The following is a 212,860-nucleotide window of genomic DNA, read 5'->3' on the forward strand; positions in this document are numbered from 1 at the left end:
TTGGCTGTCCATTGCTCCGGTCAAGGCTTTTTTAACATGTTTACCTGATATATGGCTTTCGTCATATAACTGGTCGTAGAAATTTTTCGGTGGTTTGGTCAGTATTTGGTAATACAGGGGGTGTAGTACATTATCTTCTAGCCATTGCCAAGTACTATTGCTGGTTTGTTGTGACTCGTTTGAGCGCCAGACACCACTGGCCTTGGTCAAATCTCCCGCTTTTGCTAAAACCCGTTGATGTTTATCAATAACCCAAACACTTGATTGGGTGTAGCTCATGCCTTTAACAATTCGTTCAATCTCTGGTGATGGCACCAATATTGTCCCCAATTTTTCTGGTTCACTGGTATTAGCTGAGCCAATTAAGCTTGTCGCTTTAGTGTTGGCTTGATCTACATCTGCAATTGAAAAGCCAATTTGATTGCCAATATAAGCTAGCGGTATGCGTAGCTCGACATTAAACCCAACAGGGGTCTCTTGCCATACACCTTGTAAATAATTAATCGGCTCTGGTAACCCTGAATTAGGGTTAATCAAAAAGCTCTCTATCCAGCCAGGTTTTTTATTACTGACTATATACTGCTGAAATTCGCCTTGAGGACTAATGACACTTAAGGTGATATGGTCATTTAAATAGATAGAACGGGCATTCTGTCCTCGGTAAATAACCTTGTCATCAACCACATTAAAAAATAGGTATAAATATTTATCATACTTGCCGACTGCGGCATTAAAACTTTGGGAAATTTGGCAACACGAATCTTGCCAAATCACATTATTTTGATGATAAAAATGCGACTTTCTTTCAAAGTTCGGCCAATCATTATAAAGGCCATCTAACTGTATTGGTTGACGAATTTCAAAACCATATAAGTCTTTGCCTTTTTCGACACTGGGTAGAAACGAAGCTTGGTTGTTAAATAGGTTGGGGCGATCATGTAAAGCCGTAGCGAGCGCTCTGGCTGTTCCAATAATGGTCTGCTCTTGACCATACCTCAGGTATTTTTCCATTTCCCAAACATATTGGTAGCCAAACCAGGGGATGGCAAACAAAAAACACGACAAAATAACCAATTTGCCGCGTAACCCTATGCGAAATCGCGATTTATTAAATGACGTCACTGTCATGACTGAATACCGGCAAGCATGTCATTATCATTCCAGCGATAGCCCATGCCGTATACCGTTTCTATACAATTAAAGTGGCTATCTATTCGATTAAACTTTTGCCTGATCCGCTTAATATGCGAAGTGATGGTGCTATCATCAACATATATTTGAGAGTCTTGCATTAATTGTTGACGGTTCTTCACATGGCCCGGAGTTTTTGCCAATGCATATACCATCCAAAACTCGGTTACTGTTAAATCGATAACCTGATCTTGCCAATGAATACTCATACGTTGGCTGTCTATTTTCAATGGACCACGACTGACAATGTGCTCTTGCTGTTCAGGTTGCTGCTGAGCATCTTGTCGACGAAATAAAGCGGCTATTCGAGCAGTTAGGTGAGGCAGGCTAATGTCTTTCGTTAAATAATCATCGGCACCAATTCGTAACCCCGAAACTGTATCTACATCGTTATCGCGGGCTGTTAAAAAGATGATAGGTAAAGTGGCTGATTTGGCACGAAGCCACTTACATAGTTCAAACCCAGCATCATATTCATTATGTAACCCGATATCCAAAATCACCAAATTGGGTAAATTAATAGCGAAAGCTTGCTGAGCAGTTAAACGATTAGCAAAACTCTGAACCTGATAGCCTTGCATTCTAAGAACATCAGCATAATTTTCTCGAATGGCATCATCATCTTCAACTATCGCAATACGTTTGCTCATTTTTACTTCTTTTTACTTAAAGTTAATCAAGGATGAGCAAAATATATCGTACATTTGCTATAAAAATCTTCTTTTGTCGGCAATTGCCATATTGTTGCCATAATTGTTCAGCACTTTGCCATTTTCAGACCCTGATTTAGGCGTTTTTCCTGTGTTTAATTACACCTAAGTTCCCAAAGCTTAATTTAAAAAGGAAAACAACTAATGAAATGTAAAAAAAATATTGTTATCACTACTGTCCTAGCCAGCTCATTGTTAATCGTACCTATGAGCCATGCCAGAGATACATCGGCAAAAGAATCAAACCCAGGTTTAAGTAACCAACACCAAGAAGAACTAGGGTTTGGCGCAGGTGCGATAATTGGCGGTATACTGGCAGGCCCTGCAGGCGCAATGATCACTGGACTTGCTGGCAATTTAATAATGAAAAATATTAATACAAGTGAAAAGTTAGCTGCCGTAAATAACGAGAAAAGCCAGCTAAATGAATCTTATCAAACACAAATTGCTCAATTGAAGCGCCAAATGCAGCAAGCTGAATATCATTATCAACAAGAGCTAGTAGCATTGGAGCAAAACCAGCAACAGGCAAGTGCACTGCAAGCGAGTAATTTAATGATGAGTATTCAATTTAACACCGGTCAAAGTGATGTGCCAGAGTATTACCATGAACAAATACTTGCATTAGCCAATATTTTAAAAAGCAATGAACGTTTGATAATTGATTTATCTGGCTATACCGATTTGCTGGGGGATAGCCAATTAAACCAGTCCTTATCGCTCTCACGTGCACAAAGTGTAAAAACACAATTAATTAAATTAGGTATTAATGAATCGCGTATTAATGCACAAGGTTATGGCGCTCAGCATCCCATTGTGGCAAACACACAGCAACCATCAAGTTATTATGATCGCAGAGTGATGATAAAAGTTAATAATTCACAATATAACAATAACTTAAAGCGAGTGGCGAAAAACTAATCATAAATGTTAGGTTTTTGATTATTGCTAAATTTACGAAAAAGTACTTTATGGTAAAGTGTAAAAGTACTTTTTACATAACGGTTAATAAAACATGTAATAAAGAGAGTGTAGTAATTTAGTGCTTTAGATATAGGATTCGCGAATTACTACACGGTATTCTAAGCTATACATTAAACTCCTTAAGCTATTTACCTTTATTAATATGGTTAATTTCAACAAAGGATTAATTCAACGTTGCTGCTTAGGTTTCATGCTGTTTATTACCATCAGTAATCCCGCTTTTAGTAAAGCCAACTTTATAACGTTAGACACACTAAAAGAGTTTCCAGGTATTGCTCAGGTAGAATCAATTCTCGTTAAGAGTTATGCGCGACTTGGTTATAGAGTATATTTTAGCGATTTAACTCCTGGCCGAGCTGCAGTCCAAGCTGATAAGGGTGAGCTCGATGGCTTGATCATTAGGGCGGACCAAATCTTATCTAAAACAAAGAACCTTATTAAAATTCCTATTGCGTTGCTTGAAGGAAATTTAATGCTTTATTGCTTACCAGAAATTGATTGTGATTTATCTGTACTTGAAAATTCAGAAAATGTAATAGGGGCAGTGAGTGGCCTCAATATTTCTAATGAAGTACTTAGCGATAAAAGGGCTTCTAGCTATCAAGTAAAAACCCATGCCGCGTTGCAGGATATGTTGGCGAAAAAACGATTAAAATATATTTTAACTATTGAAGTAGATGGCCTTGGTCTATTGCATAATTTCCCTGACAACTTTCAAAAAATATTTGTAAAACGTTTGGCTGGGTACCATGCTGTTCATAAGAACCTATCCGATATTGTGCCAGCGCTTACTAGTAGTATTCAACTAACAATCAATGAATTACAACAAGACCAAACTCAACAGTAACTTTTGTTCATCGCTTTTTTGTTACTACAGCTTGCGGTTTTATGTGATCAGTACTCTACTTTTCTTTTAAATGGTGGTAAAGCATTAAGTAAATCACCACCGTAGCGCTTGGTAACGACACGTCTATCTAGCAATGAAATTGTGCCGCTGTCATTTTCATTTCGCAATAATCGGCCACATGCTTGAATAAGTTTACTTGAGGCTTCTGGCACAGTTATTGACATAAACGGGTTGCCACCTTTTGACGTCACATACTCAGCATGGGCTTCATCAACAGGAGAGGTCGGTACAGAAAATGGTAATTTAGTAATAATTAAGTTAGTTAAATATTTACCCGGTAAATCGAGCCCCTCTGAAAAGCTTTGGGTACCAAATATCAGGCTAGCTTTATTTTCATCACAACGCTTTTTATGATGTTCAATTATTGATTGCCTTGATTGTTCACCTTGCATTAGTAAGCTTAATTTCTTTTTGTCTCTAAGCGATTTAGCCACTTGTTCCATTTGCCAATAAGAAGAAAACAGCACTAATGTCGCTTTGCCTTGCTCAATCAGGCTTGGTAAGACTTTCGTTAACTCATTGGTAAATGACGGATGACTTGGCTCAAAACGCATATTAGGCACAACTAGCGTCGCATTATTGGCATAATCAAACGGCGAATCGGCTTTTTGATATTGGGTGCCATCATTTTGGCTTAAGCCAACTTGGCGACGAAAGTGATCAAAAGAATTAAGTGCAACTATGGTTGCCGAGCACAATACTGCGCCTTCACATTTTGACCATAATTTATCTTCTAAGGTATAACCTACTTCTATCGGCGAGGCTGCTAATAAAAAGTCGCGCTTTTTGCCATCAATTAATTCTAGCCATCTTGCCAGTGGTGCAGTTTTTTCACTATCGGTTCGGGCATACATGGTCCACAGTGCGTTAAAATTTTCTAAGCGCTGCAATAAAAAGCCACTTTCTGCTAATAACGGCTCTGCTAGGTATGATTGAACCTCGCCATCTTTAACCGCTTCAACTAATAAAAAATAAAGTTTATTACCGTGCGTTAAGCATTTACGGCTGTATTCGGCTAAATCTTCTGCGGTGGTCTTAATAACACTGGGTAAAATACCGTGTTCAAAACGGTAGCTTGGCTGGCTATTAAATTCCTGTTTTTGATTATTGCTAAAATAACTGGCTTGATTGGCTTCAATAAATTGAAGTATTTTTTGCATGTCAGCTAATAAGGCCTGGGCATCATCAGTCAGTTTTAACGCCGGAGATATTGCCGATTGTGATTTTATCAGCTTGCTCATTTTATCAGACGCTTCAATTAGCTTTTGTAGCCATTCAATAGCGCCTTTTAGGGTTACGGCAGCGCTCGAATGGTCACGCGTAACTTTAGGCAAGTGATGCGCCTCGTCAATAATGTAAAAGGTTTCATCAGGCTCAGGCAGAATTTTACCGCCGCCCATTTCAATGTCTGATAATAACAACGAATGATTAACTACGAGCACGTCAGCGCTGTCCATGGTATCTCTGGCTTTATGAAATGGGCATTGCGCATGTTCAGCAATATGGCGTAAACAGCTGTGTTTATCTGACTGAATTTGCTGCCAGATATGGCTTGGAATAGTATCTGCCCATGAGTCTCTATCACCTTGCCATTTGCCATTTTTAAGTGCGGTATTTAATTGCTTTAGTAGCTTAATTTCATAATCACTCGGTTTTTCGGCAAAGGTAAATCCTGCTTGCGGTGATTCATCGTCACTGACCGCTTGAGCGAGTTTATGGTGACATACATAGCGTTGTCGGCCCTTCGCTAAGGTGTATTTAAACGCTAATCCGGCATTATCTTTTAAAAAGGGTAAATCTTTGTTTACTAGCTGTTCTTGCAGGGCAACGGTAGCGGTGGAAATGACCACTTTTTTATTTCGAGATAAAGCCAGAGGTATTGCTCCTAAACTGTAAGCTAGCGATTTACCTGTGCCGGTTCCTGCTTCAACAACAATGATTTTTCTCGATTTTTCATATTCACCAGCAAGCGTTTTAGCAATTTCAGCAATTAAAAATGTTTGTTGTTTTCTTGGATTGAAATTTGGCAAGTTTTCACCAATGGCTTTGTAAGACGTTCTAATTGTTTGTTTTATTTTATCACTTAACATCTATTGTTGAGTTCCCATTGGCTGGCTATTCATATAAACTGCTGTATATATTAACAGTTTATGTGTTCATCTGGCGAGAACTAATGAATCAAGTTTGCGCATCCGGTTTTGTTTTAACAAGAAAAACTTTTGATACCGCCAAAGGATTGGTTATTTCGTATTGGGTGATCACGGCGCAAGGCCCGGTAAATGTAGAAATAAACGATGAATTTGCCATTTTCTTCATTGCCGAAAATACGGTCGATAAGGCGAAATTACTGTTGGCTGGTAAAGAATGCGCACCGTCAAAAATTACATTATTACCATTAAAAACCTTTGAACAGCAAAGCGTTGCTGGTGTGTATTTTCAAAAGTTGCGCGACTTTTATCAAGCCAAAGAGTTATTAAAAACCAATGGCATAAAGTGCTTTGAAGATGATATACGCCCAGAAGATCGATTTTTGATGGAGCGCTTTATAACCGATGCGCTAACATTTTCTGGTACCAACCAATACAGTCAGCACGCTTTTGCTCGTATTACTCAAGCAAAATGCAGGCAAGCTCAACAAGACGTTCAATTGCAAAATGTTAAATTGAAAATGGTGTCACTGGATATTGAATGTAGCCCAAGAGGCGAGCTGTATTCAATTGGTTTATATGCTGATAATTGCCAGTTGGTAATGATGATTGCTGACAACCCCGATCCAAAATCTGGCTATGAATATATTCAATGGTATAGCAATGAAAAATCGTTACTTAAGGCGTTTGTTGCTTGGGTTCATCAATATGATCCAGATATTTTTATAGGCTGGAATGTCATAAATTTTGATTTTAATTTGCTACATAAACGTTGTAAGTTACTTAATATTGAATTTGCTATCGGCCGTGATAATCGAGAGCCTAGATGGCGCGAGCAGCAAAGTTCAGAACAACGTTTTATAGAAATAGCTGGGCGTGTGGTGATCGACGGCATAGATATGCTTAAAACCGCAACTTATAACTTTCCAAGTTTTTCACTTGATAACGTCGCCCATGAACTATTAGGGAAACGAAAAAAAGTTGTAGATGTTGATAATCGATTGCAAGAAATTATCGATAATTTTAACTACAACAAACATGCACTAGCTGCATATAACCTTGAAGACTGTAGATTGGTATGGCAAATATTTGAACATACAAAGTTGTTAGAATTTGCAACATTAAGAACGCGCCTTACTGGCTTAACAATTGACAGAATAGGGGGCTCGGTAGCAGCGTTTACCAATTTGTATCTGCCTAAATTGCACCGTGCTGGCTATATAGCGCCAAATTTAGGTGATGGCTATTCAGATTTAGTTTCACCTGGCGGTTTTGTTATGGACTCGAGTCCTGGCCTTTACCGCAATGTTTTAGTGTTAGATTTTAAAAGCCTATATCCCAGCATTATTCGAACGTTTTTTATTGATCCAATGGGCCTAATTGAAGGGTTAAAAGCTCCCGAGCAAGCCGTTGAAGGTTTTGATGGGGCGTTATTCTCACGCCAGCAACATTTTTTACCGGCAATAATCGATGAATTATGGCTAGAACGTGATAAAGCCAAACAACAAAAAAATGCCGCGTTATCTCAGGCAATTAAAATTATTATGAATTCATTTTATGGCATTTTAGGCTCAACTGGTTGTCGATTTTTTGATCCCAGATTGTCAGGCTCAATAACTAAACGTGGACACCAGTTGCTTAAATTAACCAAAAACTGGATAGAGGCTAAAGGCTATCAGGTTATTTACGGCGATACCGACTCTATTTTTGTAGCCATTGGTGATGAGCACACTTCAGAAGCAGCGAATAACATAGGTAATACCTTAGCCGACTACATCAATCAAGCATTGAGCGAATTTTTGCAAGCACAGTATCAGGTAACCAGTAAATTGGAATTAGAGTTTGAAACACACTTTAGCCGATTTTTTATGCCAACTATTCGCGGTATGGCAGATGTAGGTACTAAAAAGCGCTATGCCGGTTTAGTCAGTGATGGTGAAAATGAGCGTATTGTTTATAAAGGCTTGGAAACGGTTCGTACCGATTGGACTCAGCTAGCAAAAGATTTTCAGCAAACCCTTTATGACAAAGTGTTTCATGATCAACCAGTTAATGAATTTATTCTTGATACTGTGCATCAAACAAGAGCAGGACAACTTGATGAAAAGCTGGTTTATCGAAAACGTATTCGACGAAAGCTCGCAGATTATCAAAAGAATATCCCGCCGCATATCAAAGCGGCACGGGCGGCCGATGAGATTAATCAACAAAATGGTAAGCCGTTAAAATATCAAAACAAAGGCTGGATTGAATATGTTATCACTACTAGTGGCCCGCAAGTGGTTGAACATCAAAGTGCGCCACTTGATTATCAACTTTATATTGAACGTCAATTAAAAGCGGTCGCGGATGCCATATTACCCTTTATTAATTTGTCATTTGATCAAATAGTGGATGATCAATTGGATTTATTTCAGTAGCTGCAACTAAGTTATTCTAATAAATACGTTTAATTACCTTGTAATTTTCACTTGCCATGGGTATAACTGTTTGGAAGTCTAGATAGCTAAATATTTTAGCTATAAATATAACCCAAACAGATACTAGTGCCTTATGAAAAAACAAACACAGATTGTCAACGCAGGTCGCAGCGATAAATGGACCAATGGCGTTGTAAACCCTAGCGTGCAACGCGCTTCTACTGTGGTATTTAACTCGGTTAAAGAGATGAAACACGCCACTGCCAATAAAACCAATCAAGTGCTGTTTTATGGTCGCCGAGGTACCTCGACATCTTTTGCTTTTAGTGATGCCATGACTGAATTAGAAGGCGGTGTTGGCTGCGCACTTTATCCTTCGGGCACTGCTGCTATTACCAACGCGATTTTGGCCTTTGTAAAAACTGGCGATAATATTTTAATGGTAGATACCGCCTATGAGCCAACGCGTGATTTTTGCGATAAAATTTTAGCAAAACTTGATATTACAACAACTTATTATGATCCGTTAATTGGCGAAGGTATTAGTGAACTTATTCAAGACAATACTAGCGTCGTGTTTTTAGAATCCCCTGGTTCATTAACTATGGAAGTGCAAGATATTCCGGCTATAGCCACGGTTGCGCATCAGCATGGTTGTGTGGTGATTCTAGATAACACTTGGGCATCACCCATTAATTTACAGCCATTTGAATTGGGGGTTGATGTTTCGGTACAAGCGGCTACAAAGTATATTGTTGGTCATTCTGATGTCATGCTAGGTACGGCAACTGCCAATGAAAAACACTGGCCACAGTTACGTGAAAGTAGTTACACCATGGGCCAATGCACATCACCTGACGATTTATATTTGGCAATGCGCGGTATTCGTACCTTAGGCGTTCGCATGAAGCAACATGAAACGAATGCCTTAACCATTGCTAACTGGTTAGGGGCGCGCGAAGAAGTGGAAACGGTATTACATCCGGCGTTACCAACTTGTCCTGGCCACGAAATTTTCAAACGCGATTTTACCGGTAGTAATGGTTTATTTTCATTTGTGCTAAAACCAGAATATGTCAAAGACTTAACGGCTTACCTTGATGGTATGGAGCATTTTAAAATGGGCTACTCATGGGGCGGTTTTGAAAGTTTAATTCTAGCAAATGAGCATATTGGTAAACTGCGCAGTGCAACAACATGGCCGTACCAAGGACCGTTGATCCGACTTCATATTGGATTAGAAGATGTTGATGATTTAATTGAGGACTTAGCACAAGGCTTTGCTAGGCTTAAAGGCTAAGGTTTAATTAGCTAATTAAAAAGCCACCTGTTAGCTTAGCTAGTTAGGTGGCTTTCATTTCTTTAAAGCACTTAGTTTATTAAGTGCTTTATTTGTTTTTCACTATTTGCTGTTATTTACCGCCGCGTGCAATAATTGCTCGCGCCATTTCATCAGCAACTTTACCTGTTGGTTGGTTTTCAGCTTTAGCTTTAGCGAAAACATCTAATAGCGTGTCGTAAATTTCTTCTACTTTTTTCGTTGATGCATCTTTATCATAATTATCTTCGAAAGAGACATTGATAATGCCACCAGCGTTAATGACATAATCTGGTGCATATAAAATGCCGCGTTCAACTAAAGCTAAGTCATGTTTTGGCTCTGCTAACTGGTTATTAGCACAACCGGCAACGATTTTGGCTTTAATGCGATCAATGGTTGCGTCATTAATAGTGGCACCTAATGCACATGGCGCATAAATGTCACAATCTACGTCATAAATTTCATTTAAACCGACAACTTCAGCATTAAACTGTGCCTGTGCTTTGGCTAACGCTTCTTCATTGATGTCTGTGACGATTAATTTAGCGCCAGCTTTATGCAAGTGTTCACATAGGTAAAAACCAACGCTACCTAGCCCTTGAACTGCAACGGTAAGATCTGTTAAATCATCGCGTTCAAATTGGTGTTTAACTGCGGCTTTTATGCCTAAAAACGTACCTAATGCGGTAAATGGTGCAGGGTTGCCACTTTTACCTTCTGTGCCTGTTACATAAGGGGTTTCAGTATTAGCAATGGCAATATCTGCAGTGGTGATATTAACGTCTTCGGCACTAATATAACGACCACCTAAACCATTTAGTGCACGACCAAACGCTTTAAACAAGGCTTCAGATTTAATCGTTTTAGCATCACCAATAATTACCGACTTACCACCACCCATAGTTAAGCCAGCCATTGCATTTTTGTAGGTCATGCCTTTTGATAAGCGTAATGCATCAACTAAAGCTTCTTCGTCACTTGCGTAATCCCACATGCGACATCCACCAACAGCAGCACCAAGCTTTGTGCTGTGCACAGCAATAATTGCTTTTAAACCCGTTTCTTTGTCACTGCAAAATACCACTTGTTCATGATCATCGAAATCAACTAAATCAAAAAAAGCCACAATTTATCTCCGTGGAAGGCTAGACATTAGACCAATTATGCTGCATTTATCGTCTTTTTTCGCGGCAAAACCGTCTTTATGCGTTGCTGTATTAAAATCGGCAGCACAGTATCATTTACGTAAACGTCAATCTATAGCCTATATAAAGATATTTTTTTTCAAACTGTTCAAATTTAAATACAAGTTGAAAACTTTCTAAAGCTAAAACATTTTTAGTGCTAAAGCACTAATACGCTTAGCTTATTAAAAAATGAATTGAAGATAGAGGATTAAAATTGGTAGGACTTTTTTATTATGAATTAATGTTAGCTAGTGGCTTAAGTAGCATTTTTTGGTAGTAATACATTCAATAGAGCAAGCCATTTGTTGTTTCGGCAAACCAGCCTCCATAAATACTGAGCCTACAGGATGAAATTGATTGTTAGCAAAGTAGTCTACTGCTTCAAGTGGGCTGTAAATAAAAACTTCATTTAGTTCTAAGTCTTTGGCAATTCGTAGTAGGCCTTTGAGTACAAGTTTATCGAGTTGCTGTTTTCGGTGCTCTTGAATGACCGCGATGCGGCCAATTTCACCGCTAGGGAGAATTCGGCCAGTTGCTACTGGCTCTTGGCTATTGTCATCACAAACTAGCATATGAATGGCTTGGTTGTCTTTACGATCAAATTCGATACGCTTAGGTATGCGGTGCTCACAAATAAACACACGTTCTCGAACTGTCTTAAGTAGGGGAGCAGCATGCTCCCATGACACTCGGCTTACACTGTAATGCATAAAAACTTAATCTATATACCAGTACCCCATATTTAAAACACTAGTTAACATTTGTACATTTATCAAACAATCTTTGAAACTTTTTAAAGCCTCTGTGGTCAAAGGCTCATTTTTTGCCAATAAGTGTGCTAAATCTTTAGTTTTTTCCGATATTGAAACTCGATCACCATTAATATACAAATCACCATTTTGCTGATTAATAATTGCCTTGATACCAAGCACGGGTCTGACAACTATTTCGGGATCGCTTAAATATTCAATAACAGTATCCTCAGTAAAAGGCTCTACTGGAATTAAAATCTCTAGCGTATGATGACTTCGGGTAAGAAATGACGCTATGGTATCGCTAAATAGTTCAAAATCACCAGTTTGCTCAAGCATAAATTGTTGTAGCTTTTCGATATCGGCATTGTGCAGCGTTTCAGGCGTTGCAGTGACTTTTCGATCGGCATCACCAAAGCGATGGCAAGCAAGGTTTTTATCAATAATGCTATCTGCTAAGGCTGAGATCATATCTTGGCCGTTAGGTGCTTGAAAGCCAACTGAATAGTTCAATGAGTTATCAATAGCTACGCCATCATGCGGATGATTCGGTGGAATATAGAGGATATCACCTGGCTCGGTAACACTATCAATTAATGGCGTAAATGGTGAAACTTGTTTTAAATCTTCATGGGGTAACAATTGTTCAAGTGAGTCGTCAGGTAATCCCACTTTCCAATGGCGCTTACCTTCACCCTGAATAATAAATACATCGTATTGATCTAAATGTGGGCCAACACCACCGCCAGGGGTAGAAAAACTCACCATGACATCATCAATGCGCCAGCTTGGTAAAAATTTAAATGGGTAAATTAACTTAGCGGTATCTTCAGACCAGTTATTTACTGCCTGCACTAATAATGTCCAGTTTTGCTCGCCAAACTCACTAAAGTCTTCAAACGGCCCATGATTAACTTGCCAGTTGTCAGGCGTTGGCTGAGCAATTATACGTGACTCTATTTCTTGTTCCATAGCAAGACCCGCGAGTTCATCTGCACTAATCGGGTCTTCAAATGCTTTAAAGCCATTTTTAATTAACAATGGTTTTTTTTGCCAGTATTCAGTTAAAAATTTTTCTGGGGTTAATTGTTGCCAATCTAAGGTATACATAATGTTTATTCTTTTATGGTGACGAAAAAAAAGAAGACCTAAGCCTTCTTTTTCTTAAAGTTTCGACTAATTATAGCTCATCAATAAAGGCAACCGCACGGCCAATATAGGTTTCTGGCGTTAATGCCGCTAATTCTTGTTTTGCAGATTCTGGCATATCTAATTTAGCAACAAATTCGCGCATAACTTCCGCATTAACTCGCTTGCCACGCGTTAACTCTTTTAGTTTTTCATATGGCTTTTCAATACCATAACGACGCATTACCGTTTGAATTGGCTCAGCTAATAGTTCCCAGTTTTGGTCAAGCTCTTCTGCTAAAGAGTCAACATTAACTTGAAGTTTGCTAATACCTTTAAGTGTTGCTGCATAAGCAATTAAAGAATGACCAAAACCAACACCTAAGTTACGAAGTACAGTAGAGTCAGTTAAGTCACGCTGCCAGCGAGATACCGGTAGTTTTTGTGCTAAGTGCGCTAAAATGGCATTAGCAATGCCTAAGTTACCTTCTGAGTTTTCAAAATCAATTGGGTTAACTTTGTGTGGCATCGTTGATGAACCAATTTCACCCGCAATTGTTTTTTGTTTAAAGTGACCAAGGGCAATATAACCCCAAACATCACGATCAAAGTCTATTAAGATAGTGTTGAAACGTGCTACTGCATCGTAAAGTTCAGCAATGTAATCGTGCGGTTCAATTTGGGTAGTAAAAGCATTCCAAGTAACACCTAATGAGGTAACAAACTCATTTGAGAAGGTGTGCCAGTCAACGTTAGGGTAAGCACTTAAGTGCGCGTTGTAGTTACCAACAGCGCCATTAATTTTACCTAGCAATTCAACGGCTGCAATTTGGTCGCGTTGACGCTTAAGGCGAACGTAAACATTCGCCATTTCTTTACCCATAGTGGTAGGTGAAGCTGGCTGACCATGAGTGCGCGCCATCATAGGAATAGTTTTATATTCAACCGCTAACGCTTTAATTGCAGTTAAAATTTCATCAAGTACTGGTAATAATACTTGTTCACGACATTCTTTTAACATTAACGCATGTGAAAGGTTATTAATGTCTTCTGATGTACAAGCAAAGTGAATAAATTCGGTGACCGCATTTAATTCTGCATTATCAGCAATTTTATCTTTTAAGAAATATTCTACTGCTTTTACATCGTGGTTAGTTGTTGCTTCAATGTTTTTAATGCTTAACGCATCTTGTTCAGAAAAGTTAGCAACAATGCCATCTAATATTGCATTTGCTTCATCAGAAAATGCTGGAACTTCAGCAATTTCCGCCGTTGCTGCAAGCTTTTGTAACCAACGTACTTCAACGGTAACGCGGTATTTAATTAAACCAAATTCACTGAAGATAGGGCGTAAGGCTTTTGTTTTGCTGCCATAACGACCATCTACTGGTGAAATTGCACTTAATGCTGAAAGTTCCATAGTATTTTCCTACAAACTAATAAATAAAAAATTAATAAATTTCGTTCAATAACTGCTGTGCACATTTCAAAATTTTTGAACGTGCAAATAAAATATTTCTACGTTTTCCGCCAACTTGACGCCAAAGTACGGCGCTGCGAATACCAGCAAGTAACAATGCACGGACTTTGTGCTGATTACTTTCAACTTTTAAAATCGCTGGATCGCCAGCCACTTGAATGCGTGCCCCTAAAGGGCTGATGATATCACTATAGATGCTAGCAAAACTGTTAAGTAATTGCGGGCTGTCGATATCATAATGATCATTTTGACGCTGAGTTTGATCGATACGTTGGCCAAGTGCGGCAAGTTGCTTTTTATTCTTGCTTAGGCGTCGTTCTAAATTCAGTAAACTAACAATATAGCGAGTTAATTCAGGATCTTTTTGTTTGGTGTTATCGCCAAGGTGACTGACGAGCACCTGTAAGCCAGGCTTTAAATTGCTGAGGTTGCCGCCATACACCGCCAAAGTATTTTCTGGCGAAGTAATCACTAAGCTTTTTAACATCAGCGCTAACTGTTGCTCATCAACTTCGCCTGTACGGGCCAACATTTGCACCATACTGGCAATTTGACAAATAGCGGCAAAAGTAAGGGTTTGATCTTTCATAATAAAACTAGCGAATTAAGGTGTTTATAATGCCACCACCAAGACAAACTTCATCTTGGTAAAATACCACTGACTGGCCTGGTGTTACTGAGCTTTGTGCTTGGTCAAATATGATTTCATAATCACCATTAGCTAATGGCGTTACGGTACAGGCGACATCATTTTGGCGATAGCGTGTTTTAACCGTACAGGTAAACGGTGCCGTAATTTCTTCGCGGGCAACCCAGTGTAACTGGTTAGCGATAAGACCTTTAGAAAATAGGCGAGGGTGGTTATGCCCTTGACCAACAATAAGCACATTGCGCTCTAGGTCTTTATCTACCACATACCAAGGTTCGTCTCCGGCATTAGCTAAGCCACCAATACGTAGGCCTTTGCGCTGACCAAGGGTGTGATACATTAAGCCATCATGTTCGCCAACAACTTCACCTTCCGCTGATTCTATTTTACCGGGCTGCGCTGGCAAATATTGCTGTAAGAAGTCTTTAAATTTACGTTCACCAATAAAACAAATGCCAGTGCTGTCTTTTTTGTTATGGGTGATTAAATCGGCTTTTTCAGCAATCGCACGAACTTCAGGCTTTTCAATATCACCAACAGGAAACAGGGTTTGGCCTACTTGCTTATGGCTTAAGGTGTATAAAAAGTAACTTTGGTCTTTATTGCTATCTAGGCCTCGGATCATATGCCATTTGCCATTTCCATTTTCGTCAGTTCTATATTCGCGTCTAACATAATGGCCAGTTGCAATGTAATCGGCGCCTAAGTCTTCACAGGCAAATTCAAGAAAAGCTTTAAATTTGATTTCTTTGTTACACATAATATCTGGGTTTGGCGTACGTCCGGCTTTATATTCAGCAAGGAAGTATTCAAAAACATTATCCCAGTATTCAGTAGCAAAGTTGATGGTATGTAATTTAATGCCAAGTTTTTCACATACTGCTTGTGCGTCTTTTAAGTCTTCGGCAGCAGCACAGTATTCATCAGTATCGTCTTCTTCCCAGTTTTTCATAAACAAGCCTTCAACTTGATAGCCTTGTTCTTGTAACAGGTAAGCAGAAACAGAAGAGTCAACACCACCAGACATACCAACAATCACACGTGTATCTTGTGGCGCTTTAGTGTTTGGCGCAGTTGCTAAAGATGAATTTTCGCTAGATGACATTCAATTAAATTAACCATAATGAAAAAAGGCGCGAAATTATAGCACAGTGAAACCTTGGCGAGTACCCTTTAGAGGTTACTTTTTATTGCCGATAACGGGATTTTTTCCCCTGATAAATAATCAGTTATGCATTGAAGCACCATAGGTGAGCGTAATTGCGCTTGGCGGGCTTCAATTTGTTCAAGTGTTAGCCAATGACAAGCAATAATTTCATCATCTTGTGGCTGAGTGTCTAAAAATTGTTCAAGTTCAATGACAAAACAAAAGCGTAGGAAATATAAGTTAAGCTCTGGGCGGTGGAAATAATAAATACCACTTAAATACTCTGGAGACTGAATTAATCCGGTTTCTTCTTCAAGCTCTCGAATAATAGCAGCTATCAAACTTTCATTAGCTTCCAAATGACCCGCAGGTTGGTTAAACACTGGTTGACCATTCTCGATTTCTTCGACAAGTAAAAATTTACCCTGACAATGAACTACTGCAGCAACGGTTGTATTAGGTTTAAACTGTTCATCACCATGATCATAACTGAGATTTGAATTATTTTTTGTAGTTGCAGTCATGCTGTTACTTTTCCTTTAACAATTGAAATTCGCCATTGTTAATATTATCAATGGTCCACTGTCCAATAGCGTAACGAATAAGGCGCAAGGTTGGAAAGCCAATATGGGCTGTCATTCTTCTGACTTGTCGATTGCGACCTTCGGTAATGATAATTTCAAGCCAAGTGGTAGGGATATTTTTACGTTCGCGAATCGGTGGCACACGTGGCCAAATATCAGGAGAGGGCATGACATTGACTTTGGCTGGCAGTGTTAAGCCATCTTTTAATACGACACCTTTTCTAAGTTCAGATAAAGCTTGTTCTGATGGCTCACCTTCCACTTGAACCCAATAGGTTTTAGGCGCTTTAAATTTAGGGCTGGCAATTTTATGCTGCAACTTGCCATCATTAGTTAATAACAATAAGCCCTCACTGTCGCGATCGAGCCGGCCAGCTGCATAAACGTCTTTAATTGGAATAAAATCTTTCAGCGTTTGGCGTTTTTGATCATCAGTAAACTGGCTTAATACATCAAACGGTTTATTGAATAACACAATTTTTCTGTTTTCTGGCGTAACTGGCGGTTTTTTATTCGCTGGTCGTACCTTACGGTGGAATGGCGCGTTATCCCTTGTCTTAACGTTATTTCTTTTAGATTTCAATGTTTGATGCCTGTGTATTTTATTACTTGGGTGGTGCCTAGCTATTTTAATGTACTTTGTTTTTCAGTAATATGCGCTGTCGAATTTTTTTGCCTTTAGTATTTCGCTGGCTAGTGGCAATTTTTCTTAAAATGAAATTAGGATATTCAATGAGTAAAGATACATCAAAAATCATTTATACGATTACCGACGAGGCGCCTGCGTTAGCGACTCAGTCACTATTACCTATTATCAAAGCCTATACAGCATCGTCTGGTATTGATGTCGAAACTCGTGACATTTCTTTAGCTGGCCGTGTTATTGCCAACTTCCCTAAATATTTAACAGAAGAACAACGCATGAGTGATGCGTTGGCTGAATTAGGTGAATTAGCAACAACACCAGAAGCTAATATTATCAAACTACCTAATATCAGTGCGTCAATTCCGCAATTACAAGCAACGATTAAAGAGTTACAAGCGAAAGGCTATAACTTACCAGATTACCCAGAAGAGCCGCAAAACGAAGCTGAACAGTCGATTAAAATGACCTATGCCAAAGTATTAGGCTCAGCAGTAAACCCAGTATTACGTGAAGGTAATTCAGATCGCCGTGCTCCTAGTTCAGTTAAGCAATATGCCAAAAACAACCCGCATTCAATGGGCGCTTGGTCAAAAGATTCAAAGTCTCATGTAGCGAATATGACCGATGGCGATTTTTATGGCAGCGAAAAGTCAGTCACTATTAATGGCGCAACCAGCGTTAAAATTGAATTTGTTGGTGATAATGGCGATGTATCGTTATTAAAAGAGCATATTGCATTAGAAGATAAAGAAGTTATCGATAGCTCGGTAATGAACAAAAATGCCTTAGTTAAATTCTTTGAGCAAGAAATTAACGATGCCAAAGAGCAAGATGTTTTATTCTCTTTGCACATGAAAGCAACCATGATGAAGGTATCTGATCCAGTTATCTTTGGTCACTGTGTAAAGGTATACTACAAAGATGTATTTGCTAAGCACGCGGCAGTATTTGAACAATTAGGTGTTGATGCGAACAATGGTATTGGCGATGTTTACGCCAAAATTGGTCGTTTACCAGCTGAGAAAAAAGCCGAAATTGAAGCGGATATTCAAGCAGTTTATGCAACTCGTCCGGCAATGGCGATGGTTGATTCAGATCGCGGCATTACCAACTTACATGTACCAAGTGATGTGATTATCGACGCCTCTATGCCAGCTGCTCTTCGTGCATCAGGTCAAATGTGGGGACCAGACGGTAAGCAAAAAGACACTAAATTTACCATTCCAGATCGCAACTATGCAGGTGTTTACGATGCAGTAGTAAACTTCTGTCGTGAGAATGGTGCTTTTGATCCAACCACAATGGGGACGGTACCTAACGTTGGTTTAATGGCGAAGAAAGCTGAAGAATATGGCTCGCATGATAAAACCTTTACCGCTGCTGGTAATGGCGTAATTCGCGTTGTTGATGCAAATGGCAATACCTTGATTGAGCAAAATGTTGAGCAAGGTGATATCTTCCGTATGTGTCAGGCTAAAGATGCACCAATTCAAGACTGGGTTAAATTAGCAGTAAACCGTTCTCGTTTATCTGGCATGCCTGCGGTATTTTGGTTAGATGAAAATCGTGGTCACGATGCTGAGCTTATTAAAAAGGTAAATACCTACTTAGCCGATCACGATACTGACGGTTTAGATATTCGTATTTTAGCGCCAATTGATGCCTGTAACTTTACCTTAACTCGTATGAAGAACGGTGAAGATACCATTTCAGTAACAGGTAACGTTTTACGCGACTATTTAACTGACTTATTCCCAATTTTAGAATTAGGTACGTCAGCTAAAATGCTATCAATTGTACCATTAATGAATGGCGGTGGTTTATTTGAAACTGGTGCGGGTGGCTCAGCGCCGAAGCATGTTCAACAGTTTGAAAAAGAAAACCATTTACGTTGGGACTCGTTAGGTGAATTTTTAGCATTAGCAGCATCGTTAGAACATTTAGCAAACTTTGCGAACAATGAAAAAGCACAAGTACTTGCTGATACGTTAGATAAAGCAACGGCAAAATTCCTAGAAGAAAATAAATCTCCTTCACGTAAAGTGAATGAAATTGATAACCGTGGTTCACACTTCTATTTAGCCATGTACTGGGCGCAAGCATTAACAGAGCAAGGTAAAGATAATGAATTGTCATTAACTTTTGGCCCGGTAGCACAAGCGCTAGCTAAGAAAGAGCAGCAAATTGTTGAAGAATTAAATGGTGCGCAAGGTGTAGCAATGAATATTGGTGGCTATTACTTCCCAGATCAAGACTTAGCGTCTAAAGCGATGCGCCCAAGTGAAACCTTTAATACGATTTTGAAAACGCTTTTATAAGTAATTTATTCTAGCGTTAACAAGTAAAAAGGTCTGCATTTGCAGACCTTTTTGTTTCCCACCTTTTTAACAATTCCCTAGCCGTTTAGCTAGTTGAATCTGCAGGCGATGCTTCAGGTTTACCTTTCATTTGCTCTCTAAGTTTTTGGAACATAATGAAAAATATCGGTACTAAAATACAACCAATTATTGTCGCCGAAAACATACCACTAAATACCGTTTGCCCCATTGAATTACGAGCTGCCGCCCCGGCACCAGTCGCTAAAACTAATGGTAATACACCTAGAATAAACGAAAATGCCGTCATTAGTACTGGGCGCATACGTAACTGAGCCGCTTTTTTGGCTGACTCTAAAATAGATAAGCCTTCGTCTTCACGCAGTACTTTGGCAAACTCAATAATTAAAATCGCATTACGGCATGCCATCGCTATCATTAATACCAAGCCTATTTGCATGTATAAATTAAGCGTGCCGCCAAAAAAGTACGAGGTCATAAATGAACCAAGTAGTGCCGTAGGAACACACAAAATGATGGCAAAAGGAGTTAACCAACTTTCATATTGAGCAACTAAAAACAAGTAGGTAAAGAGCAGGGCTAAGCCAAATAACGCTGCAGCGCCGCCAGCGGTTTTAACCTCTTGATAAGTTTGCGCGGTCCATTCAAATTGGTAGCCATCTGGCAGCTTCGCTGAAGCAACTTGGGTAACAGCTTCTATCGCTTCGCCAGTCGAAACCCCAGGCGTAGGAATGGCAATAATTTGAGCGGTACCATAAAGGTTATAACGTGGTGATGAATCAGCACCTACAATTGGATTAAACTTAGCAAAAGTCGAAAAAGCGACCATTTCGCCATTATTTGCCCGCGCGTATAAAGTTTCTAGTGACTCCTCGTCATTACGAAACTCCGGCGCAGCCATAATGTTTACTTCATAGTTTTTACCAAATTTAGTGTAATCATTAACGTATTGCTTACCGAACATAATTTGCAATGTCGTATTAATTTCATTGGCAGATACTCCCATGCTCATGGCTTTAGCATAATCTATGTCTAAATACTGCTGCGGTACATTGGTAGTAAATGTTGAGATACCAAACATAATGCGAGGATCTGCCATCAAATCTCCAATAAATTGTTGCAGCACAGGACCTAGTGATTCAGTTGTTCGTCCTAAAGTATCTTCTAGTTGCAGAGTTAAGCCACTGACACTACCAAGGCCAGGAATAGCTGGCAGGGCGAACGCCATGGCATTAATATTTTTACGTTTGGCAAGCACCGCCTCAACCTTTTTCAAGATAACCTGCTCTTCCAAATCTGGGGTTTTTCGTTTGTCCCAATGATCAAGTTTAACTAGCATCATTGCTGTGTTAGTTGCCAAAGCACCTTTAAGCAAACTGAAACCACGAGCTGAAGCCACTTCTTCTACACCCGGTATTGCCTGAATTTCTTTGGTAATAATGTCTACTTCTTTATTAGTTCGCTCTAAAGTAGAAGCCTCAGGTAAGGCGATATCGATAACCAAGCCACCACGGTCTTCTTGTGGTAAAAAGCCAGATGGGGTGTTCATAGCAAAATAAACAATACAGCCAATTAGCCCGATAAAAATCAACGTCGATAAAATTAATCGACGACCAAGATAAATAACCGTACCGCCATAACCTATCGTCATTTTTTCGATAAAGCGGTTAAATGCGCCTAAAATGCCTGTTTTTTTCAAAGGAGTAACGCGCATTAATAGCGCACATAACGCAGGAGTTAACGTGAGTGCGACTATGGTAGAAATAAAGGTTGATGCAACTATGGCTATACCAAATTGTTGATATAAAATGCCGACCATACCTGGTGCCATTGAGACCGGGACGAACACCGCCATTAATACTAATGCTGAAGCTATCAGTGGTGCAGTAACTTCTTTCATCGCTTTTTGCGTCGCCTCAGCTGGTGGAAGTTGCTGCTCAGTCATGATGCGCTCAACGTTCTCAATAACAACAATTGCGGCATCAACCACAATCCCAATTGCTAAAATTAAACCAAACATTGAAATGGTATTAATATCCATACCGAACGCTTGCATTACAACAAAGGTAGCGATTAATGAAACCGGTATTGCTACTAGCGGTATAACGGTTGCACGCCAGTTTTGCAAAAATAAGTAGGTAACAAGCGATACTAGAATAATGGCTTCGATAAAGGTTTGATAGACTTCATCCATCGATGCCAAAATAAAGTCAGACGAGTCTGAAGCAAGAATATAGTCAATATCATCTGGAAAATTTTGCTTCAATTGCTCTAACACGGCTTTAGTTTCTTCAGCCACTGTCACAGTATTAGCGCCGGGTGCCAAGTAAACTAAGGTAAGAGGGGCATCAGCTAAACCAATTTTAGCGATAGCACTGTAGTTATGTGCCCCCAGTTCAATTTGAGCAATATCTTTTAAGTAAACAAAGCTGCCATCAGGTTGCGCCCGAACAATGATATTTTCAAAATCTTCAACTTCTTGTAATCGACCACGCGTTTTTATTGAATATTGAAACACTTGGCCTTTAGGATGAGGAGCTTCGCCTAAATTACCTGCGGCAAGCGTCGTGTTTTGCGTGGCAATTGCTGCTGAAACTTCAGCTGGCCCAATATTAAGTGTTTTCATGCGCTCATTATTCAGCCAAACCCGCATTGAGTATTTTTTCTCGCCTACAACTTTAATTTCTCCTATACCATCAACCCGCAGTAAGGCATCACGCATATTGATATTAAAGTAGTTCGATAAAAATAAATCATCGTAGGTGCCATTAGGTGAAACTAAACTAAACGCCAATACTTGGTTAGTTGAGCTTTTTTGTACCGTGACACCAATTTGTTTAACGGTAGCAGGAAGTTTTGCCATGGCTTTATTAACGCGGTTTTGCACTAAATTTTGCGCGACATCGGGATCAAAGCCGATTTCAAACGTTACTTTACCGATATACATGTTATCGTTACTCGACTTTGAGTCCATGTATAACATGCCTTCAACGCCATTGATTTCCTGCTCTAATACTGAAGCAACAGTATCTCGAATGGTATTATGATCAGCACCAGGATAAATGGTGATAATTTGTACCGCAGGGGGAGCCACATTAGGGTAGAGCGCTACCGGCATATTTAAAAATGTCAGTATACCCGCCAAAGTCATTACAATAGACAGGACGATGGCAAACTTAGGACGATTGATAAAAAACTCTATCATTTGAAATCCCCTTAAATTGCCTTAGGTTGGACAGCTGAGCCGACACGAGCTTTTAATATACCTTCAACGACAATAACATCGCCTTCATTTACGCCACCTGCGATAATCCATTTGTCATCCACGCGCTGTTCAAACTCCGCATAGGCTTTTTCCACTATATTTTCATCATTCACTTTTAGTAAATAACGACCGACCTGATCTTCTTGGACTGCCGATTGTGGCACACTTAACACTTGCTCAACATTCGCCGCAGTCGTTACGATAATGACGCGTTGACCGGTTAACAGACGTTTATCTGGGTTTGGAAATAGCACACGGTAAGTAATTGTCCCAGTAGAAGCGGATACCTGATTACCAATATAATTAATACGACCTGGCTGGTCGTATAAGCTGCCATCCGCTAGCTCAACATTAATAAGCCCTGGAAGGGCTTGTTCACCTGCCAGTTCTTTTTCTTTAACGGCAAAATGAATTTTGGCATCCACTTCAACGTATACTTCGACGTTGTCATTCGAAACAACAGTGGTTAGGGGGCCATAATCAGGGTGAACTGTTTCGCCAACGCCTGGCTTGGAGATGGTAACCTGACCTGAAATAGGGGCTCTAATTGTTGCCTTTGACAATAGCACTTTAGCTGCTTCTAATGCTGCAACTGCCGTTGCTTTATTAGCAAAGGCTTTAGCATGATCCGCTTTAATTGATTCGGCATCAATAACACTTAACGCTTCTTTACCAGCAAGTGAGTTGGCCATTTTTAGTTTAACTTCAGCGATATCTAAAGCAGCATTTGCTTGCTCTAGTAACCCTTGAGCTTGCATGACATTTGCTTTTAAGGTCGAATCATCAATGGCATATAACACATCGCCTTTTTCAACCATTTGCCCCTCTTCAAAATTGATACTTTTTATAATACCGGTGACTTCAGAGACAATGTTAATGGTACTTAATGCGTTGACTACCCCAGGAAAACGCGCCTGACGTTTAAGATTATCATAGGCTAAAGTAATGACGCCAACCTCAGGAATACTAGCTTGAGGTGCGGCTATTTTTTGCTCTGAGCATGCTGTCACCGTTAATGCTAGCAATATCGATATACCAAATTTAAACATTGAGCTCTCCTTAAATTACCCAGTATTTCTGTTTTTGTTATAGTGGTTAAAACTTTACTAAATACAATATAGTAGGATATTTTCGATCTTTACATTTTAATAGTTAAAAATTTACAATTATTTAACGTTAAATGTTCGGATATTGATCTATGTTAAAGGTAGACCTAATTTTTATTTAAATTTCTGAGAGTTAACTTTGTTTGATAAGTTATTACTACAATTGTTTCCTTCATTTATTAGCGCAAAAGCACAGCCGAATTACGGCTTCTTCGAACAAGATCAGCAACAACAAATTGAAGGTATCACAAGCTCAAAAGCCCAAACATCTGTAGAACATAACCACGCAGGCGAGCGCTTTTCACAACGACTAGATAAAGAGTTTTTAGACTATTTATTCGGTAAAGATGTATATGTAGGTACTGAAAATAATGAGCTTACTCAATATGTTAATGTAAAATTAGTTCAATTATTAGCATCGCCAGAACCTTTGATTGATATGTTGCCAGTGATGCCTAAAACTGTATCTATTTTAGTAAACAAATTACAAAGCAATGATTTTCATGCCGACGAGTTAATTGAACTTATAGCTCAAGAACCTAGCTTAGCTGCGGAAGTGATCAAATTAGCCAACTCGGCAAAATATAATCATCACAATAGAACCATCAGTAATTTAAAAGATGCGTTTATGGTAATGGGAAGCATAGGTATGCTTAAAGGCGTAATTTATAACTACATACGCCCATTTAAACCTGATACTCAGCTTTATTTTCAACAGTTTGGCATAAAAATATGGCAGCATAATCAACAAACAGCAGCCTATGCTGAAACCTTATTAAAAACAAAGCAAACCATTGATTTAACTGGAGTAGGTTACCTTGTTGGCTTGTTACGAAATATTGGCCATATGGTGATATATCAATTAATGGTTGAAGCATTTTATTTTGTTGATCCTAATGCCACTCCAAGCTCCCAGTCATTTAAGCAGCTAATTTTAGATCATGGCTTAACCTTAACATTAAGAATGGTGCAGTATTGGCAATTGCCAGATGAAATAGTATCGGCCATTGCTCAGCAAGTTAACAGTCAGCATAAATTTGAAAATATTGGTATCAACAAAGTTTCAGCTGCCGTTTATGACGCTAACTTATTAAGTATCGCTACTTGTTTAGCGATTACGCCAACACTTAGTGACACAAATGACATTGAAGGAGTAATGAACCTTTTACTATCAACACAAGCAAAAAACCTGTTACAGGCGACAAATTAACAGCTAAATGTACATTTTTACGGCAACTAATTTGAAAATTTAAATTTTTATGAATTAAGGCTTTACAAGTGCGGTTTCAGTCATTAATATTCGCAGCGTTTCCACAGATGTGGTCACAATTGGTGAGATGGCTGAGTGGTCGAAAGCACCGGTCTTGAAAACCGGCATGGGTTTGTAGCCCATCTAGGGTTCAAATCCCTATCTCACCGCCATATTCAGGTAAATACCTAAAAAAAAAGAGCTTAATATATATTAAGCTCTTTTTTTTTACTTAAAATTTCTATGTATTTTTCTTCTGTGATCATTTCGTGATCATTTTTCTATTCTTCATAACAATTGTTTTTAATTAAAACTTTGCTAGCTTTAAAGCTTAAATAATACGAAGGGAGTGATTCATGAAATTTTTGTTATTGATTTTAACGTTGTTCTCAACAGTTACATTGGCGAGCAGCCGAGACGTACAAAATTTTAAATGTAAAAAAGGGTGGGTAAGGATAGGTATGTCATCTGGAGAAATACAGCAACGTTGTGGCAAGCCCGAATCGATAACTTTGTTAAGTGGTGCTAATCAGCCAAGGTTAGAAGAACATTTTTATCAACCCAAACGTTCAGGTAGCAGTGCTACATATTCATTAACGGTATCTCTAGGTAAGGTTATTAGTATTACCGAAAACAGGTAGTTTTAAATAAAATATCATTGATTCTTTTTCAAAAAATGATCACCGTGATCATTTTTCGTGATCACGGTGATCAAATGGCAAAACTTCTAATACCTCGAAATAACCGCTAAAATGCTAATATATATATTAGAGTCAATAACTTAGTTGAAAGGTATTTGGAGTTATTAGAAGTGTTAGAAAATGCCAATCAGGGGTTTGTAGCCCATCTAGGGTTCAAATCCCTATCTCACCGCCATATTCAAAAAGAAAGCCCTAGCAGTAATGTTAGGGCTTTTTTCGTTTTATGTTCATATCTTTGAGTTATAGCAATTATTCTATTGGATTTACTTGACCATACTTTTGATAAATTGGTGTTAACAAATTTAGCTGGTTCGCTTTTTTTATAATTGAATTAAGTTCTTCTACAGAAATAGCAGCATAGCTTGGAATTAAAAAGTTTCGGGTATATTCCGTGTCAAACTTATCAGACACCAGTAACTGGTTTTTGTAGTCTGCATATTGAGTTAAAAACCAAGCAATAGCCGATTCACTAGCAATGCTTATATCACAGCGTTTATGTAGCGCCATTTTAATCGATTCTTCTTCTGTACGAACTAAGGTTATTTCTAATTGCTTTAGCAAGTCTTCAATATTCGTTTGATAATTTAGAAATCTATAGTGATAGCCATTTACACCACATAATTGTTTATTATTAAAACTTTCAAAATAGTCTTGGCTTTTCTCTGGCGAGACATGCGAAATAAATACATCTTTGGAATATAGCAAGGGAATAGAAACTCCAAGCTCACTTATATCCCAGCCCCATTTGATATTGTCCCACATAACAATATCAACCCAGCCTTCTTTAATTGACTGACCCCGTCTAGAGATTGGGGTTGGTACCAATTCAAAATTAAACTTATCTTGGGCAATGTTTAGTGCGTCTAAGATTTCTGGGCCCATACCTTGCTCGGTGCTAATCAAAAATGGTGGGCGTATACCTGCGCCGACTTTAATATTAATTGCTGTTAGCGGGTCTGTTTGAGCGTTTGCAATTGCAATAGGGCAAATGCCTATGCATAAAAACATAGTCCGCAGAATTATAGGTGATAAAAATATTAAGTTAATTAAACGTTTAATCATCCGTTGTATAAAACTCATTATTAGCTTCATTATTAGTTAATGCACTGCCAATTTACATTTAAGTTAATTAAGGTTATAGCTGTTGATTTTTGCTTTATCCAGTTAATTAACAAGCCACTAGGCAGTAGGTAAAATGTAACGCTTTATTAATATTTGACAGGAAGACGTGAAATATCAGTCAAATGTCATTATGCTTAATAAATAGACAGATAATATTGAGGTAGCAATGCATCAGTTAATACATCAATTTACACGTCAATTTACATGTCGCTCAGTTCTTATTGTTAGCTGTATAATTTCACTTAGTGGCTGCATGGCAACAAGTAATCAATCGCAGTATGCAAACCAAGTAACAAACCCTACAAATTTACTTAATGATCAAAAGTTTCCGAATGCTCAAACTATAAAAATAGCAACGCCTCAGCAAATATTCGCGTTAAGTGATGAAATGAAACAAGTAGTAAATGATGTGTTTATCCCAGAGCGCTCATCACAAAACAAAGCGAAACAACTGATTAAACATCTTTTCAGTGCCAGTAACGTCGGGCTGGCATATCAAAGCAATGCAAACCTAACCGCAAGTGAGGCTTATAAAAGTAAAGTCGCCAATTGTATGTCACTCACTATTATGGCGTATGCGTTAGCCAAAGAAGCTGGATTAAATGTTGAATTTCAAGATGTAGATGTCCCTGAATATTGGGTAAGAAATGGTCAATATAATATGTTAACCGGTCATGTAAATTTATTAATCACCGGCGTTAAACAGCCAGGGGTTAGCATAGTTTGGAGTGCCAATAGTAATATTGAAGTTGATTTCGACCCTTTTGTTAAGAAAAAAAGTTTTCCAAAAACTAAAATAAATAAAAATACGGTTGTTGCAATGTTTTACAACAATAAAGGGGCAGAAGCGTTAGTCAATGAAGATTATGATGCTGCTTATCGTTATTTTACTGCCGCAATTGACGTTGCACCTAAATATGCCGCTAGTTGGGCAAATTTAGGCATACTTTATCGCTTTACTAATCAATTAAACTTAGCTGAAAAAAGTTATCAGTACTCATTGTATTTGAACCCTGAAAGTTTAAACACAATGACTAACTTATCAATTTTAATGAGTAAACAAGGGCGCTATGAAGAAGCACGCCACCTTGATGCCGCTATTTTAAGACAACGTATTAAAAACCCTTATTACCATGCATTACTAGCTGATGAAGCATTTTACGCGGGTAATTTTCAAGGAGCTGTACGCCACTATCAAAGAGCTATCGAGTTAAACAGCAACATACATGAGTTCTATTTTGGTTTGGCTAAAATATTCTCGACGATGGGCCGCACTGACTCAGCAAAATTAGCGATGAAAAAAGCGCTTAATATCAATAAAACGCCTGATATAGAACGTACATATATAGCTAAGCTTAATTTATTAAATCAAGAGTAAGTTGTGTGAAGTTTGCGATTATCTGCTTGTGTAGCCTATTAGTATTAGGCTGTGCTAAACCTACTTCAACAATTAATTCGAGTACATATGCCAACCGGCAAAATACAATCGGTCCAATTACTAAACAGCGCTTAGTAAATTATGTTGAATATCTAACTAGCAAAGAATTTTTAGGAAGAAAAACCGGTACAAAATATTCAGCTGCTGTTGCTGACTTTATATCGCAAGAGTTACACAAGAATGGCTTCACGCCAGTTTTAGGCGTTGATCAACTTCAACAACACTTTGAATATAATAAAAACTTTAGCCGTAAATATGGAACCAATATCGCGGGAATGCGAGTAGGGGTTCAATATCCAGAACAATACCTTATTTTAACGGCACATTATGATCATTTAGGCAAAAAGGGCAGAAGTATTTATTACGGTGCAGACGACAATGCTTCCGGCGTGGCGGCGTTATTAGCCTTTGCTGAACAGCTTAAAAACTTACCATTAAATTATTCGGTAATTTTATTATTTACCGATGCAGAAGAAGTTAACTTAAATGGCGCTCTCGCGTTTATTGACGCCAACCCTAATATAATTAATAACACGCTACTCAATATTAATCTCGATATGATTGCAGGTAATAAAAAAACAATTAAATTGCATTATATTGACGAAAACCTGAATAGCATTTTGCCCGATATGGCGCACGACACCTTTAGAACTATGGACAATAAAAGCCCGTTAAAGTTAAAAAAGGGCTTTAGTTTAAGAGACAAAAAAACACGATTAACTCGATTTAATTGGATAATGGCCAGTGATCACGGTGCCTTTTACCGACACGAAATTCCGTTTATTTACTATGGCGTTGGAACGCATTCAAACTATCACCAACCGACAGATAATTTGCTAAACCTTAACACTGAAAATTTATGGCTTGCCAGTAATTTAATTTACGCTCAGTTACTTTTTCTGGATAAACATCTACAAAATAATGCGTCAAAATCTTAACCGCATAGTCAAAATTTGATATTATCCCACCACTTTGATCCGACTGATCTATTTAATCACTTATTCAAAAGGTACTTCCGCAAATGGATAAAAAATTTATCTCTGCACAAGAATTATTAGAAGATTCTTTTAGAGTAGCCGCCAAGGTTTATGAAGATGGCTTTAGACCACAGTTTATTGTTGGTATTTGGCGAGGTGGAGCTCCAATTGGTATTGCGGTACAAGAATATTTTGATTTCAAGAAAGTAGAAACAGATCATATTTCCGTGCGTACATCTTCATATTACGGCATCAACCAGCAAAGCAAAGAAATTAAGGTGCATGGTCTGCATTACATCATTGAAAATGCTAACGCTGATGATGGCTTATTAATTGTCGATGATGTATTTGATTCAGGTAGAAGTATTGATGCACTTATTAAACAACTTAAAGTGCTGATGCGTAATAACATGCCAAAAGATGTGCGCGTTGCTTGTCCTTGGTACAAGCCTAAAAACTCAAAAGTTGATATTAAACCTGATTACTTCGTGCATGAGTCGGAAGAATGGTTGGTATTTCCACATGAGCTTTCAGGTTTAACAAATGAAGAAATAGCTAAAGGTAAAACTGATTTAGCGAATATAAATTCATTATTTATGTAATTTATTTGACTTAAAAAAGGAGCATAATGCTCCTTTTTTTAATGACTAAAAGAAGCGTTAGCAGGGTATCGCAGTGAGATTTGTTTTTATCGTTTTAATTTTATTGGTTAGCCAGTGGGCGAATGCCTCGAACTATCCGACAGTATTAATTTCTATCGACGGATTAGCCCAGCACCAGTTAATACAATTTAAGCCAAAGACTTTAACATCATTAGCTAACAATGGCTTAGCGGCAAACGCCTTAGTACCAGTTTTTCCTACAAAAACATTTCCTAACCATGTATCTATTATTACCGGCAAATACCCTGCAGAGCATGGCATAGTCCATAATGCATTTTATAGTCGATCTCGCAATGCACTATTTCATAAGAGCATTACGGTGAAAGATCCTTCATGGCTAAAATTTCCACCTATTTGGGTAACGGCAGAACAGCAAGGAGTAGCAACGGCTAGCTATTTCTGGCCACAATCCGATGCAGAGCTTTTTGGCAAAAGACCTCAGCACTTTTTTCCATACAGTGATAATTTTTCTAACGAGGAACGTGTTGAGCAAATGATTCAATGGCTAAGTATGCCATCTGATAAGCGACCCATGTTTATTGCTAGTTATTTTTCATTAGTTGATAGTGCCAACCATAAATATGGTACGCAATCACCTGAAGTAATTAATGCAATTAATACTATTGATAGTTTACTTGAAGAGTTAATTCATACCTTGGAGCAGAAAAAGCTAAAAATTAACTTAATAATTGTATCTGATCACGGCATGGCAGATGTAGGTAAAAAGTTAGATTTAAAAAATGTGTTGCCACTAGAAATTAGTAAAGACTTTACTGTCGTCAATGGTCAAACCCAGTTGTATCTATATCAAAAACAGCAACTATCAAATCAACAATTAATGGTACAAGCTGAAACTATAAACTCACAAAGCCAAGGTAGCTACTGTGCTTATACAAAATTAAATTGGCCTAAACACTGGCAATTTAACAATAACTACGCGATGCCAAATGATGTAATCCCTGATTTAATTGTTAATGCCCAAGCTGGCGTTATTTTCATTGAAAAAGACTACATAGCATTAGGCACTCATGGCTATGATCCAAAAGATACTAACGATATGGAAGGAGTCTTTATTGCAACAGGGCCCAATATAAAAGCAGGGCGCATAGCTAAATTTGAAAATGTGTATGTTTATGCATTTATAGCTAAATTAATTGATTTAACTACGGATGACCGTAATATTCGAGTGAATCATCAACTTCAACAGCATATTGTCCTTTGAGCTGCTCCTTGAATTGTATAAGGCAACTAACAGCCAAAGTTGTACCAGGCTATCAAATAGCATCTGGCCTATCACCAGATAATCCATTTGAAACTGGCACAATTGCTATGCAAAAGCCTTTTTTCAAGGGGCTTGGTCTAGATATTGACCATTTCTATAATGGAACAATCAATGCAATGCTGGAGCGTTGCTCGGCGGTTGAAATTTTAAAAGCGGATATAGAGTTAATTGATGTGAAATGGAGTAAACATCATCAAGCTGAAAGTTTTCAATTCATAAATTGCTCAATTTTATTTGGTGATCGGGTGTATAAATCCATGATCTATCAGCCTAAAAAATCAACTAAAATAGGGCACTTACAACCAAATAATGTTATAGAAATATTAGCACCTAAAATTGCGCAACTTCACTATGGCGACAAAATTGTGATTGATGTTAGCAGTCAAAATATCAAATTCCATGAATAGCTTAATATTTACCCGTGCATAAATACTATGGTATTAAATTTATCTTCCAAAAACTCAATATTAAACATATAGTTTACAACATATACATACTTTTATAACGTTAAAGTTTAGCAAAGCGCTCTTTGTTAAGGCCTTATGTACTACCACTCATTTACACTTTAGGTATTATGTACACAGATGTTTTGCCTGTTGAGTTAGTACATTTCAAAATAATGGGGAAATTCAATGCACCGTTTAAGCACTTTAGTACTTCTAACCATAGCGAGTTTCCCTACATTTTCAGAACAAGTCGAAAAGAACCCCGAAGATCCAACCAAAGTAGTAACGAAATTAGGGATTGGTTATTCAGACAACCAAGCAACAATGTCATTTAATTTTGGTCTAGATGAAATTAGAATGCTGACAGCAAGAATCAATGATGATGGTTCTGAATGGAGCTTAGGTGGCGGCTGGCTCTTTGACTTTGGTATTTTAAACTTCAATTTCAATAAAAATAGTTATGATGGTGGGGCGCATAACACAAGTTACAATTTAGGCACGTTTGTACCGTTAAGCGTGTTTGATTTTACCCCTGGTGGCTGGTTACCATTTGTAACTGCAGGCTATAGTTACAACGAAGGCGAAGTAGTAGATATACAATTACCCCCTGTTTTTCCAGAATTTACGGCACTAGTCCCAATATCAAGTCATGCATTTTACGTAGGTGGATTTGCTTTGAAACCTTGGACTCAACAGTGGACAACAATGGTGTTCACTGGCACCACACAAGGTTCATCTGATTTTTCATTATATTTTGGCGGTATTGGCGTTAGCTACCGTATTTCCAAAAACCATTCAGTTAATGCATTTACTATGATGTCAGATAGTTCAATTTACGGCAGCGACTCTACTTACAGCCTAAATTATCGTTATGAATGGGATTAATAGAGCTCAACATTTGATATTTAATATGGTGTATAATTTTATTTGCTTGGAATCAACCAGTGCCAAAAGCCAGTCCAAAGTTTGACCGCTATACAACATAACGCAATGAACGCCAGAGTATTCCAAGCTTCAAAAACAAATGTTACTAACATATCTAAAAATTCCATATCAGTGCTAATTACTTGGGTTAGACAAATAAACTATAGCCAATGAAATTGAGTTTACGAATTAATACATGTTACAAGGTTAAGTATTGCGCTCCTGCGTACAAAATAAGGTAATCTTACCCGCAAACCTTTAGATTTTTCACGTAGCGTCACGTTAAAAAATGAAAAATAACGCTAGAGTACTGATAAATAGTCGCTTTTCGTCTGGTTTATTCTGTTTTAAATGAATTGGTGTGAACAAAAAGTTCTGAAGAACAGATGCCCAAATTGTTGAGAAATTCCGAAAAATAACTGCGTTTAACAATAATTCAAAAAACTAACCATTTAGTTACGCATAATCTTTTAAAATAGTGATTTTAATAAGTAATAAATGTGTGTATAGTTAAAGCTATATGTAGCCTAGGCTGCCGTTTAAATACCGTGCGTATATTTAGCGTCAGTTTTATTAATTATAAGTGTTAACTGCTTTTATTGATTTTACTTGTAAGTTAATGATTTTAGTTAAAATATGGTGACGCTACGTGAAAAATAAAAAAGAATTAGACTTTACTACCCACTAGATTTTACGTAGCGCACGATAATCACAAGGTAAATTTGTCTTGTAAGCTTTATATTTAAAGGCTTTGCGCTAAATTTTAAGATAAATGAATGGTTGCTAATCTTTTAGCACGTTTTTATTTATCAATACTAAATTAGATTAATCGCCAAGAATCTATAAAGAAAAAGAAACTTAAAGATATGTTTGAAAATAAAACGGCTTCTGAAATCTACCTTTTATCGCTGCAATCACAACAAAGCCGCGTAACAATGAACTCATTATTAAATGTGATTGCTAAGCGTTTCCAAAATAAAAAAACGCATCAGCAAGTTGATTGGTCTCAGCTAAATTATCAACGTATTTTAATGTTGCTCTCTGATTTATCTAGTGAAGGAAAATCTCCTGCAACGATTAATATTTATTTAAGTGCACTTAAAGGTGTTGGTAAAGAAGCTTGGCGTTGCAAATTAATTTCAGTTGAAGACTATCAACATATTAAAGAAATAAAACGCGTTAAAGGCTCTCGAACAACTAAAGGTCGCGCCTTAGAGCTTGATGAACTTAATCAATTGATTGACTACTGCATGATGCAAGATGGAGTTATTGCCATGCGTGATGCCGCAGTAATTGCATTGGTTTACGGCGCAGGACTTCGCCGACATGAAGCAGCAGGTTTAATGTTATCTGATTTAGACTTACAAGATGCTTCCCTTAGAGTGTTAGGTAAAGGTAATAAAGAACGTGTAAACGCCCTTCACCAACGAATTTTAGAAATCTTAGATGTTTGGCTTATTGAACGTGGGCTTGAAGCTGGACCCTTATTTTTAAGGGCTCGCAAGGGAAATCGTTTAGTTAACGAACCAATTTCTGGCCAAACAATTTACGATATTATTATTCGTCGTTATAAAGAAGCCGGCTTAAAGCGTTTGACACCACATGATTTAAGACGAACTTTCGCGACAAAACTGCTAGAAAATGGTGAAGATGTGTTTCTTGTGCAAGATTTAATGGGACACTCTTCGGTGGAAACTACCAAGAATTACGATAGACGTGCAGAAAGTGCTAAGAAAAAAGCAGCTCGAGCGCTGCCTTTTTAACGATTACTTTGTATTTGTATTACTACTATTAATATTTAGTGCCAGCGCAGGATCTAAGCGAACATCAAACCAATTAATACGCCAATCTAAATGTGGGCCAGTTGAGCGCCCTGTTGAACCTACTGCAGCAATAACATCACCAACATTTACCTGATCGCCAACTTTTACATAACTATCACTTAAATGTAGAAAAGTAGAAGTTACGCCGTGGCCATGATCAATAATCAGCGTGCCGCCTGAATAAAACATATCTGGTACGTTTAGTATTACCGTGCCGCTGGCAGGTGCTTTAACAGGATCGCCTTCTTTACCCGCATAATCTAAACCATAATGAGGGGTTTTAGGTACGCCATTATAAACGCGTTGACTGCCGTAAACTCCGGTGATCGTGCCTTTAATTGGAGGAACAAAACCTTGAGCAAAAAAGGTTAAATCGCTATCCGTTTTTCTGGCTGCTTTGACTTGTTTGCTATCAAGCTGCGCGCGTTTTACTGCCTTAGGATCTGGATTCATTATGGCTTTTTTAATGCCATTAACCCGCTGAATATTATATTCGCGTGCTTGCGGAGTTAAGGTTTTTTGCTTAACTTCACCATTAGGTAGTTGAACTTTTAGTTGGTAGCTTTGCTCGTCATCTCGGCTAAAACCAAAAGCAAATTCACCTTGGCGGCTAACTTTTAACGCTTTGTCATCTAGGTATACTTTACTGCCCGGCTCTGTTTGACCAACAACTAAGCTGCCTTGTTTAATTTCACCCGAGAGTTTAATCGAGGCAAAAGTAGGAAAAGATAACGCGACTAAAGCAACTGAAGCAACTGAAGAAAAGCCAGCGAGCAGCTGTTTTTTATTCAACACTTTACTAAACATCAGCAATCGCTCCTTTACCTACACCTTCATAAGCGACTACGGTTACTTTATCATTAGGGTGCATAGTTTTTAATTGGCGACCAATATAATCAGCAAGTAATTCTACGGTTGAATCACAATCAACCACTTCTAAGACATTTTGTTTAACCGCAATATCAAAACGTCCTTGTGGTGCCATATAAGCAAAATAACGATGATCGGGTGTTAAATTGTTTTTAGCAAATTCTGATAACTCAATTTGCTCGACGTTAACTTCGTCACTGTCTGTCGCAAGATAAATATCTTGCCAACGTTGACACCAATAACTTTCAAGCTCGGTGGATTGCTGACCATTTAAATACAAATCGATTTTCGAACGATGACCATGAGCTATGCGTTGACAATTTCCATCATGCTTTTTAAGACCATGAGTGTAATGATAGTAATCAGAGGTAATATTTTCCGGGCGCAATTTAATGGTTAAACCAACAACGTTATCTGGAAGCTGCGCCTTAATCACTTCTACTAAGTGGGAAGTGACTGCTTCAATAGTAATCTCAAAGCTATCAATATGGGCAAAGGCGCATTTTGGTGATTGCAGAAAATAACTGGCTCTTTTCGAGATAAAGTCAACAAATTCATGGCCTTCTCTAGCGCCCTTGTCAGTTACGCGTAACTTATTTGAACCAGTAGGCAGCAATAATTTATGATCAACGGCATCGTCGATAATGGCTTTGATTTGCTTTTTCACCACACCAAAGTCTAATACCATACTCATTTCATTGAGATCGCCTGTTAGCAAAACATCCACTATCCAGCTTTCGCCGACAATACCACGCTGCTCACATAGATAGGAAAAATCAATTACTGTTAAATCATTTACAAACAATTGCACTGTATTACTGCCCTACTTTTTACTTCGAGTTTTTATATGTTTCGATTAATCAATCACTAACTAATCACTAACCAATAACGCGCCAGGTGATTTCTTCACCAGCTTTAATTGGTACAACTACATCACTGCCAAATGCCATGGTTTCTGGCACTGGCCACGATACTTTTTCTAAAGTGATAGTGTCGTTATTTACCGGCAAGCCATAAAAGTTTGGACCATTTAAGCTAGCGAACGCTTCTAATTGCTCTAGCGCGCCTTCTTGCTCAAATACTTCAGCATACAGTTCAATAGCTGCGTGTGCAGTATAAGAACCGGCACAACCGCAGGCGCTTTCTTTAGCATGTTTTGCATGTGGTGCTGAATCTGTACCTAAAAAGAATTTCGCACTACCACTAGTTGCCGCTTCAATTAACGCTAATTGATGGGTATTGCGTTTTAAAATTGGTAAACAGAAAAAGTGCGGGCGAATACCACCAGCTAGCATATGGTTACGGTTATATAACAAGTGATGCGCAGTAATTGTTGCTGCAACATTACTACCTGCACTTTTAACGAACTCTACGGCATTTTTTGTGGTGATGTGCTCAAGCACGATTTTTAATTCCGGGTAGTTCGCTACTAACGGTTTTAATGTGTTATCAATAAATTGCGCTTCACGATCAAAAATATCAACGTCACTACTCGTTACTTCGCCATGAATTAATAACGGCAACTCATGCGCTTGCATTGCCGCAAAAACATCAGCCATGCCATCAATATTGGTAACACCTGAAGAAGAGTTCGTTGTCGCACCAGCTGGATATAATTTCGCCGCATACACAATACCGCTGGCTTTGGCATCAGCAATATCTTGCGCTGTTGTGTTGTCTGTAAGGTATAACACCATCAGCGGTTTAAAGCCTTCACGAGGATTGCTGTCCATAATGCGATCGTAATAAGCTTTGGCATCTTTGGCATTGACCACAGGTGGCACAAGATTAGGCATTACAATAGCGCGGCCAAAGTAACGGCTGATATCAGCTACGGTATTTGCTAAAACTTCGCCATCTCTTAAATGAACATGCCAATCATCTGGACGGGTAATCGTTAAACGTGTCATTCACTTTCCTTACTTCGGTATTCTTTCGTCGGCCTTATTTATACTAACTAGGGCCAATTATTCTTCATTGTTTAATAGATCTAATAACTGCGCTTTTAAATTTGGCGGCACTTTATAAATTGTTAAACTGTCGTTCGCGGCATTATACACTACATCTTGGCCAAAGTGGCTGCGTTCAAAACTAATGCTAATACCATTGCCATAGCCCGAATATTTAGTCACTTTATTAACCACTGCTTGGTCATGAGGAAATGCTTCATCTAATTCGTAAGCCTGCTCTTGGCAAAATTGATAAAAGCTATCGCCACCATCGCTTTTCGAAACAACTTTATCAATTTCTTTGAGCTGAATATCCTGAGCTGATGCTTTTTGTTCCTTGCAGTAACTGAGCAGTTCTTTTCGAGTTTGCTGTTTTTCACCAGCATCTAACTGATTAACGCTGACATAATCTTCGACCGCTTTAACTAAAGTTTCAGTTTGTGCCTTGGCATTTAAACCTTCTTCACAACCTAAAAAGTCAAGGAAGAAGTCAGAAACCTTTCGACCAGCTCGCCCACGAATAAAGGTGACATAGCGATCGCCTGAAGCATTTTGTTGGTAGTCAAATAAATCAATGCGGGCAGCAAGTTGTAATTTATCCGTATCAAGGTGTTGATCGGCAGAAATGTTTAATTCGCTATCAACTGAATAATGTTCTGAAATTGGAATAATTGCAGCAATTAAATAGCGCCCGCCCATTTGCTCATAATGACAAAGTACTAAATAGCCAGTTTCTGCTAAATCATATTTGGTTAATTCGTTTTTAAGTAAATTAGAAGCCTGATGACTAAACGCGGAAAAGTCTTGGCTATCACTTAAATAACTTTCCATTACATCAACAAACCTTGCTTGATCACCTTCAGCTGGCATCGTTGAAAAATGGCCGTAACCTTTATTACCTTTTTTATTGTAGATATTGTGCAGTGACTCAACAAAACTTTGAATTTTGTTGCTAATGGCAAGTGGTTCTTGGCCAAATTGAATGATGACTTCACCAGTTTCTTCTTTTTTTGATAAAAAATTCAGGGCAATATTGGAAATTGTTAAGCTCATAATTAATGGTCAGTAGGATAATGATAAGGCTTTTGATAAACTTAGCGAATTATCATTAATTATTAAAAAATTATGCCTATTGTATCGAAGTATTCTAACGAACGTGTAGAAAAAATTATTGAAGATCTATTAAATGTACTAATTGAAGAAAAAGCTGGTGCTGATTTATCGTTAATGTGTTTGGGAAATGTTGTCACAGAAGTGATTAATCAACAAGTACCAGAAGCGCAACGTCAACAAGTTGTTGAAAATTTTGGTAAAGCGTTAGCACAATCAATTAAATAATAATTACAATAAGAGATCTCGTTCAACATGGTGTCGTTTGAATCTAAGACTTATAGCAAAAAGCTATTGCATTTAATTAGTTGGAGCCACTGGTTCACATTTTTCAATATTATTGCTGCAATTTTGCTATCCACTGTATATTTAATTAACGAAGCGTCACCTGAGACTCTTTCTGGCCATGTCTATTTATTTAGCACATGGCTAAGCCATATGGCATTTTTAACCTTTATCACCTTTGTGTTAATCGTTTTTCCGCTGACACTACTTGTACCCAGGACTCGGTTTATTAGAACGGCGGCATCTATTGTTTTTACTTTGGTGTTGTTGTTGTTATTGCTAGATGCCTTTGTTTATAACCGCTTAGGTTACCATATCAATGCTTCGTCACTCACGCAGATTGTTGATTTAATTGGTCAAGAAATTAGTGAAGATCGCCGTACATTCTGGTTTATCACCATAGTTTTATCTCTGGTGATTCTTACTTTTGAATTAGTCGTCAGTAATTATGCGTGGAAACACTTACAACAATTACAAAAAACGGTATTTGCGCGATTTGTTATTTTTGGTCTGGTTGTATCGTTTTTTATCAGCCATTTAATGCATATTTGGGCGGATGCTAACCTTAAATATGACGTATTAAAACAAGATACTATCTTGCCACTTTCGTATCCGACAACAGCAAAAACGTTGTTAACTAAGTATGGGCTGTTCAATAAAGACGACTACATGGTGCGAAAAACCAGTCCGTTAACCTTTAATGAACCGATACCTGCCTATCCTTCATTAACTCAATGTGCTGCAAAGGATATCGAAAACTCGACCTTTTTAATTTTGTCGAAAAATTTATTAACAGAAAAACAAATTGACCAATTTGCTCAGCGTTCAATTGCACCAACAATTGAATTAACTCATCACGTTGATAATGCAAGTAGCACTGATGCTTGGTTTAATCTTATTTACGGGCTGCCTACTATTTATCAGTCGTCACTTAAAGGCGACAATAATCAATCAGTATTATTACAAGCGTTAAATAAGCATCAATTAGACACAAGTTTTATACATATCAGTGACACAATAGAAACCACATTACCTTTGTGGTTCAAAACCCATTTTGAGCGTGTAGATAAACGAAACAACATTGCTAAACTTATCTTTCCGGAAGAATTAGCTGAATTTAAGCCAGGCTTACATATTATTTATTTTGAGCAAAACGATACTTACCAAATGGAATTATTTATCGATGCGTTATTGCTTGCTCAAAAGCAAAAATCGAATAAAGATCAAATTTTTATTAGTTCAATTGGTAATCAGTCTTTAGCTAGTACCCTGTCAGTTAAGCCTGCGTTATTAATTTGGCCAAACGCTAAGCGTATTCAGCAACAAGAAGTGTTAACTAGCCAAATGGATATTGCCGCTACCTTACTTGAAAGTTGGTTGGCTTGCGGGAAAGAAGCCTCCATGGCAACGGCAGGTACTAACTTGTTAACCTTGAACAAAGATAGGGTTATTGCTAATACCACCGACAACGGCATGGTGGTATTTAATAAAGATAAATCGGTACTGATTGATCAAAATGGTAACTTTCAAAGCTATTCAAGCCAGCTTTCATCCCCCATTACCGTTAGCTCTGATTTTCCATTAATGATTGATGGCGTGCACTTTATTAAACGTTACAGCAAAATCGATTCTTCTACTAAAACGAATAATAATTAATCGGTTAACCGATGATAATAGAATTAGCCGTTGCAAAACGGCTAATTCTGGTTAATATACAGCGAGTTGTTAAAACAGCTACTTGTCGGGATATAGCGCAGTCTGGTAGCGCGTGCGTCTGGGGGACGTGAGGTCGCAGGTTCAAGTCCTGCTATCCCGACCACTTCATTTTTTCTATCTTTTTACTTACCTTTTTATTATCACAGCAGTTCTTAACTTATTGCTGCCAAACACTGACATTTTGTCAAAATCAGCAAGTGCTATCGGCACATACTGACAATCAAACGCCAGGTGATTATCAGTCATTGGGTACGGATCATGAATATATATACAATGGTCATCCATTGCCGTAACAGTAACCCAATGCGGCGCTTTTTTTCTATCTAAACGATAGGTGCTGATCAGCAACAACACGGCATTTCCTTGCGCTAATTCATCTTTCACTTGTGTTGCACTAATATCAAGATAATGAATACCAACCTGTTGATGTTGAGCTTGCTCAAGAAATTGCTGATGAACTGCGGTGAGTATTTGTTTTTTAGCTTCGGTTCGAACACCATCAACAAACAGAACCGCATCAGTGTTGATATAAACCTCGGCATTAAAGCCGCGTTTTTTTGCCGCAAGTCCTAATCCAAGCGGATGACAGCCACCATGACCAGAAGTCATAAAAATAGTGGTAGCTTCGCGCCAAATATCTAATTCAACTGTTTGATTAACTTCAACGTTAGGCTCTATGGTTGCCATTGCCATCATTAACGCTGCTGGGCCACAAGTAAATTCAGTGGTTTGTTGGTACCACAAAGTATTGCGCTGCTTTTGCTTAGGCAATTTGGCAATAGTTTTTTGCATTCGAAGTGCATCTGTATGATCTTCGTAGTAATCGCTATATTCGCCAAATATGTTAAAGCCAAGCTTTTGGTATAGTGCAATGGCAGCGACATTACTTTTTGCCACCTCAAGTCGCATAAATAATCGACCTTTATCAGCCGCTTGCCCTTCTAATGCTTCAAGCAATAATCGTCCTATTGAATGACCACGCATACTTTTAGTAACGGCTAACGAATAAAGTCGTGATAATCGCGTACCTTTTAAATACCAAACTAAGCCGTATCCGACCAATTCTCCTTGATATTCTGCTACCAACAAACAGGCTTTATCATTGTTTATCCAGTGCTTTAAACTACGACGACTTAATCTATCGTTGTCAAACGCTTGCTGTTCAATGGCAACCAATGAAGATAAATCAGCAAGCGTTGCACTGCGAATAGCAATCGCTGTGCTAGCTGACATTACTGGCGCCCTCTTCGCTCAAGCCGACGATAAAACTCATCCATTATTTGCATATAAAGCTCATTACCAAGATAGGCGTCTTCTACTTTATAGTCGATGCTTGGGTTATCATTGACTTCAATAACATAGGCTTTGTTATTCGCTTCTTTTATGTCAACCCCATAAAGACCTTTACCGATTATGGCAGATGCTTTTAACGCTGAGTCTAACACCGCTTTGGGTACTTCAAAGGTTGGTAATGTTTCAAAACCACCAGAATTGAAGCGCCTGGCGTTATGATTATAAATTTGCCAATGGTTTCGTGCCATATGATAACGACAGGCGTAAATTGCTCGACCGTTAAGCACACCAATACGCCAATCAAAATCGGTATAGAGGTACTCTTGCACTAACACTAATGCAGATTCATCCAATAATTCCTGAATTCGCTGAGTTAACTCTGCGCGGTTAGTCACTTTAAACACGCCGCGTGAAAAAGATCCTTCCGGCATTTTTAACACCATAGGATATTCAAAGTCGATTTCCAATTTGGCAATAGCGGCGCTGTCACAACTGTTAATAACAGATGTCTTTAAACTGGCAATTTTTTGATAACTAAAAGCGTCATGCAGGAAAACCTTATTACAACAACGCAATATAGATGTTGGATCATCAATGACAACAACACCCTCGGCTTCAGCCTTACACGCTATGCGATAAGTGTAATGATCTATCGCCGTGGTTTCGCGAATAAATAACGCATCGTAGTAACCAACATTTTGCTTGGTTAACTGCTCAATGGTTACAGGCTCTGCGCAGATACCAAATTTAGCAGCCGCTTTAACAAAGCGTGAAATAGCGTCTTTATTTGATGGTGGCGAAGCTTCATCTGGATTAACTAAAATAGCCATATCCCAACGAAAACTTTTTGGCCGTGACTGCTTCTTCCATACAGATTGAGTAAAGTATGTAAGCTGTTCAATAAACTGGGCTTTTTGCTCGGTTGATAAATCACTAATCGAGCCATGTTCAACCTGTAGTTCAATATTAGTTTCCGATGTTTTAAACGTAACTTTAACTATAGGTGACGGGTATTTACCAAATATGCGATTGGCTAAAACTGGCCAGCGATCATTGCAAAATTTACCAAAAAACAAATAATGCGTGTGCTGCTCAATCGCTGTTAAATCTAGCTCGGCAATAATTTCATTGGTTAGGAAGCTACTGGCATCGAACGATTCGTCACGTAGTGCATTGATGGTTTTAACACTGGGCAATACATTATGTTTTCTGGCTTCAGCAAGCAGTGAACAGTAATAACCCTGACTTAAATAATGCTGTGTATTACATAAGTTGATAATACGAGTTTTAGACTCGTTATGCTTTGGATATTCATTTAAGTAAGTTTCAAAGCTAATGACTGACGAGAAGCAGTCTCCTAAATCGCTAGCAGTATTATCTACCACTATAAGTGTTTGATACACGAAAAACTCCGCGAAAATACGCTGTGTTTATTACCAATAACAACGTAAAAAAGTTATCAACCTGTTTATCCATAAACAGGCATTTATCACCCTTGTGATGGTGCTAAATATTTCACCAAATCTAAAATTTAGCAAGTTAATTTTTCAAAGTTTAATCACTTATAATACAGTAAGTTACAAGCATATTAAGAACACGTTATAAAAAGCAAAAGCTCAGATGAACCATTTTAGGTTTTCATCTATAAATACCGAACTAGTTAACTGGTTTTAAGCTTATTTAGCAGTTCAATAAGTTGGCTAGCTGATTGATGAATATGGGTTGCGCTTGTTTCAGATGCTTCTGATAAAATCGCCACTTCATTAGTTGCATCGCCCACTACTACCATATTTTTGTTTAACTCTTCAGATACCTGATTTTGTTGCTCTGCCGCTGCGGCAATTTGAATAATATGTTGATTTATTTCTTCAATTTGGCGAACAGTTTCACGCATTTTTTCAAAGGCGTCACTGGCAGACGTTGCTGCGCTATTGGCTTTTTCACTGCCTTTTTCAATAATATGTACTGTTGTGGAAACCTCATTTTGAAGTGCAGAAATAACTTGTGAAATTTCATCGACAGAATCTGCGGTTTTAGAAGCCAATGCTCTAACTTCATCGGCAACCACACTAAAGCCACGACCATGATCGCCGGCTCTTGCCGCTTCTATTGCAGCATTTAGTGCAAGTAAATTGGTTTGCTCGGCAATAACACTAATAACATCAAGTATTTTCTTAATGTCATCACTGCGAACTGAAACCGCTTTTACCGCTTCTGAGGCTGAACTAATTTCATCGGACAGCTCTGCTGCTTGTGTTGACGCAGTAGAGACTTCTGATTCAGTATCTCTTACCGATTGTGTTGCGGCACTGGCATTGTCTGCGGCCGAAGATGCAGTATTAGCAACCTCTTGCGCCGTAGCTGACATTTCAGTAATGGCCGTTACTATGGTATTGACTTCCGTTTGCTGAGTAGCAATATGTTGATGAGTTTTCTGGGCATTTGATTTGCTCTCTTCGCTCATCGTCATCACTTGATGACCAGATTGCTTTGCCTGCTCAAGCAAATCCCTAACTTTTTCTCTAAACTGGTTAAAGCCATGACTGAGATGGATTAATTCAGCATGAGACTCAACTGTAATTGCTTGGGTAAGATCACCGCCTTGTCCGGCCAACTCTGCCATGCGATCGGCCACCATTTGCACAGGGCTAATAATGCTGGCGGTAAACCACTTGATTAGTAATAACGCGATCCCAATCATAATAACTGCAACCACTACTGTATTCGTTAAAATGCTACTAACCTGATCAGAGATCATATCGGCAACTTGGTGTACAGGTTTCATCGCGGTATTAACATTAATGCCGACAACCAATTGCCAGTTAACCCCAGCTTTTTCAATGTTAATTGGCCTAACCACATATAAATAGTTATCGATGGTCAGCGATTTATCTTGCCCAGATAAGGCAAGTAACGCTTTACTGTCAGGAAACACCTGTTTAAATGGTTTTGCTAAACTTTTTTCATGCTCTGTTGCTGCAGCTAAAAAACCACTTTGACTTACAATATAAACGTTAGAGTTACCGTCGTATAACGATGCTTTTAACTGTGTAGCCATTTTTTGCAAAATCGGTAAATTTAAATCAGAGCCAACAACACCTCTAAAGCTACCATTAGCAATAACAGGCACTACTAAACTGGTCATTAACTCGTTATAGCCGGGTCTTATTTCATAATTGTAAGGATTAGACGCACAAGCTTTTAGTGCGTCTTTGGCACATAAATACCATTCAGCCGCTCGAAAGCCATATTCATCGAGTGTTTGATCATGTTTTTCTTTGGGATCGTCGACTATTTCTTGTGAAATATTGCCATTGTCTTCACGGACAAAATACACTTCAAAACTACCGTGACCCACTACAGAGTGGGTATAGCCTTGAGTAAAGTCCTTATCTCTCCCATCAAAGGCATTATCTTCAAATTGGGCATAAATTGACGAGGTATTACTATGACTCAAGGTATTTTTGACTATCGCTTCGACTTGGTCACGATTAAGCGAACCAGGAATAGTCCCTTCAATATTGTCGGTAATTTGTTTAGCAAGGTTAAAAGGTACCGAGAATGATTGATTAAAAAGATTGGCAATTTTTTCGGAAATTGCATCGGTTTTTGAGCGCACGGTATCTTCTATTTGTTTAGAAACTTCGGTACTTACTTGAGAAACAATCACATTTTCGGTTTTGTTCAAGGAATATAAGCTAACTGCTAAATACCCTGCCGACATTAATATAAATAATGCGCCAACAACCAATAATAACTTTAACGACAAACTTTTATCTTCAAACATCATAGGAACAATTCCTTTCAATAATCAGCGAGCGATATAACTAAAACTGCGAACAACTTATAAGTTAAAACTGTAACTAACAGTTCCTAATAATTTAACGTCGTCGTCATAGTCTAAATCGGTTTTTTCTACAGATACGGTAAATGCTAATTCACGCCAACTAAACGCAGACATGGCTTTAATGTGAATATAGCTTTCATCATTATCATCCCAGCTAAATAACGCTTTATCTAAACTTGAAGAACGATCGATTTGAAGTGTTAACGTGTGATTTTCAGATATTTCAAAATGATGGGCTAATGCCATTATATAGTGTCGAGCCTCAGTACCAGCGTAATCATCACTGTACCAAGTGGTAAACTCAGTACCATGAAATCCTAAGGTAAAACTTAGCTCGGTATAATTAATGTCACTACTGTTATCACCACCAACATAGGTATAGTAGGCAAGCCCTACGTTATACCACCAGGCATCATTGAGCTCTTGAGAGTAGCCCGTATAAAAATCGATTTCTGCATCAGTGTCGTCACCAAAATCAACATTTGACGCCCAACTACCAATATACCAACCTGACTCGCCAGCCCAGTCGATACTCCCTTGTATGGCTGGTTTATCATCTGTTTGGGAAACACCATTAAATAGATAGTCTGATGCCGCCGTTAATGTTAGCGAAACCTCGGCATAACTTTGCCAGGGAATAAAACAAATCACCAAACATGCCTTCGGTATATACTTTTTGTAAAATTCCAAATGCCTACCCCTTATCGCTATTTTTATAAAGCACCACTTTAATATAGTTAATTATTTGAAAAACGTTGATAAAACGTTAATAGAAAGCGAATTAATAACCGTGAAACAATAGGTAAATGAGTAAAAAATATTTTTAGAAAATCAAAAAAATTACGTTTCTAAGCTGATACTAAAAATATTTTCTTGTTCAAATTCATAAAAATTCTCTAATAAAGTTAATTGTCTTAACGAAGTTCATCGTCTCTTTGTTAAAGCTAAACACCTCTAATAACTCCACATTTATCAAACTTATAAATTTCATTCGAATAGTCTTAGCCTATTTAATTTAAGACTCTTTAATAAAAGTGAATATTTACTTCGTTAAATTTAAGGGTTGCTAGAGTTATTTTAATTAAAGCATCGGGGTTATTGGGGTTACAAAAGGATATCGATGTAGAGTTACCGGAGTTATTTTTATATTTACAGCCAGGGTTACAAGGGTTACTATGCATTTAAATAAAAACAAGGCGTTTTAAATTATGTTTTATCCAGTAAGGTTTTTATGTAGAAGCACTGGCGGATATCAGGTCGATGTTCCTGATTTACCCGGTTGTTCAATAACAAGTGAATCAGTAGAAATTGGCTTTGAAAAGATCAAAGAAGCGGTAGTGAGCCATTTGATGATTTTGGCGGAATATGGCGAGAGTATTCCTCATGCCACTAAAATCGATCACTTTATTGCGACATCAGAAAGCGATACTACTTGGGCAATTTTACCCATTGATATAACGCCCTACCTTGGCAAAAGTCATAAAATTAATGTGACATTGCCAGAGTTACTCATTAAGCAAATTGATGATCGGGTAAATAAATCTGAGCAATATAAATCGAGATCCGGATTTATTGCGACAGCATGTATTGCAGAATTAAAGCGATAACTTTAAGCAATAACTTTAAACATTAGTTTTATGCTATAGCGTAAATAAACGGTGCTAAATACTAGCACCGTTATTTTTTGAATAAATTTGGTGAGGAAAAATAGTTTGTGAAATGCTGAATAAGGTTAGCAACGTTTTGGACATTTAAAAATTAAGAACTTAAAAATTCATCATCTACAAATTCATTTTTCAGAGACTAGAAATATCAAGATACTCTGCTGCTTGTTGATAACAATTAACCTTTGGCACAACACCTAAACACGTTACAGGTAATAACGTTTTAAGCTGCTCAATATTTTCTTGCCGAAAAGCCATTTCTTCAAAACAATTGGCAACCCAGCCCACACAAGTTAAACCATCAGCGATTATCGCTTCATAGGTTAACAAAGCATGGTTTAAACAGCCCAGTTTCATATTTACTACTAGAATAACCTGCTGTTGCGTTTCTTTAGCAAAATCCGATAAAAACAAACCTTTGCCTAACGGCAAGCGCCAGCCTCCGGCTCCTTCAGTTAATATAACTTCAGGTAATAAAGCTAAATTTTGCTGATAACTTTCAGTTAGCTGCGCTAGGTTAATTGCTTGATGGTTAATTTCGGCAGCAATATGTGGTGCAATCGGTTGTTCAAAAGCAATTGGATTTACTTGAACTAGTGTTTGTCCAGCATTTGATACTGACAAAAGTTGAGCTGCATCTTCATTAACTAGTTCGTTGTTCACACGGTCGCAACCAGCAGAAACAGGTTTATATGCCGCCACCTTTTGATTGGCGGCAAGTTTGTAAATAATGGCTGTTGCCACTAACGTTTTGCCCGCATCGGTATCGGTTGCGGTAATAAAATAACGCTTAGTCATTAACTTTAACTGCTATTCCTGAAAAAACGCGATAAGTCGCTGGTAGAATTCCTGAAGGCTCAACAAAATCGTCATAAGCACGACACATTGATTGCCATTTAGTTTTACCACTTAAGCCACGTTGCGTTTTTAAAGGCACATGATTAGCCCCTAAACCTTTAAGCTCGCGTGCTAAATGGAGAACATTCTCATATTCTAAAACTACGTCCTGTACATTGTGTTTAAGTAATTTGGCATTTACCTGTTCAAATGTGGCCAATACTTGGTCAGCGGTTTTAAAGTCTATAACATGTTTGTCGTTATCAACCTGTGCCCACGATGACTTTAATTCAAATAATGTTTCATCCAATAAGGTAGTAAAAACAAACAAACCGCCGGGCTTTAACACGCGCATAATCTCGGTTAACGCTTGATCTAAGGGATGACACCACTGGATAACTAAGTTGGAATAAATAACATCAATACTATTGTCTGCAAATGGCAGATGATAAGCATCGCCAGCGACTAATGTGGTTACACCTGTTCGGTTAGTTTTACAAAACGACAACATCTTACTGGATATATCTACACCAATAACTTGCTGATATTGACTGGCAAGTAACTCGGTAAAAAAACCAGTACCACACCCTAAATCTATTACCGTAAGTTCAGGCGATTTTGGCAACCACAGCATTAAATGTTTGCCGGTAAAGCGTTGCAACCTTGCAGAAATGTCATAAGAATGAATTGCCGAATCAAAAGATTTCGCAATTTTAATTCGATTTTCTATTGTTGGCATCTACACCAAAACCTCATTTAAACATTTTGCTAAGTGATTAATTTCATTATCATTATGGTGTGAGCACATGGTAACGCGTAACCTTGAAGTACCTTTAGCTACCGTTGGTGGCCTTATCGCTGTTACCCATAACCCTTTCGTTTTTAATGTTTCACTTAGCGCCAACGCTTTTTGTTCATCATTAACATCAATGGCATGTATTGATGATGTCGTTGGCAATAAATTAATACTAGAATCAAGTTGACTGCTAAATAGCTCTGACAGATAACTTATCTTTTCTCGGCGCCAATTTTCTTGTTGAATCAGCGCAATACTGGCTTTGGTCGCCCAAGCTATAGCTGGTGACATGGCCGTAGAATAAATATAGTGCCGAGCAAAATTAACTAAATAATCGTAAACTTGATGATCACATGCGATAAAAGCGCCACTAGTTGCTATGGCTTTACCAAAGGTAGCCATAACCACATCAATTTCGTTGCTTGCACAGCCTTGCCCTGTTTCTCCTTTAACACCTATGCTGTGGGCTTCATCAATATAGCTTAACGCATTGAATTGCTGTGCGATTTTGGCTATTGCTGCAATATTAGCCTGATCTCCATCCATGCTAAATACTGCTTCAGTGGCAATCACTTTATCTTTATCGCTATAGCGCTGACATTGTTGTGATAGCTGCTGGTAATCGTTGTGCAAAAATCGTTTTAACGTAGCATCACAAGCAAGTGCTCCATCAATCATAGACGCATGTGACAATTTATCGAGTAAAAATATTGAGTCTTGTTGACCAATGGCCGACATAAACGCTTGGTTAGCACTAAAGCCACTGGTAAATAGTAGGGCCTTATCTCGATTGAGCCACTGGCAAATATCATCAGCAAGTGCTTGATGTGCATAGTTATAGCCCGTAACCAAACTTGAAGCACTGGCACTAACCCCATATTTTTCAGCGCCGAAAGCCAGAGCTTGTTGTATTTTAGGGTGATTATTCAGCCCTAAGTAATCATTGGAAGAAAAATTACAATAGGTCTGCCCGTTAACGACAATGCTATTACTTGTACAACCATCAATTAAGCTATGCTGGCGGTAGCGAAATGCTGATTTTTGTTGTGCAATTCGCTGCTTAATAAAGCTAAAGCTCATTTGTTAGCCGGCGTTATAGAATAGGTCTTCATTTTCTTTTTCACTGAGTGCCGTTTGTAAGTTACGCTCAGTCTGGCCATCATTTTCAGCATCAATGGTTTCAGTATTTATGCCGAGCTTTTTAAATAACTGTATATCAGCATTGGTTTCCGGGTTGGCTGTAGTTAATAGCTTACACCCGTAGAAAATTGAATTGGCACCCGCTAGAAAACACATAGCTTGCATTTGTTCATTCATTGCTTCGCGCCCTGCCGATAAACGAACATGGCTTTTCGGCATCATAATTCTGGCAACTGCAATACAACGAATAAAGTCAAATTCATCTAAATCAGCAACATCGGCTAACGGCGTACCATCAATTTTTACCAACATGTTAATAGGTACACTTTCCGGCTGCGGCTGTAAATTGGCTAATTGTGCGAGTAAAGACGCACGATCTTTTGCTTGTTCGCCTAAGCCAACAATACCGCCACTACACACTTTCATGCCGGCGGATCTGACATTATCTAATGTATCTAAACGATCTTGATAGCTACGAGTGGTAATTATTTGATTGTAGTGTTCAGGCGACGTATCTAAGTTATGGTTATAGTAATCTAAACCGGCTTCTTGTAATGACTGGGCTTGATCTTTCGATAGCATTCCTAAGGTCATACAAGTTTCTAAACCAAGTGCCTTTACCCCTTTAACCATTTCAGTGACATAAGGCATATCACGTTCTTTTGGGTTACGCCAAGCTGCGCCCATACAAAAACGAGTTGAACCTTGTGCTTTAGCTTTTTTTGCTGCTTCCAGCACTTTTTCAACTTCCATTAACCGCTCTTTTTCAATATCGGTTTTATAACGCGCACTTTGCGAACAATACTTACAATCTTCTGGGCAAGCTCCGGTTTTTATCGATAATAAGGTACTGACTTGTACTTCATTTGGGTTGAAGTGTTGACGGTGCACAGTTTGTGCTTCAAACATCAAATCATTAAACGGCATATTAAATAACGCGTTTACTTCTTCTATTGTCCAATTATGTTTGATTTGTCCTAGTGCTGTGGTCATAGCTTGCCTTTAATGCCGTAAATAAGAGAAGTCGTTGCCATTATTGCAACTGAGAAAAATTATCGGTAGTCTAGCCGCCATCATAAAGATGTCAACGCAGACCAGAACAACAAGTTAACATATGGACGATATTTATACAGTCAATATTGCAGATGATCAAAGTGATGATATTGCTTTTGATCGCAATCATATTTGGCATCCTTATACTTCGATGACCAACCCCTTAACCAGCTACCAAGTAGAATCTGCTGACGGTGTAATGCTGAATTTAGCTGGTAACAAGCAAGTAATCGATGGCATGTCATCTTGGTGGGCGGTGATCCATGGCTATAATCACCCTCGGTTAAATCAGGCAATAAAATCACAAGTCGCTCAAATGTCACATGTGATGTTTGGCGGTTTAACTCATCAGCCTGCAATTGATTTATGTAAAAAACTGGTCGCACTTACACCAAAAGGTTTAGACAAAGTGTTTCTCGCTGACAGTGGCTCAGTAGCCGTTGAAGTAGCGATAAAAATGGCTTTACAGTATTGGCATAGTAAGCAAAGACCTGAAAAAAATCGTTTGCTAACGGTAATGAATGGTTACCATGGCGATACCTTTGCTGCGATGTCAGTATGCGATCCCGTTAACGGCATGCACCAAATATTTAAGCAGTCAATTAACCAACATTTATTTGCCCCCGCGCCACAAACACGATTTGGTCAAGTTTGGAATGCTAAAGATATTGCGCCTTTACAAACCTTATTTGCCCAACATCATAATGAAATTGCCGCATTTATAATTGAACCCATTGTTCAAGGCGCTGGCGGCATGCGTATCTATCATCCTGAATATTTAAAACAGTGTCGTGAATTGTGTGATAAATACAATGTATTAATGATAGTTGATGAAATCGCTACAGGTTTTGGTCGCACCGGTAAACTATTTGCCAGCGAATGGGCGAATATTAGCCCTGATATTATTTGTTTGGGTAAAGCATTAACCGGTGGGTATTTAACCTTGGCAGCGACATTAACGACTACAGATGTTGCTGAAACAATTAGCAAGGGTGAAGCGGGTTGTTTTATGCACGGCCCTACTTTTATGGGTAATCCACTTGCCTGTGCGGTAGCGAATGAAAGCTTAGCACTGTTAATGGAAGATCATTGGCAGGCACAAGTCGCAATAATTGAGCAATCATTACAAACCTTGTTACTGCCACTTAAAACTCATCACAGGGTTAACGATATTCGAATTTTAGGCGCTATTGGTGTGGTTGAAGTCAAACACGCGGTGGAAATGAATAAGATTCAAGCACTGTTTGTTAAGATGGGGGTTTGGATCCGTCCGTTTGGCAAATTAATTTATATTATGCCGCCATTTATTATTAAGCCTGAGCAACTCGAACAATTAGTTGAGGCAATTGCCTCGGCGCTAGATAATGAGCAATGCTTTTTGAATTAGTATTTTGAATTATTATTTTGAATAAGTACTCTGAATTAGTATTCAGAGCTAGCTTTCTAAAATGGCTATATCATCAATGTATAATGCTATTACCAATAGACATTACGGCCAATATAAATCACCCAAGCCAGACAGATAACCAATAGCAATATCAAGTTGTAATATTTGTTATCTGTCGAACGCCGAGTACGATAATGGCTGACCATAATAGAGACAAAACTTAATAACGCGGTAAGCCAAAGTAACCCATATAAATAATTGGTTAGTGGTGCTATCCAATAATCTCTAACTACTACTTGATGATAACGGGTAATACCGTAAGTTTGCTCTGGCGCGGCAAAATATGAAATGAGTAATGCTGCGACAAACAATGTCCAGCCAATTAACGATAACCATTGGAAAATAGCCACCCAAATATCTGGACCTTTTCTACGCTCAAACCCCTGCCATTTAGCCATTAAGATTACCAATTATTCGCTTTACACCGAAATTATCAATTAATTGCGCTAATAAGTTAAGTTTTACTTGTTAAACACAATAGGCACGTTAACATAATACGCCTTAAAATTATGTATTATTTAAACGAAAACGAGGTCATTCAATGTCAGTTATATCGATTACTGATGTACTTGCAGGTAAATACCCTGTAAATGAAGAGATCACCGTACATGGCTGGATCAGAACCCGCCGTGATTCTAAAGCCGGTATCTCATTTTTAGCTATTCACGATGGTTCATGTTTTGATGCCATCCAAGCTGTTGTACCTAATGACCTAAATAATTATCAGGAAGAAGTTTTAAAGCTAACAACCGGTTGCTCAGTGAAAGTAACAGGTATCTTGGTAGAATCCCAAGGTCAGGGACAAACATGTGAAATTCAAGCTACCGCTGTAGAAGTATTAGGCTATGTTGAAGATCCTGATACTTACCCAATGGCAGCCAAACGTCACAGTATTGAGTTTTTACGTGAACAAGCACACCTTCGCGCACGTACTAACTTAGGTGGTGCAGTTACTCGTGTTCGAAACACACTAGCACACGCTATTCATCGCTTTTTCCATGAAAAAGGTTATTTCTGGATTGCCACACCACTAATTACTGCTAGTGACTGTGAAGGTGCTGGTGAAATGTTCCGTGTAAGTACGTTAGATTTAGAAAACTTACCACGTACCGATAAAGGCGAAGTTGACTACAGCCAAGATTTCTTTGGTAAAGAAGCTTATTTAACGGTTTCGGGTCAACTAAATGTTGAAACATACTGTAGTGCTTTATCAAAAGTTTATACCTTCGGCCCTACTTTCCGTGCAGAAAACTCAAATACTTCACGTCATTTAGCTGAATTTTGGATGGTAGAGCCAGAAATTGCATTTGCCGATTTATCTGATGCCGCTGATTTAGCCGAAGAAATGTTAAAGTACGTACTTAAAGCATTACTTGAAGAACGTGCCGATGATATGGCATTTTTCCAACAACGTGTTGATAAAACAGTTATCGATCGTTTAAACAGTGTAATCAACAGCGAATTTACCCGTATGGATTACACCGATGCTATTGAAATCTTACTAAACTGCGGTAAGCAATTTGAAAACCCAGTATCTTGGGGTATCGACTTGAACTCTGAACACGAGCGTTACTTAGCCGAAGAACATATTGGCGGGCCAGTGGTATTACAAAACTACCCTAAAGACATTAAAGCGTTTTACATGCGCTTAAATGACGACGGTAAAACAGTGGCGGCAATGGATATTCTAGCCCCTGGCATTGGTGAGATTATTGGTGGGGCTCAACGTGAAGAACGTTTAGATGTGTTAGATACCCGCTTAAAAGAAATGGACTTAGACCCTGCCGACTACAGCTGGTACCGAGACCTACGTCGTTACGGTACAGTACCTCATGCCGGCTTTGGTTTAGGTTTTGAGCGCTTAATTGCTTACGCAACCGGTATTCAAAACGTAAGGGATGTTATTCCATTCCCAAGAACGCCTAATAATGCAGCGTTCTAGCTAAATATATGCTATTAATCTAAAAAGCCCTCGTTGAGGGCTTTTTTATACCTATCAATAAGTTACATTATAACTACAGGTAACGCGTTACCTCTTTAAACGACTTTCTTTGCTTTTTCTGTAAAGTTTTTGCTTCAGAACCAATATATAAATAACCGACAATATCGTTCTCGCTTTCAATACCAAGCCCTGCTTTTACATTATCAGCATACGCCATATCACCAGTTCGCCACATGGCACTATATCCCAATGCTACTGCTGCCATTTGCATGGTATGTGCTGCACAGCCAGCTGTGACTAACTGCTCTTGTTTTGGCACTTTTGGATGAGATTGATAATTTGTAGCAACAATAACCATAAGTGGTGCCCGGCTCGGCATTCGTTCAGCTTTAGCAATAGCGGTTTCATTGGCATGTGACACTTTTGCTGCTTCAACATATAAATTCGCTAATTTAGTGCTAGCTTGCTGATCAACAACGATCATTTGCCAAGGGGTCAATCCTCCGTGATCTGGCACCGACATTGCGGCCTGCAAAATTGTCTCTAGTTCTTGTTGATTTGGTGCGGGCACCGTTAGATTAGGATTTGACTGGCGCTGCTGTAAAAACTCGATAACTGAAGATGATGCTGTGGTCATAAAACACTACTTATTTAATTTTTCACCTATTGTACTTTAAGTTTTGTGAATAAAAACCCGCAATTACTGCGGGCATTTACTTTTAGACTGCATTTAAGCTTAGCTATCCACAAATTAATTATCGACTAATTAACTATTTCTCAAAATATCGCCGATAAATTAAATAATCTAAACTTGTATAGCGACCTGCTCCCAAGAAAAACAGCGCCAATAGCATAATAAAATAGGTAGCAGCGAATTCAATGCCATTATTTAGCACAACAATATTACCGCGCTCAAAAAGCCATTCAGTATTACCATTTTCTTCTAAAATATTTTTCATTCGATTTAAACGAATACTGGTTTCTTCCGAATGTTCAAGACTTTGTTTAGCGCCATCAACGCCAAACCACGCAACAACTTTAGCTGGGCTAGTATCAGGATTAGTCGGCGTTATAGCAAACCAACCATTATTTAGATGTACGCTAGTGGCGGCGATAATCATAGTAAACATTAGCGGAATAGAAATCAGCCGAGTAAACAAACCAATGAGCAACAAGCCACCACCTAAAAACTCCGTCCAAGCCGCTAAATTAGCCAATAATTCTGGAAACGGTAAACCTAAGCCCCAATCGGGGTTACCAAACCAATTCACAATATTTTCATCTGCTAAAAAACGCGCTAAACCACTAATATCTGGATTGGCTAAATTTAATTTAGAAAAGCCCGCAATAATAAAAACTGGTGCTAAGTAAAGCCTTAAAAGCAACGTAGGTATGCCATTTAGGTAATTTAATCCATTAATAAAGCGCTGCCGTAATACAACAAGTTTAGGTAAGTTCATTAGTTACTGTGTTCTAATAAAAGGTGAAAGAAACTTATATAAAAAGAACGGGTGAAATTGGCTTTGATTTCACCACTTAGCTAATTCATAGCTAAAACTTAGCCTAATGAGATGAATTATTACAATTTTTACTACTGTATTGGTCAATATTTCAGTAGCATTAAACCTTAGCAGACTTATGTTAAGAATTAGATGTATGGAAGTAATTTATGAGTGATAACCCAGGTTTTATTAGACGTTTCTTTTCTGGTGTCTGGTCAATTATCGACACCAGCAGAAAAGTTATCCTTAATTTGATCTTTATCGCAATTATACTGGCATTTTTCGGCGTATTTAGCGCAGATGATCACCAAATTATTGTGCCTAATAAAAGTGCCTTAGTACTTGATATAGCGGGTGATATTGTTGAGCAAAAAGTTGAAGTTGATCCATTCGATGCCCTACTCAATGAAGCATTTAGCCGCAAGGAAGAACGCCCTGAAGTATTGCTGGCTAATGTGATAACGGTTATCGATGAAGCCGCTAGCGATCCGCGTATTGCCGCTATGGTGTTGAAACTAGACCAAGTGCAAAGTGCCAGTTTAAGTAAGCTACAAGATATTGGCGCAGCATTAACTAAGTTTAAAGCATCGGGTAAACCATTAATTGCAATTGGCGCAGCTTACTCTCAAGGCCAATATTATTTGGCGAGCTATGCAGACGAAATTTGGCTAGATCCAAAAGGTTTTCTATTACTTGATGGCTTTGGTCGTTATCAGCTTTATTTTAAATCAGCATTAGAAAAGCTGTCGGTATCGCAACATGTGTTTCGTGTTGGCACTTATAAGTCAGCGGTTGAACCTTATATACGTGATGATATGTCAGATGAAGCGAAAGCCGCTAATAAGCTATGGCTTAGTGATTTATGGCATCAATATAAGCAAGATGTTTCAACACAACGTGGCTTTAGTATCGACAATTTCGATGAAGATATAACGGCCTTACTGGCTAAATTTGAGTCAGCTAACGGTAGTTACGCCGAATATGCGCTACAAAATCGCTGGGTAGATCAGTTAAAAACTACTCAAGAGATGACCGATCAACTTATTAGTATGGTCGGCAAAAATGAACAAGGCGATTCATTTAAACAAATTGGTTTTAAATCTTATTTAAAAGCCAATGATTTAACTTTTACTTTGCCGTCAACTCATCGAAATCAAGTGGCGGTAATTGTTGCAAAAGGTGCTATTTTAGATGGTCATCAACCACCAGGTACTATTGGCGGTGAAAGTACGGCAAAGCTATTAAAGCAAGCGAGATACGATAATAATGTAAAAGCTGTGGTATTACGTGTTGATAGTCCTGGTGGTAGTGCTTATGCATCTGACGTCATTCGCCGTGAAGTCGACTTACTGAAAAAATCAGGCAAACCTGTAGTTGCTTCTATGGGCAGTGTTGCAGCATCAGGTGGCTATTGGATTTCCGCAGCTGCCGATAAAATTGTAGCGGCACCAACTACCATCACGGGCTCTATTGGTATTTTTGGCATGTTTATGACGCTGGAAAATACGCTAGAAAAAGTTGGCGTATTCACCGATGGCGTTGGCACCACTGATATTTCTGGTCTTAGTCTAACTCGCCCACTTTCGAGTGGTATGGCAGAGCTATTTCAAATGAGTATTAATCGTGGTTACCAAGATTTTATTAGCTTGGTTGCTCAAAACCGTTCAATGACAAACGAACAAGTTGATAAAATAGCGCAAGGTCGTGTTTGGTCAGGTATAAAAGCCCATGAAATTGGTCTGGTTGACGAACTTGGTACTTTAGAAGATGCGGTAACTATAGCTGCAGAACTGGCAGAACTAAGCGATTACGAGCAAATATTGATTGAGAAAAAGCCGAGCGCTCAAGATTTATTCTGGCAAAATTTATTAGATACCAGTGCACAATGGCTGCCGAACAATCATTCATTAAAATCAGGACAAACAACTGGCCCTGCAACTGCGCTGTTTCAACAAATTTTTAGCGAAGTGAAAAAGCTTGATCAATTTAATGATCCACAGGGAATTTACTCGTTTTGTTTGACTTGTGACGTAAATTAATACTTAATGCCCCGATTCTTCGGGGCTATTTATTTCTGGCAAGTAAAATTGATGAAAAAGAAAATATATGTCGCTTATACCGGCGGTACTATAGGTATGATGAAAAGTGAAAACGGTTATATTCCGGCGAAAGGCCATTTAACCGACGCGATTAATCGCACGCCAGATTTTCATCGCGATGAAATGCCAGAATTTGTTATTAATGAATATGATCCGCTGATTGACTCTTCCGACATGACGCCAGATGACTGGCAGCGTATAGCGGAAGATATTTTCAAGCACTATGATGAATTTGATGGTTTTGTGGTTTTACATGGTACAGATACTATGGCCTACACCGCATCAGCGCTGTCATTTATGTTTGAAAACTTAAACAAGCCAATTATCGTTACCGGTTCACAAATTCCTTTTAGCCAACTGCGATCTGATGGTCAGGTCAATTTATTAAATTCGCTGTTTATTGCGGCAAATTACCCAATCAATGAAGTAGGTTTATATTTTAATAATAATTTATTTCGAGGTAATCGCAGTATCAAAGCCTATGCCGACGGTTTTAATGCTTTTGACTCGCCCAATATGGAACCATTGTTGGAAGCTGGGATTAACATCAAAATTAAAGCGGGACAATTAAATCAAGCAGCTAATGGTGAAATTGCGTTAAAGCCAATTACCCCGCAACCTATTGGTGTTGTACATTTATATCCTGGTATCAGCCATGAACTGATTAATAATGTACTACAACAACCAGTTAAAGCATTGATCCTTAGAAGCTATGGTGTGGGAAATGCACCGCAAAACGAACAGCTTTTATCACTGTTAAAACATGCTACGGAAAAAGGCATTGTTGTGGTGAATTTAAGTCAATGCGTTAAAGGTAAAGTGAATATGGGTGGTTATGCAACCGGTTCAAGCTTAAGTAAATGTGGCTTAATAAGTGGTGGCGATATGACCTTAGAGGCAACGCTGACCAAATTACATTTTCTTCTCAGTCAAAATCTGTCTTATCAAGAAATCACTAAATTAATGCAACTAAACTTGCGCGGTGAGTTAACCATTTAAAAAACTAACTGGCAAAAACCTCTGCGTTATTTGCAAAGCATTTAAACTCAAGTGCATTGCCACTAAAGTCGAGCACAAACATAATTTGTTGCTCGCCAGCCTTTCCCTGATAGCGTATTGTCGGCTTTATCAAAAATTCTACCTGTTCTTGTGTATTAACTTTGGCATTTTTTGGGGCTTTTTCTTGGGTATTTTTTGAGATATTAGCTTGAAAAGTCGCTTGATTACCCCCCGCTTTGGAAAATCTAGCGGCTAATTCGTTAAACTGAACCGGTGATAAGATACAGCCGAAATGGGGTATCGGCACGGAAACGCCATCAACTTTTCCGCAGTAATCTAGCGGCTTATCACATTGACCTATATGGGCTGAAAGTTGATGGCCATAAAAATCAAAATCAACCCAGGTATCTGTAGAGCGCCCTTCGGCACAACCCATAATATCGATATAAAATTTTCTGGTGCTCTCAAGATCTTTTACTTTAAAAGCATAATGAAAAATATTGTTTGTCATTATTAATTTACCGCTCTAACAAACTATAAAAAGTGCACGCTATAAAACGTGGTGAGAAATTACTTTAGAGATTTCGACAATCGCAGTTTTACCAGAAAACTCAAAACGCACTTGCCCTAAAGCGGAAAAATAAATTTCTAATTCGGCATCAAGATCAAACGTCCCGGAAGTTTCCACTGAGTAGGCGACAATATTTTTATAAGGCAATGAAGTGAAATCTTTTTTACTACCAGTAAGTCCTTGAACATTAACAGCAATAATACGCTTGTCAGTAAAAACAACGCCGTCACGCATGGAGCTATAAGCATCTACTATTTGCTCATCTCCAAGCAGCAATTCACTTACTTTATCTGCATATTCGTGATTTTGTTTTAATTTGAAAACGCTTTTATTTTTAAAATCTATCATTGATTTACCCTAGTTCACTTATGTTTATACGCTAGTTAATTAACCCTAGGTTACAGCGGCAACGATCGTCAGTGCTAACACTAAAACAGCAATTGCCAACGGGTGTTGCCAATGTGGCGTAGTTGGTTTTAAGTAACTTTTTACTGCACCTAAATTTAAAAAGCCATGAATTACAATTAAGGTTAAAGCGACTAAACCTAAAGCTATATGAATATTTTTAACTTGGTGTTTTGAAAAACCTAAAAATGTCCAATTACTTGATCCTGGCCCATGTGGTGCCAAATACATAAACAAGCCACTGATTACAATAAATAAAAAAACACTAATCAATGTGATGACAGTATATGGGCGTATGCGATTGTAATTCATCAAACCTCCAAATAACTAGGGCGTGTTGATCTTTGCTGTTTAATTTTTGTTCGAGATAAAAGCGTTTTAATCGCGGCGTAAGGTGTGACGCCTAGTCATCTAAGCAAACCTCCTCACAACAATGAGTAAAACGCTTTTAACCGAACCTTTCAGGCAGCGTTTGTTGTCATTTCTACTGTGTTAGCTATTTATCATGGGGAATAACCACACATCAAAAGTGCTGCCGTGTATAAACTTCCAACAAACTGCTGCAAAAATAAACTTGAAAGATCAACACGCCCTAAACATTTAAATGGCAATAAATTTACCACAGCATTTAAATATAAAGATTTTATGTGTTACTGCTTATCGTCGAAATTCTATTAAAGACGATTTGGCGGCTGAATACTACTGATGGTTTGAGCTAAGGTTAAATTTTATTACTCATTGCAAAAAATCTTAATCAAAGCTCTAAATCAAAAAACTTGATCAAAAACTTAGCCGTTAGTGATCAATTTTGAATAATTTAACGACCAATTCACTTTTGGATTGCGTGAAGTTGTACGCAAGAAAGTAAATTGGCCGTTAATAGAGAACTGCCTTAATTAAAACTAGTAAAAATATTAGCTAATAAAAATAGGCTTGATACGATCGATAAAACTACGATCATTTTCCGTGATTGACCCAGCCGAAATCCATTGCCAAAGTTTGTCTTGTTTAGACATTAATTGACCTTGGTTAATTTTTGCTTGCATCATTTCCACTTGCAACGCCATACGTTGCGATTGATCTGGCGCCGGAGAATCAACACCAGCAATAATTTCTAATTCTATGGTTAATTGATGTCGCAAATTAGCATTATTTGTTGCCGGTTGATTGTTAATTGCAGCAAGCAGTTTAGCTTTCATACTCTCTTTTAATGACACGGTAGCAGGCAATTGCTCAATCTCTTCTATAGACAAAGCATTGCTGGCTAACTGTTCAATCACAGAAAATAAGTTTTGCCAACTTACCTGCTTTTCTTTGGCTTTAATGGCAACAAGCTTACCATTGGCTTCAGCAATAAATTGTTCAAACTTGGCTAATGCCGATTTATTCAAATACTTATCTTCAGACAGCGCTGTTCTTCTTTGTTTAGCGCTGTCTATCACTGCATTAATTGCTTTTTTGCTATCGCTGCCATTTAAGCTAGCGGTTAACTCAGCAATATTTTGATTGATTTGATTGATCTTTTCTTCACTTTCCTGTGCTCTAGCATTTTTTACCTCAGCACGACGAGCAAACACTTGATCGTTTATCGCTCTAAATTGACGCCAAAGGCCATTTTCTTTCTTAACACCGGCATAGCCAATGTGCTTCCATTGCTGTTGTAATGATTTGATATCATTAACCGCATCAAAAACATCATCTTTAGTTAATAACTGCTCGGCTTGCTTTATTAATGCTTGTTTCTCATTAATATTTTTTTCATGGTAGCTTTGTAGCTGATGCTTAATCGGCTTAAGTAACGCCTGAAATTCCGCGTTAACCTTTTGGTATACCGCGCGATCAACTTCCCCCGCATTACGCCACTGTTGCATAAGTTTATTAAAGCGCCCTTCTACTGATTTCAAATCAACATGGTTTTCACCAGATACAGCAGTTAGCTCTTCATTTAACGCTTTTACCTGCTCGATAATTTGTTGTCTTGCTTTAAGATGCTGCGCCCGTAATGCATCTTGTTCTTGGTAAAACAAGCGGCATGGCTCAAATGCTTGTTCGCAAGCTTGGTTAAATGCTTCATTTAATTGCTGATCAACTTCTTCGTCAGCATGACCTAATGAATTCCACGTTTTACGATACCATTTAACTTTGGCAGCCTGTTCGCTTGGATTATCCTTTGGACGTTCGGCTAACGCTTTAATTTCATCTAACAATTGCTGTTTTCTTGGCGTTGCTATGTAGTGCTCCCAGTCACTAAGTTCATCCATTTTTAATGCTAAGGCTTCATAATCACGTTGTAACCTGTGCTGATACTCAGAAGTTAATAGTTGATAATTAGCCGTTAACTTTTTAAACACACCAAAAGCCGCATTATATTTACCACTGCTGAGTAAGCGCTTGAGATCAGAGACTTTACGCTGGCTTTGATAAAATAGGTGTTGCTGCTCTTTTTCAAGTGGCGCAAGCGCTTCAAGCCAATTTGATTTAATCACTTGGAAAGCACTTTTGATCGACTCAGGTAAAATCCCTTGAGCCAAGTCATAATTTTTCTGCCAATCAGCTAGCCACTGTTTAAAGTCTGCTTGCTTTTGAATTAAATCAGCCTGAGCTTGTGGTGGCACTTGCTGTGACATTTTTGATATTAAGTGAGTCGCATTACTTACCGAGTTAGCAATATCTTCAATTTGTGCGGCTTGCTGAGCTAATGCTTTAGCATCATGCGCAAACTGTTTTTTCTGCTCAGGCGATAGTAATGATTGTTCAACATCAGCGTTAAATTTTGCAATAGACTGAGTAAATGCTGCTTCGTCAATGGTTTGGTTTTCAAAAATAGCTTCGGTAATGGCCTGATTGGTTTGCTCGATAAACTGGCTAAATTTAAGCTGTTGTTGAGCTTGTTCTTTCTTGGCTTTTTCAGCAATTAATGTCTGCTGATATTGCTCTTCTTTGGCCGCAAACACCTTATCTAGTGTCTGATTAATCGTTTGATACTTTTGGGTAAATTCGCTCGCTTTATCTTCTGCTAAGCAAGAAAATTCCGCTTCAAGTGCCAGCCATTGCTCATTTAATTCGCTACGTTTAGTGACTACTTGCTGATAGTCACTGTTGTCTTTAAGTGCTAATAATTTAGATAGTGTTAACTGTGTTTCTTTGGCAATTATTTCGGGTTTTTCTACAGCTAGTTGTAGTTGTTCTATTTGGGTTTGTAAAAACTGCGCGGCATTTTTGTTCGTAATTTTCTTGCTTAGTTTTTCCAGCGCATTTATATCACTTGTTTGCTCGATGACAAGCTGCTCTATCACATATTGCCATAATGCTTCATCTTGCTTGGCTGTTGCCGTTGCAATATTAAGATGAGGTTTATTGATTTTATTTAATAAGGCAATAATTAACGCTGTTTCACTTGATTGATTTAATACTTTTTCGGCTTGCGACTTTGTTAATGTCATGGCTTGATCAATACGTGCAGAGATCGGCGTAGCACTATTATTATCACAGATTAAATCAAGTTGTTTTTGCTCAGCAAAGCGACGAACACTTGAGCTTTTATCATTCAATCCAATAGTTCGCCAAAGATCAATATCATTTAATTTAATTAGTGCTGCCCTGCGCACCAAATCACTGCTATCAGTTTTAGCGAGCTGAACAATAATTTGTCGGTCTTGGTCTTGCGTGTAGTCCAGCTCATTCTCTATGGCATTAACACGAACACTGGCATCTTTATGCTGCCAACTCGCTTTGGCAGTAAATAACTTAGAAAGGATCATAAATCAGAAAACCTGGCTATATCTTGTGACGAAGCTTTTTCGACCGCTGTAGCTTCATTAACGTTATTTTCAGAAACATTAAACGCAGCTTTTAACTCACGCTTGGTTTTATTAACAATTTCACCATTTTCGCCAATGGTTAACATCTCTGTCGATTTTAATCGTTTTGATTGATAAGCCATAACAATTTGCATTGCTGTATCACGTTGCGCTTGATCAACGGGCGTGCCTTCAGGCCATTTGCCCGTTTCAACGGCAGATAAAAAACGTAAATACATTTCTTCAGTAAGGTTTTCAACGACTTGTAGAATATCCATGTTATTTCAATTTTCTTTTAAGTAAAATAATGCGAACGCGGGTAACTAAATACAAAATAAAGCCAATAAATGTGGCGGTCATCGCGGTAATGTATTGCCAACTGCCAGGTTGAGCATTTTGCCAAAACAAAAATAAGAAGCCACCACAAAATAACAACATCGCAATAAACGAATGATTCATTAAACTTTGTTGCTTTCTAATTTTATTTTCTTTTTCAATTGTTGCTAATTTGTCTTTGTCTAATTCATTTAATGCTAAGCCACAATAATTACAGGCAGGACTTTTATCAGATATTTTTTTGCTACATGCGGGACAGTGAATAACAGCCATAATTACTCCTAACGTTAAAACCAACGTTATTTTAACGAAAAAAACGCCCTTAAGGGCGTTTTTTAAAGCTTTATTTGAAAGAAATTTTATTTCAATTTCTTTTCCCATAATTCAGCATGTTCAATGCCTAATTTTTTGGGGTCAAAGGTATATTTTTCAACACCAGCTTTTTGCTGTGCTTCATAATCTTTAAGCGCCTTAAGTGCAGGTTTTGCCATAAAGAAAATGATCAATATACCAATAATATTTAACCAAGCCATAAGCCCTACACCGACATCACCTAAGTTCCACGCCGCACTTGGCTCTGCAACTGTACCGTAAAATACTGCACCCATAATCACAAACTTAAGTAAGTAGCGTAGCGCTGGCATTTTTACTGTGCGGTTGATGTAAGAAACATTATTTTCCGCAATAAAGTAATACGCAAGTACCGTAGTAAAAGCAAAGAAGAATAATGCTAAAGCAATAAATGGCTTGCCTACACCAGGTAGTACGCTATTTACCGCTAACTGGGTAAATGCCGGGCCGCTGATCACGGTTTCTAACGGTAAGTTTTGGACAATAGCTGCGGTACTTCCCTCGGGGATGACGTTATATTGCTGTGTGATCAAAATCATAAAGGCGGTTGCTGAACAAACAAATAACGTATCAATGTATACCGAGAATGCTTGTACTAAACCTTGCTGTGCAGGATGCTCAACTTCTGCGGCGGCGGCGGCATGAGGCCCTGTACCTTGGCCGGCTTCATTAGAGTAGACACCACGTTTTACCCCCCAACCAATTGCTGCACCAACACCCGCCATTGGCGTAAAGGCATCCGAGATAATTAAACCAAAGATACCCGGTAACATATCAATATTTAACGCAATAATTGAACAGGCAGTAATAATGTAGGCAAGTGCCATAAACGGCACTACTACTTGGGTAAAGTTAGCAATACGTTTAACACCACCAAAGATGATAAAGCCTAGTAAAATAACGATAAACACCGCGGCATAAACTTTAGTTAACGCCAATTCACCTAAGAACGAGTTTACGGTACCACCTGCGCCAAATACATTGACTAACGAGTCACCGATACCGTTAGATTGCACAACCGGTAACAATAGACCACAGGCAAGAATAGTTGATAGCGCAAAGAACCACGCGTACCATTTTTGTCCCATTGCTTTTTCAATGTAATACGCAGGGCCACCGCGATAAACGCCAAACTCTTCTTCTTTATAAATTTGCGCATTAGTTGATTCAATATAGGCAGTTGCAGCGCCAAAAAACGCTACTATCCACATCCAAAATACTGCACCTGGACCACCGAAACCAATCGCGGCAGCAACACCGGCAATATTACCCGTACCAACACGGCCTGACAGTGAAACTGCTAATGCCTGAAACGAAGAAATACCATGTTCAGAGCTTTTGCCTGAAAGCAATAAGCGATACATTTCACGGAAATGTCTTACCTGCACAAAACGTGTGACAACAGTGAAAAATAGACCTGCGCCTAAACATAAATAAATTAATGCTGGGCTCCAGATAATATCATTTAAAGTTTGAACTAATTCAGCAAACACTCAATACTCCAATTTTTATTGTTATTTTTATTTATCTTAATTCATCAACAATGTGATAAATCGCGGTTAACATATCGCGGCCGAAAATACTGCTGCGCTCTCCTGACCAACCTACGCTGTAATCTGGTAATAAGGCATTATCCTTAAACGGCATTTCTACGGTATAAGCTAGACATTTAAAGGTTTCACCCACCCAGTTACTGCCAACAGTTAAGTTAGCTTGACCAGGCTCGTCTTTATCGTAACCTTCATCATCTTGAAATTCAGGGGTAATGGCTAACAATATTTGCTTAAACTTATTCTCAAGCATTTGATGGCGATCATCGTATGATGGACAGCCTTCACAACCTGCAACAAAGTTATACGGCAAAGCTTCGTCGCCGTGAATATCTAAATGCATATCCACGCCAGTTTCTTTCATTTTTTCAGTAACTAAATAGACTTCTGGCGATCGTTCCATTGACGGTGTTTGCCATTCACGGTTTAGGTTTACGCCAATAGCATTTGTGCGTAAATGACCACGAACACTGCCGTCTGGATTCATATTTGGCACTAAATAAAAGACCGCTTTATTAAGTAACGCACGGGCAACACCGTCATCTTCATCAAGTAAGCGATCAATAAACCCTTCCATAAACCATTCAGCCATGGTTTCACCGGGGTGTTGTCTAGCTGTTAACCAGATAATTTTTTTACCTTTGCCTTCTTCCCCTACTTTAAGTAAAGACATATCGCGGCCGTCTAAGGTTTGACCTAATACTTGCAACTGACAATCAATATCTAGTTGTGCTTGATGTAATAAATCCTGATGGCGCTCGTAGCTATAAGGTTGGAAATAGGCAAAATAGACGGAGTCAAACTCTGGCATTAAGGTAATGTTGAGGTTTTGACCGTCAAATTCAGTCGGTACACGGAACCAATGCTCTCTGTCGTAAGAAGCGACCGCTTGATAATCCTGCCAACCTTCTACATAAGCCGACTGGCCAGCATTAGTGATTTGAATATTATGTTCAACACGCTCAGTATTGTGTAATTTGAAATGGAACCACTGGTAAAAATCTGAGCCATTGTCTTTGTTTATTGCCAATTTTATATTGGCTGGATCGTTTGCTTCGATAACTTGAATATTGCCGCTATCAAAGTTTGAAGATATTTGCATATGCGTTGTTCTTTTAATGATTCATCCGCGTGCTAGTTTACACAAACACTGGAGCGATAAGAAGTGCTAAAGCGATCTTAAGTAAAGTCCTAATTCCGTTGAGTAGCCTAATGACTTGCCTTGAATAGTATTTTCTTCGTCTAACACGTAATAACTAGGGTAACCAGTTATTTGAAAACGCTGCTTTACTTGCTCGGTGCCGAGTAAAACGGGGAAAGTTAATTGGTGGCGGGCGACAAAATTATCGACTTCATTTCGTTCGGCATAATCAAGGGCAATAGCAATCACATCAATATTATCCTTATTACTGTCATAAGTATTTTGTAAATTACCAATACTCATATGACAAATTTGACACCAAGGTGCAAAAAAATAAACGATTAACGGTTTGCCGTTAGCTTGCACTTTAATAATTTCGCTTGCTAGCGATGGTAAAACAGTCACTTCAGTTACCTGAGATTGATCATCAAGCATACTGCTTGCTCTGAGCCAAGACATTAATTGAAAGATGGTTAGAAATACTAATGCTTGAATGGTAAAACTTTTCAACAAGGTAACTGCCTTCAACTTTTGCTGTTATTTATCTAGACCTGATCAAGGAGTGGTTGATTACAAGTCATTTAAATTAAATAAAAAATCCGGCCCATAGCCGGATCTTTTTAGATAAACTTAACGCAACTATTATTTGCTAGCGTTTTTTATTTGCCAATGTGCGTTTGACCGTTCATATACGGCTGTAACACTTTAGGAATTTCAATGGTGCCATCAGCTTGCTGATAGTTTTCTAAAATGGCAACTAAAGTGCGCCCTACAGCTAAACCTGAACCATTTAACGTATGTAATAACTCTGGCTTATTGGTTTCACTATTACGGTAACGGGCTTGCATGCGACGCGCTTGGAAATCGCCCATGTTAGAACATGAAGAAATTTCACGGTAAGTATTTTGTGCTGGCAACCAGACTTCGATATCAAATGTTTTAGTGGCGCTAAAACCAATATCACCCGTACAAAGCACTACCGTTCTAAATGGTAGTTCAAGCTTTTTAAGAATATTTTCAGCATGACCGGTTAACTCGTCTAATGCCGCAAATGAGTCTTCTGGCTTAACAAGCTGCACCATTTCAACTTTATCAAACTGATGTTGGCGAATAAGACCACGGATGTCACGACCTGATGAACCTGCTTCACTACGAAAACATGGGGTATGCGCAGTCATTTTGATTGGTAAATCTTTTTCATCAACTATTTCATCACGCACTAAATTAGTTAGTGGTACTTCTGCGGTTGGAATCAGTGAAAAGGTTTTATTTGATAAATCAGTATGGAATAAATCTTCACCAAATTTAGGTAACTGACCGGTACCGTATAATGAATCATGATTAACTAAATAAGGAACATACATTTCCTCATAGCCATGTTCTTCACTGTGAACATCTAACATAAATTGGGCTAGTGCACGGTGCATTTTGGCAATTTGGCCACGCATCACAACAAAACGCGTACCGGCAAGTTTAGCGCCGCTTTCAAAATCCAAACCTTTATCTAAAACTGCGGCCAAATCAACATGATCTTTCACTTCAAAATCATAAGTTTTAGGCTCGCCCCATTTGCGAATTTCAACATTGTCATCTTCGCTTTCGCCTTCAGGTACCGATTCATGTACTAAATTTGGGATGGTTGACGCAATATCATCAATGGCTTTTAATACTTGTTTTTCTTGCTCTTTCGCCGCATCTAAATCATCACCTAACTGGCTGACTTCCGCAAGTAATGGTTGAATATCTTCACCGCGCGCTTTTGCCTGACCAATCGATTTTGAACGGGTATTACGTTGATTTTGCAATTCTTGAGTGGTTACTTGGATAGCTTTGCGTTGTTCTTCTAACGCTTGTAATTGCGCTACATCTAGCTTAAATCCACGTTTAGCTAATGCTGCGGCGACTTGTTCTGTTTCAGTTCTTAAAAGTTTTGCATCAAGCATGTTGGTCACTTGTTATTGATTTGTCACTATGAATATTCCAGCCGCGGCAGCGCTAATACATAGCACTACATTTAGCAAAATATTCGCGATTGCTTTTACATACTCGCCATGTTGAATTAACAACACGGTATCTAATGAAAAGGTTGAAAAGGTTGTAAATGCACCTAAAAAGCCGATTCCAAGTAGGGTTCGTGAAACCGACACTTCAATTATACCTTGTTCAATAAGTCCGTATAAATAGCCCATTATAAATGAGCCGGAAATATTAACCATCAATACGGCAAAAGGGAATCCCTTTCCCAGCCAATTTAAAATTATTTGTGAAATAAAAAAGCGTAAACTTGCGCCGAAGGCACCACCTACAGCAACTAACAAATAAGTACCAATGGTATTAATAACGTTGCTCCTTGCTTTGTAAGTTAAGATTATCTAAAAACTCTCGTTTTGCTTTTAACTGTTGTTCAAGGCCACGTTCTGAGGGGTGATACAACCTAGTTTGAGCAAGCTCCGGCGGGAAATAATTTTCACCAGCTGCAAAGGCATTTTCTTCATCATGAGCATAGCGATAAGATTGACCATGACCTAACTGTTTGGTTAATTCGCTGGTAGAATTTTTAAGGTGCAGTGGTACATCAAGTTCACTGGTTTGTTTTGCCAAGGCTTTTGCTTGATTAAAGGCTTGATAAACTGCATTACTTTTTGGCGCTAATGCTAAATAAACACACGCTTGAGCAATCGCCCTTTCACCTTCCGCTGGCCCAACCCTGACAAAAGTATCCCACGCACTAACCGCTATTGATAACGCTCTGGGGTCGGCATTACCGACATCTTCACTGGCAATGGCTAATAAGCGCCTAGCGACATATAACGGGTCGCCTCCAGCCGTAATAATTCGAGCATACCAATACAGCGCGGCGTCCGGATCTGAGCCACGAACCGATTTGTGAAAAGCGCTGATTAAATCGTAAAACGCATCGCCACCTTTGTCATAAAGTGCAATTTTACTGCCTGCTACTTCTAGAACGAGTTTTTCATCAATACTAGTACTAGCGTCTTGATTGGCAGTTTTATTGGCAAGGTGGTGCTCAACACAATGTTCGATAAGGTTTAATAACCGTCTAGCATCACCATTTGCAGTGGTAATTAAACTGCTAATCGCTTCTTGCTCAAACTGAATAACGTTTGAGTTTTGACCATCAGGTGTTTGGTCGCCATTTAATGCGGCAACGGCATTATTAAACACCTGCAATAATTCATCTTTACTAAGTTTATTAAGTACATAAACTTGGGCTCGTGACAACAAGGCACGATTAAGTTCAAATGCAGGATTTTCGGTAGTCGCACCAATAAAGATAATAGTGCCGTCTTCAATATGCGGTAAAAACGCATCTTGCTGGCTTTTATTAAAACGATGAACTTCATCGACAAATAGTACGGTACGTTTTTGCTGGTGTATAAGGCGGTCTTTTGCTTTTTCAATCGCTGCGCGAATATCTTTTATGCCATCGGTTACCGCGGAAATTCGGGCTATTTCTGCGCCTGAATGAGTGGCGATTATTTCAGCTAATGTAGTTTTACCTGTGCCGGGCGGCCCCCAAAAAATGACTGACTGACATTGCTTATTTTCTATCGCACTACGCAGCGGCATACCTGCCGTTAAAATATGACTTTGACCTATATATTCCGCTAAATTCTTAGGACGCATCCGTGCCGCCAACGGCATAAATTCTGGCGACGACTCAAAAGTTAAATCTAAATCCAATGAGCCATTATTGTTGGTCATCTAATATCGCCCCTTCAGGGATCTCAAAGTGAAATAGCTTATTATCTATGGTTTGGTTCTTTTTAACCGCTGCCAACTGAAAATGGCTTTGTTGTCCAGTCGCATCAACAATAGTAAAGCTAGATAGCATATGCTCAGCAAAAGACAGGGTTAACTGCTTAACTTGAGCATCTTGGTCTTTTGAAATTACTAAAAACTGATGTTCAGCGAGCAATTGAACATTGTAATGTTGCCACAATGAGGGATCATTGCTGGTCAGCAATAAAATCGGCGTGTTTTGGATGCTTTTGGCCAGAGAATATGCGGTAACTTGTTCAATAAATGGGTCAAAAAGCCAAAGCGTTTGACCATCTGACACTATAGTAGACTCATCTGGCTGCTCTGTTTGCCAATGGAGTTTATTAGGTTTAGCTAACGTAAAATACCCTTGCCCTTCCTGTAATAAGTCACCTTGGTCATCAAAAATGGTTTGGACAAAATTTGCCGATAAGTTTTCGATGGTCGCAAGCTGAGCTAATAACGCAGCCTTTGCCTGTTGATCATTCAATGACGTTCCTTCGACCGACGTATCTGCTGTTGCTAATGCGAATTCATTTATCATCAGCGCATTAACAACATCGGCATTGGCCATTGGCGATACAATAGTTATTGATAAAAATAGAGCGCTTGCAATTAATGTCTTAGAGAATTGCTTTTTCATAAATATACTTATACTCATTATTCTTTAACAGGAGGCGGCGCTAACACTTCGCGAGCACCATTATGACCTGGCGGTGTAACCGCTCCTTGCATTTCCATATCTTCAACAATACGAGCTGCGCGGTTATAGCCTATTCTAAACTTGCGTTGAACGCTTGAAATAGAAACCCGACGTGTTTCAGTGACAAAGGTTAACGCTTCATCGTACAGCGGATCTAATTCAGCATTTTCTGCCGCTTCTGATTGCTCTCCTGGTAATAAAATTTCTTGTTCAGTGTCACCTGATTTGATTTCATCAATGTAATTTGGTTCACCGCGCGATTTCCAGTCATTAACCACCGCATGTACTTCATCATCACTAACAAACGCGCCATGTACGCGCATAGGTACCGCTTCACCAGGCGCCAAATAAAACATATCACCCATGCCAAGCAATTGCTCGGCACCTTGTTGATCTAAAATAATACGTGAGTCAATGCGAGAACCTACGCGAAGTGCCATACGGGTTGGAATATTCGCTTTTATAAGACCGGTAATAACATCCGCTGATGGGCGCTGCGTGGCTAGAATTAAATGAATACCTGCTGCACGTGCTTTTTGTGCGATACGAGCGATTAATTCTTCAACCTTTTTACCAACAATCATCATCATATCGGCAAACTCGTCAACAACAATGACAATTGATGGCAGTTTTTCAAGCGTTGGTGGTGTTTGGCTAAAGGCGTCGGTTGGTTGCCATAACGGGTCTATTATCGGCTCACCGGCATCAATGGCTTTAAGTACTTTGTCGTTATAGCCTTTGAGGTTACGCACCCCTAGCTTAGACATTAGCTGATAGCGACGTTCCATTTCGCCAACACACCAACGCAATGCATTTGCCGCTTCTTTCATGTCGGTAACGACTTCCGATAATAAATGCGGAATGCCTTCATACACCGCCATTTCAACTTGTTTAGGGTCGATTAAAATCATGCGGACATCTTCAGGTGACGATTTATACAAGATACTAACAATCATGGTATTAACCGCAACTGACTTACCGGCACCAGTTGTACCAGCAACCAATAAATGTGGCATTTTTGCTAAATCGGCAATCACCGGCTTACCTGAAATATCACTTCCGATGGCCATTGCTAAGTTTGATTTTGAGCGCTCAAAGCCTTCACTAGAAATGACACTAGAGAAAAATACCGTTTCACGGTGCTTATTCGGTAATTCGATACCTATAACCGATTTGCCTTCAATCACTTCTACAACACGCACACTTTTCGCAGAAAGCGAGCGGGCGATATCTTTAGATAAGTTGGTTATTTTACTGACCTTAACACCAGGTGCTAAATCTAGTTCAAAACGGGTAATAACAGGACCTGGGAAGACATCAACCACATCAGCTTTAATGCCAAACTCTTCTAATTTCGCTTCTACTAAACGCGCAACTTGATTTAGTTTTTCTGGATCAATTGGGTGCTGGTTACCTTCGCGAATATCTAATAAATCAAATGATGGCATCGATGTGTAATCTGGCGCATTGGCATCAGCTTGCGCCTTTTGCTCATCAAGCTGACGATGAATTTTATCGTGTAACGTTGATGGCGCGTCGTTTTCACTGTCATCTTTAACATTTATTTTTTCAACTGGTTCAAATGCGGCAGAAATCTCTTCACTGCTGACATTTTCCTGAACATTGATGGCTAGCGGACCCGACATTAAATCATCTATTTCAATAAACGGCTCTACTCGCTCGTCTATTTCATCCGAGCTTTTAGCTGAAATAACTGGCTCTATCGGCTCTGAAACTTCATCACCCTGCTCGGTTTGCACTTGTTCAAATGCGGTTTTTACAGGCTCAGGTGCCCTATCAAACGGAATATCATCTTTATCAGTTTTATTAAGCAAAGGCGCTTTAGTTTCGTCGATATTGTCCGGCGTCACCATTAATGAAGATTCTTGCAATGGCGACTCTGCCGGTGCAGCAGTGAATTTTTCCTGAATTTTCCTTGGTAAACTTGCCAAATATAGCGCTGCCAAAATCGTATACTTACCGATGTTATCTACAATAGCCAACCAAGAAATACCGGTTAAGAACACAAACCCTGTACAGGTCAGTAATAAAAATAGCAGTGTTGAGCCAACAAACGATAAGTAAGGCAAAAATGCGCCGCTAAGCACATCGCCCAGTATTCCACCTGCTGAGAAGTAAAAGATATCGTCAAAATTCATACTGGCTAGTGACGTCACACCAATATAAAACATAAAGAAACCGATAAGCTTTAAACCTAAGGTTAGGTAATCAAGCTGCATCAATTTATGAAAACGTTGAAATAGCAACCAGCCGATAATAGCAATCACAAAAGGTAAGCTGTAAGCAACTACGCCAAAAAAGTTAAGTAGGAAATCCGAAATATAAGCACCAATAGAGCCGCCCATATTTCTTACTGGCGTTTGGTAGCCAGTTTGTGACCAACCAGGATCTGCAGGATCAAACGAAAATAATGCCAACATAAGGTACATGGCAATAACACTGCAGAGTAACAACCCTGCCTCTAACAGGCGCTGAGCGCCATTTAATTTTTCACGAGAAGAAGACAAATACGTACCATTTGGAAATTATTGTTGTAATAAAGGATAAAATATCAAAATTTACCTGAGGATAAAACGTTTAAACGTGCAAGTTTATCTAGCAATGGGCAAGACATTTTCTGATTTCACCTCTTCCATCACCACATAAGTTCTACTTTCACTTACCGCTGGCAAGGTTAACAAAGTATCGCCTAATAACTTGCGATAAGCTTTCATATCTTTTACCCGAGTTTTTAATAAGAAATCAAAATCCCCCGACACTAGATGACACTCTTGAATAACATCTAATTTTTGCACGGCTTTGGAAAAGTCATCAAATACGTCTGGACTGGTTTTGGTTAATGTTATTTCGACAATAACCAGTAACGCACAATCTAACTTAGACGGGTCTAATATCGCTTGATAACCGGTAATATAGCCATCACTTTCTAAGCGTTTAACACGCTCTAAACAAGGTGTCGGACTTAAACCTACCCTTTTTGACAATTCGACGTTTGATATTCTGCCATTTCGTTGAAGTTCAACTAAAATATTACGGTCGATTCTATCTAATTTTTTCTCTACCTGATTCGACATTTATTTTTATCTATTTATTTTACGATTTATAGTGATTTGTTTTGAAAAATATCAAACTTCGAGAGGATATTCTAGATATTTATCATTATACTAGTCGACAATTTCAAACCAGAGAGTAAACAAAGATGATCATTGGTGTACCAAAGGAAATCAAAAACCATGAATACCGTGTTGGCATGGTGCCAGCCAGTGTACGCGAACTAGTTAACCACGGCCACAACGTTGTTGTTGAAACAGACGCTGGTATTGGCATTGGTTTTACTGATCAAGATTATATAGAAGCAGGTGCTTCGATTTTACCAAGTGCTGCTGATGTATTTTCTAAAGCAGAAATGATTGTAAAAGTAAAAGAGCCGCAAGCAGTTGAGCGTGCAATGTTACGTGAAGGCCAAATTCTATTTACTTACCTACATTTAGCACCTGATTTACCTCAAACAGAAGACTTAATTAAAAGTAAGGCAATTTGTATCGCTTACGAAACAGTTACTGACAACAATGGCGGCCTACCTTTACTTGCGCCGATGTCTGAAGTCGCTGGCCGTATGTCAATTCAAGCAGGTGCACAAGCATTAGAAAAATCTAATGCTGGCCGCGGTATGCTACTTGGTGGTGTACCAGGTGTAGAACCTGCTAAAGTTGTTGTTATCGGTGGTGGTATGGTTGGTAACAACGCTGCACAAATGGCAGTTGGTATGGGCGCCAATGTTGTAGTACTTGACCGTAACATCAATGTATTACGTCGTTTAGATGCACAATTTGGCAATAAGATTAAAGCAGTTTATTCAACAGCAGATGCTCTAGAAAAGCATGTGTTAGAAGCTGACCTTGTGATTGGTGGCGTACTAATTCCAGGTGCAGCTGCGCCAAAATTAGTGACTAAAGAGCACATCAAAAACATGAAGCCAGGTTCAGCAATTGTTGACGTTGCAATTGACCAAGGTGGTTGTATTGAAACTTCAAAGCCAACCACTCACGCAGAGCCAACATTTATCGTAGATGAAGTTGTGCATTACTGTGTAGCTAATATGCCAGGTGCAGTACCACGCACATCAACGTTTGCATTAAACAATGCAACTCTGCCTTATATCATTCAATTAGCAAACAAAGGTTATCAGCAAGCATTATTAGACGATAAGCACTTATTAAACGGCTTAAACGTTATTGCTGGTCAAGTAACTTGCAAAGAAGTAGCAGAAAACTTAGGTTTCGAATATACCGATCCTGGTGTTGCGTTACTAAACGCCTAATACTGGTTGATTTTTGCTCAACAAATTTGAGCAAGTGTAAAATAAAAAGCGCACTTTCTATAAGGTGCGTTTTTTTTATTCACGAAAAGTTATTTTACCCTGTTGAATTATTTCCTTAGAATCCCAATCAATAAGCTTAATTACTAATAAATTTTTGGAGTTATCATGAGCGACGCAAGACATTGCCCTCTTCTTATCTTAGGTTCAGGCCCAGCAGGTTACACTGCAGCAGTATATGCGGCGCGCGCCAACTTAAATCCGGTAATGATCACCGGTATGCAACAAGGTGGTCAGCTAACAACAACAACCGAAGTTGAAAACTGGCCAGGCGATGCCGATGATTTAACCGGCCCAGATTTAATGGTTCGTATGCAAAAGCATGCTGAGAAATTCGATACTGAAATTATTTTCGATCATATCGAAGAAGTTGATTTAAATACTCGCCCATTCAAATTGAAAGGTAGCAGCGAATATACCTGTGACGCCTTAATTATTTGTACTGGTGCTTCTGCCCAATACCTTGGTTTACCATCAGAAGAAGCGTTTATGGGTAAAGGTGTATCAGCTTGCGCTACTTGTGACGGCTTTTTCTACCGTAACCAAAAAGTAGCGGTTGTTGGTGGTGGTAACACCGCCGTTGAAGAAGCGCTTTACCTAGCGAACATTGCCAGTGAAGTACACTTAATTCACCGTCGTGACACGTTCCGCTCTGAAAAAATACTAACCCAACGTTTAATGGATAAAGTGGAAAACGGCAATATCGTATTGCATTTAGATTGTACATTAGACGAAGTGCTTGGCGACAACATGGGCGTAACTGGTGTACGTTTAAAAGATACAAAATCGGATAGCACTGAAGAAATTGAAGTACAAGGCTGTTTTATTGCTATTGGTCACAAACCAAACACTGATATTTTCAAAGGCCAATTAGACATGAAAGATGGCTATTTAACCATTCAAAGTGGTACTAACGGTAATGCCACACAAACCAGTGTTGAAGGTGTATTTGCTGCTGGTGACGTAGCTGATCATATCTACCGTCAGGCAATTACTTCTGCTGGTGCCGGTTGTATGGCAGCATTAGATGCAGAGCGTTATTTAGACGCGAAGTAATTACCGCCTTATAGTTATTCGTTAATATGAGCCAAACTATTGCCTATTTAGAACCCGATAGTTTGGCTTTTCCCCCGTTAAGTCACGCATTGTCCGATCCTAATGGTCTACTTGCCATAGGTGGCGATTTATCCCCTGAACGTTTACTAACCGCATATGCCAATGGCATATTTCCTTGGTTTAGTGATGGCGACCCTATTATGTGGTGGTCACCTGATCCAAGAGCCATTATTCCAATAGATGCGATAAAAGTTAATCGAACATTACGAAAAGTGATTAACCGCGCGCAATTTGAAATTTCTATTAATAAGGCATTTGATCAAGTTATTTCACTTTGTGCAGATGCGCCGTTTCGGCTTGAAGAAACTTGGATATTGCCAGAAATGATCACAGCCTATCGCAATCTACATAAATTAGGCTTTGCGCACTCTATTGAAGTGTGGATGGATAAGGAGTTAGTGGGTGGCTTATATGGCATTGCCATTAATGGCTTTTTTAGTGGAGAGTCGATGTTTTATTCACAACCTAACGCCTCTAAACTAGCATTAGTCGCCTTAAGCAAACTATTAGCAACACAAAACATTCGTTTTATTGACTGTCAATTAATCAACCCTTTTTTAGCTGATATGGGTTGCATTGAAGTTAGCCGAACAGCTTTCGTCAAACATAAACAGTTAATGCAAACGATTAAATTAGCGGATAACTTTTGGCAACAAAGAGTCATTTCCATCAACGCTATTTAACTGAATATATATTTTTAAAGTAAAAGCTTTTGTCTAAGGGAACAATATTGGAGCAATTTAAACTAGGTATTAGCAAAGAATTTCCTTGCAATTATTTGCCTGATAAAAATGAGCGGCTGATAATTGTCATTGATGATCTAACCAAGCAAACTGATGATTACGATTATTTAATGCATCAAGGTTTTCGTCGTAGTGGTGACCAAGTTTATCGGCCACATTGCCGAACATGCAATCAATGTCAGTCAATTAGAGTATGCACAGATTTATTTAAGCCCACTAAAAGTCAAAAGCGCTTACTTAAGAAGAATCAACAATTTAGCACCTGCGTGACTGAGCACGCTAAACCTGAGTATTACTCACTCTTTGAGACCTATATCAATACTCTTCATAGTGATGGAGCCATGTATCCAGCCAGTGAGGAACAATACAATAACTTTATTTTTACCGATATTGCTAAACAACTTTTCCTAGAAATTTACGATGAAAACAAACTGATAAGTGTCGCGGTAACCGACGTATTACCTAATGCAATTTCAGCCATATACACTTTCTATCATCCAGCATATCGAAAGCAGGCATTAGGGATTTATTCTATTTTACAACAAATTGCATTAGCGAAGACCATGAAAAAGCCGTTTGTCTATTTGGGTTATCAAATTGATGAATGCCAAAAAATGAATTACAAAGCGAAGTTTTTCCCGCACCACAGATTAATCAACAATCAATGGCAGATAGTAAATAAATAGCTCCGGAGCTTTACTTTATCATCACAATTGGGCATGATCTGCGCAGCTTTAATTTCATGCACAATTTAGAGGTTTAACGCCCAATGGCGAAAGAAGAAAATATTGAAATGCAAGGTACGGTTTTAGATACCTTACCTAACACTATGTTCCGCGTTGAATTAGAAAATGGTCACGTGGTTACCGCACACATCTCTGGTAAAATGCGCAAAAACTATATTCGTATTTTAACCGGTGATAAAGTAACTGTAGAACTTACACCTTATGATTTATCTAAAGGTCGCATTATTTTCCGTGCAAGATAAAGCCTAAATATCTAATAAAAAAGCCCTGAGTTTTCAGGGCTTTTTTATTAATGCCGACCAATTAATCCTTCAATCAACCAGCAAACTAATTGAATTAGTGTTCAACCAACTCCTTTTTACTTTCTGTCTTGATCACTAGCGCATCTTGCTTAACGGTTACTTTAGCTACACCACCGTTAACTAGGTCACCAAATAATAGCTCATTAGCCAATGGCTTTTTCAGCTGCTCTTGGATCAATCTCGACATTGGGCGTGCGCCCATTGTTTTGTCGTAACCTTTTTCTGCAAGCCAAGCTTTAGCGCTAGAAGTTAACTCTAATGAAACCCCCTTCTCATCAAGTAATGCTTGTAACTCAACAATAAATTTATCAATGACTTGATTAATCACTTCATTGTCTAAATGGTTGAACCAAACAATATTATCTAAGCGGTTTCTAAATTCAGGTGAAAATACTCGATTTATTTCAGCCATTGCATCGAAACTATGGTCTTGTTGCTTAAAGCCGATTGATGTGCGTGTAGTTTCAGCAACGCCAGCATTGGTGGTCAGCACTAAAATTACGTTTCTAAAGTCAGCTTTCCGGCCGTTATTATCTGTTAGCGTGCCATGATCCATAACCTGCAATAAAATATTATAAACATCGGAATGTGCTTTCTCTATTTCATCAAGCAAGACAACGGCGTGCGGATGTTTAATTACGGCGTCAGTTAGCAAACCACCTTGTTCGTAACCAACATAACCAGGAGGCGCACCAATCAAGCGACTAACTGCATGCTTTTCCATGTACTCGGACATGTCATAACGAAGTAACTCTACACCCATTATTTTTGCGAGTTGCTGCGTAACTTCAGTTTTACCAACACCTGTTGGGCCTGCAAATAAAAATGAGCCAATTGGTTTAGTTTCATTACTTAAGCCTGCACGCGATAACCGAATAACGGCAGTTAATTCATCAATGGCTTTATCTTGACCAAATACCACCATTTTTAAATTACGATCGAGATTTTTGAGACTATCTTTCTCTGTACTAGAAACCGATTTTTCTGGGATCCTAGCCATTTTTGCAACAATAGATTCTATATCACTATTGTTAATCACTTTTTTACGCTTAGACGGGCTAAGTAACTGCTGTTTTGCACCTGCTTCATCAATAATATCGATGGCTTTGTCCGGCAAGAATCGTTCATTGATATATTTATCTGCCAACATTGCGGCAGCTTTTAGCGCTTTATTGGTGTAGCGAATACCGTGATGGCTTTCGTATTTATCTTTTAAGCCCTGTAGAATTTTTGTTGTATCATCAACACTAGGCTCAGCAATATCTATTTTCTGAAAACGTCTAGCTAACGCCCTATCTTTCTCGAAAATACTTTGGTATTCCTGATAGGTAGTAGAGCCTAAGCAACGTAACTTACCTGAAGACAATAGTGGTTTAATTAAGTTAGAAGCGTCCATCATACCACCAGAAGCAGCGCCAGCACCGATAATAGTATGAATTTCATCAATAAATAAGATGGCATTTTCTTCGCGTTCTAACTCTTTTAGCAAAGACTTAAAGCGTTTCTCAAAATCACCACGATATTTAGTTCCCGCAAGCAAGGCGCCCATATCCAGTGAGTAAATCACGCCATCTGCTAAAAATTCAGGCACTTTCCCTTCAACGATTAAAGCCGCAAGACCCTCTGCAATTGCGGTTTTACCAACCCCGGCTTCACCGACAAATAACGGGTTATTTTTTCGGCGACGGCTTAATACTTGTAGTGTGCGTTCTAATTCATCATCACGACCAATAAGCGGATCAATATTGCCTTTTACCGCTTCCTCATTAAGGTTAACTGCGAAGCTTTCTACAACTCTCGGCTCTTCGCTTTGTTGCTGCTCAATTTCTTCATGAGGCGCATTTTCTCCGCCCTGATCAATTTTTGAGATGCCATGAGAAATAAAGTTAACAATATCTAAACGGGTAATATCAGATTTTTTAAGAATATAAGCAGCTTGAGATTCTTGTTCACTGAAAATTGCAACAAGTACATTCGAGCCATTAACTTCATTTTTGCCTGAAGACTGGACATGAAATACTGCTCGCTGCAATACTCGTTGAAAGCCCAGCGTTGGTTGAGTTTCGCGATCTTCCTCACCTTCGGGAATAACAGGCGTTGTTTCACCAATAAAATCAATTAAACTTTTTCTAAGCTTAGGCATATCTGCACCACACGCTTTTAAGGCATCAAGCGCAGAAGGATTGTCAAGTAATGCAAGCAATAAATGCTCAACCGTCATAAATTCGTGACGAGAATCTTTGGCCTGACGGAAAGCCAAGTTTAACGAAATTTCTAAATCTTTATTAAGCATAGGTTACTCCTGCTTATTACAACCATGCATGACTACGCTTTTTCCATCGAACATTGCAGTGGGTGTTGATGTTCTGAAGCGAATCTTATTACCTGATCTACTTTTGTCTCTGCAATTTCTGCAGAATATGTGCCACAACGAGCTTTACCTTTATAATGGATCGTCAGCATTATTTCAGTGGCTTTCTCTGAGTCCATATTAAAAAACCTACGTAAAACTTCAATTACAAAATCCATCGGTGTGTAATCGTCGTTTAACAATACCACATGATATCGCGGTGGCTCATCAACTCGTTCTTCTAACAGTTCTCCTAGTTCATGTTGAGATTCTGTTAGCTCTTTCCAATTACTCATAAATTTATATTAGTCTCTACAGTTTATTTTTGCTGAATCTTTTTTCAAAATAAAAGATTAAAAAATTGTAAAAAAAATTGTAAACATCTTGACAATTATTCTACATAATCTACGATTTAGATTGTGGTCATTTTTTGGTCACAGCGTGTTTACGCACTTTTTTATAGGAAGCATACCTAAATTATACCGCATGATATAGAAGGAAGTAGATGTATGGCTCACGGTACAGTTAAATGGTTTAATAATGCAAAGGGGTTTGGCTTTATTCGCCCTGATGACGGTGGAGAAGATATATTTGCGCACTACTCTACGATTCAAATGGACGGATATCGGACATTGAAAGCTGGTCAAGACGTCAATTACGAACTAAATGAAGGCCCCAAAGGTCATCACGCAGCAAGTATTGTACCTATCGAACATGATTTAGACAATTAATGTACAGACACTGGTTTGTGACGCAATAAAAACACAGCAGTTGCTGTGTTTTTTATGGCTCAAACAAACTTGATAATTAGTTTAAGTGTTTAATAATCTCATCACCAAACTCTGAACATGACACTAACGTAGCGCCATCCATCAAGCGTTCAAAGTCATACGTAACCGTTTTAGCGGCAATGGCACCTGACATACCTTTAAGCATTAGATCTGCCGCTTCAGTCCAGCCCATATGCCTTAACATCATTTCAGCAGATAAAATTACTGAGCCAGGATTAACTTTATTTAAGCCAGCATATTTGGGCGCAGTACCATGAGTTGCTTCAAAAATAGCGATTTCATCACTAATGTTCGCACCAGGGGCAATACCAATACCGCCAACTTGAGCAGCCAGTGCATCCGACAAATAGTCACCATTTAAATTTAGTGTCGCAATAACACTGTATTCTTCTGGTCTTAACAACACTTGTTGTAACATAGCATCAGCAATAACATCTTTAATGATAATTTCTTTACCTGTTTTAGGGTTGGTTAAAGATAACCAAGGACCACCGTCCAGCAAATCTGCACCAAACTCATCATGAGCTAACTGGTAACCCCATTCTTTAAACGCTCCTTCAGTGTATTTCATAATATTGCCTTTATGCACCAAAGTGACTGAATCTCTGTCGTTGTCGATTGCATATTGAATGGCTTTACGTACTAAACGCTCTGTACCTTGTTTTGAGACCGGCTTAATACCAATACCACAATTTTCAGTGAAACGTATTGAACTTACGCCCATATCATTAGTTAAGAAATTAATTAACTTTGTTGCCTCATCAGTACCCGCTTTATATTCAATACCTGCATAGATATCTTCAGAGTTTTCTCTAAAAATCACCATATCAACGGCTTCTGGGTGTTTTACTGGGCTTGGAACACCGGTAAACCATTGCACTGGTCGCTGACATACGTACAAATCGAGTACTTGGCGTAACGCTACGTTTAATGAACGAATACCACCACCTACAGGTGTCGTTAGCGGGCCTTTAATGCCAACTTTGTATTCTTTAAACATTTCAAGTGTTTCTTCAGGCAGCCAAGTTTCTGAGTCGTATATTTCAGTCGCCTTCTCACCTGCATAGACTTCCATCCAATGAATTTTTTTACCGCCGCCATAAGCTATTTCGACCGCGGCATCGACAACTTTTTTCATAGGCGGTGTTACATCGACTCCTATACCATCACCTTCGATATAGGGAATAATTGGATTGTTTGGTACAGTTAATTGGCCATTAATTATTGTAATTTTTTGCCCGTCTTGTGGAATTTGTACTTTCGACATATGGCTTCCCCTTCTATGAATTAAGCCTAAAAACATTTTGGTATTAACCTACCCCTTAACCTAAACGAAAAGGAGCAAATACACTAACTTAATCAAGTTGATAACCAGTATAAGCTATATGAATAAAGGTTAGGCAAAATTTAAATTTAGACAAGGAAAAAGCGTGGTATTTTTCAAATAACCTGATTTCAATTCACCAATAGTTTTACATTAGTCATTAAAAAATTGACTCAAATAAATAGACTCGGCAATCGATTTATTACCCTCAAGGTTCGGATGGAAACCATCGCTTGCAAATAATTGATGATCGAGCTTCATATTTGTCGATAACAATTCAAAACTATCGGTAGTTCTTGCTAATTGCATACTTACTTTATTTAAGCGCATGCTTCGATAGCTCAGTACCCAAGAAAGTGGTGGCTTTAATAACGTAAAACCTGCAAAGTCAGGTATCGCCAATAAACAAACTTTACTTTTTGAGTAATGTGAATTTACTAGATTTATTAACTGCGTAAGCTGTTGGCGCCACTTTCTCGTAGAGATAAACCCTTTTGCATCGTTAACACCTATTGAAATAACAATGTGGCTATAGCGCTCACCTGTATTCGCTAGGAGTAGTTGATAAAGACCAGTTATGTTTAAACCGGACTTTGCAACAGTTGAAGTAGACACCCGACAGCCATATTGTTCAGTTATGCAATGATGTAACTGACCAGATAACGACGAATTTACCTCGTTAACACCAACTCCTGCGGCAACTGAATCTCCCGTAATAAGTAGCGAAATTTCTCGAGCTTTACTGTCAAGTTGTTGCGTGGCTTGGGAAGTCAAAGGTATGCCACTCATTGTTTCAGGTAGCCTTAGTGCAGACTTTCTCAGCCACCAACCTTGAGCTATCCAAGCGGGTGACGTCATTAAAATTAATAGCATTCTTAACCAATTCAATGCATTAACCTCATAAATCTAATGTATGTTACTGGTTAACACGTTAATACCAACAACAATAAATACCGCACCTAGTAGTTTGTTAATTAAATGCCCTGCTCGTTGATAGCCACTGTTTATAATAGGTCTACTGAGGAGTAACACTACGATCGCAAACCAAGCAAACTGAAGAATCATCATCCACACACCATATATCACCAACTCCCATAACGGCATGGTAGGCGATAAGATCATAGTAAATAATGCAACAAAATAAATGGGTGCTTTTGGGTTTAATGCATTACACAAGAAACCTTTAGTTATTAGCGCAACTACTGACATTTGCTTCGATTTAACACTTGAAGTGACAAGGCTATTTGTTTGAACCGATGACGATTTAACTGATTGATAACCTAAATAAATGAGATAAGCTCCACCTAAAAATTTAATTATTAACAACAAGACTTCAGAGCTGGCAATAACTGCTGCTAGCCCTAATGATGAATAGAAAATGTGTACAGACAGCCCCAAAGCAATGCCTATACTGGTTAAAATTCCAGCCTTTTTTCCACTGCTCAGGGTTTGCTGTGATACTAAAACAAAATCAGGGCCTGGAGATGCTGCGGCAAGCAAATGTACTGTTGTTATTAATAATAGCCCTTCAATTAATGTCAAAATCATTTACCTATATTTTAGTTTTATTTACGTTGCTTTTTTCAATTAGCTTTAACCGACAATTTTTAACCATTCAGTACTAGCAATAATCTTAGTGACAAATAATAATAATTATCATTTAAAAATAAGTTAGAGAATCGTATACTACCTGCACTTCCTAGATTGAGGATCAAAATATAATGACATTATGGGAACTTATCAAAGGTGAAAAAGCCCTTATTTCTCATCTATGTAACCAAATAGATAATAGCATTTCGATTAGATTAGTCGAAATGGGTTTTATCCCAGAACAAACGGTTACTTGCCTTCGTCACAGCCCATTTTCAGGGCCAGTAGTTATTCAAATAGGTGATTGTGTTTATTCACTTGAACAACAAGTCGCAGAAAAAATTTACCTATCTAACAAGTAGTAATTCATAAAATGAAAAAAGTATTATTAGTCGGCAAGCCTAATTGCGGAAAAAGCCTACTATTCAATCAATTAACTGGTTTGAGACAAAAAGTTGCCAACTACCCTGGTGTAACCGTTGAAATCAAATCAGGTACTATGGACAAGTACCAATTAGTCGACTTTCCAGGCACTTATTCATTGAATCCATTAACTAATGATGAACAAGTAGCGGTTGACCAACTAAAAAAGAATTTGCAAGACGAAGAAACGTCGCTGATTGTTTGTGTGCTAGATGCAACACGATTAGAGCGTTCTTTAGTGTTTGCATTACAGGTACAACAATTGGCATTAAAAGCCAATAAACAGGTAGTGTTTGCCTTAAACTTTATCGATGAACTTAGTCGCTTTGGTCACTATGTTAACACCAAAGAGCTAGCCGCAGATTTAGATGCACCTGTTTTTGCCGTATCAGCACGAGCTTTAGATGGTATTACAGAGTTTAAGCAAGGATTAATTAAGCTATTGGAAGCTGAAACAAGCACTGATTTGCCGACTCACCCCCCCCACAACCAAGACCCGATCAATTACAGCAGATTGTTGGCTAAAAAGTACGCTATCAATAAAGACATCGTACTTAAAAGCCAAAATAAAGTTGATGGTTTTATGCTTAATAGCATTTTCGGTACATTAGCATTTCTATCAATTATGTTTTTGCTATTCCAAAGTATTTTTACTTGGGCTGCACCTTTAATGGATGGTGTCGAATACTTGATAGGCGAGTTTGCAACTGTAGTTACGCAATTCACCGGTTCTGGCATTGTCACCGACTTTCTTAATGGTGCATTGTTTGGCGGGTTAGGCTCATTCCTAGTTTTCGTTCCGCAAATAATGATGCTAACGCTGATTATAGGTTTACTTGAAGACAGTGGTTATTTAGCCAGAGCTGCGCTAATTTGTCATAAGCCACTAAGTTATTTTGGCTTATCTGGCCGTAGCTTTATTCCATATCTTTCTGCACATGCTTGTGCTATCCCAGCAATAATGGCGGCAAGAACCATAGAATCACCACGTAAACGTTTGATTACTATGATGACCATTCCATTAATGTCGTGTTCGGCTCGCTTGCCAGTGTACGGTTTACTTATTGCAGTATTTATTCCAAGTAATTACCAAGTACTTGGTTTATTTAACGCGCAAGGCGTGGCATTTTTTGCTTTATATTTATTCGGCATTGTTATGGCGCTAGTGGTAAGTGCCCTACTGTCACGCTCAAAGTTAACATCATTAGAAACCTCTGAAATGCCATTTATTTTAGAGTTGCCAAGTTACCGTTTACCTCACTGGAAGCCGTTAACTTATCGCGTAGTAAATAGTGGCTGGCAATTTATAAAACGCGCTGCACCTATTATCTTTATTGTATCAGTAGTACTTTGGGTGCTTGGGTATTTCCCTTTAAATGCCGATCTTGAAAATTCATGGCTTGGCACTATCGGCCACTTTATTGAACCGATATTTGAACCGTTAGGTTTAGATTGGCGCTATGGCGTTGCTATATTAATGTCATTCTTAGCGCGTGAAGTATTTGTTGGTGCTTTAGGTACGCTTTATGGCATTGAAAATGGTGAAGAAAATATTGCCAGTTTAACTGAAAATATTTTAAACGACGGCCTAGCACTTAGCACAGGCATTGGCTTAATGGTATTTTATGTTGTGGCTTTACAGTGTGTGGCAACGGTTGCAACATTAAAAGGTGAAACTGGCAGCAATAAAATAGCTATCGGCTTATATGTTTTCTACGGGCTGCTAGCGTATTGTTTAGCACTATTGGCTAACCTAATTTTTTAGTTAAGCTTGTTATCTATTTTTAATAAAGTTTACTCTTTCAATTTACTTTTCCGCTTTACACTTTGACTAGCAACCATTGTGTAAAGCAAACGCTATATCAAGTCAAAATAGTTAATAAAAATTGACTTAGCTCAGCTGTCCCCAAGACGCCTATGCCATGATGGGCAATAGACAGCAATCTGTCATGATCATTCCATCAGCCAATGTTGTCTTGGTAAGGTTAGGCTGGACAAAGGGTGATTACCCAATGGCAGAAAATTACCTTCAGTTAATAACTTTATTAACAACTAACAAAAGCTAAAAAACATTAGATGTGTAATTAATATTTATAACTAAAAACATCTATTGCATTTCAATTCATTGATTTATTTATTGATGTAGAAAATAAACGTACAATACTTATTAAGCAATCAATAATTAGAAGTGTAAGTATATTATGGAGATGACGCACAAAAAATTTAATAAAGCGGTATTCCTACCATCAACACTCACTATTGCCGTGATCTTGTTAACCACACTGCTTTGGCCTCAACTTGCCGATACGACATTTAAAGCACTTCAAACAAATATTACCCAAAATGGCGGTTGGTTTTATGTACTAACCGTGGCGATTATTGTTGGCTTTGTCGTCTATTTAAGCCTTTCACGCTTTGGCGAAATAAAGTTAGGGCCAGATCATTCAACACCTGACTATAAGTTATCCACTTGGATTTCAATGCTGTTTGCCGCCGGAATGGGCATTGGCTTAATGTTTTTTGGTGTCGCTGAGCCCATCATGCATTATTTATCACCACCTACGGCAGAGAAAGAATCACTAGAGGCAATCAAAGAAGCAATGAAAATTACCTTCTTTCATTGGGGATTTCATGCTTGGGCGATTTACGCAATTGTCGCGTTAATTCTAGGGTATTTTAGTTACCGACAAGGCTTGCCATTAACCTTACGCTCAGCCCTGCACCCTATTATTGGTGACAAGATTTATGGCTGGCCGGGACATTTAGTCGATGTCTTTGCTGTAGTCGGTACAGTTTTTGGTGTCGCAACCTCGCTAGGCATAGGTGCTTCGCAAGTCAACGCTGGCCTGAACTATTTATTCTCAATAGATATTTCAAATACCAATCAATTGTTGGTTATTCTATCGATTACCTTTATTGCCTCGCTTTCGGTTGCAACTGGCTTAGATAAAGGCATTAAAATTTTATCTGAAATCAATATGGCATTGGCCATTGCCCTTTTAGCACTTATTTTCGTTTTAGGGCCAACTGTGTTTCTCCTGCAAGCGTATGTGCAAAATATTGGTGGTTACTTATCAGAAATAGTGTCAAACACCTTTAATTTGTTCGCCTATGAAAAGAAAAGCTGGATTGGTGGTTGGACAATATTCTACTGGGCATGGTGGCTTGCTTGGGCTCCTTTTGTCGGCTTGTTTATTGCGCGAATTTCCAAAGGTCGCACTATTAGAGAGTTTGTTTTAGGTGTATTAATTGTTCCCACTGCCTTTACCCTTCTTTGGATGACTATTTTTGGTAATGCCGCTATCTATCAACTTGTCGATCAGGGCTATGTTCGCCTTGCAGAGATGATTAACGAAAACTCATCGGTTGGCTTGTTTGTGTTTTTAGAAACACTGCCTTGGTCAACGTTACTGACGGGTTTGTCGGTCATTATGATCGTGATATTTTTCGTTACCTCATGTGACTCAGGCGCTATGGTTATCGACATGTTATGTTCCAATGGTCGTGACGATACTCCACTTTGGCAACGATTATTTTGGGCGGCAACCGTTGGCGTTGTTGCGGGTGCTTTAACGCTAGTTGGCGGGCTAGAAGCCTTACAAACCATGACAATTGCTAGTGCTTTGCCATTTAGTATGGTTTTACTAGTCGCTTGTTTTGGCTTAATGAAAGCATTACGCGTAGAAGCCGCGAAGCAAGATAGTTTACTGGTTAATGCCTTTAACAGTAATAGTTATGAAGACCCTAAAGACTGGCGCGAAAAACTCAGTAATATTTTATCAACACCAGATAAGCAAAATGTCGATAGCTATATTCAATCTACTGTTTCTAAAGCATTTAAAAAGGTACAACGTGAATTCGAAGATAACGGCATTAAGGTTGAAATAGCCACACCTGCTTCCGGCATTGAACTAAATGTCTTTCATGGTGATGAATATGACTTTATTTATGGGGTACATAAAAAACAACATATTCAACCTGACTTTAATCTAGATAGTCAAACACCAGCAAATGCAGCTGAACTAGAACCAGAAACCTATTATCGAGCCGAGGTTCATTTACTTGAAGGCGGCCAGGATTATGACATTATGGGCTGGTCAGAAACTGCGGTAATTAACGATATTATTGACCAATACCAGAAACATATGCATTTTCTACATTTACTCAGGGAATAGTAGATCTAGCGCATTTTGTCATTTGATTAGAGCAAGTGTGAAATAATCAGTCTTTTAACACTTGCTCTAGTTCATTTAGATACGGCTTATAATTTTTCCAATGCGCTAAGCCTTGTTTCGATATAGGTTGTCTAACCTGCTGTGCACTAGGCGTATGAATATTACGCTTCGTTTTATAAAACTCAATACACGCTTGTTCAAAAGGTAATTGGCAGTATTCAAGAATACGGCGTACTTCGGTTTCAAAATTATTTACCAATTCTTCGTGCTGAACACGTAAAATTTGGTTTGGTAAGACTTCATCCCAATGAGACATTAATCGTTGGTAATCTTTATAATATTGGCCAATATCAGCTAAGTCATAACTAAAGTCTTGTCCCTCTCCAAAGAGCTGTTTAAAACCGCTAAAGCAACAAGCCATTGGCGCTCTTCTAGCGTCAATAATTTTAGCATTGGGTAAAATAAGTTTAATTAAACCGATATGAATAAAGTTATTTGGCATTTTATCAATAAAAAACGGTGCGTTTTTGCGATAAGGCTTGGTATCGCGTAAATACATATCACCTAATTGTTTTAATTGTTCACTAGAAAGTTGCCATAGGTTTTTTGGGTATTCTGACTCACCACTGGCAATTCTCCCCCTAAGTTTAAGGGCAATGCCTAATATATTGTGAAGTTCCATGGTGCCATCAACCATGCTGTGAGAAGCCAAAATTTGTTCTATCAACGTAGAACCAGCTCTTGGTAATCCTAGGATAAAGATAGGATCACTCGCAGAATTACCCTGATTAGCTTTTTCGTTAAATAACGCCCTGCTGGTAAAGTTGATTTGCTGTTCAATCAACATCGTTGATTTAGTCGCATCATAGCCACTGCTCTGTTTTTTTAATTGATTGCCTTTAGCATAAAAGGTAAACGACGATTCAAATACTTTTCGGTCTTCATAGGCTTTACCTAGTGAAAAACAAATGTGTATTTGATCTTCAATGCTTATTCCTTGTCTATCTAACAAGGCCGCCATTTGTTTAAGTTCGCTATCTGAAAACTGATAAGTTTTGATATTGGCTAAACTCCAGTAAGCATCACCATGATCCTGTTTTATTTGGTAAGCTTGCTTATAAGCTTCTACAGCTTGTTGATAGTCTCCGGATGTTTTATGGGCATGACCAAGTTGCACATAAATTCCGGCTCGCTCAGGTGAGTTTTTTATAATATCTAAATATATTGCTTTACCGAGCTCTAGCTGATCTAAGTTAATGTAGCAATTGGCTAATGTAGCCTGCACTGTAACTTGAGTAGCGTTTTCTGGAGAAAACTTCTGTAAAAACGCTTCGGCCTGCGAAGCTGCTTGTTCAAATTTTCCGAGCCGATTCAACAAATTAATATAAAGCGCCTTGGCTTGTTCATTTTCTGGATGTAAATTTACACAGCTTTCTAATAAAAATTCAGCATCATCAAATACTTTTAGCTTTACACCAATCTCTGCCAATAAGCACATAGCATCTACTTGGTGCTTATTCTTTGCAAGAAAGTTACGGCACACCTGTTCAGCTTTAAAAAGCTTTCCTTCATACATTAGGTCCATTGCGCCTAATACAGTTCGAGGTAGCGCATTTAAAACAGTTAATTGTTGCGCTGCTTGCGGATAATTTGGATGGTTTTGCGCTTTAAACAATTCAACTATTTTTTGCCAAGCAGCAACTAATGCGGGGTTCATTTCTACCGCTTTATGAAAAGCGAGCAAGGCATTTTCAATGTTGTCTACTGCAAGCTCACAATAACCTAACTCTTGATATGCTCTACCATTGTTGGGCTGTATGTTTATTAACTCGTTTAGTACGTTAAACGCTTCATTGAGCTTATTTAAATACCGTAAAACCACCGCATTTAAATAGGTTAACTCCTGCTGCTCGTCACTTGTTAACTCAGGGTGCTGTAACTGCTGTGAAATTAATTTCTGCGCTTGGCTAAATTGGCCATTTTGTAGATGTGACTTTATATTTTTTATTGTTTGGGTCATTTTAAGGTTAAGTAAATAATAATTTGTACGAAGTTATTTAACTGAAAAGTGAAATAAAAAAGCAAGTTTTACAGTAATACCTGTAGAAAACTTGCTTTAATTTAACAACACCGCCGAATACTATAAGTCGTAAGAGAACCTAACACCAATAGTTCTAGGTCTATTAGTAACAACTTTTGGCGTAAACTGCTGCTCATCAATATAAAGCTCAGCCCTTTCATCAAAAGCGTTGTCAACATATAGCTCCGCTTTCCATTCGCCATCAGTAAAGCCAAAGGCTAAGTTAGTGATGGTATAGGCGTCGGCAACATAACGGCCACCAGCAAAAGCATTACCTTCACTATCGCTATAGGTTACCCCTTGGTATTGACCTGCAGGTATTTCCTGCTCAATCTTCAACCCTGTTCCCGTACCATAAACTAGTTTATGGGTATCTTCAGAAACATAGGCGTTGGCAAACATCCCAGATAGACGCTCGCCAGTGTATGAAATAGAGCCATTAACATACCCTTCCCAGCCGTTTGGTAGTTCGTAGTAGTACCTTGCCCTAATATTACCAGAAAAATCAGCAGAATAAGGCAGCTTGCTACCAACAGGTGCTGACAAGTTCTGCATTGTGCTATTAAGCTTAGTAATTTCGGTATTTAAAATGCTAAAAGCACCACTTATCATTAAATTACTGGTTGCTTGCCAGACAAAATCAGCATCTAGCCCTTTAATTTCAGCTGTACCAACATTGTCAGTGAAATAGAAAAAAGCGATATTAGTCGGATCAAAACGCGAGGTTTGCAAATCGTTTATTTCAGAGCTGTAGGCAGTCGCATTGAAACGAAGTGTTCTATCAAAGAAATCCCCTTTCATACCTACTTCATAGTTTTCAAGTTCATCGGTTAACGAATAAACAGGTATTCGATAGCCTTCAAACGCAGAGCCTGGTGTTTGGTTGCTTGCTAGCTGACCACCTGTACGAGCGGTAACTGGTGGACGGAAACCTTCAGAGTAATTAGCGAAAAACATCACGCTATCAGTTGCTTGCCAATTTAAAGAATACTTAAAAATAGTGTCATCAACGGTTAGTTTACCATCTGAGTCCAATAGGTTATTTTCAAGCTGCCCATTAGCGATTGCGTCTAATATTGCTTGGCCTTCTTCAGCACCAAAATAATCTAAAATATCCTGATCTGTGCCGCCTAATGCGCGAATACGTTTGGTAACGCCACCGTCATTTTGTGAGGTTGTTGCGCCGGTGAAAATATCTTCAATTTCATACCAGCGCGCCCCAATGCTAGCAGTTATAGTATCGGTTAAATCGTATTCAAACTGACCAAAAACAGCAATTTGATTAATTTCATGGGTAATGTCATTAACAAAGCTGGTTTCTTTGGCAAATGGCTTGCCACCATTATTCGTTCCTTCGCCAGTAACAATTACGCCATCAGGCCCCCAAACCCCATCGGGAAATTTACCTGAAGACCCTAATTGAAACGCGCCAACGGTGCCTAACTCTTGCTCATCATAGTAGATACCTGCGGTAACTCGCCATTGATTTTCTACTGGTGTGTTAAAGCGAATTTCCTGAGTGAAACGGTTAACGTCGGTATTTTCCTTATAATAACCGGTAGGATCATAACATTGCTGTTCTTCAGGAGCAGCCGCATAACTACAGGTGTAATAAGTAGCGAATACGCCACCATTGGTGTATCCGGTGTAGTCAACTGTTGCGTCTATTTCACGGTCTAAATAACCACCAGCGTATACAATATCAAGTTGGGCTAAGCGCCCTTCTAATGTCCATGTGGTTAAGCCAAAAGTGTCTTCATTCTTTTCCGGTACAAAGCGGCTGGTACTTTCTTCGTCGTCATACGATGGATCATAAGCAAACACACCTTCCGTCTCTAACGTTTGGGCTGTATGTTGAATAATAAATTGCCATTCATCATTAATTAAATACGACAAACCAAAACGTGCACCAGCGTATGTGGCACTATTAAAGTCTTCCTCGACAATAGTTGCATTACTTGGTGTAACACTAGGTGTATTCGCAGGATCGGCTAATTTTCCCCAGCCTGGTGCTATTCGATCTAAATGAATTGGGCTACCTATGTAGCCGCCTTCGCCCGCTTTATTTTCAACATTGTCAATCCAGCCGCCTTGATGGTCTGTATATGCCGCTACTCGAAATGCCAAATCGTCAGTTAACGGAAGGTTAAAATAGCCCTCAACCGCGTTGCTTAAATCACCGCCATTGGTAAAACCTGTATTAAGATCAAAGCCTGCTTCAACATCATAATGATTTGGTTTTTTAGAAATAATACGAACGGTACCTGCTTGTGAGCTAGCGCCAAAAAGCGTACCTTGCGGCCCGGGTAATACTTCCACTCGCTCAATATCTGTTGCATAAACATCAAGGTTACGTCCTTGCATGGATACTGGCTGTTCATCTAAATATATTGCTACTGAAGGCTGAAGCGCTTGCACAGAAGAAACCGCAATACCCGTTTGTGTGGTAGCAGCACCGCGAATATAAACTTCGTTTTGACCTGGGCCTGTCCCTTGAAAGACAACGTTAGGTAGGAATTCAACATAGTCTTGGAAATTATCAATGCCTAAATTGTCCATAGCACTACCACTTAATGCTGATACTGCTATGGGCACTTCTTGAATACTTTGAGCGCGTTTCGTTGCGGTTACTTCGATAGTTTCAATTTCATTTGCATTTTCAGCAAAAGCAGGAAGCGTCATGCTCCCTCCTAACGCCGTTAAAATAGCACTAGTGATGAGCTTACGTTCAAACATAGTTCTCCCTTTGAGCTTTATTATTAGTTAGTGATTATATGTCTACTAAATTTTTCACGTTTCATGTTTTATATTCTCATAAAAACATAAATAATAGTTAGATATGTAATTAATTTCATGAGTAAGCATTTAAATTTTTACTATATATTCATTATGTTAAATAGCCACACAAATACAAAGGTGACTACATTTTATATAGTAGTCGAATTATTCGATGTGTAAACACCATAAGCTATATTAGATAAAATCTTTATTAAAATGCTTTGAATAGGGGCTCTTAGAAATTATTAAATAATGTTATCGCTAAGCGTTATTAACTTAGCTTTTTTGAGAGACAAGCGGATTAGCGGGTATAAATAGAAAAGATAGGGCATTAGTTTTAAAATAAATTACAAGTGACTAATGCCTTACCTTAATAACTGAAGGATGTTTAAATAAGTTAATCGGTTACTTTATCTCTAACCAATGTCCTCTCCTTTAACCAATTGCTGGCTGCAATAAACGTTTAAAACTTAGCCATTAATTAAGAAATGTACACCAATACTAGCGGCATAACCGAGTACAATCACCCAGCTCCATTTTAAATGGCCTACAAAGGAATAAATACCTTTGGTTTGGCCCATTAACGCTACACCAGCTGCTGAACCAATAGACAACAAGCTACCACCAACGCCAGCAGTCATGGTTACTAATAACCATTGTTGTAAATCCATATTAGGGTGCATGCTAAGTACCGCAAAAACCACCGGAATATTATCAACAATAGCCGAAAGCACACCAACGGCGATATTGGCGTAAGTTGGGCTCCAGTTATTATATAAAAGCTCTGAGACCAAAGTTAAATATCCCATAAAACCTAGGCCGCCTACACACATCACCACGCCGTAGAAAAACAATAAAGTGTCCCATTCTGCACGGGCAATTTTGTCAAAAATATCGAACGGCACAATATTACCTAGCCGTTTTAGCGCTTTTTCATCTTTGGCAATTTGAGCCTTAGTACGCTTTTTATCTAGTGATCGCGGTAAACTTATTCGTAAATAAAAACCTAAAAATTTTAGATAACCTAAGCCTAACATCATGCCAAGCACTGGCGGCATATTAACAAAACTGTGACAAGCCACGGCCGTTGCTATCGTAACAACAAATAAAAAGATAATGCGTTTAGCACCGCGTTTTAGTTGAAAGTACTCATCTAATACCGGCTGAGATTTTGAATTGGATATAAAAAAACTCATGATTAGCGCTGGCACAAAAAAGTTAACAAACGATGGTACAAATAACACAAAAAATTGCTCGAATATAACCAAGCCTGCTTGCCAGATCATTAGCGTGGTAATATCGCCAAACGGGCTAAAAACGCCCCCAGCATTTGATGCAATAACAATATTAATACAAGCAATGTTAATGAACTTTTTATCGTTTGCTGCAACCTTTAACACAATGGCACACATCAACATTGCGGTGGTTAAGTTGTTGGCAAACGCCGAAATGGCAAAAGCCAACAAACCGGTTAACCAAAATAACGACCTTAAACTTAAGCCCTTCGATACCATCCAAATACGCAATGCATCAAACACCCCGCGCTCTTCCATGGCGTTGATATAGGCCATCGCAACAAGCAAGAACAGTAGTAGCTGGGCGTACTCTAATAAATTATGGTTAAACGCTTCTTCTGCCTCAAGCGGAATGCCGTTTTGGGTATAAACCCAGCCTATCATCAACCAAATAATACCGGCTGCAACAAGAACAGGTTTTGATTTTCGTAAATGTATAAAGTCTTCACCAATCACCAAAACATAAGCGAAAGTGAATAGCACTATGGCAATAATGCCAAACATAGATGATGTTAAATTTATTGAACCAGGCTCAGCCGCCCAAGACATCGCAGGAAATGTTAGTAAAGAAGTTAACAGCAGAAGTTTTTTCAGCATGATGGTTATTCTTTTAGTCAAACAATAAGAAAAGGTTACAGCTAAGAAATAGCCGCACGCATTTTACATATTTATTACAAACTTTAGTAACCTTATTTACATACTGATAAGTTATTAATGTATTCGGATTGGAATATAGAATTTAACTCGTTTAATGGAAGTGTAGAAGGTACACATAACTGCTAGATAATATTTAACACGCTTACGTAGCGGCCAACAGTTTTTGCAAATTAAAACTGAAGGCATTAAACGAAAAAAGCCCTAACATTTCTGCTAGGGCTTTCTTTTTGAATATGGCGGTGAGATAGGGATTCCTACTCACCTCAGAATAAAGCCAATTAACTCAGTCGGTTAACAATTGCTCAATATCGTAACAAATTTGTTGTGACAGATAAAGGTGACAATAAAGCTAACATATAGTTAGAAGGTGTTGGGACTATGACCTGACAAGTTCTTATAGACATTTAAAGTGTAGCTTTAAGAGAATAAGTTTTAACTTGAACTGCCAAATTTGATTTCTAGAGGTGAAAAAATCTAACAGTGAATAGCCAATCAGTGCCAAAAACGGAAGTTATTGAAAGTAACAATTGTTATTTATTTGTCTCAATCTCTACTAAGTGTTAGATATTGCAGAATGAAGTACTTAGTTTGCGAAAGTAAATTTACCTTTGCCGCTGCGCTTTGACTCATACATAGCTTTATCTGCGGCAATTATTAGGTCTTTTATATCTTTGTATTCGATAGCAGAATTTACAATGCCGATGCTTGCTCCAATTTTAATTGAATTCCCATCTAAAATTATCGGTTCGGATAATTCTTTATTTATCCTATTAGCAATGTCTATGGCGCATTTTTTTTCACCTACATTGCGAACTAATAAAACAAACTCATCTCCAGCATAACGGGCTGCAATATCATTGTTTCTAATAAGAGATTTTAATATAGAAGATACTTCTTTTAGTAGCATATCTCCGTATTGATGTCCTAATGTATCATTTACAGATTTAAAACCATCTAGATCAATAAACATTAAACTAAATCTTTGATTGGTATCTTGTAAAAAGTCAGTATTCACTCGTTTTAAAAAATCATTAAAAAATGCTCTGTTTGGCAGGCCAGTTAGCACATCATGGTTAGCAGAATATTCAAGAGCATCTTTGTATGCTTGCTCATTTATGTATTCATCTCTTCGCATAATAGCAGTAGATATATGCTGAGCCACAAAAGTTAATAGCTCACTATCATGCTCAGTAAAAAGATAGTCAGGATTATAACTTTGTAGCACTATTGCACCTTTAACTTTGTCCTTATGAATTAATGGAACACCCAACCAAGACTTGTCCATGTCACTGGGTTTAACAGTAATGCCTTGCTCATATAATTCTAATTGTTGTTCCTTAGTTAGTAGTACACTACGACCACTTCTAATAACAAGTTCGGTATAACCATTACTTAACTTCTTAGGTATATAACGGCTTTCTTCTGCCTTATTTTCATCTTTGAAATAAGGAAATGACAATAAATCACTCTCATCGCAATATTGTGCGATGAAAAAGTTGTTTGTCTTGATAACGCTGCAAACAATTTGATGAATTCTTTCAAAGAAAACACTTTCTGTTAGTATCGAGTTAAATGTTAGCTCAGATATTTGGTATGCGGCACTCAATAATGCTTCAGAATTGGCTTTACCAGAAATTTCCTGTTTAAGTGCATTTATTTCATTTTGTAATTCTAATTTGCCCATAGAGTAGGCTTTATTCGCAATAATGAGCGCATCTTCAATGCTTATATTGTTTTCAATTAAAGGTAGGAATTTATCACCACTTTTATCGACTAAAGCACCTTTTTCTGTGGAATAAGAGAAGTTATCTTGCATGAATTTTTATTACTAGATTTCTATAAAGCTTTTAGCTTGAGCATATAGGATTTAAAGATACCTAAGTTACAAAATTACTGCAAACAAGTACGCTTTTGAAGTTTGAATCACATATTTTTTATATTTTCAAAGGTCCGTTCCTCGCTCACAGTCGAACGTCGCATATGTGCCAATAGCGGACGATGGTAACGCCCCATTCAGGAGATTTTAATTGTTGGCTAAAATAACGAACGTAGTGAGGAAAGCCAAATGTTAAAAGTCCCGCACTGCAATGGCTTGTTAAGTTTCGTTTGCCATACGTTTACAAGCTCTGCCTGTAAATTCAAATAGATCTTCAATTTTTTCTGGTTGAATATCTAAGTTTCTATAAGCAGTCACAAATTCGTCAAGGGTTAATGGTGAAAAGTCAATATCCTCAGTTCCCCGAGAAAATGGAAAAGTTTTATTAACTAGAGCTTGTAACTTACCTAGACAAAATATTTTACTCATAATATTTGCTGGTATTTGTACCATATGACTTTCAGGGTTAAATTCCTCGAACACACTGTTTAACCTTGCATCATGTACTTGTAATTGAGATAAAATATCCGCTAAGTGTTCGCCTACATTGGGCGGAGCCGAATGGATACATTGGCGAAAGACACTTTTATAATCTCTAGGCAAAACTGGTAGAGCACTATTAAGTTGTGTTCTACACCGATCACTATTATCACTTGCTCTTTTATAAGCTTCAGTATACAAAATTGCACTTTTTTTAAAGTAGGATGTCAGTTCACTTAAGGCTTCAGGCAAGAATGCTTTAGCCGCAACAAACTCTCTTTCTCTTTGTTTTTCTGCATTATAACGGGCAATAGAAAAAGCAATTAAGCTAGAAGCGAATGCAAGAAAACCAACATTAAGAGATTGCCAAGAATTCCAAACTTTTAATGCCGCATTCCAGCCACCATAAAAGAAAGGGTTTATAAACATGAAATAAATGTAAGCCGCTATTGGAAGCGGTAATATAAACTTTGACAGTAAGAGCCAATGTCTTTTTTTGATAAGAAACTCCATATCGTGATATTCAACCTTTGGAAACATAACGAATGATATGGACTCCCCACTCGGCATCTATCGCAAGCGAATGTGCCATAGTGAAGTTGATAAAGAGCTTCAATTGAGGAGAGTCCATATGTCACTAATTAAAGCAATTGGCATCGATTTAGCCAAATCTGTGTTTAGTATCCACGGTGTTGATAAACATGACAAGTGTAAACTTCGTAAAACTATTAAGCGAAACAAGCTGTTAGCTGAAATCGCCAAGCTCGAACCTTGTATCATCGGTATGGAAGCGTGCTCAGGGGCTCACTATTGGGCAAGAGAGTTTACTAAGCTTGGCCATGATGTTCGTATCATGGCGTCTAAATTTGTTATTCCTTATCGCCAAAATGAGAAGAACGATGCCAATGATGCTGAGGCAATTTGCGAAGCGGTTACCCGTCCTAAAACACGCTTCGTCAGTATCAAAAGCGAAGAGCAACAAGCAGTGCTTTGTTTGCACCGTATTCGCCAAGGCGCGATTAAAGATAGAACGGCACTAATTAACAGACTTCGCGGATTACTAGCTGAGTTTGGTATTGTTATGCCTAAAGGTCGCTACCCTGCACAACATGCTATTACGGGTATTTTAGAAGATGGAGAAAACGGTCTACCGTTTCTCGCTAGAGAATTACTACATGACTTGTGGCAAAGCATTAAATGTTTAAATCAAGACATCCTTAAGCATGATAGAAAGCTTTATCAATTAGCGAATCAAATGACGGCAGCTAAACGTTTAATGAGTATACCTGGTGTTGGTGAAATCACAGCAACGGCTGTAGTTGCTACCGTCAGCGAAGCCAAAGATTTCGAAACCTCTCGTGCATTTAGTGCGTGGATTGGTTTAGTCCCTAAGCAATATTCGACAGGTGGCCAAGTGAAACTAGGGCGAATCAGTAAGCGGGGTGAAAAGCATATTCGCACGTCACTGATTCATGGTGCTAGAGCGGTTATCGCCAATTGCAAACACAAAACAGACAGAACGAGTTTGTGGGTGAAAGAGCTCATCGAACGACGAGGTTTTAAACGCGCCACGGTAGCCTTAGCAGCTAAAAATGCACGATTGATATGGGCATTACTACACAGTGAAAAAGAATATCAGGTTGATTATGTAAAATAGAAAAAGGTTAAACCAAACGGTTAACCCCACCGAGTCTTAGCTTTAGCAATTGACGATAACACGGTCAGACCGAGAGCATAAAAGCCTGTTTAGTCGGGAAGAGATAACAACTCTGTCTAACGAATGAGGCATTGCTCAAGCGCAAATCATCAGGGCGATAGCACAAGCTGTTACGGCAGCAAGCTAGTAAACGCCGAATGTAGAGCTGCTGTCAGATCTTCTTGTTGTCAGAGAACGCTATTGCTTGACAAAGGGGAGTCCATGTAGCCTCATTAAGAGGAAATTTATAGTTGGCTAAAATGTTGAACGCAGTGAAAACAGCCAACTGTAAATTTTCCTGCTTAAATGACTTGTTATATTGCCTTAACCACTACGCTTGAACAAACTAGATATACCGTACGCAATTGCAATAAAAACAAACATCACCTCGTGATTTCCAGTTTTCTCAGCCCAACTTATTACTTTGCGTTCATCTTTGATAAAGCACGGATAGAATAAAAGCATTCCCACAATAAAGAAAATCGCACTCGCAATGCTAGCGATCACCTCATTATTTTCTTTGTGAGATAATACGAAGAAACTAGTCAATAACGACATAAGGGCTAATTCAATAAATAGGATTTTCGAAACACGAACGTCAAGTTTTTTACTTTTCTTCAAGTTTTTCACCACACTATAACTTGGCAATATAACACCCCACTAAGGGGCAGTAATACGTAGGCTAAAATTAGGAGCGAAGCGACAGAGCCTACGTGTTACTGTCCCAACGAGCGAAGCGAGAGCCTTGAGTGGCTTGTTATATGCTAATTACTCTGTTTTTTAGCGTTTTCTTGTTTCATTTTTTCTATTGTACCGTTACGTAACATATCTCGATAAGCCTCATCTCGCTCGACTGGTTCAGGGATATAAGCCTCTTCAACCAATAACTGTTTTATTGGAACAGGTTGCAATACTGATTGCTTATCTTTGTTTTCAACGATTTGCCACATACGACCTGTGTGAGTGTCTAATAAATATTGATCAGATCTGAAACTACTAACTTGACCGAAAACAAACCTACCATTTTCGGAACCTAATACTTTGTGTTGGGGTGGAATAACCTCGACAGGTTGATTTGCGTGAGCAAGACAAGAAATAAAGAATGATGAGGATATTATAAGATTTTTCAACGCTTTCTCCTTAGCATATAACAATTTAATAGTGCGCAAATTGCGCATATTTCTGATTTGCAATCGCGCACTTTTCTGAATTGGTTTGTTTTAACAAAGTTGATAACTTGTTGCCAGCATTATTAAAAATATACGTTGCTAATTTTTTGAAAAGGACAAAAGTGCGCAAATTGCTCATTTTCCTGAATATGGGAGAACTTCGTTGGTCCTGGATATAAAACAGTATCCAAAAGTAAATATTCAATGTCCGTAAATCACAGCTAATAACTGCCTGTCAGATGAAATCCAAAATAACTAGCTAGTTAGTAAACTGAAATAAATAAAAAGTATGTTCATTCGTTATATATAATTGTATCACTAGCGTCATTACTTATCGTAATCCGCTCAATGATGCTATTTTCCATTTTTTACTTATTTATCAAGTTAGTAATATTTACGTTCTTATATATATGTTTAGGGGCGGATGCGTCAGCATTACCGCCCCAGAGATTCATCAAGCGGCTTGTTTATTAAACTGCTCACGTTGTGATTCCAACTGCTTTAGCTTCCCTCTATAAAAAAGGAGGGGGGATAATTGGAACATTCCAGAATCTAGTTTACGAATATGGCCGTATTTGACCAATTGGCTGATGATATTACGCAAGGTAGCTAAGGATAAACCCAAGTCCTTTGCCAAGCTTTTACGTCGAGCGGTGGAAATATCAATTTCCCCCGTATCAAACTCAATTTCACAGGATAATGCCAACAATACAAGTAGTTGGTTGGCTGTTAAGCCTTTTAGCGCTGAAATATGCCCAAAAAACATCGCATATTGAATCTTAACTTTCTTTCGAATAACTCGCGCCTCCTTTTCAACAGACTCGATAAATTCGCCAGTTTCACGGTCAATACGAGTTGTAATGGTTTTTGATTCAATAGTTGTAGACATCCTACTCTCCTTGTCTTTCATTAGTGGCTTCATTGCCAACAAAAGCATTTTAACACATTGATTTAATGATGTTTTTCAAAAAACAATTATGTACAACAATAAAACAAAGCGTTTGTTGTGCTTTTTTTATAACATCTTGTTTTTCTGTTAAATTTATTTTCATACTTTCGAACTGTTTGGTCATGTTTTATACAGGTTTAAATAGCACCTATTCAATTCCGAATAATATTTAACCGACAACAGGTCGAGAAACATAAATTCTGTTAATATCAATCAAAGAAAGCATTAATGTTATTTATAGGGAGGTGGCATGGAAGTTGTCATTTTTAATATTACGATTGCAGAACAAGAAAGTTACTGTGTAAACGATTTAAATTTAAATCGTAGTGAAAAAGTTCGCCTACTCTTTAAGGACAAATTGAGTTGTTACCTCACCACCCTTGCCCCCGTTCACGTCAAATTTGACCATGATTCAAAAAAGGCTGTTAATTCAAACTGCTTCCCTGCAATAGCAATTGATGAAAGCAAAGCAGCTATGCTTATGTATGGACGCATCAAAGCAGATGGTTGGATACAGGTAGGTAAATCAGATTCTGATGATGTATATCGAGTACATGTGTCGCTTGAAGTAAGGAAGAAACACAGAAAAGTGCCAGAGATAAAGGAACGGACTACTTCTGAGGATACGCAATCTTTGATAGAACGGGCGAATATCCAACTAGCTCAAAGTCACAGGAAATTATGATGAACAAATTGCCTTTTGCTATTTTACGTGCAGGTAAAATTAAGTCATTTGGTGAGCTAGCAGCCATGCAATCGCATTGTTTACGTACTCGGCCTACACCTAATGCAAATGCAAAATATACACACCTAAATCGCACTTATGGAGCTGACGGTGATCTTTGTGAGGTCGTTAAGCAAATATTAACAACAAACAATGTAAAAATACGTAGAAATGGCGTATTAGCTATTGAACTCGTACTATCATTTTCGCCTGAGTTTATAAAAAATGAAGACGGTAGTTTAAAAAGTGATGCTAATGCACTGTATAGGCGCTGGAGAAAGCTTACACAGCAGTGGTTAGCAGAGAGATTTGGCACGAACCACATCAGAACTTTCGAACATTTTGATGAACAATCTCCGCACTTTCACGCGATTATCATACCGCTCGAAAAACGTACAAATAAAGCTGGAGATGTCATTCACAAATTGAATGCTAGAGGGATAACCGGTGGCAGAGATAAATTACAAGCACTACAAACAAGTTATGCTACCGCCGTATCTTCTGTAGGTTTAAAAAGAGGAGTTAAAGGGTCTACTGCTAAACATACCACCGTGAAGCAGTACTATGCTGCGCTTAAACAATCTAATCAATTATGTAAACAAACAGGCTTAACTCCCCCAACCTCAAACCCACTTTCCTTCAATCATTGGCAATATGTTGTATCAAAATTGGCAAAATCTTTGGATGAGTCACATGAGTCAGAGCTTATGGCATTAAGAAACATTATCGCCGAACTTGTTGAAACCAACTCTCGACTCAACGAAGCGTTATCTCGTCAAAACCGCCCTCATATACGCTAGAAGCGTTTACGAACGGACAATTTAGCTTGCGTAATAATTGTGTAGTGAGTACACATTTTTACTACACATCAACATTTGCTGTGGACTAGATAGTGTACATAAAAAAGCGCTGAAAACAGCGCCTTTTAAGTTAAGGTGTTCTTGGCTAATAGTCTAGCTTTTCAATTACATCTTTAAGAACCTGAATATCAGTCGTCACCTGTGAGCCATAAATACCAAATGTAACATCTGTATCACCTAAATGGCCTAGCAATTGCCTGACGATGTATGCCTGCTCTCCTGCTCTTTTGTAAAACGATGCAACTGTTGTTCGAAAGCAATGAAAATCAACCATTAATTTTTCATGATAAAGCTCTTCTTTATCAACACCCACTTTCCGCAATAAGGTTCGGTTAAACCAACGACTAACTGGCACTCCAAAACCATCTTGGCTACTTTTCTGCTTCTTTGCGTAAACCTGTGAAAATAAGTACTTTTGATCATCGGCCTTTCTTTCATTCACAAAGTCAATGAAACCAGCTTCGATCAAACGGGAATGGATTGGAACAATTCGTAATGACGTCCAATTTTTCACATTATGAATTGAGGTTTCCCCAAGGGTAATAACCCAAATTCCTTGAAACTTGGTCACGTTGTGTACATAAAGCGAAGCAATTTCACTAAGGCGCATCCCAGTGTACATTGCAATCTTGGGAATCCAACGAATATCTTCACGTATGCCAGGTGCTTCTCGCGCGTCAGTAACTTGGTAATGCCAAATACGGCTTAACTCTTCATTAGTGTATGGTCGTCGATGAGCACGAGTGTTTTTGCTCGATTTTAGACGAAGCCCCTTAAATGGGTTGGTAACTAAGCCTTTCTCCTTATTCACCACCCAATCACAGAAAGTTGAAAAGTTAACCATGTAACGATTTACCGTTTTAACGGCCAACGGTTTAATTTGGCTGCAATTCTTCGTATGATTGGCCGGTAGCAATTGTAGCTCCTCAAAAACATCAACCGCTGTCGAGCGTTTAAGTTTTCGAATATCAAAGCTTTCTCCAAGTGTAGCCATAAGAAATTTGAACGAAATCTCATAATGAGTAATTGTTGCTGCTTTCACCTCACGTTGCTTTTGCATTAAAAAGCGTTCAATTAATGCATCAAGGCGATAATTTTCTGGGGTTTCTTGAACTTGAGCATCATTTGCTGCCGATAATGTGTTATCAAGGTTTGCGACGCCCCCAAGTGAAGACAAAAACTTCTTGCCCGATAATAACATTGAGCTAAAAACTTCGCGAAGTTTCATCCCTGATGATTGAGTTTCAAGTTGCTCAGTTTGTAACTGATTTGCTGTGTTGCACATCCTATGCATCTCCATTCCATATTTTACAACTAACGCAAGTATTTGCGCTTCTTCCTTATTCGCCGTGCCTAAACTAGCAACGAAATGCGAACGAAGAGGATGATAGCCGATTTTTTAAGTTGGGAGGTTCGTAATCGAAAAAAATAATTCTTGGAAGCGGGATACTGGTACAGATAGTTAGGATACTTACTCATAAGCTTAGCCTTAATAAGTGACTAAGCAATGTGGCAGAGTTGAGGTTCTGGTATGCCAGAAACGAAAAAGCCCTGTTAATACAGGGCTTTATCTTAATATGGCGGTGAGATAGGGATTTGAACCCTAGATGGGCTACAAACCCATGCCGGTTTTCAAGACCGGTGCTTTCGACCACTCAGCCATCTCACCAATTGTTACCGCATCTGTGGGAACGGTGCGAATATTAATGATTGATGACTTTTTTGTAAAGCACTTATTTAGGAAAAATAGCGTTTTGCCGTTTAAACGGTGAATATTCACTCAACCGTGTATAACTAATAGCCAACTCTCGAAAATTTATATCCTTTACAATGAAACATTAATCTAAGCCGAGCTTACAAAGTAAAGTCCAAAAACATTAGTTTGTTTAATTTACCAACAATTACCGTGACAAATTGTCGCAGTTGCTTTGTTTTGTTTTGCCAGCATTTAAAAAACTCATAACAATCCAGTTACTTAACAAAAATTATAAAAATTAACTGTCGATTTTATGAAGTTTGAATTATCTAAAATTTGTAAAGCATTAACCAACACCAACACCAGAACTAACACTATTACTTTTTCGTTATTGTTAGTGCCTTTTGCAGCATTAAGTAACAACAATATTAACTTAGATACCATTGAACATATTGAAGTTCGTGCAACTAACCAAACAGCTAACATAATGTCAGTCGAACGGGATAAATTTACTCAGCCAGATATAGCTACTATGCTACAAACCATTCCCGGCGCGGCAATTAATCGTAATGGCGCCCTAACTGGTATTGTGCAATATCGCGGTTTATATGGTGATCGCATAGCGACAACCGTTGGCGGCCAAACATTTATTGGCGCTGGCCCTAATGCTATGGATACTCCACTAAGTTATAGCCCAAGCATTATTACCGAAGCCATAGAAGTTTCTAGAGGTATTGCTCCTGTCGCTATGGGCATTGAAACTCTTGGCGGCGCGGTTAATACCCAACTAAGCCAAGCAAACTTTAACGATGACGGTACAGTAGCTGCTGGACGAGTATTAACCGGTTACCGCACGGTTAATAATGCTAAAAACCTTGCCGCTAAAGTTAATATTGCTCGCGAACAAATCGCAGGGTTAATTTATTTTGATAGCAATAGCGCTGATGATTATCAATCTGGCGATGGTAATACCGTTAAGCCTACTGCTTATCATAAAACGCAAGCAGGTTTTAACTCTCGCGTGAAACTTGGCCAAAATGACTATTCATTAAGTTATCATTATACCGACAGCCATGATTCTGGCACGCCAGCATTGCCGATGAATATTACCTATGTTTACGGTAATAAAGTCAATTTAGCAGGACAGCACCAAGTAACTAACGGTCAATTTAATTGGCAATTAGGCTATTTTAATTCTGATCATGAAATGGATAACTTTAACCTTCGCCAGCAAAACGTGCTTGCGAACTATCGCCGAAACAACACTGACACCGAAAATATTGATTTTAAACTACATTGGCAAAGTAACGATGAACTTTGGCTAGCTGGCATTGATGGTTATCAATCAACGCATAACGCTACGATTACCAACCCAAACAACGCAATGTTTAATGTGGTTAATTTTAATAATGTCCAAGACGAAAAAAACAGTGCCTTTGTGCAATGGCAGCCCAAGTTTGATCAGCACCAAGTAATGCTAGGCGCTAGGGTTAAATATATCAGCGCTGATGCTGATGAAGTAAATCATCATATGGCAATGATGAACCCGATGATTGGTCGATTAGTGAATCAATTCAACAACTCAGATCGTCACCAAACTGACACTAATTTTGATCTAATGGCAAACTGGCGTTACTCGTTAAACCAAGCTTTACAGTTTGATGTAACACTTGGGTTAAAACAACGAGCACCGTCTTATCAAGAGCGCTATTTATGGTTGCCAATGGAAGCTACCGGCGGACTTGCTGACGGCAACACATACGTTGGTAATGCTGAGTTAAAAGCAGAAACCGCCAAGCAAATAAACCTAGGCCTTGCTTATCAAGGTAAATCCTTAGCATTCAGTGCTGACACTTACTTCCAACAAATCGATGATTATATTCAAGCTGTACCAAATACGGATATGACAATTAGCATGATCGCCAGCATGATGAACTCAGATTTGGTATTAAACTTTGCCAATGTTGAAGCTCAATTATATGGTGTTGATGGCGAGTTCACTTATCAATTAAATCAGTACTGGCAAGTACATGGCTATGCAAGCTATGTGCGTGGTAAGCGTGATGATATTAATGACAACCTATATCGTATTACCCCAGCCAATGCTGGTTTAACGCTGAGCTATTTATCGGATAAATGGCAAGCCAATATCGTTACTCGCGTTGTCGCCAAACAGCATGATATTGCCAAACTTAACCGAGAGCAAAAAACTTCTGGCTATGGCTTGCTTGCCATGTCATTGACTTACGATATTAACGCTGAATTGCTTGTTCAGGCAGGTATAGATAATTTACTCGACAGAGAATACGTAAGCCACTTAGCAGGTTATAACCGAGTAACAAGCAATGGTTACCCGCTAATGTCTCGCTTGCCTCAGGAAGGTCGAAACTTCTGGCTTAGCATGAATTATCAATTTTAACTTCAGTTTTGGTTTTGGTTTTAGGGGCTAGTTTCTTAAATTTGAATTAGCAAACTACTTAAAACGGCTTCATTTCCGCAGACGTTGCCTAAAAGCAACATTTACCCTTGCCCTAGTCTTGGTCTTTATTTACAAAGGCCAAGCTAGGGCGTTTTTTTAGCTTACGCTGCAACGTTCGTCTATGCATTGATAGCTGCCGTGCTGCGGCTGAAATATTGCCATCGTTCACTTTGAGTACCTGATTGATATGTTCCCATTCAACTTGCTCAGGTGAAAGCACAGGCTCTTGATTTAGCTCAATATCTGTCTGTTTTTCACCATTTAAGGTAATTAGTAAGGTTTGGGTATCAACCGGTTTAGCCAAATAGTCATCTGCCCCCAGTTTCATCGCCTGTACTGCGGTTGCAATACTCGCGTACCCGGTTAACAAGATGATTTTTACCGCTGGCCTACTCGCCTTTAATAATGGGATAAGCGTTAGGCCACTTTCGCCATCTAAATACATATCTAATAAAATTGCATCTGGCTGAAAACTTTTACACTTAAGCAGAGCTTCACTGGTATTTTCTGCAAGTTGACAAATAAGCTGATGTTTTTCCAATCGGCGTATTAAGATGGTACTAAAGCTATGATCGTCTTCAATGATCAGTAATTTCTTTTTCACCATGCTTAACACTTCCCACTAGCCATAGCGTCTGGCAAACATGGTAAACAAATGGTCACTGCTGCCCCATTAGCGCTTTGCGGCGATGTTGCTAATGCATCATTAATATTGTTTAACATTATTCGCCCATGGTTTCGCTCTAAGCTGGCATTGCTTAACATCAGTGCCATCCCAAAGCCCTGTTCACTGATCACCATATCGTTACCTAGCTCTGCAAAGCTCGCTGGTTGGAAACCTGCACCAAAATCGCGAATGGTAATATGCCATTCATCAGCAATTTTTTCGCTAACTAGATTCACCTGTTTACAGCTGGCTTTTTCACTTGCTGTTACCGCATTATTAATTATGTTTAAAATCGCTGGGATTAATGAACTGTCTGCTTCAACTAAACAGTTAACCTTTGTTGTACTGAATTCAAAATTAATCTCAGGGTAATATAACTGGCAATGACGAACAATTTGTTCAAATAGCGCATCACAATTTTTAGCGAGTAATTGATTGTGCTTGATCTGCTCAGTATTGGTTCGAAATTCAGCGAGCTTTTCTTGGCATCTAGTCAGTTGAGTGTCAAATTCAGTCAACAGCGCCAGTTCACTATCAATATTAGTTATACCAATGCTACTTGTATCGGGATTAGCTCTATCACTTAGACTTTCTGCTAATTCATCAATCAAAAGTCTTAATGTCGCGATAGGCGTAGCTATATCATGGGTGACTTGAGCTGAAGCGACACTTAGCGCAACGATACGCTCTTGTTTAAGTTGTTGCTCACGATATTTATTAATGACCTGTTGTTTTAAACGGTTTGCTTTAGCCATATGCGTGACCACAAACGCGACAACAGCAGAAGAAAACAAAAAGTTTACCCACATGCCAATAAAGTGCCCTTCCATATTTCCGTGCATAATGTGCATCGGCTGCGACCACAGCAATACGCTGTAAATTGATATTGCCGCCATCGTCAATATAAGAATGCCAGCTAATGGCAAACTCACAGCAGCAATAGCTATGGGTATTAGTAATAAAGAGACAAACGCATTGGTCGCGCCGCCACTGAAATACAGTAAAATGCCAAGGAAAAGAACATCTGCAATGAGTTGTATAAATAGGTATTTCGCTTTAATTTCTGATTTTTTTTGGTGATAAACCCAAGAACCAAAATTAAATAAAATCTCTTTAAATACAATAAGTAACAAAGTGGTAAGAGGTAACACATAACCAAGAATTAGGTTGACGAATAAGATCAGCACCAATTGAATAGCGATAGATACTGCTCTTAGGGCAAGAATTAACTGGATAGCATTTAACTGCCGAAAATAATCAGGCATAAGTGTTAGTTGTTAGTTGTTAGTTGTTAGTTGTTAGTTGTTAGTTGTTAGTTGTTAGATTTTAGGCTTTATATTTATGTGTAGACTTAAGTCTAGGCTTGGCTAGGAAAGTTGAAATGCCACACAATAAAGTCCCGTTAAACGTTTGGTAATCTAATGCACTTGGTTAAAAGCGTCCTTGCTATTAACTAAATTTTATTTAACTAATTTAACTAATTAATCAAATGAACTAACAACTTGGTCTATGCCACAGGTAATAACCCAAACATTTTCATAACCAATGCGTTGCAATTGCTCTGCAGCAAATGTTGCACGCGCACCGCTAGCACAATGGATAAAAATTGGTGTTTTTTCGTCGCTGTAAAGTTCTGGCATTTTGCTTTCTAAAATACCTCTTGGCACATTAACCGTACCTTTTGCCGCTTTGGCTTGATATTCAGCTGGTTCACGAACATCTAGCACAACACCACCAATTTCATGGTATTTTTCCTTTGCTTCAATAGCCGTTAGGGTTTGTAGACTAATGCGTGCTTCTGCCACTATTTCAGGAGTTTTCTTTAACATAACTACGTTTGAACCTTAGGCTTTTACCGCTTCTGCTTCAGTTTTTAAGCCAAGCTTTTTAAAGAAAATTGCGGCTGGGCAAAAACCAGTAAATGAAAATTGAAACATATTCGCGCCAATAAACGCGGTAAACCAAAAGAAGTTTGGATGTACCCAATACGTTAATGCTAATGAAAGCAAAACCATCACACCTGCAAAGCGAAATACCGCTCTTTCTACTGTTGTACCACTCATAACATACTCTCCTAAAAATCGATGTACTCTTTACTACTCACTTTCTACTTTTCTACTGCATTCACACTGAATAACTTGGTAAAAAGTAGCGGCTAATAACTAAACCTTGCTCGTAACCAAGCATTGGTATTTTTTTGATGTTGTCCCCAGAAACTATTGTCCTGATCGCCGAAGAAAAAGTTTCCGCCAACTGAAAAAGACCAAGCGTCACTGTATCGAAAACTCACCGACGGTTTTACGTAGCCGTCTTGATCGGTGGGCGACCAAAATAAAAACAATGAGCTCACTAACTTTTGCTGCATGGCCATATGCGTTAGGCGCAATGTCGCCATTTGCCGATATTCATCAACTTTGGGGGCTGTTTCAGGCAAATTTTGTTTGTAACCATCATAGTCATGAGTCTTTTCAATATAATATTGAACGCCTACGGTGAGGTTTTTGATAAATTCCTGCTCATAACCGACTAAAAAGCGGCTTTGATCATTAGGAATATTCGCTAAATTACCGCTGGCATCTTCAATGCTGTTGTATTTAGCAAACTCCATATTAAATAAGCCTGAAAACAACGTTTGGCGTAGACTCATGCCATAAGTATTTAACTTGGGAAAATAGGCCAAACCTTGTTCGGTAGCCCCCATAGGGCTTGTCCAATAGCCTTTATAGCCGTATGCCGCAAGCTCTCTACCGTCAATAGTGGTTTTTATTCGTAGTGAATAAGTTTCATTATCTTGGTTGACCACTGGGAAATGCTCTGGCGCAATCACATCGCCGGCAAATGGCGAATAAAACGAAAAACGCTCTCCGGTTAAGTAGTGATCACTGGTAAAACCTGGCGTATAACCAAAATCAAAGGTGATATTGTTGATATACCAACTTAAACGCAATGCATCCGACGGCACTTTTAAGAATTCATCGTCACGACCAGCAAAGAACGACTGCCAGTCTTTGGGAAACGTATCGTTTAGGAATATATAATCCCCCGTGCCCCAGGTCATAACCTGACGCCCAACTTTTACATCAAGGTTTTGCCATGGACTAAACGCGATATTTAACTCTCGCGTATCCCAAATCGACTTTTCAAGGACGTGATCGTAATAAAGATCGCCTGCAAACGAGAATTCAAATAGCTCATGGCTATAGTCAACATCTGCCCTTACCCGAAATTCAGATAAACTTTGCTGTTTTTGCGTGACATTATTTTGTAAAAATTGTCCGCGTGCCGCTTCAGCGAATCCTGAAAAACTCCACGGTGACACTTCGGTTTCAGCCCAATCATCACCCCAGTCATCAAATTCGCTTTCTTGGGCATAGGCAAATTGGGTTGTTGCCAGCGTAGCGCTAGCCAAAGCCATTACCAACGGAGATAACAATGCAGATAACGATGCCGATTTTTTAACGTTTCTTTTCATGTTTTTAGCCAAAAATCACTCAAGATTAATTTAACCAGCTTTTCGGCGGATTACGTAAACTACGCTCTGAAAACACGTCATCCGGCAAGCCAACATCGTATTTCACGTTCCGAAATTGCATTTCGGTATAACTGTTGTCAGATAATTGGGTAATTTTAGAATGCGTTACCGTTGGTATGCCCTGAACATCAGCAACTGACAATACCTTCATTTCGCGCATCGGCTTATCTTTGTTATCGTAATAAGTTACAGCCATTGGTAAAAATGTTTGCTTATCAATTTCTGCCAAGTAGTAGCTAAACTCTACTGTTGCTGGTGCTTTGGGCATACCTTTAATCATATAAAACGCATCGCTAGATTGGTTGTCAATTAGAGTGAAGTTATCTTCAGCTGGGTTGCGCCCAGAAACATCCTCATAATAAAAGTGAGAGCCAACAAACGACGTACGTTTATCACCAGCAGAAATACGCTTAACTAAATCTAGTGCAGGTAAATATAACCAACGATCATCGTCAGATTTTACTTTTTTCGCCACGCGAAACACCGTGTCTTTAACATCGGTTGGGCGCGAGAAAAACACCATCATGTCTTGATCGCCTAAATCCTCTTTATCTTTACGTAAGATATGAAATTGACGCATTTGCTTTTGACCACGGCTATCAACAATAACCATGCGTGCTTGCGCACTGCCGTCATCACCCGCGTAATATGACGCTAAGTTACTTTTCGAAATAATGTCATCAACGCTTAATTCTGCTGCATTGGCATTGAACACAACGCCTGACATGCCAAAAGCGGCGAATGTTAAGCTGGTTAATTTAACTAATTTGTTCATCAAATTTTCCTCTAATCTTTTGCAAAATAGCTTTAGCAATATTGCGTTTAGGAAGATTGCTCAGTTGAAAGTTCTGGCTTATCAATTAACGTCATCAATGCTGGTAATAGCACTAGTGTGACAAATGCTGATAACGCCATAATACTCGCTAAGAAAAAGCCGACCGTAATGTAAGGCACCAACGGCGACAACAATAACGGTGTAAAGCCGATGGCAATTACGATAGCGTTGCGCGAAATAGCACGGCTTGGCTCTTTGAACATTTCAATTAATGCTAAGCGCAAGCTGCCAAGCTCTTTTTCTAACTCGCGTGCACGTTGTAAAAAGTGGATGGCAAAATCGATAGACAAACCTAGAGTTAGTGCTGATAGCACTGCAATTGGCATATCATATGACTTACCGACCCAGCCGATTAAGCCATAAATCATCGAAATGGTGAAAGTTAGTGGCAGCATCGCTAGCACACCGTATTTAATCGATCTAAATAACAACACCATCATAATGAAAACAATAACAAAGCTAGACAATAAGCTGTTTAACATGCCGCTAACCATTGCATCTTGCCAAACAATATTTAGGTAAGATTTGCCAGCCCAATTAACCTCTACCGCCACAGGTGCAGGATGATAGATAAGGTAATCCTCTAACCACGCAACCACTTCAGTTGTATGTTGATTATCGCCACTGGTCATTTGCAACCAAATTAAACTTGAGCGGTAATCTTTAGAAACAAAGTGCCATAAATCTTGCGGACGATGTGATGATTGATATTGCAATAGCGTTTGAGCAACACCGTCGCTAGAGCTAGGAATAACGAAGTCTTGCTGCTCGCCTGATCGCAACTCTCGATTAACCGTTTTAACAATATCAGATAAGCTATTAGCTTTACCGACTAATCCAGTTTCAACTAAATCGTCTTGTAGTTGTGACATCCAGTTCAGCATTTTAGGCTGCATAAATAATTTTGATTGATTAATTTGCTGCTCGACCAAGCTAACCAGTTCGCTAATAGCGTCTTGTTGAGCATCTGGCGCGCTAAAACTTAAATCATCGAGTTGTACTAACAGTTCGTTGTTATAGCTAAGCTCGTTTGATTTTGCCTGTTCAATGGCTTTTTCTAATTCAGGGCTAATTAAGTCGGCATCTACTAACGGCTGAATTAGGCTAACGAACGAATGATTCAGTTCAGAATTATTGGTTTTGATTGAATCAAGTACTAACCAAACATCATAGGTACCAGCAAAGTGTTCGTTTAAAACTTTATCTGCTACGCGAATCTCATGATCTGCCTTAAACCAGTTTACCGGGTTATCATTAATCTCAATTCGGCGAATCCCCTCAACACTAACAATAAATAAGGCAATGAAAGCGAGTAAAATTAATTTAACGTTGTTACGAGCAAACTTTCCTAACTTTTCCAATGCACCGGCTAATACGCCTTTTTGTTCAATACGAACAATCGCTTCGTGTAAGTGCGACAATGTTTCATTCGACAGACGCGAAATATACGCAGGGATAAAGATTATGGTTAAGGCAAATGCTAATATAATGCCGCTACCGATAAAAGCACCAAATACTTTTACCGGAGGAATTGGCGTTAACATCAGTGAATAAAAACCAACTGCAGAGGTGATCGAGGTAAATAGCATTGGTTTATATAAATGCGACATCACCTTTTTTATCGTCGCTTTAACATCATCGCCTTGGCGATAATGTTCGGAAAATTCGGATAAAATATGAACCGAATCAACTACCGCAATAGGCATCAAGAAGATGGCGATCATTGATGACATAATATGTACAGTAAAACCCATACCTATTAATGTGCCCATGGTAATAATTACCGTCGACATCGCCACAATCATTGGCGCAATAATTAATGGAAAATTTCTAAAGAAATACCAAAGTAAAGCAAAAATCGCTAAGCCCGCTAGTGGTGCCGCTACGCCCATTTGCACAAACATTTCAACACCGAACTGGTCTTCAGCAACGGGTAAACCGGTAATATGAAATTCAAGCTCAGAATTTAAAGACTGAGTAAACTCACGCACTTGCTCGGCAATGCCATAACTTAAATCTTTTGAAACAATCGGCACATATATCGCCATTGCTTTATCGTCACCAGAAACTAGCGTGTTATCTAACATTGGAAGGCGTTTGACTGCAGTTTTTACTTCATCACTGGCTTGTTGCGTAGTTGGTGCTTGTTTCATAAGGTATTCAAAGCGAATACCTTGATTTTCACCATTAGCTGAAAGCTCTTGCTTGATATTATCAACCACATTTAATGCTAATAAGTCTTGCTTAATTACACCATCAAGTGACAAGATGAAGTTTGATACTTGATTAATATCTTGTAATTTTTCCGGCGTAAAAACGCTGTCCTTGCTCACCGCACCGATCACCACCATATCATGCATGTTGTAATCAGCCTTAGTTTGAGTATGAAATACTCTAGCCGGGGCATCATCACTGAGCATATTTTCGGGATCGGTATCAATTTGCAATAAAGGAAACATTGCAAGAGTGACAAGTACTAAAAGCCAAAGCGCACCATAAATCGCTTTAGGTTTTGTTAGGGCAAAATGTAAAATGGCAGAATAGTTCAAACTGACACCTATATTAGTTTGTGCTAAATTATATTTTTCTAATATAGATTATTATATTAGAATTGTCTAATATTAAATTATCTTTTATTAAGTGTAGGCGAAAAATCATGGAAATAAATGACGTAACCAATATGACTGAAAATGCAAAGCAAGCAGAAAAGCTTTTGAAGTCAATGAGTAATGAGTATCGCCTACTTATTCTTTGCCACTTGGGCGACGGTGAACTTTCGGTTGGCGAGCTAAATGAATTAATTGATATTAGCCAATCTGCGTTGTCGCAACACTTAGCTAAGTTAAGAAAAGAATCTTTGGTAGCAACGACACGCAAATCACAAACTATTTATTATCGTGTAGCGAATCCCGCTGCATTAAAAATTATTAGGGTGTTATACGAAGAAATTTGTGGTCAGTAATAGCGCTTTAATTACTATTTAAAAACGATATAGTAGCTAAAACCTCGCTATCTAAATCAAAATTAATTCAACATGAATAAGCACTGTCGGTGTCCTTGGCTCGATGAAACCAAAGAAGACTACGTACGTTATCACGATGAAGAATGGGGTGTTCCCGTTTTCGATGATACTAAGTTATTTGAATATTTAATCTTAGAATCTGCTCAAGCTGGGTTAAGTTGGTACACCATTTTAAAACGCCGCCAAGGCTATCGCGCCGCCTTTGCCAACTTTGAAGTAAACAAAGTAGCTGCATTTAACGAAAATGATGTTGAACGCTTGGTAAAAGATGAGCGAATTATTCGCCATAAAGGTAAAATTGAAGCGGCAATCAATAATGCAAAATGCTTTATTGAAATTCAAAAAGAATTTGGCAGTTTTGCTAATTATCAATGGCAATTTGTCAATCATCAAACAATCGTCAATACACCTGAAACATTGAAAGACTACGCTGCAACCTCACCTGAGTCAGATGCGTTTAGTAAAGATTTAAAAAAGCGGGGCTTTAAATTTGTTGGTTCTACCATTATTTACGCCCATATGCAGGCATGTGGCATGGTCAATGATCACGCGTTATCTTGTTACAAAAGAAAACAAATTATTGATCGTTTTGAACAGGTTTTACCGTAGTATTTTAAAAAACACCGTGTCATAATATGTCAAAATAAAGTAGATTAGGTCTTGAACTTAAGGTAACAGTCCTTATCTATATAAAAGTAAACAAGTTCATAGAGGAAAGTTTATGCAAACAAATATGAATCTAGGTGCTGCTAGTCAAAGTAGTGCTATTGAAATTAACAAGGTATTACGTAATACCTACATGTTGCTAGGTATGACACTAGCGTTCAGCGCGGTAACAGCGGGTATTTCAATGGCCATGAATTTATCGCACATTGCTGCTTTAGTAATGACGCTGGTCGCTTTTGGTTTACTATTTGTTGTTAACAAACAAGCAGATAAAGCAAATGGTATTTTCTGGATTTTTGCTTTTACCGGCTTAATGGGTGCGTCTTTAGGCCCAATGCTTAACATGTACGCGGCTCTACCTAACGGTGGCTCGCTGATCATGCAAGCGCTTGGCGGTACCGCATTAATCTTCTTTGCGTTATCAGGTTATGCATTAACTAGTAAGAAAGACTTCTCATTTATGGGTGGTTTTTTAATGGTTGGCTTAATCGTTGTAATTGTTGCAGGTATAGCTAATATCTTCTTTGCCATTCCTGCATTATCGCTAGCACTTAATGCTGCGATTGTAATGATTATGTCTGGCTTAATTTTATTTGATACTAGCCGCATTATTCACGGTGGTGAACGTAACTACATCCGTGCAACAGTGTCGTTATACCTAAATATTTACAACCTATTTATCAGCCTTTTACAATTATTAGGTGCCTTTAACTCTGACGATTAAAACTTAGTTAAAGTTAGGTTATACTAAGCCTCGTTTTTACGGGGCTTTTTTACGCCCTAATTTAGCTCAACCAGCAGATGAGAATTTTGTGGTCACCTTTTCACTTGTAATAACAACAGCACCGCACCAAAATAATACCGCGACCGCAATTGAATTTGCTAAAGCAGTATTAGCGCAAGGTCATCAGATCAACGGTATCTTTTTTTATCAGAACGGTGTTTTACATGCCAATACCTTAGTTAAAATTCCGTCAGATGAATTTCAAGCTATTGAGCACTTTCTTGCTTTAAACGCTGAACACCACATACCGTTATATTTATGTATTACGGCAGCAGAAAAGCGTGGCCTGAGCGATGAAGATGGCTCACCAAATATCAGTCAACAATTCACTATTTCAGGCTTAGGCGAAATGGTTGAATTAACTAGTTCAGCAGATAAGGTGGTGCAGTGGTGAGTACAGTTAATAGCGCTAACAATGCAATGGCAATCATTAACACTACAGCGCCTTTTGCTCAATTAAATGGTAAAGAAGCGTTAGATATGGCGTTAATTTATGGCTCTTATGAGCAAGAAATAGCGTTGTTTTTTATTGGCGATGGGGTTTGGCAGTTAGTAGCCAACCATCAAGGTGAATTAGTCAAGGTTAAAGATTACTTAAAAACGCTAGATGCCCTAACCTTTTACGATATTGACCATATTTTTGTTTGTCAGCGCTCTTTGGAAGAGCGAGGTCTGACAATAAGTCAATTGAAAACGATTGATGGCTTAACGGCATTAACATCAACAGAGTTAAATTCAACGTTAAAATCTTATAAAACGGTATTAACTTTTTAATATGAGCAGTTTACACCTAATTCGACAATCCCCTTTTGCCTCGCCATTGCTTAATACCGTTGTTTCATTAATTGAGGTTAATGACAAAATAGTGTTGCTTGACGACGGTTGCTATGGCTTAAAGCATCCATTAATTGAACAAGCATCGGCTAAAATAGGTAATAACAACATTTATGTGATCGAGCATCATTTTAAAGCTCGTGCTGTTGAAAATAATAGAGCTATTGTAGAAATATCGATGGAGCAATTAGTGCAATTAACAATTGAAGCTGCTCAAACAATCACTTGGTAACGACTTACACAGAATCACTTAAACTTATGTTAGAAAATATTGCTTTAGATCAGCACGGCTATTTAAAAGATTTCACGCAGTGGACAGAAACTCTTGCCCCTGAGCTTGCGGAAAAAGATGGTATTGAGCTTACTAATGCTCATTGGGAAGTGATCCGTTTCGTGCGTCAATTTTATTTAACCTATAACACCTCACCAGCCATTCGTGCGCTAACAAAAGCGATGAAAGCAGAGTTTGGCGAAGAAAAAGCGAGCAGTCGATATTTATATCGCTTATTCCCTGACGGCCCAGCAAAACAGGCAACAAAATATGCAGGCTTACCTAAGCCTGCACGCTGTATTTGATCAGTTTTAAAATAACACTAGGTAACTCAGGTTTGATACTACTTATACGTACCTAGGTTACGTAATAACTTAAACTTTGATATTAACGTTATTGCCTGATGATAATGTTGGCGGATTCACATTAGGAATGCTTGCTGCGGCTGATTCAATTAGCTCAAGCGCCATTTTACCTTCAATTTCCATTTGATCTTTAGCCATTTTTGCACCTTTAATTTCAAGTGCCGAGCCTGAATCAACGTTCATTGAACTGTTTCCATGAATAGTTATAGTCATAGTGATATACCTTGGTTACTGCATTAAACGATAAGGGTTATCAGTTTATCGGCAGCTATTGAGTTTGCTTTAGTATTTATTTAGCAATTATTTTGGCGCTCTATTTATAATAAAAATAGCATAAAAAAAAGGAGCTTACGCTCCTTTTATCAGTAACCAATTTAAGTGCAACTACGCTCTTACTGATTATGTTCGAGGTTTTTACGCTCTAGGTAATGTCGGTACAAAAATACCTGCCATTTCCTGCATTACACGCACTACCTGACAGCTATAACCGAACTCGTTGTCGTACCATACATATAATACAGCGCGATCTTCATCTACAATTGTTGCTTGTGAATCAACAACACCAGCGTAACGAGAACCTACTAAGTCTGTTGACACAATTTCAGTAGACGCAGTGTAATCAACTTGGTTTTGTAGATCTGATTTCAGTGAAATCTCTCTTAAGTAATCATTTAAACCTTCCGCCGTTGTTGCAGCTTTAAGGTTTAAGTTCATAATCGCCATTGACACATTGGGTGTTGGTACGCGAATCGCGTTACCAGTAAGTAAACCTTTCAATTCTGGTAACGCTTTAGCAACCGCTTTTGCAGCACCAGTTGACGTGATTACCATATTCAGTGGTGCACTACGACCACGACGTGGAGATTTATGGTAATTATCAATTAAGTTTTGGTCATTAGTATAAGAATGTACTGTTTCTACATGACCATTCTTAATACCAAATTTATCATTTACTGCTTTTAATACTGGAGTAATAGCATTAGTCGTACAGCTTGCTGCTGAGATAATTTTATCTTCAGCTAAAATCATATCGTGGTTAACGCCATAAACGATATTTTTAATATCGCCTTTAGCTGGTGCTGTAAGTAATACTTTAGCAACACCTTTTGATTGAAGATGTTGGCCTAAACCTTCTTCATCTGACCAAATACCTGTGTTATCAACCACTAATGCGTTGTTAATTCCGTATTGAGTGTAATCAATATCTGATGGTGATTTTGCATAAATCACTTGAATAAACGCACCATTTGCCTTAATTACATTATTTTCTTCATCAATAGTAATGCTGCCATTAAACGCACCATGTACTGAATCACGACGTAATAAACTAGCACGCTTTGCTAAATCACCATCTTTACCAGGACGGATAACAATCGCGCGTAAGCGCAGTTTTGAAGCTGGGCCCGTTTTTTCAATCAATAAGCGCGCTAATAAACGACCGATACGACCAAAGCCATACAGTACAACATCTTGAGCTTCTGAAGCTGGAGCATTGGTTTCTAAAATGTCAGCTAATTCTTTTTCTAAATATTGCTCAATAGTAAGACCATTTGCGCCACCTAAAAATAAGTAATTGTATGCTAGCTTACCAATATCGATGCGAGCTGGTGATAAAGGCATTTTAGTTAATGCTTCTAAAAATGGAAAACTCTCTCTTAGTCGCAGCTTGCTGTCTTCGTGTAATGCTACAGACTTATGCGCTTTAACAATATCAATTGCCGAAGCATTCACTAATGGACGACCATAAACCGCCACTTCAATTCCTTTATTACGGAAAAGTTGGCTGATCATAGGTAACATATTTTCTGCGAAAGTCTGACGCTCTTGCCAGCTAGATTGGTATTGTTCCTCAAGATGAGAAGTCATTACTTAAAACCTTTTAATTCAGTAGATTGAACGATAAACTATTATTTTAAAATCAGCTAAAATATCAGTTTTACACTAATATTAATCTTTAATACCTATAATAAATAATAGCTACCCGCTTGATGCGGCGCATATTGTAATGCAGCGTGAAAGTTTTCGCCAGCACTTACACAAAAATAATCTATAAATTAGACTGAGTAATTAATGAACCGAGCCCCTTTATATTTTCTTGCCTCTTTTATGTTAGCGGGTTGTGATAATGGCCCTGATTTAGCAAAAATATGTAAAGATAACCCTGATATGTGTTCCGAATTTAATGAAGATAGTTGGTGCAAACGCGAGCGTGTTAATACCATTTTAGCTAATTACCATTTAGCACAAACAGGGAAAGAAGAAAAAAAATACGATTTATTATTAGCTTATGAAAAATATGCAGCTTGTATGGATCATGCCTCAAAAATTGAGCATATTAAACTGAAATATAAACAACGTAACCGTATAGATAATTTTGTTAAAGCAAAAGAGCGAATCAAAGAAATTAGCGATGATACCCGCAATTCTGAACATCCAGAATTGTTGTTTTATCATTGGTCACGCTACTTATCAGAGCCTGCACTGGCAAAATTTTTAAAGCTTGAAGGAAGTAGAGCATTAGAGACACAAACCTCGCAATTTCATTTAGCCACCTATTACATTAAACGAGATCCTGATAAAACCTTAGATTTACTGTTTCATGCCCTCGAGTTAGTTGCGCCAGAAGAACCAATAAATATCGAAATTTTCAAATCAATCACCACCATTTTTACTGACAAGAAAGAGTTTAAACAAGCTTATATTTGGCTAAAAATATTGAACAGTTATGCACCAGAAGATAAGGATATTAGCGAAGATGGCCTGAAACAGTTTAGCCAATTTTATCAATTGGATGCTGGTTTTTTAGATAAAGTAGCCGAAGCGACGCTAGATAAGATTATCGATGGAAGGTTTAGCCCACCTAAGCATTAGTCTAATCAACAAGGACTAAGCTAATGCTTAAGTTAAAATTCAGGCTAACGGGTTAATCAGGGGCAAAATTTAAACTTAATGAGTTTACACAATAACGTTGGCCGGTAGGTGCTGGTCCGTCGTCAAAAACATGACCTAAATGTGACTGGCAGTTACTACATTGTATCTCTGTGCGCACCATATGATGTGACAAATCTTCTTTATAAAAAATAGCGTCGGCCATGCTTTGATAAAAGCTTGGCCAACCACAACCCGCATTAAATTTAGTATCAGAATGAAATAACGGCTGTTCACAGCAAACACAGGTATAAATTCCCGCTTGCCAGTGATCATTATACTTACCACTAAAAGGATGCTCAGTGGCACCAAGTCGGCATACCGCATAAGCATCTTCACTTAGTTTGTCTTTGTATTTATAGTTACTCATTTTATCTCATTAAAGACAGATCAAAACCTGATTAAAGCCTAGTTATAGGCTGATCAATGGCCTGCCATCAACAGCCCATTCAACATGGTATTTTTTACCAGATTGGCTATCTACGCGCTCAAATGTATGAGCACCAAAGAAATCACGTTGCCCTTGCAGTAGGTTTGCAGGTAATACTGCGGTGCGCATTGAATCGTAATACGACATGGCAGAAGAAAGCGCGCCAACAGGTATACCCATAATAGTGATTTCAGCCAATGCTTCACGCCAGTTTTGTTGATGCAAGTTTAATTGTTTAACAAAAAAATCATCCAACAACAGGTTTTCTAGCTCGTCGTTACGATTAAATGCTTCAGTAATAGACTGTAAAAATACTGCACGAATAATACAGCCTGCCCGCCAAATTTTTGCAATGCTTGAAAAATCTAAAGTCCAGTTGTGCTCTTTAGCTGCTAGTTTCATTAGTTGAAAACCTTGAGCATAAGCGCAAATTTTAGAGCAATATAATGCATCATGAAGTTTAGTAATAAATGCTTGCTTTTCTTCTGCCGTATACTTTTTGACCGCAGGGCCTTGTAGCAATTCAGATGCTTTAACCCGAGAGGTTTTAAATGAAGAAATAGAGCGAGCATAAACAGCTTGCGAAATAGTTGGTGCTGGGCACCCTACTTCTAAACTACTTACTGCCGTCCATAAGCCAGTGCCTTTTTGGCCGGCCTTATCTAAGATCACATCTACTAATGTCGTATTCTCATCTACACGATGGCGCAATACTTCCACTGAAATTTCCATTAAGTAGCTGTCTAACGGACCTGAGTTCCATTTTTCAAAAGTATCTGCGATTTCATCACAACTCATACCTAAGCCATCACGCAGTACTTGATAAGCTTCACAGATGATCTGCATATCGGCATATTCAATACCATTGTGTACCATTTTTACATAATGACCTGCGCCTGCTGGTCCAATATAAGCTGCACAAGGATCACCAAATTCTATTACTTCACCTGGTTGAGTGCGCTCAATCGGCTTACCAGTGGCCGGATCTACTTTTGCAGAAATTGCTTCCCAAATTGGCTTTATACGTGTCCACGCATAAGGCGAACCACTAGGCATTAATGCTGGACCAAAACGCGCGCCAACTTCACCACCTGAGACAGCAGAAGAAAATAAAATAAATTGGCTTTTATAGCGCTTTTCTCGTTCTACGGTATCGACCCAAAGACTATTGCCAGTATCAATCACAATATCGTCTGGCTGAATACCCGCTCCAATTAGGCTTTCGCATACTTGGTCGACAGGTTCTCCAGCTGGTACTGAAAGTACAATTAAATGAGGTGCTTTTAGTTGAGAAAGTAATTCAGTATAAGAAAAACAACCATAAACACGAGGAGCATCTGTTTTATTTTCTAATCTGTCTTGCTCAATAGTGTCAGTTACTTTTTCATGGTTTAAATCAAATGCTGCAATGTTGTATCCGTTATCAGCAAGATTAAGCACCAGGTTTTTTCCCATTACACCTAAGCCAATAAAGCCAATGTCACACAATACTTTCTCTTGTGTCATATTAATTTTCCGAAGGTTAATTTTATGATTTGTGCGCGTAAAAACGCCGTGATGTTGTTATTTTATCATGGCATTTGCCTAAGCGCCTCTTTTTCAGCAAATAAAGTGGCCATTTCCTTTAATTATTTTAGTAACAATCCGAAAGTATATTTCACTTTATTTAATAAAAATCTAAATTCAGCTTGATATTTCTGGTTATTGATGTAATTTTACTACATTAGTTTTTTATGGGAATCAGACATGACAATCAAAGTAGGTATTAACGGCTTTGGCCGAATTGGCCGTTTTGTATTTAGAGCCGCGCAAGAACGCAACGACGTTGAAATTGTAGGTATTAATGACCTAATCGATGTTGAGTATATGGCTTACATGTTAAAGTACGACTCAACACACGGCCGTTTTAACGGTTCTGTAGAAGTTGTTGGTGGCAATCTAGTCGTTAACGGCAATACTGTTCGAGTTACTGCTGAACGAGATCCTGCACAATTGAAGTGGGATGCTATTGGCGCAGAAGTTGTCGTTGAATCAACGGGTCTTTTCCTGACCGACGAAACAGCACGTAAACATATTGATGCAGGCGCTAAAAAAGTTGTAATGTCAGCACCTTCTAAAGACAGTACCCCAATGTTTGTAATGGGCGTTAACCATAGTGAATATCAAGGCCAAGCTATTGTTTCTAATGCGTCATGTACAACCAACTGCTTAGCGCCAATCGCCAAGGTATTAAATGATACTTGGGGCATTAAAGATGGCTTGATGACTACCGTGCATGCAACAACTGCAACCCAAAAAACGGTAGATGGACCATCAGCTAAAGATTGGCGCGGTGGTCGTGGTGCAGGTCAAAACATTATCCCATCATCAACTGGCGCAGCAAAAGCCGTTGGTAAAGTTATTCCAGCATTAAATGGCAAACTTACCGGTATGGCATTCCGCGTTCCTACTCCTAATGTTTCTGTTGTCGATTTGACAGTTAACTTGGAAAAGCCAGCAAGTTATGAAGAAATTTGCCAAGCGATGAAAGCAGCTGCGCATGGCGAATTAGAAGGTATTTTAGGCTATACCGAAGATCAGGTGGTTTCAAATGATTTTATCGGTGAAAAATGTACTTCAGTATTTGATGCTGGTGCTGGTATTGCATTAACCGATACCTTTGTCAAAGTTGTATCTTGGTATGACAACGAAATTGGCTACTCAAATAAAGTATTAGATTTAGTTTCATACATTTCAAAATAGCTTTGCAATAAATGAATAAACATCAAGGGGCTGATTTAGGCCCCTTTTTACTGCGCCAAAGTACAAAAACTTCAGTAATCAAACCATCGAAACTTTCATTTTTGGTTCAAGGCACTATCAGTTCTGCCAAAGCACCTTACTTTAATCACACAACAAACGATTAAAATATTTTGTAAGCCCATTTAACTTAGTTAAGGTTTAACAAAGTTAAATTAAATGTGTTTAGTAATAGCCTAAATAAACTAATTTATTACTAATCAAAGAGTTTTATTATCTAAATAACATTCACATACTAAAGTAGGTGCTTGATGAGCGGGCAATAAAAACGGCCCTAAATTGGACCGTTATTTGATTGTGCTTTTGTTTGTATTATTTATCTTAGATTTAACTAATTATCTCTAACGACCCTAAAACCAAGGTAGTTTGAGCGGAAACTTTCTGGTAGTGACAGTCTTACCGTTGTTCTAGATAATTTCGGGGCAAAGTTCCATGCACCACCGCGTGCAACAACATCATCGCCACTGGTCAATTCCCAGACATTACCTACCGTATCATATAAGCCGAATTTATTGGCTTTAAATGACTGAACAGGTGATGTGCTGACATTTGACCAATTACTGCCACAATATGCACAGTTAGCATTATCATTACCTACATCATTTCCCCACCAGAAGTCATTGTCACTTCCGGCTCTAGCAACGTATTCCCATTCAACTTCCGTTGGTAAACGATATGTCTTTCTGGTTATGCCGCTGATCCATGCAAAGTATTTTTCAATATCTGCTTTATTTACACAAACTAACGGGTGTTGATCGGTTTGGTTAAATCCCGGATTGCGCCAGTTTAGCGCAACATCATAAACAGGCTTACCATCAACTAAAGTTGCACAGCCATCGCCAGTTTCTGCACTGGTAACATAGCCAGTTTTTTGAATGAATAGTTTAAAATCACCAACCGTTACAGGGCTTTCACTTACCGCAAAGCCTGTTTGAATATTTTCAGTTCTAGCTGGTCTTTCATTGTTCAAACCCTGACCACTAGTGTCCCCCATTTGAAAACTACCAGCTGGCACACCTACTAATGTCGGGCCATATTTATCTCCCATTAACAGGTCTTGAATTTTTTCACCAGAAGCTAAGTTACCAGCTGAGCGATTCAACTCTGCTTTAATCACTTTATTTTTATCTAATTTAAACTTTTCTTGGTAGTCTTCATAACCTGGTTTAGTTATTAAGATATCGTGAGTGCCAGAAGATAGCATTACAGATAATTTAGTAGAGCCATAACTTACGCCATCAATAAACACTTCATCGTCATACTGATTAGAGCGAACAGTTAGCTCGTACATCACACTATCATCATCAGACAATGATTGATTGTCAGCCTGACTGGCGCCAGTCAACTGACCAACTAAGGCATTAATAGCATTTTCTTCTGACAAGTCTACTTGGCAGTATCTAGCAGGTAGCTCAAGTAACTTACAGGCTTCTTCTGAAGGTAAAGAGCCACGCATTTCTACAACTAAATCTGTGCTGTATTGGCCAGACCCGCTAAAGTTACCTGAAATTACTTTGTGGTTAAGTAACTTGACACGAGCTGCTGAGTTCACAGCATTTTTTTCAACTAGTTTTGATTCAGTTACCGACGCAAATAAATCATTTAAAAATAGCTTGGAAGCTTTTTGCTTACCTAACAAGTTTCCGCGCGTAACACATGATTTAAAGGTTTCGTTAGTATCACAATCGACATTTTGGCTAACTGTTTTAGTGTCGACTTGTTCAAACTCTTCACGTAGACGTGCTACGCGTAAAAATTTAATCTCTTCAGCGAGTGCTTCTTTTTGGTTTGCAGTTGAAATAAGTAAGACATCTGCCTGAACTTTTTGCTCTTTTAAATCAGCAATAACATTAACTTTTTCTTTGATCGCTATTTTATTATTTTTCTGATCAATAACAGCTTGTCGATAAGCGTTTTGGGCGGCAGCAATATCTTCTTCAGGGTCATCAACTAAAGCCTCATATTGCATATTCATTTCAAATAAAGCTTTCTCTCTTGCAGCTTCAAGGTCATCACCTTTCGCCCTAAGTGCTTGCAACGCCAATTCTTGTGTTTCAATGCTTTTAGTTAATTGCTCTATTTGCTCAAATATTTGGGCATAAGCTTGTTCTTTCTCAACATATTGTTGTTGTAAACTCGTTACAGTAACAGGTGATACTTGAATTGATTCATTAGCCTGAGAAGTAGCCCCTAAAACAATACTGCTAATAGAAAGAGCAATGAAAGCCAAACGCATTTTCTAGATTCCTTAGATGGGGTAAAACTGAAATAACTTTGCTTACAATTATATTGAGCAAGTTTTTATTATTTTGCTCAATCATATGTGTTCGCACTATAGATCGCAAGTATTAAACGACGAAATTAATATGCTTAACAACTGATTTACTTCTTATTATTTTATTTCTTTGTGTGTTATTTGCGCGACCAAGTTAATTAATGAACAAAGTAACATTTAACCGCTGACCACAAACCGCTTTTTAACTTATTTTAAAAAGCCCCACTTTATAGGTGAGGCTTTATATGGCGAATTAAATTAGCTTGGCAATCTAAGCTATTTGCTTAACATGGCTTAGCGCTTGATTAGCCAGCTCAGTAATTCGTGGCCAGTTCTTCGATTTAATAATTTCGTCAGACACTAACCAAGAGCCACCACAACAAGCAACATTACCTAAAGCAAGGTAGTCATTGACATTATCTAAGTTGATACCGCCAGTTGGGCAAAACTTAATATTAGGGAATGGTCCGCCAATAGATTTAATTGCTTTAACACCGCCCGAAGCTTCTGCAGGGAAAAACTTAAAGTGGTCATAGCCAAAATCAATACCATCCATTAATTCTGAAATAGAAGAAATACCTGGAATCAATGCGATATCGCCTTCATTGCCCGCTTTTAATAAGTCTTTAGTAAGGCCAGGACTGATCGCAAATTTTGCACCAGCATCGCGTGAACGCTGAAGTAAATCACGGTTAGTCACAGTACCTGCACCAACTACGGCTTCAGGAAGGTTTTTTGCGATAGTTTCAATCACCTGTAAAGCTGATGGCGTTCTAAGAGTGACTTCCAATACATTGATATTGGCCGCCATTAACGCTTCTGCTATTGGTAATGCATCTTCAACATTGTCTATCACCAAAACAGGCACTAAAGGTCCCATTGCAAATAATTCTGCTGGCGTTATTTGCCAATTTTTTAAATCCGTCATAATGCCTCTTTTCTTGTGCTGAAGACTTGAGTTGAAGCGTTGTCTTGAAGAAGATACGCTGCTGCGCCTAATATTCCTGGTTGTGATTCAGTGACCACAAAAGTTGGAATATTTTGATTAAAGCCAGATAAACGGCCTTTTTCTTCAAAGCGCTTTCTAAATTCACTTTGTTCAAAATATTCAATAAAGCGTGGGACAATACCACCAGCAATATAAACCCCAGAAAAACTACCTAGGGTTAATGCTAAATTGCCAGCAAAGCTGCCCAGTATACGGCAGAACTGCGCTAAAGTTTCTTGGCAAATATCACACGATTCTTCCAATGCTTTAGCGGTTATATCTTTGGCTGCCAGTGTTACAACTGGCTTGTCATTATAGCTAAGCAAGCCTTGATAAATTTGTTCTATGCCTAAGCCCGACAGTAACTGCTCATAAGATACATGCTGATACTTAGTGAGTAAGAAGTTTAAAATGGCAATTTCTTGTTCATCGATTGGGGCAAAATCTACATGCCCCCCCTCACCGCTTAAACTGATCCATTTGTCATTATCGTTAACTAAGTTGGCAACGCCTAACCCCGTGCCCGGACCACAAATTGAAATTGGCTTACCAGCAACAACTTTGCCACGGCCAACTTGAACTTTTTGTTGCTCGCCAAGCATAGGAACCGCATGAGCTATCGCAGTAAAGTCATTAATTAATAACAATTTATTTAAATTTAAATTTTGCTTTAATTCGCTTTTAGAAAACTGCCAGGGTAAGTTGGTCATTTTGATCAGATCGTTCTCAACCGGACAAGCAATGGCAAAACACGCATTAATTATTTTATCAGTCAGTTCAAACTTACTGATAAAATCAGCAACTACTTGCTCTAATCCTGAGTAATCTGCGCACTGGTAAACAGTTAAATGCTCTGTGCTACCGCTGTCATTGGCAATACCAATACGTAAGTTAGTACCACCAATATCTGCAACAATATTAACCACATTGTTTGACATCAGTTACATGTCCTCATCTAAGTGCGGGAACAAAGAACAAGCGCCGGTATTGGCTGAACTTAAACTTTGACGCATAAAGCCAAAGATTTCACGCCCCATACCTTCATGGTGACCATTAACTTGGAATTGAGCCGCATCGCGCTTGGCAAGTTCGGCCTCATCAACCATTAGCGTTAATTCGCCAGTAGCGCCATTAACCATGATCATATCGCCATTTTGCACTTTTGCGATTAAACCGCCATCTAACGCTTCCGGGCTTAAATGAATTGCTGCTGGCACCTTACCTGATGCGCCAGACATACGGCCATCAGTTACTAACGCTACCTTAAAGCCCTTATCTTGCAACACACCTAGCGGTGGCGTTAATTTATGTAGTTCAGGCATACCACGAGCCTTAGGGCCTTGGAAGCGAACAACGGCGACAAAGTCTTTTTCCAACTCACCCGCTTTAAACGCAGCTTCTAAGTCGTGTTGATCTTCAAAAACCACCGCTGGTGCCTGAATAACATCACTACCTTCACGCAATGCTGACGTTTTTAATACAGATACGCCTAAATTACCTTTCAATACTTTTAAACCACCATCTGCTTTAAATGGTTTTTCTACTGTAGCAATCACTTCTAGGTCGCCAGAAATTTCAGCGCCATCAACCCATACTAATTGACCATTTTCTAACACTGGCTGCTGGGTATAGCGCGTTAAGCCTTTACCACAAATAGTTTCTACATCTTCATGCAGTAAGCCTGCACCTAACAACTCCTTAAATAGCAATGCCATACCACCTGCTTGTTGGAAATGGTTTATATCTGCATGGCCATTAGGATAAATACGTGTAATTAGCGGTACAGCTACAGATAAGTCATTAAAATCTTGGAAGTTAATGATGATGCCGGCCGCACGGGCAAACGCAATAATATGCATGGTTAAATTTGTTGAACCGCCAGTAGCTAATAACGCAACAATTGCGTTCACAATTGAGCGTTCATCTACCATTTTACCAATCGGCATATAGTTGCCTGATTGCTGAGTTAAGCGTGTTACTTGACGTGCTGCCGCTTTGGTTAACTCTTCACGTAATTCAGTATTAGGCGCAACAAATGATGCACCAGGTAAATGTAAGCCCATGACTTCAACAACCAACTGATTTGAGTTAGCGGTGCCGAAGAAAGTACAAGTACCAGCACTATGATATGACGCAGATTCAGCCGCAAGTAGCTCTTCTTTACCCACTTCGCCTTTGGCAAATTGTTGTCTCACACGGGCTTTTTCTTTATTTGGAATACCTGACGGCATTGGGCCTGCAGGTACAAATACTGTGGGTAAATGACCAAAGGTCATGCTGGCTATTAATAAGCCTGGGACAATTTTATCGCAGATCCCAAGCATCATGGCACCGTCAAACATATTGTGTGAAAGGCCTACGGCAGTTGACATCGCTATGACATCACGACTCATCAAGCTCAAATCCATACCTGGCTGGCCTTGAGTTACACCGTCACACATTGCAGGTACACCGCCAGCAAACTGTGCGACACCGCCTGTTTCCCTTACTGCCTCTTTAATAATGGCAGGATAAGTTTCATAAGGCTGATGAGCTGATAGCATATCGTTGTAAGCTGAAACAATGGCAATATCAGAATGATTAAGGCCACGTAATTTAGATTTATCTTCTTTACCACAAGCGGCAAAACCATGGGCTAAGTTGCCGCAAGATAAACTGGCACGATGTACCGTTTCAGATTTTGCTTTTTCTATCTTGTCTAAATAAGCTTGACGCGTTGGTTTACTGCGCTCAATGATACGTTCGGTAATGGCTAAAATTTTAGGATTCATAATTACTCCGCCCAGTAAATGTTTGTGTTAAGCGACGGATGCTGTAAAAAAGCGCGAATTGGCATTTCTGCAACATTATCACCAGCTAATGCTTGGTTAAGTACTGTTTTTTTACTGTCACCACAAATATGTAGGAAAGTATTTTTACTTTGCGCTAAATATGCGTAACTAAAGGTAATTCGGTCATGGGGCGCGGTTTGCGGCACAACTTTAAGCAGTGGCGCGGCATCTCGAGATAACGCGGAATGAATTTCATTGCTACACGGAAATAAGCTTGCGGTGTGACCGTCTTCACCCATACCTAAAATCAGCACATCAAATGGTAATACTGTGCTACCAGCTGCTAAATTCAGATCAGCAAGTACTTCTGAGGTTAACTTATCACCTTGTTTGATATGGAAAAAGTTTGCCTCTACCGCATTATTTTGAAGAAGATTTTCATGAACCAACTTGGTATTGCTGGCATCATCGTTAATATCTACCCAACGCTCATCCGCTAAGGTCACGGTAATTTGTTTCCAAGGCAGATCTTTATTTGATAACACCTTAAAAAAACCTTTAGGAGTAGAACCGCCAGATACTGCAATACTCGCTTTGCCTTTAAACTTTACTGCAGCCGATAAAATATCGGCGACTTGATCGGCTAACTCATTATCTAAAGCCTCACGGCTATTAAATTCATTTAATTGATACATTAATTATTCCACCCACTGCCTGTCGTCACGCGCAATTAAAGAAATAGAAGACACAGGTCCCCATGAACCCGCGGCATAAGGTTTTGGCTTATCATTGCTAGCTTGCCACGCATCAATAATGCTATCAGCCCACGTCCAAGCAGCTTCCACTTCATCACGGCGAACAAACAGTGATTGGTTACCGTTAATCACTTCCAACATTAATCGCTCGTACGCATCAACAACACGCTCATTTTCGTAAGTTTCAGAAAAACTTAAATCAAGCTTGTTTTCATGAATATTCATTTGTGAAGCAATACCAGGAATTTTATTCATTACCTGTAGTTCAACACCTTCATCAGGCTGCAGGCGAATGGTGAGTTTATTTGCCGGTAAGTCGACATAACTATCTTTAAAGATATTGTGCGGCTGCTCTTTAAAGTGAATAACAATTTCACTGTGTTTCGCTGGCATACGCTTACCAGTTCTTAAATAGAACGGCACACCAGTCCAACGCCAGTTATCAATTTCCGCTTTTATCGCAACGAAAGTTTCTGTGTTACTGGTTTTATTCGCACCCTCTTCTTCAAGGTAACCAGGAACGCCTTTACCACCTAGGAAACCTTCGGTGTATTGGCCACGCACAGTTTTGTCTTTGATGTTTTGGCGAGTAATAGGTACCAACGCTTTGATAACTTTAAGCTTTTCATCACGAATGCTGTCAGCACTCAGATCTGCAGGAGGCTCCATTGCCAGTAACGATAGAATTTGTAATAAATGGTTTTGAACCATATCGCGCATTTGGCCCGCTTCATCATAAAAGCCCCAACGCCCTTCAATACCAACACTTTCAGCAACGGTAATTTGCACATGGTCAATATAGTTACGATCCCAGTTATTAGTAAATAACGAGTTAGCAAAACGCAACACTAATAAATTTAGTACCGTTTCCTTACCAAGATAATGGTCAATGCGATAGATTTGCTTCTCATCAAAGTGCTTAGACACCATGTCATTGATCACTTTAGAAGACTCAAGACAATGACCAATTGGTTTTTCCATCACTACGCGATCATTTTCTTGAATAAGACCAGCGCTAAATAAACCTTCAGTAATATCACCGTAAATTGCAGGTGGTGTTGAATAGTAATATAAACGCTCAATATTGCCGCTTTCTAACGTTTTGGCTAACGCGCCGTAGCTATCGGTTTGTTTAAAGTCTAATTCTTGATATACCAAACGAGATAAAAATCGCGATAAAACCGCTTCATCTAGCCCTTCTTTTACAAATTCAGTTAGATTTTCTTGGGTAAACTTAACTAAATCTTCATTTGAATATTCGTGGCGAGCCACGCCAACAATACGAGTATCAGTGTGAATTAACCCAGCTAGGTCTAACTGATATAAAGCAGGCAGTAATTTACGGCGCGATAAATCACCTAGCGCACCAAATAAAACGACTTCAACTGCAGAATTGCTTTGAGCATCTTTCATATATTTTTATCTCTAGTTTACTTTTTGTAACTAAACTACATTTACCATTAATTTAACGTCTGGCATTCATGCAGTAAAGAACTTTTTGTAATTTTACTACATGGTAACAAAGTCCAATCTAATTCTGAACTATTATAGTAAATTTGGCGGTTAACATATTTGTTAGCTATTTGTTACTTATTTAATATTTGCTATTTTTTTTCACAATGAATTATATTAAGCATGAAATTGAAAGTTATTTTCATTAATTCTGTTATTTATCTAGAAAATAAATTACAGTTAATAAAAAATGATCTGGAAAAGTAATGAACATTTTAGAAAAGATCACTAACGAGTTAGATACTTTTAGCAAATCAGAGCGAAAAGTAGCAGAAGTTATTCTAGCTTCTCCAAATACAGTTATTCATGCAAGTATAGCGGCTTTAGCTAAACAAGCTAACATCAGCGAGCCTACGGTTAATCGTTTTTGTCGTCGATTAGACACCAAAGGTTACCCTGACTTCAAATTGCACTTAGCACAAAGCTTGGCTAACGGTACCCCTTATGTAAACCGCCATGTTGATGAAGATGATTCTGCTGATGAATACACAGCAAAAATATTTGAATCAACCATGGCAAGTCTAGAGCTTGCCAAAAAAAGCCTAAATACCAGTTCAGTCAATCGCGCTGTCGATTTATTAACTCAAGCGAATAAAATTTCATTTTTTGGTTTAGGTGCATCAGCCGTTGTTGCCCACGACGCCCAAAATAAATTTTTCCGCTTTAATGTGCCAGTTGTATACTTTGATGACATATTAATGCAACGCATGAGTGCTATTAATAGTCGCCAAGGTGATGTTGTTATTGTGATCTCGCATACAGGACGTACTAAATCATTGGTCGAAGTTGCTGCCCTTGCTAAAGAAAATGACGCGACAGTAATTGGTATTACTACCGAAGGTACTCCTCTGGCGAAGGAATGTAATATTGTACTGTCTGTTGATGTTGCAGAAGATACTGACCTTTATATGCCAATGTCGTCACGTATCGCTCAATTAACCTTAGTCGATATTCTTGCTACAGGCTTTACGCTTAGACGTGGTAGCAAATTTAGAGATAACTTAAAGAAAGTTAAAGACAGCTTACGTAGCTCACGCTTTGACCGTAAAGAATAATTAAAATTTGCATACATCAGTATGCCTTTTTATTAGCAATCAAAAATTAAACGAAGGATTAAAATGCCTAGAAGAACGAAAATTGTTGCGACCTTAGGGCCAGCAACAGATGACAGAGAAACATTAAAAAAAGTACTCGCAGCGGGTGTTAATGTCGTACGTCTTAACTTTTCCCACGGTAATCCTGAAGATCATATTAATCGTGCAAACTTAGTGCGCGAACTTGCCGCAGAGCTTGGTATTTACGTTGGTATTTTAGGCGACTTACAAGGCCCTAAAATTCGCGTATCTACCTTTAAAGACGGTCCTATTCAGTTAAACATTGGCGATAAGTTCGAGCTAGACGCAGCGTTACCAAAGGGTGAAGGTAATCAAGAAAAAGTCGGTATTGATTATAAAGAGTTACCGAATGATGTGAGCTCAGGCGATATCTTGTTACTTGACGATGGCCGCGTACAATTAAAAGTATTATCTACCCAAGGCACTTCAGTCTTTACCGAAGTTATTGTTGGTGGCCCATTATCAAATAACAAAGGTATTAACCGCCAAGGTGGTGGCCTAACAGCTCCTGCGTTAACAGATAAAGATAAAGAAGATATTAAACTAGCGGCAAAATTAAATGCCGACTTTTTAGCCGTGTCTTTCCCGCGTGATGCGAGCGATATGCGTGAAGCGCGTTTGCTTGCTCAAGAAGCAGGTTGTGATGCCCGTTTAGTCTCTAAAATTGAACGTGCCGAAGCGGTAAATGATGACAAAGTGTTAGATGACATTATTCTAGCTTCTGATGTTGTCATGGTTGCACGTGGCGATCTCGGTGTTGAAATTGGTGATCCCGCACTTGTTGGTAAACAAAAACACATTATTGCCCGTTCACGCCAATTAAATCGCGTGGTGATCACGGCAACGCAAATGATGGAAACTATGATTTCTCAGCCAATGCCGACGCGTGCTGAAGTAATGGATGTTTCTAACGCCGTGCTTGATGGTACTGATGCGGTAATGCTTTCTGCAGAAACTGCGGCCGGTAAATATCCGGTAGAAACGGTAAAAGCAATGGCCTCTGTGTGTTTAGGTGCCGAGCAACACCGCTCTGTAAATACCTCAAAACATCGCGTTGAATTAATGTTTTCTGATATTGCAGAAACTGTTGCTTTATCAGCCATGTACGCTGCCAATCACTTAGAAGGTGTTAAAGCAATTATTGCATTGACGGAGTCGGGACAAACATCGAAAATAATGTCGCGAATTACCTCTGGCTTGCCAATTTATTCGCTGTCACGTCATCAAAAGACATTAACTAAAACAGCAATTTACCGTGGCGTTTATCCGGTTTATTTTGATTCTACCCAAAGCAATAATGAAACGTTAACCAATGATGTATTAAAGCAAGTGATCAAACAAGCGGATTTAAAAGAGAACGATAAAGTGATCTTTACTCATGGTGACTTAATGGAAACGGTTGGCGCAACGAATACCGTTAAGATTTTAAAAATATCAAAGGCACTTTTAAAATAGCCAATCAAGTCAAATATTGAGCAATTAAAAAGGGAGCGAATAGCTCCCTTTTTAATTGCCATGACATTGATAGCGCCATAGACCCCTTATACATATTTACAAGCGATTTAATCTTGTTCGGCTAATTCATGTAAATCATCTAGTAAAGAGTCAATACGATTCTGTAGGCGATTTTTCTGCTTCGGGGTTAAATGATTCAGTAAATCGGCCAATATTTCACTATACACTTCACTATTATGTGCTCTGGCGTCATTGTATTGTTGTGTTCGTAATATTTCAGGGTTAACTAATAGCTCAGTAAAAAGTTGGCGATAAACTTCTTGTGATAATGACGGTGCAAATGCCTCTTTCAAATTGTTAAGCCATAAACCGCGATATTCCATCCAGTAATCAAACGTCGAAGTATACTGTTTACTAAGCTCGCAAACTTGATGTTGCTGGGTCGGTGTTAACTGCCCTACCCATTTTCTAAATTGTTGCTGCTGTCGATTACAAGTTTGTTGATAACGCTGCTCAAGGGTTTTATCTTCACGCTCCTGCTTAATATCTTTATTTTCTTGGTCAATAGCAGCAATAATATCCTGTTTTTGCTCATCGCTGAGTAAACTGGTTAACTCAACCAAATCAGGTGCAAGCTTTTCTCTTAACACCTGCCAATGACCACTCATTAATTCTAGGTGTTGCTGAATTTGTTGTTCAGTTACATCCGCTGCCAATAGCGATTTAAATTCAGCTAACTGATTAGCGTAGCGAACAAGTTGCGTATTGCGGTGCCATAAATGAATGGCCTCAAACTTTTGTTCAAATGCCTTTTTCTGCGCTTTATTTAAAACGACATAATCATCTAAATACCAGTCTACCCACCAGTCCAAGTTGTTATAAATAAAGCTATAACTACAACCCGTTAGCAATACTGACAGCAGTACAGCCATAATTACCGTTCGATAGTTGGCCAAGTTCAGGCGCATATTTTATCTTCCTTTGATGGTGAACAAATAAAAAATTAGTAAAACTAGTAGAATTATCATACGGTAACCGAATAGAAAAAGTTTGGCACCAATTAAGCTGTTAACAAATATTGCGAAAAGTTTATATGACTCAAACCATTAAAAGAAAAACCGTTGCGGTACTGACCAGTGGTGGCGATGCACCGGGGATGAATGCAGCGATTCGTTCAATTGTATTGGCGTGTCACCACCACCAAATTAACTGTATTGGCTTTTATCACGGCTATAATGGCTTAATTAATCAAGAATTTACTCAATTAACACCTAACGACGTTATTAATATAATTCAACGTGGTGGTACCATTTTAAAAAGTGCTCGTTGTCCTGAAATGTTAAGTATTGACGGGGTGAAACAAGCCGCTAACAGTCTAATTAAATTAAAAGTTGATGCATTAATTGTTATCGGCGGCGATGGCTCTTTTAATGGCATGTTAGCAATCAAAGACCTTTGGCCAGGACAATTAATTGGACTCCCCGGCACCATAGATAATGATCTAGACGGCACTGACTACACTATAGGTTTTTCTACCGCCATTAACACCGCTATAGAGGCCATTGATAAAATTCGTGATACTGCCGATGCCTTTGATCGAGTATTTGTAATAGAGCTAATGGGCAGGCACAGTGGACACATCGCGTTTAATGTCGGTGTTGCCTGTGGCGCAGAGCAAATTATTTCATTTGAAAACTTTAGCCCTGAGCACGCAGACGCAAAGCTTGAAGCAATTATTCAAGATATCAAGCGCCACCAAGTCAATCACAGCCATAGCTATTTAATTGTAGTTGCAGAAAACCTGTGGCCAGGTGGCGTATTAACGCTGTCTAACGCTTTAAAACAAGAGCAGACAATTGACAGTGGCACTTGTATTTTAGGCCATATTCAGCGAGGTGGCTCGCCAGTGGCTAAAGATAGGATATTGGCGACAAAATTAGGCATTGCCGCTATTGATGCTTTCTTAAAAGGACAAACGGATATTATGCTCGGGGAATTGAAATCAGAGATAATAGCTACGGCATTACAAGATACCATTAAACATAAAAAGTTAGTTGCAGAAGATCTAGTCTCGGCCCATGAAAATATATTAGCGCTGCAGGCACAGCACAAACAAAGCTGATAATTACTTGGCAACTCAATTAAATATTAATAACTCTTCAGTGATAAAACAGACCAAGTTAAGAAAGAACGAGTTAAAACAGAACACGTAAAAATCTTATTGGGTAACGGCTTGTTTCACTTTATCTTTATAGCTTCTGCTGACTTTAAGTTCTTTACCACTGATCATTACCAAATAGTATTCGCCGTTTAACTGGCTACAAAATTTCTCTACATAATTTTTGTTGACGATAGTTGAACGGTGACTACGAATAAAAATACGCGGATCAAGTAGCTCTTCTAGCTGTTTCATGGTTTTACGTAGAATATGGGTGCCTTGCTCAGTATGTACACACATATAGTCGCCTGCTGCATCAATCCACCAGATATTTTTAACCGGCACTCGGCTTAATTCACCGCCATCTTTAATCGGCAACACATCTGAATATTGAGAAATGGCTACCGTTTGATTAGTGGCAAGCTCTTCTAAAATTTTAGTTTGATCACTTCCGGTAACGTCACTCACTAACTGTACAAGCTTTTGCTTATGCTCAGCATCCGCTTTACTTTGCATATGCTCACGAATTTTATCGATTGCTTGTGCTAAACGGTTATCATCGGCGGGTTTCATTAAGTAGTCTAGCGCATGCACTTCGAACGCCTTAATAGCGTATTGATCAAACGCAGTGACAAATACCACCATAGGCAGGGTTAACCCCTGCTCTATAATACTTTCAATCACCTGAAAGCCATTTTGACCTGGCATTTGAATATCCAAGAACATCAGATCAGGTTGGTACGCTTTCACCGCTTCAACAGCTTCTCGGCCGTTGTTGCATTGAGCAATAATATTGATATCGCTATGTTGGGCTAAACGAATAGCCAAACCTTTACGCGCTAACGGCTCATCATCAACGATGATGGTAGATAGCGTTGATGACATGCTAACTTCCTAATTCGAACGGGATTCTTATGTTAACTTTAACACCAGAAGGTAGGTTATTGGAAACAACCAGTGAAAAATTATCGCGATAAAGTGCGGTTAACCGCTCTCGAGTATTAGCCAAGCCAACACCCTTTTCACGTGATAAATTACCATTTTGAATTTCAGCACCTGGGCCATTATCAGCAAGCTCAATCAGCAAGTCATTACCAAAGCGACTAACGCTAACGGTAATCGACCCACCATCTTCTTGAGTCGCTATTGCGTATTTAATGGCATTTTCCGCTAAAGGTTGCAAAACCATGCTAGGTACTAATGCATTTTCACAGCCTGGGGCAACTTTAAAATGCACTTGTAAACGTTCTTCAAAACGTACTTTCTCAATATCTAGGTATAGCTCTAACGCATGCAGTTCGCTGGTTAACGTTACGCGCTTCATAGGATCTTTATCTAACGAATACCTTAAGAAGTCACTGAGCTTTGTTACCATACGATTCGCAGTATCGTTTTCTTTCACTAAGATCAGCGTTGAAATAGCGTTAAGGGTATTGAATAAAAAATGTGGGTTTAATTGATAACGCAACATTTTAAGCTGAGCCTGATGTGCTAACGTATTGGCTTGCAGCACGTTTTGCTTTTCTTTTTGCAGCATTTGGTAATATTTAATACCAAAGTACAAACCACTCCAGCTTAAAATGATATAAAAAGACCAAACACTCGATTGGGTGTAATACAGCCAAAACTCAGGCTGCCAGCCGTGTTTATATATTTCCCAATAATTAATATTTTTGATGACCTGCCAGATCACAGCCGTAACATATGAAGCAAGCAAGATGACAGAAAACATTTTGATCGGCGCTAAATTCCACGCCCGACGATAAATATATCTAAGTGGTATAGTAAGCAACCAACCGGCATAACTATTTAGAATAATCACGATAACGAATAAGTCACGTAAATCGTGTAGTAACGAGCCTAAAAATTGGACTAAGGCAAAACCAAACCAACCTGCGGTATGTAACAGCCAGAAAAATCGATTTCTATTTTCGACAAGCTCTTTCCAATTCACAAACGTTAACCATTAGATAATTCTAAAGATAATTATGAAAGATGCAGCAAAACACTGCACTACACTTAGTCGTAACTTTTGCGCACCCTGTCTCATTTGGTTAGGGGCTGTTGATCTTTCGAGGTTAGGTTTTGTTCAAATTAAAAGCCATTTAATCGCGGCGTAGCGAGTAATGTATAGTTGCTCTATATGAATGAGCTACAACAAAGAATAAATGGCTTTTAAATGACCCCTTCGGGCAGCGTGTGTTTGGCTTTTCTACTGCGTTATCGCCTGTTTACATAGAATAACAATGATACTCAGGCTTTGCCTTGTATAAAAACCAAACACTCAGCTGCAAAAATAAACGCGAAAGGTCAACAGCCCCTAATAATTTGTAATTATTTACCTTTGCTAGGATATACATGAGTCGCATACCTGAGTTGCATAGTCAAATTGTTGCTGAGCTAAAGTGCTGTATAACTCAGGATTTCGTAGATTTGATTGTGACAAATACCATAAACCATTAATAATAGCGGCAAAAAAACTGTAACGCGTTACCGAAAGCGTCGTTACCTCATTATTTATAACTAACTGATTATATTTAGAAACTACAAATTCAGTCTGTTCTGTTGCTATGCAATTCACTGCTAGCAACATACCCAAATCATAACTGGCAGCTGCAATTGAAGCTGCTTCAAAATCGATTAATTGAGCGACATCGCCCAGTAAAATATTGTTAAAGTTTAAATCGCCATGTACAAGCACATGCTGCTGTGGTTCTTTTTCGAGACTTGCAGCTAATAGCAAAGCGCTATCAACCATACGCTTAATATTGTCAGCTAAAGTTACCTGCTCTGCGAGTGCGGTAAGACAGTGATAAATTGATAGTGTTGTAATGTGTTTGTCCGATAAATTCGTTAACGGTAGTTGATGAAACTTAACCATTAAGGTGATGGCTAATGTAAGCTTATCGGCTATGGTAAGATTTGAACGTTCTAAGGTTTTATCATTAATGTATTTACTGATAAGCCAATGTTTATCATTGTACACCACACTAGGGCTTAATTTATATGTTGCTGCTAGCGCTTGTATATTGGCTTCTAACTGGCATGCTCTTTCATCACTAAAATGTTTAGCAACAAAACTCCGCTTTTCACCGGTTTCAATTTTAAAAACCGAATTATTTAATCCACCGGTAAGCTGTTTGAATGTAAGCGTTTGTTGGCTAAATAGGGGGAATACTTCAAGTTCAGCTAATTCGTGCATACAAAGCCTAAGGTAGTGAAGCCTGAGTTAGTGCCAGATTGTGTTTAAACTTCGCCTGCCAGTTTAGGTAGCCAATAAATGCAATAACGACATAAATAACAAAAAGCATCGCCGTTGGCGTTAAGCCTTTTTCTAGGTAAACATAGATTGAAACGAAGTCGATAACAATCCAGTAAAGCCAATTTTCCAATACTTTTTGAGTAACTAAATAGGTGGCATAAATTGCATAAACCGTCGTTGCCGCGTCAACATATGGAAAAGTTGTTGGGGTATAGTTTGCCATCAAATAACCTACGCCACACGAAATAACGGCTAACCAAACTAATGGTTTTAGGTGGTTTTTAAGTGGCAACTTATTAATATCTTTACCGTCTAACGCATCATTTCGCTGATTCCAGCAATACCAACCATAGATTGCCATTACGAAGTAATAAAGTTGCAGTAAGCTGTCCATCCACAAATACACATCGTAAAAAATAATAGTGTACAAAGTTGTGCTTAATAGTGCCGCTGGCCAGCACCAAATACTTTCGCGAGCAGCAAATACTACATAAGCTAGCGCGGAGAGTACGGCGACTAACTCCATGGTCGACAAGTTTTCAAAATATTGAATAAATTCAGCAAACATTAATATTCTCTGAATCTATCGCTAGCAATAATTTTTAAGATAAACACGGCACTGTCGGTATGTTGGTGTACTTTTTTCATTTCATTCATGACCAAGGCAAGTGTGGTGTCATATTCACCAAATACTTGCGTGCTCATACCATTGGTCACCACTTTAATCGACTCGTTGCTTTTTAGGGTATTAATAAAGCCCCAAATTTCATCTTTATATTGTTGCTCTGCTAGTGGATACAGACTGAGTTCAATTGAGATATCCATCATTAATGCCTTATATTAGTCTTGTGATTGATTTTGTGCTTGAATACTCAAATAAGTAATTCAAATAACTAATCAAATAACTAATTTGATTTAGTTAAACAAGTTTAACGGACATACAGTTTAGCATGTCCGTTAATTGTCGAAAGTCGCCCCCTAAACTAATAGCGTTTAAAAACTATAGGTTGCAGTAATGCCATAAACCAGTGGCTCTGCTAACTGAGCGTATTGCTTAGCGGTATATTCATCTCTAGGATCATTACCAAAGTAGAAGCCACGAGTTTTATAGGTTTTATCCGTTAAATTACGCGCCCACAGTCGAACATTCCAATCACTAAATGAGTAACTGAGTGAGGCATTTAATAAGGCAACTTTCGATGATTTTTCTTCATGACTATAAGAAAAATAATAAGCATCTTTAGCTTCCGCGCTAATATTTAACAACACGTTGTCGGTTAAATAAGCATTTACGCCTAGGTTGGCCTGATAATTTGGCGCATGTGCTTGCTCTCTACCCGATAAGTCTTGACCTTCTTGATTGATATAACCTTCAATTTCCGTATCTAAATAACCAACCGAGCCATATAATTCTATATGCTGATTGATATACCAAGCACCATCAAGCTCTAGCCCTTGGTTTGTGCCTTTAGCAGCGTTACCGATATAAATAATAAATTCCGATGTGCCATCAGGTCGGGTGATAGTTTCGTTACTTTTGACCTGCATATCGCTGCGATCCATATAAAATGCAGCAAGACGCAAATAGCCTTGGTTATCAGTAAAACTGTATTTATAACCTAATTCATAATTCCATAAATATTCCGGTTCAAACTTACGAAATGCGACCGGTAATGTACCGTCAGTATTAACACCACCGGCTTTATAACCTCGGTTTACTGAACCATAAACTAAGCTCTGTGATGACTGTTGGTATGACAACACAGCTTTACCGCCAACCATAGTATCACTTGGTGAAAATGAAACGCCTTCTGAATTAACATAATCCGCTTCGCGATTTTCAACGCGAAGCCCAGTAACTAACGTTAGCTTATCAGACAATGCGGTATCAAACTGGGCATAAGCTGCAAGAGTTGTAGTATCAAAGTCGGAGGTGAAATCAGCTTCAGCGTAAGTGTATTCTCTAAGCAGAGATTCATCATCCGTTTTGCCGTAAATGCCAGCTACCCAGGCAGTCGTTCCTTGAAACAGTTGGCTTTGCTGATTAGATAAGGCGCGAAGTTCTAAAGTCGAGGTTTTTTTATCTCTGAAATAGTGATCGACCGATGAATATTCCCAGCCTGGACGAATACCAACATAACTCCAGTCTTCATCATAACCATAACCTAAGTCACTATCGGCATGAGTCACAATAGAAACTAGCTGGCCAAAGTTAAAACCACGGTAGGTTGACTTGGCACTTAATGCAGTAGTTTTTTGCGTGTCAAAACCTGGCTCATCCGATAACGTATTGCGATTATTATCTAACGAAAAAGCATCGTAGCCGTTATCAAAATCAAAGTGGTACAAACCTAAATCTAAGGTGTGCTCACTACTTAGTTCAATATTAAGCTTACCTCGGGCAGTAAGTTCATCGCGATTATTCGTGTCAGAGCGATCAAGGTAAATATTATCGACAAAACCATCGTGTTGATATTTTTCAACGGCTAATCGGTAGTTCACTTTATCACTGGCTGGCCCTGAAAGCGCAAGCCCTGCACCCACACCATTGTAATTTTCTGCCAACAACTTCACTTGACCTTCGAACTGCTCTGTTGGTGCGTTGGTGGTAATATTGATTAGGCCGGCTAAAGCATTCGCACCGAATCGAGTACCTTGCGGCCCTCTAAAGATTTCAGCTTGAGCAACATCAAACATCGAAGAGGCGCTACCGATACCGGTAAAGTCAACTTCATCAATAATCACCCCTACCGATGGGTTGATTGGCTCTTTAAATTGACTGCGCTCACCGATGCCACGAATTTGATAATAACGAGCACGCTGGGAGCCTGATGCGAAATTGACATTTGGCGCTATGGCGATAACTTCCTCAAGGTTCTGGGCATTACGTCGAGCAATTTGTTGCTCAGTAAGCACACTTAAAGAAGCTGGAATTTTTTGAAGGTTGTTCGCTCTAAAATCGGCGCTAACGGTAATAACTTCAATGCTATCGGTTTGATCATTTAAGTTAGTTGTTTGGTTCGCACTTAATTGAAAGGACGCTAAAGCGATAGTGATTGCGGTGGCAATAGAAGACTTTGTTATATACATAATGCTCTCTGTCATTTTAGCGGCGCAACAATGGCATAAAATGGAAACATTTATCGTATATAACGAATAAAAATAAGGTTCCAACCATCCCTACGCCAGTGTTATCTGGATCAGGTTCAAAGGGTTCTATAAAGTCTCAGCAAGCGGTTAAATTAGTAAACTAAATAACCCATGCACCCCTAGGTTCGAGCGGCATATTAACAGTTAAATTAAAAAAGTACAGTGCCTTTTTAAAATATTTAAGAGCGTGTTGAGCTTTGCGTTATAAATTTTGTTCGAATTTAATGGCTTTAAATTTAGGCACACCAAGTGAAGTTTGGTTGTTCCTAATAAATGCGATGTAACAACGAGTAAAAGCCATTAAAACGAATCGTTAGACAGTGTCACTTGAGTCTATCTACTGCGTTTTCGCTTATTTATGTGGAATAACCAAATTACATAAGCAAAGCCTTGTATATAAACTCAATTGGCTGCTGCAAAATTATACAGCAAAAATCAACACGCTCTAGCTCAAATACTTACTAATGGCCCCATTGGTTGACCACCTAATAAATGCATATGAATATGGTAAACCTCTTGGCCACCGTGCTTATTACAGTTCATAATCAAGCGATAACCGTCTTCGGCGATACCTTCGGCTTCTGCCAATTTTCTAGCGACGGTAAATAAGCGCCCTAATGCTAACTCGTCTTCTTGTTCGACATGGTTAACCGTCGGAATAAGTTTATTCGGAATAATTAAGATATGGCTTTTCGCTCGCGGGGAAATATCACGAAAAGCAGTAACCAACTCATCCTGATAGAGCAATTCAGTGGGAATTTCTTTACGAATGATTTTAGAAAAAATGGTTTCTTCATGTACTTGTTCAGTCATATTATCCTCTTAATTTATCTGCTAATTCTTCTAACGGTTATTCAAGACTTGTACTAAAGCGCGATTGTTGCGATAAGTTTACCGCCTTTTTCAAATCTTCTACCAGTAAATAATTCACCGGCACCAAAACTAAGGTAATTAGTGTGGCAAAAATGATGCCAAAACCAAGTGATACCGCCATAGGAATTAAAAATTGCGCTTGCGTCGCTTTTTCAAATAATAATGGCATCAAACCGATAAAAGTGGTGAGTGATGTTAACATAACTGGTCGAAAGCGTGCTTGCCCTGCCTCCATTACCGCAGCCAGCGTCTTTTGGCCCAGTTCGCGTTTTTTGTTAATAAAATCAACTAGCACCAAACTATCATTAACCACAACGCCAATTAATGCCATTAAGCCTAACATACTCATAATGGTTAAATTCATACCCATGATCCAGTGACCGAGCACCGCACCTATAGCGCCAAATGGGATCACAGACATAACGATGATTGGTTGCAAATAAGACTTAAACGGGATTGCTAGCAAACAGTAAATAATAAAGAACATAAATATCAAACCATAAAACATGCTGTTAAATGACTCCCGTTGTTCTTTAGCTTCACCTTCAAGTTCGTAGCTTACCCCAGGATATTTCGTCATTAACTGATCAAGGTAAGGTTTTAGATCCGCAGTTAATACCGTCATATTGGTATTTTGTTTATCGACATCAGCGGTAACATTAACCGTGCGATAACGGTCAATCCGGTTAATTGCTGATGGACTGCGACCTGGTTTAAAGGTCGCAATATGCGATAGCGGCACTTTGCCACCACTTGGTGTGGTGATCAGCATACTGGCTAAATTAGCAATCGATGTTCGTTCCTCTAGCGGAAAACGCAACATAACACGCACATCGTCACGGCCACGCTGAATACGCTGAATTTGTGACCCAAAAAATGCACTACGAACTTGCCTAGATACCGAAGTAATTGACATCCCCATGGCATGCCCTTGCTCAGTTAACTCAATTTGAATTTCTTCTTTACCGTTCGATAAGCTATCGGCAATTTCAAATACCGTAGGATAAGTTGCCAGTCTAGTTTTCACTTCAGCAGCCACTTCTTTAAGTAAAGGCAAATCAGTCGCGGAAAGTTGAACATTAATCGGATCGCCACCGCGACCAATTTCCGCACGAAAGGTCAATGATTCTGAGCCTGGTAACTCGCCTATTAACCCCCGCCACTCTGCCACTAACTGCTGAATGGTAACACCTGTTTCATTTTTATCGGCTGGCAGAATTTCAAAACGCACTCGCCCAGTATTATCACCAGTAATTGCCAGAATATTTAAAATAACGCTATCGCCATTTTCATCGCTGTATTTTTCTTTAAGCTGTTTGGCGGCATTCGACATTTTATCAACATAACTGTCAATCACATCAAAGCTAGTACCAACAGGCATAGTTAGCGTTGCCCTAGCGGTTTCACTTGGAATGCGTGGGAAAAAGGTAAACTTTGTCCAGCCTGAGGTGATAAACGCCAAAATTAAAATAAATACCCCAATAAAGCCAAATAGCGTCATTAACCGGTTATTCACCGCCTTAGCTAAAATCGGTTGATAGTATTTTAAAATAGCCGCTTCAAAACCATCAGCAATCTTGTGTTGTATTGCTTCAAGTTTATTTACTTTAGTTTTTTCGCGGCGCAGTTTGATATGTTTTAAGTGCGATGGCAGCACAAATTTAGATTCAATTAATGAAAATAATAATACCGGAATGACGATCACCGGAATTTGGGCAAATAAGGCACCACGCATACCATCGATAAAGGCTAGCGGTAAAAATGCAGCAACGGTTGTTAATACGCCAAAAGTCACAGGGGTTGCGACTTCTTCAGTGCCTTTTATCGCAGCTTCAAGCCCAGAGTTGGCAAATTGTGTATGGCGATAAATGTTTTCTCCAGTAACGATGGCGTCATCAACCACAATCCCCAACACTAAAATAAAACCAAATAAGCTCATGATATTGAGCGATATGCCAAATACAGGCATAAAAATAAATGCTCCCATAAAGCTCACTGGAATGCCAATAAATACCCAAAACGCAATAGAAGGTCGCAAAAATAGTGTTAACAGCAGTAACACCAAAAAGCCGCCCTGCAAGGCATTTGAGATTAACGTATTTAACCGGCTTTTGACGATTTCAGAGTCATCATCCCAATAACTTAAGATAAAGCCTTGAGGCAAAGTTGCCTGACGTTGTTCAATGTAGTCTTTTACCGCATCCGCCACTTCAATCGCATTTTGTTGGCCTATGCGATAAATCTCAATTAGCGCCCCTTGTTGTCCATTAAATCTGGCTCTAAGTGGCGTTTCTTCAAAACCATCATTTACTTGAGCAATATCTCGTAATTTTATAATAGTGCCGTCTGGATTGGTTTTAACGACAATATTTTCAAACTCATGTTTTCGATAAGCTTGTCCTTTACTGCGCACTAAAACATCACCACCTTCGGTGCGAATATTACCTGCAGAGATATCAACTGAACTATTACTAATTGCGTTAGCAATATTGTCCATCGACAAGTTATATTCTCTAAGCTTATCTTGCTTGATATTGACGGCTATTTCATAAGCGCGAACCGCGTCTAACGATAATTGAGTGATTTGCGGCAAACGTAATAGATCATCGCGAACCGATTCAGCAAATTCTCGAATTTCTTTTTCACCGTAATCAGAAGCAACGGTGACAGAAATAACATCACGTTGCCGTTGCCTTATCGCTGTTACAGGCTTTTCGGCATCACCGGGAAAGGTGTTTATCGCATCAACGCGACTTTTAACATCGGCTAATAATTGCCTAGCGTCATACCCCGACTCTGCTTCTATATTTACCGACGCCGAACCTTCAACAGAAGTACTGGTAATACGTTCAATGCCCTCTAAATCTTGCACTGCTTCTTCGATCTTTATCGCAACACCCTGCTCAACATCTTCAGGAGTTGCACCGCGCAGAGACATTCTTACCGAAACCACTTCAGATTCAAATGATGGAAATACTTCCAGTGGAATTCGCAAATTAAGCGACATTAAGCCTAACAGTAATATTGTCACCATCAATAAATTGGCGGCAACATGGTTTCTGGCAAACCAAGCGATCATGAGCGCGCTCCTTTACCATCATTCTGTTTATTGATTGCTTGCTGCCCGTCTCGATTGGCTGTGCTGCTTTGTTGGGCTACACCATCTTTTTGGCGAATCGCCACAGGTGTGCCCGAATTAACCTGACCAAGCGGCGTGGTCACTAATAAGTCATTGTGATTTAGGCCACTGGTTATCAAAGCAAAGTCATTGTTTTGCCAAGCTATTTCTACTGGCGTTCTAAGTAAGACATTATCTTTAACGACAAACACATAACTGCCTTGATAAATGGTTTTATTAGCAATGGTGATCGCATTTTGTAGCGACTTTCCGGTAATTTTTGCCCTTACATACTGACCAATTTTTAATGGCAAGCCATCTGTCGAGTTCTTGCCATAAGGATCGTCTATTTGAGCAACGACAAACAATTGTTGGGAGTTTTCATCAAACGCCCCTTCGGTGCGCATAACGCGGCCTTGCCAACTTTGTAAATTCACCAATTCAGAATAAATAGTGACTGACGGATGAAATGTATTGTCATTCTCAAAACGGCTATTTTCCGGTAAATCGATAAAAGGTAAGTCGCTATTTTTCAGTGGCAATCGGACTTCGACATAATCAACGGCATAGATTTGAGCAAGTGCGGTACTCGATGATACGACTTGACCAATATCCACTTGTTTCTTTAACACGCGGCCAGTATAAGGCGCTTTAATTTGCGTACGTTCTAGTGCAAGGTTTGCTTTAGTTAAGCTTGCCTGAGCGGAATAAACTGCCGCCTCTGCCGCCAACAATTGTGGCCTTCTTAATACTAAATCTGATGGCGTTCCACTATTACCTAAACGCTCCCAATCTTGTTTGGCTTGCTCTACCCGCGCGTTTTCTTCAGCAAGCGCCTGTCTAGCGCTGTACAAATTTGCTTTAGCAATATCGATTTCCGCTTGGTAATCGCGATCATCAAGCCTAACTAACAAATCACCTTGTTCGAAAAATCCACCATCTCTAAAGTTCGCACTAATAAATTTAACTTCGCCAGATACTTGCGGCTGTAAAATACTTTGAGTTCTAGGCTGCACCGTCCCGTAACTATCAATCATTATAGTGACGGGCGCTGGGCTAATAGTTTGCACATCAACATTGAGTTGCGGTGCCATTGACGGCTTACCGCGCTTAGTTGTAGGCGGGTTTTTGCTAACTATCAGTGCAAGTAAGATAAAAGTGGCTAACACCAAAAATGGTAATAATGTTTTCTTTAATTTCATGTGGCACCTAATTACTTGCAGGTTCTTGTTGTTCGAAATTAATGGCTAAATGACTGCCACCTAACTTTGCATAAATTGTAATGCGGTTTTGGATAAGTTGATTTTCAATAGATATAGTATTGGACTGGGCATCAAATGCTCTGCGTTGGGCTTCCAGTACGGTACTGTAGCTGACTAACCCTTTGAGGTACTGATTAAAGGATAACGTCTCAGCCGCTAAGGCATTTTCTTTGGCAGCTTGATAATGCACTAACTGCTTAGCAAGTGAATAATGAGCGCTAATATAGTTTTCCATGTCAGCAAATTCACTATATACGGTTTGCAAATATTCCTGCTCTACTTTTTTTACCGTTAACCGCGCTTGCTCTTGTGCTGATTTTAATTTTCCAGCATTAAATATCGGCGCAGTAATCCCCCCAGCAATCGACCAAGTCAATGCACCACCGCTAAGCAAATTTCCTAATTCATCACTAGCATCACCTGTAGCGCCTGTTAAATTAAGCTGCGGAAATCGCTGTTTATAAGCAACGGCTAAAGCAGCATCTGCGGCTAATAACTCATACCATTTTTGTTGAATATGTTGACTGCCGGCTAACAGGTTTGAAGGTAACCCTACGGATAATTCAGCGGGTAGTTGCGGTAAGGCTAATGATAAACCGGCAAAGCTTTCCGCTTGCGGGAATTGTCCTAATAAGACATCTAATAATCTAAGCCGCTCAAAAACCGTTTGCTGTTGTTCAGTAACTCTCGCTTGCTCACGACTGACATCGTTTTGCGTTAAATAAACATCTAACGCTTCACTTAAGCCTAATTTATACGAGGCATTGATAATATCTAAATTGCGTTGTAAGTTTTGCGCTCGCTCTTGATATAACGACAATAATTTCTGAGCTGAAATCACATTATACCAAGCGGCAACCACATCAGAAATTAGTTGATTTTTAGCTTGCTGATATGCAATTTCCCTTGCTTTATATTGCAAACTTGCCTGACGCTGACTAGCTGATAATTTACCCCATAAATCAATTTCATAGCTAAGTTGCAAACCGATGTTAGCGTTATTGTTGTAACTTGTCGTTGTCTCAGCAACTGACTTATTACGACTTTGATTAATATTGAGGTTAAGCTCTGGATAAAAGTCAGCTTCAGCAATATTTAGTTGCTGCTTAGCAATGAGAAAATCCCGATAGCTAATTTGTAATTCAGGGCTATTGCTTAAAGCTTGCTTAATAGCTGATTGAAGCTGTTCATCGGTTATCAACAGCTGCCAATCGCCCAATATTGCTTGGTTATCTTGCTTGCTAATTACGCCGACTTCTACACTGTCCTGTCTAACGTTTTGTTGCCAATGTTCAGGCGCTGTTATCGACTGAACTGCAGGCGAAATTGCCGTTTGACTGCTGCAAGCACTGAGCAAAGCAAAGCTACAAGCACAACTAATTATCCTAAGATTAAATAACGGTTGTAAATTCACAAATTTTTCCACACGCGGGCAAGTCATTACTTAACCTCAAGTTTGCATAAACTAGGCTGAGGTTAACTACATTTATAAGACTTATAATAATGATTGAGCCATGATAAAGATCACTGGCGGATAAAAAAATTAAATTTACTTTACTTTACACAGGTTGGCGATAAGAAATAATAGCAATATCAAATGCTTTACTAATGAGAGTTACAAAGGCTAAAAAGCACACAATATTTCTGTCGAAACAAAGTAAAGGAGATTAGGTCACTGTGATGGTAATAAATTAAAAACTAGCTTTGACAACTAAAGTAGAGATGTTTTAATTGAATTATTAATAAATGGTACCCAGGGCCGGACTTGAACCGGCACGCTCTTGCGAGCGAGGGATTTTAAATCCCTTGTGTCTACCAATTCCACCACCCGGGCATTGAACCTATTAAGGTAAGGATGTTTTTATACTAGAGATTGGTGTTCTAGTCTCTTTTATAACAAAGTTAAAAAAGAAGTTGGAGCGGCTGACGAGGCTCGAACTCGTGACCCCGACCTTGGCAAGGTCGTGCTCTACCAACTGAGCTACAGCCGCAATATGTTACTAATCTTATCAAGATGAAATGGTACCCAGGGCCGGACTTGAACCGGCACGCTCTTGCGAGCGAGGGATTTTAAATCCCTTGTGTCTACCAATTCCACCACCCGGGCAACGTGTTGCCACTAATTCATCAAGAACGAGTAGTAAAATTTTGGAGCGGCTGACGAGGCTCGAACTCGTGACCCCGACCTTGGCAAGGTCGTGCTCTACCAACTGAGCTACAGCCGCACACATTTTGCATTTTTCAATGCACTTTGCAGTGTTGGTGACCTACAAAGCTAAATATTCGATTGGAGCGGCTGACGAGGCTCGAACTCGTGACCCCGACCTTGGCAAGGTCGTGCTCTACCAACTGAGCTACAGCCGCTTATCAAATTTCGGCGCGCATAATATCGCACCTATTTCCTTAATACAACCTAACCTTAGCGAAATGGTACCCAGGGCCGGACTTGAACCGGCACGCTCTTGCGAGCGAGGGATTTTAAATCCCTTGTGTCTACCAATTCCACCACCCGGGCATTATGGAGGCGGGTCCCGGAGTCGAACCGAGGTCCACGGATTTGCAATCCGCTGCATAGCCACTCTGCCAACCCGCCATATTTCACTACGGTGTGGTAGTATTCCTTAGAACTTCTCAAAAGGCTTAGACCTTAAGAGATTTGGAGCGGCTGACGAGGCTCGAACTCGTGACCCCGACCTTGGCAAGGTCGTGCTCTACCAACTGAGCTACAGCCGCTTCACTGGTTGACTCCCTGTCAACTGGTCGAGCATTCTACATTGAAATTATCTCCAGTCAACCATTAAATTTCAAAAATATTTCAAGTGATTAAAAAGCAGCTAATGTGATGATTTTTTAGCTATTCAACCGCCAAAATACCGTAATTTACTGACCTTTTAGCTCTGGCCAAGCAGCTTTAAAGTACACCACCATTGTCCAAACGGTCAAAACAGTCGCGATAAAGTAAAAGGCATAAGCGGCGAACATTAAAATTTCATGGGGGAAATTAAACAATATTAATGGAATGTCATAGTCTGGCTGCCAAATTAACCCCATAATCCCTAGCATTTGTGCCGCAGTTTTGTACTTGCCTAATGTTGATACCGCCACCGTATCGCGTTTACCGCGCGACGACATAAATTCCCGTAAACCGCTGATAAAAATTTCACGCGAGATCATGATCATAGCCGGTACACTAATCCACCATACCGCATAATCTTCAGCAAGCATAATGAGCGCTGCTGCCACCATTAATTTATCAGCAACAGGATCTATGAATGCCCCGAACGCTGAAGATTGATTTAATTTTCTAGCTAGGTAGCCATCAAGTGCATCGCTGACTGAAGCTATCCAGAAAACGGTGAAAGCGCCAAAGTGACTCCATGACAGCGGCAAATAAAAGACAACAATAAAAACGGGAATTAAAATAATTCGAAATAAAGTAATTTGATTAGGAATAGTCCACATAGGCACTTCACGGTCAATACAGCTAGCGTTGTAACCTTGATTACAACAACTAATTAAGATGACACCATTCTACACAGTTCTTCAACTAATTGTCATGTAGCGCATCATAAATATTTTGCGCGAGTACTGCGCTAATACCTGGGACTTTTTCTAGTGTTTTAACATCAGCATTTTTAACTTCTTGCATACCACCTAAATACTTAAGTAGTGCCTGACGTTTTTTGGCGCCAATACCAGGAATGGTTTCCAAGGTTGAGGTTTTTGCCTGCTTTTGACGTTTAGCTCGATGGCCTGTAATGGCAAAGCGATGTGACTCATCGCGAATATGTTGCACTAAATGTAGTGCTGGCGAGGTAGCCGGTAATGAAATGAGTTGATGGCTACCAGCGAGAATCAGCGTTTCAAGCCCTGGCTTTCTTGACTCCCCTTTAGCAACTCCCACCAATAATGGCGTTTTTGTTAAATTTAATGTTTGAAAGAAATCTTCAGCGCGTGCTAACTGCCCTTTACCACCATCAATAAAAATAATGTCTGGGAGCTTATCTTCATCAGTGACTTTTCCGTAGCGCTTATTTAACGCAAATGACATTGCCGCATAATCATCACCGGGCGTAATGCCCGTGACATTGTATCGACGGTAGTCACTTTTTAATGGCCCCGCTTGATTAAACACGACACATGACGCCACTGTTTGCTGGCCCATTGTATGACTGATATCAAAACACTCTAATCGTGATATTTCATTATCGAGCTCAAACACTTGGTTAAGCTGTTCGAAGCGTTTATCCATTGATTCTTTTTCTGAATGGCGTGTTATTAACGCTTGTTCAGCATTAGTTGCCGCTAGTTTTAAATATTGCTTTCGCTCTTTACGGACGTTACTGGAAATTTTTATGTCATAATCAGATTGTTCAGATAATAGCTTTGCTAACTCGTCGCCACTTTCAATAGCACGGTCAATCACTATTTCCCTAGGGATTGCACCTTGGAATGCTTCATTGACTAAATAATGCTGACCAATAAATGCCGAAATAATTTCTTCGTCATCATCTTCCGCCATTATGGTTGGGAAATAACTTTTGCTGCCCAGAATTTTATGATCGCGAACAAACAATACATGTATACACACTTGAGCTTTTAATCGGCCCGGCATTCGGTAAAGGCCAATTACGTCCATTTCTGCGGCAACACCACTGACAAATTGTTGCTGCTGCACTTTACGTAACGTGGCTATTTGATCGCGCAAGCGCGCCGCTTGTTCAAATTCCAGCGCTTCACTGGCTTTTTCCATGTTAGCTACTAAGGTTTCGATAACCTCCGAGCTTTTACCACGCAAAAATAACTTGGCAAGGTTCACTTGCTGTTGATAGTCATCCACCGAAATTTTATCGACACACGGCGCTGAGCACCGACCTAATTGATATTGCAAACAAGGGCGGGTTCTAGCTCTATAATAACTATCTTCACATTGGCGAATCGGAAAAATTTTCTGCATTAATCGCAACGATTCCCAAACTGCACCAGCACTGGGAAAGGGGCCAAAATATTCGCCCTTTTGTCGTTTTATACCGCGGTGCATGCCGAGTTTTGGATGTTTGTGACTGGTGATCAGTAAATAAGGGTAAGACTTATCATCACGCAGCAAAATATTGTATTTTGGCTGATATTTCTTGATGAAGTTATTTTCGAGAATTAACGCTTCACCCTCGGTATGGGTGACCGTAACTTCTATCGCTATAATTTGGCGAACCAGTGCTTTAGTTTTTACACTGGCAACATCTTTACGAAAATAACTGGCTAAACGCTTTTTTAGGTTTTTGGCTTTACCAACATAGATCACCGACTGCTCAGCGTTATACATTCGATAAACGCCAGCTTTTTCAGTAACCGTTTTTAAAAAGGCTTGCTGATCAAATTGGGCAAGTTCAGACAACTGCTAGCCTACAACTTTTCCGTTTTTAACATTCCATGTCGGATCGCTAGATGAGTTAATTCGACATCATTACTCACTTTTAATTTCTCAAACATGCGATAACGATAACTATTAATAGTTTTTGTGCTCAGTACCAGTTGCTCAGAAATATTAGGCACTTTCTCGCCGCGCGTTATCATCCACATAATTTGAAGTTCGCGCTCTGATAACGAGTTAAATGGATTTTCTTCAGCAGATTTAAATTGATTCAACGCCATTTGCTGGGCAACGTCTGGCGTAATATAGCGTTGGCCACTATTAACCGCTCTGATGGCATTGACCATTTCATCTGGACCAGCACCTTTAGTTAAGTAACCGGCTGCCCCCATTTGCATGACTTTTGTCGGAAACGGGTCTTCACTATGAACCGTTAACACAATCACTTTAACGTCTGGGGCATAACGAATAATTTTTTTGGTTGCATCTAAGCCACCAATACCAGGCATATTCATATCCATTAACACTACATCAGGCTGTTCTTTACGGCAAAATTGCACCGCTTCTTCGCCTGTTTCAGCTTCGCCAACGACTTTAATACCTTTTACTTCGTCTAGTATTTTACGAATACCTGTACGAACTAATTCGTGATCATCAACTAAAAGTACGTTAATCAAGCGGAAATACCTTTTATTCTGGGTTAATTATTCTTGGATATTGGCAGTATTACTGCGCCAGTTTTTACGACAAAATATATAGCGAAAGTGCCTTTAACACAACGGAATTTTATTCTTTACTAACGACTGGATATTTATTCTACGAATTCAATCATAGTTAAGACTATAAGTTGTTTTTATTTAACCAATTATTTAATAGACCTATTTGGCCATTCTTATAAGCGGCATAAGTCAGGCGCACGGCATTACTTAAAATTACCGAATCAGACCAATTTGTTTGTTCGGCAATGAGCTCATAACATTCCAGTGCTTCTTTTGAGAGGTAGCCACGCATTTCCTTTTTGCCATTTTCTTTTTGCCGCTCTCGATAGCGTCGCTGTTTTTCGGCATTGGTTAGCGCCATTTTTAAACTCCAATTAATTCTTTCTAGTTTATCAATAAACCATATGGTTACGCATAACCCATAAAAATGCAATAAATTAACTGTTCAGAGTTGTTTAGTGTACAAGTGTTCGCTAAAGTAGCAGCCTTTAAAATTGCCAATATAGAAAAGATATGGAACAAAAAAGCGCATACTCCAAAGAAGATTTAATTTTAGCTGGTACAACTGATTTCTTTGGTGAAGGTAACAGTAAGTTACCGTCGGACAATATGTTAATGATGGATCGTATTAACTTAATTACCGAACAAGGTGGCCAATTCGGTAAAGGTGAAATCATTGCAGAATTAGATATTAATCCTGATTTGTGGTTTTTTGATTGTCATTTTAAAGGTGATCCGGTAATGCCTGGTTGTTTAGGCTTAGACGCCATGTGGCAATTAGTTGGCTTTTATTTAGCTTGGGCCGGTGGTCCAGGCCGTGGTCGTGCATTAGGTGTTGGTGAAGTTAAATTTACTGGTCAAATTCTACCTACTGCTAAAAAAGTTACCTATAACATTCAGTTAAAGCGTGTTATTAAGCGTAAATTGTTTATGGGTATTGCTGATGGCACTGTTTCGGTTGATGGTAAAGTGATTTACACCGCAACTGATTTAAAAGTTGGTTTATTTGCTGATACTTCAAGTTTCTAGTTAACTAAAACTATAGTTAATTCATGTCCTTATTAACGGTTGTTATTTTAAATATTGTTAATAAGGACTTTTAATATCCCTTCGTTTATCTTCACAACTGTCCAAAACGCAAACAATTAAGCCTAAATAATATCTGATAGCTAGTATCCGGCAGTTAAGGCCCAATATTACTTAACATACTTGTTAGCAATGTCGACTTACTGGTTACCGCTTGATTCATTAACACGGTTGTACTTTCGGTTAAAATATCGTTTTTCACCTTTTTCGCGAGCTCTAGCGCATAATCGCTATCCTGTATTCGTTGCCGGCTTTCTGTAAGTGAAACTTCCTGATTTTGGATATTACGAATAACTGATTGTGCGGCGTTTATTTTGGCGCCTATTTCAGCACGATGAGCCCCTACTTTGGCCAACGCACTATCAATTTCGGTAATTGTCGATTGTGCTTGCGCTATTGAACTAACGCCAGAAGTGCCGACGCCCAGCCCATCCGCCGTGGCATTAATCTCTGGAAAATCGATATAACCATCTGCGCCAACAGCTAAATCTTTAGCAGTCACTAGCATCTGATTATCAGGCGGTATTTTAGGATCATCTAACGTGCCTAGTGCTGTCCATGAGGCATTGATATTAAATGCACCATTTCCGGTTACTGCCAACAATAACGGCTCGGTAACTCGATTTATAATCAGCTCTTCATTATTATTAGCGGGGTTGTTGTTGCCAGAAAAAGTAAAGGTCATGCCATTTCGGGTGTCGGTATTAGTTGCAGGGTAATTATAGCCACCACCATCAAATAGCTGGCTGTTGTCATACGTTTCCGTGCCATTAAAACCATTGGCCGGTGTAAAAAGGTTGCCTTCTACCGCTCCCGCAGAGGGAATACTAGCCATAGAACCAACAATATGATTACCATTTAAATCAAATAGTTGAATATCATCATTAGCACCAAAGCTATCAATCCAAATACGTAGATTGTCTGTGCCTGGTGGAATTACTGCCACCGTTACCCAGCCTGAAGGCATATTTTGTGTTACACCATTGGTAAAAGATTGATCAAGCAATGGTACATTTTTTAAATTACTTGCCGCTTTTAAAAGCGGATACTTGCCAAAGATTTGGGTATTATTGGCACTAAAATCGAGTGCTTGCTTCAATACTTGGATTTCTTCATCCAAGGCTAACCTATCGATAGCCGTGTTACTACCATTAGCAGCTTGAAGCGCAAGTGTCCTTATTCGTTGCAAGATGTTGGTAGTTTCAGCTAACGCGGCGTCAGCAGTTTGACCATAGCTAATACCGTCATTTAAGTTTCGTATATTTTGTTGTTTAACTAGCAATTGAGTTGTAAGGCGGTTACTTATTTGAAGACCTGCGGCGTCATCTTTTGCTGACGTAATACGTTTACCACTAGCCAGTTTATCAATGTTATCTTCAAAGCTCGCTTTTATCATATTAGTTTGTAAATTTAATGCGAGGCTATTGGTAATGCTTGTCAAAAAACTGTCTCAAATTAACTAGTTAAATCAGGTCTAACCAGCCAAAGCTAAAAATGTGCCAATTGTTTTTTATAAGTAGTCTAAATACAAAAAAGCTCGGCACTTGCCGAGCTTTTAATTTGTTATTGTTAATGTGAAATTGTTACTTAATAAGGCCTTGTTGTTTATCGGCTATTGCTTCACGCCAACCACCTAACCATTCTGACTTTGCTTCTACCCCTTGATAAGGACATAACTCTTTTGAACGTCCTGAAACTCCTGCCTGATATCCTCTTGAATACGCTCTATCTTGACGGTCACGTTTCTGCCTTTTCATCATCTATGCTCTCTCCTATTTCTACTTTTTTCGTTTTTATCTATTTAACGAATAGGACAGCTTAAACTGATTTGCAAACTGCAAATTAGCTGAAAAAAATAACTAATTGATCTGTTGAAATAAAAAGTTTTAAAAAAAAGCGCCAATTGGCGCTTTTATTATTTATTGAGATTATTTTACTGCGAATACTTTCGAGTTCTTCTTAAGCCAAATAACGCTAACAATGCGATTAAGCCAAAGTTAAAACCAGCGCCTTTACGCTTAATTTTTTCTTCCACTTCACTACAATCTTCCAGCTCACCATCGATTGGCGTTAATGTCACCGCACGAATAACATCTTCAGTTAATTGATTGCCTTGTTCATCAACCATCAACTCACCTTTTGCATCACGGCGTGGTACTTTAACGACTGCGGTTGCAGATATTTCATTATTGTTATTAATGTCTCTAGCTTCAATAATGGTATAAGCAGAGTCACAGCTTAAGAAGTCATTTAAATCGGTAAACGATTCATTATTCATGTCATAAAGAAAACCATGTGTTCTGCGCGGCTTACTCGTACTATTGTGTGTTTCTACTTCACCTTCACCAACAATAAAGCCAACTTCATTAATTGCTCTAGCAGTACTAGATGAGCCTTCAAAGAAATCATCAGGGAATACCATGTTCATATCTGATGCGGGCGCATTTGTATCAACATAATAAAACTTAGTACGCAAATTACCATTAACGTAGGTATTTACATGACCTACTGCAATACCAGAGTCACTAATATCATAAGCGCGCGAATCAAAATACTTACCATGATCTTGGGTTAAGCTAATGACTTCGCCATCTTTGTATACCACGGCGTAAAAGCTTCGAGATTCGCCTTTACTAGGCTCCGTTTCAGTTTCATCTACCCAACCATGAGCAAAACCAACGGCAACACCATTGACATTTACTGCCTGGGCATAACTTTTATATACGCGGGTATCATCTTCATGAGGTGTTACTAATTGGCCTAGTGACTTTTGATCAACAACATTGGCATTTTCATCTAACGTCCAAAGATAAGAACTTAAAAAGTACAAATCATTTGATAAATTCTGCACACAAGCTTCATACGGAACATCTTCTAGAATTTCTGAATCAACACAGCCACCGTCTTCATTTTCAATCGATTCAACGCGATTTTCGTTAAGTGAAGTACTGGCATAACCTACCGCGGTATATCCATTGATATCAAGAATTGCAGATTCACCACCATAATAATCAGTTACTGGCGCTAAAATCGGTTTAACAGTCTGACCTTGATCAGTTGAAATATAAGCACGCGTAGCGAACTCTCTTACCCAAAAAGTTAACTCTTCATCGTCGCTATTAACAAAATCAAGCGGTAAATAAGGTGAAGAGGCATTTCCGTATAGCCAGCCACTATCACTAATACCGTTTACATAATCAACAGTAGAGCGCGTAAGCGTTGAAGTATTTTCAAATGGTTGATCAAAAACCACAAATTCTTCAGTACCGTTGCCGACATTTAACATTGCCACAACGCCACCCACTTTTTGCGAGAGGCTGTTACCAATACCTTCTAGATAGCGAACCGCCCAAGCTAAATCATTAGCTGTAGGATTACCATCACGTAAAGCGGCTTCATCTTCAATATTTTCCAACTCATGAACAGAGTCATGCGCTCTATTCGCTAAGTTAACAATCGCATCAAAGTCATCTTCATCAAGATATTGAAATTGAACAGGAAAGTTATAAAGGCTAGCGCCAGAAATTGCGGTCTCACCTAGGTTGTTGTCTTGTTGCGCGTAGGTATATTTAAGTGAGCTAACATCACCTTTATCGATCACTTGGTAGGTAGCGGCATTGGCGACAGACAAAGACAATGCGCTGGTAACACTTAACGCTACCAAAGACTTAATAATTCTTTTCATTTAACTACTATTCTCACTTATTATTTTGCATCTAACTCTTGCCACCTGTCATAGGCAGCTTCGAGCTTGGACTCGCTTTCTTGCAGCTGGTTCAAAATTTTCTGCGTTGTTTCTTGATCTTGGGTAAAAAAGTCTGGCTGATTTACCTGCTCTTGTAGCGATCCAATTAACGACTCAAGATTATCTATTTCCTCAGGCAAAGCTTCAAGCTCTCTGGCCTCTTTATATGATAATTTTTTCTTTTCCGGAGCTTTTGGGGCATTTATCGTGGTATTAACCTGCGCTTTTTGCTCTTTTACTACCGGTTGATGCGCCTTGCGCTGTGTTTCTTTATAAGCCAGATAATCATCAACATCGTCATAACCGCCAACAATTTGTTCAATATGGCCGCTACCGTCAAAATACAAACAGCTATTTACACAGTTATTGACAAAGTCACGGTCATGGCTCACCAAAACCACGGTGCCATCATAATTAGCAACAACTTCTTCAAGTAATTCTAATGTTTCTATATCTAGGTCATTGGTTGGCTCATCGAGTATCATCAAATTACTTGGACGTAAGAATTGACGCGCCAATAACAAGCGATTCTTTTCGCCACCAGATAACGCTCTTACTGGTGTACGAGCACGTTTGGGGCTAAAAAGAAAGTCTTGCAAATAACCTAATACATGACGTGAACGGCCATTAAGTGTCACTTCCTGTTTGCCGTCTGCCACCGTATCTTGCACCGTTTTATTCGGGTCAAGTTGTTCGCGATGCTGATCAAAATAAGCTACTTCAAGATTTACCCCAACCCGCACTTTGCCGCTGGATGGTTGATACTGCTCCATCAATAACTTAATTAACGTTGACTTGCCAGTACCGTTTGCGCCAATTAATGCAATACGATCGCCACGGGAGATAAGTAAGTTCAAATGGCTAATAACTTGTTTATCATCAAATGACATTGAAACATCTTGTGCTTCAAATACCAGCTTGCCAGAGCGTTCACCTGACGAAATTTTAATATCGCCTTGCGACTTAAGCTCTCTTCGCTGCTTACGTTCAACTCTTAATTTTTCTAAAGCACGCACTCGCCCTTCATTACGGGTACGACGCGCTTTAATGCCTTGTCTGATCCAAGCTTCTTCTTCGGCAAGGCGCTTATCAAACAGCGCATTTTGCTGTGCTTCCACTTGCAAGTCATGTTGCTTTTGTTCGATATATTTATCGTAATCACCGGGATAACTGGTTAAATGGCCACGATCTAAATCAATAATGCGAGTCGCTAAACGACGAATAAAGGCACGGTCATGACTGATAAAAACGATGGTGCCAGTAAAGTTTTTCAAAAACGCTTCAAGCGATAACACGCTATCAATATCTAAATGGTTAGTTGGCTCATCAAGTAACAAGACATCTGGATCTGTAACTAACGCTTTAGCCAACGCCAGTTTACGTAACCAACCACCGGAGAGTTGATCAATTTGGGTATCAGCATTTAATGACAAAGTACTTAACACTTGTTCAATGCGTTGTTCATCTTGCCAAGCGTTAGCTTGTTCTAGCTGTTGCTGGGTTTGCGCAAGTTTTTCTAAGTTAGCGTCTGTCGGCGCTTCAGTGACCAGCGCAACCAATGCGTGATAACGTTGCAGTAGCTCAGCATTTTCTTTTAAGCCTTCAGAAACATAAGAAAAAATTGTTTGTTCACTGGTTTCGGGTGGATCTTGTTCGAGCATCGCCACTCGAATATCATTTGAAAACACCAGTTGGCCGTCATCTAACTGACGTTCACCACTGATCACTTTTAACAGTGAAGATTTACCTGCACCATTGCGCCCAACTAAACATACTCGCTCGCCTTTATTGATTTGCAAATCAGCGTTATCAAGTATTTTGTCATCACCGTAGGCTAATTCAGCGTTGGTTACTCTAATTAATTCCATGCAGTATTACTTCTTTTATTCATTATCGGTTATCACGCTGATATGACTTATATCGTACGTGCTTTTATCGTGAGTAGTTTTGACAAAAGCTGTCAATGCCGCTAAATCAAACGGCCAAAACAGCTCTTTACCATCGATATCCCGCTGCATTACAGGAATATGTTGGCCGTAAGCCTCAACTAAGTCATCTTCATCAACAATATCAACCAAGGTTAACATAATTGGGGTCGGCAATTGATGGCAAAGTGCTAATGCCTGTTCGCATAAATGACAGCCTTCGCTGCCATATAAAATAAAACCATATTCAATCATTTGGCTAATTCCCTGCTATTTCCGAGTTAATAACCAACTGTTATGAATATGTTTATTGCGAGCAAAGTCTTTATCACGAGTTTTCTCAGTTAAGCACTCGACACTAAGGCCTAACGCATTCATGGCTTCAACATCCATTTTAAAATTACGTTTGTTGTTGGTAAAAATAATTTCACCATCATCGGTTAATGAATTTAACGCATCAGTTAACATTTCAACATGATCACGTTGTACATCAAACGCATCTTCCATACGTTTAGAATTCGAAAACGTTGGCGGGTCAATAAAAATACTTTGGTATTTTTCGGTATTTGCTTTGAGCCAAGCTAAACAGTCTGCTTGAATAAATTCGTATTTATGGCCAACTAAATTATTCAGTGCAAAATTTTCTTCCGCCCAGTTCAGGTAAGTTTTTGACATATCAACTGTCACTACTTTTTCAGCACCATGTAGCGCCATTTGCACAGAAACCGAACCTGTATAAGCAAATAAATTCAAGCACGTTTTACCTTTGGCGCGCTTGGCGACAATTTGCCGAGTTTTACGATGATCTAAGAATAACCCAGTGTCTAAATAGTCCCATAAGTTAACTTTTAGTTTGGCGCCATATTCATTAACAATCAGTGATTGATTCTTTTTATTAATTTTTTGATATTGATTGCTGCCCTTTTGCTTTTGACGCGTTTTCAGCACCACTTTGCTGGTATCAATACCCGTCACTTTCGGCGCCCAGTAAATCACTTCTTGCAAGCGTTTAGCGACTTTTTCAGGTTCTATATTAGCGGGGGCTGCATATTCTTGAATTACCAAATAATCGTTATAAATATCAATGGCAACGTTATATTCGGGAATATCGGCATCATAGCAGCGATAACAACTAATGTGCTCTGACTTAAGCCAACCTTTTAATGTTTTTAAATTCTTTTTCAAACGGTTAGCAAAGTCTGAATCTTGATTCGAAAAATCAACATTGCCATGAGCAGCATCACGCGCTAACTGCTTTTCATCAATATCATAAATGGCAAACACGCAATCTAGCGGGCCATTTTTAAATTTATAACGCTTGGTTGTCGCCAGTTTGAGTAACATTAACAGCTCAGAATTAGCGGTTAACATTGCCACTCGCCAGTTAGCATATTGTTGCTTGAGCTTGTGGCCAAATTCGCCAAACAGTTCCACCAATTCAGGCAATTCGCCAATACGCTCACCATAAGGCGGGTTAAATAACATGACGCCGGGTTTAGAAAAGACATTATTAATTTTGCCCGCATCTTTACAGCTAAACTCAATCAGATCAGAAAATCCGGCTTTTTTAGCATTTTGTTTGGCCGTTTGAATAACCCGACTGTCAATATCACTGCCATAGACTTTGCTATTAAATTGGCTGAAATTATCTATAGATTGCTTACTAACATCTGTAAGTACTTTTTGCCAAGTATCAACATCATGGCCTAACCATGATTCGAAGCCCCATGATAGCCTGTCAATACCAGGCGCTTGACCACAAGCCATACTTACCGCTTCAATTAGTACTGTGCCAGAACCACACATAGGGTCAACTAACGGCTTCGAAGTATCATTTAACCAACCTGAGCGCAGTACCATGGCCGCGGCTAAATTTTCTTTTAGTGGCGCAGCGCCACTGTCTTGACGGTAGCCACGTTGAAATAATCCGCGACCAGAAAAGTCGAGATAAAAACTCACAACCCCCTTGAGTAAGCGCGCTTGAATACGAATATCAGGATGTGATTTATCAACTGATGGTCTTGGCAAGTCGGCATTTCTAAAGGTATCTACAATACCATCTTTAACGGTAAGGCCACCAAATTGAGAATTTCTGATTTCACTACTTTTACCAACAAAATCAACGACAAACGAATGCTCAGATTCGAAACAAGCAGGCCAATCTAGGGTTAATGTTGCTTGATATAAGTCATCTTTTGTTTTTATTTCTGCTTCATCTAATTTCAGCAACACTCGGGTTGCTAAACGCGTCCACAAGCAAACATTGTAGGCCGTATCTAAGTTAGCGGAAAAATATACCCCTTCTGGTTTTTGCACAACATTTTCACCACCTAACTGCTGAATTTCTTCTGCCAGCAAAATTTCTATACCTGGGGATGTTAACGCTAAAAATTGATACATATATTCAGTCCGAACTCAAAATTGGCGGCAATTATAAACAAACTCAGATAAGACTAATAGCCAATAGGTAAAAATACCTGATGTTCTAGCCAACTAACTTAAGCTTAATGATGAAAATCATAATATTTAGCCAAATCAGCTGATAAAAAACACAGTTTGAGCATCTTTTAACCTTATAACAAAAAACTTAATAAAAGCGGTTGCAAAATACCTCAACTATCCTTAAGATACGCCTCGCTTTCACAGTGGTGAAACAAATTCGTGATAATGGAATCAAAACATTATTGGCTTGTTTAAGTGAACACTTAAACCATTCGGACGCGGGATGGAGCAGTACGATAAATCGTTGTCGGGCTCGCAAAATCACGAAAAGCCGAAGGTCGTCGTAAACCGACGACTTAAATCTAAATGTTTACAGGCGCGGGATGGAGCAGCCTGGTAGCTCGTCGGGCTCATAACCCGAAGGTCGTCGGTTCAAATCCGGCTCCCGCAACCAACTCTTTCGATAGCTTTAGAGTATAAATAAAACTATTTACAGGCGCGGGATGGAGCAGCCTGGTAGCTCGTCGGGCTCATAACCCGAAGGTCGTCGGTTCAAATCCGGCTCCCGCAACCAACTCTTTCGATAACTTTAGAGTATAAATAATATCGATACGGTTGATACGACCTAAGGTCGTCGGTTCCCTCTCTTCAAATAGGGGCTCCCGCAACCAACTCTTTCGATAGCTTTAGAGTATAAATAATATCGGCATGGTTGATACGACCTAAGGTCGTCGGTTCCCTCTCTTCAAATAGGGGCCCCGCAACCAACTCTTTCGATAGCTTTAGAGTATAAATAATATCGGCACGGTTAATACGACCTGAGGTCGTCGGTTCGCTCTCTTCAAACAGGGGATCCCGCAACCAATTCTTTATAGGTAGAATTAAAACACCTTGGCTTGTTTAAGCAATCGCTTAAACCATTCGGACGCGGGATGGAGCAGCCTGGTAGCTCGTCGGGCTCATAACCCGAAGGTCGTCGGTTCAAATCCGGCTCCCGCAACCAACTTTTCAATAATTCTTATATCTAAATAATACCGATACGGTTAATACGACTTGAGGTCGTCGGTTCCCTCTCTTCAAACAGGGCTCCCGCAACCAACTTTTCAATAATTCTTATATCTAAATAATACCGATACGGTTAATACGACCTGAGGTCGTCGGTTCCCTCTCTTCAAACAGGGCACCCGCAACCAACTTTCAATAATTCTTATATCTAAATAATATCGTTACTTTAGCGCGCTCATACTCAACATTTTGCTAATCAAACTCTTTTACTTGGTTTAATAGCCATTGATAGATACTAATATCATAACTGTTATATCTGTCATCATAGCTAAAACCGGCATCGCCATTATTCATCGCAGATAAATCAAATATTTGATTAGCAATATCATGACCTTGTCCTACTACCAAAGACAATTTAGGAAGTACTGTCGGCTGACAATGCTCAATAGGCCTGTTATAACCACTCGTACTATTTCCCCTAGCGACTACTTCATCGTCACTTCCGTGAAATAGCCACATTGGTATATTGTTTAAATTACACAAAATACTAGGGATTTTTTCGTTTTCGCTAAAGGGGTAGCTACCTGAAATTGTTAACAATGCTGCTATTTTTTCGGGATATGTCGCCGCATACTGATAGCTAATGAAACCGCCTTGACTCCATCCGGCAATATAAATTCTGCGCTTATCAATATTGTAGGTATGCGTAATATATTCAACAAAACCATTGAGGCGATATATGCCGCTTTTACCCGGTACGTCTCCATATTGCGGCGAAACGACAATAAATGGCAATTCGCTATCCCACTTATCTTGATTAATTAAATCAAATGGACCTCGGCTTATCGCAACATTATCTAGCGCAAACAGTGGATCATCACCTGAACGCTCAGCATTTGCCCCATTGCCATGATTAAAAATAATAACCGGATATAGCTTTTCGGGATCTGTGCCATAATCCTCAGGTAAATGCTCAACATAACCGAAGTTTGACAAGGTTGTGCCTATTGCCCGCTTAGTTAACTTAGTTGGAAGTTGCCCAATAACCCGCACTAACCTTGATTGTTCAATTGCTTGATTTCCCTCGCTATCCTGAACAAAATAATCACCGACACTAGTTACATCAACATTATTTATAATTTCAACTTGTTCAGATAAATCTCCGTCTTGTTGATCAAATGCCGTTGCGCCATCATCGATATAGGTATCACCTAGCGTTAGCAGTACCGTGCGCGCTCCAGCTAATTCAATAACTGGCTTTTGATCATTTATCGTAAAATCAGGTGTCGGAACATTCCACCATAAAGTTTGTGGATCAGGTGGCGCTAACTGCGGCACTAAACCTTCTGCAACGCCCTCTGTATTGCATGCGGTTAACGCCATGACTATAAAACTAACTACCGCTAAGCAACTGAATTTTGCTGCACGACTATTTTTATTATTTTTGATTAGCGCCATATCACCTTTCTACTTTAACTATCTTATTAACAACCAATTAATACCTTTACAGTTAGCTTAGTGAAAAACCAATTAGATGTGACTAATGGCAAGAAATAAGGTTTAAATGGCAGAAAGATAAACGCTTAATAATTTAATTTGTTAACCCGTTTGCCTGTAAAATTTTGTTTCTTAGCCAAAGGTTGGCCGGATCTTTATCGACATTGCAATGCCAATATAAATGCACATCTATTGGCGGAATTTCAACAGGCATTGGCGCTATTGATAGTGGTAAAAACGATTGATACATCCGCGCGGCGTTTTCAGGCAAAGTAAGTAACATATCGTTGTTTAAAATAACCCGGCACGCCGACAATAAATGCCGACATACTATTTATCGTTCAATAACAATAGAATTGACTATTAATAGCTACTAGCTGTACACCTCTTTAGGTGATTGGCTCATGGTAGAAACAGCAAGAATTCCTATTATTTTGTTTCGATTGATACATTGCATGATCAGCAAACTTGATAAGTTCCTTACTGCTAGTGCTATCGTCAGGAAAGATAGAGATACCAATGCTGCAACCAACAGACAATACATGTTCACCGACAATTGTAGTTTGAATTAAACTCGATGAAATTTTGTCTGCCACTTTTAGAGCGTAATTTGCTTCTTTAATATCTTCTAGTAAAACAACAAATTCATCGCCGCCAAATCGGCCAACAGTGTCATTAGCTCTAACTTGTGACTGTAACCTATTCGCAACTTCGGTAAGTATTTTATCACCAACCTCATGGCCTAAATTATCATTAATCGGTTTAAATTTATCTAAATCAATAAATAAGGTGGCAAAACGAGTATTACTTCTTTGCGCCCTCAGTACCGCTTGTTCATGCCGCTCAATAAATAATGAACGACTTACCAATCCAGTTAAATAATCATAATGAGCCAGTTGTTCTAATTTGTGTTCAGTCGCAAGTTGCTCGGTGATATCAGTCATCAAAATAACATAGTTGATCAAACACCCATGTTCATCAGTCACAGCGCTGATACTGACCTCTACAGGGTACTTCTCTCCATCAAGTGTTCTGTCGCTTAGGCGAGTACGTAGATACCCCTTATTTTCAATAACCTTGTCCAGTAACTGCCTTGAGCTGTATTGATCCATTAGCTCAGAAAAAATATAAGGCTTACAGCCAATTAAATCTTCCTTTTGATAATGGGTGCGTTGCAAATAAGTGTTATTAACCGACTCTATATTCCAAAGTGAATTTGTAATAAAAATACTATTGCTAGTCGAATCAAAAACGGTTGCCGATAACAACAACTCCTTCTGTGCCTCTCTTGACTCCGTCAGATCTAATACAAATGCAATTCCATTATTGGCTTCGCCATTTAACAACGCAGCACCAACAATAGTAGGCACAGCTTTCCCTTGTTTATTGAAATACTCTTTTTCAAAGGGTTTACAATAGCCATTTTGCAAAACTTCAGCTAAGCACTCTCGATCCTGTTGTTTCCATTTATCAGGTGTAAGGCTTTGCCAATTTAATTTTCCTGTTTCAACATCAATATCGTCGTAACCCAGCATAGTTAAAAAGGACTTGTTAGCACGAGTGATAGCACCACTTTCGTCCCAATTAATAATTCCGATCAAGTTAGTATCAAACAGGCTTTTAAAATAATTTTCACTGATCAGAAGGTCTCGCTCTGTTTTACTGATTCGGAAAATTAGAGGGCGAGTAACTGCTATTGCTAAAGCTATCATGATCAGCAAAACAACTCCCCAAATTGTGTAGGAAAGGTGTTTCATCCACATAGCACCTTGACTCAGCACATAGGAAAACTCATATTCTTTTGCGGTAATTTGCTCATTCAGTGTCGTTAACTGAGGAGTATATTTACTTAAATCTACAGCAGCATCTTTACTTACCTCATCATGCATCGTAGAAGCAAGTAACATGAGTTCTTCTAGCAGCATATCTGCCTCAGTCCAAGCCACAATAGCGTCTTTCATGTAAGAAATATGCTGAAACCGCAAAAAGAAATTGATCATACTATCAATATCTTCAGGGTGATTCTGTCCTTTTATAAGCCCTTGATAGGCCAAGCTATAATCTAGCGTATCGGCTTGCAGTGCTTGCCGAGCCTGTTTATCTCCAAGCGGCGTAGCCAACAGTTCAAGAAATTTAACGTATTCCGCGTTATCTTTAGTGTAAGCGAATGCTTGGAGATGAAATAGAGCATCTTTTTGTGCTTTAGCCCACAAACTTTCTCCACGAATATAGGCACGAACAGAATCTAAAATGTTAAATTGCAGGTATGAAAAACCAGAAATTGTGAGGGTAATTGCAACAAAAATCGTTGCAATTAAAATAACTTTATCTTTAATCAATAAAGGCATCTTGCCAAATCTATTCGTTAATGTATTAACCAATATACTACTCCAACGTCCATGTTATTCTTACATCAAATAAAAATAACAACTTTCACTTGATAACAGACATAATCTTTAGTGTAACAAAACTATCATATTTATCTAAATTAACGATAGCGAGTCGCACAACGCAATATATGTGTCCTGAATATATTAGCAGAAAACACCTAAACTAAATGTAGATTGACCATTTAAAGGGTTCACTGGCTGTAATTCACTTTCTTAATAAACTTGCGAAACATTCCAGCAAAAGTTTCATGATCAACTGAAGTTGTTGCTGACTATCACCTTTCGGCGACACCTTTGCATTGCATGCAGAAAAAGTAACTTTAGCAACTAAGACATTAGTGATTAACATTGTGTCTTGCTTGTTTAATAAACCAAAAAATTAAGCCTGTAAAATTTTGTTTCTTAGCCAAAGGTTAGCAGGATCTTTATCGACATTGCGATGCCAATATAAATGCACATCAATTGGCGGAATTTCAACGGGCATTGGCGCTATTGATAGTGGTAAAAACGATTGATACATCCGCGCGGCGTTTTCAGGCAAAGTAAGTAACATATCGTTGTTTAAAATAACCCGACACGCCGACAATAAATGCTGACACCTTAAGCCGACTTTTCGCTGAATTCCCAGCCTTCCCAACTCAAAGTCTTCTATACTTGGGCCAGATGTTCTAGCAGACGCTAATATATGCGTTTGCGTTAAATACCGCTGTAAATCTAGTTTACCTGTAAATATTGAGTGGTCTTTCCTTGCCATCACCACTAACCGATCTTTTTTAATTTGCTGATGCATGACATTACTGCTTACCGGTAGCAAAATATCTATTGCCACATCGATATCGCCACTGGCTAATTTATTTTCCAGTTCACTACGTCTAACTCGTTTACTGGTAAAATTTAAATGAGGCGACTCGGTGAGCAATTTATCGGTAAACAATGGTAAATAGGAGGCTTCTAAAGAGCTATGCATTGACACCGTGCAGTATTTACGTGAAGTTGCTGGTTCAAATTTTTGCGACTGATAAATACTGTTATGCAACTGATGGAGCGCTTCTCTAACCTCGCCAATCACATTCTTCGCCAATGCTGTAGGTTGCATTTGATTACCTTGGCGAATAAATAACTGGTCGTTAAATTGCGTACGCAACTTAGCCAAAGAGTGACTTACCGCTGGCTGCGACAAATTTAGCGCTGATGCTGCTTTGCTAATATTGCCTTCACAATAAATTGCTTCAAATACCACAAAAAGATTTAAATCAATTTTCATTTAATACTACCGCCAAAACATTATGCACATTACGAATAATAAGCCATTACTATTATTCATTTGTTTAATACAAACAAGCAAAATATGATGATGAGCTAGTTAAATTATCCAAGTAATTGATAACAATTTTTCAATACCGTCAACAGTGTTTAGTGCTTGAATTAGCCATATGTAGCGGCATTGTTCATAAAAAAAGAGAAACTATATGACCATACCAAACCTATTTGATTTAACCGGAAAAGTCGCATTAGTCACTGGTGCAAGCAGAGGTATTGGCGAGCATATCGCAAAAACCTTAGCTAGCTATGGTGCTCATGTTATTGTTTCAAGCCGAAAAATAGATGGCTGCCAGGCGGTTGTAGACCAAATCATTGCTGCAGGTGGCAGTGCCGAGGCTATCGCCTGTCATATTGGCGAACTTGAACAAATTGATGCCCTTTTTCAGCAAATTAGTGATCGACACAGCAAATTAGATATTTTGGTAAATAACGCTGCTGCTAACCCGTATTTTGGTCATATTTTAGATACTGATCTCGCGGCCTACGATAAAACCGTCGATGTAAACATTCGTGGTTATTTCTTTATGTCTACCAAGGCTGCCAACTTAATGAAAACCCATGGTGGCGGCAACATCGTTAATGTTGCATCGGTTAACGGCGTGATCCCTGGCGATTTGCAAGGCATCTACTCCATTACCAAAGCAGCGGTCATTTCAATGACCAAAGCATTCGCCAAAGAGTGCGCGCCGTTTAATATACGAGTGAATGCCCTACTGCCAGGTGCTACCGATACCAAGTTTGCCTCAGCGTTAGTTAAAAACCCTAAAATTCTTGCCCAAGCTATGGCTCACGTTCCAATGAAACGCGTTGCTGAGCCAGAAGAAATGGCAGGTACTGTGCTGTATTTAGTCTCAAATGCTGCCAGCTACACAACCGGTGCCGCGATAAATGTCGACGGTGGTTATTTACTCGCATAATCGCTTTAGCTAGCTAGTCTCCATTAGAAAGGAATTATCATGAACTTTGAATATACGCCAAAGGTTCAACAACTTATTGAACAAGTTCGCCAGTTTATGGATGAACATATTTACCCAAATGAACAGAAAATGCATGAACAAGTACAAGTAGATCCTTGGTCAACACCGCCATTGATGGATGAGCTTAAGTCACTTGCAAAGCGCCAAGGACTTTGGAATTTATTCCTACCTGTTACTTACGGTAAATACAGCGCTGGACTAACTAATTTAGAGTACGCGCCATTGGCAGAAGAAATGGGTAAAGTCATTTGGGCACCGGAAGTGTTTAACTGTGCCGCCCCCGACACAGGCAATATGGAAGTACTCGCGAAGTATGGTAATGCTCAACAGCAGCAACAGTGGCTAGAGCCTTTATTAGCAGGTGAAATTCGCTCAGCCTTTGCCATGACCGAGCCAGAAGTTGCTTCAAGTGATGCCACCAATATTCAAACCACTATCATCCGCGATGGTGATGACTATGTGGTTAATGGCCGAAAATTCTACATTAGTGGCGCTTGTCGCAAACAATGTGAAATTCTAATTGTCATGGGTAAGACTGACCCAAGCAATGACAACCGTTATATTCAGCAATCACAAATCCTAGTACCTATGAACACACCAGGGGTAAACATTATTCGCCCAATGCAGGTATTTGGTTATGACGATGCCCCTGAAGGACATGCCGAAATTGTTTTTGATAATGTTCGCGTACCAATCGCCAACATTATTGCAGGTGAAGGCCGCGGCTTTGAAATCGCTCAAGGTCGTTTAGGCCCTGGCCGAATCCATCATTGTATGCGCTCTGTCGGCGCTGCCCAACGCGCGTTAGAGTTAATGTGCAAACGCGTTAACGAACGTAAAGTATTCGGTCAGCCGATGAGCAAATTACAAAGCATTCGGGAAGATATTGCCAAATCAGCCTGCCAAATCGAACAAGCACGTTTGATGACATTAAAGGCAGCGCAAAAAATGGATACGGTTGGCAATAAAGCGGCAAAAGACTTAATTGCCATGATCAAAATTGTCGCCCCATCAATGGCACTTGATGTGATTGATCGCGCGATACAAATTCACGGAGCAATGGGCGTATCACAAGATACCTTTTTAGCCCAAATGTTTGCAGGTCAGCGCTCATTAAGATTAGCCGATGGCCCCGATCAAGTGCACATGATGCAATTAGGCCGCGATCTGGCAAAACAATTTGAACAAAATTAATCACTGATAAAATCAATAAAATACCAAAATAATAGAAGGTTCTATGGACGTACTACTCGATTTTACCAACAAAGTCGCCATCATTACTGGGGCTTCACAAGGGCTTGGCAAGCAATTAGCTATCGAACTTGCCACACGCGGAGCAAAGCTTGTACTTGGCGATATCAAAGCTGAACAACTGAAAGATTTCGCAGCGACATTAACAGCTAAAGGTTGTGAAGTAGCGTTTTTAGCGGGTGATGTATCAACTGCCAATTACAGCCAACAACTTACAGAATTAGCCGTTAAACAATTCGGCGGTGTCGATATTGCCATCAATAATGCTGGCATCGCCCCTGCTTTTGCGCCACTACACTTAACCGATGAAGCGACCATGGATAAGCAATTTGCGGTGAATGTTAAAGGCGTTCAATTTGGTATGAAATGCCAAATTACACAGATGTTAAACCAAGGCTATGGCGTAATTTTAAATGTCAGCTCAATGGCTGGCCTTGGTGGTGCCCCCACTATCTCTTCTTACGCAGCAGCTAAACATGCGGTAGTCGGATTAACTAAGTCGGCAGCAGTAGAATATGCCGTTAGTAATATTCGTATTAACGCGGTATGCCCATTCTTTACCTTAACAAATATGGTCACTGATGTTTCAGATGAAGAAGGTCGTAAAGCGCTCGCTCGTAGAGCACCAATGAAGCGTTTAGCCAAGCCTGAAGAAATTGTTAGCACCATATTATTGCTTTTATCTCCGGCTAATACCTATATGACCGGCCAATGTATCGCTATCGACGGCGGCGTTTCAGCAATGTAGTAAGCAAATTATTTGCGAATTAACTCATCAATTAACCACTTATTGGAAAACCTAACCATGACAGCGCCCATGCTTAACGAACGAGATATTGCATTTTATTTATATGAATTATTTGACAGTCAGGCTTTATGTCAACGCCCGCGCTATCAAGATCATGATCAAACTACATTCAATGAAGTCATCAACACGGCCAAGCAAATAGCTGAAAAACATTTTTTACCAATAAGGCATAAACTCGATCATCAACAGCCTAGTTTTGACGGTCAAAAAGTCCATCAACTACCAGAGTTAAAACCAGCACTTGATGCCCTATATGAATCTGGACTACCAAGTGCCTGTGCAGATTATCAATATCATGGTATGCAACTACCGCCTATTGTTGCAAATATCGCAGGTTGTTACTTAACTATCGCTGGTGGCACGGCATTGGGTTACAGCATGCTGACCACTGCCAATGCCAATTTATTACAAGCTCACGGCAGTCAAGTGCTTAAAGATAAATGGCTTCAACCACTGCGCGAAGGACGCTACGCCGGAACAATGGCAATGACCGAGCCTGGCGCAGGCTCAGGGCTTGCAGACTTAACCACGAGTGCAGTGAAAACCGATGACAATCATTACCTAATTACTGGCAATAAAATCTTTATTTCTGGCGGTGATCACGACCTAAGCGAAAATATCGTTCATTTAGTTCTCGCGCGCATCAAAGGCGCTCCTAAAGGCACTAAAGGTATTTCCTTGTTCGTTGTCCCTAAATATTTGGTCAATGATGACGGTAGCTTAGGGGAAAGAAATGATGTCGCGCTAGCCGGTTTGTTCCATAAAATGGGGGGGCGCGCTCAAACCTCTACCGCTTTAAGTTTTGGCGAAAACGGTGGCGCTATTGGCTACTTGGTTGGTGAAGAAAATTGCGGCTTACAATACATGTTCCATATGATGAACGAAGCAAGGATTATGGTAGGCACCAGTGGAGCAGCCATAGCCATGGCGGGTTTTCAATATTCACTCGATTACGCCAAGAACCGCCCTCAGGGTCGTTTGCCTTCGTGTAAAGATCCACTATCACCTATGGTCAATATTATTGAACATGCTGATATCAAGCGAATGCTGCTTGCACAAAAAGCCTATGCTGAAGGGGCAATGGCACTAGTGCTTTACGGTAGCCAATTAGCCGATGACGAAAAAACTGCATTAACTGAACAAGCGCGGACACATGCTCATACCCTGCTCGATGTATTAACACCTATTATCAAAACTTGGCCATCGGAATATGGTTACAAAGCCAACGACTTAGCGATTCAGGTACTTGGTGGTCATGGTTATATTGATGAACACCCAGTCGAAATGTTTTATCGAGACAACCGACTTAACCCTATTCACGAAGGAACAACTTGCATCCAATCACTTGATTTACTTGCCCGTAAAGTACCAATGAACAACCTTAAAGGCTATCAAACAGTGATCAATGAGATTAGCCAAACCATCGCCAGCATTAGAGCAAATGATGAGCTTAAGGCAACGATCGAACCATTTGTAGTTCAATTAGTTGAAGCTGTAGATACCTTAAATGTCACGACAATGGCGTTATTAAACGCCATGAAAATAAAAGATATCGACTTGGTGTTAGCCAATTCGGTGGCATATCTTTCATTATTTGGTCACGTAGTGATTGCTTGGCTTTGGTTAAAGCAAGGCAGTATTGCCAGCAAAGCGTTATTAAACAATTCGCTTCATGAAAAAGAGCGCGACTTTTATTTAGGCAAACAACAAGCCATGCAGTTTTTTTATCGCTACGAGCTACCAAAAATAGACTTATGGTCAGAAATTTTAACCAACTTTGATGACACCACCAGCCAAATGCAAGCGGCTTGGTTTTAATCAATCGCTTCTAGCATACAGGACATGCAATGATAAAAATAAACATTAACGATATTGCTGAGTATATTGGCTACCAAGCACCTGTAAGCCCTTGGCATACAGTGACACAACAGCAAATTAATCAGTTTGCTGATTGCACGCTAGATCACCAATTTATTCACGTTGACCCAGAAAAGGCGGCTACCACGGATTTTGGTACCACCATTGCTCATGGTTTTTTAACGCTATCAATGCTATCGCACTTTGCGGAAAATTTTAGTGTCATGATTGACGGCTGCTATATGGGAATAAATTCAGGATTCGATAAAATACGTTTTCTTAGCCCAGTCAAAGTCAACAGCCGCATCCGCGCTCACGCTAAAATCATCAGTATTGACCAAACCAAGCCTAATCAATTTCGCCTAAAAACTGACGTTTCCATAGAAATTAACGGGGTAAAAACACCGGCACTTGTTGCAGAATGGATCAGCATTCAGTTGGTAAAAACAAACGAACAATAAAAGAGAGTGTTACATGACAATATCATTTGACGGAAAAGTTGCCATCGTCACTGGCGCAGGAAATGGTTTAGGACGCGCTCACGCGTTAGCACTAGCAGCACGCGGAGCAAAAGTTGTTGTTAATGACTTAGGTGGCGCGCGAGATGGCCAAGGACAATCTTCAGAAGCCGCCAAACAAGTGGTTGAAGAAATTATTGCCGCTGGCGGTGAAGCCATTAGTAATGGCGCCAATGTTGCGGACTTTGACCAAGTACAAGTCATGGTGTCTCAGGCCATGAAACAATGGGGGCGCATTGATATTTTAATTAACAATGCCGGAATTTTACGCGATAAATCATTTAGCAAAATGAGCTTAGATGACTTTAAATTAGTCATGGACGTTCACTTAATGGGCTCAGTAAATTGCACAAAAGCAGTTTGGGACATCATGCGTGAGCAAAATTATGGACGCATTGTCATGACCACGTCCTCTAGTGGCATGTACGGCAACTTTGGCCAAAGTAACTATGGCGCGGCAAAAATGGCTGTGCTTGGGTTAATGAATACCTTGGTGCTTGAAGGCACGAAACATAACATTTATGTCAATGCAATTGCGCCAACAGCTGGCACCCGAATGACCGAAGATTTAATGCCACGAGACTACCTTAAATTGCTGTCTCCAGAAGCAGTAACAGCGGGCCTTTTAACCTTATGTGACAAAGATGCCCCCAACAAAACAATCTTATCAGCGGGTGCTGGTGGTTATGCGGTTGCGACGATGGTAGAAACCGACGGCATCTTTTTATCTACCGAGAAGCAAACACCTGAAAATATTCGCCAGCAATGGCAAACAATTACCGACAGTTCAAGCCAAGTTGCCCTAGAATCTGGCGTTAAGCAATCAGAGAAGTTTTTAACTAAAGCGCTGGCTGCGCTCAACAATTATTGATAAAACACTTATTAATAAAAATTTATTACTAACAAACTATTACTAAAAACTATTACTAAAAGCTTAAATTAATTACTGAGGATTAATTACAGAGTGGGCAAAAGCTTTAATCAGCGAGCATTAATCAGCAAACATTAAACAGCAAGATTTAACCCAACAAGCTTTTATTTGCCAAAAACTTAGCCCGCTTAACACAAAAAAGCCTGATAAAATAAGCTGTAAAATTTAAACAAAAAACAATAATAAGAATAATAAGAATAAATAAAACAATAAAAAATCAATTACAACAACCGTTTATTAAGAAGGAAAGTAAGATGGAAAAAGTGTGGTTAGAAAAAAGTTACCCGCCAGGTGTACCCTTTGAAATTGATCCAGATAAATTTTCATCACTGGCACAAATGTTTACCACATATGCCAGCCAGTACAGCAACAATACCGCTTTTATTAATATGGGTGCCAGTATCACCTATCAGCAACTGTATGATCAGGCCAAGGCCTTTGCTGCCTTCTTACAAAACCAATGGCATTTTAAACCGGGCGATAAATTTGCCATTATGATGCCTAATACCTTGCAATACCCTATTGCATTATTTGGTGCCTTGCTTGCCGGCTTAACGGTGGTTAACGTTAACCCGCTATACACTGCCAGAGAATTAGAGCACCTATTAAAAGACTCTGACACTAAAGGCATTTTAATTATTGAAAACTTTGCTCATACCCTTGCCAGTGTCATTGATAAAACCAATGTTCAACATGTCATTGTTACGGGCTTAGGCGATCGCTTAGGTGCTCTCAAAGGTTTAATGGTTAACACTGTGGTTAAGCACTTTAAAAAAATGGTGCCCGCTTATCACTTAGCCAATGCCGTTAAATTTAATCATGTGTTAAAACAAGGCTCACAAATGGCCTTTACCCCAGCAACAATAGATCCAGAAGATTTAGCCTTCTTACAATATACTGGCGGTACAACGGGTCCATCAAAAGGCGTCATGCTTACCCACCGCAGCATGATAGCCAATTTAGAGCAATCTAAAGCCATGACCACGCCAATTTTCGATGAAAATAAAGAGCTGATGGTAACTGCCTTGCCGCTTTATCATATCTTTGCCTTAAACTCGAATTGCTTATGTTTTATCGCGTATGGCGGCAGTAACCTATTAATTACCAACCCACGAGATATGCCGGGTTTTGTCAAAGAGCTGGCTAAATATCGATTTACTGCCATTACTGGCGTTAACACCTTGTTTAATGGCTTAGTCCATACCCCTGGTTTTGAAAAGCTCGATTTTTCAGGGTTAAAAGTTGCGTTAGGTGGTGGTATGGCTGTGCAACGGGCAGTTGCCGAAAAGTGGCAAGCTATTACAGGCATACGATTACTTGAAGGTTATGGCTTAACAGAGTGCTGCCCAATGGTGACCATTAGCCCGTATAATCAAACAGAATTTAACGGCTCAATTGGTTTGCCAGCAGCCTCTACCGACATTCGCTTAGTGAATGATGATGGCGTCGATGTTGGTATTAATGAACCGGGCGAAATGTGGGTTAAAGGCCCGCAAGTAATGAAAGGTTACTTAAATAGACCTGATGCTACAGCCGAAACTTTAGTGGATGGTTGGCTTAAAACTGGCGATATCGCCACCATGGATGAGCAGGGTTATTTTCGTATTGTTGATCGTAAAAAAGACATGATTATCGTTTCTGGTTTTAATGTCTATCCCAATGAAATTGAAGAAGTACTCGCCTTGCACCCTGGCGTGTTAGAGGCTGCTGCAATTGGCATCCCCTGCGAAGCCACTGGTGAAAAAATAAGAGTTTATATTGTTAAGCAAGATCAAAACTTAAATGAAGCCATGCTTATTGCTCATGCCAGAGAAAACCTTACAAATTACAAAGTGCCCAAAGAAGTGTATTTTGTTGATGAAATGCCGAAATCCAATGTCGGTAAAATTTTAAGAAAAGAACTGCGGGCATTAGCCGCCGCTTAAAAAGGACACAATAAAAGCAAATGATAGAAATTTATGCCGGAAAATCTGCACTTAACACCATTAAGCAACACGGGTTTTCCCAAGCACTTTTTAACAATTTCCTTGGGGCCAGTGGTGGCCCTAAATGGTTTACCCTATTTGGTTTAGATAAATACCTGTTTGGTGAGTTTTTTCAGTCGCGCCAGCACGTGTTAAATATTGTTGGTTCAAGCGCAGGTGCTTTTCGCGCCGCCTGTTTTGGCCAAGATGACCCAGTTGCAGCGGTAACTCGCCTTGCGCATGATTATGCCAATACCGTTTATGAAACGGCGAAACCAACGCCTGAAGAAATTACCGATAAAGCGCGAATTTTACTCGATGATTTACTGGGTGAAGATGGTACTCAGCAAATCATCAATAACCCTATTCGTAAAGCGCACTTTATTGTGGCTAAAACCAATGGTTTAGTCGCCAGTGAAAACAAACTACTGCAAGGTGCGGGTTTAGTTGGCAGCTTAGTGAATAATCGAATCAGTCGCAGACGCCTGCGCAATCAATATCAACGGTTTATTTTTCAACCGTCATCAAGTGAATTAACCATTTCAGATCCTGACGCTTTTGATACCACATGCGTCAATTTAACTATTGATAACTTAAAACCAGCATTACTCGCATCTGGCTCTATTCCAATGGTAATGGCTGGCATTAAAGATATTGCCGGTTGCCCTTCTGGCATGTACCGCGACGGTGGAATTATTGATTACCATTTCGATATCAAAATTGAAAACCCTGGGCTCACGCTTTACCCGCACTTTAGCCATAGTTTAAAAGCGGGTTGGTTTGATAAATCACTGAAACGTAACGCCCACGAATCAAACTATGACAATACAGTTGTTATTTGCCCATCACCAGAATTTGTAAGCCAACTGCCACTGGCGAAAATTCCTGATAGAACTGACTTTACTGAGGTCGCCACCGATGAGCGCATCAACAATTGGCAGCAAGTGCTTAAACAAAGTGAGCAATTAGCTGAGGCTTTACATGAATTTATTGAGCTGCAGTCATTGTCACAAATTAAGCCAATTTCTGCACTTTTAACGCGCTAAACTCATACTAAGATATCTGATAAGCAACAGGTAAGTTAGACCATAACCGCCAACGATAATTAATAAAGGATAAAGCAATGGAACACTATACAGCGATTAAACTTATTGCCCGCCCAAGTGGCGGCCCAATTACGAGCGATTTATTTGAACAAGTAAGCCTACCACGCCCAACGTTGGCCGATGGCGAGTTTCTAATCAAGCAAACCTATACTTCGCTTGATCCGGCAATGTTTGGTTGGATGAGCCCAGATACCAATAGCTACATACCACCAGTTGCCTTAGGTGATGTTATGCGCAGTAGCGGCATCGGTACCGTTATCGAAAGTAAGCATCCAGATTTTGCCGTAGGTGATCGCGTGACTGGTTTATTAGGTTGGGCAGAGCTAATTAAAAGCGACGGTACCCGTTTAAACAAAGTACAAAATGATCTGCCAGAAGAAACAATTTTGTCAGTGTTTGCCCTACCTGGCATGACGGCAACTCAAGGCTTGTTCAATATTGGTAAACCTAAAGCAGGTGAAACTTTGGTGGTAACAGGTGCCGCCGGCTCAGTTGGTTCGATTGTCGGCCAATTAGCCAAAGCTGATGGCCTTAGAGTCATTGGTGTTGTTGGTAATGATGAAAAAGCCCAATGGATCACTGAAGAGTTAGGATTTGATGGCGCAATTAATTACAAAACCGATAATTTAGCCGAGCAACTCGCGGCATTAACCCCTGACGGCGTCGATGTTTTCTTTGAAAACACCGGTGGTGAAATTCAACACCATATTTACAATCGCATGAATGAACATGGGCGCATTATTGTCTGTGGCATGATTGCCGATTACAGTAAAGCTGAGCCAAGTCCTGCGCCAAGCTGGATCACTATGATCAGAAAACGATTATTAATGCAGGGTTTTGCAATGCCTGATCATTTCCATGAGATTCCAGCATTGCTTGAAAAACTCACCCCTTATGTTTTACAAGGGAAAATTAAATATCGCTGCCATGTCCTTGAAGGCCTGCCGTCAGCGATAGATGGGTTAAATTTATTCTTTACCGGCGCCAATCAAGGTAAATTGATGGTGAAGTTATAACTTTAGCTTAACGTGATTTTCGGCACAGCTACTAGGTATGACGCAATGCCATGCCTAGTATGCTGTGCTAATAAACGATTGCTAATAAACTGTTGCGACTTAGCTGTCGATGAGAGTTAACATTAACAGCTAAATTAACGCGCTTAATTAATCAAATACAATATTGTCAAAAACCAGTATTAATCAAAAAACTGTACTGCATCAGCTACTGGCGCACGTTCTGTGCGGGTATTGTTAACCGCTGCTGATTTATCTTCGTAACCAAACGACATGCCAAATAGCACTCCGCGCTCTGCAGGTAAGCTCAACACTTCTCGCACCGGATCAGGAAAGTGCCCTAACGCCCCTTGCATACAGCTGCTCACACCATGTTCTGCCATTACTAACGACAAAGTTTGCGCATAAATACCTAAATCAACCGCGCCCATAATATCAAGGTACTTATCCATGGTGAAAAACACTGCATGTGGCGCATCAAAAAACTGCCAGTTACGCAGCATGGCGAGCTGACGTGCCTTTTTATCTGTGCGTTCAATATTCATACTGGAATACAAAGCATTAGCCGAGCCAAACTGACGCTCGCGATGAATATCTTGATATTGAGGCAACCAATTAAAATCAGGGTTTGGTGTCGCACCAGCCATTAAACTGGCGATAAATTTTTCTTTTAGTAGGCTTTTGGTTTGCCCTGACACTACTGCGATTTGCCATGGCTGAACATTACAATTGGAGGGCGACTTTTGCGCAATTTCAAACACTTTAGTTAATAATGTTTGCGCAACTGGCACATCACTATACGCGCGTACCGAGTAACGCGTTTGCAAAATAGTAGACACTGAATGTTGTTCAGCGAATGTTTGCTTATCATTTTCTGGCACTATAACCGTCATCATTACACCCTTTAAAAAATCTCTTCTTTCACTAAATACCTACATATTTAGCGACTTGCTTATTTAGCGACTTGCATAGCTTGAAGTGCAAACCAAGTTATAAGTTAATATGCTTTCGCCTTATGGCGTCATACTGTGTTGCCCAAGCGCTATGATGTCAATTCACTAAATTCATCAGCTTGATAACGACGTACCAAATTGCTGGCTCGCATTCCTCCCTACCTTAGATCGCCCGTTAAATATTGTTTATTTATAGTGACCATTTATTTAATGAATCATCAAGCAGAAGAATAGTGCTCAACAATTTAGGCGAATAACCCTTTGGCTAATTAGGCATATTTGCTAGACTGCCGCCCAATGCAAATAACCGTTAACGAGTAATTAAACATGCTAACGCCAGGAAAATACCGCCATTTTAAAGGCAGTGAATATCAAGTACTCCATGTAGCCAAACACAGTGAAACCGAAGAATGGATGGTAGTTTACTACCCGCTTTATGGTGCGATTGAGCAAACTGGCCAACCCGAATACTGGGTAAGACCCTTAGCCATGTTTACTGAAATCGTTGAACGCGATGGTAAAAAGCAACCACGATTTGCATTAGTAGAATAAAGTATTTAAAACAGTGTTTGAGAAAGCATTAAATAAGGAATTAAACGTAGAATTAAGCATCGCGCTTGTTTAAGGCTACAGTGCAACTCTTTAAGCCAAAAGCTCGTATTTTTCCTCAGACCAGTTAGACTAATTGCTGTTTTTCCAAATGCTAGCAATCTCTTAGTAAAGCAGATACTTTTTAACAAAGAATAACATTGAACAAAGAGATGGCAGAAATATGCGCGATTTGCTCACTATAAACATGTTACAACTCTCTCAAGCATGGATGTAAAAATGAATATTGAAGTAACTACTTCACCAAATAAAAACGACCTTGAAACAATAAGTAAAGGAATTCAAGCCTTTAACCAGCAACATATTCCCGATGATATTGTTTTTGAACCCGACACTAAATTCGCTGCATTTGTAAAAAATGATGATGGTAAAATTTTAGGTGGTGTCAGAGCCACTGCATTCTGGAATTACTGTATTGTAGAGTTACTTTGGTTATCGAATGAAACTAGAGGCAAAGGCATTGGTAATAAATTAATGGATGCTGCCGAAAGTTTTGCTAAAGAAAAAGGCTTTAAATACATGCGCACAGAAACATTAAGCTTCCAAGCAAAACCGTTTTATGAAAAGCGCGGTTATAAAGTTTTTGGTGAGTTAATAGATCATCCCAAAGATCATACAACCTACTGCCTTGTAAAAGAGTTATAACAAGGCAATTATAGGGGGGTGTATAAAGCTTGGCTGGCGATTGTTCCTCGCTAATATTAGCCAAGCTTAATACGCCACATATTGCGGCGTTATAATTTTAGTAGTGCTTTACATAGATAAGGAAAATTAAAATGAAAGACACTGAGAAATCAAAAAAAATTCCAAATGGCTTGATTAGTTATCCATTAGTTGGAACCGCAATGTTAGCTCTTTTACTTGGCAAGGCTACAGAAGGTGGTTATACACTCGCAAATACAATTCCTGCTATTGTGTGTTTTGTCTCTCTTTGGGCACTGTTTTTTAGCGCAAAGTCAAAAATTAATACAGCGCTGTAAAATTAAACGATAAATATCTTAAGTGATTGAATCTGCATCGCTTTATAGGTTTTGTATCAACTCTCACCATTTAATCGTTAGCTAATCAACGGTTAACACTAACTTACCAATATTGTCGTTGTTCGCCATACGCTGATGGGCAAGCTCAGCTTGTTGCCATGAGTAGCTGCTATCAATGATTGGTTTAATCTGCTGCGCAACAAGATGATGATAAAAATCACGGGTAAAGCTTGCGGTTAACTCTGCTTTATAGCTGTCAGAGCGATTACGTAAGGTTGATGCGGTTACAGTAATGCGTTTTTGCAGTAGTTTAGCAATGTCTATATCACTGGCAAAACGACCACCTAGCATAGCTAAAATCACGATAGTGGCATCAAGGTTGGCCAGCTCAATATTTTTAGCTAAGTAATCACCCGCGACCACATCTAAAATAAAGTCAAAGCGCATATTTTGCTGTATTGAGCTTTGCTGCGATGAACATTGGACGAAATCTTGTTGTTTATAATTAATTGCCTGATCTGCACCAAATGACAAGCAAGCCGCAACCTTTTCATCACTGCCTGCGGTGGCGACAACATAACAACCATGGGCTTTAGCTAATTGAATGGCGGCACTGCCAACGCCACTAGCACCAGCATGAATAAGCACTTTAGTATTTGGCTTAATTTGCCCAATGCTAAATAGCGCTTGATAGGCAGTTAAAAAAACTTCAGTTAACGCTGCCCCCATTTCAAAGCTATAAAATTCGGGCAGTTTAATTAACTGATCGGTATTTACCACCGCAAATTCGGCATAACCACCACCAGCAACTAAGCCACAAACACACTCGCCAACCGGAAATCGCGGATCGCTGCTCTCAACCACTTCGCCAGCAACTTCAAGCCCTAAAATGGGTGATTCGCCTTTAGGTGGTGGATACTTACCTGCCCGCTGCAATAAATCGGCGCGATTAATGCCAATAGCTTTAACTTTTATTAAACATTGATTAGACGCAGGCTTTGGGCTTTCAGTTTCGGCAAAGTGCAGCTGGTCATCAATTACATCGATATATTTCATTTGTGTCATCGTGGTTTAAACAGGTTTGTGTGGTTTATACAAATTTACACGAGTATAAACCAACTCTTTGATGATAAAAGTAAAATTTTAGCCTGCGTTTAGTAGACGTGAACGTCAGGTGATTGTCAGTTATTGACGAATTTGACCATCACCTGCTACTAAGTATTTTTCCGTCGTTAATGATTCCAACCCCATAGGCCCGTAGGCATGCAACTTGGTCGTAGCGATACCAATTTCAGCACCTAACCCTAATTGACCACCGTCAGAAAATCGCGAAGACGCATTAACCATTACCACAGACGCATCAACAAGACGCTGGAAGCGTTGTCCTCGTTCACTATCTTCAGTGCAAATCACTTCAGTATGATTGCTGCCGAATTGGTGAATATGATCAAGCGCTTGCTCCATGCTATCCACCATTTTTATGGCAATTTCTAGCGCTAGGTATTCTTGACCAAATTCGCTATCAGCCAAGGTGTTTGCTTGCTCAAAATAAGGCACACTTTGCTGACAACCATTAATGGTAACTTCATGCTCGGCTAATGCTTTTGCCACAATCGGCATAAATTCATCGGCTATAGCTTTGTGAACAATTAACCCTTCCAAGGCATTACAAACACCGGTGCGCTGCGTTTTACCATTTAGCAATAACTGCAAGGCTTTTTCCAAGTCAGCGTGTTTATCAACATAAAGGTGACACACGCCTTTAAAATGCTGGATAACTGGCACCTTACTATTATCAGTAACAAAGTTAATAAGGCCTTCACCACCACGCGGAATAATTACATCGATAAAGTCACGTTGCTGCATTAGCTCCATTAACAAGCTGCGATCAGCATTTGGAATTACACTGATTAATGCTCTAGGTAAATCAAATGTTGCTAATGTTTGCTGTAGCACACTGGCAATAGCCTTGCTCGAATGTAAGGCTTCTTTACCGCCACGTAAAATCACGGCATTACCCGATTTAAAACACAAAGCGCCAGCATCAGCGGTCACATTGGGACGCGCTTCATAAATCATACACACCACGCCAAGTGGCATTCTCATTTTACTGATTTTAATGCCATTTGGTTGCTCACCAATTTCTCGTAGTTTGCCAACGGGATCGGGTAAATTGGCAACGTCTTCAATGCCGCTCGCCATGGCTTCAATTCGTTGGCCAGTTAATAGCAACCGATCTAGCATAGCTTCAGATAAGTTATTTACTTTTGCTTGCGCCATATCCAACTGATTAGCGGCTAAAATTTCAAACGCTTTTTCGCGTAGCGCCATTGCCATCGCTCTGAGGACAATATTTTTTTGCTCTTCTGATACATCGACTAACTTGCGAGCAGCTTGAGCTGCTTGTTGAGAAATCTCGGAAATAAGGTTCATAAATTCTCCAGTACGGCTAAATATTCTTGTGAAATAATCGAGTTATTTTGCGGGAGATGTTGCTCATCACTGCTCTGATCATCTTGCTCTTGAGCAATATAATTAAGTAAACAGCTACTGTAATTTGAAGTTGCTTTGGCAATTTTAGTCCCGTCTTCAGCGGTAACTAATATAGTGTCGCCAACACCAAAGTTGCCTTTAACTTCAACGATATTGTCACTGGTGAGCATTTCTTGATCATCATTAAAGTCGATGTCGTCATCGTTAATGATCACTTCTCCTCGCTCTTTTACGGTATGAGTCATCCAGTGCAAATCAGGTGTTAATGGTTCTAATGTCGGTAAAAAGTGAGTACCTGGGTTATTACCCGCCATTAACTGGGTAAAGGTTTCGGCAGCAAAACCATTGACAATAAACGTGTCGATACCATGGGCTGATGCTTTTTCAGCAGCCTGCACTTTGGTTTGCATGCCACCGGTTCCGACAGCGGTGGTAGCACCGCCTGCCATCGCAAAAATACCATCGTCGATTTCTGCGATTTGCTTTAATAAACTGGCATCACTATGGCTTCTTGGGTTTTTGTTATACAAACCATCGACATCAGTACACATTATTAACGTATCTGCGTTAGTTGCCGAAGCGGTCATCGCAGCTAAATTATCGTTGTCACCCACTTTCAATTCATCTGAGGTTACGGTGTCATTTTCATTAATTACCGGTAACACATCGTTATCCAGCAATTCATCAATAGTTTCGGTAATGCTTAAATAACGCTCGCGATTACATAAGTCGGCATGCGTTAATAAAATTTGCGCAAGTGGTTGCTGCAATAATTTAGCCCATACCGCCATCATGTCATTTTGACCGGCAGCTGCCATCGCTTTTTTCATGGCCTTTGACGGCTTGCCGCCTAGTTGGTGCTGGGCAAACCATTGGCGACCAGCGGCGACAGAGCCCGATGAAACTAAAATTACCTGTATGCCACGCGCTCGGCAATGCTTGATATATTGGGCAATATGGCTGAGATACTTAGTTGTACAACCATCATTACCCGGTGCAATTAGTGCGCTGCCAACTTTTATGACCAGGCGTTTACTGTTAAGTAACGGCATATATTTCCCTTTTTATAAATTCTATAATTTACGATTAAGATAACGGTTAAAATAACGATTAAGATGAGCTTTTCGCTAATTGATAATTAACGTCATTAAACATATCTAACACTGCTTTAGACGGCGAAGCCGATAACAAGCTAACCGCCCAAATGGTGAAAGTACTGACAATAAATCCTGGTACCATTTCATACACTAACGAACTTAACGTTGCGCCATCATCAAGTATCGGTAAATAAACCCATATCAATACAGTTACTGCACCACTAATAATGCCGGCTAAAGCACCACTGTAAGTCATTCGTTTCCACCACAAACTTAACAGAATTAATGGGCCAAATGCTGCGCCAAAACCAGCCCAAGCATTACTTACAATGCCTAAAATACTGCTTGTTGGGTTCATCGCGATACCAGCAGAAATTAATGCCACAACAAACACACAAATACGGCCAATAGCAACTAGGCGATTTTGGTCGATACTTTTCTTGCTGTAAGTACGGTAAATATCTTCAGTAAGTGAACTAGACGACACCAATAGTTGAGATGAAATCGTACTCATGACTGCAGCCAATATTGCCGCCAGTAAAAAGCCACTAATTAATGGATGGAACAAGACATTTGAAAAATAGACAAAGATTGTTTCAGGGTCGGTTAGTTGCACCTTATATTTATTAACGTAAGCAACACCGGTTAAACCGGTTGCTAATGCGCCAACAATAGTTACCGTCATCCAGCTCATACCAATACGTCGTGCGACTTTGATATTTTTTACTGAATCAATCGCCATAAAGCGTACGATGATATGAGGCTGACCAAAGTAACCTAGCCCCCAAGCTAAGCTCGACACTAAAGTTAATAAACTAAGCTGCCCTACACTTTGCGAAATTGACGGAATATTGCTTGCGGTATGCGCCAACATTGCATCAGCACTGTTGAAATAACTAAACGCGACAATAGGCACTAACACTAGCGCGACAAACATAATCACGCCTTGAACAAAGTCAGTTAGGCTCACTGCCAGAAAGCCGCCTAATAAAGTGTAAGCAACGACCACTAACATGGTAACAATCACACCAATTTGATAATCAATACCAAAAGCAGACTCGAACAACTTACCACCACCTACAAGGCCAGCAGAGGTATAAAGCGTAAAGAAGATAATAATGACAACGGCAGATACCATTTTGATCACACCGTCATTTTTATTAAAACGTTGTGCTAAAAAGTCAGGTACGGTGAGCGCGTCATTTGCAACTTCGGTATACATACGTAACTTGGGCGCAACTAATGCGTAATTTGTCCACGCACCAATAATTAAGCCAATTGCTATCCATATAGTGTCAAAGCCATTTAAAAACATTGCACCTGGCAAGCCCATTAGCATCCAGCCACTCATATCTGAGGCACCAGCTGAAAGTGCCGTTACCTGTGGACTAACTTTACGCCCACCTAGCATATAGCCTGATAAATTCGAGGTAGATTTCTTTGCTGCGTAAAGTCCGATCGCTAGCATGAGTACAAAATACAAACCCAAAGAAAGATAAATATAGTTCATTACTGCCCTATTTAATTAATGGTATAAGTTTAGTGATTTAAATATTGGAACATGTGTGATCAGCGAAAAACGTTAACAGTCATTTGCCAGTCTTAAGAGGGTAAGTTTCGAAGCATAAAAACGCTCAACAATTAACAAGCGTAATTTAAACATCTCAATAAAGTCCTTATTTTAATTTCAACAATAATCATTAGAATTCGAACCATATTTTAATGATTTAGAATAAAATATCAACAAGAACTCCGAAATTGCTGTAATTTATAGACAGATAAGGCAACTAAAACCATTAGCTATCGACAGCTTTGGCACCTAAAGAAATCAACCTTATCGATTTGATATTGTTGGATATTTATCAAAATAAAAAGTTAAGGTTATAATGAGCTGTTTAAATTTTAATAAATAACTAATTAAAACTACAATTAATTTAATTCGAATTGAAAGTTATTTGTAGAAAGTGAGTAACGAAGAAGTATGCAAGCACGGCTAAAATAATCGTGATTATTACTGTATTATTATTCAGTTTTGAATTTCTTTTTCCATTATTCCACCCCACGTACTTGCATAGTAACGCTGACACTAAGTGCAAGGCATAACTTTTTAATACTGTTATTTCTTAAATGGAATTTGTATCAAACAACAACATTTTACCTTTAGTTTCAATGCATTAAAGCAAACTTTGATTATTGAAATTACTTCTTTTGTTGCTAAATAGGTTTGATCATAGGCGTTAACATCTTGAAGCATGTCTTGCGCGCATTCCTCGCTAATTATCCAAGCTAAATCCGTCCATTGTGCGGTGTTACACCTTAAAGTTTTAGCACTTAAACATCGCTGATATTTAATCAAAGCCCATGAACTTTAATTAGCTTATCGAAAAGAAATTAAGCGACTGATATGGCACTTCATTGTGTTCAACACTAACAACTTCAGCCTGTTCTGGCCCTTGTTGTAACCAATCAAGCATTTCATTTACATTGCCCTCTTCACCACATATCAGCACTTGCACATCACCGTCACTTAAGTTTTTGGCATAGCCACTTAAACTTAAATCAATCGCCTTTTGCTGACATGACGCTCTAAAATAAACGCCCTGAACTTTGCCACTGACATTTGCAAGACAACATATTGCCATATTTAACTCCTTTGATTGCACCGAGCTTTGGGTTTCAATACAATTCGCATTCTTGTTCTTTGTTTCTAAGTATAGGCGTATGTCAGCAATAATTTATTTAAATGTTGGTCGTGAAAAATCATTAAAACGTAAACACCCTTGGGTATTCTCAAAAGCGATCAGCAAAATTAAAGGCAAGCCCATGCTTGGCGAAACCGTTGATGTAGTAGACAGCAAAGGAAATTGGCTGGCTAAAGGCGCTTATTCACCTGAATCACAAATGCGCGTGCGCATTTGGAGCTTTGATCAGAACGAGCAAGTCGACCGAGATTTTTTTGTTAGAAAATTTAAACAAGCGCAATTACGCCGTGATTGGTTTATTGAACAAGGTAAGTTAACCGGCTATCGATTAATTGCCGGAGAGTCTGACGGCATGCCGGGCATTACCATCGACAAATACGATGATATTATTGTTTGCCAAATGCTATCGGCCGGTGCTGAATTTCACTTACACACCATAGTTGATGTACTCACCGAACTTTACCCTGAATGCGGTATTTATGAACGCTCTGATGTTGATGTGCGTAAAAAAGAAGGTCTAGCGAAGCGCGTTGGCTGGTTAGCCAATGAAAAAGGCAGTACCGAACGCGTTATTCACGAGCATGGCGTTGATATTTTAGTGGATGTTGCCACCGGTCATAAAACTGGCTTTTACCTTGATCAACGTGACTCACGTATTGCTGCTGGCAAATATGCCAAAGGCAAAAAAATTCTTAACTGCTTTTCGTATACTGGCACCTTTGCTTTGCATTGTGCCAAAGGAGGTGCAACATCAGTAGCCAATGTTGATGTATCACAACCAGCGCTTGATATTGCCGAGCGTAACTTAGCGTTAAATAATTTGGCTGATGCCCCTGTAGACTTTGTAAAGGAAGATGTATTTAAGCTACTGCGCCGCTATAAAGAGCAAGGCGAGAAGTTTGATATGATCATTATGGATCCGCCAAAATTTGTTGAAGCTAAATCGCAATTAACCAGTGCTTGTCGCGGTTATAAAGACATTAATATGTTAGCTATGCAACTACTGAATCCTAACGGTTTATTGCTGACTTTTTCATGCTCAGGCTTGTTAGATGTAGGGCTATTCCAAAAAGTAGTAGCCGATGCTGCTCTTGATGCGAATAAAGCATGTCACTTTGTTGAACGATTACATCAAGCGGCAGATCATCCAGTAGCCAGTAATTATCCAGAAGGTTATTACTTAAAAGGCTTTGTTTGCCAAGTTAACTAATAGCTAATTAATAGTAACTAATTTTTAACGAAGCTTTAATAAAGTTAACCGTTTTGTTTTAGGTTAAAAGCAAGTAGAGTTTGCCCACTATAATCAATAACTCAACCTAGGTAATGAATTGTTGTGAAGTATGTACCTCTGCTTGCGATTATCATTTCAATTTTCTTAAGCACTAATACACAGGCCAATCAATACACTAAAACTTACGATATATGTTCGCCCTATCAATCTGGGCCGTTTATTATCGATGAACGTAAGCGTTCAGGACTAGTTTATACCTTTGCAGACTATTTAAACGCTCAGGCCGCAGGTCAATTTCGTTTTAACGTTATTGTGCTTCCGCGCATACGGTTAGTCGGCATGCTCGAGGCCAATGCCAATTGCATAGTACCTTTTGTCTCGGCTTTATGGTTTCAGCCAAGCCCTGAGCATTATGATTGGACAAAACCTATCACCTATGATGCCAACGTTATTTTATCTTCAAGTCAGCTAAAGCTAGAAAGTTTAGCGCCAGCAGTAATTAACGGTATGTCGACCAGTGTTGTATCAGGGTTTACTGTTGAACAACCACTTGAAACACTAATACAAAATAAACAACTTACGCTTTTTACCACAGCTAATATTGAACATGGTGTCGGTATGGTTGCCAAGGAGCGCATTGACTTTATCGTAACCGGTAGAATGATACTTGAATACGTTAGAGCCAACCTGAATGTACAGTCATCTACCTATTTAAGTCGTTATCAAACATTAGCTTTTGAACGTGCCCTCATAGTCCCGAAAGTAAGCCCTGAATTAACCCAGTTTATCCACCAACAAACAGAGCAATTTGGGCATTCAAAGCAATGGATTGATGCCCTAGCCTTATTAGGAATTAGTAACGGAAATAATCAATAACTTTCCTTGCGTTACTTTCTTGCCACTAAATGCACGGTACTAATTGAGCGCTCTAAAAATGCGCCCTCACAATATGCTAAATAAAATAACCATAAACGTTTAAAGGGTTCATCGTAACCAAACTCAGTAAGCTCTGGCCAAGAGTTTAAAAAGCGGCCTCGCCAATCAGCTAAGGTTTTTGCGTAATCAAGGCCAATATCGGCAAGTGATTCAATAACCATATTCGTATTTTGAGTGATTTTATCTGCCATTAAATTTATTGATGGTAAAAAGCCACCGGGGAAAATATAGCGCTGGATAAAATCAACATTATTTAAATAGTGGTCAAAGCGTTGATCAGCAATAGTTATCGCTTGAATCAGCAGTTTACCGCCAGGTTTTAATCGATCGTTACATTGCTCGAAAAAGCTATTCATGTATTGATATCCAACCGCTTCAATCATCTCTATTGATACAACCTTATCAAACTGTCCCGTTAGGTTTCGATAGTCCTGTTTTAATAAGGTAATGCGATCTGACAGGCCAAGCTGATTGACGCGGTTTTCAGCATAGGCATGTTGCGCGTCAGAAATGGTGGTGGTTGTGACTTTACAGCCATAATTTTTCGCCGCATAAATGGCTAAACCGCCCCAACCCGTACCAATTTCTAACAAATGATCGCTAGCTTTAAGCTCAAGACGCTGACAAATTTGTTCAAGCTTGTGTAATTGAGCCTGTTCTAAGCTGGCTTCTTCACTAGGATAAATGGCTGATGAGTACATCATTTCTTTATCTAAAAATCGCGTATAAAGTTCATTACCTAAATCATAATGAGCGAGAATATTTTTCTTTGAACCTTGCTCTGAATTACGGTTACGAAAATGAAAAAGCTTGTTTTTAATTTTGGTTAGCCAGCTTACATACTTTTCAAATCGGTCAGTGACTTGTTGTGCACGAGCAAATACTCGTATTACCGCGGTAAGATCTGGACTGTCCCATTGTTTATCAATATAGGCTTCTGCAGCGCCAATACTGCCGCCTTTAACCAAGGCAACATAAGTTTGTTGATGATTAATAATAATTTGCGCGGTCACGTCGCTGTGCTTAGTGTCACCAAATTCAAATGACTGGCCTTGCTCAATAATTTCAAGTTTACCGGAAGGTAACTGGGCAAATATCTTGAACACTAATTGGCGACAGCGATTAATCACCCAAGAACTTTGCGCATCTTGGCTAAGCGCTTCGGTAGCTTTACGAATACTTGACGCTGTATTTTCCACGGTTATCTCCTACTATTTTTATTCGCTGTGCACTGTTACTTTATCTGTGCTTAGTCTCGTACTTAGTTTCGTACCTAGTCTCGTGCTTATTAAGCTCTTAGGTTTTAAAGCGCTAGGCCTTGTCTTTCAACACCGTTTTTTTCACTTGGTAAGGTACAAATGCAATGCCCTTAGCAAAAAGCTTCAATGCTTGGTAATAAATACCGGCCACCACTTTTAGCGTCATTACTGGAAACTGTAACCAGACCTGCAATAAATTTTTAACTGTTAGCGGCGTTTTCGATAAAGCCAACGTCGCATCAAATAACTTTTCACCATCATGGCGCTTATTTTCAATGTGAATTAATAACTTATCTTGCTGCTGTTGATCATCGTTTTGTTGCTCAGGCGACAAATCAGCGCTGAGTCGCTTCGGCGCTTTTACCCGCCAATGATATTGCATAGCTAAATCCATAAACGGCGAGACATGAAAGTCTTTTTCCATCGGCCGATTTTCCACCATATCAACCAAGTAGTAATGACGTTTATTCCACGGGGTATTACTAACTTCAGTTAACATGTAAATGCAGCGTCCTTGCTGGTCATAACAAAAATAAAAATTTGCTGGGCTAAAATACAAACCTAAACATTGCGCCTGTACCAACATCGTAATATTAACGACAGGTTTTACCCCACCTAAACTCAAGACTTTAGCGGTAATACGTGTTCTTAAATCACCTGGTTCACCTCGAAGATACTTTTTTTCATTGACTCGAATAGGCTTAAACCATTGACGGCCGAGCACACCACATGAAAAACGTCCAGACATCACCTCATCAACATCTAGCCCAAGCATGTACAGTCGATAATTAAAGGCATTGCTTTTAGGGGTATAACGACGATGACGTACATTGCCAGTAAAAATAGCGCTATGCTGCGTACTCTCTTTTTCTGCGCTTTTTATTGCGCTGGTTTCGGCACAGGTTTCAGCTTTGCTTACAACTAGGCTTTCAGCTTTGTTTACAACTTCGGTGCCAGCACTGACTTTAGCCTTTTCTTCGGCATAAATTTTAGCGCTGCTGTCACTTGTATTAGGCTTTACCAATGATGTCATTATCTGTTGCTACTTTTTCAAGGGGTTAGACTGTTCAAGGGATAAGTCAGCTAGTTATAGCTGACAATCAAAACGTTTCGCGACATCAACTGCGCTGCGAACACCGTCTTCATGAAAACCGTTGTACCAATAAGCGCCAACAAAGTGCGTGTGCTGTTTGCCGCAAATTTGGTTGCGTTGCTGTTGTGCTTTCATTGAACTGACATTAAATACCGGATGATCATAAGTAAATTTACCGATAACTTTAGCTGGATCAATGTCATTATCTTGGTTGAGCGTAACGCAATAGGTGTGATTTGAAGATAATTGCTGCAAGATATTCATGTTATAGGTGACGCTTGCTGGCCGCTCACGATCATTGGATAGCTGATAATTCCAACTCGCCCAGGCTTTTTTACGCTTAGGCAGTAACCTAATGTCGGTGTGTAATACCACGCTATTGGGCGTATAAGGAATATTACCTAACACCTGCTTTTCTTCTAAAGTTGCATCTTTTAAAAGCGCAAGCGCCTGATTAGAGTGGCAAGCAAACACCACCTCATCAAATACTTGCTTAGTGCCATCAGCAAAGGTCAAAGTAACCTGGTCTTCAAAACGCTCGACATAATCAATATTAGTATTTAATTTAATGTGGTCGGCAAACGTTTTTGTTAACGGTTTTATATATTGTCTAGAGCCGCCGGGTATCACGTACCACTGTGGTCTGTCAGCAATATTTAACAGGCCATGATTGTTAAAAAACTGAATAAAAAACTTCAGTTCAAATGCTTCCATTTCAGCCACAGAGCTAGACCAAATAGCTGCCCCCATCGGCAAAATATAATGTTCGCAAAAAAATGAGCTGTATTGATTGTTTGCTAAAAATTCGCCCAATGTTTGGTTTTGTTCATTCAGGCCACTAGCGTATAACGCTTTGCATTGCTTATTAAACCGTAAAATTTCACGAATAAGTTGCCAAAATCTCGGCTTAAAAATATTACGACGTTGAGCAAATAAGGTATCAATATTGTGACCATTGTATTCAAAACCAGTCAGCAAGTTATGAACGGAAAAACTCATTTCCGTTGGCTGTTTTCCTACGCCAATAGCATCAAGTAGCTTTAAAAAGTTTGGATAAGTTTTGTCATTAAAGACAATAAAACCTGTGTCGATTGCTAACTGCTCGCCTTGATAATCAACATCAATCGTTGCCGTATGACCGCCAATATAGTTATTTTTTTCAAAAACAGTCACTTGATGTTTTTTTGACAATAAATAGGCTGAGGTTAAACCTGCTATGCCAGAGCCAATTACGGCAATTTTTTTCATATCTGCTCTCTGTTATACCAAATAATTTCAATAGCTTGCGCTATTATGTAGCGACCACTGTCTATACATTTAAATCTTCTAGCTATTAGTACACCTTAATACTAAATTTCGATCACCTGTCGCTAATATTTTTATCAAGGTAATGTTTTTGTAAATTTGGTTTGTTAATGCGTTGCCATAAACCTGCCGGCAATATTGCAAATAGTTTCAACAACCAAATAAAACGTCGTGGAAATTCAATGATATCTTTACCTGCGTTTAATCCTTGATACACTCGCGTTGCCGCTTGCTCGCTAGTTATTAAAAACGGCATGTTAAAGTCATTTTTTTGGGTCAATGCGGTATCGACAAAACCTGGGTGAATAACGCTGACATTGAGCTGATGCGGCAGTAAGTCTAATCGCAATGCGCTCGCTAAATAATCGACACCTGCTTTTGATGCCCCATAGGCTTGAGCACGAGGAAATGGCAAATAAGTTACGCTAGAGCTCATAAAGGCGAGTCGACCTTGGGGTTTAAGTTTTGGCAGTAGCGCTTTGGTTAGGTAAGCCATAGCGATAAGGTTGACCTGAATGACCCATTCAAAACGCTCAGCATCAAAATGCATTACATCATCGATATATTCGCAATCGCCAGCATTTAAAATAGCAAGTTCAATGGCCTCAATTTGCTTTAGCTGCTGTGCTATTGCAAGCTTGTCGGTAATATCAAAGCATAAACATTGAAGTACTTGGCTTTGATTATTTTCAGGCAATATTTCTGCTAATGTAAGTTCGGCAATTAAATCATCTAGTTTTTGCTGATTACGGCCACAAGCAATAACCTTAGCGCCAGCTAAAATATACTGTTTAACTAGTGCTTTGCCTATGCCAGAAGTGGCGCCGGTGATCAGTACATTCATCAATTAATCCTTAGACTTACCTAGCCTTACTTAGTCTTGCTTACCCTTGTTAGGCACTAGCTTTACGCTTAATGCGTTTAATCACAGACCCAAGTAGCGGAATATGTTCATAAAGCATTGCGCCAAGATCAAGGTAATCACGGTGGTAGTTTACCTTGTCATCTACACCTCGAAGTTTTGAATGTCCTTGAACAGTGACGGTTTTACCGCGATTAAGCTTAGGATGCTGATACTGCATGGTCCAATATATCGAAGCATTGTCATTTTGGTAAATCACTTCATCTATGGTGAATTTACAGCTCGCAATATTGCTATAAAGTTTGGCAAAGTAATCAGCCAATTGTTGATAGCCCGAGATATGATGCATAGGGTCGATAAAAACAACATTGTCAGCGTAGATATCGGCCAATAGGTGCAAATTATCGGTACCAAGCTTTTGATAGGTATCAATAAATTTTTCCAACCATAATGGCCGCAACTCATTTATTAATTTGCCTTCTCGTTCCATTACTTTTTCCATTCAGCTCTGCCCCATTCAGCTATGCCCTACTGGTAATTAATTTAATAACCGCTGTTTAACTTATTTTAACTAAAAGCTACACTAACTATCAGTTACGACAAAGAGCATTTATTCGTTTCGTTGCCAGTTATAAATAGGCTTTATAAAACGCCAGTGCTTTTTCCCGTGCCGCTTTATGTTCAACAATGGCTGGCCAATAACTTTTATTATTGGTTGCCGCCAAATATTCATGTGGAAAATGAATATATTTGTCCGGTATATCAGCCAGTTCTGGTAAATAATTACGAATAAAACTGCCTTTAGGATCAAATTTTTCACTTTGGGTAATAGGGTTAAATACCCGAAAATAAGGCTGGGCATCGCAACCTGTGCCTGCCGACCATTGCCAGCCACCGTTATTAGCGGCAAAGTCCCAATCAATCAGCTTCTCGGTAAAATATTGCTCGCCAATGCGCCAATCAACTAATAAATGTTTGGTTAAAAAGCTCGCGACAATCATGCGTAAGCGATTATGCATCCAGCCAGTGGTATTGAGTTGGCGCATGGCAGCATCAACAATTGGGTAACCGGTTTTGCCCTGTTGCCAAGCACTAATAAACGCCGGATTATTCGGCCACACTAACGCACTGTACTTGTCGTTAAAATCACGTCCTTTAATTAAATCGGGAAAATGAAACAGTAAATGGCGATAAAACTCGCGCCAGATAATTTCATTGAGCCAGCAAAAGGCCTGCGCTGGTTGCTCAGATAACAAATCAGGGTAACGATTAAGTAGCAGCGCCAGCATATAGCGCGGACTTAATGCGCCAATGGCAAAATATGGCGATAAGCCAGAGGTGCCTTTAATTCCGGGAATATCGCGATGTTCTTGGTAATGATCTATTTTGGTTTGTAAAAACGCGGGGATCACCTGCTGCTCTACTTCATCAATTAATGGCCATTTAATTGAGGCAGTATGAGCGTTATCACCTTGGGCTGTAACAACTTCAGTATCTTTGTCATCTGAGCGTAGATTAGGTGTTGATGCCTCGTTTAACCTTGGTCGATGCAAACAATCAAAGCCATGATTTCGCACATAAGTAAGCCAAGCTTTTTTAAATGGCGTAAAGACCTTAAACATTTCACCAGACTTATTAAGCACTAAGCCTTTAGGCACAATAACGTCAGACTCAAATTCGATAAATTCAATGCCCCGAGCTTTAAGCTTGGCATCTCGTGTAATTTCATTAAGTTCAAGTTCTCGATTAATAATGACTGGCTGATTGGCAAAATGCTCATGGATATAATCTGCTTGCGCGGTAAAATCAGCAACCTCGACAATCGTTAACTCAATACCTAGTTGCGCAAGCTGCTGCTTTAATAGTTGCACATGGCGCAATATAAAGTCTTGCTGAATTGCCGAAACACTATGCTGGTGCCACTGCAAGGGCGTGACAAAAAAAATGGCGCTATTCACGCCATTATCAAGTGCATAAATTAATGCAGGATTGTCAGTAATTCGTAAATCGTTTCTAAACCATAACACCATATTCATTACTTCTTTCACGTCACTTACTTAAGGTTACTTCTTTTTTACCAATGCGTTACAAACTGTAACGCAACTTTAACTCTGCGGGGTGCGGTGATAAGTAAAATTGCTTTTGTAAGTAGTCTTTAGGAAATCGCAACAAATGATGCTTAATTAAGGTTAATGGCACAAATAGTGGCACTAAGCCTTTGCGGTATTCATTTATTTGCGTAGTTAACTCATGCTTTTCTATCGGCGTAAGCTCTTTGGCGAAGTAACCTTGAATATGCTGCAAGGTATTCGTGTGCTTTCTACGCGTTGCTTTTATCGTTAATGCTGCCATTAAGCCTGCTATATATTGCTGCGCCTTGTCTTCTAAGCTGATATCGGCGTTAGCCAAGAGTTGCCCAAGCTTTTTATACGCCACTAAATCATGGCTCATGACCGTATATTTAAATTTGCTATGAAATGTAGTCAGTTTATGGGCAGTAATCCCTTCTTGCTCAAGACTTTGCCACATTCGGTATGCAAAAACTCGCGCAACAAAGTTTTCACGAATAGTGGCATCGTTTAATCGACCATTTTCTTCACAAGGCAATAATGGGTTTGCTTTCATAATTTCTGCTGCAAACATGCCTACGCCATCAGCGGTCGAGCCTTTACCATCTTCTGAGTACACTTTTACTCGTTCCATGCCACAACTTGGGCTTTTCGCACAAAAGATAAAGCCACTAAATGTGTTGGCAATCTCGGCAATTTTTTTACCATAAGCGGTTAAAGCCGCAGTAACATCATTGCTTCCGTCAGGGCGAGAAACATGAATAACATCGCCTTTACGAATTTGTCTAATGGTTGGTCGTGGTACCGGTAGCCCTATCGCCACCTCAGGACAGATAGGCTTAAAACTTACATAGTTCGCTAGTTCTTTAATGCAAAATTGTGACGTTTTGGCACTGGCATCAAAGCGGACATTTTCACCGGCGACACAAGCACTGATGCCGATGGTTATTTTATCCATTGACTGTAATGTTTGCTGATCCATAAATAAGCTATACCTCAACTAATATTCGTCCAAAAAACGACTAGTAAATAAAACTGCCTATAGGGTTTAACAATTTATTAATGCCTTGGGTAAAGTGTTGGGCATCGTTTGACACCGTATAACACAGGCAACCAGTATCTGTTGCCGGGCTATGCAGGTGTTTGCCATCGAGCAACATAAAATCGCCTGGCACATATTCACCCATTTCGTCTTTAAAAGAGCCATCTAACAATAAGGTTATTTCAAAACCTTTGTGGGTATGTTCAGGCACGGCGCCTCCGGCTTGAATTTGCAATAAACTGGCTCTCACCTCACCTTCATCTAATTCAAAGCGAGCACGAGCAAGTTTGCCAATACTGGTCCATTTACTCATTGCCATATTAGTCAGCGCTTGCGGCAATTTATATTGCGTACCTTTAACGGCAATAATCTTTTCACGCTGTACTGGCGCCAGATCAATTTCATCCGAAGCGGTTATTTGTTCAATCATGGCATCAATATCAGTTGGGGCCATTGGCACATCCATAACCGCATCAAGTTGCTCAAATTGGCGCTCTGCTTGGCTTTGGGTTAATTCTTTTACCTGTTGTTGGCATTTAGGGCACATTTCTACATGAATAGCGATGGCTGCAGCAATTGATGCTGGCAACTCGCCTTCAGCAAATTTACCCAAGAATGCTAAATTTGGGTGATGCTTAATCATGTTGCCCTCCAATACCTTCACTACCTTCAATACTGTGATTGTCACCAATATGCTGTTTCAACTTACCTAACGCCAAACGTAACCTCGATTTAACTGTACCCAGTGGAATATCTAAATGAACCGCTAATTGCTCTTGCGACATCTCCATAAAATAAAAACCTTTAATCACGCTTTGCTGGTTTTCCGGCAATTTATCAATGCAAGCTAACACCGCTTTTTTAGCCAAATGATCTGAGAACTCACCGCCTTGGTCGTTATCATAAATATCACTGCTATCGTCTAGCATCGGCCAAAAGTCATCACTTAAATTGTCTTCTTTTTTTGCTTTAATTTTTCTAAGTAAATCAAAGGTGACATTACGCATCACGGTATACACCCAAGTGGTGGGTGAACCTTTGTCAGCGTTAAACAAATGTGCTTTACGCCAAACATTGGTCATGGTTTCTTGAACGACTTCAGCGGCTAGGGAGTCATTGCCATATTTACTGGTCGCAATGCGCTGAATTTTCGGTGCGAAATATTTAAATAGCTCAGTAAATGCGCGCTTGTCTCGGCTAAGCGCAACATCGGCGAGATAGTCAGCTAAAACTTGATGTTCATTAGAATCTTTCATGCTTATAGCTTTAGCCTGTCCATCAACACTTTGCAACAAAGTATTGGCGTTTTGCCCCATGATAATATTCCTAAACAATGAAAAAACGTGATAATAACTGAGTTACGAGATAGACAAGCGTTAGGATCAAAAAGATTTAATTTTTTTCTTGGGAAAGTTCACCGCCAAATACTGTGGTTAAAAATTCTACCGCTTTATCAAAGGTATTTGCTTCAGCAAAGTGCTCTTTCTCTTCAAAATCAATCGGTAATAATTCAACCCAGCGCGCACAAACCCAATCATCATGTTCAAAGTCAGGGTGATCATATAATTTTTGCAGCGAAGGATGCGCTTCAAATAAAGCAATTAAATGCTCTTTTAAAAACTGACATTCTGGCGTGTTAACCACTTCTGGCCAGTGAGGAATAGGCTCAACATTGGCGATAAACAATTTATCTGGCTGTTGTGCAATATCGCTTATCTTCACCAGCTGCTTACATTTAACCGTGATATTAAGCATGCCATCGCTGCCAGTATCAAAATCAATTATATCAACCCAGCTCGCCCATTGGCTTAAGCGTTTATTATCTTTGGTATGCACAATGGCAAAGCCATGCGTTTGTTCGCTGCGCTTGACCATATTGAGGTAACGCTGCTCAAATATTCTTAGTTGTGTAACACCACCAGGCAATAAATAAACTGGCAGCGGGAAAATTGGTAATTTCATATCAAACCTTTACTTACTACATATTAAGTATTACGCATTTGATAGGTTTTTTGATCATTAATTTTATGTAAACAAAAAGAGCACAATTAAGTGCCCTTTCGCTTAAGTCTTCATATGATATGAAGCGATTAATTAGTAATAACGGTATCTATGACGTGGATCACGCCGTTGGTTGTATAAATATCGGTTGTGGTAACGTTACTGCCATTAATTTGCAAGGCAGTTTGGCTTTGTTTAACTTGCGACCATGTATTGTTTAGGCCGTCACCGTTATTATCGCCCACGGCATTGTCACCAGTGTAGAAATAAAGTGGACGTCCCAAATAAGTGGCTTGAATATCACCATTGTCACGCACTACCGTTGCCAAACCAGGGATAGCTGTTACCGCACCATCGGTCACTAGAACTGGCGGCCAGTTTGTTGAACAACCATCATTACAAGTGCTGCCGACTTGGCCTAAATCATTGTCGAACGTATAAACGGTAAAACCTGCCTTAGCCGAGCCCATACCGCCAACTAAACGTTGATTGGCTGCGTCATAAGCAAGTTCTTCATTAAGCCCATCTTGATATTGGGTAAAGTTGACAATGTTGATTGCTACATTCGCGCCAGATGCCGTTTCAACCATAGCACCATTGGCTGCATAGGCCGATACAGCGTTTATTTCAGCGCCACTGATCACGTGCTTTAATAAAACCGAAGTAAGGGCATCGGTATCTGAAATCAAGCCTGACAATGTCGAAGATTCGATTTTAGCAAAGGCATCATCAGTAGGGGCAAACACAGTGAAGGTCGCGTTTTCATCGGCTAAGGTATCAACTAAATTTGCCGCTTGCAGGGCTGAAACTAAGGTTGAAAAGTTAGCATCAGCGACTGCTACATCAACAATTGTACCTGTAGGCTCTCCTTTTTCTGTTGGCGGTAACATAACTTGATCAACAACGTGAATCACCCCATTACTCGCTAGGACATTAGCTGCAGAAATAGCGCTAGTGTTAATAAATAACTGGCTTTCAGTCAGTGATAACGCCGCTTTATCGCCATTAGTCATGGTTACGATATTATCTGACGATTGCGCAACAGCAAGCGCTGCATCTTGCATAATTTCGACATCACTGATCACGTGGTATAGCAAAATATCGGCTAACGTATCTGGATCGGCTAACAAGGCATTGATGGTATCTTGCCCTAACAACGCAAATGCGGCATCTGTCGGCGCAAACACGGTAAAACTACCATTGACATCGGCTAATACGCTATCTAAGCCTGTTGCTTCTAGCGCTGCTACTAACGTATTAAATGACCCTGCTTTTACAGCGACATCTACAATCGTGTCCATCGCTGACGGCACGTCGACATCACCAACAATGACCGCGTCAATCACATGAATAATACCATTGGTGGTGTAAATATCTTTAGTGATGACATTAGCCCCGCCGACGGTCAAGGTATCGGTATCAGGATTTATCAATAGCTCGACCAGTGCACCGGAAGCTGTTTCGACTTGTGTGCCGTTAAGGGTAAAAGCGCTGATGGCATCAACCTTACTAGCCACGACATGCTGTAACAAAATACTGCTGAGAACATTTGGCTCGGCTAGCAGTAAATCGATGGTTTCCTGACCAAGAATTTCGAACGCGGCATCAGTTGGAGCAAACACGGTAAATTCAGCGCTTTCATCGGCAAGTGCTGCATCAAGACCAGTTGCTTGTAACGCTGCGACCAGTGTATTGAAAGAACCTGCGGCAACAGCAGCATCAACAATATTCATGGTCGGCATCGCGCTTTCTTCCGGTGGCAGCAACACCGCGTCAATCACATGAATAATGCCATTGTCGGTTTCAATATCTGTCATGGTGACTGTCGCGGTATTGACGAGTAAACGTTCTCCGCTCAACGACAATGCAACTTTATCACCATTAACCATCTCTACCGTAGAGCCTGCACTGGCGATTGCACTTGTAGCATCGACTTCGCCGGCGATGACATGATAGGTTAATATATCTGTTAACGTTTCAGTGTCATCCAATAGTGCATTAATTGTATCTTCCCCAAGCAATGCAAACGCATCATCGGTTGGGGCAAACACCGTAAAGCTTGACTCAGTATCAGCGAGTGTTTGATCTAACCCTGTTGCTTGCAGTGCAGCAACTAAGGTAGTGAAATTGCCATTATCTACTGCTACATCGACAATTGTTTTGACTTCGACCACTGGCGGCTCAGGGATCTCGACATCAGGTCCATCTGAATCGCTTCCACATGCTTGCAAAAACAGCATGCTGGTCAACACAGTTATTAATAATTTTGATGCTTTCAACACATTACCCTCACTTTATCTTAATTGTTAGTGACGGTAACTGTTACGATCAAAAATTGAACAAAGTTCAAAATAAATTCATTTATTTCAGTGAATTAAAAATTAAAAAAACAAAATAACCCAGCGTTTAGCTAGGTATGAAAATAAACATACTTTCATGACTTTTAGGTCGTTTTGCGCTATTAAAGCTTAACTCTCCGCGTTATTTACCTCACACGATCTTAACGGTTGTTGTTTATCAAAAAAGAGGGTGATTTGGGCGAGCTCTATTCCAAACTTTCGCATTGAGGTGCGGTTAAAAACGCGATATTGATCAAGCTGATACATCCAATCATCTAAAAAGAACTCATAATTAGTGCCATCAATAGGCACAGTTAGGTGATATTGCCAGCGAAAGGCAAAACCTTGGGTTTCACCTGATGCTTGCCCTGAAACATCTGCCGCACTGCCAACATATTTATTGCTACTTCGGGTTAATTGCCATGTGCGGTAAGAAACTTCGCCATCATCAAAATAAAAAGTTTCCGCCAATGTGCCTTCATTTTGTAGCCACTGACCATTAAGCTCGACACAAAATCGGCGGGTTACCTGCTGAGAGTAATCTTGAATCATGCCCCATGCGATCACAGGGCCATCAAAATACTCGGTTAACGAAAATTTTGGCGTAGTGTTTTGATAATCATTTATTTGACTGCCACAACCAAATACTGATGCCGATAGTAAAGTTATCAGCGCTGTTCTAACGGTAAAACCTTTCATAAAACCTCAATAAATCATGGAAATAAAGTTAGTAGCTTAAATTGGCCTTAGCCATCCCTAATAACTTACGTCTTAATTCTGGCCTACTGGTATTTTTTGACAGCCATATGTCGCTAAACATTTTGCCAAAAGCGCCGCCATCAATTTTGCCTATATATTGCTGGTTAAAGTAAAAGCTGGTTTTGTCTTTAGTGACTGACATGGCTAGCTGATCGCCATCAGCTAAATTCGGCCATAATTTTTCTAACTCAGTGACATAGCGTCTATAATCGGCTTCGTTAAAGCCTAAATGCTGCCATTGCTCTATGGTATGTTGAATAAGGTCAGCTTGTTTAATATCGCGCAAATAAGTTATTTCAAAATAAAACGATTGCTCAGGATGATAACGACCCTCTGGCGCATATAATTTGCTGTGGTAAATATCCCAAAAAAGTATCGAAAGTCGCGCTTCACCTACCAATGACAAATTCTGCTTTACCCCTTGCGCTGTCGATATATTTTTGCCGAAACTTGTCATTGAAATTAATGGTAAGCACAAGGCTATAACTAATAACTTTGGGCATACTAATTTTACTAACTTTTTACAAAATTGGTTACGCATAACTTATAAAACTCCTTTTATTCAGTGACATAAGAAAAGGAAGTAGTAGAAACCATAAACAGGCTAAAATGATGAGGGTTTGGGTAGTACCATATAAAAAGCTTACCGCGCCAAGCCGTTCTCCCGCTAGATAGCTTAACGGCACTATCAATGCACCAACCAGATACGGAAAAAGTTTATTGGTATTTAAGAACTTTAAACTATGTTGCAGAGTGGCTGAAAAGCTTAGCCAAATGATGATCAACCAAAGTGGGATAATTGCCCCGCCTTCAGCAAAATCAAAAACACCAGCATGCATTAAAGCAGAATCAATGACGGTACCAATAGTTGTTACAACAAGCATTAACGTTAATTCTTGTCGAGGATGCTGGCATTGCCAAATGTGCCAACTTAGCCAAATAAATACCAGCGGTATTACACTATTGCCAAATAAGATAAGACCAAGCCAAGCTAGGTTAAAACACAACGCATTTATTATCATATCGTCAGTTCAAAACTCGGTTGAGACAGATAATTAAATTACGAATGAAATGTTAAAAGGGTTTACTTTAATTTATTGATATAAGTATTTGTTGTATTTTCATCAAGCATAGTTGAGTAGTGCCTGATTAAGGTTAACCGATAACTGTCTAATGCCCCTAAGCAACCAATGGATTACCGACTTAGGCAGTGATTGAGTTCACATAAGAGAGCCGCAATATGTGTTTGCCGTAAACTATTTTAACGGCGAAATGACAGAGCGAAATAGTAGATTTTGCTGATTGGCTGATAAATTAGCTGCCTAGCGACAGCTAAAAAAATTCTTATTGCCTATTGACGGGCAGAAGGTTCATTTGTGTTATGTGTATTAGCTAACTCTATTAAGCGGCGGTAATTCACCAAACTTTTCTTCATACTCTTTAAGTAAGTTTGCTTCAGTAGTTCTAGGATCATCACTCGCAACTAAATTTAAATAAAGTTGCTCATATGGGTAAGCATTTGATATCCCTGAGTGACTTATATCTTGTACCACATTCGTGAGAACCAGAGTTATATTCAGGGGAAATACTTTTCTTTAACTCAGCTACCCGATTAATAAATGAGTTTGCTTTACCAATATAAAGAGTACCATCTTCATCTCTAGCTAATAACCTATTTGTACAGATAGGTTTGTCACTTCCGCAGCGTAATATATAAACACCACCAGATTCACCATGAACGTCATATATTTCATGCCACATATTTTCAGACGATATTTTAAATTTAGCCAAGATGAACCTCCTTATACACATAACGCTTATTATGTAGACGTCTCAGTAATATCCATCTACTTATTTCGCACTAAAACACTAAAAATCATCAATAATTCAATTTGTTACGAACATAATTAATGGGTTTAATTATATCAATTGGGGGATTACTGAGAATTCATCGTAATATCCAAATGAATAGATAAAGTTTTATTTAATACTTTAAGACAGTTAGGCGTCTGTCTATGCATTATAAAGAGATTTACTGAGAATTCTCAGTAATAACCTAGTTAGAATTTTCTATAAAAACATGAAAACTCAAGGCCGTCCGTTATTCGCTGATAATACCCTGTCAGAAAACAAGCAAAATTCTATGGCCTAAGCGGTCAATCAACTGTAAGTACTAGATTAACTGATTAAAAATAATAAGTAGGAACTTTTTTATTGCCTGAACTTAATCAATATCGTCAATAGTAATGCCAACAAGGTATAAGTCTGCAGATTCTTCTTCAACCCGCACAACTTTCCCTGTCACCTCTAACGCTTGAACAGCAGCATTAGTAGATTCAACTTTTGCTTTTAATTTGGTGCCCATTTCTAACGGATGCGCCATTTCAATTGCCATACCAGTAGCACTTAAATCGCGACAAGTTGCGACAAACTCACTATTTATTTCATCATCTATGATGGTGACGTGCACTTCACTGTTGAGTAACATGCGATAGAAGTTACGCTTATCGTCAAAGTTAATCATTACCACTCCTTTATGGCATTAAACCTAGTTAAAAGTTTATCGCTTAATATGTTAGTTCACTTAGTTATACTTGCTATTGACTTTAACTGTCAATAAACAGCTGTGTTATAAGTCGAGGCTATTTAAGTGATTTTTAATACGTTTTACCGAAATTGGATACGCAGTTCCTAGATTTTGTGCAAATAAACTTACTCGCAATTCCTCAATCATCCAACGACATTCGATTAATGGTGCAGGCATTGGCTGATCTTTGCGTTGCTTAGCCATGGCATCAGCCAGTAATTGTTCAACCTTTTCCACTTCTAACATTTTTAATCGGTCTTGGTTTGGATCAATCGGCATTTTTTCTAAGCGCCGAATAATGGCGTTTAAATAACGAATTAAATCATCAAGTTTGCCAATACCCGTTGCCGTAACAAAGCCTTTAAATACCAGTTTATCGAGCTGATGTTTAATATCACCTTGGTTTTGGATCATGTTAAGTGGTACTGAGCCTTTAAGCTTTTTACGTATATCGTGGTGCAGGTTTAGCACCTTTTCCACTTTTATTGCGGCATCAAGCACGCAATCAGCTATTTCAGCACGCACCAAGTCGCGAACTTGATTAAAGCTTTGTTCATCGCGTGGCAGTGGTTGTTGACCAATTAAATATTGAGCCGCGGCAGTAATACAATCTTGCAATAGCTCGTTAATGCCACCAAACGGGTTAAAATACAAACCAAGCTTAGCCTTGTTCGGCAACTTCACTTCTAAGTACTTAATCGGCGATGGAATATTTAACAAGATTAGGCGGGCACAACCTAACAACATCGCTTCTTGTGCAACGGCTTCTTGTTCAAATAATTCAATCGCTACCGAGCTTTGCTTATCGACTAACGCAGGAAATGCTTTGATGGTGATATTGGCAACTTTCTTTTCATAACCTTTAGGTAAATTGCCAAAGTTCCATTGTTGAATATCGCTGCGCTCAATGTCCTTATCAGCCACTTTTTTAATGGTGGATTTAACTTTGCCCTGCAAAGATTCTTTAAGTGCAATTAAGTCTCGGCCTTGTTTAATTAACTTGCCCTTTTCGTCAATTACTTTGAAATTCATTTGCAAATGCACGGGTAATGCGCAATCTTGCCAAGCATCTTCAGGTAATCTAACGCCTGTCATGCGTAATAACTGTTTAGCTAACGCTTCTTTAAAGCTTAATTCGCCAAAAGTCATTTTGGCTAAACTTGCCTCAGCATAGTTTGGCGCCGGCACAAAGTTACGTCTTAGCGTTTTAGGCAGCCCTTTAATTAAGGCGATTGCTAGCTCATTACGCAGTGCTGGGATCGACCAGTCAAAGCCTTCATCTTGTACCTGATTTAAAATGCCGATGGGAATATGCACGGATATACCGTCGTCGATATCGCCTGGCGCAAAGTGATAACTTAGCGGTAACTGAATATGCGCTTGCTGCCAAAAATCAGGGTATGCTTGGCTACTTACTTTTGCTTCATCTTCTTGTAATAAAAAGCTTTTAGTAAAGTGTAATAACTTGGCATTGGCTTTTTTCGCCTGTTTCCACCATGCAAGAAAACTACGCTGGCAAATCACCTGCTCTGGGATACGTTGCTGGTAAAAATCAAACATTAGCTCTTCTTCAATTAAGAAACCTTTGGTACGCGCTTTTTGCTCTAAAGTTTCAATCTCTTGAACTAATGCGGCATTGTCTTTAAGAAATGCTTCATTGATGGTGCAATCTCGATTGACCAAGGCTTCACGAATAAATAACTCGCGACAGGTTTTCGGTTCAATTTTATTAAAGTTAATTTTGCGCTTTGGCACAATAATCAAGCCGTATAAGCTAAGTTGCTCATACGCCATTACTGCACCTTGTTTTTTCTCCCAATGCGGCTCACTGTAGCTACGTTTGACCAAATGACCCGCCATAGGCTCAAGCCACTGCGGTTCAATTTTTGCGACCATGCGCGCGAACAAGCGGCTGGTTTCAACCAGCTCTGCCGCCATTAACCATTTAGGTGGCTTCTTCGCAAGTGGCGAACCAGGAAAAACAAAAAACTTACTGCCACGCGCCCCTTTAAATTCGCGGTTTTCATCTAGCTGGCCAATATGGCTTAATAGTCCAGATAATAGCGCTTGATGCACTAACGCCATTTGCCCTTCTTCTTCAGGGTCAATGCGCGTCATTGGAATAGCGAGTTCTTTTAGCGTTTGTTTAAGTTGAGTGATAATGTCTTGCCATTCGCGAATACGTAAATAAGACAAATACTCTTTTTGACAAAGTTTGCGAAACTGACTACCCGATAATGCTTTTTGCTGCTCTTTCACATACGCCCATAAATTTAAGATCGACTTAAAATCTGATTGCTTATCTTTAAAGCGGCTGTGTTTTTCATCAGCTGCTTGTTGTTTTTCATGAGGACGCTCACGGGGATCTTGAATACTTAGCGCGCTAACAATAATGAATACTTGTTCGATACAACCTAAATCAATGGCGGTTAACACCATTTTTGCCAATCGCGGGTCAATTGGAAACTTTGCCAACTGTTGGCCAGACTTGGTTAATTGGTAACTTGCAGAGCGCTCATTGGTTGAATTAAGCGCTTTAGCACCTTGCTGCTTAATGGCTGCCAATTCTTCTAGTAAGCGAACGCCGTCACTAATATTGCGACTATCAGGCGCCTGAACAAATGGAAATTGTTTAATATCGCCTAAATCCAGTGACAGCATTTGTAAAATAACCATTGCCAAATTAGTCCGTAAAATTTCCGGATCAGTAAACTCTGGGCGATTGAGGTAGTCATCTTCCGAATATAAACGAATACAAATACCGGCAGAAACACGACCACAGCGACCAGCACGCTGATTAGCACTGGCTTGTGAAATAGGTTCGATTGGTAGGCGCTGAACTTTTGTTCTAAAGCTATAACGGGAAATACGCGCAGTACCCGGGTCAATCACATACTTTATACCTGGCACAGTTAAACTGGTTTCAGCAACGTTAGTCGCTAGCACAATATTGCGGCCAGAATGTGATTGAAATATCCGGTTTTGCTCAGCAACCGTTAACCGCGCATAAAGCGGTAAAATGTTAGTATTTCGGTAATTTTCTTTTTCTAATGCTGCCGCGGTATCGCGAATTTCACGCTCACCATTTAAGAAAATTAAAATATCACCTTGGCTAATGGTGGAGAGTTCATCAACAGCATCAATAATGCCGGTAATAACATCAATACTTTCCTCGCCACTTACGTCACCATTTTCATCCCTTTTTCCCGCAGCTCGAACCAGCGGACGATAGCGCATTTCCACCGGATAAGTGCGTCCTGACACCGTAATAATTGGTGCATTATTGAAATGTTTGGAAAAGCGTTCTGGATCAATGGTTGCCGAGGTAATAATCACTTTAAGATCAGGGCGCTTTTTAAGAATTTGCTTTAAATAACCTAAGATAAAGTCAATATTTAAGCTGCGCTCATGCGCTTCGTCGATAATAATCGTATCGTACTGACGCAATAATCGATCTTTTTGCATTTCCGCCAGCAAGATACCATCGGTCATCAGTTTAATGTAAGAATGATCACTGACTTGATCGTTAAATCTAACTTTATAACCAACAGCGTCACCAAGAGGTGAATTTAATTCATCAGCAATGCGGTTTGCTACTGTTCGAGCCGCAATTCTTCTAGGCTGAGTATGACCTATCATGCCATCAATACCGCGCCCTAGCGCCAAACAAATTTTTGGTATTTGTGTGGTTTTCCCTGAGCCGGTTTCACCTGCGATAATCACCACTTGATTATCTAAAATGGCCTGACCGATTTCATTAACGTTTTCAGAAACCGGTAAGCCTTGGGCATAAGTAATTGCAGGCATATTGGCAATTTTTAACTGCTTATTGGCAATAGATGCAGTTATAGCGTCGTGAATTTTTATTAACGCTTTGGCTTGTTTTTCCGGATCACTAATTTTAGTAGTACCTAAAATACGTTTTTTAAAGCGTGCTTTATCACTAAGGCTAACGTCTGATAACAGTGAAAATAATTGTTCTTGGGTCATAAATGGCAAAGCAGAATTGGCGTTGAATCAAAGTTGGCTACCGATATATGCGATACAAAACGCGATAAAATACACGGTAAAAATGATACTAAATATGATTAATCTGGCGATGTTATCAAAATCGTAATGAAAATGCTCTAGGGTCTGTTGATCTTTCAGTTTATAACTCTGTTGTTTTTGAAAAAAGGGGTCAATCGCGGTAATGCCGTTCACTTAAGGTGAGCGGCATTTCTTTTTATAGGGTACCGAGCGGGTCGTTTCTTCACACATCGAGGAAATATTCTTTGCCGCCGGGGCTCTAAGATAAGGCTTTCAGCCATACCGTAA

Annotated in this window: 184 protein-coding genes, 14 tRNA genes and 1 riboswitch (1 of these 199 running past the window's edge); of the genes, 66 read left to right on the forward strand and 132 right to left on the reverse strand. The window is 39.2% G+C overall.

What is annotated here, in order from left to right; genetic code table 11:
• Both pdsS and pdsR read right to left on the reverse strand, forming a co-directional pair.
• On the reverse strand, nucleotides 1-1,128 hold the 5' portion of the coding sequence (pdsS, locus tag ACOB82_RS03415) for a proteobacterial dedicated sortase system histidine kinase (RefSeq protein WP_448211541.1). 1,062 nt of this gene lie to the left of the window's left edge; only the first 1,128 of its 2,190 coding nucleotides appear in the window; its start codon is at nucleotides 1,126-1,128; the stop codon falls past the left edge of the window.
• On the reverse strand, nucleotides 1,125-1,841 hold the full coding sequence (gene pdsR, locus ACOB82_RS03420; protein ID WP_448211542.1) for a proteobacterial dedicated sortase system response regulator: 717 nt from the start codon (nucleotides 1,839-1,841) through the stop codon (nucleotides 1,125-1,127). The genes pdsS and pdsR overlap by 4 nt, the downstream gene beginning before the upstream one ends.
• Before the next feature lie 204 nt (nucleotides 1,842-2,045).
• Here pdsR and pdsO point away from each other — a divergent pair, with 204 nt between their 5' ends.
• A complete protein-coding gene (gene pdsO, locus ACOB82_RS03425; protein ID WP_448211543.1) occupies nucleotides 2,046-2,822 on the forward strand; it encodes a sortase-associated OmpA-like protein PdsO in 777 nt (258 codons plus the stop codon).
• 253 nt (nucleotides 2,823-3,075) lie between these two features.
• On the forward strand, nucleotides 3,076-3,732 hold the full coding sequence (locus ACOB82_RS03430; RefSeq protein WP_448211544.1) for a hypothetical protein: 657 nt from the start codon (nucleotides 3,076-3,078) through the stop codon (nucleotides 3,730-3,732).
• A gap of 47 nt (nucleotides 3,733-3,779) precedes the next feature.
• On the opposite strand, the gene dinG is transcribed toward ACOB82_RS03430, so the two are convergent.
• Nucleotides 3,780-5,882 carry an ATP-dependent DNA helicase DinG gene (dinG, locus tag ACOB82_RS03435; RefSeq protein WP_448211545.1) on the reverse strand — a complete coding sequence of 701 codons (2,103 nt, stop codon included), beginning with the start codon at nucleotides 5,880-5,882 and terminating at the stop codon, nucleotides 3,780-3,782.
• 83 nt (nucleotides 5,883-5,965) lie between these two features.
• Between dinG and ACOB82_RS03440 the strand changes: the two genes are divergently transcribed.
• Both ACOB82_RS03440 and ACOB82_RS03445 read left to right on the forward strand, forming a co-directional pair.
• Complete coding sequence (locus ACOB82_RS03440; protein WP_448211546.1) at nucleotides 5,966-8,359, forward strand: DNA polymerase II; 2,394 nt, start codon at nucleotides 5,966-5,968, stop codon at nucleotides 8,357-8,359.
• A gap of 133 nt (nucleotides 8,360-8,492) precedes the next feature.
• On the forward strand, nucleotides 8,493-9,659 hold the full coding sequence (locus ACOB82_RS03445) for a cystathionine beta-lyase (RefSeq protein ID WP_448211547.1): 1,167 nt from the start codon (nucleotides 8,493-8,495) through the stop codon (nucleotides 9,657-9,659).
• A 112-nt stretch (nucleotides 9,660-9,771) separates the two neighbouring features.
• Here ACOB82_RS03445 and ACOB82_RS03450 read toward each other — a convergent pair whose 3' ends face one another.
• The 8 genes from ACOB82_RS03450 to ACOB82_RS03485 all read right to left on the reverse strand — a co-directional run bounded on the left by ACOB82_RS03450 (nucleotide 9,772) and on the right by ACOB82_RS03485 (nucleotide 17,190).
• On the reverse strand, nucleotides 9,772-10,806 hold the full coding sequence (locus tag ACOB82_RS03450) for a Leu/Phe/Val dehydrogenase (RefSeq protein ID WP_448211548.1): 1,035 nt from the start codon (nucleotides 10,804-10,806) through the stop codon (nucleotides 9,772-9,774).
• A 309-nt stretch (nucleotides 10,807-11,115) separates the two neighbouring features.
• Nucleotides 11,116-11,577 carry a GNAT family N-acetyltransferase gene (locus ACOB82_RS03455; RefSeq protein ID WP_448211549.1) on the reverse strand — a complete coding sequence of 154 codons (462 nt, stop codon included), beginning with the start codon at nucleotides 11,575-11,577 and terminating at the stop codon, nucleotides 11,116-11,118.
• A gap of 6 nt (nucleotides 11,578-11,583) precedes the next feature.
• Nucleotides 11,584-12,729, reverse strand: a complete 1,146-nt coding sequence (locus ACOB82_RS03460) for a JmjC domain-containing protein (protein ID WP_448211550.1) — start codon at nucleotides 12,727-12,729, stop codon at nucleotides 11,584-11,586.
• A gap of 70 nt (nucleotides 12,730-12,799) precedes the next feature.
• The gene (gene purB, locus ACOB82_RS03465) at nucleotides 12,800-14,167 is read right to left on the reverse strand and encodes an adenylosuccinate lyase (protein ID WP_448211551.1); all 1,368 of its coding nucleotides are present in this window, start codon (nucleotides 14,165-14,167) and stop codon (nucleotides 12,800-12,802) included.
• A gap of 31 nt (nucleotides 14,168-14,198) precedes the next feature.
• The gene (gene hflD / locus ACOB82_RS03470) at nucleotides 14,199-14,816 is read right to left on the reverse strand and encodes a high frequency lysogenization protein HflD (RefSeq protein WP_448211552.1); all 618 of its coding nucleotides are present in this window, start codon (nucleotides 14,814-14,816) and stop codon (nucleotides 14,199-14,201) included.
• 7 nt (nucleotides 14,817-14,823) lie between these two features.
• A complete protein-coding gene (gene mnmA / locus ACOB82_RS03475) occupies nucleotides 14,824-15,981 on the reverse strand; it encodes a tRNA 2-thiouridine(34) synthase MnmA (protein WP_448211553.1) in 1,158 nt (385 codons plus the stop codon).
• A 68-nt stretch (nucleotides 15,982-16,049) separates the two neighbouring features.
• A complete protein-coding gene (locus ACOB82_RS03480) occupies nucleotides 16,050-16,547 on the reverse strand; it encodes an NUDIX hydrolase (RefSeq protein WP_448211554.1) in 498 nt (165 codons plus the stop codon).
• A gap of 4 nt (nucleotides 16,548-16,551) precedes the next feature.
• Complete coding sequence (locus tag ACOB82_RS03485) at nucleotides 16,552-17,190, reverse strand: rRNA large subunit pseudouridine synthase E (RefSeq protein WP_448211555.1); 639 nt, start codon at nucleotides 17,188-17,190, stop codon at nucleotides 16,552-16,554.
• Nucleotides 17,191-17,339: 149 nt separating this feature from the next.
• Here ACOB82_RS03485 and ACOB82_RS03490 point away from each other — a divergent pair, with 149 nt between their 5' ends.
• Complete coding sequence (locus ACOB82_RS03490; RefSeq protein WP_448211556.1) at nucleotides 17,340-19,571, forward strand: NADP-dependent isocitrate dehydrogenase; 2,232 nt, start codon at nucleotides 17,340-17,342, stop codon at nucleotides 19,569-19,571.
• 85 nt (nucleotides 19,572-19,656) lie between these two features.
• Here the strand turns inward: ACOB82_RS03490 and ACOB82_RS03495 are convergent, their stop codons facing one another.
• Nucleotides 19,657-22,794 (reverse strand): efflux RND transporter permease subunit, encoded by a 3,138-nt coding sequence (locus ACOB82_RS03495; RefSeq protein WP_448211557.1) that lies wholly within the window; start codon nucleotides 22,792-22,794, stop codon nucleotides 19,657-19,659.
• Nucleotides 22,795-22,805: 11 nt separating this feature from the next.
• Complete coding sequence (locus tag ACOB82_RS03500) at nucleotides 22,806-23,903, reverse strand: efflux RND transporter periplasmic adaptor subunit (RefSeq protein WP_448211558.1); 1,098 nt, start codon at nucleotides 23,901-23,903, stop codon at nucleotides 22,806-22,808.
• Nucleotides 23,904-24,099: 196 nt separating this feature from the next.
• On the opposite strand from ACOB82_RS03500, the gene ACOB82_RS03505 reads away from it, so the two are divergent.
• The 3 genes from ACOB82_RS03505 to ACOB82_RS03515 all read left to right on the forward strand — a co-directional run bounded on the left by ACOB82_RS03505 (nucleotide 24,100) and on the right by ACOB82_RS03515 (nucleotide 25,850).
• Complete coding sequence (locus ACOB82_RS03505; protein ID WP_448211559.1) at nucleotides 24,100-25,170, forward strand: HDOD domain-containing protein; 1,071 nt, start codon at nucleotides 24,100-24,102, stop codon at nucleotides 25,168-25,170.
• 121 nt (nucleotides 25,171-25,291) lie between these two features.
• A tRNA-Ser gene (locus tag ACOB82_RS03510) sits at nucleotides 25,292-25,382 on the forward strand.
• Between the two features lie 183 nt (nucleotides 25,383-25,565).
• The gene (locus ACOB82_RS03515) at nucleotides 25,566-25,850 is read left to right on the forward strand and encodes a DUF2845 domain-containing protein (RefSeq protein WP_448211560.1); all 285 of its coding nucleotides are present in this window, start codon (nucleotides 25,566-25,568) and stop codon (nucleotides 25,848-25,850) included.
• A 309-nt stretch (nucleotides 25,851-26,159) separates the two neighbouring features.
• Here ACOB82_RS03515 and ACOB82_RS03520 read toward each other — a convergent pair whose 3' ends face one another.
• Complete coding sequence (locus ACOB82_RS03520; RefSeq protein ID WP_448211561.1) at nucleotides 26,160-26,990, reverse strand: substrate-binding periplasmic protein; 831 nt, start codon at nucleotides 26,988-26,990, stop codon at nucleotides 26,160-26,162.
• A 295-nt stretch (nucleotides 26,991-27,285) separates the two neighbouring features.
• Between ACOB82_RS03520 and ACOB82_RS03525 the strand changes: the two genes are divergently transcribed.
• The 7 genes from ACOB82_RS03525 to ACOB82_RS03555 all read left to right on the forward strand — a co-directional run bounded on the left by ACOB82_RS03525 (nucleotide 27,286) and on the right by ACOB82_RS03555 (nucleotide 34,524).
• Nucleotides 27,286-28,410, forward strand: coding sequence for a tetratricopeptide repeat protein (locus ACOB82_RS03525; protein WP_448211562.1), 1,125 nt, complete (start codon nucleotides 27,286-27,288; stop codon nucleotides 28,408-28,410).
• Between the two features lie 5 nt (nucleotides 28,411-28,415).
• Entirely contained in the window at nucleotides 28,416-29,408 is a 993-nt protein-coding gene (locus ACOB82_RS03530; protein ID WP_448211563.1) for a M20/M25/M40 family metallo-hydrolase, read from the forward strand.
• A gap of 83 nt (nucleotides 29,409-29,491) precedes the next feature.
• Nucleotides 29,492-30,049 (forward strand): phosphoribosyltransferase, encoded by a 558-nt coding sequence (locus tag ACOB82_RS03535; RefSeq protein ID WP_448211564.1) that lies wholly within the window; start codon nucleotides 29,492-29,494, stop codon nucleotides 30,047-30,049.
• A 73-nt stretch (nucleotides 30,050-30,122) separates the two neighbouring features.
• The gene (locus ACOB82_RS03540; protein ID WP_448211565.1) at nucleotides 30,123-31,331 is read left to right on the forward strand and encodes an alkaline phosphatase family protein; all 1,209 of its coding nucleotides are present in this window, start codon (nucleotides 30,123-30,125) and stop codon (nucleotides 31,329-31,331) included.
• Nucleotides 31,332-31,438: 107 nt separating this feature from the next.
• On the forward strand, nucleotides 31,439-31,798 hold the full coding sequence (locus tag ACOB82_RS03545; protein WP_448211566.1) for a hypothetical protein: 360 nt from the start codon (nucleotides 31,439-31,441) through the stop codon (nucleotides 31,796-31,798).
• Between the two features lie 225 nt (nucleotides 31,799-32,023).
• Nucleotides 32,024-32,722 carry a hypothetical protein gene (locus tag ACOB82_RS03550; protein ID WP_448211567.1) on the forward strand — a complete coding sequence of 233 codons (699 nt, stop codon included), beginning with the start codon at nucleotides 32,024-32,026 and terminating at the stop codon, nucleotides 32,720-32,722.
• A gap of 905 nt (nucleotides 32,723-33,627) precedes the next feature.
• Nucleotides 33,628-34,524, forward strand: coding sequence for a tyrosine-type recombinase/integrase (locus ACOB82_RS03555; RefSeq protein WP_448211568.1), 897 nt, complete (start codon nucleotides 33,628-33,630; stop codon nucleotides 34,522-34,524).
• Between the two features lie 3 nt (nucleotides 34,525-34,527).
• Here the strand turns inward: ACOB82_RS03555 and ACOB82_RS03560 are convergent, their stop codons facing one another.
• From ACOB82_RS03560 to yejK, 4 genes are all read right to left on the reverse strand, one after another.
• Complete coding sequence (locus ACOB82_RS03560; protein ID WP_448211569.1) at nucleotides 34,528-35,391, reverse strand: M23 family metallopeptidase; 864 nt, start codon at nucleotides 35,389-35,391, stop codon at nucleotides 34,528-34,530.
• Nucleotides 35,384-36,265: a 6-carboxytetrahydropterin synthase gene (locus ACOB82_RS03565; RefSeq protein ID WP_448211570.1), complete on the reverse strand. Its 882-nt coding sequence runs from the start codon at nucleotides 36,263-36,265 to the stop codon at nucleotides 35,384-35,386. The genes ACOB82_RS03560 and ACOB82_RS03565 overlap by 8 nt, the downstream gene beginning before the upstream one ends.
• A 67-nt stretch (nucleotides 36,266-36,332) precedes the next feature.
• On the reverse strand, nucleotides 36,333-37,364 hold the full coding sequence (gene pyrC / locus ACOB82_RS03570; protein ID WP_448211571.1) for a dihydroorotase: 1,032 nt from the start codon (nucleotides 37,362-37,364) through the stop codon (nucleotides 36,333-36,335).
• 57 nt (nucleotides 37,365-37,421) lie between these two features.
• Nucleotides 37,422-38,456 (reverse strand): nucleoid-associated protein YejK, encoded by a 1,035-nt coding sequence (gene yejK, locus ACOB82_RS03575; RefSeq protein WP_448211572.1) that lies wholly within the window; start codon nucleotides 38,454-38,456, stop codon nucleotides 37,422-37,424.
• Between the two features lie 72 nt (nucleotides 38,457-38,528).
• On the opposite strand from yejK, the gene ACOB82_RS03580 reads away from it, so the two are divergent.
• The 3 genes from ACOB82_RS03580 to ACOB82_RS03590 all read left to right on the forward strand — a co-directional run bounded on the left by ACOB82_RS03580 (nucleotide 38,529) and on the right by ACOB82_RS03590 (nucleotide 40,617).
• Entirely contained in the window at nucleotides 38,529-38,741 is a 213-nt protein-coding gene (locus tag ACOB82_RS03580) for a DUF1414 domain-containing protein (protein WP_448211573.1), read from the forward strand.
• A 27-nt stretch (nucleotides 38,742-38,768) separates the two neighbouring features.
• A complete protein-coding gene (locus ACOB82_RS03585) occupies nucleotides 38,769-40,454 on the forward strand; it encodes a DUF3413 domain-containing protein (RefSeq protein ID WP_448211574.1) in 1,686 nt (561 codons plus the stop codon).
• Nucleotides 40,455-40,540: 86 nt separating this feature from the next.
• Nucleotides 40,541-40,617 (forward strand) — tRNA-Pro (locus tag ACOB82_RS03590).
• A gap of 23 nt (nucleotides 40,618-40,640) precedes the next feature.
• Here the strand turns inward: ACOB82_RS03590 and ACOB82_RS03595 are convergent.
• The 4 genes from ACOB82_RS03595 to ACOB82_RS03610 form a co-directional block, all read right to left on the reverse strand.
• On the reverse strand, nucleotides 40,641-41,747 hold the full coding sequence (locus ACOB82_RS03595) for a peptidase C39 family protein (RefSeq protein ID WP_448211575.1): 1,107 nt from the start codon (nucleotides 41,745-41,747) through the stop codon (nucleotides 40,641-40,643).
• Nucleotides 41,747-43,210: a RimK family protein gene (locus tag ACOB82_RS03600; RefSeq protein ID WP_448211576.1), complete on the reverse strand. Its 1,464-nt coding sequence runs from the start codon at nucleotides 43,208-43,210 to the stop codon at nucleotides 41,747-41,749. Before ACOB82_RS03600 ends, ACOB82_RS03595 begins: the two co-directional genes overlap by 1 nt.
• A gap of 257 nt (nucleotides 43,211-43,467) precedes the next feature.
• The gene (locus ACOB82_RS03605) at nucleotides 43,468-45,597 is read right to left on the reverse strand and encodes a methyl-accepting chemotaxis protein (protein WP_448211577.1); all 2,130 of its coding nucleotides are present in this window, start codon (nucleotides 45,595-45,597) and stop codon (nucleotides 43,468-43,470) included.
• 54 nt (nucleotides 45,598-45,651) lie between these two features.
• Nucleotides 45,652-46,305 carry a TorF family putative porin gene (locus ACOB82_RS03610; protein WP_448211578.1) on the reverse strand — a complete coding sequence of 218 codons (654 nt, stop codon included), beginning with the start codon at nucleotides 46,303-46,305 and terminating at the stop codon, nucleotides 45,652-45,654.
• 557 nt (nucleotides 46,306-46,862) lie between these two features.
• On the opposite strand from ACOB82_RS03610, the gene ACOB82_RS03615 reads away from it, so the two are divergent.
• Nucleotides 46,863-47,261, forward strand: coding sequence for a type II toxin-antitoxin system HicB family antitoxin (locus ACOB82_RS03615; protein ID WP_448211579.1), 399 nt, complete (start codon nucleotides 46,863-46,865; stop codon nucleotides 47,259-47,261).
• 189 nt (nucleotides 47,262-47,450) lie between these two features.
• Here the strand turns inward: ACOB82_RS03615 and bioD are convergent, their stop codons facing one another.
• The 4 genes from bioD to bioB are packed head-to-tail and all read right to left on the reverse strand — an operon-like array spanning nucleotide 47,451 to nucleotide 51,084.
• Nucleotides 47,451-48,116, reverse strand: a complete 666-nt coding sequence (gene bioD, locus ACOB82_RS03620) for a dethiobiotin synthase (protein ID WP_448211580.1) — start codon at nucleotides 48,114-48,116, stop codon at nucleotides 47,451-47,453.
• A complete protein-coding gene (bioC, locus tag ACOB82_RS03625) occupies nucleotides 48,109-48,894 on the reverse strand; it encodes a malonyl-ACP O-methyltransferase BioC (RefSeq protein ID WP_448211581.1) in 786 nt (261 codons plus the stop codon). The genes bioD and bioC overlap by 8 nt, the downstream gene beginning before the upstream one ends.
• Nucleotides 48,895-50,031, reverse strand: a complete 1,137-nt coding sequence (locus ACOB82_RS03630; protein WP_448211582.1) for an aminotransferase class I/II-fold pyridoxal phosphate-dependent enzyme — start codon at nucleotides 50,029-50,031, stop codon at nucleotides 48,895-48,897. It lies immediately after the preceding gene.
• Between the two features lie 3 nt (nucleotides 50,032-50,034).
• Nucleotides 50,035-51,084, reverse strand: a complete 1,050-nt coding sequence (gene bioB, locus ACOB82_RS03635; RefSeq protein ID WP_448211583.1) for a biotin synthase BioB — start codon at nucleotides 51,082-51,084, stop codon at nucleotides 50,035-50,037.
• Nucleotides 51,085-51,205: 121 nt separating this feature from the next.
• Here bioB and bioA point away from each other — a divergent pair, with 121 nt between their 5' ends.
• Nucleotides 51,206-52,531, forward strand: a complete 1,326-nt coding sequence (bioA, locus tag ACOB82_RS03640; protein WP_448211584.1) for an adenosylmethionine--8-amino-7-oxononanoate transaminase — start codon at nucleotides 51,206-51,208, stop codon at nucleotides 52,529-52,531.
• Between the two features lie 89 nt (nucleotides 52,532-52,620).
• Here the strand turns inward: bioA and ACOB82_RS03645 are convergent, their stop codons facing one another.
• Nucleotides 52,621-52,989, reverse strand: coding sequence for a hypothetical protein (locus tag ACOB82_RS03645; protein WP_448211585.1), 369 nt, complete (start codon nucleotides 52,987-52,989; stop codon nucleotides 52,621-52,623).
• Nucleotides 52,990-53,132: 143 nt separating this feature from the next.
• On the opposite strand from ACOB82_RS03645, the gene asnS reads away from it, so the two are divergent.
• Complete coding sequence (asnS, locus tag ACOB82_RS03650; RefSeq protein ID WP_448211586.1) at nucleotides 53,133-54,533, forward strand: asparagine--tRNA ligase; 1,401 nt, start codon at nucleotides 53,133-53,135, stop codon at nucleotides 54,531-54,533.
• Nucleotides 54,534-54,606: 73 nt separating this feature from the next.
• Here asnS and ACOB82_RS03655 read toward each other — a convergent pair whose 3' ends face one another.
• Nucleotides 54,607-55,170: a nitroreductase family protein gene (locus ACOB82_RS03655; protein WP_448211587.1), complete on the reverse strand. Its 564-nt coding sequence runs from the start codon at nucleotides 55,168-55,170 to the stop codon at nucleotides 54,607-54,609.
• Between the two features lie 133 nt (nucleotides 55,171-55,303).
• On the reverse strand, nucleotides 55,304-55,993 hold the full coding sequence (locus ACOB82_RS03660; protein WP_448211588.1) for an HvfX family Cu-binding RiPP maturation protein: 690 nt from the start codon (nucleotides 55,991-55,993) through the stop codon (nucleotides 55,304-55,306).
• A gap of 209 nt (nucleotides 55,994-56,202) precedes the next feature.
• Here ACOB82_RS03660 and sppA point away from each other — a divergent pair, with 209 nt between their 5' ends.
• Nucleotides 56,203-58,074 carry a signal peptide peptidase SppA gene (gene sppA, locus ACOB82_RS03665; protein ID WP_448211589.1) on the forward strand — a complete coding sequence of 624 codons (1,872 nt, stop codon included), beginning with the start codon at nucleotides 56,203-56,205 and terminating at the stop codon, nucleotides 58,072-58,074.
• Between the two features lie 51 nt (nucleotides 58,075-58,125).
• Nucleotides 58,126-59,133, forward strand: coding sequence for an asparaginase (gene ansA / locus ACOB82_RS03670; protein ID WP_448211590.1), 1,008 nt, complete (start codon nucleotides 58,126-58,128; stop codon nucleotides 59,131-59,133).
• Nucleotides 59,134-59,137: 4 nt separating this feature from the next.
• Here the strand turns inward: ansA and ACOB82_RS03675 are convergent, their stop codons facing one another.
• The 15 genes from ACOB82_RS03675 to lrp form a co-directional block, all read right to left on the reverse strand.
• Nucleotides 59,138-59,644, reverse strand: coding sequence for a VOC family protein (locus ACOB82_RS03675; protein ID WP_448211591.1), 507 nt, complete (start codon nucleotides 59,642-59,644; stop codon nucleotides 59,138-59,140).
• Nucleotides 59,645-59,683: 39 nt separating this feature from the next.
• Nucleotides 59,684-60,052, reverse strand: a complete 369-nt coding sequence (locus tag ACOB82_RS03680) for a PH domain-containing protein (RefSeq protein WP_448211592.1) — start codon at nucleotides 60,050-60,052, stop codon at nucleotides 59,684-59,686.
• 45 nt (nucleotides 60,053-60,097) lie between these two features.
• Nucleotides 60,098-60,421, reverse strand: coding sequence for a DUF4405 domain-containing protein (locus tag ACOB82_RS03685; protein WP_448211593.1), 324 nt, complete (start codon nucleotides 60,419-60,421; stop codon nucleotides 60,098-60,100).
• A 602-nt stretch (nucleotides 60,422-61,023) separates the two neighbouring features.
• Entirely contained in the window at nucleotides 61,024-63,870 is a 2,847-nt protein-coding gene (locus ACOB82_RS03690) for a DUF349 domain-containing protein (RefSeq protein WP_448211594.1), read from the reverse strand.
• The gene (locus ACOB82_RS03695; protein ID WP_448211595.1) at nucleotides 63,867-64,187 is read right to left on the reverse strand and encodes a YeaC family protein; all 321 of its coding nucleotides are present in this window, start codon (nucleotides 64,185-64,187) and stop codon (nucleotides 63,867-63,869) included. Before ACOB82_RS03695 ends, ACOB82_RS03690 begins: the two co-directional genes overlap by 4 nt.
• A 1-nt stretch (nucleotide 64,188) precedes the next feature.
• Complete coding sequence (locus tag ACOB82_RS03700) at nucleotides 64,189-64,626, reverse strand: hypothetical protein (protein ID WP_448211596.1); 438 nt, start codon at nucleotides 64,624-64,626, stop codon at nucleotides 64,189-64,191.
• On the reverse strand, nucleotides 64,605-66,089 hold the full coding sequence (locus ACOB82_RS03705) for an alanine/glycine:cation symporter family protein (protein ID WP_448211597.1): 1,485 nt from the start codon (nucleotides 66,087-66,089) through the stop codon (nucleotides 64,605-64,607). Before ACOB82_RS03705 ends, ACOB82_RS03700 begins: the two co-directional genes overlap by 22 nt.
• A gap of 31 nt (nucleotides 66,090-66,120) precedes the next feature.
• Nucleotides 66,121-67,248, reverse strand: coding sequence for a M14 family metallopeptidase (locus tag ACOB82_RS03710; RefSeq protein ID WP_448211598.1), 1,128 nt, complete (start codon nucleotides 67,246-67,248; stop codon nucleotides 66,121-66,123).
• Between the two features lie 66 nt (nucleotides 67,249-67,314).
• Nucleotides 67,315-67,800: a TlpA disulfide reductase family protein gene (locus tag ACOB82_RS03715; protein ID WP_448211599.1), complete on the reverse strand. Its 486-nt coding sequence runs from the start codon at nucleotides 67,798-67,800 to the stop codon at nucleotides 67,315-67,317.
• A gap of 146 nt (nucleotides 67,801-67,946) precedes the next feature.
• On the reverse strand, nucleotides 67,947-69,230 hold the full coding sequence (serS, locus tag ACOB82_RS03720) for a serine--tRNA ligase (protein ID WP_448211600.1): 1,284 nt from the start codon (nucleotides 69,228-69,230) through the stop codon (nucleotides 67,947-67,949).
• 12 nt (nucleotides 69,231-69,242) lie between these two features.
• Nucleotides 69,243-69,605, reverse strand: coding sequence for a fluoride efflux transporter CrcB (gene crcB / locus ACOB82_RS03725; protein WP_448211601.1), 363 nt, complete (start codon nucleotides 69,603-69,605; stop codon nucleotides 69,243-69,245).
• A 16-nt stretch (nucleotides 69,606-69,621) separates the two neighbouring features.
• Nucleotides 69,622-71,013, reverse strand: a complete 1,392-nt coding sequence (locus tag ACOB82_RS03730; RefSeq protein WP_448211602.1) for a replication-associated recombination protein A — start codon at nucleotides 71,011-71,013, stop codon at nucleotides 69,622-69,624.
• Complete coding sequence (gene lolA, locus ACOB82_RS03735) at nucleotides 71,000-71,713, reverse strand: outer membrane lipoprotein chaperone LolA (protein WP_448211603.1); 714 nt, start codon at nucleotides 71,711-71,713, stop codon at nucleotides 71,000-71,002. The genes ACOB82_RS03730 and lolA overlap by 14 nt, the downstream gene beginning before the upstream one ends.
• 17 nt (nucleotides 71,714-71,730) lie before the next feature.
• The gene (locus ACOB82_RS03740) at nucleotides 71,731-74,223 is read right to left on the reverse strand and encodes a DNA translocase FtsK (RefSeq protein WP_448211720.1); all 2,493 of its coding nucleotides are present in this window, start codon (nucleotides 74,221-74,223) and stop codon (nucleotides 71,731-71,733) included.
• A gap of 162 nt (nucleotides 74,224-74,385) precedes the next feature.
• A complete protein-coding gene (lrp, locus tag ACOB82_RS03745; protein WP_448211604.1) occupies nucleotides 74,386-74,868 on the reverse strand; it encodes a leucine-responsive transcriptional regulator Lrp in 483 nt (160 codons plus the stop codon).
• 125 nt (nucleotides 74,869-74,993) lie between these two features.
• Here lrp and ald point away from each other — a divergent pair, with 125 nt between their 5' ends.
• From ald to infA, 5 genes are all read left to right on the forward strand, one after another.
• Entirely contained in the window at nucleotides 74,994-76,115 is a 1,122-nt protein-coding gene (gene ald, locus ACOB82_RS03750) for an alanine dehydrogenase (protein ID WP_448211605.1), read from the forward strand.
• A 165-nt stretch (nucleotides 76,116-76,280) separates the two neighbouring features.
• Complete coding sequence (gene trxB / locus ACOB82_RS03755; protein ID WP_448211606.1) at nucleotides 76,281-77,228, forward strand: thioredoxin-disulfide reductase; 948 nt, start codon at nucleotides 76,281-76,283, stop codon at nucleotides 77,226-77,228.
• A 26-nt stretch (nucleotides 77,229-77,254) separates the two neighbouring features.
• Nucleotides 77,255-77,971: a leucyl/phenylalanyl-tRNA--protein transferase gene (aat, locus tag ACOB82_RS03760; protein WP_448211607.1), complete on the forward strand. Its 717-nt coding sequence runs from the start codon at nucleotides 77,255-77,257 to the stop codon at nucleotides 77,969-77,971.
• A 47-nt stretch (nucleotides 77,972-78,018) separates the two neighbouring features.
• Complete coding sequence (locus tag ACOB82_RS03765; RefSeq protein WP_448211608.1) at nucleotides 78,019-78,717, forward strand: arginyltransferase; 699 nt, start codon at nucleotides 78,019-78,021, stop codon at nucleotides 78,715-78,717.
• An 83-nt stretch (nucleotides 78,718-78,800) separates the two neighbouring features.
• A complete protein-coding gene (gene infA, locus ACOB82_RS03770) occupies nucleotides 78,801-79,019 on the forward strand; it encodes a translation initiation factor IF-1 (RefSeq protein WP_011043571.1) in 219 nt (72 codons plus the stop codon).
• A gap of 94 nt (nucleotides 79,020-79,113) precedes the next feature.
• Here infA and clpA read toward each other — a convergent pair whose 3' ends face one another.
• Complete coding sequence (gene clpA / locus ACOB82_RS03775; RefSeq protein WP_448211609.1) at nucleotides 79,114-81,372, reverse strand: ATP-dependent Clp protease ATP-binding subunit ClpA; 2,259 nt, start codon at nucleotides 81,370-81,372, stop codon at nucleotides 79,114-79,116.
• 32 nt (nucleotides 81,373-81,404) lie between these two features.
• The gene (gene clpS, locus ACOB82_RS03780; protein ID WP_448211610.1) at nucleotides 81,405-81,725 is read right to left on the reverse strand and encodes an ATP-dependent Clp protease adapter ClpS; all 321 of its coding nucleotides are present in this window, start codon (nucleotides 81,723-81,725) and stop codon (nucleotides 81,405-81,407) included.
• 213 nt (nucleotides 81,726-81,938) lie between these two features.
• On the opposite strand from clpS, the gene cspD reads away from it, so the two are divergent.
• A complete protein-coding gene (gene cspD / locus ACOB82_RS03785) occupies nucleotides 81,939-82,160 on the forward strand; it encodes a cold shock domain-containing protein CspD (protein WP_448211611.1) in 222 nt (73 codons plus the stop codon).
• A gap of 76 nt (nucleotides 82,161-82,236) precedes the next feature.
• Here the strand turns inward: cspD and icd are convergent, their stop codons facing one another.
• The 3 genes from icd to ACOB82_RS03800 form a co-directional block, all read right to left on the reverse strand.
• Complete coding sequence (gene icd / locus ACOB82_RS03790; protein WP_448211612.1) at nucleotides 82,237-83,487, reverse strand: NADP-dependent isocitrate dehydrogenase; 1,251 nt, start codon at nucleotides 83,485-83,487, stop codon at nucleotides 82,237-82,239.
• Nucleotides 83,488-83,697: 210 nt separating this feature from the next.
• Nucleotides 83,698-84,432 (reverse strand): SGNH/GDSL hydrolase family protein, encoded by a 735-nt coding sequence (locus tag ACOB82_RS03795; RefSeq protein ID WP_448211613.1) that lies wholly within the window; start codon nucleotides 84,430-84,432, stop codon nucleotides 83,698-83,700.
• 18 nt (nucleotides 84,433-84,450) lie between these two features.
• Nucleotides 84,451-85,086, reverse strand: a complete 636-nt coding sequence (locus ACOB82_RS03800) for a LysE family transporter (protein WP_448211614.1) — start codon at nucleotides 85,084-85,086, stop codon at nucleotides 84,451-84,453.
• Between the two features lie 179 nt (nucleotides 85,087-85,265).
• On the opposite strand from ACOB82_RS03800, the gene ACOB82_RS03805 reads away from it, so the two are divergent.
• The 3 genes from ACOB82_RS03805 (at nucleotide 85,266) to ACOB82_RS03815 (ending at nucleotide 89,732) form a co-directional block, all read left to right on the forward strand.
• Nucleotides 85,266-85,496: a FeoA family protein gene (locus ACOB82_RS03805; RefSeq protein ID WP_448211615.1), complete on the forward strand. Its 231-nt coding sequence runs from the start codon at nucleotides 85,266-85,268 to the stop codon at nucleotides 85,494-85,496.
• Nucleotides 85,497-85,507: 11 nt separating this feature from the next.
• Entirely contained in the window at nucleotides 85,508-87,322 is a 1,815-nt protein-coding gene (gene feoB / locus ACOB82_RS03810; protein ID WP_448211616.1) for a ferrous iron transporter B, read from the forward strand.
• Between the two features lie 436 nt (nucleotides 87,323-87,758).
• A complete protein-coding gene (locus ACOB82_RS03815) occupies nucleotides 87,759-89,732 on the forward strand; it encodes a BCCT family transporter (RefSeq protein WP_448211617.1) in 1,974 nt (657 codons plus the stop codon).
• A gap of 46 nt (nucleotides 89,733-89,778) precedes the next feature.
• Here ACOB82_RS03815 and ACOB82_RS03820 read toward each other — a convergent pair whose 3' ends face one another.
• From ACOB82_RS03820 to ACOB82_RS03840, 5 genes are all read right to left on the reverse strand, one after another.
• Complete coding sequence (locus ACOB82_RS03820) at nucleotides 89,779-91,752, reverse strand: tetratricopeptide repeat-containing sulfotransferase family protein (RefSeq protein WP_448211618.1); 1,974 nt, start codon at nucleotides 91,750-91,752, stop codon at nucleotides 89,779-89,781.
• Nucleotides 91,753-91,872: 120 nt separating this feature from the next.
• Nucleotides 91,873-94,548, reverse strand: a complete 2,676-nt coding sequence (locus ACOB82_RS03825) for a TonB-dependent receptor (protein WP_448211619.1) — start codon at nucleotides 94,546-94,548, stop codon at nucleotides 91,873-91,875.
• A gap of 512 nt (nucleotides 94,549-95,060) precedes the next feature.
• Nucleotides 95,061-96,482, reverse strand: a complete 1,422-nt coding sequence (gene nhaD / locus ACOB82_RS03830) for a sodium:proton antiporter NhaD (protein ID WP_448211620.1) — start codon at nucleotides 96,480-96,482, stop codon at nucleotides 95,061-95,063.
• 643 nt (nucleotides 96,483-97,125) lie between these two features.
• Nucleotides 97,126-98,358 (reverse strand): diguanylate cyclase domain-containing protein, encoded by a 1,233-nt coding sequence (locus tag ACOB82_RS03835; protein WP_448211621.1) that lies wholly within the window; start codon nucleotides 98,356-98,358, stop codon nucleotides 97,126-97,128.
• A 279-nt stretch (nucleotides 98,359-98,637) separates the two neighbouring features.
• Nucleotides 98,638-99,411 carry a hypothetical protein gene (locus ACOB82_RS03840; RefSeq protein ID WP_448211622.1) on the reverse strand — a complete coding sequence of 258 codons (774 nt, stop codon included), beginning with the start codon at nucleotides 99,409-99,411 and terminating at the stop codon, nucleotides 98,638-98,640.
• Nucleotides 99,412-99,529: 118 nt separating this feature from the next.
• Between ACOB82_RS03840 and ACOB82_RS03845 the strand changes: the two genes are divergently transcribed.
• On the forward strand, nucleotides 99,530-100,555 hold the full coding sequence (locus ACOB82_RS03845; RefSeq protein ID WP_448211623.1) for an IS110 family transposase: 1,026 nt from the start codon (nucleotides 99,530-99,532) through the stop codon (nucleotides 100,553-100,555).
• A 363-nt stretch (nucleotides 100,556-100,918) separates the two neighbouring features.
• On the opposite strand, the gene ACOB82_RS03850 is transcribed toward ACOB82_RS03845, so the two are convergent.
• From ACOB82_RS03850 to ACOB82_RS03860, 3 genes are all read right to left on the reverse strand, one after another.
• Complete coding sequence (locus ACOB82_RS03850; RefSeq protein WP_448211624.1) at nucleotides 100,919-101,242, reverse strand: hypothetical protein; 324 nt, start codon at nucleotides 101,240-101,242, stop codon at nucleotides 100,919-100,921.
• Nucleotides 101,243-101,358: 116 nt separating this feature from the next.
• Nucleotides 101,359-101,724 carry a hypothetical protein gene (locus tag ACOB82_RS03855; protein WP_448211625.1) on the reverse strand — a complete coding sequence of 122 codons (366 nt, stop codon included), beginning with the start codon at nucleotides 101,722-101,724 and terminating at the stop codon, nucleotides 101,359-101,361.
• A gap of 493 nt (nucleotides 101,725-102,217) precedes the next feature.
• Entirely contained in the window at nucleotides 102,218-102,652 is a 435-nt protein-coding gene (locus ACOB82_RS03860) for a replication/maintenance protein RepL (protein WP_448211626.1), read from the reverse strand.
• Between the two features lie 310 nt (nucleotides 102,653-102,962).
• Here ACOB82_RS03860 and ACOB82_RS03865 point away from each other — a divergent pair, with 310 nt between their 5' ends.
• Nucleotides 102,963-103,397, forward strand: a complete 435-nt coding sequence (locus ACOB82_RS03865; RefSeq protein ID WP_448211627.1) for a hypothetical protein — start codon at nucleotides 102,963-102,965, stop codon at nucleotides 103,395-103,397.
• Nucleotides 103,397-104,236 (forward strand): MobV family relaxase, encoded by an 840-nt coding sequence (gene mobV, locus ACOB82_RS03870; RefSeq protein WP_448211628.1) that lies wholly within the window; start codon nucleotides 103,397-103,399, stop codon nucleotides 104,234-104,236. Before ACOB82_RS03865 ends, mobV begins: the two co-directional genes overlap by 1 nt.
• A gap of 145 nt (nucleotides 104,237-104,381) precedes the next feature.
• Here mobV and ACOB82_RS03875 read toward each other — a convergent pair whose 3' ends face one another.
• Together ACOB82_RS03875 and ACOB82_RS03880 are read right to left on the reverse strand one after the other, a co-directional pair.
• The gene (locus ACOB82_RS03875; RefSeq protein WP_448211629.1) at nucleotides 104,382-105,581 is read right to left on the reverse strand and encodes a site-specific integrase; all 1,200 of its coding nucleotides are present in this window, start codon (nucleotides 105,579-105,581) and stop codon (nucleotides 104,382-104,384) included.
• A 293-nt stretch (nucleotides 105,582-105,874) separates the two neighbouring features.
• Nucleotides 105,875-105,965, reverse strand: a tRNA-Ser gene (locus tag ACOB82_RS03880).
• Nucleotides 105,966-106,305: 340 nt separating this feature from the next.
• Between ACOB82_RS03880 and ACOB82_RS03885 the strand changes: the two genes are divergently transcribed.
• Entirely contained in the window at nucleotides 106,306-108,411 is a 2,106-nt protein-coding gene (locus ACOB82_RS03885) for a TonB-dependent receptor (RefSeq protein ID WP_448211630.1), read from the forward strand.
• 112 nt (nucleotides 108,412-108,523) lie between these two features.
• Here ACOB82_RS03885 and ACOB82_RS03890 read toward each other — a convergent pair whose 3' ends face one another.
• The 7 genes from ACOB82_RS03890 to ACOB82_RS03920 form a co-directional block, all read right to left on the reverse strand.
• A complete protein-coding gene (locus ACOB82_RS03890; RefSeq protein ID WP_448211631.1) occupies nucleotides 108,524-109,078 on the reverse strand; it encodes a response regulator transcription factor in 555 nt (184 codons plus the stop codon).
• Nucleotides 109,079-109,080: 2 nt separating this feature from the next.
• A complete protein-coding gene (locus tag ACOB82_RS03895; RefSeq protein ID WP_448211632.1) occupies nucleotides 109,081-110,403 on the reverse strand; it encodes a sensor histidine kinase in 1,323 nt (440 codons plus the stop codon).
• 216 nt (nucleotides 110,404-110,619) lie between these two features.
• Complete coding sequence (locus ACOB82_RS03900; protein ID WP_448211633.1) at nucleotides 110,620-110,967, reverse strand: rhodanese-like domain-containing protein; 348 nt, start codon at nucleotides 110,965-110,967, stop codon at nucleotides 110,620-110,622.
• 15 nt (nucleotides 110,968-110,982) lie between these two features.
• Nucleotides 110,983-111,201: a YgaP family membrane protein gene (locus ACOB82_RS03905; protein WP_448211634.1), complete on the reverse strand. Its 219-nt coding sequence runs from the start codon at nucleotides 111,199-111,201 to the stop codon at nucleotides 110,983-110,985.
• Nucleotides 111,202-111,293: 92 nt separating this feature from the next.
• Nucleotides 111,294-112,610 (reverse strand): hypothetical protein, encoded by a 1,317-nt coding sequence (locus ACOB82_RS03910; protein WP_448211635.1) that lies wholly within the window; start codon nucleotides 112,608-112,610, stop codon nucleotides 111,294-111,296.
• Nucleotides 112,611-112,635: 25 nt separating this feature from the next.
• On the reverse strand, nucleotides 112,636-113,445 hold the full coding sequence (locus ACOB82_RS03915) for an outer membrane lipoprotein-sorting protein (RefSeq protein ID WP_448211636.1): 810 nt from the start codon (nucleotides 113,443-113,445) through the stop codon (nucleotides 112,636-112,638).
• 47 nt (nucleotides 113,446-113,492) lie between these two features.
• Entirely contained in the window at nucleotides 113,493-116,054 is a 2,562-nt protein-coding gene (locus ACOB82_RS03920) for an efflux RND transporter permease subunit (RefSeq protein WP_448211637.1), read from the reverse strand.
• A 107-nt stretch (nucleotides 116,055-116,161) separates the two neighbouring features.
• On the opposite strand from ACOB82_RS03920, the gene ACOB82_RS03925 reads away from it, so the two are divergent.
• The 7 genes from ACOB82_RS03925 (at nucleotide 116,162) to ACOB82_RS03955 (ending at nucleotide 119,387) form a co-directional block, all read left to right on the forward strand.
• Nucleotides 116,162-116,467, forward strand: coding sequence for an ArsR/SmtB family transcription factor (locus ACOB82_RS03925; protein WP_448211638.1), 306 nt, complete (start codon nucleotides 116,162-116,164; stop codon nucleotides 116,465-116,467).
• A 72-nt stretch (nucleotides 116,468-116,539) separates the two neighbouring features.
• Nucleotides 116,540-117,136: a DNA-3-methyladenine glycosylase I gene (locus tag ACOB82_RS03930; RefSeq protein ID WP_448211639.1), complete on the forward strand. Its 597-nt coding sequence runs from the start codon at nucleotides 116,540-116,542 to the stop codon at nucleotides 117,134-117,136.
• Nucleotides 117,137-117,248: 112 nt separating this feature from the next.
• On the forward strand, nucleotides 117,249-117,917 hold the full coding sequence (locus ACOB82_RS03935; protein WP_448211640.1) for a Bax inhibitor-1/YccA family protein: 669 nt from the start codon (nucleotides 117,249-117,251) through the stop codon (nucleotides 117,915-117,917).
• Between the two features lie 88 nt (nucleotides 117,918-118,005).
• Complete coding sequence (tusD, locus tag ACOB82_RS03940) at nucleotides 118,006-118,371, forward strand: sulfurtransferase complex subunit TusD (RefSeq protein WP_448211641.1); 366 nt, start codon at nucleotides 118,006-118,008, stop codon at nucleotides 118,369-118,371.
• A complete protein-coding gene (gene tusC, locus ACOB82_RS03945; protein WP_448211642.1) occupies nucleotides 118,368-118,751 on the forward strand; it encodes a sulfurtransferase complex subunit TusC in 384 nt (127 codons plus the stop codon). Before tusD ends, tusC begins: the two co-directional genes overlap by 4 nt.
• Nucleotide 118,752: 1 nt before the next feature.
• Nucleotides 118,753-119,043 carry a sulfurtransferase complex subunit TusB gene (tusB, locus tag ACOB82_RS03950; protein ID WP_448211643.1) on the forward strand — a complete coding sequence of 97 codons (291 nt, stop codon included), beginning with the start codon at nucleotides 118,753-118,755 and terminating at the stop codon, nucleotides 119,041-119,043.
• 26 nt (nucleotides 119,044-119,069) lie between these two features.
• Nucleotides 119,070-119,387: a TusE/DsrC/DsvC family sulfur relay protein gene (locus ACOB82_RS03955; RefSeq protein ID WP_448211644.1), complete on the forward strand. Its 318-nt coding sequence runs from the start codon at nucleotides 119,070-119,072 to the stop codon at nucleotides 119,385-119,387.
• A 69-nt stretch (nucleotides 119,388-119,456) separates the two neighbouring features.
• On the opposite strand, the gene ACOB82_RS03960 is transcribed toward ACOB82_RS03955, so the two are convergent.
• The gene (locus ACOB82_RS03960) at nucleotides 119,457-119,660 is read right to left on the reverse strand and encodes a cytoplasmic protein (protein WP_448211645.1); all 204 of its coding nucleotides are present in this window, start codon (nucleotides 119,658-119,660) and stop codon (nucleotides 119,457-119,459) included.
• Between the two features lie 201 nt (nucleotides 119,661-119,861).
• Nucleotides 119,862-121,313, reverse strand: a complete 1,452-nt coding sequence (locus ACOB82_RS03965) for a glyceraldehyde-3-phosphate dehydrogenase (RefSeq protein WP_448211646.1) — start codon at nucleotides 121,311-121,313, stop codon at nucleotides 119,862-119,864.
• A 204-nt stretch (nucleotides 121,314-121,517) separates the two neighbouring features.
• Here ACOB82_RS03965 and ACOB82_RS03970 point away from each other — a divergent pair, with 204 nt between their 5' ends.
• Nucleotides 121,518-122,318 (forward strand): DUF2989 domain-containing protein, encoded by an 801-nt coding sequence (locus tag ACOB82_RS03970; RefSeq protein WP_448211647.1) that lies wholly within the window; start codon nucleotides 121,518-121,520, stop codon nucleotides 122,316-122,318.
• A 52-nt stretch (nucleotides 122,319-122,370) separates the two neighbouring features.
• Here ACOB82_RS03970 and msrB read toward each other — a convergent pair whose 3' ends face one another.
• Together msrB and gndA are read right to left on the reverse strand one after the other, a co-directional pair.
• The gene (gene msrB / locus ACOB82_RS03975) at nucleotides 122,371-122,745 is read right to left on the reverse strand and encodes a peptide-methionine (R)-S-oxide reductase MsrB (RefSeq protein WP_448211648.1); all 375 of its coding nucleotides are present in this window, start codon (nucleotides 122,743-122,745) and stop codon (nucleotides 122,371-122,373) included.
• 42 nt (nucleotides 122,746-122,787) lie between these two features.
• Nucleotides 122,788-124,311: an NADP-dependent phosphogluconate dehydrogenase gene (gene gndA, locus ACOB82_RS03980; RefSeq protein ID WP_448211649.1), complete on the reverse strand. Its 1,524-nt coding sequence runs from the start codon at nucleotides 124,309-124,311 to the stop codon at nucleotides 122,788-122,790.
• 240 nt (nucleotides 124,312-124,551) lie between these two features.
• Between gndA and gap the strand changes: the two genes are divergently transcribed.
• Nucleotides 124,552-125,547 carry a type I glyceraldehyde-3-phosphate dehydrogenase gene (gap, locus tag ACOB82_RS03985; protein WP_448211650.1) on the forward strand — a complete coding sequence of 332 codons (996 nt, stop codon included), beginning with the start codon at nucleotides 124,552-124,554 and terminating at the stop codon, nucleotides 125,545-125,547.
• A gap of 388 nt (nucleotides 125,548-125,935) precedes the next feature.
• On the opposite strand, the gene ACOB82_RS03990 is transcribed toward gap, so the two are convergent.
• The 6 genes from ACOB82_RS03990 to zwf form a co-directional block, all read right to left on the reverse strand.
• Nucleotides 125,936-127,840, reverse strand: a complete 1,905-nt coding sequence (locus ACOB82_RS03990; RefSeq protein WP_448211651.1) for an SUMF1/EgtB/PvdO family nonheme iron enzyme — start codon at nucleotides 127,838-127,840, stop codon at nucleotides 125,936-125,938.
• Nucleotides 127,841-128,150: 310 nt separating this feature from the next.
• Nucleotides 128,151-128,807: a bifunctional 4-hydroxy-2-oxoglutarate aldolase/2-dehydro-3-deoxy-phosphogluconate aldolase gene (locus tag ACOB82_RS03995; RefSeq protein ID WP_448211652.1), complete on the reverse strand. Its 657-nt coding sequence runs from the start codon at nucleotides 128,805-128,807 to the stop codon at nucleotides 128,151-128,153.
• Nucleotides 128,804-129,805 (reverse strand): glucokinase, encoded by a 1,002-nt coding sequence (locus ACOB82_RS04000; protein ID WP_448211653.1) that lies wholly within the window; start codon nucleotides 129,803-129,805, stop codon nucleotides 128,804-128,806. The genes ACOB82_RS03995 and ACOB82_RS04000 overlap by 4 nt, the downstream gene beginning before the upstream one ends.
• A gap of 3 nt (nucleotides 129,806-129,808) precedes the next feature.
• On the reverse strand, nucleotides 129,809-131,638 hold the full coding sequence (gene edd, locus ACOB82_RS04005) for a phosphogluconate dehydratase (RefSeq protein ID WP_448211654.1): 1,830 nt from the start codon (nucleotides 131,636-131,638) through the stop codon (nucleotides 129,809-129,811).
• A gap of 2 nt (nucleotides 131,639-131,640) precedes the next feature.
• Nucleotides 131,641-132,333: a 6-phosphogluconolactonase gene (pgl, locus tag ACOB82_RS04010; RefSeq protein WP_448211655.1), complete on the reverse strand. Its 693-nt coding sequence runs from the start codon at nucleotides 132,331-132,333 to the stop codon at nucleotides 131,641-131,643.
• 3 nt (nucleotides 132,334-132,336) lie between these two features.
• Nucleotides 132,337-133,806 carry a glucose-6-phosphate dehydrogenase gene (zwf, locus tag ACOB82_RS04015; RefSeq protein ID WP_448211656.1) on the reverse strand — a complete coding sequence of 490 codons (1,470 nt, stop codon included), beginning with the start codon at nucleotides 133,804-133,806 and terminating at the stop codon, nucleotides 132,337-132,339.
• A 305-nt stretch (nucleotides 133,807-134,111) separates the two neighbouring features.
• On the opposite strand from zwf, the gene ACOB82_RS04020 reads away from it, so the two are divergent.
• Both ACOB82_RS04020 and pyk read left to right on the forward strand, forming a co-directional pair.
• Nucleotides 134,112-134,960, forward strand: coding sequence for a MurR/RpiR family transcriptional regulator (locus tag ACOB82_RS04020; RefSeq protein ID WP_448211657.1), 849 nt, complete (start codon nucleotides 134,112-134,114; stop codon nucleotides 134,958-134,960).
• 63 nt (nucleotides 134,961-135,023) lie between these two features.
• Nucleotides 135,024-136,475, forward strand: a complete 1,452-nt coding sequence (gene pyk, locus ACOB82_RS04025) for a pyruvate kinase (RefSeq protein ID WP_448211658.1) — start codon at nucleotides 135,024-135,026, stop codon at nucleotides 136,473-136,475.
• A gap of 107 nt (nucleotides 136,476-136,582) precedes the next feature.
• Here pyk and ACOB82_RS04030 read toward each other — a convergent pair whose 3' ends face one another.
• Nucleotides 136,583-137,443 (reverse strand): DUF6279 family lipoprotein, encoded by an 861-nt coding sequence (locus ACOB82_RS04030; RefSeq protein ID WP_448211659.1) that lies wholly within the window; start codon nucleotides 137,441-137,443, stop codon nucleotides 136,583-136,585.
• Nucleotides 137,444-137,568: 125 nt separating this feature from the next.
• Here ACOB82_RS04030 and ACOB82_RS04035 point away from each other — a divergent pair, with 125 nt between their 5' ends.
• On the forward strand, nucleotides 137,569-138,597 hold the full coding sequence (locus tag ACOB82_RS04035; protein ID WP_448211660.1) for a 6-phosphofructokinase: 1,029 nt from the start codon (nucleotides 137,569-137,571) through the stop codon (nucleotides 138,595-138,597).
• 96 nt (nucleotides 138,598-138,693) lie between these two features.
• Here ACOB82_RS04035 and ACOB82_RS04040 read toward each other — a convergent pair whose 3' ends face one another.
• The 22 genes from ACOB82_RS04040 to ACOB82_RS04145 all read right to left on the reverse strand — a co-directional run bounded on the left by ACOB82_RS04040 (nucleotide 138,694) and on the right by ACOB82_RS04145 (nucleotide 156,749).
• Nucleotides 138,694-139,518, reverse strand: a complete 825-nt coding sequence (locus tag ACOB82_RS04040) for a LytR/AlgR family response regulator transcription factor (RefSeq protein ID WP_448211661.1) — start codon at nucleotides 139,516-139,518, stop codon at nucleotides 138,694-138,696.
• Nucleotide 139,519: 1 nt separating this feature from the next.
• Nucleotides 139,520-140,587 (reverse strand): sensor histidine kinase, encoded by a 1,068-nt coding sequence (locus ACOB82_RS04045; protein WP_448211662.1) that lies wholly within the window; start codon nucleotides 140,585-140,587, stop codon nucleotides 139,520-139,522.
• A 393-nt stretch (nucleotides 140,588-140,980) separates the two neighbouring features.
• Nucleotides 140,981-141,835 carry a phosphotransferase gene (locus ACOB82_RS04050; protein WP_448211663.1) on the reverse strand — a complete coding sequence of 285 codons (855 nt, stop codon included), beginning with the start codon at nucleotides 141,833-141,835 and terminating at the stop codon, nucleotides 140,981-140,983.
• 7 nt (nucleotides 141,836-141,842) lie between these two features.
• The gene (gene pnuC, locus ACOB82_RS04055; RefSeq protein WP_448211664.1) at nucleotides 141,843-142,463 is read right to left on the reverse strand and encodes a nicotinamide riboside transporter PnuC; all 621 of its coding nucleotides are present in this window, start codon (nucleotides 142,461-142,463) and stop codon (nucleotides 141,843-141,845) included.
• Nucleotides 142,463-142,720 (reverse strand): hypothetical protein, encoded by a 258-nt coding sequence (locus ACOB82_RS04060; protein WP_448211665.1) that lies wholly within the window; start codon nucleotides 142,718-142,720, stop codon nucleotides 142,463-142,465. Before ACOB82_RS04060 ends, pnuC begins: the two co-directional genes overlap by 1 nt.
• A gap of 168 nt (nucleotides 142,721-142,888) precedes the next feature.
• Nucleotides 142,889-144,985: a TonB-dependent receptor gene (locus ACOB82_RS04065; RefSeq protein ID WP_448211666.1), complete on the reverse strand. Its 2,097-nt coding sequence runs from the start codon at nucleotides 144,983-144,985 to the stop codon at nucleotides 142,889-142,891.
• A 70-nt stretch (nucleotides 144,986-145,055) separates the two neighbouring features.
• A riboswitch (TPP riboswitch) is annotated at nucleotides 145,056-145,176 on the reverse strand.
• A gap of 319 nt (nucleotides 145,177-145,495) precedes the next feature.
• Nucleotides 145,496-145,858 carry a purine nucleoside phosphoramidase gene (gene hinT / locus ACOB82_RS04070; protein ID WP_448211667.1) on the reverse strand — a complete coding sequence of 121 codons (363 nt, stop codon included), beginning with the start codon at nucleotides 145,856-145,858 and terminating at the stop codon, nucleotides 145,496-145,498.
• 37 nt (nucleotides 145,859-145,895) lie between these two features.
• Nucleotides 145,896-148,997, reverse strand: coding sequence for an efflux RND transporter permease subunit (locus tag ACOB82_RS04075; protein WP_448211668.1), 3,102 nt, complete (start codon nucleotides 148,995-148,997; stop codon nucleotides 145,896-145,898).
• The gene (locus ACOB82_RS04080; protein WP_448211669.1) at nucleotides 148,994-150,238 is read right to left on the reverse strand and encodes an efflux RND transporter periplasmic adaptor subunit; all 1,245 of its coding nucleotides are present in this window, start codon (nucleotides 150,236-150,238) and stop codon (nucleotides 148,994-148,996) included. Before ACOB82_RS04080 ends, ACOB82_RS04075 begins: the two co-directional genes overlap by 4 nt.
• 7 nt (nucleotides 150,239-150,245) lie before the next feature.
• Nucleotides 150,246-151,712: an efflux transporter outer membrane subunit gene (locus ACOB82_RS04085; protein ID WP_448211670.1), complete on the reverse strand. Its 1,467-nt coding sequence runs from the start codon at nucleotides 151,710-151,712 to the stop codon at nucleotides 150,246-150,248.
• 333 nt (nucleotides 151,713-152,045) lie between these two features.
• Nucleotides 152,046-152,132, reverse strand: a tRNA-Leu gene (locus tag ACOB82_RS04090).
• Between the two features lie 81 nt (nucleotides 152,133-152,213).
• Nucleotides 152,214-152,289 (reverse strand) — tRNA-Gly (locus ACOB82_RS04095).
• Nucleotides 152,290-152,318: 29 nt separating this feature from the next.
• Nucleotides 152,319-152,405 (reverse strand) — tRNA-Leu (locus ACOB82_RS04100).
• Between the two features lie 42 nt (nucleotides 152,406-152,447).
• Nucleotides 152,448-152,523: transfer RNA gene (locus tag ACOB82_RS04105), tRNA-Gly, on the reverse strand.
• Between the two features lie 63 nt (nucleotides 152,524-152,586).
• Nucleotides 152,587-152,662: transfer RNA gene (locus ACOB82_RS04110), tRNA-Gly, on the reverse strand.
• A gap of 64 nt (nucleotides 152,663-152,726) precedes the next feature.
• Nucleotides 152,727-152,813 (reverse strand) — tRNA-Leu (locus ACOB82_RS04115).
• 4 nt (nucleotides 152,814-152,817) lie between these two features.
• Nucleotides 152,818-152,891: transfer RNA gene (locus tag ACOB82_RS04120), tRNA-Cys, on the reverse strand.
• Between the two features lie 64 nt (nucleotides 152,892-152,955).
• Nucleotides 152,956-153,031 (reverse strand) — tRNA-Gly (locus ACOB82_RS04125).
• 147 nt (nucleotides 153,032-153,178) lie between these two features.
• On the reverse strand, nucleotides 153,179-153,760 hold the full coding sequence (gene pgsA / locus ACOB82_RS04130) for a CDP-diacylglycerol--glycerol-3-phosphate 3-phosphatidyltransferase (protein ID WP_448211671.1): 582 nt from the start codon (nucleotides 153,758-153,760) through the stop codon (nucleotides 153,179-153,181).
• Nucleotides 153,761-153,845: 85 nt separating this feature from the next.
• Nucleotides 153,846-155,693, reverse strand: a complete 1,848-nt coding sequence (uvrC, locus tag ACOB82_RS04135) for an excinuclease ABC subunit UvrC (protein WP_448211672.1) — start codon at nucleotides 155,691-155,693, stop codon at nucleotides 153,846-153,848.
• A gap of 8 nt (nucleotides 155,694-155,701) precedes the next feature.
• Nucleotides 155,702-156,346 (reverse strand): UvrY/SirA/GacA family response regulator transcription factor, encoded by a 645-nt coding sequence (gene uvrY / locus ACOB82_RS04140; protein WP_448211673.1) that lies wholly within the window; start codon nucleotides 156,344-156,346, stop codon nucleotides 155,702-155,704.
• A 163-nt stretch (nucleotides 156,347-156,509) separates the two neighbouring features.
• Nucleotides 156,510-156,749, reverse strand: a complete 240-nt coding sequence (locus tag ACOB82_RS04145) for a hypothetical protein (protein ID WP_448211674.1) — start codon at nucleotides 156,747-156,749, stop codon at nucleotides 156,510-156,512.
• A 152-nt stretch (nucleotides 156,750-156,901) separates the two neighbouring features.
• Between ACOB82_RS04145 and fabA the strand changes: the two genes are divergently transcribed.
• Nucleotides 156,902-157,417, forward strand: a complete 516-nt coding sequence (gene fabA, locus ACOB82_RS04150; RefSeq protein ID WP_448211675.1) for a bifunctional 3-hydroxydecanoyl-ACP dehydratase/trans-2-decenoyl-ACP isomerase — start codon at nucleotides 156,902-156,904, stop codon at nucleotides 157,415-157,417.
• A 154-nt stretch (nucleotides 157,418-157,571) separates the two neighbouring features.
• Here fabA and ACOB82_RS04155 read toward each other — a convergent pair whose 3' ends face one another.
• The 6 genes from ACOB82_RS04155 to rlmKL all read right to left on the reverse strand — a co-directional run bounded on the left by ACOB82_RS04155 (nucleotide 157,572) and on the right by rlmKL (nucleotide 165,544).
• On the reverse strand, nucleotides 157,572-158,915 hold the full coding sequence (locus ACOB82_RS04155) for a flagellin N-terminal helical domain-containing protein (protein WP_448211676.1): 1,344 nt from the start codon (nucleotides 158,913-158,915) through the stop codon (nucleotides 157,572-157,574).
• Between the two features lie 142 nt (nucleotides 158,916-159,057).
• Entirely contained in the window at nucleotides 159,058-159,231 is a 174-nt protein-coding gene (gene rmf, locus ACOB82_RS04160; protein WP_448211721.1) for a ribosome modulation factor, read from the reverse strand.
• 176 nt (nucleotides 159,232-159,407) lie between these two features.
• Entirely contained in the window at nucleotides 159,408-161,159 is a 1,752-nt protein-coding gene (locus ACOB82_RS04165) for a DUF3466 family protein (protein WP_448211677.1), read from the reverse strand.
• A 20-nt stretch (nucleotides 161,160-161,179) separates the two neighbouring features.
• Entirely contained in the window at nucleotides 161,180-163,087 is a 1,908-nt protein-coding gene (gene uup, locus ACOB82_RS04170; RefSeq protein WP_448211678.1) for an ATP-binding cassette ATPase Uup, read from the reverse strand.
• Nucleotides 163,088-163,102: 15 nt separating this feature from the next.
• On the reverse strand, nucleotides 163,103-163,399 hold the full coding sequence (locus tag ACOB82_RS04175) for a glutaredoxin family protein (protein ID WP_448211679.1): 297 nt from the start codon (nucleotides 163,397-163,399) through the stop codon (nucleotides 163,103-163,105).
• Nucleotides 163,400-163,414: 15 nt separating this feature from the next.
• Nucleotides 163,415-165,544 carry a bifunctional 23S rRNA (guanine(2069)-N(7))-methyltransferase RlmK/23S rRNA (guanine(2445)-N(2))-methyltransferase RlmL gene (rlmKL, locus tag ACOB82_RS04180; RefSeq protein WP_448211680.1) on the reverse strand — a complete coding sequence of 710 codons (2,130 nt, stop codon included), beginning with the start codon at nucleotides 165,542-165,544 and terminating at the stop codon, nucleotides 163,415-163,417.
• 419 nt (nucleotides 165,545-165,963) lie between these two features.
• On the opposite strand from rlmKL, the gene ACOB82_RS04185 reads away from it, so the two are divergent.
• The 3 genes from ACOB82_RS04185 (at nucleotide 165,964) to ACOB82_RS04195 (ending at nucleotide 166,589) form a co-directional block, all read left to right on the forward strand.
• A tRNA-Met gene (locus ACOB82_RS04185) sits at nucleotides 165,964-166,040 on the forward strand.
• 43 nt (nucleotides 166,041-166,083) lie between these two features.
• Nucleotides 166,084-166,160: transfer RNA gene (locus tag ACOB82_RS04190), tRNA-Met, on the forward strand.
• 352 nt (nucleotides 166,161-166,512) lie between these two features.
• Nucleotides 166,513-166,589, forward strand: a tRNA-Met gene (locus ACOB82_RS04195).
• A 254-nt stretch (nucleotides 166,590-166,843) separates the two neighbouring features.
• On the opposite strand, the gene ACOB82_RS04200 is transcribed toward ACOB82_RS04195, so the two are convergent.
• From ACOB82_RS04200 to ACOB82_RS04215, 4 genes are all read right to left on the reverse strand, one after another.
• Nucleotides 166,844-168,049 (reverse strand): alpha/beta fold hydrolase, encoded by a 1,206-nt coding sequence (locus ACOB82_RS04200; RefSeq protein ID WP_448211681.1) that lies wholly within the window; start codon nucleotides 168,047-168,049, stop codon nucleotides 166,844-166,846.
• A gap of 133 nt (nucleotides 168,050-168,182) precedes the next feature.
• Entirely contained in the window at nucleotides 168,183-168,371 is a 189-nt protein-coding gene (locus tag ACOB82_RS04205) for a hypothetical protein (RefSeq protein WP_448211682.1), read from the reverse strand.
• Nucleotides 168,372-168,477: 106 nt separating this feature from the next.
• The gene (locus tag ACOB82_RS04210) at nucleotides 168,478-170,469 is read right to left on the reverse strand and encodes a diguanylate cyclase (RefSeq protein WP_448211683.1); all 1,992 of its coding nucleotides are present in this window, start codon (nucleotides 170,467-170,469) and stop codon (nucleotides 168,478-168,480) included.
• A 388-nt stretch (nucleotides 170,470-170,857) separates the two neighbouring features.
• Nucleotides 170,858-171,742, reverse strand: a complete 885-nt coding sequence (locus ACOB82_RS04215) for a LysR family transcriptional regulator (protein ID WP_448211684.1) — start codon at nucleotides 171,740-171,742, stop codon at nucleotides 170,858-170,860.
• Nucleotides 171,743-171,947: 205 nt separating this feature from the next.
• Here ACOB82_RS04215 and ACOB82_RS04220 point away from each other — a divergent pair, with 205 nt between their 5' ends.
• From ACOB82_RS04220 to ACOB82_RS04260, 9 genes are all read left to right on the forward strand, one after another.
• On the forward strand, nucleotides 171,948-172,718 hold the full coding sequence (locus tag ACOB82_RS04220) for an SDR family oxidoreductase (protein WP_448211685.1): 771 nt from the start codon (nucleotides 171,948-171,950) through the stop codon (nucleotides 172,716-172,718).
• Between the two features lie 39 nt (nucleotides 172,719-172,757).
• Nucleotides 172,758-173,972, forward strand: coding sequence for an acyl-CoA dehydrogenase family protein (locus tag ACOB82_RS04225; protein WP_448211686.1), 1,215 nt, complete (start codon nucleotides 172,758-172,760; stop codon nucleotides 173,970-173,972).
• 43 nt (nucleotides 173,973-174,015) lie between these two features.
• Nucleotides 174,016-174,777, forward strand: a complete 762-nt coding sequence (locus ACOB82_RS04230) for an SDR family NAD(P)-dependent oxidoreductase (protein ID WP_448211687.1) — start codon at nucleotides 174,016-174,018, stop codon at nucleotides 174,775-174,777.
• Between the two features lie 57 nt (nucleotides 174,778-174,834).
• Nucleotides 174,835-176,655, forward strand: a complete 1,821-nt coding sequence (locus tag ACOB82_RS04235; protein ID WP_448211688.1) for an acyl-CoA dehydrogenase — start codon at nucleotides 174,835-174,837, stop codon at nucleotides 176,653-176,655.
• A gap of 29 nt (nucleotides 176,656-176,684) precedes the next feature.
• Nucleotides 176,685-177,155: a MaoC family dehydratase gene (locus ACOB82_RS04240; protein ID WP_448211689.1), complete on the forward strand. Its 471-nt coding sequence runs from the start codon at nucleotides 176,685-176,687 to the stop codon at nucleotides 177,153-177,155.
• A gap of 13 nt (nucleotides 177,156-177,168) precedes the next feature.
• A complete protein-coding gene (locus ACOB82_RS04245) occupies nucleotides 177,169-178,083 on the forward strand; it encodes an SDR family NAD(P)-dependent oxidoreductase (RefSeq protein WP_448211690.1) in 915 nt (304 codons plus the stop codon).
• Between the two features lie 314 nt (nucleotides 178,084-178,397).
• Nucleotides 178,398-180,068 carry an AMP-binding protein gene (locus ACOB82_RS04250; RefSeq protein WP_448211691.1) on the forward strand — a complete coding sequence of 557 codons (1,671 nt, stop codon included), beginning with the start codon at nucleotides 178,398-178,400 and terminating at the stop codon, nucleotides 180,066-180,068.
• A gap of 20 nt (nucleotides 180,069-180,088) precedes the next feature.
• The gene (locus tag ACOB82_RS04255) at nucleotides 180,089-181,153 is read left to right on the forward strand and encodes a patatin-like phospholipase family protein (RefSeq protein WP_448211692.1); all 1,065 of its coding nucleotides are present in this window, start codon (nucleotides 180,089-180,091) and stop codon (nucleotides 181,151-181,153) included.
• A 77-nt stretch (nucleotides 181,154-181,230) separates the two neighbouring features.
• Complete coding sequence (locus ACOB82_RS04260) at nucleotides 181,231-182,229, forward strand: NADP-dependent oxidoreductase (RefSeq protein ID WP_448211693.1); 999 nt, start codon at nucleotides 181,231-181,233, stop codon at nucleotides 182,227-182,229.
• A 179-nt stretch (nucleotides 182,230-182,408) separates the two neighbouring features.
• Here the strand turns inward: ACOB82_RS04260 and ACOB82_RS04265 are convergent, their stop codons facing one another.
• On the reverse strand, nucleotides 182,409-183,119 hold the full coding sequence (locus tag ACOB82_RS04265; protein WP_448211694.1) for a nitroreductase: 711 nt from the start codon (nucleotides 183,117-183,119) through the stop codon (nucleotides 182,409-182,411).
• Nucleotides 183,120-183,506: 387 nt separating this feature from the next.
• Here ACOB82_RS04265 and ACOB82_RS04270 point away from each other — a divergent pair, with 387 nt between their 5' ends.
• From ACOB82_RS04270 to ACOB82_RS04280, 3 genes are all read left to right on the forward strand, one after another.
• Nucleotides 183,507-183,731, forward strand: a complete 225-nt coding sequence (locus ACOB82_RS04270; protein ID WP_448211695.1) for a DUF1653 domain-containing protein — start codon at nucleotides 183,507-183,509, stop codon at nucleotides 183,729-183,731.
• Between the two features lie 276 nt (nucleotides 183,732-184,007).
• Nucleotides 184,008-184,433, forward strand: a complete 426-nt coding sequence (locus tag ACOB82_RS04275) for a GNAT family N-acetyltransferase (RefSeq protein WP_448211696.1) — start codon at nucleotides 184,008-184,010, stop codon at nucleotides 184,431-184,433.
• Nucleotides 184,434-184,564: 131 nt separating this feature from the next.
• On the forward strand, nucleotides 184,565-184,768 hold the full coding sequence (locus ACOB82_RS04280; RefSeq protein ID WP_448211697.1) for a hypothetical protein: 204 nt from the start codon (nucleotides 184,565-184,567) through the stop codon (nucleotides 184,766-184,768).
• Between the two features lie 81 nt (nucleotides 184,769-184,849).
• Here ACOB82_RS04280 and ACOB82_RS04285 read toward each other — a convergent pair whose 3' ends face one another.
• From ACOB82_RS04285 to ACOB82_RS04305, 5 genes are all read right to left on the reverse strand, one after another.
• Nucleotides 184,850-185,824, reverse strand: coding sequence for an NAD(P)H-quinone oxidoreductase (locus tag ACOB82_RS04285; protein WP_448211698.1), 975 nt, complete (start codon nucleotides 185,822-185,824; stop codon nucleotides 184,850-184,852).
• A gap of 129 nt (nucleotides 185,825-185,953) precedes the next feature.
• Nucleotides 185,954-187,201 (reverse strand): glutamate-5-semialdehyde dehydrogenase, encoded by a 1,248-nt coding sequence (locus tag ACOB82_RS04290; protein ID WP_448211699.1) that lies wholly within the window; start codon nucleotides 187,199-187,201, stop codon nucleotides 185,954-185,956.
• On the reverse strand, nucleotides 187,198-188,313 hold the full coding sequence (gene proB, locus ACOB82_RS04295) for a glutamate 5-kinase (protein ID WP_448211700.1): 1,116 nt from the start codon (nucleotides 188,311-188,313) through the stop codon (nucleotides 187,198-187,200). Before proB ends, ACOB82_RS04290 begins: the two co-directional genes overlap by 4 nt.
• A gap of 58 nt (nucleotides 188,314-188,371) precedes the next feature.
• Nucleotides 188,372-189,868 carry a sodium/proline symporter PutP gene (gene putP, locus ACOB82_RS04300; protein WP_448211701.1) on the reverse strand — a complete coding sequence of 499 codons (1,497 nt, stop codon included), beginning with the start codon at nucleotides 189,866-189,868 and terminating at the stop codon, nucleotides 188,372-188,374.
• Between the two features lie 862 nt (nucleotides 189,869-190,730).
• Nucleotides 190,731-191,000 (reverse strand): acylphosphatase, encoded by a 270-nt coding sequence (locus tag ACOB82_RS04305; RefSeq protein ID WP_448211702.1) that lies wholly within the window; start codon nucleotides 190,998-191,000, stop codon nucleotides 190,731-190,733.
• Nucleotides 191,001-191,079: 79 nt separating this feature from the next.
• On the opposite strand from ACOB82_RS04305, the gene ACOB82_RS04310 reads away from it, so the two are divergent.
• Together ACOB82_RS04310 and ACOB82_RS04315 are read left to right on the forward strand one after the other, a co-directional pair.
• Entirely contained in the window at nucleotides 191,080-192,270 is a 1,191-nt protein-coding gene (locus ACOB82_RS04310; RefSeq protein WP_448211703.1) for a class I SAM-dependent methyltransferase, read from the forward strand.
• Nucleotides 192,271-192,393: 123 nt separating this feature from the next.
• Nucleotides 192,394-193,167, forward strand: coding sequence for a hypothetical protein (locus ACOB82_RS04315; RefSeq protein ID WP_448211704.1), 774 nt, complete (start codon nucleotides 192,394-192,396; stop codon nucleotides 193,165-193,167).
• 11 nt (nucleotides 193,168-193,178) lie between these two features.
• Here ACOB82_RS04315 and ACOB82_RS04320 read toward each other — a convergent pair whose 3' ends face one another.
• The 17 genes from ACOB82_RS04320 to hrpA all read right to left on the reverse strand — a co-directional run bounded on the left by ACOB82_RS04320 (nucleotide 193,179) and on the right by hrpA (nucleotide 212,533).
• Nucleotides 193,179-194,426 carry a class I SAM-dependent methyltransferase gene (locus ACOB82_RS04320; RefSeq protein WP_448211705.1) on the reverse strand — a complete coding sequence of 416 codons (1,248 nt, stop codon included), beginning with the start codon at nucleotides 194,424-194,426 and terminating at the stop codon, nucleotides 193,179-193,181.
• Between the two features lie 112 nt (nucleotides 194,427-194,538).
• Nucleotides 194,539-195,519, reverse strand: a complete 981-nt coding sequence (locus ACOB82_RS04325) for a DUF1365 domain-containing protein (RefSeq protein ID WP_448211706.1) — start codon at nucleotides 195,517-195,519, stop codon at nucleotides 194,539-194,541.
• Between the two features lie 54 nt (nucleotides 195,520-195,573).
• Nucleotides 195,574-196,827 carry an NAD(P)/FAD-dependent oxidoreductase gene (locus tag ACOB82_RS04330; protein WP_448211707.1) on the reverse strand — a complete coding sequence of 418 codons (1,254 nt, stop codon included), beginning with the start codon at nucleotides 196,825-196,827 and terminating at the stop codon, nucleotides 195,574-195,576.
• A 112-nt stretch (nucleotides 196,828-196,939) separates the two neighbouring features.
• Nucleotides 196,940-197,728 carry an SDR family NAD(P)-dependent oxidoreductase gene (locus ACOB82_RS04335; protein ID WP_448211708.1) on the reverse strand — a complete coding sequence of 263 codons (789 nt, stop codon included), beginning with the start codon at nucleotides 197,726-197,728 and terminating at the stop codon, nucleotides 196,940-196,942.
• Between the two features lie 49 nt (nucleotides 197,729-197,777).
• Nucleotides 197,778-198,248 (reverse strand): nuclear transport factor 2 family protein, encoded by a 471-nt coding sequence (locus tag ACOB82_RS04340; RefSeq protein ID WP_448211709.1) that lies wholly within the window; start codon nucleotides 198,246-198,248, stop codon nucleotides 197,778-197,780.
• A gap of 127 nt (nucleotides 198,249-198,375) precedes the next feature.
• The gene (locus tag ACOB82_RS04345) at nucleotides 198,376-199,794 is read right to left on the reverse strand and encodes a cryptochrome/photolyase family protein (protein WP_448211710.1); all 1,419 of its coding nucleotides are present in this window, start codon (nucleotides 199,792-199,794) and stop codon (nucleotides 198,376-198,378) included.
• 37 nt (nucleotides 199,795-199,831) lie between these two features.
• Entirely contained in the window at nucleotides 199,832-200,797 is a 966-nt protein-coding gene (locus tag ACOB82_RS04350; RefSeq protein WP_448211711.1) for a YbgA family protein, read from the reverse strand.
• 40 nt (nucleotides 200,798-200,837) lie between these two features.
• Nucleotides 200,838-201,500 (reverse strand): ChrR family anti-sigma-E factor, encoded by a 663-nt coding sequence (locus ACOB82_RS04355; RefSeq protein WP_448211712.1) that lies wholly within the window; start codon nucleotides 201,498-201,500, stop codon nucleotides 200,838-200,840.
• Entirely contained in the window at nucleotides 201,493-202,176 is a 684-nt protein-coding gene (locus tag ACOB82_RS04360; RefSeq protein WP_448211722.1) for a sigma-70 family RNA polymerase sigma factor, read from the reverse strand. Before ACOB82_RS04360 ends, ACOB82_RS04355 begins: the two co-directional genes overlap by 8 nt.
• 73 nt (nucleotides 202,177-202,249) lie before the next feature.
• Nucleotides 202,250-202,819, reverse strand: coding sequence for an LON peptidase substrate-binding domain-containing protein (locus tag ACOB82_RS04365; RefSeq protein WP_448211713.1), 570 nt, complete (start codon nucleotides 202,817-202,819; stop codon nucleotides 202,250-202,252).
• Nucleotides 202,820-202,947: 128 nt separating this feature from the next.
• Nucleotides 202,948-205,098, reverse strand: a complete 2,151-nt coding sequence (locus ACOB82_RS04370) for a fasciclin domain-containing protein (protein WP_448211723.1) — start codon at nucleotides 205,096-205,098, stop codon at nucleotides 202,948-202,950.
• A gap of 228 nt (nucleotides 205,099-205,326) precedes the next feature.
• On the reverse strand, nucleotides 205,327-205,896 hold the full coding sequence (locus ACOB82_RS04375) for a DUF3833 domain-containing protein (protein ID WP_448211714.1): 570 nt from the start codon (nucleotides 205,894-205,896) through the stop codon (nucleotides 205,327-205,329).
• 28 nt (nucleotides 205,897-205,924) lie between these two features.
• On the reverse strand, nucleotides 205,925-206,497 hold the full coding sequence (locus ACOB82_RS04380) for a chalcone isomerase family protein (RefSeq protein WP_448211715.1): 573 nt from the start codon (nucleotides 206,495-206,497) through the stop codon (nucleotides 205,925-205,927).
• Nucleotides 206,490-206,978: a DUF2878 domain-containing protein gene (locus ACOB82_RS04385; protein ID WP_448211716.1), complete on the reverse strand. Its 489-nt coding sequence runs from the start codon at nucleotides 206,976-206,978 to the stop codon at nucleotides 206,490-206,492. Before ACOB82_RS04385 ends, ACOB82_RS04380 begins: the two co-directional genes overlap by 8 nt.
• A gap of 481 nt (nucleotides 206,979-207,459) precedes the next feature.
• Nucleotides 207,460-207,747, reverse strand: a complete 288-nt coding sequence (locus ACOB82_RS04390) for a hypothetical protein (protein ID WP_448211717.1) — start codon at nucleotides 207,745-207,747, stop codon at nucleotides 207,460-207,462.
• A 433-nt stretch (nucleotides 207,748-208,180) separates the two neighbouring features.
• Nucleotides 208,181-208,480, reverse strand: coding sequence for a PilZ domain-containing protein (locus tag ACOB82_RS04395; RefSeq protein WP_448211718.1), 300 nt, complete (start codon nucleotides 208,478-208,480; stop codon nucleotides 208,181-208,183).
• Nucleotides 208,481-208,585: 105 nt separating this feature from the next.
• Nucleotides 208,586-212,533, reverse strand: coding sequence for an ATP-dependent RNA helicase HrpA (hrpA, locus tag ACOB82_RS04400; protein ID WP_448211719.1), 3,948 nt, complete (start codon nucleotides 212,531-212,533; stop codon nucleotides 208,586-208,588).
• Between the last annotated feature and the right edge of the window lie 327 nt (nucleotides 212,534-212,860).

The sequence above is a fragment of the Colwellia sp. MEBiC06753 genome, assembly GCF_053470325.1.

Excerpts from the sequence above, each read along its gene's own strand:
- ACOB82_RS03690 (WP_448211594.1), bottom strand. The coding sequence starts at position 63,870 with ATGATCCTTTCTAAGTTATTTACTGCCAAAGCGAGTTGGCAGCATAAA.
- ACOB82_RS04340 (WP_448211709.1), bottom strand. The coding sequence starts at position 198,248 with ATGGAAAAAGTAATGGAACGAGAAGGCAAATTAATAAATGAGTTGCGG.
- ACOB82_RS03680 (WP_448211592.1), bottom strand. The coding sequence starts at position 60,052 with ATGATAGATTTTAAAAATAAAAGCGTTTTCAAATTAAAACAAAATCAC.
- ACOB82_RS04385 (WP_448211716.1), bottom strand. The coding sequence starts at position 206,978 with ATGATAATAAATGCGTTGTGTTTTAACCTAGCTTGGCTTGGTCTTATC.
- gndA (WP_448211649.1), bottom strand. The coding sequence starts at position 124,311 with ATGACACAAGAGAAAGTATTGTGTGACATTGGCTTTATTGGCTTAGGT.
- ACOB82_RS04260 (WP_448211693.1), top strand. The coding sequence starts at position 181,231 with ATGGAACACTATACAGCGATTAAACTTATTGCCCGCCCAAGTGGCGGC.
- rmf (WP_448211721.1), bottom strand. The coding sequence starts at position 159,231 with ATGAAAAGGCAGAAACGTGACCGTCAAGATAGAGCGTATTCAAGAGGA.
- ACOB82_RS04245 (WP_448211690.1), top strand. The coding sequence starts at position 177,169 with ATGACAATATCATTTGACGGAAAAGTTGCCATCGTCACTGGCGCAGGA.
- ACOB82_RS04255 (WP_448211692.1), top strand. The coding sequence starts at position 180,089 with ATGATAGAAATTTATGCCGGAAAATCTGCACTTAACACCATTAAGCAA.
- ACOB82_RS03890 (WP_448211631.1), bottom strand. The coding sequence starts at position 109,078 with ATGGTGAAAAAGAAATTACTGATCATTGAAGACGATCATAGCTTTAGT.
- cspD (WP_448211611.1), top strand. The coding sequence starts at position 81,939 with ATGGCTCACGGTACAGTTAAATGGTTTAATAATGCAAAGGGGTTTGGC.
- pyrC (WP_448211571.1), bottom strand. The coding sequence starts at position 37,364 with ATGACACGTTTAACGATTACCCGTCCAGATGATTGGCATGTTCATTTA.
- asnS (WP_448211586.1), top strand. The coding sequence starts at position 53,133 with ATGTCAGTTATATCGATTACTGATGTACTTGCAGGTAAATACCCTGTA.
- ACOB82_RS04080 (WP_448211669.1), bottom strand. The coding sequence starts at position 150,238 with ATGAAATTAAAGAAAACATTATTACCATTTTTGGTGTTAGCCACTTTT.
- bioA (WP_448211584.1), top strand. The coding sequence starts at position 51,206 with ATGGACGATATTTATACAGTCAATATTGCAGATGATCAAAGTGATGAT.
- ACOB82_RS03660 (WP_448211588.1), bottom strand. The coding sequence starts at position 55,993 with ATGAACTTACCTAAACTTGTTGTATTACGGCAGCGCTTTATTAATGGA.
- ACOB82_RS04205 (WP_448211682.1), bottom strand. The coding sequence starts at position 168,371 with ATGTTACTTACTTTGCCTGAAAACGCCGCGCGGATGTATCAATCGTTT.
- ACOB82_RS04235 (WP_448211688.1), top strand. The coding sequence starts at position 174,835 with ATGACAGCGCCCATGCTTAACGAACGAGATATTGCATTTTATTTATAT.
- pdsO (WP_448211543.1), top strand. The coding sequence starts at position 2,046 with ATGAAATGTAAAAAAAATATTGTTATCACTACTGTCCTAGCCAGCTCA.
- ACOB82_RS03825 (WP_448211619.1), bottom strand. The coding sequence starts at position 94,548 with ATGTTTGAACGTAAGCTCATCACTAGTGCTATTTTAACGGCGTTAGGA.
- uup (WP_448211678.1), bottom strand. The coding sequence starts at position 163,087 with ATGGAATTAATTAGAGTAACCAACGCTGAATTAGCCTACGGTGATGAC.
- ACOB82_RS03630 (WP_448211582.1), bottom strand. The coding sequence starts at position 50,031 with ATGAGCTTTAGCTTTATTAAGCAGCGAATTGCACAACAAAAATCAGCA.
- ACOB82_RS04265 (WP_448211694.1), bottom strand. The coding sequence starts at position 183,119 with ATGACGGTTATAGTGCCAGAAAATGATAAGCAAACATTCGCTGAACAA.
- pgl (WP_448211655.1), bottom strand. The coding sequence starts at position 132,333 with ATGTATCAATTAAATGAATTTAATAGCCGTGAGGCTTTAGATAATGAG.
- ACOB82_RS04165 (WP_448211677.1), bottom strand. The coding sequence starts at position 161,159 with ATGAAAAGAATTATTAAGTCTTTGGTAGCGTTAAGTGTTACCAGCGCA.
- dinG (WP_448211545.1), bottom strand. The coding sequence starts at position 5,882 with ATGTTAAGTGATAAAATAAAACAAACAATTAGAACGTCTTACAAAGCC.
- ACOB82_RS03815 (WP_448211617.1), top strand. The coding sequence starts at position 87,759 with ATGGAGATGACGCACAAAAAATTTAATAAAGCGGTATTCCTACCATCA.
- ACOB82_RS03550 (WP_448211567.1), top strand. The coding sequence starts at position 32,024 with ATGCACCGTTTAAGCACTTTAGTACTTCTAACCATAGCGAGTTTCCCT.
- ACOB82_RS04230 (WP_448211687.1), top strand. The coding sequence starts at position 174,016 with ATGGACGTACTACTCGATTTTACCAACAAAGTCGCCATCATTACTGGG.
- tusB (WP_448211643.1), top strand. The coding sequence starts at position 118,753 with ATGAGCAGTTTACACCTAATTCGACAATCCCCTTTTGCCTCGCCATTG.
- ACOB82_RS03875 (WP_448211629.1), bottom strand. The coding sequence starts at position 105,581 with ATGTGCAACACAGCAAATCAGTTACAAACTGAGCAACTTGAAACTCAA.
- ACOB82_RS03845 (WP_448211623.1), top strand. The coding sequence starts at position 99,530 with ATGTCACTAATTAAAGCAATTGGCATCGATTTAGCCAAATCTGTGTTT.
- ACOB82_RS04035 (WP_448211660.1), top strand. The coding sequence starts at position 137,569 with ATGACTCAAACCATTAAAAGAAAAACCGTTGCGGTACTGACCAGTGGT.
- purB (WP_448211551.1), bottom strand. The coding sequence starts at position 14,167 with ATGGAACTTTCAGCATTAAGTGCAATTTCACCAGTAGATGGTCGTTAT.
- ACOB82_RS03935 (WP_448211640.1), top strand. The coding sequence starts at position 117,249 with ATGCAAACAAATATGAATCTAGGTGCTGCTAGTCAAAGTAGTGCTATT.
- putP (WP_448211701.1), bottom strand. The coding sequence starts at position 189,868 with ATGAACTATATTTATCTTTCTTTGGGTTTGTATTTTGTACTCATGCTA.
- ACOB82_RS04175 (WP_448211679.1), bottom strand. The coding sequence starts at position 163,399 with ATGATTGAATATGGTTTTATTTTATATGGCAGCGAAGGCTGTCATTTA.
- ACOB82_RS03645 (WP_448211585.1), bottom strand. The coding sequence starts at position 52,989 with ATGGCTAAATGGCAGGGGTTTGAGCGTAGAAAAGGTCCAGATATTTGG.
- feoB (WP_448211616.1), top strand. The coding sequence starts at position 85,508 with ATGAAAAAAGTATTATTAGTCGGCAAGCCTAATTGCGGAAAAAGCCTA.
- lolA (WP_448211603.1), bottom strand. The coding sequence starts at position 71,713 with ATGAAAAAGCAATTCTCTAAGACATTAATTGCAAGCGCTCTATTTTTA.
- ACOB82_RS03615 (WP_448211579.1), top strand. The coding sequence starts at position 46,863 with ATGTTTTATCCAGTAAGGTTTTTATGTAGAAGCACTGGCGGATATCAG.
- ACOB82_RS03525 (WP_448211562.1), top strand. The coding sequence starts at position 27,286 with ATGGCAACAAGTAATCAATCGCAGTATGCAAACCAAGTAACAAACCCT.
- proB (WP_448211700.1), bottom strand. The coding sequence starts at position 188,313 with ATGCCGTTACTTAACAGTAAACGCCTGGTCATAAAAGTTGGCAGCGCA.
- ACOB82_RS03820 (WP_448211618.1), bottom strand. The coding sequence starts at position 91,752 with ATGACCCAAACAATAAAAAATATAAAGTCACATCTACAAAATGGCCAA.
- nhaD (WP_448211620.1), bottom strand. The coding sequence starts at position 96,482 with ATGCTGAAAAAACTTCTGCTGTTAACTTCTTTACTAACATTTCCTGCG.
- ACOB82_RS04330 (WP_448211707.1), bottom strand. The coding sequence starts at position 196,827 with ATGAAAAAAATTGCCGTAATTGGCTCTGGCATAGCAGGTTTAACCTCA.
- ACOB82_RS04285 (WP_448211698.1), bottom strand. The coding sequence starts at position 185,824 with ATGAAATATATCGATGTAATTGATGACCAGCTGCACTTTGCCGAAACT.
- ACOB82_RS03925 (WP_448211638.1), top strand. The coding sequence starts at position 116,162 with ATGGAAATAAATGACGTAACCAATATGACTGAAAATGCAAAGCAAGCA.
- ACOB82_RS03970 (WP_448211647.1), top strand. The coding sequence starts at position 121,518 with ATGAACCGAGCCCCTTTATATTTTCTTGCCTCTTTTATGTTAGCGGGT.
- ACOB82_RS03605 (WP_448211577.1), bottom strand. The coding sequence starts at position 45,597 with ATGATGTTTGAAGATAAAAGTTTGTCGTTAAAGTTATTATTGGTTGTT.
- ACOB82_RS03480 (WP_448211554.1), bottom strand. The coding sequence starts at position 16,547 with ATGACTGCAACTACAAAAAATAATTCAAATCTCAGTTATGATCATGGT.
- ACOB82_RS03595 (WP_448211575.1), bottom strand. The coding sequence starts at position 41,747 with ATGTCAGCTAGCACAGCGATTGCTATTCGCAGTGCAACGCTTGCTGAT.
- bioC (WP_448211581.1), bottom strand. The coding sequence starts at position 48,894 with ATGCCAACAATAGAAAATCGAATTAAAATTGCGAAATCTTTTGATTCG.
- ACOB82_RS04020 (WP_448211657.1), top strand. The coding sequence starts at position 134,112 with ATGAACATTTTAGAAAAGATCACTAACGAGTTAGATACTTTTAGCAAA.
- bioB (WP_448211583.1), bottom strand. The coding sequence starts at position 51,084 with ATGACCACAGCACTAGGACAAATCAAACATAATTGGACAATAGAAGAA.
- clpS (WP_448211610.1), bottom strand. The coding sequence starts at position 81,725 with ATGAGTAATTGGAAAGAGCTAACAGAATCTCAACATGAACTAGGAGAA.
- mnmA (WP_448211553.1), bottom strand. The coding sequence starts at position 15,981 with ATGTCATCTAGCGAAAATTCATCTTTAGCAACTGCGCCAAACACTAAA.
- ACOB82_RS04030 (WP_448211659.1), bottom strand. The coding sequence starts at position 137,443 with ATGCGCCTGAACTTGGCCAACTATCGAACGGTAATTATGGCTGTACTG.
- serS (WP_448211600.1), bottom strand. The coding sequence starts at position 69,230 with ATGCTTGATGCAAAACTTTTAAGAACTGAAACAGAACAAGTCGCCGCA.
- ACOB82_RS04325 (WP_448211706.1), bottom strand. The coding sequence starts at position 195,519 with ATGACATCATTGGTAAAGCCTAATACAAGTGACAGCAGCGCTAAAATT.
- ACOB82_RS03865 (WP_448211627.1), top strand. The coding sequence starts at position 102,963 with ATGGAAGTTGTCATTTTTAATATTACGATTGCAGAACAAGAAAGTTAC.
- pdsR (WP_448211542.1), bottom strand. The coding sequence starts at position 1,841 with ATGAGCAAACGTATTGCGATAGTTGAAGATGATGATGCCATTCGAGAA.
- ACOB82_RS03995 (WP_448211652.1), bottom strand. The coding sequence starts at position 128,807 with ATGACGGATTTAAAAAATTGGCAAATAACGCCAGCAGAATTATTTGCA.
- ACOB82_RS03900 (WP_448211633.1), bottom strand. The coding sequence starts at position 110,967 with ATGTTAAAGAAAACTCCTGAAATAGTGGCAGAAGCACGCATTAGTCTA.
- hrpA (WP_448211719.1), bottom strand. The coding sequence starts at position 212,533 with ATGACCCAAGAACAATTATTTTCACTGTTATCAGACGTTAGCCTTAGT.
- ACOB82_RS03675 (WP_448211591.1), bottom strand. The coding sequence starts at position 59,644 with ATGACAAACAATATTTTTCATTATGCTTTTAAAGTAAAAGATCTTGAG.
- ACOB82_RS04370 (WP_448211723.1), bottom strand. The coding sequence starts at position 205,098 with ATGCTGTTTTTGCAAGCATGTGGAAGCGATTCAGATGGACCTGATGTC.
- ACOB82_RS03990 (WP_448211651.1), bottom strand. The coding sequence starts at position 127,840 with ATGCGTTTGGCTTTCATTGCTCTTTCTATTAGCAGTATTGTTTTAGGG.
- aat (WP_448211607.1), top strand. The coding sequence starts at position 77,255 with ATGAGCCAAACTATTGCCTATTTAGAACCCGATAGTTTGGCTTTTCCC.
- rlmKL (WP_448211680.1), bottom strand. The coding sequence starts at position 165,544 with ATGTATCAATTTTTAGCGTTAACATCCCCAGGTATAGAAATTTTGCTG.
- ACOB82_RS04395 (WP_448211718.1), bottom strand. The coding sequence starts at position 208,480 with ATGATTAACTTTGACGATAAGCGTAACTTCTATCGCATGTTACTCAAC.
- ACOB82_RS04310 (WP_448211703.1), top strand. The coding sequence starts at position 191,080 with ATGTCAGCAATAATTTATTTAAATGTTGGTCGTGAAAAATCATTAAAA.
- ACOB82_RS04365 (WP_448211713.1), bottom strand. The coding sequence starts at position 202,819 with ATGAAATTACCAATTTTCCCGCTGCCAGTTTATTTATTGCCTGGTGGT.
- icd (WP_448211612.1), bottom strand. The coding sequence starts at position 83,487 with ATGTCGAAAGTACAAATTCCACAAGACGGGCAAAAAATTACAATAATT.
- ACOB82_RS04240 (WP_448211689.1), top strand. The coding sequence starts at position 176,685 with ATGATAAAAATAAACATTAACGATATTGCTGAGTATATTGGCTACCAA.
- ACOB82_RS03545 (WP_448211566.1), top strand. The coding sequence starts at position 31,439 with ATGCAAAAGCCTTTTTTCAAGGGGCTTGGTCTAGATATTGACCATTTC.
- ACOB82_RS03915 (WP_448211636.1), bottom strand. The coding sequence starts at position 113,445 with ATGAACAAATTAGTTAAATTAACCAGCTTAACATTCGCCGCTTTTGGC.
- zwf (WP_448211656.1), bottom strand. The coding sequence starts at position 133,806 with ATGAAAGATGCTCAAAGCAATTCTGCAGTTGAAGTCGTTTTATTTGGT.
- ACOB82_RS03835 (WP_448211621.1), bottom strand. The coding sequence starts at position 98,358 with ATGCAAGATAACTTCTCTTATTCCACAGAAAAAGGTGCTTTAGTCGAT.
- ACOB82_RS04075 (WP_448211668.1), bottom strand. The coding sequence starts at position 148,997 with ATGATCGCTTGGTTTGCCAGAAACCATGTTGCCGCCAATTTATTGATG.
- ACOB82_RS03460 (WP_448211550.1), bottom strand. The coding sequence starts at position 12,729 with ATGTATACCTTAGATTGGCAACAATTAACCCCAGAAAAATTTTTAACT.
- ACOB82_RS04225 (WP_448211686.1), top strand. The coding sequence starts at position 172,758 with ATGAACTTTGAATATACGCCAAAGGTTCAACAACTTATTGAACAAGTT.
- infA (WP_011043571.1), top strand. The coding sequence starts at position 78,801 with ATGGCGAAAGAAGAAAATATTGAAATGCAAGGTACGGTTTTAGATACC.
- ACOB82_RS04280 (WP_448211697.1), top strand. The coding sequence starts at position 184,565 with ATGAAAGACACTGAGAAATCAAAAAAAATTCCAAATGGCTTGATTAGT.
- ACOB82_RS03685 (WP_448211593.1), bottom strand. The coding sequence starts at position 60,421 with ATGAATTACAATCGCATACGCCCATATACTGTCATCACATTGATTAGT.
- ACOB82_RS03500 (WP_448211558.1), bottom strand. The coding sequence starts at position 23,903 with ATGTTTAAATTTGGTATATCGATATTGCTAGCATTAACGGTGACAGCA.
- ACOB82_RS04270 (WP_448211695.1), top strand. The coding sequence starts at position 183,507 with ATGCTAACGCCAGGAAAATACCGCCATTTTAAAGGCAGTGAATATCAA.
- clpA (WP_448211609.1), bottom strand. The coding sequence starts at position 81,372 with ATGCTTAATAAAGATTTAGAAATTTCGTTAAACTTGGCTTTCCGTCAG.
- sppA (WP_448211589.1), top strand. The coding sequence starts at position 56,203 with ATGAGTGATAACCCAGGTTTTATTAGACGTTTCTTTTCTGGTGTCTGG.
- ACOB82_RS04350 (WP_448211711.1), bottom strand. The coding sequence starts at position 200,797 with ATGGATCAGCAAACATTACAGTCAATGGATAAAATAACCATCGGCATC.
- ACOB82_RS03700 (WP_448211596.1), bottom strand. The coding sequence starts at position 64,626 with ATGGGAAAAGAAATTGAAATAAAATTTCTTTCAAATAAAGCTTTAAAA.
- ald (WP_448211605.1), top strand. The coding sequence starts at position 74,994 with ATGATCATTGGTGTACCAAAGGAAATCAAAAACCATGAATACCGTGTT.
- ACOB82_RS03930 (WP_448211639.1), top strand. The coding sequence starts at position 116,540 with ATGAATAAGCACTGTCGGTGTCCTTGGCTCGATGAAACCAAAGAAGAC.
- ACOB82_RS03965 (WP_448211646.1), bottom strand. The coding sequence starts at position 121,313 with ATGACTTCTCATCTTGAGGAACAATACCAATCTAGCTGGCAAGAGCGT.
- pnuC (WP_448211664.1), bottom strand. The coding sequence starts at position 142,463 with ATGTTTGCTGAATTTATTCAATATTTTGAAAACTTGTCGACCATGGAG.
- ACOB82_RS03885 (WP_448211630.1), top strand. The coding sequence starts at position 106,306 with ATGAAGTTTGAATTATCTAAAATTTGTAAAGCATTAACCAACACCAAC.
- ACOB82_RS03515 (WP_448211560.1), top strand. The coding sequence starts at position 25,566 with ATGAAATTTTTGTTATTGATTTTAACGTTGTTCTCAACAGTTACATTG.
- ACOB82_RS04050 (WP_448211663.1), bottom strand. The coding sequence starts at position 141,835 with ATGCACGAATTAGCTGAACTTGAAGTATTCCCCCTATTTAGCCAACAA.
- yejK (WP_448211572.1), bottom strand. The coding sequence starts at position 38,456 with ATGAGCTTAACAATTTCCAATATTGCCCTGAATTTTTTATCAAAAAAA.
- ACOB82_RS04250 (WP_448211691.1), top strand. The coding sequence starts at position 178,398 with ATGGAAAAAGTGTGGTTAGAAAAAAGTTACCCGCCAGGTGTACCCTTT.
- ACOB82_RS03910 (WP_448211635.1), bottom strand. The coding sequence starts at position 112,610 with ATGAAAAGAAACGTTAAAAAATCGGCATCGTTATCTGCATTGTTATCT.
- ACOB82_RS04040 (WP_448211661.1), bottom strand. The coding sequence starts at position 139,518 with ATGTCATCAACGCTATCTACCATCATCGTTGATGATGAGCCGTTAGCG.
- ACOB82_RS03445 (WP_448211547.1), top strand. The coding sequence starts at position 8,493 with ATGAAAAAACAAACACAGATTGTCAACGCAGGTCGCAGCGATAAATGG.
- edd (WP_448211654.1), bottom strand. The coding sequence starts at position 131,638 with ATGAATCCTAAAATTTTAGCCATTACCGAACGTATCATTGAGCGCAGT.
- ACOB82_RS04335 (WP_448211708.1), bottom strand. The coding sequence starts at position 197,728 with ATGAATGTACTGATCACCGGCGCCACTTCTGGCATAGGCAAAGCACTA.
- ACOB82_RS04145 (WP_448211674.1), bottom strand. The coding sequence starts at position 156,749 with ATGGCGCTAACCAATGCCGAAAAACAGCGACGCTATCGAGAGCGGCAA.
- ACOB82_RS04000 (WP_448211653.1), bottom strand. The coding sequence starts at position 129,805 with ATGTCAAACAATGTGGTTAATATTGTTGCAGATATTGGTGGTACTAAC.
- ACOB82_RS04065 (WP_448211666.1), bottom strand. The coding sequence starts at position 144,985 with ATGTATATAACAAAGTCTTCTATTGCCACCGCAATCACTATCGCTTTA.
- ACOB82_RS03560 (WP_448211569.1), bottom strand. The coding sequence starts at position 35,391 with ATGTTTAGTAAAGTGTTGAATAAAAAACAGCTGCTCGCTGGCTTTTCT.
- bioD (WP_448211580.1), bottom strand. The coding sequence starts at position 48,116 with ATGACTAAGCGTTATTTTATTACCGCAACCGATACCGATGCGGGCAAA.
- msrB (WP_448211648.1), bottom strand. The coding sequence starts at position 122,745 with ATGAGTAACTATAAATACAAAGACAAACTAAGTGAAGATGCTTATGCG.
- ACOB82_RS03495 (WP_448211557.1), bottom strand. The coding sequence starts at position 22,794 with ATGATAGAGTTTTTTATCAATCGTCCTAAGTTTGCCATCGTCCTGTCT.
- ACOB82_RS04200 (WP_448211681.1), bottom strand. The coding sequence starts at position 168,049 with ATGGCGCTAATCAAAAATAATAAAAATAGTCGTGCAGCAAAATTCAGT.
- pgsA (WP_448211671.1), bottom strand. The coding sequence starts at position 153,760 with ATGTGGACTATTCCTAATCAAATTACTTTATTTCGAATTATTTTAATT.
- hinT (WP_448211667.1), bottom strand. The coding sequence starts at position 145,858 with ATGACTGAACAAGTACATGAAGAAACCATTTTTTCTAAAATCATTCGT.
- ACOB82_RS03520 (WP_448211561.1), bottom strand. The coding sequence starts at position 26,990 with ATGAGTTTTATACAACGGATGATTAAACGTTTAATTAACTTAATATTT.
- ACOB82_RS04355 (WP_448211712.1), bottom strand. The coding sequence starts at position 201,500 with ATGATTAAGCATCACCCAAATTTAGCATTCTTGGGTAAATTTGCTGAA.
- trxB (WP_448211606.1), top strand. The coding sequence starts at position 76,281 with ATGAGCGACGCAAGACATTGCCCTCTTCTTATCTTAGGTTCAGGCCCA.
- ACOB82_RS04275 (WP_448211696.1), top strand. The coding sequence starts at position 184,008 with ATGAATATTGAAGTAACTACTTCACCAAATAAAAACGACCTTGAAACA.
- hflD (WP_448211552.1), bottom strand. The coding sequence starts at position 14,816 with ATGAAAGATCAAACCCTTACTTTTGCCGCTATTTGTCAAATTGCCAGT.
- pyk (WP_448211658.1), top strand. The coding sequence starts at position 135,024 with ATGCCTAGAAGAACGAAAATTGTTGCGACCTTAGGGCCAGCAACAGAT.
- ACOB82_RS03440 (WP_448211546.1), top strand. The coding sequence starts at position 5,966 with ATGAATCAAGTTTGCGCATCCGGTTTTGTTTTAACAAGAAAAACTTTT.
- ACOB82_RS03730 (WP_448211602.1), bottom strand. The coding sequence starts at position 71,013 with ATGACCAACAATAATGGCTCATTGGATTTAGATTTAACTTTTGAGTCG.
- mobV (WP_448211628.1), top strand. The coding sequence starts at position 103,397 with ATGAACAAATTGCCTTTTGCTATTTTACGTGCAGGTAAAATTAAGTCA.
- ACOB82_RS03840 (WP_448211622.1), bottom strand. The coding sequence starts at position 99,411 with ATGGAGTTTCTTATCAAAAAAAGACATTGGCTCTTACTGTCAAAGTTT.
- ACOB82_RS03905 (WP_448211634.1), bottom strand. The coding sequence starts at position 111,201 with ATGAGTGGTACAACAGTAGAAAGAGCGGTATTTCGCTTTGCAGGTGTG.
- ACOB82_RS03580 (WP_448211573.1), top strand. The coding sequence starts at position 38,529 with ATGCCTATTGTATCGAAGTATTCTAACGAACGTGTAGAAAAAATTATT.
- fabA (WP_448211675.1), top strand. The coding sequence starts at position 156,902 with ATGGAACAAAAAAGCGCATACTCCAAAGAAGATTTAATTTTAGCTGGT.
- ACOB82_RS04305 (WP_448211702.1), bottom strand. The coding sequence starts at position 191,000 with ATGGCAATATGTTGTCTTGCAAATGTCAGTGGCAAAGTTCAGGGCGTT.
- ACOB82_RS03860 (WP_448211626.1), bottom strand. The coding sequence starts at position 102,652 with ATGTCTACAACTATTGAATCAAAAACCATTACAACTCGTATTGACCGT.
- ACOB82_RS03955 (WP_448211644.1), top strand. The coding sequence starts at position 119,070 with ATGTTAGAAAATATTGCTTTAGATCAGCACGGCTATTTAAAAGATTTC.
- gap (WP_448211650.1), top strand. The coding sequence starts at position 124,552 with ATGACAATCAAAGTAGGTATTAACGGCTTTGGCCGAATTGGCCGTTTT.
- lrp (WP_448211604.1), bottom strand. The coding sequence starts at position 74,868 with ATGTCGAATCAGGTAGAGAAAAAATTAGATAGAATCGACCGTAATATT.
- ACOB82_RS04375 (WP_448211714.1), bottom strand. The coding sequence starts at position 205,896 with ATGAAAGGTTTTACCGTTAGAACAGCGCTGATAACTTTACTATCGGCA.
- ansA (WP_448211590.1), top strand. The coding sequence starts at position 58,126 with ATGAAAAAGAAAATATATGTCGCTTATACCGGCGGTACTATAGGTATG.
- ACOB82_RS03535 (WP_448211564.1), top strand. The coding sequence starts at position 29,492 with ATGGATAAAAAATTTATCTCTGCACAAGAATTATTAGAAGATTCTTTT.
- ACOB82_RS04290 (WP_448211699.1), bottom strand. The coding sequence starts at position 187,201 with ATGAACCTTATTTCCGAGATTTCTCAACAAGCAGCTCAAGCTGCTCGC.
- ACOB82_RS03805 (WP_448211615.1), top strand. The coding sequence starts at position 85,266 with ATGACATTATGGGAACTTATCAAAGGTGAAAAAGCCCTTATTTCTCAT.
- ACOB82_RS03960 (WP_448211645.1), bottom strand. The coding sequence starts at position 119,660 with ATGACTATAACTATTCATGGAAACAGTTCAATGAACGTTGATTCAGGC.
- ACOB82_RS03895 (WP_448211632.1), bottom strand. The coding sequence starts at position 110,403 with ATGCCTGATTATTTTCGGCAGTTAAATGCTATCCAGTTAATTCTTGCC.
- ACOB82_RS03695 (WP_448211595.1), bottom strand. The coding sequence starts at position 64,187 with ATGGATATTCTACAAGTCGTTGAAAACCTTACTGAAGAAATGTATTTA.
- ACOB82_RS04220 (WP_448211685.1), top strand. The coding sequence starts at position 171,948 with ATGACCATACCAAACCTATTTGATTTAACCGGAAAAGTCGCATTAGTC.
- ACOB82_RS04060 (WP_448211665.1), bottom strand. The coding sequence starts at position 142,720 with ATGGATATCTCAATTGAACTCAGTCTGTATCCACTAGCAGAGCAACAA.
- ACOB82_RS03490 (WP_448211556.1), top strand. The coding sequence starts at position 17,340 with ATGAGTAAAGATACATCAAAAATCATTTATACGATTACCGACGAGGCG.
- ACOB82_RS03710 (WP_448211598.1), bottom strand. The coding sequence starts at position 67,248 with ATGCAAATATCTTCAAACTTTGATAGCGGCAATATTCAAGTTATCGAA.
- ACOB82_RS03740 (WP_448211720.1), bottom strand. The coding sequence starts at position 74,223 with ATGTACCTTATGTTGGCATTATTTTCGTTTGATCCTGCAGATCCTGGT.
- ACOB82_RS03455 (WP_448211549.1), bottom strand. The coding sequence starts at position 11,577 with ATGCATTACAGTGTAAGCCGAGTGTCATGGGAGCATGCTGCTCCCCTA.
- ACOB82_RS03655 (WP_448211587.1), bottom strand. The coding sequence starts at position 55,170 with ATGACCACAGCATCATCTTCAGTTATCGAGTTTTTACAGCAGCGCCAG.
- ACOB82_RS03430 (WP_448211544.1), top strand. The coding sequence starts at position 3,076 with ATGCTGTTTATTACCATCAGTAATCCCGCTTTTAGTAAAGCCAACTTT.
- ACOB82_RS04380 (WP_448211715.1), bottom strand. The coding sequence starts at position 206,497 with ATGCGTAACCAATTTTGTAAAAAGTTAGTAAAATTAGTATGCCCAAAG.
- ACOB82_RS04215 (WP_448211684.1), bottom strand. The coding sequence starts at position 171,742 with ATGAAAATTGATTTAAATCTTTTTGTGGTATTTGAAGCAATTTATTGT.
- ACOB82_RS03555 (WP_448211568.1), top strand. The coding sequence starts at position 33,628 with ATGTTTGAAAATAAAACGGCTTCTGAAATCTACCTTTTATCGCTGCAA.
- ACOB82_RS03585 (WP_448211574.1), top strand. The coding sequence starts at position 38,769 with ATGGTGTCGTTTGAATCTAAGACTTATAGCAAAAAGCTATTGCATTTA.